Genomic DNA, 190,673 nt, shown 5'->3' with positions numbered 1-190,673 from the left:
GCCCTCCCTGGTCCTGAGGTAGGTGATGTCGCCCACGAGCTTGCAGGTGGGCAGCGGGCTCGTGAAGTCGCGCTTTATCAAATCGGGCCTGGCCGGAGCGTCCTCGTCGGGGATCATGGCCCTCTTCTTGGAGTTCGGGGCGATTCCCCCGTATGCCCAGCTCCTTCATGCATTTCCTCACGCGGTACAGCGTCGTGCCGGCGAACTCCTCGGGCAGGAACGCCAGCACGAACCTGGCGCCGAAGGTGCGGTCCGATTCCAGCCACACGCGCTTCACCTCGGCCCTCAGCCCGGCCCACGGGTCGTCCGGCTCGCCCTTGGCCAGCCAGCTGTAGAAGCCCGACCTCGACACCTCCAGCACTCTCGCCATCATCTTCACGGGGTAGCTGTCCTTCTCCGCCCTCATCAGGCGGTACCTGTCTACCTTGCTTGGTTCGCGGCGAAGAAGGCGCTCGCTTTTTTTAGGAACTCGTTCTCCTGCTCGAGCTCGCGGACGCGCTTGCGCAGCCGCCTCAACGTGCGCTGGGGCGACCGCCGCACCTACCGCGTCTGCTGCGACGGGGCACCCAAGGGCAGCGTCATCGCGGTTGGCACGGTGGGCGCTGTGCAGTCCGCCGAGGACAGGCGCTTCTTCGAGGAAGGTCTCGCCGTGGTCGTCAGGCGCCTTTGCCCCAAGGCCATCGTCGTCTACGGCAGCGCGCCCGAGGAGGTCTTCGGCAGGTACCGCGACATGGGTATCGAGATCGTCCAGTTCGACAGCGAGATCTCCCGCGCGCACGGGGAGGTGGCGTGATGGGTACCGGCGAGCACGGCGGGTTTGGCTACACCTCCGGGTCGGGCAAGACGAAGATCTTCACGCGGGTTTGGTACGAGGGAACCGTCACCGTCGGAGGTGAGGTGCGCGACGTGAGCCGCAGGGTTTACCAGCGCAACGACATCGACTTCGGTTACTATGATTCCAAGACGAAAAGGACAAATCTGCAGCGTATGATGGACGGCGATGCTCCAATCGGAAACGATGGCAAGCCTGTCCAGTTGCATCACATCTTGCAGCAAGAGAGCGGTCCGATGGCTGAGGTTCGGGAGGTTACCCACCGAGAGTACAAGCGGACCTTGCACGGGCTCGTGGGTAGAGGCAACAGCTTCAGGAACAACCCTGACCTCGTGAAACAGTACAACAACTTCCGGAGCGCCTATTGGAAGTGGCGCGCCCAGCAACACCTAAAAAAAGGAAAGTAATGAACGGCAGAATCAACGACTTGATGACCCGACTTGGGGACAAGGGCTCTTTTACCAAAGTCGCACCGACCCAGGAGATGCTTGCCGAAGTAGAGGAAAAGCTTGGGTTCATCGTCCCCGAGCAGTTCCTCGAGTACCTCAACATTTATAGCCACGGCGGAATTGGCTTCGAGATTCTTGGGGTCGGGTTTGATGGGAGCATCTCCTTTTTGGAAGAGACCCTCGAGTATCGTGAGGACGGTCTTCCCGACAGCCTTCTCGTTATCGAGAGCTGCGACGAATGGTTGTATTGCATCGACGTGAACACGGGCGAAGTTGTGTCCTGGTCCATCGATGAGGATCCTCGAGTCGAATATGCCTGCTTCGACGATTATCTGGTAGACCGTCTTAACGACGCAATCGAGAACCTGTAGGCTAAACCAGCCTAGAAAGGCGTATGCGGGCTAAAAACCCCTCTGTCAAGCACAATTCGACAGAGGGGTTTAGCATGCTAAGCTGGGGAAATGCGCACTTCGGGCGGCTTTCCGTCACTCCCACTCGATCGTTGCAGGTGGCTTGGACGTGATGTCGTACGCCACGCGGTTCACGCCCGGCACCTCGGCCACGATGCGGCCGCTCACGCGCGCAAGCACGTCGTACGGCAGCTTCGCCCAGTCGGCCGTCATAGCGTCCGAGCTCTCCACCGCGCGCAGGATCACCGGCCGCGCGTACGTGCGCTCGTCTCCCATGACGCCTACGCTCTTGATGTCGGGCAGCACGGCGAAGTATTGCCAGCAGCTGTGCTCGCTGTTCCTCTCGCCGGTCTCCTCGAACAGTCGCGCGTTGTACGCATCCAGCTCTTCGCGCACGATCGCATCGGCGTTCTTCAGGATCTCGAGCTTCTCGGGACTCACAGCGCCGATGATGCGAATCGCCAAGCCCGGTCCCGGGAACGGCTGGCGATGCACGATGCGGTCGGGCAGCCCGAGCGCCGTGCCCAGCGCGCGTATCTCGTCTTTGAAGAAGTGGTCGAGCGGCTCGATCAGATCGAAATGCACGCCCTCGGGGAAGGGGATCAGGTTGTGGTGGCTCTTGATCGTGGATGCCTTGCCGCCGGTCTTGCGAGCGCCGCTCTCAATGATGTCCGGATAGATTGTGCCCTGGGCCAGGTACTTCACGCCGCCCGTCTTCTGCGCGACGGTGAAGAACTCCTTCCAGAACTGCGTGCCGATGATGCGCCGTTTCTGTTCCGGCTCCACCACGCCGTCGAGCAGCTCGGCATAGCGCTCTTCGGCATGCACGTGCACGAAATCCACGTCGAACTGCTCGGTGAAGACGCGCTCCACCTCTTCGGGCTCGTTCTTGCGCAGCAGTCCATGGTTGATGAACACGCAGGTCAGCTGCTTGCCGATCGCACGCGACAGGAGCGCGCCCACGACGCTGGAGTCCACGCCGCCCGAAAGCGCCAGGATGACGCGGTCGTCGCCCACGGTCTTGCAGATCGACGCGACCATCGAATCCACCAGATTCTCCATCGACCATGTGGCCGAGAGCCCGCAGATGTCGAACAGGAAGTTCTTCAACATGTCGCTGCCGTGTTCGGTATGGCGCACCTCGGGATGGAACTGCGTCGCGAACAGCATCTTCTCTGCGCATTCCATCGAAGCCACCGGGCAGGTGTCGGTGACCGACGTGACGACGAATCCTTCCGGCACGCGGCTCACGGCGTCGCGATGGCTCATCCAGACGGTCTGCTCCTCGGGCGTTCCCGTCAGAAGCCTGCTCTCGCCGCGACGCGACAGCGGCGCCGCGCCGTATTCGCCCTTCTCGGTATGGCCGACCTCGCCGCCGAGCGTCGTCGCCATGATCTGCTGCCCGTAGCAGAAGCCGAGCACGGGCACGCCCAGCTCGAAGACCTTCGGATCGACCGAAGGCGCATCCTCCGCATACACGCTCGCCGGGCCGCCCGACAGGATGAGGGCCGACGGCTTCATGGCGGCGATCTCCTCGGCGGGCGCATCGCATGCCACGATGGAGGAGAACACCCCCAGATCGCGCACGCGCCGTGCGATCAGCTGCCCGTATTGGGCGCCGAAATCGAGCACGATGACGTTCTCTTCGGGCAGGGCGGTCTCACTCATGCGGGCTCCTTAGCTGATATGCGCCTATATATGCACTCAAGACGTGCTTGCCTGAATATCCAGGCAAGTGTTTTCGGGTTGCAAGCATAGCGCATGGCGTGCGCAAATGGGCGAAGAAGGGATGAAACCGCATCAGGAGCCGCAGCGTGAATCGGAAGCCTCAGCATGGATCGGGAGCGCTGCCTCGCATACGCCGGCGACAGCGGAGACGGATGCGCACCGGCGCGAAACTCGTGTGACCAGCGCCATGTCCACGAAGCTCAAAACAGGGGAGGTCTCGCCGCCTTGTCCATCCTTGCAGCGTTCATCAGGCCTTGAATAGCGAAGGCACCGGCGACCCCATCCGCCCCTGCGTTGATTCTCCGAAGACCTGTCCGGCCCCTCGTCCCGGCGCGCCTATGCGCGTATCATATCCACGCTGAATTCCCGCCCGAACCATGCGCGCTTCCTGTGCGCTTCCAACCGAAAGCTGACGGTATCCATGATCGCACTCGAAGCGCTCAAGGCGCTGCTCATCGGCGTCGTCGAAGGCCTGACCGAATGGCTTCCCGTGTCATCCACCGGACACATGATCCTGGTGGACGAATTCGTGAAGCTCGACGTCACTCCCGAATTCCTCGCGCTCTTCCTCGTGGTCATCCAGATCGGCGCCATTATGGCCGTCATCATCCTGTACTTCTCGAAGCTTAACCCCTTCGCCCGCACGAAGACCCCGGACGAGCGCCGCAGCACCTGGCGTTTGTGGGGCATGGTCGTCATCGGATGCGTGCCCGCCGCCGTCGTGGGCATCCTGCTCGACGACTGGGTGAACGCGCACTTCTACCATGCCTACGTGGTGGCCGCCATGCTCATCGCCTACGGCGTCGTCTTCATCGCGCTCGAGCGCCGCAACGCCCGCCGCTTCGCCGCCTATGCGCGCGGCGTGGAATCCGGCGTCGTCAAAGGCGACGTCCCGCGTCTAGCCGACGGCTCGCTCGATCCCGACGGCCTGTTCGCCGTGCGCACGGTCGACGACATCGATTGGCGGACCGCCCTCAAGATCGGCTGCTTCCAGGTGCTCGCCATCATTCCCGGCACGTCCCGCTCCGGCGCCACCATCATCGGCGGCATGCTTACCGGCTGCTCGCGCACGGCTGCCGCGGAATTCACGTTCTTCCTGGCCATCCCCATCATGTTCGGCTGGGGCCTGGTGAAGATTGTGAAATACATCGCGCATGCAGGTCTTGCCATGGACTCGACCGAGATCGCCGTCCTCGTCGTCGGCATCGTGACCGCGTTTCTCGTGTCCGTCGTCTCCATCAAATTCCTGATGGGCTACATCAAACGCAACGACTTCGCGCCCTTCGGCGTCTACCGCATCGTCGTCGGCGTTATCGTGCTCGGCTACTTCCTCGCGAAAGGCTTGGCCGCGTAGCGCCGCCGAACGCACCGCCACGGGAAGCGATGTAGGCGCACTCCGAAACCGACACAGCGAAAGGCACGCACGGATGATAGATCTCGATACCCTCAACGGCCCCCAGCGCGAAGCGGTGCTCTGCACCGAAGGACCCTTGCTCGTCCTCGCGGGCGCCGGCAGCGGCAAGACGCGCGTGCTCACGTATCGCATCGCCCATATGCTCGAAGACCTGGGCATCCAGCCGTGGCAGATCCTGGCCATCACGTTCACCAACAAGGCCGCCGCCGAGATGCGCGAGCGCCTCGGCCGCCTCGTGGGCCCCGCCGCCCGCGGCATGTGGGTGAGCACCTTCCACAGCATGTGCGTGCGTATCCTGCGCACCGACTGCGAGCGCCTGGGCTTTTCCCAAGGCTTCACCATCTACGACGACGATGATTCGAAGCGCCTGGTGAAAGACATCATGGCCGAGCTGAACATCGACCCGAAGCGCTGGCCCGTCAACGCCATCCGCAGCCGCATCTCCGCGGCGAAAAACGAGCTCATCGTGCCCGGCGTCTTCGCCGATGAGGCCCACGACCCGACCGCCAAGGTATGCGCCCGCGTCTACGAGCGCCTGCAGGAACGCCTGCGCGCGGCGAACTCCTTCGACTTCGACGACCTGCTTCTCTACACGTACCTGCTGTTCAAGCATCATCCCGACGTGCTGGCCGCCTACCAGGACCGTTTCAAGTATCTGCTCGTGGACGAATACCAGGACACCAACCACGCCCAGTACGAAATCACCAAGCAGCTCGCGGCGAAGAACCGCAACATCATGGTCGTGGGCGACGACGACCAGTCGATTTACTCGTGGCGCGGTGCCGACATCCGCAACATCCTCGAATTCGAGTCGGATTACCCGCAGGCGCGCTCGGTCAAGCTGGAGCAGAACTATCGCTCCACCGGCACGATCCTTGCCGCCGCGAACGCCGTGGTTTCCCATAACCGCAACCGCAAGGCCAAGAAGCTCTTCACCGAAGCGGGCGAGGGCGACAAGATATCGGTCTATATGGCGCCCGACGAACGCGATGAAGGCCGCTGGATCGCAGGCGAGATCGAACGTCTGCATGGCCAAGGGATCTCGTACGACGAGACGGCGGTCTTCTACCGCACCAACGCGCAGAGCCGGTCGCTCGAAGACATGCTGCTGCGCGCGGGCGTGCCCTACCGCATCGTCGGCGGCACCAAGTTCTTCGACCGCGCCGAGATCCGCGACGTCATGGCCTACCTGACTCTCATCGTGAATCCGGCCGACGACATCGCCGCCAAGCGCGTTATCAACGTTCCGCGCCGCGGCATCGGCCGCACGACCATCGAGCACATCGATGCGGTGGCTCAGACCCTGCACCTGACGTTCATGCAAGCCGCCCAGGCATGCATCGCCGACGAAACCCTGCGCGCGAGCACCCGCAGCGCGCTTGCGTCCTTCACCGGGCTCATCGCGGAGGCCGGCACCTATGCGGGCGACCTGCGCAAGGTCATCGAGGCCGTCATCGACAAGAGCGGGCTGATCGCGGCTCTTGAAGCCGAGCATACGGACGACGCTCAGAGCCGCGTCGAGAACATCCGCGAATTCCTGTCGGTCGTGGACGAATACATCGAAACGCACGAGGTCGATGAAAGCGCGCTGCCGCCCGAAGGCGTGCGCCTGCTCGCCGACGTGCGCCAGCTCTCGCCCGAGAGCATGGCCGACTTCATCGAATGGGTCCGTCTGCGCACCGATCTGGATGCTGCGGCCGACGCCGACGGCCACGCGGTCACGATGATGACGATCCATTCGAGCAAGGGCCTGGAGTTCGATGCGGTTTTCTCCGCTGGCATGGAGGAATCGCTCTTCCCTCATACGAATTCGAGCCACGACGAGGCGGGCCTCGAGGAAGAGCGCCGCCTGGCCTACGTCGCCATCACGCGCGCACGCAAGAAGCTGTATCTGACCTGCGCCGCCACGCGCAAGATGTACGGCGAGACCAACGCGAACCCCGTATCGCGCTTCGTGGGGGAGATCCCTTCCGACCTGCGGCATAACATCGGTCTTGGCAGCGAGGGCCTATCGGGCACCGGCTGGGAGAAGCGCGGCAGCCGCCGCGGCATCTCGGGCAGCGGCACCGAGGCGGGAGAGGGGCGCGTCTTCGGCCTCTCGTCGACGAGTTACAGCCGCAGCCGCGGCCGCGTGAGCCCGAACATCGGGAAGAAATCGGCGGCATCCGTCACGTTCGCCGCCGGCGACGTCGTCGACCACAAAACCTTCGGTCGCGGCCGCGTGACCAAGGTCGATGGCGACATGCTGCACATCAAGTTCGTCAAGGGCAATGTGATGAAGAAGCTCTTGAAGGACTACGCGCCCATCGTCAAGATCGAGACGTAGGGCGGCTCGCGGCTGCATGCCTGTGCATTCCGGTTTCGTCGCGGTACGTGCAGATAGACGAAAGGCCCGCATCGGCGGGCCTTTCTCGTGCTAGAAGAATGGGGCGGTCGGCGGCGCCGCCGAGCGAGCGATGGCGCATCGAAGCGGGGGATAGATGTCGTGCATCGATGCGGGACGGTCGGCACCGCCGCCGTGCATGCTTCGTCTACTTGCACCCTGCGCAGAACGAGCAGGCCGTCGGGGTGGCGGCGATGCCGCCCAAGGCGCTTTCGCGCAGCTCGAAGGGAAGCGAGGCGCCTACGCGGCGCTGGGCGTCGATCGTCTCGTCGAAATTGACGAAGTTGCCGATGCCGGCGAGCGCGATCTGCGCCGAAACGAGCGCGTTGGCGGCTCCCGTGGCATTGCGCTTCTGGCAGGGCACCTCGACGAGGCCGGCGATCGGGTCGCATACGAGCCCCATGAGCCCCATCGACGCGTTTCCCGCCGCGTCGAGGCATTGGCGCGGCGTGCCGCCGAAGAGCTCCGCCACCGCGCTCGCGGCCATGGCCGAGGCGGATCCGACTTCGGCCTGGCAGCCGCCCTCCGCGCCCGACACGCTGGCGTTGCGCGTGATCAGGTATCCGATCGCGGCGGCGTTCGCGAGCGCGTCCCGCAGCTGCTCGTCGGTGAATCCGTAGACGTCCTGGCAGGCGAGCAGCACGCCGGGGATCACGCCGCAGGCGCCCGCCGTCGGCGCGGCCACGATGCGTCCCATCGACGCGTTGGTTTCGAGCGCGGCCATCGCGTACGTGGTCGCCTTGGCCATGAGCGGGTCGAGCGGCCCCGTCGTCAGCGCATCGAGCTTCTGCGCTTCGCCGCCCAGCAGCCCGCCGATGGATTCCCTCGGCGCTGCGATCGGCGTCGTGGCCGAGGCGTGCATGATCTCGAGCGCGCCCATCAGGTAGTTGCGCGTGTCGTCCACGGCGATGCCGTCGGCGGCGAGCAGGCAGCGCTCGCGCCGGCAGATGGCCTCCGAAATTCTGATTCCTTCGCGTTCGCAGTAGGCGAGCAGCTCGCGGCCGTTCGCGAAATCGATCTCATCGAATGCCGCGGCGGCTTCCTCGGCCGTCATGTCCGCGCCGAAGCCCGTGCCGGGCCCGTTCGCGTGTTCGGGCGGGATGGCGTCGGAGGCGCGGTCGCTCTTCACGATGCGCACGTCGTGGATGTCGGGGTGCACCAGCAGCGCGTCGGCGATCCCTGCGGGGATCTCGTCGTCGGTCTGCATGATCGTGTAGGCGGTATCGCCCTTCTTCTCGCGGAACAGGCGCGTGGTGGCGATGTTGATGTCGCAGGCGCTGATGATGCTCGCGATGTGCGCGAGCACGCCCTTCGCATCGGTCTGTCGGATGACGACGCTGTGGAATTCCCCGGTCAAGCGTACGTCGACGCCGTTGATGCGCGTGATGACGGCCGCGCCGCCGCCGATGCTCTCGCCGCGCACCGATACGTGCGCGCCGGTGTCGTCGATCACATCGATGTCCACGGTGTTGGGGTGGTCGACGTGGTCGGCGGCACGCGGCGTGAGCGTGAAGGCGAGCCCGGCCGCCTGCGCGCAGTCGAACGAGTCGCGGATGCGTTCGTCGTCGGGCGCCATGCCGAGCATGCCGGCGACGAGCGCCTTGTCGGTGCCGTGACCGTCGTGGGTCTGGGCGAAGCTTCCGTAGAGTTTGAAATCGGCGGCGACGGGCGTGCCCGACAGCAGGCGCCGGCACATGAGCGCGATGCGCAGCGCGCCGGCCGTATGGCTGCTCGACGGGCCGATCATGATGGGGCCGATGACGTCGCGGATGCTGATGATCTTCACGTAAGGCTCCTTTCCGCGCCCGAGGCGCGGCTCAATGCCTGATTGTGCGTTTCGAGCGCATCCCGCGGGCATGGCCGAGGGGCATGCGCGTGCCCATGATACACTTGCCCGCTGTGGATCACGACTGACCCGAAAGGAATGCAAAATGGCTTCACCGATTCTGGTGATGGGGCACAAAAACCCAGATAACGATGCGATTTCGTCTGCCGTCGGATACGCGTGGCTGAAAAACGAGATCGCCCGTCGCGACGGCTCCGACGACGTCTTCGAGCCGGTGCGTCTGGGCCCTCTCCCAGCGGAGACCGCCTATATATTCGAGAAGTACGGCGTCGAGGCGCCGCGCGCCATCTCCAACGTCTGCGCCCGCGTGCGCGACGTCATGACCGCCGATCCCATCAGCATCGCGCACGACGCGCCGCTCATCGAGGCGGGCCGTTCGCTGCGCAGGCACAACGTGCGGTCTCTCGTCGTCACCAACGACGACGGCTCCTATGCGGGCCTGATCACGACCCGCATGATCGCCGAGCGCTACATCTCCGCCACCGACCGCGTCGACGACGAGGCGCTCGACGCGAAGGACGCCTGCGCCGCGGTGACCGACGATCTGGTCGAGTCCCTGTTCGAAAAGGTCGACGACGTGCTTGAGACCGACGTGCTCTCGCTTGAGGCGGAGGGCCTGCTCGGCGAAGCCGTCGAGGATCTGATGGCGAGCGCTCTGCGCGAGGCCGTCGTCCTCGACGACGCGGGAATGTGCATCGGCATCGTGACCCGCTCCGATGTCGCCGCCAAGCCGCGCCAGAAGGTCATCCTCGTCGACCACAACGAGACCCGCCAGGCCGCCACGGGCATCGAAGAGGCGGAGATCGTCGAGATCGTCGACCATCACCGCATCGGCGACGTTTCCACGGCGCTGCCCATCCGCTTCACCAACATGCCGGTCGGCTCGTCGGCCGCCATCGTGACGAGCCTCGCGCGCAACGAAGGGATCGACATCCCCGTGCCGATCGCGGCCGTGCTCCTGTCCGCCTGCCTGACCGACACGGTCATCCTGAAGTCGCCCACCGCCACCGCGTTCGACCGCGACCAGGTCGCCTATCTCTCGAGCATCCTCGGCGTCGACCACGTCGAATTCGGCATCGAGATCTTCCGCTGCCGCGGCGGCGAGGCGGATCTGCCCGTCGGCAAGCTCGTCGGCGCGGATTCCAAGGAATTCCAGCTGGGCGATTCGGTCGTGCTCATCGCCCAGCACGAGACCGTCGCCCTGCAGGCGGTGCTCGAGCGCGAGGACGAGATCCGCGCATACCTGCGCACGCTGGTCGAAGACCACGGCTACGAGTTCGCCCTGCTCATGGTGACCGACATCATCGCCGAAGGCAGCCAGTTCATCTCCGAGGGCAACCGTCGCATCGTCGAGCGCGCCTTCGATATCAGCTGCAAGGACGGAAGCACCTGGATGCCCGGCGTGCTGTCGCGCAAGAAGCAGGTCGCCGCGCGCATTCTCGGGGCGTAGAGGACGCGAGGAAGGAAGGCTTCCATGACGACGATCGGGTTCATAGGCTGCGGGAAGATGGCGCGCGCGATGATCGCGGGCCTGACGGCATCGGAGGCCTTTGCCGCCGCCGACATCACGGCGTGCGCGCCCTCGTCCGTGACGCGTGCGGATGCGTCCGCGCGCTTCGGCATCAATGTTTCCGCCGACAATGCGGCGGCCGCCGCGTGCGACGTCGTCGTGCTTGCGGTGAAGCCTCAGGTCTGCGATCTGGTCTTATCCGAAGTGAACGGCATCATCCGCGAAGATGCGCTGCTCGTGAGCATCGCTGCCGGCAAGCCGATCGCCTGGATTGCGTCGCGCGCCCGCACCGAGAACGTCGCGCGCTTCATGCCCAACATGCCCGCCGCGGTAGGAGAGGGGATGACTTCGGTCTCCTTCGCCGATGCGGTGAGCGCCGCCGATCGCCGCACGGCCGAATCCATCGCCGCCGCCTTCGGCCGCTTCGAGGTCATCCCCGAATCGCTCATGGATGCGGCTACCGCGCTTGCCGGCTCGTCGCCCGCCTTCGTCTTCATGATGATCGAGGCCATGGCCGATGCCGCCGTGCTCGAAGGCATGCCGCGCGCCCAGGCCTACCGCTTCGCCGCCCAGGCCGTCGCCGGATCGGCGCGCATGGCGCTCGAAGACGGCGCGCATCCCGCCGCGCTCAAGGATGCCGTCTGCTCGCCGGCAGGCACCACGATCGAAGGCGTCCGCGTCCTCGAGGAGCTCGGCTTCCGCTCGTCCGTCATGGAAGCCCTGCATGCGACCTGCGAGAAGTCGCGCGATTTCGGCTAAGGCCCCGCGGCTGCGGTACAATGATGCCGTGGCAGATGCCTCGCATTCGGAAAAAGGAGGTCATAATGGAGTACAAGAGCATCCTCGTTCCGTTTGACGGGTCCGATTCGTCGCGCAACGCGCTGGCGACCGCCCATGGCTGGGCGGCTTCCACGCCCGATGCGAAGGTGACGGTTCTCTATGTCGCCGCTGTGCCCGATTTCGATTCGACCCCGTTCATCCTGGCGGAGGAGATGTCGGGAATGGGCCGTGCGAGCGAGGCCCGGTTCGATGCCATGCGCGCGAGCTACCTCGCGTTCCAGCGCGCGAAGCTCGAATCCATGGTGTCCAAGCAGTTCGGATCGGCCGACGGCTTCGACCTCGTCGTCGAGCAGGGCAAGCCGAGCAAGGTCATCGCCGGCTATGCGCGCGCTCACGACGTGGACGTGATCGTCATGGGCAGCCGCGGCCTCGATGCGGTGCGCGGCACGCTCGGATCGGTCAGCTACGCCGTCCTGCGCAACGTCGAATGCCCCGTGCTGATCGAACGTTAGCTCCCTGCATTTCCGCGAATTGTCGTGCTTTGATGGTCGTCGGGTGCTCCCGTATCCTTCGTTAACCCCTCCACCAGGCGTTTCTTTGGCTTCATGATATGGATACGCCCGGATGCGTGGCGTTTGACACCCCATGTCAGCGGTGATAAAGTTCCCACTCGTGTCTCCGCGAGGGGCACTGTTTTCGTGCGCTTCAGCTGCGTGCAAAGACACGTAAGGACCGAAGGGCCCGTCCGTCGATGTCAGGACGAACCTCAAGGTCAAGGCAAGATAGGCGAAAAAGGAGCAAAGCTTTGCCTACTATCAACCAGCTGGTCCGCAAGGGCCGCGCCAAGCAGGTCGACAAGAAGAAGACCCCGGCGCTCAAGGGCAACCCCCAGAAGCGTGGCGTGTGCACCCGCGTGTACACCACCACCCCGAAGAAGCCGAACTCGGCGCTGCGCAAGGTCGCGCGCGTCCGTCTGGTCAACGGCATGGAAGTCACCGCGTACATTCCCGGCGAAGGCCATAACCTGCAGGAGCACTCCATGGTGCTCATCCGCGGCGGCCGCGTCAAGGACCTTCCTGGCGTCCGCTACAAGATCATCCGCGCCGCTCTCGACTGCTCCGCGGTCGACAAGCGCAGGCAGGCTCGCAGCCGTTACGGCGCCAAGCGCCCTAAATAAGTAGGAGTAAGCCGTGCGGGCCAGGCAAGAGGCCCGGCCTAATGGGCGGAAGGCCGCCCGGAAGCACGCACAGAACATGAAGGAGCAACACTATGCCGCGTCGTGCAGCAGCAACCCGTCGTGAAGTCCAGCCGGACGCAAGGTTCAACAACCGTCTGGTCACGCAGCTGATCAATAAGGTTCTCCTCGACGGCAAGAAGTCCGTCGCCGAGAACATCGTCTATGGTGCGTTCGACATCGTCGCCGAGAAGACCGGCCAGGATGCCCTGTCCGTCTTCAAGAAGGCCATGGACAACGTCCGCCCCACCCTTGAGGTCAAACCCAAGCGCGTCGGTGGCGCAACCTATCAGGTCCCGATGGAGGTCAACCCCCGTCGCGCGACCACGCTCGCCATTCGTTGGATCGTCGACTTCTCCCGCAAGCGCAAGGAGCACACCATGGCCCAGCGCCTCGCGCAGGAGATCATCGATGCCTCCGAGAACACCGGCGCTTCCGTGAAGCGTCGCGAGGATCTCTACAAGATGGCCGAGTCCAACCGTGCGTTCTCTCACTATCGTTTCTAAGGGGCGCAACTCATGGCAGACAAGAAAAACCTTCTGAAGAATACGCGCAATATCGGCATCATGGCCCACATCGATGCCGGTAAGACCACCACGACCGAGCGTATTCTCTATTACACGGGCAAGACCCATAAGATCGGCGAGGTCCACGAGGGTGCGGCCACGATGGACTGGATGGTCCAGGAGCAGGAGCGCGGCGTGACCATCACGTCTGCGGCCACGACCACCTTCTGGGAGAAGGACGGCGTCGAGCACCGCATCCAGATCATCGACACCCCGGGCCACGTCGACTTCACCGCCGAAGTCGAGCGCTCCCTGCGCGTGCTCGACGGCGCCGTCGCCGTCTTCGACGCGGTCGCCGGCGTCCAGCCCCAGTCCGAGACCGTCTGGCGCCAGGCCCACCGCTACGGCGTGCCCCGCATCGCGTACATCAACAAGTACGACCGCGTCGGCGCCGACTTCTTCCACGCCATCGACACGATGCACGAGCGTCTGGGCGCGCCTGCCGTCGCCGTGCAGATGCCGATGGGCGCCGAAGACAACTTCTGGGGCGTCATCGACCTCGTGACGATGACCGCCTGGGACTTCAAGGCCGACGACAAGGGCATGACCTATCCCGAGCCGATGGACGCCATCCCGGCCGAATTCGCCGAAGAGGCCGAGATTCGCCATCAGGAGCTCCTCGAAGCCGCCGCCGACTGCGACGACGCGATGATGGAGAAGGTCCTCATGGACGAAGCCGTCACGGTCGACGAGCTCAAGGCCGCCATCCGCAAGGGCACCATCGACTGCGCCCTGCACCCGGTCTTCGTGGGTTCCTCCTACAAGAACAAGGGCGTCCAGGAGCTGCTCGACGGCGTCGTGGACTATCTGCCCGCCCCGACCGACGTCGCGGCCATCACGGGCACGAACCCCGACACCAACGAAGAGGAGGCCCGTCCGAGCGACCTCAAGGAGCCGTTCGCCGCGCTCGCCTTCAAGATCATGACCGACCCGTTCGTCGGCAAGCTCACGTACTTCCGCGTGTATTCCGGCTCCCTCGAGTCCGGTTCCTACGCGCTGAACGCCACCAAGGGCAAGCGCGAGCGCATCGGCCGCATCCTCGAGATGAACGCGAACGACCGCATCGATCGCACGAACTGCGCCGCGGGCGACATCGTCGCCGCCGTCGGCCTCAAGGACACCACGACGGGCGACACCCTCTGCGATGCCGACCATCCGATCATCCTCGAGTCCATGGAATTCCCCGACCCGGTCATCGACATCGCCGTCGAGCCCAAGACCAAGGCCGAGCAGGACAAGATGAGCCTCGCGCTGCAGAAGCTCGCCGAAGAGGATCCGACGTTCCGCGTCTCCACCAACCAGGAGACCGGCCAGACGATCATCGCCGGCATGGGCGAGCTGCACCTGGAGATCATCGTCGACCGTCTGCTCCGCGAATTCAAGGTCGAGGCCAACGTCGGCAAGCCGCAGGTCGCGTACCGCGAAACCGCCACGCAGCCTGCATTGAACGTCGAAGGCAAGTTCGTCCGCCAGTCCGGCGGCCGCGGCCAGTACGGCCATGCGGTCATCAACCTGTATCCGCAGGAACAGGGCGCGGGCTACGAATTCGAGAACAAGATCGTCGGCGGCGTCGTGCCGAAGGAATACATCCCTTCCATCGACAAGGGCATCCAGGAAGCCCTCGACTCCGGCGTCCTGGCCGGCTATCCGGTCGTGGACATCAAGGTCGAGCTGGTCGACGGCTCCTACCACGAGGTCGACTCCTCCGAAGCCGCCTTCAAGGTCGCAGGCTCGATGGCCATCAAGGCCGCCCTGCGCAAGGCCGCTCCGGTCATCCTCGAGCCTATGATGGCCGTCGAGGTCGAGACCCCCGAGGATTACATGGGCGACGTCATGGGCAACCTGTCCAGCCGCCGCGGCCAGATCCAGGGCATGGGCGATCGCGGCAACGCGAAGACCATCTCCGCCAAGGTGCCTCTGTCCGAGATGTTCGGATACGCGACCGACCTTCGTTCCACGACGCAGGGCCGCGCATCCTACACCATGCAGTTCGACTCGTACGAGGCCGTTCCCAAGAACGTTGCCGAGGAAATCATCAGCAAAGCTGGCGGCAGCGCTTCCTAAGGGCGCATGCTGGATTCTTACGGAGGAAATCAAAGTGGCTAATCAGAAGATTCGCATCCGCCTGAAGGGCTATGACCATGAGATCGTGGACCAGTCCACCAAGCTCATCGTCGACACCGCCCAGAAGACCGGTGCCAAGGTCTCCGGACCTATTCCCCTGCCGACCGAGCGCAACCTCTTCACGGTCGTGCGCGGCCCGCACGTCGACAAGGATTCTCGCGAGCAGTTCGAGATGCGCACGCACAAGCGCCTGATCGACATCCTCGAGCCGACCCCCAACACGGTCGATTCGCTCATGCGCCTCGACCTGCCGGCTGGCGTCGACATCGAGATCAAGCTGTAAGGAGTGTGTGAGAGATGATCAACGCCATCTACGGCAAGAAACTCGGCATGACCCAGCTCTTCAACGAGAACGACCAGGTCGTCCCTGTGACCGTCATCGTTGCCGAGCCGAACACGGTCTGCCAGGTCAAGACCAAGGAAACCGACGGCTACGAGGCCGTTCAGCTGGGCTTCGGCGCCATCAAGGCCAAGAAGGTCAACAAGCCCATGGGCGGCCATTTCGCGAAGTCCGGCGTGGAGCCCACCCGCCATCTGCGCGAGGTCCGCGTCGAATCCGCCGCCGATTACAAGGTCGGCGACACCCAGACCGTCGAAGCCTTCGCCGACGTGAAGAAGGTCCATGTGACCGGCACGTCCATCGGCAAGGGCTTCCAGGGCGTCATCAAGCGCCACGGCTTCGCCGGCGGCCCGGGCGGCCACGGCGCGCACTTCCACCGTGCTCCCGGCTCGGTCGGCCAGTGCGCCACGCCTTCCCGCGTCTTCAAGGGCGTCCGCATGCCGGGCCACATGGGCACCGACACCGTGACCACGAAGAACCTCGAGGTCGTCCGCATCGACGCCGAGCAGAACCTGATTCTCGTGAAGGGTGCTGTTCCGGGCGCTAAGGGCGGCATCGTGCGCGTCCGCATGGCTTAATCCGCCGCACCGGTATTAGAGGAGTTCATCAGAATGGCAAAGATTGAAATCAAAGACGCAAGCGGCAAGACGGTCAAAGAGGCCGATCTGAACGCCGCTGTGTTCGGCATCGAGCCGAACGTGCCGGTGATGCATCAGGTCGTCCGCTCTCAGCAGGCGGCGCTGCGTCAGGGCACCCACAGCACCAAGACCCGCGGCCAGGTTTCCGGCGGCGGCCGCAAGCCGTGGCGCCAGAAGGGCACCGGCCGTGCGCGTCAGGGCACGATCCGTGCGCCCCATTGGGTCGGCGGCGGCACGGTCTTCGGACCCCATCCCCGCAGCTACGCTTTCCGCGTCAATCGCAAGGAAGTCAAGCTCGCCGAGCGCTCCGCGCTTTCCGCGAAGCTTGCCGACGGCCAGCTCACCGTCGTCGAAGGCTTCGATTTCGAAGAGCCTTCCACGAAGAAGGCCGTCGCGGCCCTCAAGGCCCTCGGCTTGGACCGCCGCACCACGATCGTCATCGGCAACGACGACGTCGTGACGTACCTGTCTTTCCGCAACATCCCGAACGTGACCGTCATCCCCGTGGCCGACGCCCACACGCTCGAGATCATCGATAACAAGGCCCTGGTCTTGACCGTTGCGGCCCTGAACCGCCTCGAGGAGGTGCTTGCATAATGAAGGATCCTCGCGAGGTCATCATCCGCCCCATCATCACCGAGCATAGCTACGACATGATGAGCCGTAACGTCTACACGTTCGAGGTTGCCAAGGATGCCAACAAGATCGAGATCGGCAAAGCGGTCGAAGAGATCTTCAAGGTCAAGGTCGTCAAGGTCAACACGCTCAACGTGAAGCCGAAGCCCAAGCGCGTCCGTCAGCAGCCCGGCCTTACCCGTTCGTGGAAGAAGGCCATGGTCACCGTCGCCGAAGGCGACACCATCGAGCTGTTCGCCGGCAACTAAGCCGCGACGAAACCGCATGAAGCGTGAAAGCCGCCCTCCGGGGCGGCTTTTTCGTTATACTGCTAGGTTACGGTTCATATTCATCGGAAGCGCTCCATCCCGTGCGCGCTTCCTTTTCCCGAAGGTCCGCCCTATGCCGATTCACACTGCCCAGAGCGCTTCATCCGGCGTCTTCATCACCTTCGAAGGTGGCGAAGGGGCGGGGAAGAGCACGCATATCGCCATTCTGGCCCATGTGCTCGAGCGTCTGGGCCATGAGGTGCTGCGCCTGCGCGAACCGGGCGGCACGTCCGTGGGCGAGGCTTTGCGCGCGGTGGTGCTCGATCCGGATCGGGAGGAGATGTGCGGCCTGTCCGAGCTTTTCGTCTTCGAAGCTTCGCGCGCCCAGCTTGTTTCCCAGGTGATCGCCCCTGCGCTCGAGCGCGGTGCGGTCGTCCTCTGCGATCGGTTCATCGATTCCACGACGGCCTACCAGGCCTATGGACGCGGCATCGATCTCGATGCCGTCCGCTTTCTCAACCTGCTCGCATGCCAGGGAACGCTTCCTGCCCGCACGCTCCTCATGCAGGCCGCGGATGCGCATGCGGGCCTTGCTCGGGCGACGACGCTCGGCGCCGATCGGATGGAGCAGGCGAGCGATCGGTTCCATGCGCGCGTCGCGCAAGGATTCGACGCCCTCGCGGCCTGCGAACCCGAGCGCTTCCGCGCCGTCTCGTCGGCCGGCAGCGTCGAAGATACGGCGGTGCAGGTCGTCGCTTCTGTATCCGACCTCTTCGACGTCGATCAGCAGGCTCTTCTTTCCATGCTTGCCGAGGTGCTGGCGGAAGCCGCCGCATCCGCGCCATCGGCATGCCCGTGCGAGGCGTCCCATGCCTGACGCCTTCGATGCCATCTACGGGCAGCCGCGCGTGCGGGCCTACCTGCGCTCGTGCGTCGCGCAGCGCTGCGTGAGCCATGCCTATCTCTTCACGGGCGTCGCCGGGTCCAACAAAGAGACCGCGGCCTTCGCCTTCGCCGAGGAGATCCTCAAGGCGCACGAAGACGATCCGTCCGCGCGCGAGGACATCCGCCGCCGCGTTTCCCGACGCACGCATCCCGACATCCATCACCTGTCGCCCGAAGGCGCGCAGGGCTATCTGGTCGACCAGGTACGGTCCGTCGTCGCGGACGTGACGCTCGCGCCGATGCAGGGCGCGCGCAAGATCTACATCGTCGACGAGGTCGACCGCATGGGCACCTCGGCGGCGAACGCCTTCCTGAAGACGCTCGAAGAGCCGCCCGACGACGTCGTCATCATCCTGCTCGGACGCACCGCCTCGAGTATCCTTCCCACCATCGTCTCGCGATGCCAGGTCGTGCCGTTCCGCACCATCCCCGCGAACGAGGCCGCGTCGATCCTCGTGCAGAACGTGGGCTGTTCGGATGCCGAGGCGAAGATCGCCATCCAGACCTGCGGCGGGTCGGTCACCAAGGCTGCGGCTTTCCTGCGCTCCTCCGAGCGCGGGCTGTTCCGCCAGAAGGTTCTCACGGTCTTGGCATCGCTCGCGCGCGCCGACGATCTCGACGTGCTCGACTACGCGGCCGACCTGGTCACGTCTTCGAAGGCACCGCTCGACGAAGTCCAGCGCGATCACGCGCGCATCCTCGAGGAAAGCGCCGAATACCTGCAGAAATCGGCGCTCAAGGAACTCGCTGCCACGCAGAAGCGCGCCCTCGGACGCGCGACGACCGAGCTTCTGGCTCAAATGACGTCGATCATCCGTTCATGGCTGCGCGACGTCATGGTCACGTGCGCAGGCACGCCCGAGCTCGTCGTCAACGCGGATGCGCGGGATGCCGTCGCCGATGCCGCGTCGCGCACGTCGGTGCAGAAAGCATGTAGGGCGCTCGCCCGGGCTTCGTCGGCCGACGAAGCCATTTCGTATAATGTTTCTCCGCAGCTAAGCATCGAAGCTCTGCTCTTCGAGATAAGAGAGGTTCTCTATGCCTAAGGTCGCAGCCGTGCGGCTGACCTATAATCCGCGCACCCTGTGGTTCGATCCTGCCGGGGTCGAATTCTCGCGCGGGGATGCGCTCATCGTGCGTACGGAGCGCGGGCTCGAATACGGCATCGCCGATAACAACCTGATGGACGTCGACCAGGAGTCGATCAAGGCGCTGCGCTCGCCGTTGAAGCCGGTCGAGCGCGTGGCCACCGAGGAAGACACGGCGTCATGGAAAGATCTCTGCCGGCAGTCCGAAGACGCGCTGCCTGTCTTCAAGCGCATCGTGGCCGAGCAGAAGGTCGACATGCGCCCGGTGACCGTGGAATTCCTCTTCGGCGGCGACAAGGCGATCTTCTACTTCGAGTCGGACGATCGCGTCGACTTCCGCAACCTGGTGCGCGTGCTCGCGTCCGAATTCCACGTCCATGTCGCCATGCATCAGATCGGCGTGCGCGACGAGGCCCGCATCGTCGGCGGCCTGGGGCATTGCGGGCTCGAGCTGTGCTGCCGCCGTTTCGGCGGCAAGTTCAACCCCGTGTCCATCCGCATGGCCAAGGACCAGGACCTTTCGCTCAACCCTCAGAAGATCTCGGGCGTCTGCGGACGCCTCATGTGCTGCCTGCGCTATGAAAACGACGTGTACAAGGAATTCAAGTGCCGCTGCCCGAAGATGGGCGCGAAGGTCGCCGTGCCCGACGGCGAGGCGAAGGTGATAGAAATCAACGTCCCGCGCGAGACCGTGACGCTGCTCACGCCGGACAGCACGCGCATCAAGGTGCCCGTCGACGAGATGACGGTCGAGCGCAACGCCTCCGGCAGCGGCCGCCCCGACACCGTGCCCGAAGACGCCTACTTCGACCATGCCGATCCGGATGCCGCGGCGAAGACGAGCAGCCTGGTGGACGATTCCATCTTCACCGGCAAGGACACGCTCGCCGAGCGCGGCGTCGTCCGCCGCGGATCATCCCGCACGGGACGCAAGGATGCGTCCGATCCTTCGCTCGGCCGTTCACGCCGCCGCAGGCCGAACTCGTCTTCGGATACGCAGGGTTCCTCGTCCTCGCGCACGCCCCGGCGCCGCCGCTCTTCCGGTTCCGCCCCCGATGCGTCGTCCGAGGGCAAGCCGTCCGCGCCTCGTCGTCAGCCGCGCCGCCGCACGGCCGAACGCGCGCAGGACGCGGCGTCCAGGCGCCCGCGGGACGAGGCGCGTCCTCGTCGTCGCCATGAGACGAACGGCCAGGCGGCCCATGACGCGTCTTCCAAGCAGCCGCGCCACGACCAGGGGCTCCGCCGTTCATCGGGTGCGCGTCCGGGCCAGCGCTCAAGCGGGCTGTCCGACGCGAAGCCGATGCCCGCAGACGAGCATCGCCGCGCGCGCAGGCGCTCGCACAAGACCCAGGGCAAGGACGCCCCCGGTTCCGAAAGCTGATCGACCGACCTTTTTCGGCAGGCCCGCGCGGCCTGCCTCTTCATATGCGTTCGCATGAAAGGACAGACGCCATGGACAAGGAAACGCTTCGGTATGCGCTTCTGACCGACCTTTACCAGATCACGATGGCCCAAGGCTATTGGGAGACGGGCAAAGGCGACGAAGAGGCATGCTTCTTCATGTTCTTCCGCGACAACCCGTTCGAGGGCGGTTTCGCCGTCGCCTGCGGATGCGCCCAGCTCGCCGAGATGGTCGACGGATTCGGCTTCGATGCGGATGACATCTCCTATCTTGCCTCGCTTACGGCTCCTGCGGGCGGTCCGCTCTTCGATGCCCGCTTTCTCGCATATTTGAGCACGATGAGGCTTTCCGTCGATATCGATGCGGTGCGGGAGGGGACGATCGTCTTTCCCATGGAACCCATCGTGCGCGTCACCGGACCGATCATGCAGTGCCAACTGCTCGAGACGGCACTGCTCAACTGCATGAACTTCCAGACGCTCATCGCGACGAAGGCGGCGCGCGTGTGCTTGGCGGCGCAGACGCCGGTCGCCGAGTTCGGCCTGAGGCGCGCCCAGGGCGCGGGCGGGTCGCTCTGGGCGAGCCGCGCGGCCGTCGTGGGCGGCTGCGCTTCGACCTCGAACGTCCTCGCGGGCAAGAAATACGGCATTCCCGTGTCGGGCACGCATGCGCATTCCTGGGTCATGGCCTTCGACGACGAGCTCGAGGCCTTCCGCGCCTACGCGCGCAGCTTCCCGAAGAACTGCGTGCTGCTCGTGGACACCTATGACGTGAAGCGCGGCATCGACAACGCGATCACGGTCGGCCTCGAGATGCGCGAACGCGGTGAGCGTCTGCTCGGCATCCGCATAGACTCGGGCGATCTGGCCTGGCTCGCGAAGCACGCGCGCGAGAAGCTCGACGCTGCAGGACTGTCCGACTGCGGCATCGTCCTGTCCAACGATCTGGACGAGCATGCTATCGCTTCCATCCGCGCCCAGGGCGCCCAGGTCTCTTCCTGGGGCGTCGGCACGAAGTTGGCGACGGCCTACGACCAGCCGTCCCTCGGCGGCGTCTACAAGCTTTCCGCCACGCGCGGATCCGGGGACGTTGCATGGACGGGCCGCCTGAAGGTATCCGAGCAGTCCTCCAAGCTGACGATTCCAGGCGTGCTCGACGTCCGTCGCTATGTGGATGCCGAAGGGCGTCTTGCGGGCGACATGGTCTTTGACGTGGATGCGGGCGTGGGTGCCGAGGAAACCATCGTCGATCCGGCCGACGTGCTGCGCCGGAAGGCGCTTGCGGGCATGTCGTGCACCACGCTTCTTGCCCCGCTCGCGCGCGCAGGCGCGTCCGTCCTTGCCGACGAGGACCGCAGCGCCATGGCGGCGCGCGATCGTGTCGCGGCCGGCTTGGCGCAGCTCGACGAATCGCAGAAGCGGCTCTACCGTCCCCATTCCTATCCGGTCGGACTCGAGATGGGACTGTGGAACCGTCGCGCCGACCTGGTCGCGCGCCTGCGTGGGCAGAAGAGCGTGCATGCCTAGGGGCATCCGCCGCCGCATCGTCGGCGCGCCTCGCGCGCGGCATGCAGACGCGGCTCTCGACGATATCATCATGGACGTGTGAGAGAATACGCCTCCTTAAGCTCTGGTTCCTCGCCGCGACCTGCGGGCCGAGGGCTTGAAAGAAGAAAGGCGGCCCCATGGAGCCCCAATGCAACCTCATCGTCGATTCCTGCTGCGAGCTTCCCGTCGACATGATCGACAGGGAAGGCGTGACGCTACTCGAATTCCCGTTCTTCTTCGGTACCGAGGAGCATTTCGACGATCTATGGCGCAGCATGACGCCGCATGAATTCTACGAGCGCATGCGCAAGGGCGAGCAGCCCTCGACCGCGCAGCTGTCGATCGCGTCGCTGACCAACGCCTTCCTCGCCGCGGCCGAAAGCGGCGTCCCGACGGTGTATCTGAGCTTCACCTCCGGGCTTTCGGGCAGCTTCGATCTGGCCATCATGGTGCGCGACCAGGTGATGCAGAGCCATCCGTCGGCCGAGCTCTACGTGGTCGACACGCTCATGGCCTCCACGGCCGAGGCCTTCCTCGTCTCCGAGGCCATCCGCCAGCGAGACAAGGGCATGTCCGCGCAGGAGCTCGTCGCATGGGTGGAGGAGGCCCGCTACTTCGTGAACGCGATCTTCATGGTCGACGATCTCGAATCTCTGCGCCGCGGCGGCCGCATTCCCGACTCCATCGCCTATGCGGGTTCGAAGCTCGACGTGAAACCCCTGCTCAACTTCGCGCTCGACGGCACCCTTGCAATGAAGGGCGTTGCGCGCGGACGCAAGAAGGCCATTCGCCAGATGGCGGATTTCTACACGGCGAACGCCGATGCCGACGCTCCCTCGCATCTGCTCGCGGTCGGCAACGCGGACAATGCCCGCGATATGGAGAAGCTCAAGGAAGCCATCCTCAAGGATCACGACGACGTCGTCTTCATGGACAGCGTGGTCGGTCCCGTCATCGGCTGCCATGTGGGACCAGGTATGTTCTCGCTCGTGTTCTGGGGTTCCGATCGCCGCGAGTCCGTATCGGTCGCCGACCGCATCGCCCGCAGGATCCGTCGCGCGGAATAAGGCCGACCCGATGGCTTCCGCATCGCCGGGCGGCGCCGTGCGTCCCGCCCCGACGCTTCCCGAACTCTCGCGCTGCGCGCTCTGCCCGCGCGCCTGCGGCGCCGACAGGAACGCCGGGCATCGGGGCGTGTGCGGCGCAGGGGCATCGGTGCGCGTCGCGCGCGCGGCCCTCCATCATTGGGAAGAGCCTCCCATTTCAGGGGAGGCGGGCAGCGGCACCGTGTTCTTCAGCCATTGCCCCCTTCACTGCATCTATTGCCAGAATCGCGCCATCGCGAACGGCGATGCGGGTCTTGATATCGGCATCGACCGGCTTGCGCATATCTTTCTCGAGCTGCAGGACCAAGGCGCGCTCAATATCAATCTGGTCACGCCGACGCACTACGTGCCGCATATCCGCATCGCGCTCGACGAGGCCCGCGCGCACGGCTTGAACCTTCCGATCGTGTACAACACGTCGGGATACGAGGCGCCGCGCGCGATCGCGTCCCTGAGAGGGTACGTCGACACGTTTCTGACCGACCTGCGTTACGCCCATCCTGAAACCGCGCGGGCGTTCTCGCATGCGCCCGAGTACCCGCGCGTCGCCCGCGAAGCCCTGGCCGCCATGGCGGCGACAGGCGCCCGGGTCATCGTCCGCATCCTGCTTCTGCCTGGCCATGTGGGCGAAGCGTGCGAAAACGTGCATCACGTGGCCGAGGCCTACGGAGATGCCGTGACGCTCAGCCTCATGAGCCAATACACGCCTGTGCGCACGTTTTCGCAGCACCCTGAGCTTTCGCGGCGCGTGACCGCCGACGAATACGAGGAACTGCTCGATTTCGCGGATTCGCTGGGAATCGAGGATTATTTCTGGCAGGACGGCGCGGCGGCCGAGGAGAGCTTCATCCCCGATTTCCTTTCATACGAAGGGGTGCTCGTCCCGGCGTCGCTCGATCGGACGGCCGTAGGCTCCGTCGGCTAGTCCATCTCGATGCGCACGCCGTGCGGGTCGCAGTCGAGCACGGAGACGTCGAAGTCGGGGTGCATCGCCTTGATGCGGGCGCGCAGGCTTTCCGCGACGAGCCCGTCGTCGATGGCGGCCATCATCGTCGACCCCGACCCGGAAATCCACATCGCAAGCGCGCCGCCGTCCATGCAGGTGTCGCGTATATCCTGGTAGTCAGGGATGAGCGCCTTGCGGAACGGCTCTTGGAGCCTGTCGTGGCAGGCGGACGAGATGAGCGCGGCGTCGCCCGATTCGAGCCCGCGCGTGAGCCCCGAGATGCGGCCCATCTGCCAGACGGCGGTCGAGAGGTCGACCTTCGTCGGCACGACCTTGCGCGCGTCGGCGGTGTGCACCTCGTAGGGCGGCACCACGGTGACGAAGTGCAGCTTGCGGTTGACTTCGTAACGGATGCATTCCGGAACGCCGGACTCGGGCATGAACGAGCAGACGAGCGATCCCATGATGGCGGGCGCCACGTTGTCGGGATGCCCCTCCATCTCGGTCGCGATGGCCACGGCCTCGTCGCGGCGGATGATGCGTCCGGTCAGCGATGCGGCGCCCATGATGCCTGCGACGGTGCATGCGGACGACGATCCCAGGCCGCGCGCGATGGGGATAGGGCAGTCCATATCGATCGCGATGGGGAAGGGCTCTTCCCCCCAATGCGCGAGGGCGAGGGTGAACGAGCGGTAGACCAGGTTGCGTTCGTTCTGGAATTCTTCGGGGCAGCCCGTGATGCGCAGGGCATCGGCGCGCGCGAAGTCGAACGTCGCATGCAGCGTCATGGCCATGCCCAGGCAGTCGTAGCCGATGCCGATGTTCGCCGAGGTGGCCGGAACGGTGATCCTTACTCCCATGTCGCCTCCTTGCATGCGCGGACGACATAGGCGCGCATCTGCTCGGGCGCGATGCCGTCGTCGAACCTCTCCGTCGCGCCTTCGAGCGCCGAGAGGGGGCGGGGCGCCGCGGTGCCGGTCGCGTCTTCGAGCGCACGCATGCAGTCGAACGGCGCGGCGGCGTCGGCGCGGATGTCGAGCGCCTCGCAGACGTCTGCGGCGAACTTGTAGGGACTTGCGGTCGCGAGGATGATGCGCGCCTTGGCGCCGGTCGTGCGCGGCAGGTCGCGCGCGACGCGGACGGCGACGGCGGTATGCGGGTCGAGCACGTAGCCGTGCTCGTCGCGGCATGCCGCGATCTCGGCGCGCGTCGCGTCGTCGTCGGCGCTGCCGGCCGCGAAGAGCGTGCGGATCGCATCCATGATGTCGGGGCGCACCTCGTAGCGCCCGTCGCGCGCGAGGTCTTCCATGAGGCCGTTCACGTACGCGGCATCCCCTCCGCCCATGTAGTAGATGAGACGCTCGAGATTGCTCGAGATCAGGATGTCCATGCTGGGGGATATGGTGCGGAAGAAGGGGCGGTTGCGGTCGTAGGCGCCCGTGGCGAAGAAGTCGGTCAGGACATCGTTGGCGTTGCTCGCCACGATGAAGCGCGCGACGGGAAGTCCGAGCTCGCGTGCGTACCAGCCGGCGAGCACGTCGCCGAAGTTGCCCGTGGGCACGCAGAACTCGACCTCGTCGCCGAGCTCTATCGCGCCGGCGCGCAGAAGCTGCGCATACGCATCGAAATAGTAGGTGATCTGCGGTGCGAGGCGTCCGATATTGATGGAGTTGGCGCTCGAGAGGCGCACGCCCGCGTCCGCGAGCTCGTCATGCAGGGCCGTATCCACGAAAAGCTTCTTCACACCGCTTTGCGCATCGTCGAAATTGCCCTCGATCGCGCAGACGGAGACGTTGCCGCCTTCCTGCGTGGTCATTTGGAGGCGTTGGATATCGCTCGTGCCGCCCTGGGGATAGAAGACCGCGATGCCGAGCCCCGGCGTGTCGGCGAAGCCCGCGAGCGCCGCCTTGCCGGTATCGCCGCTCGTGGCCGTCAGTATCATGATGCGTTCGCCATCGCGGCGCGCATGGCTCATGAGCTGGGGAAGCATCTGAAGCGCAACGTCTTTGAACGCGCTCGTCGGTCCATGGAAGAGCTCGAGGACGTAGTCGTCGCCCACGGGCACAAGGGGCGTGACGGCGGGGGAGTCGAAGGTCGATCCGTAGGCCGCATCGACGCATTCGGCGATCTCTTCGTCGGCATAGTCGTCGAAGAGGCGCCCGAGCACCTGCCGCGCGATGCCGCGGAAATCCTTCGACGTGATGTCGGACAGGTCGAAACGCAACTCGGAGAGGTCGTCGGTCACATAGAGGCCTCCGTCCGGTGCGATTCCTGCGAGTACTGCGCTTTTGGCCGTCAGCTGCTCGGTTACGCTGCGGGTGCTGTGATACATTGGCATGCGACTTCTCCTGGTCTCTCCGCCTTCGCGCGGGAACGGGGCCTCGCGCGGCATGCATCAAGTCTAGCAAAGCATTCCCGCGCGGAGCCTTCGCGCCACCCGAAAGGACGTTAACGCATGATTAAGATTACGAAGTTCGGCGGTTCGAGCGTCAGCTCCGCAGGCCAGTTCAAGAAAATCAAGGGCATCATCGAATCCGACCCCGCGCGCCAGTTCGTCGTGGTCTCGGCCATAGGCAAGCGCGACTCGCGCGATTCCAAGGTCACCGACCTTCTGTATCTGGCGAACGCGCACCTGCAGTACCGCGTCTCCTGCGACGACCTTCTGGGCACGGTGGGCCAGCGTTTCTGCGAAATCGCCCGCGACCTCGGGCTTACGTATCCGATCAGCCAGGAATTCGGCCGCTTCCATCATAGAGCGGTCGCCGGCGACTACACGCCCGAGTTCATCGTGAGCCGCGGCGAGTATTTCACTGCGCGCCTGATGGCCGAGAACCTGGGCTTCCCGTTCGTGGACGCGACCGAGGTCATCGCCTTCGCGCCCGACGGCCAGATCGACATGGAGAAGACGGCCGCCCAGGTGCAGAAGGCGATCGAGGTGCACGGCCGCTTCGTGCTGCCGGGCTTCTACGGCGCCGCTCCCGACGGCGAGGTGCGTCTGCTCGATCGCGGCGGCGGAGACATCACGGGCGCCATCTTGGCGCAATGCGTCGGCGCCGATCTGTACGAGAACTGGACCGACGTCTCGGGCTTCCTGTCCGCAGACCCGCGCATCGTCGATAATCCCAAGTCCATCGCGCGCATCACCTACGCCGAGCTTCGCGAGCTTTCGTACATGGGCGCGAGCGTCCTGCACGAGGAAGCCATCTTCCCGGTCAAGGAAGCCGGCATTCCCCTCGCCATCAAGAACACGAACCGCCCGCAGGACCGGGGCACGATCATCAGCGAATTCACCGATCCCACGACCGACGAGCCCATCATCACGGGCATCGCCGGCAAGCGCGACTTCGTGGCGGTGCATATCAAGCAGAACCACATGTCCAACAAGGTGGGCATCGTGCGCCGCGCGCTCACGATCTTCGAACGCTACCGCGTGAGCATCGAGCATATTCCGACGGGCATCGATTCCTTCGCCGTGGTCGTCCAGGGCGACGATGTGAAGGACTGCCTGTACTCCATCGTGGCCGACATCAACACCGAGATAGAACCCGACGAGATCGAGATCGTCGACCATATCGCGCTCATCTCGACGGTGGGGCGCAACATGCCGCATCGTCCGGGCGTTTCCGGCCGCCTGTTCGGCGAGCTCGGCCGTGCAGGCATCAATATCCGCATGATCGCCCAGGGCTCCGAAGAGCTCGACATCATCGTCGGTGTCGACGATGCCGATTTCGAGAAGGCCATCAGCGTCATCTACCATGGCTTCATCGATTCCGACGAGAACGTGATCACGGTTGCCGAACTCGAACAGAGCGAGCAGTGCAGGCAGAAGAAGAACAGGGGATTCTAATGCGTTCGTACAACGTCGCCATCCTCGGCGCCACGGGCGTCGTCGGTCAGCAGATGCTGCAGTGCCTGGACGAGCAGGACTTCCCGCTTGCGTCGGTGAAGCTCCTCGCCTCGGCGCGCAGCGCAGGCAAGACGGTCGATTTCAAAGGAGAGACGCTCGTCGTCGAGGAAGCGTCCGACGCCGCGCTCGATGGCGTCGATATCCTGCTCGGCGCCGCAGAGAACGATATCGCCCGTCGTTTCGTGCCTATCGCGCGCGAGAAGGGCTGCGTCACGGTGGACAATTCGAGCGCGTACCGTCTGGATTCCGACGTACCCCTCGTCATTCCCGAGGTCAACCCCGAAGACGTTGCCGCGCATACGGGCATCATCGCCAATCCGAACTGCGCCACGATCATAGGCCTGGTCGCCGTGAACCCCCTTCATAAGGCTGCAGGCATTCGCCGCATCATCGCTTCGACCTATCAGGCCGCTTCGGGCGCCGGCATCGGGGGCCTGCGCGAGCTTGAGGACCAGTCGCGCCGCATCGCGGCAGGAAAGACAGTCGCCGAACCGACGGCTTTCTCCTATCAGCTCGCGTTCAATGCCATCCCGCAGATCGGCGGGTTCGGCGACAATGCGTACACGTCCGAGGAAATGAAGATGCAGAACGAGGGCCGTAAGATCATGCATCTGCCCGACCTGCGCGTGAACTGCACCTGCGTGCGCGTGCCGGTGATGCGTTCGCATTCCGAGAGCATCACGGTCGAACTCGACCGCGCGCTTTCTCCCGACGAGGCGCGCGAGGCCCTCTCCTGCGCGCCGGGCGTGAAGCTCGTGGACGATCCGGCATCCGCGCGCTATCCGATGCCGCTCGAGACGACCGATCAGGACCTCGTTTACGTCGGCCGCGTGCGTGAGGATATTTCGGCCGCCGATGGCGTGCACGCGCTCTCGCTCTGGTGCGTCGGCGACCAGATCCGCAAAGGCGCCGCGAGCAACGCCGTCCAGATCGCCAAGCTCCTTACGCTCGAATAGCCGAGAATCGGCATCGGGCTTCCGTGTTCCGAGCCCTGCCTTTCGCAAGGCACCGCGCGTTAAGACGCATCGTTCGCCGGGAACAGGCCGAGGCGGACGCAGGCGTTCCATATCCCGTCGTCGTCCGCATCGGTCGTGACGAGGTCGGCGCGCTCTTTGAGCTTGTCGATGGCGTTTCCCATGGCGACGCAGGTCCATTCGGGGCAGAACATGCTGAGGTCGTTGCTGCCGTCTCCGAACACGATGACGTCTTCTACGGGAGCGTTCAGATGCTTCATGATGCGTCGTATGCCCGCACCCTTGTCGACAGGCTCGATGAACAGGCAATCCGGGCTGAAGCGCGCCTGCGGCACGTCGGAGAGGCGCGAAAGCCGATGCTCCTCGGCGGCCGTGCAGGCGATATAGAGCTTGTAGAACGCGGGCACGTCGTGGAAATCCAGTTCAGGCGTGATGATCGTGTCCATGTACCCTTCGGATACCGCATCGTCGAAGCGGCGGTCGATCGTCGTGCGGAATCTGCTGTCGTCGGAAGAAATCGCCCAAGGCACGCGCTTTTCCTCGCATTCCTCCAACAGGCGCAGGCAGGGTTCGCGGTCGAGCGGCTCGAGCGCGACGAGGCGCCCGTCGACCGTGATGCCGGCGCCGCCGTCGCTCACCATGAGGGAGAACCCGAGTTCCTGACGGTACGGCTCCGCCATCGCATGGCTGCGGCCGGTCGCGACGGCGCAGACATGCCCGGCGGCGCGTGCCAGATCTATGGCGCGTTTCGCGCTTTCCGGGATGTATCGGCGGCCGATGGGCCCGGCGGCGAGCGTGCCGTCGATATCGAAGAAGAGGTAGCGCGCGCGCATGCGGTCCGCCTTTCGGACATAACGCAAAAGCAGGTCAGAAGCAATCTTCTGACCTGCGTTCATACATGGAGCCAGTGACAGGAATCGAACCTGCAACCCACTGATTACAAATCAGTTGCGCTACCGTTGCGCCACACTGGCACGTGGATGAGCCATCGGGCATTCTAGCATAGAAGGCGCGCCGCTTCCCGATGGCCGTGCGCATCAGCGCTTCTTCAGAAGCTCTCGTAGACGTTCGTGCGCAGAGGAGTCGGTCCGCTTCCATGCGTAGTGCGGATGGTTCTTCAGGAAGCGCCGGCGGCAGCCGAGCGTGGCAACGAGCAGGACGAGCATCATGAGGGCGCACGTCAGGAAGAAATCGGTCACGAACGCGTTGCCTTCGAGCAGGGCATAGAGCGTGGCGAGCGCGAAGAAGGCCGCAAGTCCCGCATTCAGCACGACGAACAGCTTGATGACGACTTCCTTCGCACGGTTCGGCGTATAGCGCCATGACACGAAGGCGTAGATGCCGAGAGCGAGAATTGCAAGGATGACCAGCAGGGGCAGTATGCGGTAGAGGCGTGCGAGAATCATTGCGGGCATGATGCCACCTTTCGATGCCGTAGGAATCTTCGTTCGTTCGCGGCGTCGCGGCATGCGTTTCGCTTCATGATAGCAGTCTCTTCAGGCCCGGGCGATCGTGATGGCGCGAACGAGCCGTGTGCCGCCGCGACGTAGCACGCGCGCGACTTCGTCGGTGGTCGCGCCGGTCGTGAACACGTCGTCGACGATGATCGCGCTGCGCGGAAACGGCATTCCCTCGCGCGGCGCGAAGGCCTCGGACATATTGCGTATGCGATCGGCCCTTCCGAGCTTTCTCTGATCGGCGCGCCGTCCTGCGGACACAACGGGGGCGACCTCGAGTCCGAGCATGCCGGCGTATTCCCGGGCTATAGGCATGATATGGTCGAAGCCTCGACGGCGCAGCGCGTCCTTCGTCGGCGGCACGGGCACGACCGCCGTCTCGCCCCTTGTCCATGATTCAGGCGTCGCGTCTGCGATGAGCAGCGCGAAGGGAATCGCAAGCCTCTGTTCGCCCTGATCCTTGTAGGCGCGCATCGCGCGCGCCATGCCACCTTCGAACCGTGCGGCGCTGCGGCATTCGTCCACGGGTGCGTCCGAGCCTGCCATGGATCGCATCGCGCAGCGGGCGCACTGGATGCGCCCGTGCGGGTCGCCGCAGGTCGGGCATGCATTCAACGCATCGATGCAGGGAAGGGACGATCGGCATGCGGGGCAGAGCACGCATCCCGGGGCGTCGCAGGCCGCGCATCGCGTCGGCCAGAGCATCTCGATCGCCGCCTGCGCCACGGATGCCAGCATGCGCCTTCGTTCCTTTCGCTTCGTCCCGTCCATCCTTCGCTCGGACGATGCTAGCGTTCGGACCCTGTCGGCTTCGTGCGCATATGTGACGTCCATCTGTAAGGATTCTTCCAGATCCCGAACAGGACGGGGGCTTTCGGGCGCATAGAAGAAAATCTGCTAAACTGTCCCGGTAATTCTTTCGGGTCTGTAGTTGCGGAGGGCAACCTCCAAGCCCATGGCAGATGCGGTCAAAAGGGTCCACGTAAGCTGCGTTTCGGCGCATGCGAGCATGGCGTATCCTAGAAGTAAGTCGTACCTTCCGGTCGTTTCCGCGGCCATCCAGGCCGCCTGGAAGAGAGGGTGGAGCGGCGACGCGAATCCCCGGTGCGCGAGTGTGGGGGCAAAGACTAGGTCAGCCGAAAGAAGCCGTCATTCATGCAGGTAGATGAAGCAGGAATAGAGGAACGATGATGAAACGTCGTTTCGTGGGCGCATTCGTGCTCGCGTTGACACTCTGCGCCGCGATGGCGCTTTCAGGCTGCGCCCAGGTGCAGTCCATCCTTCAACCGGAAGCCTATGAACCCGAGGCTCCGACCCCGACCGTCGACACCCCGACCATCGGACAGTCCGGCACGCTGCGCGTCGCCATCGACGCCGACGACGTGCCTTTCGCAGGCGCCTCCGATGGCAAGCCGGTCGGCTACAACGTGGACGTGGCTGCTGCGCTTGCGTCCAAGCTGGGGCTTAAGCTCGAACTCGTAGACGTCGGAGATTCCGGTGCGGCCGAGGCCCTCTCGTCGGGCAAGGCCGATATCGCCATGGGCATGGCGACGTCCAATCCTGCCGACGGCGTCTGGCTGTCCGCTCCCTACGCCAAAAGCGGCGTGACGCTCTTCGCGAAGCCGGGTTCCACCACGGTGCCCACTGCCGATTCCTCGCCGTCGATCGCCGCGCAGGTTTCCTCGCGCAGCGCGTGGGCGGTCGAGAACCTCTTCGGCGAGGCGTCGGTCGTCGCGGCGACGAACCTCCAGTCGGCGTTCTCGTCCCTATCCAACGGCGATGCGGACTACGTCGCGGCCGATGCCGTCATCGGCACCTACGCGGCGCATACTTCCAAGGTCGATGTGGCTCCCATCGCCATGCTCGAAGAGCCCAGCGGATACTGCATCGGCGTGCCGTCGAGCAACGCGAACCTCCAGTCCGCCGTCACCGATGCGCTGTCCTCGCTGGATTCAGGCGGTGTGCTCGGCTTGATCTCCAATAAATGGCTGGGTTCGACGACCGATCTCTCGTCCCTTCCCGTCGTTGCCTCCACGGGCGCGAAGTCCACCAAGAGCAATGAGGCGCTTCTGAACGACAGCGCCAGCACGGCCGGATCGAATGCGGTCATCCAGGGGCAGACGAAGGGTCGCTAGCGAACCCGAGGAGAAACATGGGCGCATCGAAGAAACATGACGAAAAGAAGCGCGACCCGCTCGGCGCAGGGCCTATGGACAAGACGCAGAAATATGTGCTCGCAGGAGCGGTGCTGTTCATCGTCGCATTCGTCCTCTACTATCTATTCGGCTGACCGTATCGACGCCGTCCGCGCCATGCTCGTCCGGGAAGGCGGGGACGCGGGCGGCGTTTCGTTTCAATCCTACGAGAGGGGCGATGTATGGCGCGTGGAAAGCATGAGGCGCCGGCAGGAGCCGTCGAATCGAAGAACCAGGCCGCCGGAGCAGCTTCTTCGGGGCTTCATGAGGCGGGCACCGTCACGCCCGTCCTCCCGGCCGGGGAATCCCTTGCCGATCGCATGGGCAATGAGATGCCGTCGGGTGTGCGCGGCTTCGATCATAGGAACCATTCGCGCAAGGTGCGCATCACGCTGAGCATCTGCGCGGTGCTGCTCGTCGCGCTCTTGGCCGCGCTCGTCTACTTCTTCCTGGGCTTCGTGAACGAGGCCCAGGATCTCGCATCCGATTCCACCGACGATTCCGCCACGGTGATCGTCACGGGCGACATGGGCGATGCGGGCACGTCGAGCGTGGGAATGGTTGACGAGATCATCGCGCTTCCGTCGCTGCTCGGTCTTTCGCTCGACGATGCCGTCAAGGCGCTCGGTCCCGGTGCGAGCGTCTCGTCTTCGACGGACGTGACCGAAGCTCCGGGCGACGATGCCGCCGAAGGCGCCGAGCCTGCGGTCGTGGGGCAGAACGTCACCATCGCCCTTCCGAAGGATTCGACGGCATCGTCGGCCTATGTGACGACCGATGCGAGCGGCGTGGTCATAAGCGCCGGATGCTCGGCGTCGGTCTCTCGTCTCGGGTATGGCGACGCGAGCTTCACCGATCTGATCGGCGCTCAGCAGATCGTACAGAACACGCTCGCATCCGTCGGCGTGATGTCGTCCGATGCGATCGAGCTTCCGTCCGACAAGGCCGAATACACGACGTATGCCGAAGACGGCCAGACCGTGCTGCAGGAAAGCTACACGTTCAAGGGATCGGGACAGTTCAATTCGGGAGCATCGGGCGTATGGACGCTTCGTCTGTCGTACGACTATTCTTCGGCGAACGTGTCCGGCAACCTGAGCGACACGATCAAGCTCGTCTACGTGTCCATCGCATCCTCGTAGATTCGGCAAGCCTCGCTCGATCGAGGCGCAGCGCCGCGACGTTTCTGCGGAAACGAGGCATATGCGGTCGTACCGGTGCATCGCACATCGGATTCGCATGGTGTTTCCCTGCACGCGATCGCTGCCGTGCATGTCCGCTTGAACGGGTATGCCGGCGAGTCTTGCTGGTTCGGCATACGAAAGAAGGCCCGTTTCGGGCCTTCTTTCGTTCCAGGTGCGTTCAATTCTCCTAAACGCGTTTCTGCGAGCCTCCATGCAGGCGGCCGGCGGTTCTAGAAGTTGCCGAACATGTAGTTCATCTCGGTTTCGAGGGACTGCTGATTCAGCGTGTAGGATCCGTCAGGCTGCTTGTCCACGCCTATTGCCGCGTAGTAGTTCGAAACATACGCTTTCGGGTTGGCGTTCGCGTCGTTGAAGGCATGGTCGAACGCGGCGCTGCAATCTTCCTTGGTGGGGTTGTCGAGCGCCGCTATCTCGCTGAACGTCTGGTTGAGCAGCTGATAGGCGTCATTCGTGTACACGTCGAGGTAGATGACGCCCGTGCCGTCCGTATAGGCATACCAGCTTTCGCCATCGGGCCTGGCGGTCATGCCGCCCAGCACCCAGTCGATGACGGCGTTGGGATCCTTGCCCATTTCGGTCAAGCTGTAGCCGCAGGCGAGCTCGTAGTCGCTGTCGATGTTCCGTGCCCAAGCGGCGCGATAGGCCGCCGGAGGGTTCTCGATGGCGTCGATGGTCGGATCGACGAGCGCACCGACGGCGCTGGTCTCCGCTTCGTCGAATGATAGGTCGGGGACGGCCGTGTTCGAGCCGATTCCGGTGCCGTTGTTGATTTCAGGCGTCGTGGTGGAGGGGACGTCGTACGGGGAGCCGTGTTCGATTTCATCGGCGAGCGTGGCGAGGGTTCCGATGCCGATGATGAAGCCGATGAGGAACCAGATGATCGCGAAGACGATGCCTACGATGCCGCAGACCTTGCCCGCCTTGGCCTTTCCGTCCTCGAATCCCGTTTTGGCGACCTGGCCGGCCAGGACGATGGCGACGATGCCGAGGACGATGGCGACGAGGGGGAAGCCGGACAGGACGATGGCGAGAATGCCGCAGACGAGCGCGCCTACGGCCTTGCCGTTGGATGGATTGGCAGACGGCATGCCTGCTGTTCCGCCGTATGGCGGATACTGGGCCGCATGCGGCGCGCCCTGAGGAGGCACATGGGAGCCGGCGGGCGCTCCTGCGAAAGGCTGCTGAGGCGCCGCGTTGCCGTAGGAAGGCGCGGTGCCCGGAGCCGACGTGGGCGCATAGGGTGCGGTCGGCGTGCCGGGTGCCGATGCGGGTGCTGCAGGCGGGGTCGCAGGCGCGCCTGCCGGAGCGGCCGGCGCGGCGCCCGGGGCGGAAGATCCTCCGGGATTCTGGGGCGTGGCGCCTTCCGTGGTGGTGAACGCCGGTCCGGAGGTGTAATTGATCTGCGGAACCCCGGGAGGGGTAGGAGGAGTTGCGGGGGTCTGAGGAACCTGGCCGTCGTTCGTGGTGTTCGCGTCAGTCATGATCGTTCCTTCCTTTCATCATCGCCTCCCTTGATTATAAGGCTCTCGGAATCAAGTCGAAAGCGTGCAGGGAAGGCCGTGCGTCGTGCGCGGCGGTCATCGGCATGCGCGGGAAGGCGCGGAGAAGAAGCGAGGAATGGTGCCCCTGGCGGGATTCGAACCCACAACCATCGGATTAGAAGTCCGGTGCTCTATCCATTGAGCCACAGGGGCACGCGGCGCACGATGTGCAGAACGCATTATATAGCAAGCAGCCGCAGGGCCGCCGCGCGTCGCGCCCGAAGGGTGCGTGCGGCCGAAGCCGTTTTTCGCACGTATGCGTGGTTCCGTGCGGCACGTACGCGAAACGCCTATGCGTTTCGGCATCGCCCGATGTGCAGAAAACGTTCGATTCGATGCAAACGAGAAAAGGGCTTGCGTAAAGCCTGGAACGCCCCTATAGTATCCACTTGCGTTAAACGGTGGGTGTGGCCTAGTCGGCTAAGGCGCCAGATTGTGGCTCTGGAGATCGAGGGTTCGAGTCCCTTCACCCACCCCAGCTTTTTGCACGAAAAGCCCTTGCAAAGCGTGTCTCCTACGCTATAATAGCCAAGCGCTTTTCAAGGCGCATCACATATCTTCACGGATCGTTAGCTTAGTTGGTAGAGCAGGGGACTCTTAATCCCAAGGTCCGGGGTTCGAGTCCCCGACGATCCACCATGAATCCGCAGGCTCCTTCGGGAGCCTTTCTCATGTTTGAGGGACATTCATGCTTTTCGCCTTTAAAAGTTAGTTTACGGAAACTATCGGCGTCATCTCAGGTACCATGCGTTACGACACATGACGAGAGACCAAGGGATGAGCATGGAATTCAACGAAACGGACAGTCCGGCGCATCGCGCATTCGCGACGCGCGACGCGATGCCGAGCCTGAGCGGTCGCGAGGATGCGCAGGACGATCGGATGGCGAGCACGTTTCTCGACGGAGACCCTCTGCAGGCGGGCATCGCCTGCGATGCGGGGTGCGGGGCGTGCGATGTGTGCGAGAAGGTCGCCGAAGGCATGGCGGACGGGATAGCGCTCGAGCTTTCCGGCGCGTATTCCGATTCCGAGCTCCTCGCGCTCGAACACGGAATGCTCGTCGACGACTTCGTCGACGCGGTCTTCGAATTCGAAGACGTCACGTTGCGGGTGAATCCTCTGACCGAAGCGCGCTATTCGGTGAACATCGGCATCTGGGAACGTGCGTTGAGCAAGGCGAAGCTCGATGCGCGCAAGGCGAAGCTGCGTCTCGAGCTGGCGACGGACGATTATTTCGAGGGACGCCCGATCATCGACGAGCGCATCGACGCCCAGGTCTTCGCGAAATACGGCGCTGCAGACGAGAGGCTGTCCGGCATGCGGTCCCGCACCGTGGACGATATGAGCATGTGCTTCGCGTCGCACGATGTGACGGGCACGAAGTGGCAGGAGATGGGCGAGGACTATCGGCTCATCATCCGCCGCTGCCATTCGACGGTCGCGCACGGAACGAGCCTCCTCGACGCCCATCGGCTTGCCGAGGCGCACGAGCTCTATGCGCGCGGGGATGCCGACGGCTTGCGGCAGCTGGCGTTGGAGATCGATGTCGAAGGCCTTGTCAACGCAGGCGAACCGTCCGAGGGGGCATCGCTGTCCGCCGATGAGATGGCGGTCGAATGCGAGCTCATCCGGGCCCAGCTCGAAAGCGTGCGCGCCCAGTTGTCGCACGTGAAGCGGTCGTTTCCCTACAAATTCGCCGCTCTTGTGAACGATGCGTCGTGGACCTGCACCAAAGCGATGAATCTGCGCGGAGCCGTCGAGTCGTTCCACGCCGCCATCCGCACGTATCGCGAGCAGTATCAAGCGCTCAAGATGCGCGCGCGGCTGTTCCAGGGGTAAAGACGGGCCCAAATGCCCCGTACAGGAATGCGGCATCGCGCTCGGCGAAGATCGCTCGTTCTCGACGGGAGTTCTCGACAGGATTCCCGTTTCGAGGCTCCCGGTTCCATTCGGCGATCCAGGGCCTGTCCCGATCGCAGGACGCGCGAGGCGCGCCCGTTTCCCTATAATGCTCCCCGAAGCTCGAATGCATGTCGGCGTGCCGCTTCGGCCGCAAGCGGCACGCCGTTCGATCTGCGGGCCGCCGACAAGAGGATGGGAGCGACATGAGTGAAATCAAATGCCCTGAATGCGGAACGGTGTTCACGGTGGACGAAAGCGACTACCTGAGCATCGTGCGTCAGGTCCGAGACGCGGAGTTCGCTCAGGAAATCGATGCGCGTCTGGCCCTCGAGCGCGATGCGCACGAGCAGCAGCGCCTTGCCCGCGAAGCCGCATCCGCTCTTGAGCTGCAAAAGGCCGTTCAGGAAAAGGACGCGCAGATCGCCGCGCTTACCGCACGTATCGAGGGGCTTGCGCAGGCGGGGGAGGCCCAGACGCGCATTCGCCTGCTTGAAGAGGAGGAGCGCCATCGCGAGGCTTTGGCGAAGGTCGAACGCGACCGCGATGCCCTGCGCTCGCGCGTCGAGCAGCAGCAGGCCGATGCGCGGCGCGTCGCTGCCGAGCATGAAAGCGAACTGCGTGACAAGCTGAACGCGAAAGACCTGGTCATCCATGAGCGCGATGCGGAGATCGAACGTATTCGCGACATGCGGTCGCGTCTGAACACGAAGCTTCTGGGCGAATCGCTCGAGCAGCACTGCGAAATCGAGTTCAATCGCCTGCGCGCGACGGCGTTTCGCAATGCCTATTTCGAGAAGGACAACGACGCATCGGGCGGCAGCAAAGGCGACTACATCTACCGCGAGACCGACGAGAACGGCGTCGAGATCATCTCGATCATGTTCGAGATGAAAAACGAGCAGGACGGCGCCACGCACCACAAGAGGAACGAAGATCACTTCAAGAAGCTCGACCGCGACCGCACCGAGAAGAAATGCGAATACGCCGTGCTCGTGTCGTTGCTCGAACCTGAAAGCGAGCTGTACAACGGCGGCATCGTGGACGTGTCGTATCGCTTCGACAAGATGTACGTCATCCGTCCGCAGTTTTTCATCCCGATGATCACGATCCTGCGCAATGCCGCGCTCGAATCCCTCAAATACCGCTCCGAGCTCGCGCTCGTGCGTCAGCAGGACATCGACGTGACGAACTTCGAAGAGAGCCTGAACGATTTCAAGGAGCGGTTCGCGCGCAACTACGATCTTGCAAGCAGGAAGTTCTCGAACGCCATCGACGAGATCGACAAGACGATCGACCATCTGCAGAAGGTGAAGGAATCCTTGATCGGCTCGGAACGCAATCTGCGTCTGGCCAACGACAAGGCCGATGCGCTCACGGTGCGCAAGCTCACCCGCGGCAACGCGACGATGAAGGCGAAATTCGACGAACTGTCGGAAAAGGAGCGGGGGCTTCCGGCTCAGTAGACGTCGAACATGCGCTGGATCAGCGTCGTATCGCTCGTCTTCGTAAGCGCGAGGCGCAAAAGCACCGCTGCCTTCTGGGGCGGCAGATCGCATCCGCGCACAAGGTCGCCGCGGTAGAAATCATCGTGCGTGATAAGACCCGCGCCGACACGCGAGCAGCGGACGATGGGGATTCCGCGGCCGGCGAACGCGGAGATGCGGTCGTTCCAGGGCGTGCTGTAGCCGCCCGATCCCGCACCGACGACGATGATGCCTCGTGCGCCGCTTTCGACGCAGTAGTCGATGACGCCGGGGTCGGCATCCACGGTGAAATAGACCGCGTCGACGCGTGGAAGCCCGTCGATTTCCGATGCGTTGAATTCCGTGCCGAGAGTGTGCAGCTTGGTCGAGCCATTGAAGAAGTAAGGCTGGCCGTCGATGAGATACCCCATGCATCCGAAGTCGTTCTCAGAGAACGCGTCGGTCTGGAAGGTGGATACCTTGCGCACGTCCCGTCCGCCGAAGATGGCGTCGGAAAACGCCACCATCACGCCGCGCCCGCGCGCATCGGGGCTTGCGGCCAACGAGAGCGCCTGGAAGAGGTTCATAGGACCGTCGGCCGAGGTTGCGGTCGCAGGACGCATCGAGCCGGTAAGGACGACGGGCTTGTCGGTCTTCACGGTCAGGTTGAGGAAATAGGCCGTTTCGTCCATCGTGTCGGTGCCGTGCGTCACGACGAAGCCGTCGATGTCGGTACGGGCGGCAAGCTCGTCGATGGTGCGCGCGAGCGCTATCCAGTGCGCGCCCGTGATATCGTCGGAATTCACGTTGCAGATCTGCATGCCCTTCACGTGCGCGACCGCATCGATGCCGGGGACGCATCCGACGAGGTCTTCGATGCCGATCTGCCCGGGCCGATAGTTCGTCGCACGTCCTTGGGATCCCGATCCGGCGATCGTGCCTCCGGTTGCGAGGACGGCGATGGTAGGGAGGGCGGCGTGTGAATCGACGTCGGCGTTCGGCATGAGGGTTCCCGTTCTCTGATTCTGATTACGTGAGGGAAGTATGCCTCATGGGCACGGGAGATGCACGAAGAGCGTGAAGACAACAAAAATGGCGAGCCGGCGACGTGCACCAAGGGGGAAGGGTGCTTCGTATCGCCGCTCGCCTTCGGGTAGGAGAAGTAAGCGGTGCGGTTTCGTTAACCACGGGATACTTTATATCGTTTCGATAAAGTTAGGTCAAGGTAATTTCTAAAACGCGAAATCATGAGAGGTTTCTCCATACGCCGTCCATAAGAGGATGCGGATGCGCCGGGCAGGACGCGAGGCGCTATCATGGGCGCATGACAAGAGAGGAGGGCGAACATGTCCGCCCATGATACCGATCCCGTTTCAGATCAGCGCCGCATCCTCGAATCCATCGAGATGCCCGAGCCTGCCCAGTCCGTCATAGCTTGTCCATCCTGCGGCTTCGAAGGCCAGATGACCGTCTGGACCGCTCTAAGCGACGCCCTCACGCCGGGTGCCGTCGAGCGCCTCATCGAGGGCACGCTGTTCGACTATACGTGCCCGACCTGCGGCGAACAGGTCTTTTCCGCATATCCCTGTCTCTACAACGACAGGGAGCACAAGGCCATGGTCCGTCTGACCTACGCCGATCAGATCGCTGAAGCGGCCGATGCCATCGATGGCGTGGACGACGGAGAGTTCAAGCGGCTGGGCGATGCTCTGGGCTATCGCATTCGTCTGACGCATCAGCCCGATACGCTGCGCGAGAAGGCGGTTATCTTCCGCGACGGCCTGGACGATCGCGTGATGGAATACCTGAAGGCGGGCCTTGTGGCGGCCTATGCCGAAGACGGGTCGCTCTCAGGCGACGAGGTCGCCTATTACTGGGGCCTGGACGATCGCGACGACATGATCGTCGCGTTCTTCGATGAGGGGCGCAGCACTGACCAGGCGCACATCTCGCGTGAGGCCTACGACGAAGCCGAAGAGGCGCTTGAGGCGGGCGGGTACCTCGAAGAGGAACCCTACGTGGTCGATGCCGATTGGGCGGCGGACATCCTCGACGAGCTCACGGTCTTCTAGACCGCCTCGGCTCGTCGGCGCTACCGAACGCGCCTGATCTTCACCATGAAGAAGCCCTCGTATGCGTCGGTCGGACGCACGCAGAGGGCTTCTTCCATCGTGCAGGGAAGAAGCGGCAGCTCCGCCCTCAGGCGGTCCGCATCGAACGTCGGCAGCGCGGGGGAGAGCAGCTCGAAGCGATCGGCATGCTCCTTGCGGCCCAGAACCTCGCGCACGGTGCGCTCGTTTTCTTCAGGGAGGATGGAACAGGTGGAATAGACCATCGTGCCGCCCGGCTTGAGCACCGTGAGCGCGCGGTCGAGCAGCGCCCGCTGCGCCGCGGCGCATTTCTTCAGAAGGTGGGGCGTGAAGCGCGCGGCCGCCTTCGGGTCGTGCGCGCGCATCGTGCCCGAACCCGTGCACGGCGCATCGAGCAGGATGTGATCGAACCGGAAGAACGCATCGATTCTGCGTGCATCGGTGCGCATGACGGTTACGGCGTGCGCTCCTTGACGTTTCAGGTTGTAGGCAAGCTTTTCGGAGCGAGGGGCATGCATCTCGCAGGCGGTGATGCGCACCTCCGGCGCGCCCGCGCGCGCCTTTGCGGCGGCAAAGGCTGCGATCTGGGTCGTCTTGCCGCCGGGCGCGGCGCACATGTCCAGGATGTCGGTATCCGGTCGCGCATCGAGCAGCAGTGCGGGAAGCATGGACGACAAGTTCTGCAGATACACCTCGCCGCGCTCGAAGGCATCCGTTTCACGCATGGCTTCATCGGCTCCCGCGTCCAGCAGGAAGGCGTCTTCGTACCATGGCACGCCTTTCCAGGAGATGTCTGCCGCATCGAGCGCGCATGCCACGTCGTTCCGCGATGCCTTGAGCGCATTCGCACGCAGCGACGAACGCCGCGGCGTCGAGCAGCCTTCCAAGATGAGTCGAGCTATATCGGCCCCGTAGGCCTCTTCAACGCGCTCTCTGAAATATGCGGGGAATGAGGGCGTCTCCATGCGCGCATGCTCCTTGCTGAATATCCTGCGGTCGGCATCATTATGGAGCAAGGCGGATCCGGAGGACAAACGCATCTCTCTCTATGATCATTCGCTTGTTCTGATGGCGCTGGGAAGCACGCCGGTCGTTCTGCTGAACGCCGCCGCAAAGGCTCCCGGCTTGGCGTATCCCACTTCCTTGGCGATCTGCTGTATCGGGAGGTCGGTGCCGGAGAGCAGCTCCGCTGCGCGCTCCATGCGGACGCGCCGCACGAATGATGCGGGCGAGCATCCGTACCGGCTCCTGAACGACTCCTTGAACTTGGTCTGCCCCATGCAGGCTATCCGTGCGAGCGTTCGACAGTCGAGGCGCGCGTCAGGGCTGCGCCGTATATACGCTTCCGCTTCCTCAAGGGAGCGGGCATCATCTGCGGAGATGCGTCGTGCAGGTGGTATTTTGACATGCCTCGCCTCGATCGCCGCGCGGTTTTCCCCGCCTTGCCGCTCCAGATCGATCTCGTTTGCCCGGTCGATCACGAGGCCGACCGCCTCTGCGACGGCCCCTTCGTAGAATAGTTCGGCGGCGATGCCCGTGCCTCGATATTCGCTCATCCGTTTGAACAGCGCCACCAGTGCCGGGAAGTTCCTGCTGCCGTCGACGAGGGCGACCATGCGTCGGATGTCGGGAATGGAACCGAAACGCCCCAGCAGATAGCGTCGGTAGTAATCGGGCGAAATCGTGATGCTCGTCGCGCGGGCGACCGCGCCGGCATCGAAGCGGGCCAGGTATTCTCCTCCTTCGTCGGCGACATACGTGCCGATGACATGGGATCCCTGCGAGAACGGAAGCCCGCGCACGACAAGGTCGTTTCGCTCGTAATAGGCGATGCAGAGATGCTCCGTGTGCCGATAGCGCATCGTGCCGCTCGCATGGAAGCGCAAGTCGAATATATTGACGGCGAAGAGGTTGTCGCGGAAGTAGGCCCAGTACTCGCCGGAGCTCCGCTCGTCCTGGAACCGATAAAGGGATCCTTCGGGATTGTATCGGTCGGCATCTCGTGCCGGCTCCATGTCGCACAGCTCGAAAGCGGCATCGTAGAGGTCGTGTTTGATGCTCTGCATCGCAGATTCCTGCCTGAAACGGTCGGTCCGCTGCCTTGAAACGACGGCATTCGATCGACAAGGCATAATCCAGCGTTCTTTCCTGTGAGTATAGCAAATGTTAAGTAAAGCTAACTAAGGGAAGGGGCGGCAGGATGCCGGACGGAAGACAGGCGGCTCGGGCGACCGATAGAGCATCGGGGGTCGACGGGCGGCGCATCCATGAGCGAGGAAAAGAGCGCTGGACGGTGAGAGATGTGGTGACGCTCGTCGCCTTCAACCTCATTATCATAGCGATCACGTTCGTGCTGAAGATGGGCGAGGACCTGCTGTTCTCTCCCCAGACCGAATTCTTTATCGGATCGTGGCTGTTTCCTCTGGCAAGCACGCCGTTCTATCTCGTCATGGCCGATCGCATCGGAAAGCATGGCGTTCTCGCAGCCACTACGCTGGTGTTCGGGACGCTCTATGCCCTCATGGGAAGCCTTTATTGTTTCCCGATCGCCCTCGTCGGAGCCGTGATTGGAGAGCTTTCCATGTGGGGCGGAGATTCTTATCGCAAGCCCTTGCGCGTCGCGATGGGGTTCTTCGTGTATTGGGTCATCTTCGGTCTCTACGGGGTGATTCCGTATCTTCTGTTCCAAGATGCCTACGTAGCTCAGCTGAGCGCCCTCTACAGCACCGAGGATGTAATGGCGATGGTCGCGCAGTACACTGAGCTGCCGTGGATACTCCTGATGATGGTGCAATTTGCCGTCGGTACCGCCGTAGGCGGCCTTATCGGCGCGCGCCTGTTGAAGAAACATGTCCGCAAAGCGAAGATCGTCTAGGCGACGAATGAGGGCGTCCGATTCTATGCAAGGCGTGCTCGGCTTGGATCCGCGTACGCATCTGGCGGCCATCGCCTTGGTCGGCATCTCCACGATCATGATCGCGGAGATGCCCTTCGAGGTTCTCCTGCAGGTCGCTGCCGCCGTATATCTCTGTTTGAACGACCGCGTCCGCCTGGCTGTGAGGTGCTGCGCGTTCTTCGCTTTGGTTCTGGCGTTGAGCTTCGCTCCTCTTCCGGGCCTTTACGGCGTGCTCTTCGTGAGCCTCATGCATATGACCCCGCCGTTCACGGTGGGCTGTGCTCTGTTCTCGCTTTCGCCCTCGGCCATCATGGGAGCCCTTTCCCGTTGGCATGTTCCGCCTATCGTGCGAATCGGGGTGTGCATGATGTTTCGTTTCGTGAGCCTTCTCGGTTTCGAGACCTGTCAGGTCATACGCGGCATCCGTATGCGGGGTATCTTCGCGAGGCGCCGGGACGTTCTGCTCCACCCGGCCTTGGCTTGCGAATGCCTGTACGTCCCCTTGGTGATGCGTAGCCTGCGACTGTCTTCGGAGCTTGCCGCGTCGGCGGAGCTGCGCGGCGCGCTCGCAACGGGTACGAGGTCTTCCGTATACCATATCGGATTCTGCTGGCGGGATGCGGCGGCGATTCTACTTCTGGCGATTCTGTGCGCCGCCCTCGTCATCGCGTCGGCGGTGTCGCTATGAAGCAGCATGCGCGCGACTCCCGTCCTATCGTGCGGATGTTCGACGCTTCTTTCGCGTATGGCTCATCCGATGAGAACGGCGGCCCCGAAGCCGATGGGGCATGCGGGTCGTCGGAGGATAAAAGCATCGGCGCGCGCGGCATATCCCTGTGTGTGGAAGCAGGCGAGTGCCTGGTGCTCTGCGGGAGCTCAGGCAGCGGCAAATCCACCGTTCTGCGTATGATTGACGGGTTGGCCGGCGCGTTCTTTCCCGGAGTCCTTGCCGGTCGCATAGAGGTATGCGGATGCGACGTGCGGGATTGGAGTGCTCGTAGTCGCGCTGCGAGCCTCGGCGTAGTGATGCAGGATCCTCGCAGCCAGTTCTTCATGGACACGGTGTTCGATGAGATCGCATTCGCTTCCGAGAATCTCGGCATCGCTCCCGACGAAACGATCGCGCGCGTCAAGCATGCTGCACGACTCACCGGTGTGACGAATCTGCTTGAGGAGAATCTCACCCAGCTGTCGAGCGGTCAGAAGCAGCGGGTGGCGCTCGCGGCGGCGATTGCCGGGAGGCCCAACCTGCTGCTGCTTGACGAGCCGACGTCCAACCTGGATGACGAGGGCGCTCGAATCCTCGTGGACATTATCGCGAATTTGAAGCGACAGGGTATCGCCCTGGTCATTTCCGAGCATCGCTTGCATCGTTTCGCTCCTGTGGCGGATGCTTATCTATGTCTTTCCGACGGTCGTATCGCGAAGCGCTGGAGCGCCGAGGAATTCATGGGTCTTTCCGCAGATGAGGTCGCTGTCTATGGATTGCGCCATCCCGATGCCGAGCGTGAAGGCACGCATCCAGCGTGTATTCTCGCGAAGCCGAAGCCGCCGATTCTGCATGCGGCGAAGCCATCGGATCCGCTCGTCTTGCATGCAGGAGACCATTCTGCGCATATGCGCTTTCGTCCGGCGGGCGCGTTCGGTCGGTCGAATACTTCGAGTCCATGGAACGCAACCCTGACGAAAGGGTCGGATTGGTCGGTTCGTGATCTGGTCTATGAATATCCTTCAACAAAGCGCGGGGTGCGAGGGGTCAGCGCGCATTTCGCATCAGGGGCCGTGACGGTCGTTTCCGGAGTAAACGGCGTCGGCAAGACGACGCTTGCCCGCGTGCTTTGCGGGGTCCTGCGCGAACAGGGAGGCAGGGTCTTACGCAGTGACGAGCCCATCTCGCGCAGCGATCGCAGGCGCTCCAGCTACTTCGTCATGCAGGATGCCGACTATCAGCTGTATGCGGGAAGCGTGGCCGACGAGGTTGTGTTAGGCCGCGGGATGGATGAAGCGCTGAAGAATCGCGCCTGGACGGCGCTCGATGCTTTCGGCCTGCGTGATTTGGCAGACCGACATCCCTTGTCACTTTCGGGAGGTCAGAAGCAGCGCGTGACGCTGGCTGCCGCATACTGCTCCGATGCAGATCTCGTGGTTCTCGATGAGCCGACGAGCGGGCTTGACGGCAGAGGTGCGAAGCAGATCTCCGACTGGTGTCGGACGCTGGCGGAATTCGGAAAGACCATCGTCATCATCACCCATGACCAGTTGCTTGTGAACCTTGCGGCCGATGCGGTGATAGAGCTGGAAAGGACGTGATCATGAAAAGGGAATCGAAGGGTGCCCGTCGGTTGACGCCGATGAATCGTGCTGCGAGGCCGAGTGCTTTCGCGAAGCTGTACTACTTCATGCGGCCCGACCGCGCCCGCATGGGGGTTTCGCTCATCCTCGCCTGCATCGGAGAGGTGTGCGGTATGGTTCCGTATCTGGTCGTGGCGCTGCTTGCTGCCGGTCTCATCGATGGCAGCCTCACGCTCGAACGTGCTGGACTCCTTGCGTTGGCGGCTGCGTTCGCCCATGTCGCGCGATTCGTTCTCACCTGGCGCAGCTCGATGATGTCGCATAGGATCGCATTCAAGGCGCTGCGCACCATGCGCGAGCAGATGGCCGCCAAGATGGCGCGCGTCCCCCTGGGTACGATCGTGGATACGCCGACGGGCGTGTTCCGCAACCGTTTCGTCGACAACGTCAACATGCTCGAGGACGCGATCGCCCATTTCATGCCCGAGCTTCCCTCCAATGTATTCGGTCCGCTGTTGGCGATGACGGTCGTTTTCGTCATTGACTGGCGCATGGGCCTTGCCGGACTGGCGACCATACCCTTGGGTGTGCTGTTCTATTCAGGCATGATGCGTGGCTATCAGGAAAAGATGGCGCACTATATCGGTACGGAGAACCACATGAACTCGACGTTGGTCGAATACGTGAACGGCATCAAGGTCATCAAGGCGTTCGGTCGAACGGCCTCGTCGTACAGGGCGTTCTCGGAGGCGGTGGCAGCCTATCACGACTCTACGCTCGACTGGTTCAAGCAAAGCTGGGTGTGGATGGCGGCGATAAAGTCGGTGGTGCCCTGCACGCTTCTGGTCTCGCTTCCTGTCGGCGTGATGCTCATGTCGGCAGGCGAGCTGACGCTGCCGGCGTTCCTTTGCTGCATCGTCATTCCTCTTGGCTTCATCGGTCCTCTTATGAGATTCGCCCAGGCGGCAGGCATGGTGTCGCGCATGGACGCGTGTCTGAACGCGATCTGGGACTTTCTCGGAGAACCGGAGCTGGTCCGTCCTCAGGAGCGAGTGACGTTGGGCGATCGTTCGTTCGAGTTCGATCGGGTCTCCTTCTCCTATCACGAAGGCGCGGAAGTGCTGCACGAGGTGAGCTTCGCTACCGTGCCGGGCGAGATCACGGCGATCGTCGGGCCTTCAGGTTCAGGCAAGAGCACCATCGCCAAGCTGATGGTCGGCTTTTGGGATGCAAGCGCCGGCGCGATCCGCTTAGGTGGCATCGATGTAAAGGACATCCCGTTTACGCAGCTCATGGAAAACGTCTCCTATGTCGCGCAGGACACGTTCCTTTTCGACTGCTCGCTTGCCGACAACATCCGCATGGGAAAGCGGGATGCGACGATGGAGGAGGTGATTGCTGCCGCGAAGGCGGCGGGATGCCATGACTTCATCGAAGCGCTTCCGCATGGTTATGACACGTCGGCAGGCGAGGCGGGAGGGCGGCTCTCGGGCGGGGAGCGGCAGCGGGTGACCATCGCCCGCGCGATTCTGAAGGATGCTCCCATCGTGGTCCTGGATGAGGCCACCGCCTATGCCGATCCCGAGAACGAGGCTCTCGTCGAGCGGGCGGTCGGCCGTCTGATCGAGGGCAAGACGCTCGTGGTGATCGCCCATCGCCTCTTCACCATTAGAAATGCGCAGCAGATCCTCGTGGTCGACGGCGGAAGGGTCGTTGGGCACGGAGCGCATGAAGAGTTGCTGGCTGGAAACGAGCTGTATGGGCGCATGTGGAGCCAGCATATGAGCACGATTGAGGTGGCATAGGCATGTTTGCATTGGTGAAACGGATACTCGATCTGGCCGGCAGCTTTTCCGTGGCGGCGCGACGCAGCCTCATCATCGGAATGGCCTGCAACGTGATCAAAAGCTTCTTCATGGCGGCGATGATGATCGCCGTATTCTGGGCCCTGGAGCATCGTGACGGCTTTGGATCGGACGTCATCTGGCAATGCCTTTTCCTGTTGCTGGTAAGCGTGGCAGGGCAGTATGCGATGCAGTACGCCGTCGATGTTTCCATGGATGCTCGAGGTTTCGATATATTCAGGGATCTGCGTATACGCGTAGGCGATCGCCTGAAAGGCGCCGCGATGGGTTATTTCAGCGAGCAGCGTCTCAGCGCGATCTCCACCACGCTTGCTACCACGCTTCATCAGCTCGAGGAGTTCATGACCATCTGTCTTACGGGGCTTTCGGGCGGTGTTGCGATGGCCGTCATCATTGGCGTCGGTTTCGCCTTCGTGGCCCCGCCTGTCGCGGCGATCACGTTCGCCGGCATAGCAGCGGGCCTCCTTGTTCTGCGCGTGCTCTTGAGGCGTTCGGGCAAGGCGACGAAACGGGTGCTTGAGGCGCAGGAGTCGATGAGCGATGCAGTGATGGAATACGCGCGCGGCATGGCGGTTTTGCGTGCTTTCAGCACACCTGCGGATGCCTTGTCGTCGGTCGAGCGGAGCTTCGAGGAGAAGCGCGCGGCGGACTACGTGCAGGAAGCCGCTGGGCAGGGATTGCTGAAGCTTTACGCGCTCGTATTCAACCTGGCCAGCTGCGGCGTGCTGTTCGCTGCGTGCGCCCTGTTCCTCTCCGGTGCACTGCCTTTATCATGGGCCCTCACGCTTCTTGTAGCAGCTTTCATGATCTACGGAGAGTTGATCAGCGCGAACAACGGGGCGTTTCTCTCCAAGAAGATCGGCAATGAGCTCGATCGCGTGGACGAAGTTTGCGATATTCCTAAACAAGATGCCTCGGACAGACCGCTTGCCATGGAAGGCAACGACATTGCGCTCAATCACGTGAGCTTCGGATACGGCGATGGCCGCGAGGTTATCCATGATGTGAGCCTGTTCATCCCCGAGGGTACTACGTGCGCGATCGTGGGACCGAGCGGTTCGGGCAAGACGACGCTGGTGAATCTCATCGCCCGATTCTGGGATGTGGATTCCGGATCGGTGAAGGTGGGCGGAGCCGACGTGCGCAGCGGCACGGCCGAGAGTCTGCTTGCACGGATATCCATGGTTTTCCAAGACGTCTATCTGTTCAATGACACGGTTGAGAACAATATACGTTTCGGCGTGCCTGAGGCTACGCGCGAACAGGTCGCGGCGGCGGCCGAGGCGGCGCGCTGCCATGACTTCATCGAAGCGCTGCCTCAGGGATATGCCACGGTGCTCGAAGAGGGCGGGGCGAGCCTTTCGGGCGGCGAACGCCAGCGCATCTCCATCGCCCGGGCGATTCTCAAAGACGCGCCCATTGTCATCCTCGATGAGGCGACGAGCTCGGTCGATCCCGATAACGAGCATGATCTCATTGCTGCCTTGTCGCGGCTGACCGCAGGCAAGACCGTCATATCCATCGCCCATCGCCTGAACACTGTGAAGACGGCCGACCAGATAATCGTGCTTGACGGCGGTCGTATCGTACAGAAGGGACGCCATGGGCAGTTGATGGAGGGAGAGGGCTTGTACCGCAGCTTCATAGAGTTGAGGAAGGCTGCGGTCGGTTGGACGATCGCTTAGCGATGCGCAACGGCGGGTTATAGACGGGTTCGTCATCCCTGCATACAAAAAAAAGGCGGATCGGCACGCTGCACCAAGGGGGAGAGGTGCTTGACGTGCCGTCCGCTTACGGGTAGGCGACGTTGCATCCATGGGCGTCCGCATAAAATCGACGGGTTCTAGGATCTCGGAAAAAGGGGGCAACCGATTGCCTTGAGAACCCGTCCGCTTCCCAGTGGATGTTAACCACGGGAAACTTTATACCCCAGCAGTCCGATGCGGTCAAGCGACTCTTGGAAAAAACTTTCGACATTCTTTATGCCGAGAGCCGCTTTCCGTGTGCCGGCCGCATGAATCCGTCTAGAGCTCGTAGGTTATGGCTCCCATGGTGGAGACGTCGAAAGGGAGAGCCTTCGAGAAAAGCGCACGGAACGTCTTGGATGCGACGATGCGTTTCGCATCCTGCAAAAACGCGCGCGTGCGGCCGTTCTTGATGATGACGAGATCGGCGGTGACCGCTTGAAGAGGAACGAATAGAACGCCTGTGACGAGACTCGCCGTCTGCGCGGAGCCGATGCAGACGTCGACGAGCCCATGCGCTACCAGCATCGCCGCATCGTGGGCGGTGGCCGTTTCGCTTTCGTAGCCTTCGACGTCTTGGGCGACGAGCTCGAACGCGGCGATCTTCTCATCGAGGATCACGCGCTCCGCCGTGCCGCGCGGCCTGTTCGCAAGAGTGCCGCCGCAGCGGAAGAGGGAGCTCCAGCTCGTGACGCCTTTCGGGTTGCCTTCTCGCACGATAAGCCCGATGGGATAGGAAGCGATGCGCATGACGACCAATGAGGTTCCAGGAATCAGGCGCTGGACATAGGGGATGGTGCAGCTATCGGTCTTTCGATCGTGCAGGCACGTGACGGCCGCATCCGCATCTCCCGCATAGAGGCTTGCCAGGGCTGCATAGTCGCACATGGCCCGATGCGCGACGTTCAATCCATGCGCGCGCAACAGGCCGGTCACCTCATCGCAGACCGATCCCTCGCCTGCGATGACGAACGGATCGGCATCCGGCTTGAAAGGAGCGATGGCATCGGCGATGTCGTGCGTCGATGATCTTGTGCCCGCATCCGCATTCGCATCGGCGAGGCTCTCTCCTCTGACGCGTGCGAGGTATTCGGTCACGTCGTCGAGGGTGAAGAGGAGCTTGCGTCCCATTCGATAGGACTTCAGCTCGCCGGATTTCGCCAACGCATAGACCGCGTTCCGCCCGATTCGCAGAATCCTTGCCACGTCGCTTGCGTTCAGTGCTATGTCGCTCGGTGTCATATATATCCAATCAGAATATAGTGATATAAGAATAATAAACGAGGACGGAAAATGAGCAAGAGGGACGAATCGGGATCGAGATTGTGATGGATGGTCGTCGCGCTGCATGGAGCTCCGAATGGATGCCATAGTGGATTTCGTCAGAAAGGCGGGGCGGCGAGGGGCCGCATCTGCATGAGAGAAGGCCGGCGCGACGCGACGGCCGGGAAAGGAACGAGCATGAAGATTTCCGCACGCAACCAGATCAAGGGCACCGTCAAGACCGTCAAGGAAGGCGCCGTCAACGCGGTCGTCGTCATCTGCCGCGGCAACCATAACCCCATCACCGCCGACATCACCATGGCGGCCGTCGAGGAGCTTGGCCTGGCCGAAGGCAAGGAATGCTACGCCGTGATCAAGGCCACTAACGTCATGTTCGCCACCGAGCGCATCGCCGGTCTGTCCGCGCGCAACCAGATCGAGGGTACCGTCGTCTCCGTCAAGGAAGGCGCCGTCAACGGGCATGTGACCATCGAGGATGAAGACGGCGTGCGCATTTCCGGTTCCATCACCAATGCCTCCATCCAAGAACTCGGTCTGGCCGAGGGCAAGAAGGCCGTCGCCGTCATCAAGTCCACCGACGTCATGGTCGCCGTCGACTAAGCTGTGAATTTCATAGGCACTTCTGCGAATGCTCGAGAGACTTTTTTCAGCTTGTCTCTCGAGCATTTGTTGTCGTTTTCAAGTCAAGGTATTTGACGGTGAATACGTGGTTTTTGGTTTGAGCATTGACGAATGTATGGGAATTAGCACCTGCGCTTGATGGAAAAACTTAAAATGTCGGAGGATTATGCTGTAGAAATCGCAGATATTCTCTATCTGTGGAGTGGTATTACGCGCAAAAGAATATGAGTCCTCCCTCTCGGTTTCGTACGAAAGCGACAATATGCTCGACGTTGGTTTTCGCAAGAGGCGGATCGTCTTCTCTCAGAAGAATGAATTATCGTTCTTGAGGATATTCTCGTGGTGCTATGAGGCTCTACCGTGATGCAAGATAAGGATTTACGAAAGTGTCGATGGAAATCCCGCCAGTCTTCCCTAAAGAATGGGACATACGAAAGGAAGTATTTGAAGACGGGTGCATCGTGCATTACTCCCATGATAGATGCGGGAGCGGATTGATGCATCTCTGCGAGCCGCTACCCGGTATTGCTGTGGCGTATAACGTGGTCGATGCCTGCGGCATCACGTTGCCATCTTGGTTTCGAACCGACTCCCTTTTCATTAATTTTTGCAGTGAAGGATGTTGTGAAATAAATTACGGCGCTGCAGGATCCATTATGCTGGAGCCAAATTCGACAAGCATAAGCAAGCTTCCAATGCAATCGTACATATTTCCTTCGGGTCATTATATCGGCAGCGAATTGCTATTCAATCCCTCGTTGATGAGCGCGGACCTAAAAACGCTGCTTGATGAAACAATGCGCTCTTTCCCAAACACCTCTTCCCACGATCGGTCGGAAACGTTCGTTTATGCATTTTCTGGCGATAGCGGTCTTCAAGAGCATTTTAAACTTCTTGCACCTCGAAAAACGATAGGTAGGATCGATCAACACGTTGCGTGCGATGCAGTGAAGAATCTGCTTCTATATTGCGCATCGCCTTCGTTTAGAGATAAGCCACGACCTCGGTATCGACGTATCACTTCTGTTCAGCGTCAGATCGTTGAAGAGTGTCATGATATTATCGCAAGGGATTTATCCCAACGGATATCGGCGGAAGAGCTAGCGGCCATCTACGGAATCAGTGCGACTTCGTTGAAGAATTACTTTCGCTATGTATATGGGAAGACGCCTTCAAATCTTGTTTATGACATGAGGATGAAAAGAGCGAAAGAGCTTCTGGAAAGAACCGACATGCCTGTTTCAAGGGTATCCGAATCGGTAGGTTACGCGAATCATGGCAAGTTTGCACATAGCTTTAAGCGTTTTACGGGCTTTTTGCCTCTGGAATACCGCAAGATGCATCAGTTGAACGGCAGATAACGAGAATCTTACGAAATGGCATGGTCTTCATGCGATGCGCGCCAGGACAGATGCGTTCTGCGCATCCGTTCGTAAGAGCATGCCTTCTTATCCTCTCAAAAAAAATGTCATACGGGCGACTTGTGCTAATCGGACATTGTCTCTCAAGGCGATATGAAAATATAGTTAGTTATCTCTAACTCATTATTACATTGCGTATTGCAATCCAATATCAACACCTTGCCTTAAAGAGAGAGGTCTCGGAATGAAAACCAAAGATGTGGTCAGAATCGCTCTGCTGTCCATTGTCGGTTTTGCACTAAGCCTGGTCGGATCGCTCGCTACGCCGCTTTTGGGAAATTATTCCTTTGCTGGTGAAGTTGCATTCGGCGCGTTTCTTGGAGGCGCCGTCTACTATGTTCTCACGCAGAAGGTCCCTCGAAGGGGTACGTCGTTCGCTTACTTCACCATCATGGGTTTTCTCTATCTGATCATGGGATTTTGGACCATGACGATCATACTTGCGATTGCAGGGTTTCTTGGAGAGCTGTGCTTGATTCCCGTGGGCGCATATAAAAACAGATGGCGCATCACTGGTGCCTACGTTCTGAGTAATGTCGTATACGCCCTTCATCCGGTATTCATCTTTTACATAATTGGCGTTGACAGGCTGTTGCTGATGTTTCCGAATGCTTATACCGTCGATGGAGCGCATACCCTTCAACATATGCTTTATTCGCCGCTGGCGATCATTTCGATTATAGGAATATGCCTTATCTGCGCTTTCTTTGGAATGGCTATCGGGCATTCGGTCTATGAGAAGTTCTTCCATGGCGGCGAGTCTGTGAAACGTGAGCCTATTCTCAAATAATCAGCATTCATGTAATGCGCCTAGCCTTTTTCCTTTATAGGGCTGCAGATTGGACGATGGAGTCGTCGAGGGCGTATCGATAAAGAATTTGAAAAGTGCGGGAGGAATGCATGGAGGACCTGCTCGAAGAAAAGAGTATGAAGAATTCCCAGCAGGCGATCATTGCCGAAGAAGAAGCCGCATTCGTCCGCTTGGTCGATGCTGCGATGAAATACAAAGCAGGTTATATCGCCTCCATATCGCTTGCTGTGGTGGGTGTGGCAGGAAAGGTGATTCCTTATCTGCTTCTCGTGCAGATCATAGGTGCTCTCATTGAGGGCGAACGGCATGTCGCCGTATACGGAGGCTGGTTTGCCGCAATGGCTCTCTCTTATGCCATCGGACATGCGGCAGCTGCGATTTCAATGGCCGTTTCGCATTATTTCTGCTTCAAGACGCTTGCCGATATTCGCGAAAAACTATTAGAAAAAATGTACACCATGCCACTCGGATATGTGCAAAACCGTCCAACAGGGGAGATCAAAAGCATTGTCGTGGATGGTATCGAGTCGCTCGAGCCGACCCTCGCGCACGTCATTCCCGAGATGACCGCGAATATCATTGTGCCGACGTTCGTCATCGCCTACATGATCGTTCTCGACTGGCGTATAGGGCTCATCGGGCTCGCCGTGGTTCCTTTGGGTCTTGTTCTCATGATGCTCGCTTTCAAGAATTACGATGTGAATTTCCAAAAGCAAGCGGCTCTTTCAAGTAAGGTGAACGCCGCGCTCGTCGAATTCGTGAATGGGCTCGAAGTCATTAAGGTTTTCAATCAAGACGCCCAGTCGTATCGTAGGTTCAAAGATGCTGCGGAAGAGAATGCGGGATTCTCGATAGCATGGATGAACGAGATCGCACCTGCCGCCGCGTCAGCGCAGGTGATAATGGGTGCATCCCTTTTGTTCGTGTTGCCTGCGGGCCTTTTTTTCATGGCGCAAGGAACGCTTGAAACGACGGTGTTCCTGCAGCTTATAGTGCTCACGCTCTCATGGGTCGGACCCATTGTGGCCGCATTCAAGTATCCAGACCAGATATCGGCGGTTCGATCTACGGCGCGGCGCGTGTTCGCCGTTGTGAACGAGAACGATCTTGTGCGGCCGGATAGCTCTTCCGCGGCACGCGATGCATCCATATCACTTGAGGATGTCTGCTTCTCTTATGATGCAGAAAATGCCGAAGTGCTGCACGGCATTAACTTGACATTGGATGAGGGCTGCAAGCTTGCGCTCGTCGGACCTTCGGGTGGCGGAAAATCTACCATAGGCAAGCTCATCGCAGGGTTTTGGGATCCGACTAAAGGAGCGGTACGCATCGGGGGCGCTGATGTGCGCGATATCTCGCTTGAGGAGGCAGGGAAGCTCATATCCTATGTGTCGCAGGATGTTTTCCTCTTCGATGCGACCATCGAGGAGAACCTTCGTATCGGCAGGCCCTCTGCTACATCGGAGGAGATTGTGGAGGCTGCGCGTGCAGCCGGATGCCACGATTTCATTGCGTCATTGCCGCAGGGCTATCAGACTTTGACGGGTTTGGGGGGACGATATCTTTCGGGCGGTGAGCGTCAGCGCGTCACCATCGCACGCGCCATGCTCAAAGATGCGCCGATCGTCGTCATGGACGAGGCCACGGCCTTTACCGATCCCGATTCGGAAGCTCAGATAGAGACGGCTCTCAGTGCGCTTGTGCGAGATAAGACGCTGGTGGTTATCGCGCATCGTCTATCCACCGTGCGAGATGCCGATTGCATTGCCGTCGTCGACGCCGGCCGAATCGTCGCGACGGGTACCCATGAGGAGCTGATCGCGACCTGTCCTCTATATCGCGATATGTGGGATTTGCACGTCGGTGCGCGAGAGCTGTAGGGAGAATGCGATGCTGGGTACGATTAGAAATATATGGCAGTTTGCCGAGCCGCAGCACGGCTTGCTCGTCAGGGCCATAGCCGCCAACTTCATTAAGGCTTTGTTCGGTCTGCTGGATTATTTTGCGATATACGTGGTGATCGATGCGTTGCTTGCGGGCGCTTTCTCCTTCGAGGTGATCTTCGAGGCCGTGGCCCTCGTCTTCATCGGCGTTATGGGCAGGTGCTTTGCCGATGCGGTGTCGATGGCGTCTATGAATGGGATCGGCTATTCGCTGTCGCGGGACAAGCGTTTGCTCGTGGCCAATCGATTGCGGTATGTGCCCATGGGTTTTTTCGCTGACGTTAACCTAGCTGAGTTGGCTACCGTTCTCACCACGACGCTCGATGAGTTGGAGACGCTTGGCCCGCTTGTGCTCGTGCAGTTCGTATCGGGCGTCATCGGTACGACGGTCATGGCGGTATTCGTCCTTATGTTCGATTGGCACATCGGCTTGATAGCGCTTGCGACGGTGGTGATCTACTTCAGCGTTGCTCGGCTGCAGCAGCATGCGTTAACTGCCTTAGCTCCTAAAAAGCAGGCAGCTCAAGAAGATCTTGTCGGCGCGGTATTGGAGTATGTAGAGGGCATGCAGGTGGTGAAGGCGTTCGGACTCGCGGGAACTCAGAACAATGTTGTAAGAAAAGCGGTTGACGATGCTCGTCAGTGCACCACCGAGCTCAATCTCAAATCCATTCCCTGGGTGGCGGTTCAGCAAATCGTGCTATCTTCCGCCTCTGTCGTTGTTGCGGCAGTCTCGACCTTGCTTTTCCTTGCGGGAACGACGGAGCTTTCGACCTGCCTCTTCCTCCTGATTCTGTCGTTCGTATTATTCACCTCCCTCGACTTCGCAGGCAATTCGGTATCGCTTATGAACGTTATTGATTCAGCCGTCAGCAAATTGGGTAAACTGCAAACCATGCCCCTGCTGAAGAGCGGTGATGTGAAGGAGGCGCCTGCCAGTCATGGGATTGCATTCGAGAACGTGGAATTCGATTACGGGCAGACGGCCGAGGAGGCAGATGGACTCATCAAGGGCATCACGGCTTCCATCGAGAACGGGACAACCGTAGCTCTTGTTGGCCGCTCCGGATCAGGCAAGTCGACGTTTGCTCGTCTCATCCCCCGTTTTTGGGATGTGGATGAGGGCCGCATCACGCTTGGCGGCATCGACATCCGCGATTATACGTACGATACGCTGCTTTCACAGGTATCCATGGTGTTCCAAGACGTCTATCTCTTCAACGACACGGTGGAGGCCAACATTCGTTTCGGCCGCGTCGATGCGACGCGCGAGGATGTGATCGAAGCGGCCAAGCGGGCATGCTGCCATGATTTCATCATCAAGCTTCCTCAAGGCTACGACACGATAGTAGGCAAGGGAGGCTCATCGCTTTCCGGTGGCGAGCGCCAACGCATATCGATTGCGCGAGCGCTTTTGAAGGATGCTCCCATCGTCATTCTCGATGAGGCGACGGCTAGCGTTGATCCGGAGAACGAGTTTGCCATCATGCAGGCGATCGGAGAGCTTACCCGAAGCAAAACGTGCATCATGATAGCCCATAGATTGAATACCGTGCGTCATGCCGATCAGATATTCGTCATCGATGACGGCCGTATCGTCCAGCGAGGCACCCACGATCAATTGATCTGCCAGTCGGGCATTTATGCACGGTTCATCAAGTTGAGGCAGGACGTGGCAAAATGGCGCCTATAGAAGGAGCCAAGCGCGTCTGCCCGTCGACCGAATCCGAGGGAGAGTCAGGCCGTATCGCGGCGTTTGAACGGATCGGGTATCCGCTTGACCCGAGAACGCTCATGGTTCTTTTGATTGTCGGAAGCATAGTTCCTTTCGTTGCCGGCAGGCTTGCCGTCTGGGTTCTCCTGATCGTCTCTTCGCTCGTCTACTATCTGTTCAAGAAAAGCCTGCCGCTTACGTGGTTGGTGATGGCCGTTTCGCTCCAGGGGATCGTTGCGGCCATCAACGCTTCCGGGCTTTTTGGAGCCGTGCTTGCATTCGGCATATTGATTTGGGCGATCGCATCGCTCATACCGACCTTCATCATTGGTGCGGTGCTTGTCTCTATTCCTTCGGGGGCAATCATGCAGGCTCTTAGGACCCTTCGCATTCCAGAGACGGGTCTTATCGGAATCGCGGTAGCTTTGCGCTATCTGCCTGATGTGCGCATGCAGCTCATCCAGATATCGAAGGCGGCGAAAGTGCGTGGATTTCGACTCTCTCCGCTTCATCCGGTTCGCTCCTTCGAACTACTGATAGTCCCATTGATTCATCGGTCTCTGAGGGCGTCGGATGACCTTACTGCTGCCATCATAAGCAAGGGCATAGAATTCGAGGCTGCCAAAACATCTCTGTATCTTTTCAGGCCCGGTGCGTTGGATGTTGTCGTTCTTACGGTTTACTTGCTGCTTTTTCTGTCTCGATTTGCATTCGGATCGTAAGCGACTGTTATGGAGGGTGAAGTGAACGGGAGGAATGATCAAGGTGCAGCTGTCGCATTGGAGAACGTGAGCTTTAAATATGAACTATCGAGCGAATGGTCTATCAAGGATGTCAGCCTAGAAGTGGCGAAGGGCGAATGCGTCCTGCTTGCGGGACGGTCAGGTTGCGGCAAGACGACGGTTCTACGGACCATCAACAGGCTCGCCCCTGATTTCTTCGAGGGAAGACGCACGGGCGACATAAGCGTGCTGGGTTTTCCTATTGATTCCTTTGCTCCTGGTGAGCTTGCGAGGCATATCGGAAATGTCTTCCAGGATCCCCGCAGCCAGTTCTTCTCGTCGATCGTCGAGGACGAGATAGCCTTGGTCGGCGAGAATCTCGGAATGTCTTATGAGGATCTTATCGAGAATGTCCCGAAGGCAGCTGCGCAGGCAAACGTTGCGGGGCTATTGAAAAAAAGCTTGCATGAACTTTCCGGAGGGCAGAAGCAACGGGTGGCTATAGCCTCTGCGCTGTTGTACGACTGCGATATTATCTTGCTGGATGAACCTTCTGCTAACCTCGACCACGCCTCGACGCTTCTTCTCAGAGATGCGATCATGGATTTGAAGAAAATGGGAAAGACCGTCTTGATATCCGAACACCGTCTTTTCTATCTGAAGGGCGTCTTCGATAGACTTGTGCTTATGGACGACGGTCGCATAGATCGCATGTACACCTCGGATGAATGTGAAAACCTCGACGTTCGGTCGCTCCATCTGAGATGCCTTGATGAAAACGAGTTGGAATCCTGCCGTCCTGCTCCCTGCGGCAGGGAGCAGATCTCCGCTTTGGGAATCGAAGTGGCTGTGGGTCAAAGGGTTCTTATGCCTTCAGTCGATTTTCGTCTTTTAAAAGGGGAGGTCATGGGAGTCGTCGGAGCCAACGGCATAGGGAAAACGACTCTTGCAGAGCAGCTTTGCGGTTTGGCTTCCATCCGCAAGGGGAGCGTGAACTACGCGAAGGGCAAGAAAGGAAGGCTCAGGAAGGTTTATTACACGATGCAGAATCCTGACACTCAGCTGTTCTTCGAAACCGTGGAGAAGGAGCTGCTAGCAGATGGATTGGACGAAGAATCGATGGACAAAGCAGCTCGGTATCTCAAGCAGATGGACCTTTGGGATCGAAGGCAAAGCAACCCGCATGAACTTTCCGTCGGCGAGATGCAGCGGCTTTCTGTTGCGGTTGCTTGCATGCATGAACGTGAGCTGCTGATCTTGGATGAGCCGTCGGCTGGTCTCGATTATCAAAGAATGAACGATCTTGCATCGATGATATGCGAGAAATCCGTGGATTGCCCGGTCATCGTCATCACTCACGACATCGAGCTACTTGCTCTCTGCGCTTCGTCGGTCTTGCTGTGTTCGCCCTATGCTGCGGAGAAGATTCCGCTTGCAGGTAATGAACGTAGAGTGGTTGACTTCATGCATGGTAGCTTTCAAAGCGTGAGAGAAGCATTCCTGTGAGTAGGATGTCGTCGGGGAGGTTCCGATGTTGCGGGTTTCGTGCCTGGCTTCACGAACGAGTTGGTTGATCCGCTATTGTCACGTAAGCATTCCCGACGTTCGGTTGAGACCATATGCGCACCGATGCCTTCGCGTCGCCCATCACTTTAATCTCAAGCAGCATCCCGCCGTGTGCCTTTGAAGCCCGATGGCGGATTCGCTGCGGAATTAACCTGTTCACAATAAAAGGGGGAGTACAATCTCGCGCAATGCGAGATGCGCGCCTGAAACGCCGCGCCCGAAGCGAGGAAAAGCGATGGTATCTATGGACAAGAAGGATCTGGATTGGGGCAACCTGGGGTTCGGCTATATGAAGACCGACTTCAGCTACGTTTGCGATTACAAGGACGGCGCTTGGGGCGAGGGAAGGCTCACGCGCGACCATACGGTGACGCTCAGCGAATGCTCCGGCATCCTGCATTACTGCCAGGAGGTCTTCGAAGGCCTCAAGGCCTACACCACCAAGAACGGCGACATCGTCTGCTTCCGTCCCGACCTGAATGCCGCCCGCATGCGCTCTTCCGCTGAACGCCTGGTCATGCCTTCGTTCCCCGAGAATCGCTTCATCGACGCCGTCAAGCAGGTCGTTTCGGCCAATGCCGCCTGGGTTCCGCCGTACGGCTCGGGCGCCACGCTCTACGTCCGTCCGTTCATGTTCGCCACGGGCGAGGTCATCGGCGTGAAGCCGGCGGACGAATATCAGTTCCGCATCCTCGTCACGCCGGTCGGCCCCTATTTCAAGGGGGGTGACGAGGCCATCACGATCACGGTCGCCCGATACGACCGTGCGGCACCGCATGGCACCGGCGGCATCAAGGCGGGCCTGAATTACGCGATGAGCCTCTATCCGTATGAAGAGGCGCATAGAAACGGCTATTCCGAAAACCTCTACCTCGATTCAGCGACGCGCACCTACGTCGAAGAGACCGGCGGCGCCAACGTGCTGTTCGTGAGCAAGGACGGCACGCTCGTCGTGCCGCAGTCGGCGACGAATTCCATCTTGCCTTCGATCACGCGCCGCTCGCTCGTGACCGTGGCCGCCGACATGCTCGGCATGACGGTCGAGGAGCGACCGGTTGCGTTCGCCGAAGTGCTCAATGGTGATTTCGTCGAATGCGGGCTGTGCGGAACCGCTGCCGTCATCTCGCCCGTGGGGCGTATCGAAGCCGAGGGTATCGACGTGGTCTTCCCCGACGGCGCGGAAACGTCCGGTCCCGTCATGAAGAAGCTGCGCGCCACCTTGACCGCCATCCAGAGCGGCGAGCTTGCAGGTCCCGAGGGCTGGGTCGTCAAGATCGCGTAGATCGCGGGCATAGTTTTACGATGCAATAGGCGGGTGCGGGCTTCGGCGCGCGCCCGCTTCATGTATAGTCCGATGGTTCAAGCATTCATGTCAAAGCGTCGTTCGAAGAGAATCATGGAGCACATGGGAGACACGCTGGAAACGCAAGAGACCGCCTTCGACGTCAGGCGTCTGCTCATGTTGGGGCTCGGGTTCGGCTGCCTGTTCGGCGCGACGGGCGCCGCCATGTTCGGCGCGGGAGGCTACTTCGGTCCGGTCTCGTCTTTCGGCGACGTGTCGACCCCTGCCGCCATGTGCCTGCGCCTCGGCGCCATCGCGCTGATCGCCGTGCTGGGCCTTGCGGGCCGCCATGCGGTTCGCATGCCTCTTGTCATCGGCGCTGCCGTCGCTGCCGCTGCCGGCGGCATCGTCGTGTCCTTTGTGCCTTCGGTCCCGCTTTCCATCGCGGCCGGCGCGCTCGAAGGGGCGGGCGAAGGCGTGCTGCTCTATGCCTGGTTCATGCTCCTTTCTTCGCGGCATCGCGAGGAGATCGTCTTCGCGACCCTCATCGGCTTTCTCGTGGCCTGGGCTTCCTTCGTCGCCGCCCCGCATCTCGATCGCACGATGCAGGCCGCGCTCTATGCCGTTCTCACGTTCGTCTCGGCATTCGCGTTTCTGCACGAAGACGCCTCCTGTGCTTCCTGCGCGCCCGACGGCGGATTCGACCGCTCCCAGATCGCACGCGTCCCGTGGTTTTCCGTGTGCGTCACGATTCTGTGCACGATGCTCGCATCGGCGCTCTTCGGCACCGTGAGCATCGTGTTTCCCGCCACGAACGGCTCGCTTACCTATGCGCTGTTCGCGACCACGACGCTCGCCGATATCATGATCACCTACATGCTCATGACGCTCGCGAAGGACTGGACGCAGTCCGTCTGGATTCCCACGCTCGTGATGCTCTTCATCGCCTTGCTCTTCTCGTGCTTCATGACGACCGACGCCATTCGGCTCGCCGTTGCGCTCATGATGGCCACGATGTTCGGCTACTTCTTCCTGCGCTGGCCCGTCTTCGCCGGCATGCTGTCCGACCTGCGGCTTCCGCGCTCTTTTGCGGCCGGCATCGTGCTTGTGCTGACCAACGGCTTCTTCATGTACCGTCTCGGCGAAAGCGTGGGACGTTCTCTTCCCGAAAGCGTTTTCAACGTCAACGGCGTAGCGGGCGTCATGACGCTTCTCGTCGTGGTCTCCTTCGGCATCGCGGCTGGCCTTGCGCGGATTCTTTCTACGAAGGGCGGCATTGCGGCCGCCTTCTCCGGCAGCGCGGACATGGATGCCGAGGAAGCCTCTGCGGGCGAACCGGCCGATCCCGTCGCGGCCTTCGCCGAGACGCTCGAATCGCACTTCGACGATTTGTCCGCCCAATTTGGGCTCACGCCGCGCGAACGCGAGATCGCCATGCTCACCGCGCAGGGGTTCACCTCCACCTATATCGCCGATAAGCTCGTCATCTCCGCGAGCACGGTGCGCTTCCATCAGCAGAACGTTTATCGCAAGCTCGACATCCATTCGCGCCACGAGCTCATCGAACTTGCCAACGCCGATCTCATTGCCGCATCCCGCAACGCGTAACGCGCCCCGCAGCCATGCGCATCGTGTGGAGCGCATGCAGCCTCGGGTAACTTTTAATTCGAAAACACCCAGCTCACATGACACCTGATAAGTCTGTTGGGCGTTCTATCTCCGCATATGGATGAAAACCGTGCATCCCGTCAGGTGAAGAGAACGCACGTCTTGCCTAATATCGTTTCGTCGATGCCTGCGTGCGCGAAGCGCGCGGCGGGCAAGGGGCCGTTCGATCGGAAGGGGGAAGCGAGGCGCGCGCGTGCGCTGTCTCGCTGAAAAGACGTTGAATTCGACGACTGCTGAAGTTGCCGCGGGGCATGCGTCCTCGGCGCAGGGCGCGCCGCACGATCGCCGCATTGCGCCCTATCCTCTCTACCTATACCTTGACGGCCAGCCGGTCGTCGTCGTCGGCGCGGGCGCCGTTGCCGAACGCAAGATCGCAACGCTTCTCGAGCGTGGCGCATCCGTCACCGTCGTGGCCCCCGATGCCACCGACGAGGTGAAGCGCTGGGTCGCAGACGGGCGCATCCGCTGGCATGAGCGCGGATACCGCACGGGCGACCTTGCGGGGGCGCTGCTCGTCATCGGGTCGACATCCGACGAAGCGGTCAACCGCCTCGTCTTCGACGATGCGTGCAAGGCGCACCAGCTCGTGAACATCGTGGACGTTCCCGAGCTCTGCACCTGCATCGTGCCGTCCATCATGCGTCGCGGCCGGCTGCAGATCGCAGTTTCGTCCGCAGGTGCCGCGCCGACGATCGCGCGCGATATCCGCCTCGGCCTCGAAGAGGCCTATCCCGCCTATTGGGCCGACTACATCGACCTTCTCGGCGATGTCCGCATGCTCGTGAAGCAGCGGGTCGAAGGCCCCGCGTCTGCGAGGCGCCCGCTTTACGAGGCTGTCGCCGCGAGCGACCTGCTCGAGCGCATTGCCGCAGGAGAGCGTCCCGAAGCCGAGGATATCTACGCCGCCGTCGTCATGCCCCTGCTCGAGGGAGGCACGCGATGAGCTTGGTCTGCATGGGGGCGAGCTATAAAACCGCTCCGATCGCCGTGCGCGAGCGCATCGCTCTCGCGCATGAGGACATCCCCGCCGCCCTTGCCGAGCTGGCGGACGGCAGCGGCATCAAGGAATGCCTGATCCTTTCGACCTGCAACCGTATCGAGGCATACGTCGACGCCAAGACCGACCGCATGGGCATCGACGCGCTGACGGCGTTTTACGAACGGCGTGCGGGTGTGCCCCTGCCCGAGGGCGCCTTCTTTCTCGAGCGCGGCATGGCCGCCGCGACGCACCTGTTCCGCGTCGTCTGTTCGCTTGATTCTCAGGTTTTGGGCGAAGCCCAGATCCTCGGGCAGACGCGCGGCGCCTTCGAGGATGCCGTCGCGGCCGGCACCTGCACCGATGTGCTCATGCATCTGTTCAAGGATGCGCTGCATCTCGGCAAGCGCGCCCGTGCGGAAACCGCCATCGGCCAGGATTCCGTATCGCTTTCGACAACGGCCTTCAATGTGGCGCGCCGGGCGTTTCCCGACCTGCCCGATCGCCGCGTCATGTTCGTCGGTGCGGGCGAGATGGCCCGTCTTGCCTCGACGTATCTGACGGAGGCAGGCGTGAACGACATCGTCGTGTCCTCCCGCTCCCGCGAACACGCACGGGCCCTCGTCGAGGCCTGCGGCGGGCGCGTCTGCGCGGACGGCTCTTTTTACGAAGAGTTGGCCTGTGCCGACGTCGTCTTCTCCATGACTTCGTCGCGCGAATGCGTCATCTGCGCCGATGAGCTTTCGGCCGCGCGCGATCGTGCGGGCATGCAGGGACGGGCGTGCGTGATCATCGATGAAGCCGTCCCGCGCGACGTCGAGGACGCCTGCGCCGACATCGACGGCGTGCGCCTGTACAACCTCGAGGCGCTCGCCTCCATCGTCGACGAAGGCATGGCCGAGCGCGTCGCTTCGGTCGGCGACGTGGAGCGGCTCATCGCCGAGGCCGAGGAATCGTTCTTCGCCTGGATGCAGCAGCGCAACGTCGTGCCGACGATCAAGGCGATCTACGCGAAGGGCGAAGCCGCGGTCGATGCCGAGCTTTCGCGCGCCATGCGCAGTCTCACTTCGGTGCGCGGCGAGGAGGTCTCGGACGACGAGCGTGCCGTGCTCGAGGCCTTCGGCAGCTCGATCATGAAGAAGATCCTGCACGGCCCGACGATTCGCCTTCGCAAGGAATCGTCCTCGGCCGATTCGTACTACTACACGGGGGCCGCACGCTACCTGTTCGGCATCGAGACGTTCCCTCTCGGCACGCACCATCACGCCTGCGGCACCGCATGCAGGTCGGGATTGCCGTGTCCGGTGGGCGTCGACGAGAGTCATCGGGAAGTCTGCAGCTCGAGGGGGATTGCACATGCATAACGATACGTGCGTCATCGGGACGCGGGGAAGCGCGCTCGCGCTCTGGCAGGCCCATGCCGTGAAGCGCGCGATCGAGGCGTCGCGCCCCGACGTCTCCTGCGAGATCCGCGTCATCAAAACGACAGGCGACCGCAACCTCGCCACGCCGCTTGCCGAAATCGGCGATAAAGGCCTGTTCACTAAAGATCTCGAGGCGGCCCTTGTCGCCGGGGAGGTGGATATCTGCGTCCATTCCATGAAAGACGTCCCGACCGAGCTCGCAAACGGCTGCGGCATCACGGCCATGCTCGAGCGTGCCGATGCGCGCGACGTGATCGTCTGCGGTCCCCGCATCCAGGCGGAATGCCTCGCGGACGTTCCCGCCGGATCGCGTCTCGGGACCGGCTCGCTACGCCGCGTCGCTCAGATTCGGGCGGGCTTTTCCGGTATCGTTCCGACGCCCATCCGCGGCAACGTGGACACGCGCATCGCGAAGGCGTGCGGCGAGGAATACGAAGGCGCCGTGCTTGCGGCGGCCGGCGTGACGCGCATGGGCCTGGCCGACCGTATCGCGGCCTATATCCCCGTAAGCGAGATCGTTCCGGCCGTCGGCCAGGGAGCCGTGGGGATCGAGGCGCGTCTCGGCGACGAGCGCGTCTGCGAACTCTGCGCTCGCATCGACGATGCGGCCACGCGCGTCTGCGTCGAAGCCGAGCGTATCGTGCTCTGCGCTCTCGAGGGCGGCTGCCAGGTTCCCATGGGCGCCTATATGCGTTTCGATAGCGGCGACATCGCGGCCGATGCCGTCGTCGCCTCCGTCGACGGATCGCGCGTCGCGCGCGTTGCGCTTCGCGTGCCCGCATCCGATGCGACTCCGGCCGACGTCGCCAGGCGCGTGCTCGCCGAGCTTTCGGCCCAAGGCGCCGATGTCATTCTCGAAGAGATCCGCGCGCAGGAGGCGGGCCGATGAGCGTTTCCACCCATGTCGCGCTCGTCGGTGCCGGTCCAGGTGATGAGGGGCTTTTGACCTGCGAAGGTGCGCGCCTCATCGAATCCGCGGATATTATCGTCTACGACTACCTCTCCAATCCGCGCCTGCTCGGGCGCGCACGCGCGGATGCGCGTCTCGTGTACGTGGGGAAGAAGGGCTTCTCGGGGCATATCACCCAGCCCGAGATCAACGATATCCTGATCGATCTTGCGCGCGAACTGGACGCGGCCTTCAAGGCGCGTCTCGCATCCCGTCCGGCCGACGCCGCGCGCGCCGAGTCGGGAATCCGGGCCCCTCTGCTCGTGCGTCTCAAGGGCGGCGATCCGTTCGTGTTCGGGCGCGGCGGGGAAGAGGCCCTTGCGCTGCGTGAGGCGGGCATCCCGTTTTCCGTCGTTCCCGGCATCACGAGCGGTATCGCCGCACCGGCTTACGCGGGCATTCCCGTCACGCATCGCGGCGTCGCGTCGTCGGTCACGTTCGTGACCGGCAACGAGGATCCGACCAAGGACGAGACGGCGCTCGATTGGGAGTCGCTCGCGGGCATGGTGAAGGCGGGTGGGACGCTCTGCTTCTATATGGGCATGCGCAACCTTTCTTCGATCGCCGGACACCTTGCGGTCCAGGGTGTCGAGGCGGACTGCCCCTGCGCGCTCGTGCGCTGGGGAACCACGCGCGAGCAGCGCACGCTCGTCGCGCCTTTGTCCGATGCCGCCCGTCGTGCCGAAGAGGCCGGCTTCACGGCCCCCGTCATGACGGTCGTGGGGCAGGTCGCGTGCCTGCGCGAAGATCTCTCCTGGTTCGAAGACGCGCCGCTTTTCGGCAGGCGCATCCTCGTCACGCGCTCGCGCACGCAGGCCTCTGCCTTCACGCGCAGGCTCGAGGCGCTCGGCGCGCAGGTCGTCGAGGTTCCGACGATCGACATCGCGCCGCCTGAGTCGTTCGATGCCCTCGATGCGTCCTTGAACGCCCTCGATGGGTTCTCGTGGGTCGTCTTCACGAGTGCGAACGGCGTCGAGGCGTTCTTCGAGCGCCTGCGCCGCCGCACCGCGCTGCCGCACGACGCCCGCGCGCTCGCGCATGCCCGCATAGCCGCCATCGGCCCGGCGACTGCCGATGCCCTGCGCGCGCACGGCATCGAGGCCGATGCGGTTCCGCACGAGTATCGCGCAGAGGCCGTCTTCGATGCGATGCGCGAGCGCGGGCTCGATGCGGACGATGCGGTGCTCATCCCGCGCGCCCAGGTCGCACGCGAGGCGCTGCCCGAGATGCTTGCCGGCATCGGGTGCGCGGTCACCGTCGCGCCCGCCTATCGAACCGTCGTTCCCGGCACGAGCGCCGACGCGGCGAGGGCGGCGCTTGCCGACGGCGTCGATGCGGTGACGTTCACCTCGTCGTCCACCGCGGAAAACCTCGTCGCCCTGCTCGGCGAAGATGCGCCCGCGCTGCTTGCGGACGCGCGCCTGTTCTCCATCGGGCCCATCACCACGGCCACCCTCGAGCGCCTGGGCTTCCCGCCCGCCTCGACCGCATCCTCCTACACCATCCCGGGCCTCGTCGACACGCTGCTCGAGGCCTTCGCTTCCCCGGATGAGACCGCTTCCCCACGAAAGGACCACCGATGATCGGAATCTCCAAGCTGTACTGCGGCGCCGTCGAGCCCGCCGACGTCTTGCGCTATCGACGCATGTCCAAGGAACTCCCGAGCGGCCTGCTTCAGTTCTCCAAGGACAAGAAGCCTGTCGTCGTCTGGAACTGCACGCGTACCTGCAACCTCAAGTGCGAGCATTGCTACGCGCTTTCCGACGCGAAACGCTACGACCAGCTTTCCACCGAAGAGGCCAAGGCCATGATCGACGATCTGGCGGATTTCGGCGCGCCGGTGCTTCTGTTCTCGGGCGGCGAGCCGTGCGTGCGCCCCGATCTGGTCGAGCTCATGCAGCATGCGAAGGACCGCGGCATGCGCGTCGTCATCTCCACCAACGGCACTCTGATCACGCCCGAGCTCGCACGCCGCTTCGCCGAGGTCGGCCTGTCCTACGTCGGCGTCTCCTTCGACGGAGATCCCGAAACCCACGACCGCTTCCGCGGCGTGGAGGGCTCCTTCGACGCGGCGCTCCAAGGCCTCAAGAACGCCCAGGATGCGGGCATCAAGGTCGGCCTGCGCTTCACGATCAACAAGCACAACTGGGAAGAGATCAACGACATCTTCGACCTCATGCAGGCAAACGGCATCAACCGCGCGTGCTTCTACCACCTGGTCTATGCCGGCCGCGGTTCCGAGATGATCGAAGAGGATCTGACCCACGAGCAGACGCGCAAGGCCGTCCGCCTGATCATGGACCGTACGAAGCAGTGGTTCGACGAGGGCGGTACGCCCGAGATCCTCACGGTCGACAACCATGCCGATGCCCCGTTCGTCTACATGGAGCTTCTGAAGGAAGACCCCGAGCGCGCCGAGAAGGTCATGCAGCTGCTCCAGTGGAACCAGGGCAACTCCTCGGGCAACGGCATCGCATCGATCAATTGGGACGGCGACGTCTACGCCGACCAGTTCTGGCGCCATTACAGCTTCGGCAACGTCAAGGACCGTCCGTTCTCCGAGATCTGGTCCGACGTATCGCGCTCGACCGAGGCTTCCGAGCTCATGTACCGCCTCAAGGACAAGCGTCCCTGGGTCAAGGGCCGCTGCCATGACTGCCGCTGGCTCGATGTGTGCGGCGGCAACTTCCGCGTCCGCGCCGAAGCGGCCACGGGCGATCTGTGGGCGAGCGACCCGGCGTGCTATCTGACCGACGCGGAGATCGCGCGCACGGGCGACGAGCCTGCGCCTATCGTCGAGGCGCCCGTCGAGGACGATGTCGCCGCCGCGGCCATCGCGTAGGGCCGCATCCTTCGAGCCATCCGTTGATTTCAAGGGGGTCCATCACCATGGAATACGGGAAGTTCCCGGCATATCGCCCGCGCCGCATGCGCGCGACCGAGACGATGCGCCGCTACATCCGCGAAACCGAGCTGTCTGCCAAAGATTTCATCTATCCGCTCTTCGTGAAGCCGGGCATCGGCCTGCGCGACGAGATTCCCTCGATGCCGGGCGTCTACCAGGTGTCTATCGACATGCTTGAAGCCGAGATGCGCGAGCTTGCAGGCCTGGGCGTGACGTCGGTCCTGCTCTTCGGCATCCCGTCGCGCAAGGACGAATGCGGAAGCGAAGCCTACGACGACCATGGCATCGTGCAGGAGGCCGTCCGCGCGATCCGCGCGAAAGCCCCGGCGATGACCGTCATCACCGACGTCTGCATGTGCGAGTACACGAGCCATGGGCACTGCGGCAAGCTCGACGGGAACGGTGACGTCGACAACGATGCGACGCTCGAGTGGCTGGCCGCCGAGGCCGTCAGCCATGCGAAGGCAGGCGCGCACATGGTCGCCCCCTCCGACATGATGGACGGGCGCGTGGGCTTCATCCGCGCCGCGCTCGATGCGGCGGACTTCGCGAACGTCGGCATCATGTCGTATTCGACCAAGTACGCAAGCGGCTTCTACGGTCCCTTCCGCGACGCCGCCGATTCGGCGCCGTCCTTCGGCGACCGCCGTTCCTACCAGATGGATCCCGCCAATGCAGAGGAAGGCGTGCGTGAATCCGCGCTCGACATCGCCGAAGGCGCCGACATGGTCATGGTCAAGCCCGCGCTGCCGTATCTCGATGTGCTTTCGCGCGTCAAAACCGAGCTGCGCTTCCCGACGGTCGCCTACAACGTGTCCGGCGAGTATTCGATGGTCAAGGCCGCGGCCGCGAACGGCTGGATCGACGAGCGTCGCGTCGTCCTCGAGCTTCTGACCTCCATCAAGCGCGCCGGCGCCGACATGATCATCACCTATCACGCCAAGGAGGCCGCTCGTTGGCTTGCCGAGGAGGCCTCATGCCTGGAATAGTCGAAACGTCCGAATCCTTCGCCGTCGCTCCGGGCTCGCATGCTCCGGCGCCCGGCGCAGCCGTGCATCCGGGAACGCATCCGTCCGCGCATGAGGGCGGCCTGCAGGTGTCGGGCGCCACGGGCGCGCGCGGGCGTTCCTCGTACCGTCCCGGCGCAGGTGCCGCTGCCCAGGCCTATCAGGCGCGCACCGGCATCCAGCCGCCCAAGATCGTCGCATGGGAGATAACCCGCAGCTGCAACCTGGCCTGCGCGCACTGCCGCGCGGCGGCGCATTGCGAGGCGTATCCGGGCGAGCTGTCGCTCGACGAGTGCAAGGCCGTCATGGACGACATCGCCTCGATCACCGACCCGATCCTCATCGTCACGGGCGGCGAGCCTCTCATGCGTCCTGACATCTGGGAGATCATCGACTATGCCTTCGAGGTGGGGTTGCATCCGGTCATCGGCACCAACGGCACGCTCATCACCGACGAGATCGCGAAGAAGATCGCCGAGCACGGCATCCCGCGCGTCTCGGTGTCGCTCGACTTCCCGACCGTCGAGGGCCAGGATGCGTTCCGCGGCGCCAGCGGCGCCTTCGAAGACACGGTGACGGGCATTCGCAACCTTGAGAAATACGGGGTCGGCGTGCAGGTGAACTCAACCGTCACCAAGATGAACAACGATATGGTGGACGATCTGCACGACCTGTCCGAGGATCTGGGCGCGGCGGCCTTCCATCCGTTCCTGCTCGTGCCGACCGGCCGCGGGGAGGACCTCGTGGACGTCGAGCTGACGCCTGACGAATACGAAGAGGTTCTGACCTGGGCTTTCAAGCGTCAGGAAACCTCCCCGATGAGCTTCAAGCCCACCGATGCGCCCCAGTACTACCGCATCATGCGCCAGGAGGCCGCCAAGCAGGGCATCAAGATCACGCCGCAGACCCACGGCATGCAGGCCATGACGCGCGGATGCCTGGGCGGCATCACCTTCGTCTTCATCAGCCATACGGGAGACGTGCAGCCCTGCGGCTACTTCGACATGCAGCTCGGCAACGTCAAGGAGACGCCGTTCTCCGAGATTTGGACGAATTCCCCGGTTTTCGACGATCTGCGTCATTACGACCGCCTGAAGGGCAAGTGCGGCGCCTGCGAATACAAGGGCGTCTGCGGCGGCTGCCGTGCGCGCGCCCTCTCGCTTACAGGCGACTATCTGCAGGAGGAGCCGTACTGCGCCTACGTGCCGCGCGGCTATGCGCAGGATGCGGTGCTCGATGTCGCCCAGGCCCGCTTCCCGCTCGCGGCCGACCCGTACGGCGTGCTCGCCGATGCGCTCGGATTCACGCGCGATGCGGTGAAAGACGCCGCCTGGTCGCTCTTCCGCACGAAGGCGGTGCGCCGCATCGGCGCCTCGTTCGATTCGCGCAAGCTCGGCTATTCCTCGGCGCTCTGCGCCATGGCGGTGCCGGGAGATGCCGCGGCGCTCGAGGCCGCCGCTGCGATCGTCGGATCGTATTCCCAGGTCACGCATAATTACGGGCGCGACAACCGCTACAATCTCTGGTTCACGCTCATCACGCGCTCGGAAGGGGAGCGCACCCGCATCCTCGATCAGATCCGCATGCGCACGGGCGTTTCGGACGTCCTGTGCATGCAGGCGACGAAGACCTACAAGATCCGCGTCGACTTCGCGACCGGCGCCGCATCCGCGGATGCGCGCTGCGAGGCGCGAGAAGCGCTCGACGCCGCGGTCGGGGCGCTTCCGGACCCTGCGTGCGTGCGCCCCTTCGATGCGGGCGATCCCTTCGATGTCGAGCTCGTGCGCTGGGCGCAGGACGACGTGACGTCCGCGGGCCTCGATTTCTCCGCTCCGTATGCGCGGCTCGGATTGTCCGAGGATGCGGGCATCGACGGCATCTCCGGCGCATCGGAGCGCATGCAGCCCGCCCAGGGGTGCGCCCATGGCTCGGCCATCTCCGAGGTCGCGGCGAGGCACGGTCATGCGGGCGCATCGTCGGGCGTCGCGGGGCACCCCTCGGGGCATCCCGGCATGCATCCCTCGGGCGCCCCGGCGGAGCATCCTCATGGCTCGCGCGGGCTTCAGGGCGCAGGGCATCCGGTCGGACATCCCGGCGGGCTTGCCGCAGGCTCTTTGCCCGGCGCCTTCGCCTCCGACGCCGCCATGGACGAGGCGGCGGCCGCCATCGGCGCCTGCCAGCTGTTCGACGACCCGTATGCGCAGGGTGCGCGCCGCATATCCGCGCGCATCGGACGCAAGGTCTCGGAAGCCGAGGTCATCGCCCGCATTCGTGATTTCAAGGCCGATGGGACCATCCGCCGCTTCGGCGCCATGGTGCGCCACCATAAGGTGGGCTACGCCTGCAATTCCATGACCGTCTGGGATATTCCGGACGAGAAGGCCGATGCGGCGGGCGAGGTCTTCGCGAAGGCCCCGTTCGTGTCGCACTGCTACGCGCGTCCCCGCGCGCGATCCTGGCCGGGAAACCTCTATGCCATGACGCACGCGCGAACCGCCGAAGAACTGTCCTCGCATATCGAAGAGCTGAAGGCTATGCTTGTCGAGGCGGGCGTCGAGGCGAAGGGCATGGAATCGCTTACGACGACGCGCGAGTTCAAGAAGGCATCCATGCGCTATTTCGAGGAGTGATCATGACCATCGGCAGAGAGCGCTCGTCGCGCGATTTCGCGCACGCGAAAACCGTCATCCCCGGAGGCGTGAACTCTCCGGTCCGCGCCTTCCACAAGGTCGCGTGCGATCCGGTCTTCTACGACCATGCGCAGGGGAGCCGCGTATGGGACGTCGACGGCAACGAATACCGCGATTTCATCTGCTCATGGGGGCCGATGATCTTCGGGCACGGCGACGCCGACGTGCTGTCCGCCGTGCGCGCCCAGCTCGAGCGCGGCGTGTCCTACGGCGCCCCGTGCGAGGCCGAGCTCAAGCTCGCCGATAAGATCTGCGAGGTCGTGCCGAACGTCGAGGAAGTCCGCATGGTGTCGTCGGGCACCGAGGCGACCATGACGGCCATCCGTCTTGCACGTGGATTCACCGGGCGCGACAAGTTCATCAAGTTCGCGGGCAACTACCACGGGCATAGCGACTCGCTGCTCGTGAGCGCCGGCTCGGGCGTCGCGACGCTCGGCATCCCCGATACCCCGGGCGTGACGGCGAAAACGGCGAGCGACACGCTCGTGGCCGGCTACAACGACCTCGCATCGGTGCGCGCGTCCTTCGAGGCGAACCCGGGCGACGTCGCGGCCGTCATCGTGGAGCCCGTGTCCGGCAACATGGGCGTCGTCGCGCCCGATCGGGGTTTTCTCGAAGGGTTGCGCGCGCTGTGCGACGAATTCGGGGCATTGCTCATCTTCGACGAGGTCATCACCGGCTTCCGCGTGGCGCTCGGCGGCGCGCAGGAACGCTTCGGCATCCGTGCGGACCTCGTGACCTTCGGCAAGATCATCGGCGGAGGCTTTCCCGTGGGATGCGTCGGCGGCGCGGCGCGCATCATGGACGCGCTCGCTCCGGCGGGGCCGGTCTATCAGGCGGGTACGCTTTCAGGCAATCCCGTCGCGATGGAAGCAGGCCTTGCCCAGATCACGAAGCTGCAGCAAACCGAGGGGCTCTACGAGCGGCTCGACGAGGCGGGGCGGCGCCTGGCGCGCGGCCTGCGCGGCGCCATCGCCGATGCGCGCGTCGCGGCGACGGTGAACCGGTTCGGCTCGCTCGCGACCGTCTTCTTCTCGTCTGAGCCGGTGCGCGATTGGGACACGGCGTCCGTCTGCGATCAGCCGGCGTTCGCGCGCTATTTCCAATCGATGCTCGATCAGGGCTTCCTCATAGCTCCGAGCCAGTTCGAGGCCATCTTCCTGTCGGCAGCCCATACAGACGAGGACATCGACGCCTTCATCCGCGCCGCCCGCGTCGCGCTCGGCGCATAGCATCTCCGGGTCGCTTCGATCTCGAGCATGCCTGAAGCCGCCCGCGCCGCGCTCGGCGCGCAGGTCGCTTCGCGTCGTCCTTGCGCCGCCCCGTGCTTCTCGTTGCGAAAATTTGGTGGGAGAGGAGCATGCGGGCGGCTCAGGGCGCGCATTGGATATAATGCTAAGTCGCCCTCATCGTCTAGCGGCCAAGGACGCCGGCTTCTCAGGTCGGAAACGGAGATTCGAATCCTTCTGAGGGCACCAGTCGTATTCTCAACGCGCCGGGTCGTCTCGGCGCGTTCGCATTGCGCGGCGCCAGGCATGCCTTCGCCGCGCACCGGCGTCTCAGGAAGGGGGCGATCCCTTTGGGCGAAACCAAGACCATGGTCTTCACCGGTCGGCGCATGCTCGTCAACAGCCTCGGGCTCGAACCCGGCAAGACGTATGACGTGACGCTTCTCGAGCGCCGTTTCGGCAAGACGGGGTTCTGGGTCGAAGTGACCGACGGGCTCGACGTCTGCCGCTGCCCGTACAAGAGCACGGACGATTTCAGGGCGAGCTGGGCGTCCGCAGCGCATTCGACGCGCTAGCCGCGTCCATGCCAGCCGCGATTCTGTGGGAGGTGCCGAGGCGTGGCTTTCGGAAGAACGGTCTTCATAGGCAACCCCGCCGCGAACAACGGGGCCGGCGCCGCAGACATCGCCGCCCTTGAATCGCTCGCGCAGGCGAGCGCGGCGTCGTTCTCGTCGCTCGAATTCATACGGACCGCGGGTCCGGGCGATGCCGCCGCGCGCGCGCGGGCCGTCGAGGCCGACCTCGTCGTCGCCGTCGGAGGCGACGGCACCATCCACGAGGTCGTTTCGGGCCTTATGGAGCGTCCGCCCGCCGATCGCGCGAGCCTCGGCGTCATCCCGTGCGGCAACGGCAACGATTTCGCGCGCACGCTCGGCATGCCCGTCGGTGTGGCGCAGGCGTTCCCCGCGCTGCTTGCCGCCGAGGAGCGGCCGCTGGACGTCGGCCTGTGCAACGGCGTCCCCTTCATGCAGACGCTGTCGTTCGGTTTGGATGCGGCCATCGCGCTGGGTACGCACGACCGTCGCGCGCGCACCGGGCAGACGGGCACGTCGCTGTTCGTGTCGGAAGGCATCGAGCAGCTGCTCCACCATCGCGACGAATACGCGTTCGAGGCGGCCTTCGACGGTATGGCCGAACGCGGGCGCATGATGATGTTCGCGGTGCAGAACGGCCGCACCTACGGCGGCGGCTTCGATATCTGTCCCGAGGCCGAGCCTTCGGACGGCATGCTCGATATCTGCTATGCCTCGGCCCCGCTCGGGCTCGTCCCGGCGTTGCTGCTCTTCTTGCGGGCGAAGGGCGGCAACCATGTCGGTTCGCGCAAGATGACGTTCCATCGCGTCCGCGCGCTCGACGTCGCCTTCGATCCGTCGCCTCCCGCCCAGATCGACGGGGAGCGCATCGAATCGCCGCGCTATCGCGTCCATATCGAGCCTGCGGCGCTTTCCGTCCTGTTCGCTCGGCGATGATGGCCGCATGACGACCTTCTCCTTCGTCCTCGTCCTTTGCTTCGCGGTGCTCGCATCCGCGGTCGTCCACCAGGTCGTGAGCCGCGTCTCCATGCCGCTCGTGCAGATCGGCCTCGGCGCCGCCATCGCCTTGCTCGGCGGCGTGTCCATGTACCATTTCCAGGCGGATTCCGAGCTCTTCCTCGTGCTGTTCATCGCCCCTCTGCTGTTTCAGGAAGCGCGCGGCGTCGACAAGGTCGCGCTTTGGTCGAACCGCCGCCCCGTGGCGTCTCTGGCCATCGGGCTCGTGGTCGCCGTTGCGCTCATCGTCGGCTTCTTCGCGCATGCGATCGAGCCGTCCATCCCGCTCGCCGCCGCCTTCGCCCTGGGCGCCGCGCTCGGACCCACCGACGCGGTGGCCGTCTCGTCGCTTTCCAAACGCGCATCCCTGACTCCCAAGCAGGAAGTCCTGCTTTCGGGCGAATCGCTCATCAACGACGCGTCGGGCGTCGTGTCGTTCCAGTTCGCCATCGCCGCGCTGACGACCGGATCGTTCTCGCTTCTCGGGGCCGGCGCGTCGTTCGCTCTGAGCTTCTTCGGCGGCATCCTGGTCGGCATCGCGCTCGAGATCGTGATTTCGTCCGTCATGCGCACCGTGCGCGCCCTGGGCGTCGACGACACGACGTTTCATGTGCTTTTCGATCTGGCCACGCCGTTCGTCGTCTTCCTCGCCGCCGAGTCCCTGCATGTCTCAGGCATTCTCGCGGTCGTCGCCGCAGGCCTTTCGTATTCGTTTCTCGATCGGCGCATCGGGCCTTCCGTCGCACGCATGAACATCGTCTCCTCGAGCGTCTGGCAGGTGCTGACGTTCGCGCTCAACGGCATCGTGTTCGTGCTTCTGGGCATGCAGCTTCCGAACGCCATGAGCGATTCGTGGCACGACGCCGGCATCGCCGATGCGAAGCTCATCGGGCTCGTGGTGCTCGTGAGCGCGGTGGTCGTGGCCGTGCGCATGCTCTGGTTCCTGGCCATGGACCTGTACCGGCGCATCGCGGACGCGCGCGCCGAGCGCGTTGCGGCGGGTGCATCCGCTTCCGCATGCGCCTATCCTTCGGGGCCGACCGTGCCGATGCGCTCCGGCGCCTCGCGCGCGGAAGGATTCGATCCGGCGAGCCCCATGCGGGGCGAGGCGCGCCTCTGGCTGCGCTCCGGCATCCTGCGCGATTCGCTCGTCATGGCGCTCGCCGGCCCCAAAGGCGCGATCTCGCTTTCCATCATGTTCACGCTGCCTTACGTCGTGGGAAGCATCGATTTCGCATCGCGCGATCTGCTGCTGTTCCTCGCGTCGGGCGTCATCCTGATCACGCTTCTGCTCGCGAACTTCCTGCTTCCCGTGCTTTCGCCCATACAGGATGCGGCCCCGCCCTCGAGCGACCAGGAGGCGCTCGTCGAGGTGCTGCGCGCGGTGATCGCCGATCTCGATGCGATGCAGACGCCCGGCAACCGCCGCGCCGTGCAATCGGTCATCCGCCAGTACAACGACCGCATCGCGCATATCAAGCAGCGCTCCGACGCCTTCGACCGCGTCGACAACGTCGCGCTGCGCATCGAGGTCATCGGATGGCAGGAGGCCTATGTGACGGAGCGCATGCACGAGGACGCGTCGCTCATGCTGGCCGGGCACAGGCTCCTGTCCCGCTATGCGCGGGCGAAGGCGGCCCTCGGAAAGAGGGGAGTGCCGCGCTTCGTGTTTCTCGCGCGAAAGCGCGTCATCTCGTTCAATCAGCTCATTGCAGGGATCATTGCCGATCGCCGTCTGTTCCGCCAGGCGTTCGAACAGGAGAAGGCTCCCCGCGAGCTGCATGCGGACGCGCTCACGCATGCCGTCGGGAAGCTGCGCGCGCGCCTGTCCGACGAGGGCACGCCGTCCGAGGATGCGGCCGAGATTCTGCTCGAGATGCAGAAATCCATCCGACGCCTGCGCCGCGCCGACCATGCGGCGCCGGGCATCGCCACGGCGACGCGGGTCGACGATGCGATCGACGAGGTCCGCCTCGAAGGGCTCGAACGGGAGCTCCACCATATCCAGGCGATGTACGACGACGGCCTCATCAGCCGCCAGACGGCTCAGCGCCTGCGCGACAACGTCCGCGTCATGCAGCTCGATCAGGACGGGTTCATCTAGCCGTGCCGCGGCGAAGCGTTTTCTGTGTCCTGCCATGGCTCCGCGCAAGTTTTGCTATCATGGTCAATCGCATGTTCAGGTCGTCGTGCGCATGAATGCGGGCGTGGCGGAATCGGCAGACGCGCCAGATTTAGGTTCTGGTGGGGCAACCCGTGAAGGTTCAAGTCCTTTCGCCCGCACCACATGTCCCGCGTCGGCGGCATGGATCGCGGCCGAGCATGGCCCCGGACGCCCCTTTCGGCGTCCACGAACGGAAGACCCAGATGGAGGAATCAGTGAACACTAAGGTTGAGGTGCTTGAGTCCGGCGAGACCAAGCTTACGGTCACCATCGACGCAGACGACATCAAGCGCCGCATCGCCAAGAAGTACAAGGATTTCGGGAACCAGTACCGGTTCCCCGGCTTTCGCAAGGGTCACGTGCCGCGTCCGGTCATCGATGCGAACCTCGGCCGCGAAGCCGTCCGCAACGAAGTGACCAACGACCTCCTGAACGAAACCTATCCGATCGCCATCGACGAGGCCGACCTCTGCTACTTCGGCGAGCCTTCGTTCGGCGAGGTCTCCGAATTCGTCGTCGAAGGCCAGGATTTCACCTATGACATGACGCTTTCCGTCAAGCCTGTCTTCGAGCTGTCCAGCTACGATCCGGTTTCCATCGAGATTCCCTTCAAGGAAGCCACCGAGAAGGAGATCGACGACCAGCTCGAGGCCCTTCGCCAGGGTTACTACGACTACGAGGACGCCGCCGACGACGCCGCCATCGAAGAGGGCGGCAGCCTGGACATGACCATGAAGGTCATGAACGAGGCTGGCGAAGAGCTCACGACGCTCGCCGCCGAGAAGCGTCTCTACGAGCTCGGCCGCGGCCTGTATCCCAAGGCGCTCGACGACGCCCTGATCGGCAAGAAGAAGGGCGACCATGTCTCCCTCACCCTCGAAGTGGCCGAGAACCCCTGCATGATGAGCCGCCTGATCGAGAAGAACGCCAAGCAGGCGACCTTCGAGGTCGACGTCGACTGCGTGAAGACCAAGGTCGTCCCCGAGGTCACCGACGAGTGGGTCAGCGGGCACTTCGGCATGTCCGACGTTCCCGAGCTGCGCGGGGCGCTCAAGACCGAAATCGATAAGCAGAAATCTCAGGTCATTCCCCGTATTCTCGAGACCAATGCGCTCTTCGAGCTCGGCGGCCGCCTTGAGGGCGAAGCTCCCGAGGGCATGATCGCCGAAGCCACCGACGATCTGTACCGCACCTTCTGGGACAGCCTGCAGCGCAACGGCGTCACCTTCGATCAGTACCTGGCCAACAACGGGCTGACCGTCGACGCCTTCCGCGAGGACGTCAAGAAGCAGGCCAAGGACACGGTCGTGCAGAACCTCGCGCTCGACGCCTATGCCCGCCACGCCGGCATCTCCGTCACCGACGACGAGGTGCGCGACGAATTCAAGAACAGCGGCCAGGAAGACTTCGAGGCCATGTACGCCGACTTCAAGAAGCACGGACGCCTGCACATCGTGCGCGAGGGCATCCTGCGCGGCAAGGCGCTCGAGGAAATCGTGAACGGCGCGAAGGTGACCGAGGTCGAGGAGCCTTCCGCTCCTGCGGCCGATCCTGCTGCTCCCAAGGAAGAGAAGAAGCCTGCCGCCAAGAAGAAGACGACGACCAGGAAGACCGCTTCCAAGAAGACCGGGGCGTCATCCGCCAAGAAGGACGAGGCGCCTGCCGATGCGGCCGAGGAGAAGAAGCCTGCCGCCAAGAAGGCCCCTGCCAAGAAAGCCTCTGCCGCCAAGAAGCCTGCGGCCGCCGCAAAGGCTCCTGCCAAGAAGCCTGCCGCCAAGAAGACCGCGGCCAAGAAGGACGAGGCCGAAGCGCCTGCCGCCGAATAAGAACCTATGGCCGTCTCCCTGTCCGCTCAAGGAGATGGCCTGTCGTTGCTGGCTCGTTTCCAACGGAAGCGGGCCAGAGCTGTATCATCGTCCCTTGCACGCAGGTGCACGATCGATATCACAGACATAGAAAGGACCGCGATTCGCATGAGCGCACACATCGGCGCGTACACCATTCCGTACGTCATCGAGCAGTCGCCTCGGGGGGAAAGGTCCTACGACATCTACTCCCGCCTGCTTAACGACCGTATCGTCTTCCTCGGCGACGCCATCGACGACGGCGTCGCGAACATCGTCGTCGCTCAGCTGCTCCACCTGGAGAGCTCCGATCCTGAGAAGGATATCTCGCTGTATATCAACTCTCCGGGAGGAAGCGTTTCGGCGGGCTTGGCCATCTACGATGCCATGCAGTTCATCCGCTGCGACGTCTCGACCGTCTGCCTCGGCATGGCGGCTTCCATGGCCTCCGTCCTCACGGCGGCCGGCGCTCCCGGCAAGCGCTTCGTCACGCCGAATTCCCAGATCATGATCCATCAGCCGATGGGCGGCTCGGGCGAGCGCACCCAGCAGACCGATTTCGACATCCTTGCCAACGAGATGCGCAAGACGCGCGATCGCCTCGAAGGCCTGCTCGCCACGCACACGGGCAAGACCGTCGAGCAGATCCATGCCGACTCCGAGCGCGATCACTGGCTGACCGCCGAGGAGGCGAAGGCCTACGGCCTGGTCGACGACATCATCACCTCCCGCGCCGCGGCGGGCGCGAACGCGTAAAGGGCATGTCGATGAAGGATAGGCGTACAGACACGACCGGCCCCGAAGACGTCCGCTGCACGTTCTGCGGCAAGACCGCAGACCAGGTAGGCGGTCTCGTGCAGGGTCCCGACGGGATTTTCATCTGCGACGAATGCGTCTCGCTCTGTTCGGACGTCCTTGCAAGCCACGGCTACATGGACGCGTCGGGCACGATGCCGCCGCAGAGGCTCGCGATGGACGCCCGGCCCGCCGCAGACGACGACGCGCCGAGCGCCGCCGAGGTCCTCGGCACGCTGCCCAAGCCGCGCGAGCTCTACGACCTGCTCTCCCAGCACGTGGTCGGGCAGGATGCCGCCAAACGGGCGCTGTCCGTCGCGGTGTACAACCACTACAAGCGCATCAGCCTCGGCCAGGACGTCGATGCCGACGATGTGGAACTCGCCAAGAGCAATGTGCTTCTGCTCGGTCCCACGGGTTCGGGCAAGACGCTTCTCGCCCAGACGCTGGCCCGCGCGCTGCGCGTCCCCTTCGCGATCGCCGACGCCACGACGCTCACCGAAGCCGGCTATGTCGGCGAGGATGTCGAGAACATCCTGCTCAAGCTCATCACGGCCGCCGACTTCGATATCGAGCGCGCCGAGATCGGCATCGTCTACATCGACGAGATCGACAAGATCGCCCGCAAGGCCGAGAACCTCTCCATCACGCGCGATGTGTCGGGCGAGGGAGTCCAGCAGGCGCTTCTCAAAATCGTCGAGGGGACCGAAGCCTCCGTGCCGCCCCAGGGCGGGCGCAAGCATCCGCAGCAGGAGCTCATCCATCTCGACACGACGAACATCCTCTTCATCCTCGGAGGCGCGTTCGTCGGGCTTGCCGACATCATCGGCCAGCGCGTCGGCAAGACGGGCATCGGGTTCACGAGCGATCTGCCCGAAAGCAAGAAGCATGAAGAGGCCGAGCTTCTGGCCCAGGTGCTGCCCGAGGATCTCAACAAGTTCGGCATGATCCCCGAATTCGTCGGGCGCATCCCCGTGGTGTGCTCCCTTGACGAGCTGACCGAAGACGATCTGGTGCGCATTCTGACCGAACCGAAGAACGCGCTGGTCAAACAGTACGCGCGCATGTTCGACTTCGAGGATTCGAAGCTGACGTTCACGCCCGATGCCCTGCGTGCGATCGCGCATGAGGCGAAGGAGCGCTCCACCGGCGCCCGCGGGCTGCGCTCGATCTGCGAGCGCGTCCTGCAGGACATCATGTTCGATCTTCCCGAACACGAGGGGGCGACTGCGGTCACGGTCGATGCGACCGACATCGAGGGCACGACGACGCCCGAGGTCGTATCCGTCGCCTCGGACGACGGCCTTTCTGCCGAAGAGGCGTAAAAGCGCCGATCCCGTTCGGGCGGACGTCTGCGTCGCCTGCGCGTATCAGGGGTTTTTCTCAAGCGGCGTCGCGCCTGCGGGCGGGGCGCCGCTTTTTGCGGTATCCTCTTGCAATCTGCGGGGGTTCCCGCCGCCGATGGTTTTGCGAGAGACACGATTCATCAAGGAGCCGGCTTACATGGAAGAGCTTCCAAAGGCATACGACGCCCGCGGCGTCGAGGAGCGCATGCTTGCGAAATGGCTGGACGGCGCATACTACGGCCGTTCCAAAGGCAACGAGGACCGCACCGTCGTCATTCCGCCTCCGAACGTCACGGGCATGCTCCATATGGGCCATGCGCTCGACGACACCATCCAGGACACCTTCGTCCGCTTCTGCCGCATGAAGGGCTATTCCACGCGCTGGATTCTCGGCACCGACCATGCCGGCATCGCCACCCAGACCAAGGTCGACAAAAAGCTCAAGGAAGAGGGCGTCTCGCGCCTTGAAATAGGTCGTGAGAAGTTCCTCGAGGCCTGTTGGGATTGGCGGCGTGAATACGGCGGCATCATCGTCGAGCAGATCAAGCGCATGGGTTGCTCGGTCGATTTCGACGATGAGAAGTTCACGATGTCGCCCGAGTACGCCAAGGCCGTGCGCAAGGTGTTCGTGGACTGGTATCATGACGGATTGGTCTATCGCGGCAAGCGCATCGTCAATTGGTGCCCGAGCTGCACGACCGCCATCTCCGACGACGAGGCGGAATACCGCGACGAGGATTCGCACCTGTGGCATCTGCGTTATCCGCTCAAAGAGCCTGTCGATGGGCGGGAATACATCGTCGTCGCCACGACGCGCCCCGAGACCATGCTCGGCGACACGGGCATTGCGGTGTCTCCTTCCGACGAGGACAAGGCTGCGCTCGTCGGCAAGACCGTCATGCTGCCTATCGTGGACCGCGAGATCCCCATTTTCTCCGACTGGCATGTCGATGCGGGCTTCGGCACAGGGTTCGTCAAGGTCACGCCTGCGCACGATCCGAACGACTACGCGATGGGCCAGGCGCACGGCCTCGAACAGATCAACATCTTCGACGAGCATGCCGTCGTCGTGGAAGGCTACGGAGCGTTCACGGGCTTGAACCGGGACGAGGCGCGCGCCGCCGTCGTCGCTTGGTTCGAGGAGCACGGCCTGCTCGATCGCATCGAGGATCTGAACCACTCCGTCATGCACTGCTACCGCTGCGATTCAGCGCTCGAGCCATGGCTGTCCGAGCAGTGGTTCGTCGCCGTGGACAAGCTCAAGGGGCCGGCCACGCAGGTCGTCGCCGACGGCCGGATCGCGTTTTATCCCGATCGCTGGAAGCAGTCCTACATGACCTGGATGGAAAACCTCAAGGACTGGTGCATCTCGCGCCAGCTGTGGTGGGGCCATCGCATCCCCGTGTTCTACTGCGACGCATGCGGTTGGGAAGACGCCTCGCTCGAAGACGTCGATGCGTGCCCGCATTGCGGCGCCGAGGTGCGCCAGGACGAAGACGTGCTCGACACCTGGTTCTCGAGCCAGCTCTGGACGTTCGCTACGCAGGGCTGGCCTGACGATCCGTCCTTGATGCAGGGGCATCATCCGACCAAGGTGCTCGTCACGGCGCGCGACATCATCGCGCTATGGGTCGCCCGCATGATCATGAGCTCGCTGTACTTCACGGACGAGATTCCCTTCGAAGACGTCTTCATCTATGCCACCATCCTTGCCAAGGACGGCAGCCGCATGTCCAAGTCGAAGGGCAACGGCGTCGATCCCATGCAGCTCATCGAGACCTACGGCGCCGACGCGATGCGCTTCAACTTGCTCACGCTCGTCACGGGCACCCAGGATGTGCGCTTCGACGCCGAAAAGCTCGAGGACGGCACCTTCGAAAGCCCGCGCACCGAGGCCGCCCGCGGCTTCGTGACCAAGATCTGGAACGCGAGCCGTTTCGTCCAGATGAACCTCGAAGGCTTCACGCCCGGCGCTCCCGAGATCCGCACCTCGGCCGATGCCTGGATGTTCTCACGTCTGGCCAAGCTCGTCCGCTCCGTGACCTCGGGCATCGAGGAATACCGCTTCGGCGATGTGGCGCATGACCTGTACGAGTTCTTCTGGAACGAATTCTGCGACTGGTACATCGAGCTTTCGCGCGTGAGCCTCAAAGGCGCTCCCGACGAGCGCCTGGCCGCCCAGCGCAACCTCGTGTTCGTGCTCGACAACGCGCTGCGCCTGCTGCATCCGGCCATGCCGTTCGTGACCGAGGCCATCTGGGAGAAGATGCCGCATGCGGGCGATGCGCCGGCGCTGATCGTGGCGCATTGGCCCGAAGCCTCCGACTTCGCGCAGTGGATCGACGAGGCCGCCGAACGCTCCGTGTCGCTTCTGTGCGCGGTCGTGGGCGCCGTTCGCTCCACGCGGGCGCGCTACAAGCTTTCTCCCAAGGCCGACGTGCCCGTCACCGTGAAGGCTTCCGAGCAGGACGTCCGGGCGCTCATCGCGCAATCCGAGCTCATCACGTCGCTCGCGCGCGCAACCGAGCTTTCCATCTCCGCCGACGCCTCGCGCCCGGCCGAGAGCTCGGCCGTCGTCGGCGGCGGGTGCGAAGTCTACTGCGGGCTTTCGGGCCTCATCGATTTCGATGCCGAGCGCGCCCGGCTTGAGAAGGATGCGGCCGTCTGCGCGAAGGATGTGGCCAAGTTCGAGAAGAAGCTCTCCAATCCCGGCTTTCTCGCGAAGGCTGCTCCGGAGATCATCGAGAAGGATCGCGCCCGCCTCGCCGAGCTCAAAGCCAAAGCCGAGCTCATCGAAGCCCAGATCGCCGATCTGCCGTAAGACGTCCGGAGGCGCCGCATCGGACGTGTCGCGGAATCGAGGCGGCGCTCCTCGCCCGCGCCCGTCGTGCATGCCCGCATCCGTCGCGTGCGAGGAGGACGGTTCGGCGCCGCCTCCCTTCGCGACGCGGCCCAAGCGCTCGATCCGTGCAGGCCGCGCGCGGGGACGGAAGATCCGGACGACTTTTGCTACAATGCATGGGTCGGGGGAGCGGCTGCGTGCATCCGCGCCTTCATCCCACTGTCGAAAAAGAACATGAAGGAAGGTCACATGAGCGAGATTCTCTCCGAGCTCTGGACGCCTGAGATGCAGATGGCCTTGACGGCTGCCATCGCCTTTCTGGTCGTGCTGTACGTCTTGTCCATCATCTGGGTGGTCCGCGATGCCTATCTGCGCGGTACCGTCTGGTACATCTGGGCGGTCGTGGCCCTCGTTCCCATTCTGGGCGTCGTGGCCTATTCGATGCTTCGCCCGCCTCTGCTGCAGCTCGATCGCGACGAGCAGGAGCTCGAAGTCGCGCTCAAGCAGCGGCAGCTGCTCCAGTACGGCGAATGCGCGAGCTGCGGCTATCCCGTGGAAGCCGACTACGTGATCTGCCCCAAGTGCCATCAGCGTCTGAAGAACCAGTGCGGCACCTGCGGACACGCGCTCGATCCCTCGTGGACGGTCTGCCCCTACTGCGCCACGCCGGTAGGCGATGGCCGCTCCCGCTCCGCGTCGAACTAGGCGCCGCCGCATATCCGAGAGCTTGCACGGGGCCGCATTCAAGCGGCCCCGTTTTCATGGGCCGTGCGCCGTTTCGACGAAGGAGGGGATCATGCCGCAGGCGACGTATTCCGCACGCGCGCTCGTCGTGCGCAAGGTCAAGCTCGGCGAGACCGACCGCATCGTGCATCTCATCGCCGATGACGGGCGTCTCGTGAAGGCCGTGGCGAAAGGCGCGCGCAAGCCGACGTCTCCATTCTCCTCGCGTCTCGAGGTCTTCTCGGTCGTCGACGTCCTGCTCGCTCAGGGGCGTTCCCTCGACATCGTCAAGGAGGCGCGGCTCGTGGATGCCCATGCGGGCGTGAGGCTCGACCTGCTGCGCGCCGCGGCCGCGGCCCCGCTTATCGAGTGCATCGCGAAGGCGGCCCAGCCCGACCTTCCGAATCCGAGATCGTACGCCTGCGCCGTCGCCGCGCTCGACGCGATGGATGACGCGGAGGCGGGCGACGCGCTTGCCATCGGCGCTGCGGCCCTGCTCAAGGTCTATTCCTTCACGGGGTTCCGTCCTTCGTTCGACGCCTGCGTCTCCTGCGGGCGTCGTCTGGACGTCGATGCGGCCCGGCAGGAGCGCTCCCTGCTCGCGTTTTCGGCCTTCGACGGGGGAGTGCTCTGCGATTCCTGCGGGCGCTTCTCCGATGCGGTGCGCCTTTCGGCTGAAACCCTCGGGTGGGCGCGCTTCCTGCTGATGTCGACCTTCGACGACATCGAGGCTCGGCACGTCGAACGCCGCATATCCTTCGACGTGCTTCACCTGTGCCAGACGTGGACGCGCGCCCATCTGGGAGGGCGATCGAAGGCGCTCGACTTCGTCTTCTCCTGCGGCCTGTTCTAAGCCCGATCGAAAGGGAAGGGAGGCGGCCGAACGCCCGCTTCCGATCCGGTCTCGTCGTGCGTCCCGATCCTGCGGCCCGCATGCCTTGCATGCGTCCACGCCCCGCCGCGCATCCTGTTCGGAGCGCCCTTCGTGTGGATTGGCGGCACTCGCCGCATGGGATGTGCCGCCCTTGCCTATAATCGTCGCCATGGAAACCATCGCCGTCATATTCGTCGGAAACCGTCTCATGCTCGATGACGGGGTTGCGCCCCTCATCTACGACGAGCTCGTGCGCGACTACCGCTTTCCCGCGCATGTCGCGCTCTTCGATGCAGCCTGCATGTCGCTCGACCTGCTGCACGTCGTGCGGGATTTCGACGTCGTCATCGCGGTCGATGCCATGGACGGCACGGAGGAGCCGGCAGGAACCGTGCTCAAGTTCGCGCCCGAAGACATCGCCGGCCGCGCGGGCGCCATGCAGTCGCTGCATGAGCTACGCCTCGTCGATTTGCTGCACTCCGCCGTCCTGCTCGGCTTCGAGGCCGAGGGCGTCTGTTTCGGCGTGCAGGTTGAAAACGCGAGTCCCTCGTCTTTGTGCGAAGGGTTGACCGAACCGGTCGCCGCGGCGCGGCCGATCTTGCGCGATGCCGTGCTCGCCGAGCTCGTTTCCCGCAATGTTGAGATTCGACGTGCGGACGGAACCCTCTTCGCGAGGGACGGACGCCGTATCCAGGAGTGACATGTCTATGACGCAGACGCAGAGAAGCACGCGTGCCGCCAGGCTGACCGACGAGCAGATCGCCGCCGAGGAAAAGCTTCTAGACGGCGTGCCGCGCTTCAACGTGGCTGCATTCCTCATGCCGCCCATCTGGGGTCCCGCGCATGGGATCTGGGCGACCATCGTCTTCTATCCGCTGTGGATCCTTGCCGACACGGCGTTCGTGAACGCGCTGCAGCATCGCACGCCGCTCGCGATCGTCGTCGGCGTGCTCGTCTTCGTGCTCATGACCGCGCTCACCGCCGCCTTCGCCGTCGTGTCGCAGCCGTTCGCGCTCCGACGCGCTCTCAGCCTCGGCGTCTCTAAGGAGGCCTATCTGCGCCGCCAGCGCATCTGGGCGGCCGTTTCGGTCATCGTCGGCGCCGTCGCGCTTATCGTTGCCACCTACTACAACCTCTTCTTGAATCCTGCGCTCGCGGGGCTCGTGCCGTAGGAGCGCCCATGACCCGATTCACCGAGCGCGCCATCATGGACGCCTTCTTCGAACTGCTTGTCGAAAAGCCTCTGGACAAGGTGACCGTCGCCGATATCGCCCAGCGCTGCGGCATCAACCGCAATACCTTCTACTACCATTATCACGATGTATACGACTTGCTCGAATCCCTCATCGATTCGGAGCTGCGCAAGGTCATGGAGGCGTCGGGCGGCGCCGATGACCTGACATGGGATTCGTTCATCGAAGCAGGCACGCATTTCCTGTCCGAGCACCGCGCGTTCGTCTTCCATATCTACGAGTCGTCGCACCACGAGATCCTCGAGCGCTATGTCGACGAGGTCGCGGCGCTCACCGTGTCGCGCTACATCGATCGCCAGGCGGAAGGTCTTGCGGTCGACCCGTCCGATCGCGCGGATATCGTCACCTTCGGAACGATCGTCCTCGAGGGCCTCCTGAACCGTTGGATCAGCGACGGCATGAAAGACGATGCCGCCCAGTACGTGACCACGCTGTCGCGTCTGTTCGAAGGATCGTTCCGACAGGCGCTCGAGCGTTCTGCGGCCCGCTTCGCCTCGGAATAGGGCGCTCTCGAGAATTGCCGAGCGAACTCCCTGATAAGAGGCGTATACTCATGTTAGTCTAAGGAAACACCGCATGGCTGCGCACGAATGTCCGCTTTTGCTGCAGTTAGGCAACATGGCGTGAATGCCCAGAAAATAGGCAATCAAGCTCCATTGCTTATTTCTTCGATCCGATGCCGAACGTAGCATAACCACGTCGGCTGGCGGCGATGGTCTTCCGTCTCCCTCGTGCGGAGGGATACGAAAGAGGCGCTCTGCCAAGGGAAGAACGCGATCTGCGAGGCGTATATGCATACCTTCGGACACGCAGTGGTCAAGCTGCGTATACCTATCCTCATCGTTTCGGTGCTCCTGCTCATCCCTTCGATCTTCGGATACATGAGCACGCGCATCAACTACGATATGCTCGACTATCTGCCCTCCGACATGGATACGGTCACCGGACAGAACATCCTGAAGGACGATTTCGGCAAAGGGGCCTTCTCGCTCATCGTCACCGAAGGCATGGACGATGCGGCCGTCGGCGATCTGACCGACGAGATCAAGGGCGTCGATCACGTGGCCGACGCGCTGTCGTACGGCGCCGTCTATAATCCGAACATCCCCGACGAGCTGGTTCCCGAAGACCTCATCAAGGATTTCAAGGATGGGGATGCCCAGATGATCGCCGTGTTCTTCGATTCGGGCACGTCGTCGGACGATACGATGAACGCGGTCGAGGAGATCCGGGGCCTTGCCGACGACCAGGTCTACGTTTCGGGCATGACGGCTTTCGTCAACGACCTCAAGAACATCGCCGAGCGCGAAGAGGCGAAGTACGTGATCCTCGCGGTCGCCGTCTCGCTCGTCGTCTTGCTGCTGCTCGTGGATTCCTTCTTCGCCCCGGTGCTCTTCCTCGTGAGCATCGGCATGGCCATCCTCTATAACCTGGGGTCGAACATCCTGTTCGGCGAGATCTCCTACATCACCAAGGCATTGGCGGCGATTCTGCAGCTCGCGGTCACGATGGATTACTCGATCTTCCTTTGGAACAGCTACATGGAGAAGCGCGAGACCTATCCCGACGATCGCGCCTATGCGATGGGGGAAGCCATCGGCGACACGCTGACGGCCATCTTCTCCAGCGCGATGACGGCCTGCGCGGGCTTCCTCGCGATGTGCTTCATGTCCTATACGCTGGGCACCGACCTCGGCATCGTCATGGCGAAGGGGTGCGTCCTCGGCCTCATCGCCTCGATCACCGTCCTGCCGTCGCTGCTGCTGGCGTTCGACAAGCCGCTCATGGCGACGCATCATCGTTCGCTCATCCCGAAGGCCGACCGCCTGGCCGCCTTCGTGACGAAACGATTCGGGGTCTTCGTCGCCGTGTTCCTGCTCATGCTCGCTCCTGCGCTCTACGGCTTCATCAATAAGCCCATGTACTACGACTTCACGAACATCCTTACCGGATCGGACAGCTCGCTTTCCGAAGAGGACACGCCGTTTCATACCGCCGACCAGAAGGTCAAGGAGCACTTCGACGTATCCACGACCGAGATGATCCTTGCGAAATCCGACCTGCCTCATGCCGAGGCCAAGGAGATGCTCGACCGGATCGGCGAGGTCGACGGCGTCGTCTACGCGCTCGGCTACGATTCCCTCGTCGGCGGGCAGCTTCCCGACCAGATGGTCCCCGGCGATCTCAAGGACGCCCTCAAGAACGGCGGGTACCAGCTGATGCTCGTCAACTCCGAGTACCAGCCCTCAACCGACGAGGTCAACGCCCAGATCGATGCCATCAACGACATCATCAAGGAATACGACCCCGATGCCATGCTCATCGGCGAGGCGCCGGCGACCAAGGACCTCATCGAGGTCACGAACCATGACTTCCTCGTCGTGGACGCGGTCGCGATCGTCGCCATCCTCGGCATCCTGTTCGTCGTGTTCCGCAGCGCGACGCTCCCGTTCCTGCTCGTGCTCGTCATCGAGTTCGCGGTCATGCTCAACCTCGGCATCCCGTTTTTCACGGGCACCGAGATGAACTTCATCGCGCCCGTCACCATCTCGACGATCCAGCTCGGCTCCACCGTGAACTACGCCATCCTGCTCACGACGCGCTACCGCAAGGAACGTGCGGGCGGCCGTGCGAAGGTCGACGCCATCGAGACGGCGCTCGCGCGCTCGTTCCCGGCGGTCGTCACGAGCGGGCTCACGTTCTTCGGCGCGACGATCGCGGTCGCCATCTATTCGAATATCGGCATGATCAGCCAGCTTACCGGCCTCATGGCGCGCGGCGCGTTCATCTCGACGCTCTCGGTTCTGGTTATCCTGCCCGCAGCGTTCATGATTTGTGATAAAGCTATAGTCAAGACCAGCAAGGGCTTCTCCGCGTCGCCCCGCAAGCTCAAGGAGGCTTAAGAACCTATGAAAACGAACAGACTCTTCGCTTCGGCCGGATACGTGCTGACCACGTTCGCGCTTGCGGGCATGTCCGTCTCGCCGGCCTTCGCTGCCGCGCCTGCGCAGGGCTCCTCGACGGGCGCGTCGGGCACGTCCGCCACGCAGACGCACGCAGGCGACCAGACCTCCATCACGAAGAACGAGACCGTCTACGTATTCACCGACGCGTCAGGTTCCGTGAAGAACACCGACGTCTCCGATTGGATGCGCAACCCCGAAGCCCTCGATCGGATCCACGACGCGTCGAACCTCGATAACATCGAGGTCACCGAGGGAGATGCCACGCAATCCGGCGGCGCATCGTCCATGGCATGGGATGCCGGCGGCAAGGACGTCTATTACAAAGGCACCACGCAGGCCGAGGCTCCGGTCAAGATGAAGGTCTCCTACAAGCTCGACGGCAAGGACGTGAAGCCTGCCGACCTGGTGGGTGCATCGGGCACGGTGACCATCCATATCGACTACGTGAACGACAGCTACGAGACCCGCATGATCGGCGGCAAGGAGACGAGGATCTACACGCCGTTCGTCGCGATGACGGGCGTCATCCTGCCGAACGACACCTTCACCAACGTCGAGGTCGATAACGGCAAGATCGTCAACGACGGCGAGCGCACCGTGGTGATCGGCTTCGCACTGCCGGGCATGCAGGACACGCTCGGCGTCGACGAGGACGACTACAAGATTCCCTCGTCGGTCGAGATCACGGCGGATGCCAAGGACTTCAGGCTTGGCAATATGCTCACGATGGTGAGTGCCGATATGTTCGACGACGTCGATGTGTCGGAATTCGGCGCGGACGATCTCGAGGATTCGCTCGATCAGCTCGACAGCGCCATGTCGCAGCTCATCGACGGATCGAAGACCCTGACCGACGGTCTGGACAAGCTCGATGCCGGCGCGGGCACGCTCTCGGGAGGCCTGTCCACGCTCTCGAGCGGAACGCAGACGCTTGCGAGCGGCCTGGGCGAGCTCGATGCGGGCGCCGGCACGCTCGATGCGGGCGCCGGCCAGCTCAAAGATCAGACGGCGACGCTTCCCGTATCCACCGCCGCCCTGGCCGACGGCACTTCTCAGATTCGCGAGGGGCTTTCCCGCATGAAGGACCAGTCCGCCGTGCTACCTGAGTCCACCAAGGCCTTGGCCGACGGCGCGGAGAAGCTCCATAGCGGGTTGACGCAGGTAAGCGACGGCGCATCCAGTCTGTCGAGCGGCGCCAAGCGCCTATATCAGGGTCTCGATCTGCTGCGCAACGGATCCGAGGACCAGACGGGCCTGGCCGATGCCGTTGCCGCCATCGGATCCGAATCCGACAGCGCCCCGACCACGCTTCTCGGCGGCACGAATGCCATCACGGCCGGTCTCGGCCAGGTCAAAGACGGCCTTGTCACGCTGAACGATCCCGCGGCCGGCCTTCCTGCCGCTCAGGCGGGCGCGGTCCAGGTGCGCGACGGCGCGTCGCAGCTCGCCGATTCGCTCGATTCCGCCGCCACCGCCGCGCAGGACGGCATCGGCCAGATGCAAGGTGTGAACGGCCAGGTCAAAGACGGCCTTTCATCGCTCTCTTCGAGCCTCGGGGATGCCGGCGGGGCGCTTACGAGTCTCTCGTCCGATGCGCAGGCCCAGGCGGCCGCTCTATCCGGCGCCGTGTCTTCCGACGCGTCCGAGGCATCGCTGAACGACGCGCAGGCGAACATCTCCGCCGTGCTGGGCGGGGACACCTCGAACCTCACGCCCGAGCAGCTCTCGGCGCTTCAGGCCGCTTCTTCGAACGTCGCCTCCGCCAAAGGCTCCCTGCCCAAGACGCCCGATACGACCAAGCTCAACGACGATCTTTCGCAGATCTCCTCGGTCGCCGGCCAGGTATCCGGTGCGACCGCATCCATCGGCTCCGAGTCGAGCACGCCTGATTCAGGCACGATCATGGGCGGCGTGAACGGCGTGTCCGGCGGGCTTTCCGCACTTGGATCGAGCCTGTCCAGCGTCGACTCCGGGCTCCCTGCCGCATCGGGCGCGGCCCGTCAGCTTTCCGCCGGCGCCGGTAAGGTGGCGGACGGCCTTGGCTCCGCATCCGCATCCATCGGATCCGCGGACGATTCGTCCTCGGTAACGCTCATCGGCGGCGTCAACCAGCTGTCCGCGGGCTCTTCCGCGCTGAAGGACGGTCTTGTCGCGCTGCGCGACGGCGGCACGACGCCTTCGGGCAAGACGAGCGCGGGACTTACCGGCGCACTGGCTGCGCTGGGCGACAAAGATACCGGCAACACGTTGATCAATGGAGCGTTCCAGCTGATGGGCGGCGGCGACAGGCTCGTTGCGAATCTGGGCGACGATGCAACCGAGGGAACGGTCATGAACGGCGCGGCGAAGCTGTCCGCCGGCACCGGCGCGCTCGCGCAGGCGACTCCGCAGCTGGTCGCAGGCGTTCAGGCGCTTTCGAGCGGCAGCGCCACGCTCGATGGCGGCATGCAGCGGCTCGCTGCGAGCTCTCCTGCGCTCGTCGCGGGCATCGCCCAGCTTTCCGACGGCGCGGGCCGGCTGTCCTCGGCTGCGACGTCCGCCTCTTCGGGCGCACGCCAGCTTGCATCCGGCGCCTCGGACGCGGCGGACGGCGCGAACGAGCTCGCGCGCGGCCTGGATTCCGCGCTCGAAGGTTCGCAGACGCTTTCCGACGGTCTGGTCCAATTCGATGAACAGGGCATCTCAAAGATCACCGATTTCTTCAAGGGCGACCTGAAGGATCTTAAAGACCGCGTGAACGCGATGGTCGAGGCGGGGCAGTCGTACAAGAACTTCTCCGGCATCGACGAAGAGCATGCGGGCTCGGTCAAGTTCATCTATGAATCCGACCCGATCGAAGCGAAGGACGAGAAGTAAAGAACGGATCGAGAGAAGAAGCGGGGAGCGGGTCTGCGGCCGCTCCCCGCTATGTGTTTTCAAGGCCTGCCGTTTCTTTTCCGTTGCGCCCGCGCCCGTCGCGGCGTACAATGGGCGCGTCCTTTAAGGCGGTACAGAGAGACCGGCAAGGCACCACGATGCGTCACGCTGCAGCGGGCAGGGTAAGACGCAACCTGACGAGCCTTGGCCGCGCGCCGGGCTATTTTTTTGCCCGCACGGGCCGGCGAATCGTGCGCATCGCGGACCGTTGCTTCGGTCGATCCCTGTGCATACTCGACATGAGAAGGAGTGTGTATGAGAGACGACGGGCACGTGAAATCCGTGGTTATGGACGCCGCGGAAATCGAGCGATCGCTGACGCGCATCGCCCACCAGATTCTCGAGACGAACCACGGCGCGACCGATGTGGCGCTGGTCGGCATCGTCACGCGAGGCGATCTGCTGGCGCAGCGTCTGGCGGCGAAAATCAAGGAGATAGAGGGGGTGGACGTCGCTCAGGGAAGCCTCGACATCAGCTTCTATCGCGACGACTATCTGACATCCCTCGCTCCCGAAGTCCATTCCACCCATATCCCCTTCGATGTGACCGGTCGCACGATCGTCCTCGTCGACGACGTGCTGTACACTGGCCGCACGATCCGTGCGGCGCTCGATGCGCTTATGGATCTCGGCCGCCCGAGCTCCATACAGCTGGCCGTCCTCGTCGACCGCGGTCATCGCGAGCTTCCTATCCGCGCCGATTTCGTCGGCAAGAACGTGCCCTCGTCGCATGACGAGAACGTGCGCCTCTTCCTCGAGGAATCCGACGGCATAAGCGCAGTCGAGATCATGGACATCCAACCTGGCGGACGTGCCGGCTCCGCCCCTCTGGGAGGCGAGTAGCATGGCATTCGACCACAGGCATCTGATCGATATCAGGGAATACTCCGAAGAGGACATCGCCCTCATCCTCGATACCGCGAAAGCGTTCTCCGCGGTCAACGACCGCAAGATCAAGAAAGTTCCCACGCTTAGGGGGCTCACGATCGTGAACATGTTCAACGAGCCGTCCACGCGCACCCGCAGCTCGTTCGAGCTCGCCGAAAAGCGCCTTTCGGCCGATACGCTGAACTTCGGCGGGTCGTCCACCTCGTCGGTCAAGGGCGAAAGCCTCATAGACACCGTCGAGACGCTGAACGCCTACAAGATCGATGCGATCGTCGTGCGCGACAAGCATGCGGGGGCTCCGCACATCATCTCGCAGCACACGCCTGCCGTCGTGATCGACGCGGGTGACGGCAAGCATCAGCATCCGACCCAGGCGCTGCTCGACCTGTATTCCATCCGCGAGCACAAGGGCCGCATCCGCGACCTGAAGGTCGGCATCGTGGGCGACGTGGGCCATTCGCGCGTCGTGGGATCCCTCGCACCCGCGCTCAAGACCATGGGCGCGCACGTCACGCTCGTCGGTCCCGCGACGCTCATGCCCGACGCGCCCGCCAATCTCGGCGTCGATCGCGTCACGCCGTACCTCGACGAGGTACTGCCCGAGCTCGACGTCGTCTACATGCTGCGCGTCCAGCGCGAGCGTCTCGAAGGTGCGCCGTTTCCCAGCACGCGCGAATACCATGCGCTTTACGGCCTGACGAAGGACCGCGAGCGCCTCATGAAGCCCGATGCGATCGTCTGCCACCCCGGCCCGATCAACCGCGGCGTCGAATTCGACAGCTACATGGCCGACCATCCCCGGCGTTCGGTCATTCTCGATCAAGTGTATGCCGGCATCTGCGTCCGCATGGCCGTGCTCTATCTGCTCCTGGGAGGTTCCGACAATGGTCTTGATTCTTAAGAACGCGCACGTCGTCGACCCTGCGGCCGGCATCGACGAGGTCATCGACGTGAAGGTCGAGGACGATCGTATCGCCGAAGTCGGGCACGGCTTGGCGCACGAGGGCGCCGAGGTCCGCGATCTTTCCGGCAAGTACCTGGTTCCCGGCCTCGTCGACATCCACGTCCACTTCCGCGATCCGGGCTTCGAATACAAAGAGGACATCGAGACCGGAACCCGCGCCGCGGCGCATGGCGGCTTCACCGCGGTCTGCACGATGGCCAATACCGATCCCGTCGCCGACACCGGTGCCGTTCTGGAATATGTCGCCTCGAAGGCGGCGAAAGTGGGCAAATGCCGCGTCTTCCCGGCCGGTTCCTGCAGCCATGGCCTCGAAGGCGAGATTCTCGCCGAGATGGGCGATATGGTCGCCCACGGCGCCGTCGCCTTCACCGACGATGGACGCGGCGTCCAGAATGCGGGCATGATGCGTCGCATCATGGATTACGGCAAGATGTTCGACAAGCCCATCATGGACCATTGCCAGGATGAAAGCCTGGTCGGAGCAGGTCAGGTCAACGAAGGCATCGCTTCCACGCGCCTCGGGCTTCTCGGTTGGCCTGCCGCGGGCGAGGAAATCCAGATTGCCCGCGACGTGGCGCTTTCCGAACTCACCGGCTGCCCGCTGCACATCCAGCACATCACGTCGGCGCGCGGCCTCGATATCGTGCGCGAGGCGAAGGCGCGCGGCGCGAACGTGACCTGCGAGGTCACGCCGCATCATCTGGTGCTTTCCGAAGACGACATCACCGGTGCCTACGAGACCTTCCTCAAGGTGAACCCGCCGTTGCGCACGCCCGCCGACAGGCAGGCCCTCATCGACGGCGTCGCCGACGGCACGATCGATGCGATCGTCACCGACCACGCGCCGCATGCGCCGTGGGAGAAGGCGCGCGAATTCGAGCTCGCGCCCTTCGGCATGATCGGGCTCGAGACCAGCCTCGCGCTCATCCTCACGAACCTCGTGCGTCCGGGCATCATCGACTACGGCCGCATGGTCGAGCTCATGGCCGTCAATCCGCGCACGATCCTGCGCCTCGACCAGGTGAGCATCGCTGCGGGCAGCGTGGCCGACCTCACGGTCTTCGATCCCGAAGCCACATGGACGGTCGATGAATCCTTCTTCGAGTCCAAGTCTGCGAATTCCGGCTTCATCGGCCGCGAGCTCATCGGCAAGCCGACCGACGTCTATGTCGGCGGCGTCGCGACGATGATCGACGGCGCGGTCGTCGACTAGGAGGATCCACGTGTGCACCCAGGTCGATTCCCGTAAGTTCGAGGAGGTGGCCGTCGTGGCGGGCAACCGCCGCGTCGGCCCCGGCCTGTTCGAGCTTGCGCTCAAAGCCGATCGCACGGCCGCGGCCATCCGTCCCGGCCAGTTCGTCCATCTGCTGCTCGACGCCCATAGGGAGCATATCCTCCGGCGCCCGTTCTCGGTGTACCGCATCGACGACGCCGGCAACGTGGTCGTGCTCTACCAGGTGGTGGGGAAGGGAAGCGCGCTCATGGGCGATCTTCGCCCGGGCGATCCGTGCTCGCTCATCGCGCCTCTGGGCAACGTCTGGCCCATGCCTGCGGGCGATGGGCGCGTCCTTATCGTATGCGGCGGTCTGGGCAGCGCGCCTCTGTTCATGTTCGCGCAGCGCCTCGCCTGCGAGGGCGTTGGGTTCGACGTGGTCTTAGGTGCCCGTAGCGCCGCCCATCACGTCGCCCGCGAACGCTATGCCGCCCTCATCGGGCGAGAGCCCGTCATCGCCACCGACGACGGCAGCCTGGGTTACGCGGGCTTCGCGACCGAGCCGGCGCGCGAGATGCTTGCCACGGGCGCATATTCCTCGGTCTACTGCTGCGGTCCCGATATCTTCATGAAGCTCGTCGCGGGCATCGCGTCCGATGCGGGCGTCTCCTGCTGGGTTTCCGAGGAGAAACGCATGGCCTGCGGCGTCGGGGCCTGCCTGTCCTGCGTCGTGGAAACGACCGCGGGAAAGAGGCGTTCCTGCGTCGACGGTCCCGTCTTCGATGCAAAGGACGTGGTGTGGGCATGACCGTCGATCTGCGCGTGAACCTGGGCGGCCTTGAAATGGCCAATCCCGTGACCGATGCCTCCGGCACGTTCGCCGCGGGCCGCGAATACGCCGATTTGGTCGACGTGTCGCGCATGGGCGCCGTGACCACCAAGGGCGTCTCCCTCGACGGCTGGGAAGGAAATCCCGCTCCCCGCATCGCCGAGACGCCGAGCGGGATGCTCAATTCCATCGGGCTGCAGAACCCCGGCGTCGCGCACCTGTGCGCGGTCGACCTGCCGTGGATCAAGGAGCAGGGCGTTCCTTCCATCGTGAACGTCTCGGGCCACAGCCTCGAGGAATACGTCGCCGTGCTCGAGGCCCTCGAGGCCGACGGACAGGCCGATGCCTACGAGATCAACATCAGCTGCCCGAACGTCGACGCGGGCGGCATGACCTTCGGCACGCATGTTCCGAGCGTCGAGGCGGTGGTCGCGGCATGCCGCGCCGTCGCCACGCGGCCGATGATCGTGAAGCTCTCGCCGAACGTCACCGACATCGCGGAGATCGCGCGGGCCGCCGAGGCGTCGGGCGCCGACGCCCTGTCGCTCATCAACACGCTGCTCGGCATGGCCGTGAACGCCCGCACGCGCCGCCCCGAGCTCGCGCGCGTCGTCGGGGGGCTGTCGGGACCTGCCGTCAAGCCGGTCGCCCTGCGCATGGTCTGGCAATGCTATAACGCCGTCAAGATTCCGATCCTCGGCATGGGCGGCATCGCGACGGGGGAGGATGCCGTCGAATTCATGCTCTGCGGCGCGACGGCCGTTGCCGTCGGGACCGCGAGCTTCACCAACCCGCATGCCGTGACCGATTGCATCGACGGCATCGCCGAATACTGCGAACACGCCGGCGTCACGGACGTGAACGAGCTGATCGGAGGACTTGTATGCTGACCATCTTCGATGCGATTCCCCGCAAGGACCGCGTGATCGTCGCGCTCGACTGCGATAGATGCCAAGCGCTTTCCCTTGCGAAGGAGCTTCAGGGCAAGGTTTCCTGGATGAAGGTCGGCATGACCCTGTATTACGCCGAAGGCCCCGCCATCGTCGAGATCCTGAAGCTGCTCGGCTACAAGGTCTTCCTCGATCTGAAGTTCCATGACATCCCGCATCAGGTCCAGGGCGCGGCGGCATCGGCGGTCGAGGCCGGCGCCGACATGCTGACGATGCATGCCATCGGCGGCATTCCCATGATGGAGGCGGCCCAAAGCGCCGTCGACGACACGGACGACGATGTCGCCACGCTCGCGATCACGGTTCTTACCAGCATGGACGAAGCGACGCTCGCACGTACGGGCGTGCGTCGCGGCATGGAGGAACAGGTGTCGGAGCTCGCGGCATGCGCGCAGGAGGCCGGGCTCTCGGGCGTGGTCGCATCCCCGCGCGAGGCGGCGACGTTGCGCCGGAAGCTGGGCCCCGACGCCTATATCGTGACTCCGGGCGTGCGTCCTGTCGGGGCGGATCGCGGCGACCAGAACCGCGTCGCCACGCCCAAGGAGGCCTTCGACGCCGGTGCCTCCCATATCGTGATCGGCCGCCCGATCACGAAGGCCGCCGACCCCGTCGCGGCCTTCGAAGCCATCGCACGCGATCTGTAGGGCGAGGTGCGACTAGGGGAATTGCCCAGAATCCATGGATTCTTGAGCGGATGGGGCGTGCTGCGGCCTTCGTTCGCTTGACGCGGGACCCCGATATATGCAAAGTAGGAGCGGGAACCGCATAATCGCATTTCAACGCGATGGACAGTTTTTTTTTTGTGCCAAATGGCAGCATTGATGGGCAAGTTCTCGCTCTTATGTGATAATTGGCTCCCGATGTGGTACTATCCTGCGTTGCTGCCAGAGGGGCAGCATATCCCGAAGGAGTGAAACATGGCTATTCCCCAGTTGACCGCCGCAGAGCGTCAGGCCGCCCTCGAAAAGGCCAAGGCCGCCCGCACCAAGCGTGCGGAGATCCGCGACAGCCTCAAGTCCGGCAAGCTCACGCTCAAGGACGTCCTCGGCATGAAGGACGACCCCATCGTCGGTCGCATGAAGGTTTCCACCCTCATCGAGACCCTTCCGGGCTACGGCAAGGCCAAGTCCGAGAAGATCATGGCCGAGCTCAAGATCGCCGAATCCCGCCGTCTCAAGGGTCTTGGCGAGCGTCAGGAAGCCGCCCTTCTCGAGCGCCTCGCCTAAAGGCGCCTTTCCGTGCGCACGGGAAACCTCTTCGTGCTTTCCGGTCCTTCCGGAGCGGGCAAGGGCACGTTGATCGGACTGCTTCTCAAGCGCCTCGAAGGGGCATGGCTTTCCGTTTCCGCCACGACGCGCGCGCCGCGCGAAGGCGAGGTCGACGGGGTGTCGTACCTCTTCGTAAGCGACGATCGGTTCGATGAGATGGTTGCCCAGGATCGCCTGCTCGAATGGGCGCAGGTCCATGACCATCGCTATGGCACGCCACGTGACCTGGTCGAACGGCATATTGCTGCCGGCGACCAGGTCTTTCTTGAGATCGACGTGCAGGGCGCGCTTCAGGTGCGCTCGAAGTTTCCCGCCGCCCATCTGGTCTTCATTGCTCCTCCTTCTATGGAGGAGCTCGAGCGGAGGCTGCGTGGCCGCGGCACCGATTCGGAGGAATCGATACGCCTTCGCCTGGCGAACGCCGAAGGCGAGATCAGGCTCAAGGAAGAGTACGACGAATGCTTCGTGAACGACGATGTCGATGCATGCCTTGCGTCGCTCATCGCCTATGTGGAGCGTTTCAGCGAGAAGAAGGAAGAAGACCGACTATGAGCATCATCGAGCCGAGTATCGACGGCCTGCTGGCAGAAACCGACAAGGATCGCTTCCTGCTGTGCTCGCTCGCGTCCAAGCGCGCCCATGACATCAACGACATGATGCGCGGCCAGCGCGATCGCGCCATCCAGCTGTCGAGCGCCGTCGAAATCGCCAAGGCGTCCGATAAGAAGCCGCTATCCATGGCGTTCGAGGAAATCGCCCGCGGCGAAGTGTCTTACGATCCCGCGACGATCGACGCCACCGTTCACTAGGCCGGCGCGCTTTCCAGGCGCCCGCGCATCGAATCGACTCTTGAAGGCCCGCCTGGTGCGGGCCTTTCATCGTATGAACGAAGGAGGACGCATGTCCCGCTTCCAACGCATCTGCCTCGTGCACTATCACGAGCTCGGGCTGAAGGGCCATAATCGCTCGACGTTCGAGCGGCGGCTCGTCCATAACATCGAGGGCCTGCTCGACGGCGAGCCTGTCGAGCGCGTCATACGCATCTCCGGCCGCATTCTGGTCATGCTCTCCGAGGGAGCGCCGCTCGAAGCGGGCGAGCGTATGGTGGATACGCTGTGCAAGGTGCCGGGTGTTGCTCGAGTGAGCTGCGGATATGTATGCGAACGCGATCTCGATGCCATCTTCGAGGCATCGCGGGACGCGCTTGCCGAGGTACCTTCGTTCACGACGTGGAAGGTCGTAGGGCGGCGCAACCATACCGATTTCCCTATCGATTCGATGGAGATCGCGCGCCGCGTCGGCGAATATCTATGCGGGGAATTTCCCGATAAGAAGGTACGCATGAAAGACCCGGACGTCGAGGTGCACGTCGAAGTCGTGCAAGGGCATGCCTACGCGTATGCGCTTTCCATTCCCGGCGTGGGCGGCCTGCCTATCGGGACGGCGGGAAAGGTCGTCTGCCTGCTGTCGTCGGGCATCGACTCCCCCGTGGCTCTCTGGCGGATGGCGCGCCGAGGAGCCACCTGCGTCGCCGTTCACTTCTCGGGCCGCCCCCAGACCCAGGCGACCTCCGAGTTCATCGTGGACGACATCGCGCATACGATCGAAGGCTTCGGAGGCATCGCGCGCATGTACGTGGTTCCGTTCGGCGATTATCAGCGGACCATCGCCGGCACGGTGCCGCAACGCCTGCGCATCATCGTCTATCGGCGCCTCATGATGCGCGTCGCAGCGGCCATTGCACGACGAGAGGGTGCAAAAGCGCTGGTCACGGGTGAAAGCCTCGGTCAGGTGGCGTCGCAGACGCTCGACAACCTCGCCGCGACGGGCTCTGCGGTCGACATGCAGGTCTTCCGTCCCCTTATCGGCAGCGACAAGCTCGAGATCATCGCAGACGCCCAGAAGCTCGGCACCTTCGACCTTTCGAGCACGCCCGCGCCCGACTGCTGCACGCTCTTCATGCCGCGCAGCCCCGAGACGCACGCGAAGATCGCCGACGTGCTGGCCGCCGAGGCCGAGCTGCCGATCGATTCCTGGGTCGACGAGATCCTGGGCAAGGCGGAGCTTCACGAGTATCGCAGTCCCTCGTCGTACGCCAAGCTCCGCAGGAACGCGTCGATTGCTTCCGATGCCGCGGGCGAGCAGGATGAGCCGCGCATGCAATAAGAATCGGATGCGCACGCGGCCGGGTTCGGTCCGGCATACGGGAGGAACCGATCGTCCGTCCGAGAAGGATCCGGTTGGATCCGCGCAAGGCTCGGCTGCAAGAATGCACGGCGAGGTGATCGCATGGCATTCAATGATTCCGCCGAGAAGCTGCTCGTCAAAGCCCATCTATCCCATGTTCCGCGCCCTGCGCTCATAGGTGCGGCGGTTCTGCTCGCGTTGACGCTTTCCTTTGCTTTGCGTTCGGCCTACGGCGCCGCCGTCCCGTCGTTCACGTTCGAAGACGCATCCGCGCAGGAGGCTGGATCGGGAGATGCGTCCGATAGCGAAGGGCGCGACGAGAATCGCGAAGGCGGCGCCTCGGTTCGGCAGGAAGACGGCGCATCTTCGGATGCCGCGAACGCCGCGCCGGCGCCATCCGCGGCGGATGCGGCCGAGACGTATTCGGACGCACGCGTTCACGTGCACGTGGCAGGCGCCGTCGTCGATCCCGGCATGTACGAGCTTCCCGCATCGGCGCGCGTGAACGATGCCATCGCCGCCGCCTCGGGCTTTTCCGACGATGCGATCCAGGATTCCGTGAACCTCGCGAGCGCTCTGACGGACGGCCAGCAGGTCCGGGTTCTCGCTCAGGGCGAGGCGCAGGCGAACCCGTCTGCGGCATCGGCATCCGGCGCCGATGCCGCACCGTCCGCTTCGGCGCAATCGGGTCCCGTGAATATCAACACCGCCGATGAGGCGGCGCTCGATCGGATCCCGGGCGTCGGCCCTGCGACGGCGCGGGCAATCGTGGAGGAACGCGAGAAGAGCGGCCCGTTCTCTTCGGTCGACGACATCACGCGCGTCGAAGGGATAGGGAAGAAGAAGCTCGAACGCATGCGTGATTCCCTATGCGTGTAGCCGGCGTCTCGGCGGATGCGATCGATTGTCTGCGCGACGGATGGACGGCCGGCGGATCCCGCATTGACGGGCGGACGGATGAAGAATCGGCGGCGGATTCGACTACGGCCGTGCGCCCCAGCATCCCGCCTGCGCTCTGGGTCGCGCTCTGCGCCTGGGTCGTCCTCGCGGCGTGGGCATGGTGGACGGCCGACCATGCATCTGCCGACGTGGACGCCCTCGCCGAAGCCTATGGCGGAACGTGTCGGCTCGTCGCGTTGCAGGACGGGGCATCGAACGATTTCGGCGCGCACTGCATCATGCGCCTTGAGGGCGAGGACGGCCGCGGCGTCAAGGTGCGCGTTCTGTATGGCGGGGATATCCGCGTCCTCGCGCACGATCGCATCGAAGCGCACCTCTCGTTTTCCGAAATTCCTGACCATCAGAGGTCGCGTTTCGGAATAGAAGGCGTATTCGTCCAGGCCAAGGCATCCGACGTGAGCGTCCTTGAACGAACGGGCGTGCCCGGGATCCTTCTTTCGCTGCGCGCCTGGGCGCAAAAGGAGCTGGAATGCGTGGGCGGGGAAGGATCGGCGCTGCTTTCTGCCGTCGTGCTCGGCGATCGGACCAGGCTCGATGCATGCGGCGCATACGAGGACATGAAGGCCGTGGGCCTTGCGCATCTGGTTGCGGTATCCGGCGCGCATCTTGCCGTGGTTTCGGCGCTTGTGTCCCGCATCGCCCTCCGATGCGGCGTTTCGCGCCGCGGCATGCCGATTCTCATAGCGCTCTTCATCGTCGCGTACGCGTTGTGCACGGGCATGCAGCCGAGCGTCGTGCGCGCCGGACTCATGGCGATCGTCGGATGCAGCTCCGTTTGGGTTCGCAGGCGTCCGTCATCCCTCTCGTCGCTCGCTGCGGCGATCTGCATCATGCTGGCGGCGGACGCCTACGGCGCGACGTCGCTGTCCCTCTATCTTTCCGCGGCAAGCACGCTCGGCATCATCGTTCTCATGCCGCTCGCGTCCTCGTGGATCGATACGGCGCTTCGGGGGCGGTTCAAAGGCGCATCCGATGCCATCGCCCTCACGGCATGCGCGAACGTCCTCGCGATGCCGGCGAACGCATCGCTGTTCCATCGCGTGCCGCTGATCTCCCCGCTCTCGAACGTCGTTGCGGCCCCCGTCTTCGCTTTCCTGGTCGTAGGCGGAATGGCATCGCTTGCGGTCGATGCCGTCTTTCCTCGTCTCGGGCATATGATGCTGCATGCCCTCTCGTATGCGGCGGAGCTGTTCGTTTCCGGCATGCGCGCGCTTTCGCACCTGCCGTACGCGAGCGTGTTCTGCTCGGTTCCTCTCGGCGTTTCGGCCGCGGCGAGCATCGGCGCGTTCTGCGCGCTCTGGGCGCTTTGGCCTCTCCCGACTCGGAGGAATGCATGCATATGCGGCGGCATCGCGCTTGCCTGCTGCCTTCTCGTCCTCGCGCCCGGTCGGTTCGCAGGGGATCGCATCGTCGCGCTCGACGTAGGGCAGGGCGATGCGATCCTCGTGCAGAGCGAAGGAAGCGCGTTGCTCGTCGATACGGGAAACCAGGATTCCCTCCTTGCGGCATCGTTGGGGCGTGCCGGGGTTTCCCATCTGGACGCGCTTGTCATCACGCATCATGACGACGATCATTGCGGGTCGCTTCCAATGCTCTCGTCGGTCTTGGCACGCGGCGAGGTGTATCTGGCCGAAGATACGTTTACGCAGCGCGACGATAAGAACAAGGCGCTTATAGAATCGGCGCGCGGCATCGTCGGCTCCCAGGGCGTCAAGGGGGTGGAGCCGGGCGATGTCCTGCGCGTCGGTCGGTTCCGATGCACGGTCGTCGGTCCGCAGGAATTCACGGATGGCGGAGGCAATGCCGACAGCGTCTGCATGCTCGTCGAATACGATGCCGAGGGGGACGGCACATGCGAAGCGAGCGCGCTTCTGACCGGCGATGCCGAGGCTCCTCAGATAGAAGGACTGATCGATCGGGGATTGGTTGGGGATATCGATGTGCTGAAAGTCGGCCATCATGGGAGCCGCGCCGGTACGACGGAAGAGCTCTGTCGCGAGCTGAAACCTGAATACGCGCTTATCAGCGTCGGGGCGCGCAATCGATACGGACATCCGACGCGCGAGGCGCTCGAGGCGCTCGCGTCGATCGGATGCGAAGTCTGGCGCACCGACGAGGACGGGGACGTCTCATGCAGGTTCACGCGCGATGGCATAGAAGCGTCGGGCATGCGATAGACTTGTCAGCATGGCTGAACTGCTTCCTGCATATCTCATCGTCGGCGAGGACGAACTCAAGCGCGAACGCGTTCTGGAACGTCTCCAAGCGAACGTCGCCGCACGCGGCGACATAGACTTCAACCTCGACGTCTTCGAATCTGCGGCCGAAGGCGCGGACGTCATCGCGGCGTGCAACACCCTTCCGTTCGCGAGCAGCGTCCGCCTCGTGCTCGTGCGCGGCGTGGATGCCATGAAGAAGCAGTCGGTCTCCGCTCTCGTCGAGTATCTGGGAAACCCGTCGCCGTCGACGGTCCTGGCCCTCGTAGGCGCGAAGGTCCCCAAGAGCGCTGCGCTCTACAAGGCCGCTTCCAAGCTGGGGAAGAGCGCGGTCATCGATTGCGCTCCCTTGAAGAGGCACGAGCTTCCTTCCCGCGTGCGGGATATGGCCGCGACGCACGGAATCGCCATCTCCCTCGCAGCGGCGACGCGTCTCGTCGAGCTTGTGGGGGAGAATACCGTCGCCCTCGATGCCGAGCTGCATAAAATCGCCCTTGCGCATCCTTCCAAGGCCCCGATCGGCGCATCCGCGATCGAGGCGCTCGTCGCCCATACGTCCAAGACCAAATATTGGGATTTCGTGGACGCTTTCGCCTCGCGCGATCTGCCCCGATGCCTCGCCCTCTATGCGCATCTCGACGATTCGCCTGTCATCATGCTCGCGCGGTGCGTCGCGCGCCTGCGCGAACTGATTATGTGGCGCGCGCTTGCGGCACGAGGCGGATCGTTGCCGAACGATCTTGTGCAGCGTCTCGGCGTGCCGGCGTGGAAGCTCAAGAACCATGCCTCGTGGACGCGCTTGTGGACCGCCGAAGAACTGAAAGAAGCGCTTATCGCCGCCCGTGATGCCGATAGGGCCATGAAGTCGGGCGCCGACCAGGACGATGCGTTCCTCGACTGGATGGAATCCTCGATCGTCGGATCGTAAGGCATTCGATACGGGCGAGGATGAACGCTCTTTGCGCGTGAAACGTGAAAAAAGCCCCGCGAACGCGGGGCTTTTCAGGTATCGAGCATATCTTCCATGCGGTTCGGCGTGCGTCGAACCGAGCTTTCGATGAAAGCGCGTGAGGAATTAGTCGTTGGCTGCGGCGCGATCGGCGTCGGTGACGATCGTGTTCGCCAGCTTCATGACGCCGCTCTTGCGGTTGGCGGCCTGGTTCTTGTGAATGATGCCCTTGCTGGCGGCCTTGTCGAGCAGGCGGCATGCATGCAGCGCGGTCTTGTATGCGGCAACGCCGTCCTTGGCCTCGACGGCTTCGCGCGCGGCGCGCACGGCGGTCTTGAGCTCGGACTTGACGGCCTTGTTGCGCATACGAGCCTTCTCGTTGGTCAGGATACGCTTTTTCTGACTTTTGATATTCGCCACAGTTCATTCCTCCGATATATGAATAGTACAATCTCTCAGCGAAAACCTAGCGATTCTACCATAGGGGAAGATGCTTTGCTATGGTAGGTGCGCCGATATTCGCGATTCACTACATCGACACCATCGGACACGCGCACGCCGATTCCGCTGCGGCCGAAGCCTGAGGGCGGGCGCCCGCCGCGCATAGACGGAGGATACCATGAATTTCAACACGGTCGAATTCAAGGCGTCGTACGCCACGCCTGATCAAATTCCCTTATCGCTTCGCCCCGAGATCGTCTTCGCCGGGCGTTCGAACGTGGGGAAATCGTCGCTTCTCAACCGTCTGTTCAATCGCAAGAGGCTTGCGAAGGTATCCCAGACGCCGGGCAAGACGGCTGCGGTCAACTTCTTCACCGCCGAAGACGCCGACTTCGTCGATCTGCCGGGCTACGGCTTCGCGAAGGTCTCGAAGGCCGAGATCGCACGTTGGCGCCGCCTCATGAGCGCCTATTTCGAATCCGACCGTCGTTTCGCGCTCGTGGTCTCGCTTGTCGACATACGTCACCCGGCCACCGCGCTCGATGTCCAGATGATCGAATTCCTCATCCGTTACGACCTGCCGTTCGTCATCGTGCTCACGAAGGCCGACAAGCTCAGCCGCAGCAAGGCCTTCTCCGCCGTGTCCGCCCTTCGCCGCCAGCTCGGTCTCGGCGCCGACATCCCCGTCATCGCATGCTCGTCGGAGAAGGGCACGGGCATCGATGCCCTCAAGGCGCTCATGCAGGACTCCGTGCATAACGAGAAGGCTTCGCGGCGGCTCTGACCGCGTATAATCCTCACGTCCGCTTCGATGCGTCCACGACCGCCCCTATCCCAGAAACGCGAGCATCAATGCCTACGAATCCCGATCGCATCCGTAACTTCAGCATCATCGCCCATATCGACCACGGCAAGTCGACGCTGTCCGATCGCATCCTCGAACTCACCGGCACCGTCGCCAAGCGCGACATGACCGCGCAGCTGCTCGACAGCATGGAGATCGAGCGCGAGCGCGGCATCACGATCAAGAGCCAGGCCGTGCGCGTGGATTACGAGGCCGACGACGGCAGCGTCTACCAGCTCAACCTCATCGACACGCCGGGGCATGTCGACTTCACCTACGAGGTGAGCCGCAGCCTGGCCGCATGCGAAGGCGCGGTGCTCGTCGTGGATGCCACCCAGGGCGTCGAGGCCCAGACGGTCGCGAACGCCATGATGGCCATGAACGCCGGCCTCGAGATCATCCCCCTCATCAACAAGATCGATCTTCCCTCGGCCGAGCCCGAGCGCGTGAAAGCCGAGATCGAAGACGGTCTGGCCATTCCGGCCGACGAGGCCGTCCTCGCGAGCGGAAAGACCGGAGAGGGCGTCCATGACCTGCTGGAGTCCGTGGTCGCATCCATCCCCGCGCCGACGGGCGATGCCGAGGCGCCTCTGCGCGCGCTCATCTTCGATTCGTATTTCGATGCCTACCGCGGCGTCGTCGCGCTCATCCGCGTCGTGGACGGCGCCATCGCGAAGGGCGATCGCGTGCGCCTGATGGCCAACGGGCTCGATTTCTTGGTCGAGGACATCGGCGTGCGCCGTCCGACCGAGGTTTCCATGTCGGGGCTTTCCTCAGGTGAGGTGGGTTTTCTGGTCACAGGCCTCAAGGATGTCTCGCAGGTGCGCGTCGGCGACACGGTGACGCTCGCATCCCGCCCGGCGGCAGATGCCCTGCCGGGATACCGCGAGGCCAAGCCCATGGTCTATACCGGTCTGTTCCCGATCGACAGCGACCAGTACGAGCCCCTCAAAGAGGCGCTCGAGAAGCTCGCCCTGAACGACCCCGCGCTCATCTGGGAGCCCGAGACCAGCCATGCGCTCGGCTTCGGCTTTCGCGTCGGGTTCCTCGGGCTGCTCCATATGGAAGTCATCAAGGAGCGCCTCGAGCGTGAGTTCGGGCTCGACCTCATCGCCACGGCTCCCTCCGTGGAATACCGCGTCTACAAGACGAACGGCACGATGGAAAGCCTGCACTCCCCGCAGGACATGCCCGATCCTTCCGAGATCGAGCATGTGGAAGAACCCTACCTGAACGCGACGATCATGGTGCCGCCCGATTACGTCGGCGCCGTCATGGACCTCACGGTCGACCATCGAGGCACCTTCAAGACCATGGAATACCTCTCTCAGACCACGGTCCAGATGACCTGGGAGATTCCTTCATCCGAGCTCATCATGGACTTCTTCGACACGCTCAAGAGCCGCACGAAAGGCTATGCGAGCCTGGATTACGAATACGCCGGATACAAGCCGGGAGCGCTGCAGAAGCTCGACATCCTCTTGTCCGGCAAACCGATCGACGCGCTGTCGTTCATCGTCCATAAGGACAAAGCCTACGACCGCGGGCGCGTGCTCTGCGAGAAGCTGAAGGACATCATCCCGCGCCAGCTCTTCGAGGTGCCGATCCAGGCCGCTGTCGGAGGCCGCATCCTCGCCCGCCAGACGGTCCGCGCGAAACGCAAAGACGTGCTGGCGAAGTGCTACGGCGGCGACATCTCGCGCAAGCGCAAGCTGCTCGAGAAGCAGAAGGCGGGCAAGAAGCGCATGAAGGCCATCGGCAACGTCGAGGTCCCGCAGGAAGCGTTCATGGCGATCCTGAAGGTCGACGAATGATCGAACACGATCCGTATCGGGCGCTCTACATCCATATACCGTTCTGCGCGCATCGCTGCGCGTACTGCGATTTCGCGACGTCAGCCGTGCCGGGCGACGCCGCCGAGGTGGGGGAATACATCGAGCGCCTCATCCTCGACATCCGGCGCGCATCGAAGGCGGGCGACCTCGCTTCCATCGAGACGGTCTACATCGGCGGCGGCACGCCGAGCCATGTCGGCTCGAAGCACCTGTCGAACCTGCTCTATACGCTGGGCGTGTCCATGAACCTGACGACCGAGGTCGAATGCTCGATGGAAGCGAATCCCGAGAGCCTGACGCCCGAGCTCGTGCGCGATATCTACGCGCTCGGCGTGAACCGCCTGTCCATCGGCGTGCAGAGCTTCGACGACGGCATCCTGCGCACCGTTGACCGCGTCCATGACGGCCAGGCGGCCCGCGCGGCCGTCGCCATGGCGCGCGAACGATTCGACAACGTGTCGATCGATCTCATGTGCGGCATCCCCGGCCAGACGCCCGATATGTTCCTGTCCGATGTTTCCGAGGCCGTGCGCCTGGGCGTGGCGCACGTAAGCGTCTATCCGCTTTCCATAGAGGAAGGCACGCCCTTCGACCGACTCGTCGAAGAGGGCCGCATGCGCGATGCGAACCAGGATGAAGAGGCCCTCATGATGGGCATGGCGCCCAACGTGCTCGAGCCTGAGGGCTTCCATCGCTACGAGGTCGCGAGCTACGCGCGCGACGGGTTCGAATGCCGGCACAACAAGGCCTACTGGACAGGCGTGCCGTATCTCGGACTGGGGGTGTCCGCCGTCACGATGGACCAGGATGCCTCGCATCGCGTGCGCGTGCAGGACGGCGCCGTCGTGGACGAGCTCGACCGTCGCCAGATGGTCGTGGAGGATCTGATGATGCGCATGCGCATGGCCCAGGGCGTGTCGGAAGAAGAGCTGCGCGCCGCCGCGCTCCTGGTGCCGCGTGCGCTCGAGGTGTTCCATTCCCTCGTGCGCGACAGGCTCGTACGCAAGGAAGAAGGACGATACAGGCCGACCCTCGGCGGGTGGCTGTTAGGAAACGAAGTCTATGGACGAATCTACGAGCTCGCGCCTTGATGCCTGCGCGGCGAGATCCGCGCGCTTGCATCCCGGCCTGCGGTTTCTCTTCGAAGGACGCACGCCTGCGCTTCTTGCGCCCATGGCGGGCGTCAATGATATCGTGTTTCGCCGGCTTTGCCTCGAGCAAGGCTGTGATCTCACATATACCGAGATGATCTCGTCCAAGGCGCTTTCCTTCGCCAACGAGAAGACGCGTCATCTGCTCGACCTCGCGGAAGGGGAGCGCCGCGTCGCCATACAGCTTTTCGGCCATGAGCCTAAGGTCATGGCGCGCGAGGCGGCCTGGGTGGAAGACGAGCTCGGAGACGCGCTCGCGCTCATCGACATCAATATGGGATGTCCGGCGCATAAGATCGTCAAGAAGGGCGACGGTTCCGCCCTCATGCGCGATCAGGACCTGGCCGCCTCGATCGTCCGCGATGTCGCCCGCGCCGTATCGTGCCCGGTCACCGTCAAATTCCGTCGCGGATTCGGCGCCGAGGAGGAAACGGCGGTCGATTTCGGCCTGCGCATGGAGGACGCCGGGGCGGCCGCCGTCACCGTGCACGGGCGCACGGCGGCCCAGATGTATCGCGGTCCTTCGGAGTGGGAATGCGTCGCGCGCGTTAAAGCGGCCCTGTCCGTTCCCGTCATCGGCAACGGCGACATCGTCTCCGGCGCCTCGGCGGCGGATATGGTCCGGGCGACCGGCTGCGACGGCGTGATGATCGCCCGCGGCGCCCAAGGCAATCCCTGGATCTTCGCGGACGTCCGACGGGTGCTCGACGGGATGCCGCCCGCGCCCGATCCGACGCGGCAGGATCGCGTCGAGATGGCGCGCAGGCACATTCACCTGCTCTCGTCCCGGCTCGGCAACACGGTCGTGTACATGCGCAAGCACGTGATGTGGTATCTCCATGGCGTGCCGGGCGCGTCGCGCGCGCGGGCCGCTTTGAACGCCTGCGTCACCGTGGACGACTTCGACCGCGTGCTCGACGAGCTGCTCGCCGATGCCGCGCGCATCGAGGAAGAAGACCGGGCGTATCGCGGCGTCTGAGGAGAGGCCGGCCCCCTCGGGGCCGAACGGCCGGTTCGCGCGGCTTTTCGAGCATGACGTGGCGCATCGGTGTCGGAACCGTAACTTTTGATGCTCTCTTTAGCACTTATGGCATTCGGCTGCTAGAATCACCCATGCACGCATGGGCCGGCATCGGCGCCATGCGCGGATGTATCATCGGGCGCCGTACGGAGCAAGGGGGGTGCAGGCATGCTGTCGAGCAGAAGGCAGAGGGTTCTCGAAGCCCTGATAGAGGAATACGTCGCGTATGCCCAGCCCGTCGGCTCGCGCACGCTTGTCGACCGATACGAGCTGGGGGTTTCTCCTGCAACGGTCAGAAACGAGCTTTCGGTCCTCGAAGGCGAGGGGTATCTCCGCTCCCCCCACACCTCTTCCGGGCGGATCCCGACCGACATCGGCTATCGCGCCCTCGTGGACGACCTTCTCAAGCGCGAATACGGCGAAGAGGCGCTTTTGCCTGTCTTCGACGAGCTTCGGCATGCGGCCGCCGAGGCCGACGGCCTTATGGACAAAGTGTCCGAGGCTTTGTCTCATCTGACCGATTCGCTGTCCGTCGTGCTCGCGCCGTCCGTGATCGGCGCCCGCGTCAAGCAGGTGTCGCTCGTGTCGATGTCGGCCCGCTGCGCGCTCGTCGTCGTGGTGACCGACGACGGGCAGGTCTTCAACCGTTCGGTCGATTTCGCTTCCGACGTGGACGCGGGCGACCTTGCCGCCGTGCAGAACGCCATCAACGCCGCCATCGCGGGGCGGTCGGTCGTCGATATGAAGGCATCGGCCCCGACGGGTTCGGGCGTGCTTTCGGGGGCGCTCGGCCGGACGATCCTCGACGAGATCGTCATCTGCCTCCATCAGGAGGATTCCGCGCGCCTGCATAGCCTGGGGCTGTCGTCCCTTTTGCGCAAGCCCGAGTTCAGCCGGACGAGCTTCGCCCTGCCGCTTCTCCAGGTGCTCGAGGACGACACCGTCCTCATGAGGCTGTTCGACCGTTCCGACGCGCTCGATGACGTGAGCGTTTCGATCGGGTCGGAAAACGGGGACGAAGCGTTCTCGGGCGTCTCGGTCGTCGCCGCGCCGTACGGGTCGGGTCCCTCGCAGGGCATCGTCGCCGTCATCGGGCCGACGCGCATGAATTATTCGAATGTGATCAAGGCCGTTCGCTCCGCGAAGCGCGCCCTGCAAGATCTGTAGAAAGGTATGCCTGACATGGCAAAAGACCTGTACGAGGTGCTCGGTGTCTCCAAGGGGGCCACCGACGACGAGATCAAGAAGGCGTTTCGTCGCAAGGCGCGCACGCTGCATCCCGACGTCAACAAGGCACCCAATGCGGAAGAGCAGTTCAAAGAGCTGAACGAGGCATACGACGTGCTATCCGACGCGCAGAAGCGCGCCCAGTACGACCGCTTCGGCACCATTCCGGGCGCTTCGGGCACGGGCGGTTACGGCACGGTCGATTTCGACGACATGTTCGGCGGCTTCGGCATGGGCGATATCTTCTCGACCTTTTTCGGAGGCGCTGCGGGAGGACGCACGACGACGCGCCGCGAGGGACGCGACATGGGCGTCGGCCTGCGCCTGACGCTCGAGGAGGTCGCGACGGGCGTCAAGAAGGAAATCGTCTACGACCGCCTTGCGCCCTGCGATGCCTGCGGCGGCACGGGCCGTCCCGAGGGTTCGCACGAGGTCGACTGCCCCGACTGCCACGGCCGCGGGCGCGTGACCACGGTCCAGCGCACCTTCCTCGGCGACATGCGCACGGAAACGACCTGCGGACGCTGCGGCGGCACGGGCCGCATCATCGACAATCCCTGCGAGGAATGCGGCGGCCAGGGACGCGTGCCCGACCGCCAGCACGTGAGCGTCGAGGTTCCTGCGGGGATCCGCGAAGGGCAGCAGCTGCGCGTGAGCGGGTTCGGCGAGGCCGGCATCCGCGGCGCTGCGGCGGGCGACCTTATCGTGACCTGCCGCATCCAGCCGCACGAGTTCTTCGAGCGCGACGGCGACAACCTGCATGCGCGCATCAACGCAAGCTTCATCCAGGCCATACTCGGGGCCGATGTCGAGATATCGGGCATCTTCGAAGGCGAGAAGGTCAAGATCCGCATTCCCGAAGGATGCCAGAACGATCAGGTCATCCGCGTGAAGAGCGCCGGCATGCCGCGCCTGAACAGCGATATGCGCGGCGATCTGTATGCGCACGTTTCGGTCACCATTCCCAAGAAGGTGACGCGCAAACAGCGCGAGATGCTCGAGTCGGTGGCCCAGGAGTTCGGCGAAGACGTCGCCGCCCCGCGTACGCCGCTGCAGAAGCTGCGCGATGCATTCAACTGACGCGTTCGAGGCTGGCCTGCGCTTTTCAATCGTCAACCTGGGGTGCAAGGTCAACCGTGTCGAAAGCGACGAGGTCGCGTCCATGCTCCTTGGCTCGGGCGGCATCGAAGCCGATCCGTCTTCGGCCGATCTCATCGTCGTGAACACCTGCACGGTGACGGGCGAGGCCGAGAAAAAGACCCGCAAGGCCGTGCGCCATGCCCTACGGGCATCCGACGACGCCCGCGTCGTCGTGACCGGGTGCGCATCCGCGATCGATCCGGCAACGTACGAAGCCATGGGCGAACGCGTCGATGTCGTGCCGAGGCTTTCCCTGCATGACTATCTCACAGGCATCGGCGCGCATGGCGCACAAGGCGATCGCGAGCCCGCTTCATGCGCCGCGAAAGCCGACCGGTCCTTCGCGCTTTCCGATGCCGCGGCGGCACGTGTCGGAGGATCGTTTCCGACGCGCGTTCCCGTCAAGATCCAGGATGGCTGCGACAACGCCTGCACGTTCTGCATCGTGCATGTCGCGCGCGGGAGATCCCGTTCCCGCGACGCCGCGGCCGTCGAGCGCGAGGTCTCGGCGCTCGGGGCGGCGGGCGTGCGCGAGATCGTGCTTTCAGGCATCAACCTCGGTCGGTACCGATGCGGCGATGCGGGGCTCGCAACGCTCGCCGAGCGCCTGCTCTCATGCGCGCCCGAAACGCGTCTGCGCATCTCGTCCATCGAACCTCAGAGCGTGGATGACGCGCTGATCGAGGTGATGGCGACGTCGGGCGGCCGCGTGTGCCGCCATCTCCACCTTCCGCTCCAGTCGGGGTCGACGCGGATCCTTCGCCAGATGGCGCGGCCGTATTCGGCGCAGCGCTTCGCGGGCCTCGTCGACCGCCTGCGCGCGCGGATTCCCGGTATCGCGCTTTCCACCGACGTCATCGTGGGGTTTCCCGGGGAAACCGATGCGGATTTCGCGTCGACCTGCGATGTTGTGCGCACGTGCGGATTCTCGAAGCTGCATGTGTTCAGATACTCCCCGCGACGCGGCACGCCGGCTGCCGCACGCGGAGACCAGGTGCCGTCGGCGGTCAAGATCGAGCGCGCGCACATGCTCGAGGCGCTGGGCGCCGAGCTGCGCGCTCAGGATCGGGCCTCGCGCGCAGGGACCGTGGAGCTCGCGCTGGTCGAGTCCCACGCGCGCGCGACGACGGAAAGCTATTACGGCGTGCCGGCGCCTGAAGGCGCGAATGCGGGGGATTTGGTCGAGGTCTTGATGTAGCATCGGCATAGGGCGCCGAACGCCCGCGCATGAGGGAAGGAGCGTACGCCATGATCGAGGACAAGGCCGCATCCGACGGGTCTTCGCATCCGATGCAGCGGCCGCGCAGCGACGCCGATGCTGCCGGGGCGACCGGCGCATCGCTTAAGGCGGGAAACTCCCTTGCGCGCTCGTTCTACCATGCGGCGCAGGGGGTCCGTGCGGCATCGCGCGAGCGCAACTTCCGCATCGACGTCGCCGTCGCGGTATGCGCGCTCGTTGCAGCCGCGCTTCTGCGCGTCGATGCGCAGGGGTGGGCCGCCATCGTCGTGTGCATCGGCGTCGTGCTCTCGTTCGAAACCATGAACACGGCGCTCGAAGCCGCCGTCGATCTTGCTTCGCCCGAAATCCATCCCCTCGCGAAGGCGGCCAAGGACTGCGCGGCGGGCGCCGCCCTCATCGCCGCGTGCATGTCGGTCGTCGTGGGGCTCATCGTGTTCGGAACGGCTTTGGCCAGGCTCGTCGGGTAGCATGCAGTCCGTCCGCGCCGGCGCCTTCGACGCGGCGCGGCTGCTTTCGGATAGAGAGAAGGTATCCATGAACATCATCGTCGACGTGCGGCACGGCGCCGACCTCGTTTCAACCGTGGACGTCGAGGGTCTTGCGGCCTACGTCCTCAGCCGGGAAGGCCTGCCCGAGCGCACCGAGGCGAGCATCGCCTTCGTCTCCGACGACGAGATCCGGCGTTTGAATGCGGAGTTCCGCGGCATCGATCGCCCGACCGACGTCCTGTCGTTCGAGTGCGACGGCATGGACGACGCGTTCGACGAGGGCGACGTCTTCGAGGGATCGGGCATGCCGGACGAAGAGACGTTCCTGCTCGGCGACGTCATCATCGCGACGGATGTCGCCCGCGCGCAGACCGAACGGTTCGGCACCACACCTCAAGAGGAGCTTTGTGTCCTGCTCGTGCATGGTTTGCTGCATCTGTGCGGCTGGGACCATGTGCACAGCGACGAGGAGGCGGAAGAGATGGAGGCGCGTGAACGGGAACTGCTTGCCGGTCTCGGCATGCCGGGGATTCGGTAGGCCGAACCGTAGGGCCGCGGGTTCGAATCGCGGTATGGACCGGCCGATCGGCGGACGGGGCGCCCCGCCCGCGGTCACGGGTGCCGATGCACCTGCCTGTCGCTTCGTCGATCGTCGAGGGCCGCGTATGCGACGGTGCATACATACCGGCTCCATACGGGAGGAAATTCCTTGCGCCTGCATCGTCTTGTGTTGTATACTGCCAAATCGCGCCTTCAGGCACACCGTATGCGTATCGCAGCGAAATATAGAAGGATTTGAACATGGATATCATCCGCGCACTTGAACAGCAGCAGATCAACCAAGACGTCACCCCGTTCAATGTGGGCGATACGGTCAAGGTCCATTATCGCATCACAGAGGGCAACCGCGAACGCATCCAGGTCTTCCAGGGCACCGTCATCCGCCGCGCCGGAGCGTCCAACCGCGAGACCTTCACGGTCCGCAAGATCAGCTTCAGCGTGGGCGTCGAGCGCACCTTCCCGGTGCATTCCCCCAAGATCGACAAGATCGAAGTCACGCGCCAGGGCGCCGTTCGCCGCGCTAAGCTGTACTACCTCCGCAATAAGGTCGGCAAGGCCGCCAAGGTCAAGGAGAAGGCGTTCCACTAGGATTCGCATAGAGCCGCTTTTCTTAAGACCGCTTCGGCGGTCTTTTTCATAGGGGACGAGACAGGAGGGCCTGCATGCAGACGGTCGCAGAGATACGCAGCGCATTGCAGGCCGCCGATGCGCGGCAGTTCGATGCGCTCGTCCGTGCGCTCGCCGCCGACGAGCGCAAAGGGGTTCGCCAGGCTCTAGAGGTCGCCCGTCGCAGGATAGCCGACGAGGCTGCCGAAGAGGCGCGCATCCGCTCCCTCTACGATTTCCAGCGCGAGCTTGCGCACGGAGGCGTCGCCGTCGGGCTCGACGAGGTCGGCAGAGGTCCTCTGGCAGGTCCGCTCGCCGTCGGCGCCGTCGTCCTTCCCGACGAGCCCCGCATCGAAGGCATCGATGACTCGAAGAAGCTCGCGCCTTCCGCGCGCGAGGAGCTTTCCGCCGTCATCCGCGCCACCGCCGTCGCATGGGACGTCGAATTCATCGGTCCGCACGATATCGACGAGCTCGGCATATCCGCCTGCCTCAAGGCAGCGTTTTCGCGTGCGGTCGCGGCCATCGAATGCGCAGGGGTGCGCATCGACGCGATCCTGCTCGACGGCAATCCGCTCCATATCGACGATCGCGAGGTGAACGTCGTGAAGGGCGATGCGCGGTGCGCGGCCATCTCATGCGCATCCATCATCGCGAAGGTCGAACGCGACGCCTATATGCGATCGCAGGCCGTCGCGTATCCGGCGTACGGCTTCGAGGAGAACAAGGGATACGGTTCGGCGCAGCATATCGAAGCCATCAAGAAGCATGGTCTGACGCCTTTGCATCGCGCGTCGTTCTGCCGTGCATGGACGCAGGACTCGTTGTTCGGATAGCGTTCGAGCGCAAGGTTCTCGGCAGGTTCTCGGGACAAGCGGGCATGGCGCCCGATGGATTCGACCACGCGCCGGTTAAACTCCTGCATGCGGGCCGCCTGCGTTTTCGCAGAGGCTTCGCAAGGCAGGCCTGATAGCCTGCCCTTCCATTCGCGAGGAGAGGAAGGGCACGGCATGTCTGAAGAACGCATCAAGGAAGGCTCGCTCAAGGCGGGCCCGAAGGAGCTCGGGCGCAGGGGAGAGCAGGCGGCGTGCGCGCTCCTCATCCATAAGGGATACGAAATCCTCGAGCGGAACTGGACGTGTCCCGCGGGCGAGGCCGACATCATCGCGCTCGACGGTCCTTGCTTGGTCTTCATCGAGGTGAAGACGCGTTCGGGAGTGAAGCGCGGCATGCCGTCGGAAGCCGTCACCCCTAAGAAGCGGGCGCGATACGAGAAGATCGCAGCCTATTATCTCGATGAATACGTGGGCGATACCTTCCATGTCCGCTTCGACGTGATGAGCCTTCTGGTCACGGGGAAAGGTCGAGCGCTCGTCAGACATTACGTCAATGCTTTCGGCGAGGGGTCCCTATGTTGAACCGCTGCGCCGTTTCCTCCGCCTTCATCGTCGGAGTCGAAGCGGTCGCGGTGTCGGTTGAGGTCTCCATTACGAACGGGCTTCCGGGCACATCGGTCGTCGGCATGCCCGATGCCGCCGTGCGCGAATCGATGGAGCGCGTCCGCTCCGCCGTCAAGGCATGCGGGTTTTCCATGCCTGCCGAGAAGATCGTCGTGAACCTCGCTCCGGCGTCGCTTCGGAAGAACGGGGCGGGATTCGACCTTCCGATAGCGTGCGCGCTGCTTGCGGCTTCGAAGCAGATCCCTCGCACGCTCATCGACGGCGCCCTCATGGTCGGGGAGCTTTCTTTAGACGGGAGAGTGCGTCCGGTGCGAGGCACGCTTCCCTTCGCGCTCGCCGCGCGCGACGCGGGTCTGCGCCTCGTCGTCTCCTCCGATGCTCCGGACGGCGTCGCGCTCGACGGCGTGATCCAGGAGGGGATCGCGTCTCTCGGCAGGCTTCGCTTATCCAACCTGGACGTTCTTTCGTGCAAAGGAGGAGGAAGCATCGAAGACGAGGTCGATTTCGCTTCCATCCGAGGGCAGGGAGCGGCGAAGCGGGCTCTTCAGATCGCCGCCGCCGGCGGGCACGGCGTTCTGCTCATGGGGCCTCCAGGGTCGGGAAAGACGATGCTCGCCCGCGCCTTCGCATCCATCCTTCCTCCGCTTTCGCAGGATGAGATGACGGGCGCCGCATGCGTGCATTCCGCGGCGGGCGAGCCGGTCGACGCGATCCTGTCCGGCAGGCGGCCCTTCCGCCGCCCTCACCATAGCGCGACGACGGCGGGCCTCATCGGCGGAGGAAGACCCATACGGCCTGGAGAGATATCCCTCGCTCACGAAGGGGTTCTGTTTTTGGACGAGATATCCGAATTCAAGCCCGCCGTGCTTCAAGCGCTCAGGCAGCCGCTCGAAAGCGGTGCGGTGACGCTCGTGCGCGCGTCGGGCGGCTGCAGGCTTCCCGCATCGTTCAGCCTCATCGCCGCGTCGAACCCTTGCCCATGCGGCTACTACGGGGATCCCGAGCATCCGTGCACGTGCTCGCAGGGCGCCATCCTCGCATACCAGTCGCGTATCGGGGGACCGTTGCTCGACCGCATAGACATGCATGTCGATGTCTGGCGCGTCGACCCGAAGAGAATCCTTTCTCGCGAAGGACCGGGAGTTTCATCTGCCGAGCTGAGGGAAGGCGTGCGTGCCGCCCGCGCGTTCGCCGCGCGCCGCGCACGGGTCTTCGGAGACGCGCCGCGCCCTCGAAGCATCCAAGAGGCGCTTTCCGCCTGCCGCCTTGACGAGGAATGCGAAAAGACGGTCGAGGCGGCTGCGCGGATGAACCTCATGTCGGGCAGATCGATCCTGCGGATGCTCTCGGTCGCACGGACGATCGCCGATCTGGGCGAATCGGACGACGTGTCCTCAGACCATGTGTTCGAGGCCATGGGATACCGAGTCAGGAAGGAGACCGGCCGATGAGCGCGCCGCACGATGGCGTGCGCGGCCCTCGGTTCGAGATCTCCCTGGATTCCGAAGACTATCCCGAGGCCTTGCGCAACGTGCGCAATCCGCCGGGCGTCCTGTACGTGATGGGGGATCCTGCGGCGCTCTCCGAAGGCCTCGCCGTGGTCGGCGCGCGCAGGGCGACGGCCTACGGGAGACGTGCGGCATCGCTTTTCGCAGGCATGGCGGCGAAGAGGGGAGTGCCGGTGGTGTCGGGCGGCGCGCGCGGATGCGATTCGTGCGGCCATGCGGCCTGCCTCGATGCGGGCGGAACGACCGTGGCATTTCTCGGCGGCGGAATCGCCCGACCGTATCCGGCCGATAACGTGCCGCTGTTCCAGAGGATAGTCGATGGGGGAGGGGCGCTCGCCTCCGAGCATCCTTGGGACTATCCTCCCGTGCCCCATGCCTTTCGGGCGCGCAATCGGCTGATCGCGGGGATGTCGCGTGCGACGCTCATCGTCGAGGCGGGGCTTCCGAGCGGAACGTTCTCGACTGCGGATGAAGCCCTTGCGGTCGGACGCGAGGTTCTGGTCGTTCCCGGTTCCATCTTCTCGCCATCGTCCAAGGGGTCGAACCGTCTTCTGTCGCAGGGCGCGATGCCCGTCGTCGACGAGGAATCCTTCGACGACGTCCTCTCGCGCGTGTTTCCCGAAGCATGCGGCGCTTCCTCGAGCCTTGAAGCTCAGGGCGAAACCGTAGGCGATCTCGGCGCCCGCGCGCAGCTTTCTTTCGCGGAAGGGCTCCTGCTCGACGAGATCGTCGCGAATCCGCTGCGTCTCGACGAGGTGACGGCGCTTCCTTCCCAGACGGGATCCTCGCTTGCGGAATCCATGGCGCGCATGGGCCGTCTTGAGACGATGGGGCTCATCGAGCGCTATCCCGATGGTCGTTTCGGCGCGAGGTGAGGGCACGGACGGACGGGCGGCGACCGTATGGTATCCTCGGCCGCATGAAGACGGTAGACATCATAGGCGCCGGCCTTGCGGGAACCGAAGCGGCGCTCCAGCTTGCCGACAGAGGCGTGCGCGTTCGGCTCTTCGAGATGCGCCCTGCGGTAGGCACCCCTGTGCACACGGGAGCCGGGTGCGCCGAGCTCGTATGCTCGAATTCGTTCAAGAGCATGAAGCCCGAAAGCGCGGCAGGCATGCTGAAACATGAGCTTTCGCTGCTGGGAAGCCGGCTCTATGCGTGCGCGCTCGCCTCGAAGGTCGATGCCGGAGGCGCCCTTGCGGTCGATCGGGAGGCGTTCTCCCGCCGCGCGACGCAGCACGTCGACGCCCATCCGAACATCGAGCGCATCGTCGGGGAGGTGCGCGAACCCGACTACGAACGCGCACCCGATGCCGTCATCATCGCATCCGGCCCGCTGACCTCCGATGCCCTCGCGCAATGGATCTCGGGCATCGCAGGCGCCGACAACCTTGCGTTCTTCGATGCCGCCGCGCCTATCGTGGCCGCCGACTCGCTCGACGAATCCATCCTCTTCCGTCAGTCGCGCTACGAGAAGGACGCGCCCGGCGACTACCTGAACGCGCCGTTCTCGCGCGATTCATACGAGGCGTTCATCGACGCGCTCGTGTCTGCGCAGCGCGTCATCATGAAGGAATTCGAGACGAAGGATCTGTTCCAGGCCTGCCAGCCTATCGAAGAGATCGCGCGCAAGGGCATTGACGCTCCCCGCTTCGGACCGTTGAAGCCGGTAGGCCTCGCCGATCCTGCGACGGGCAAGAGGCCGTGGGCCGCCGTGCAGCTGCGCGCGGAGAATGCGGAGAAGAGCGCCTACAATCTCGTCGGATTCCAGACCAACCTGACGTTTTCCGAGCAGCGGCGCGTCTTCCGCATGATCCCGGGCTTGGAGCATGCGGAGTTCTCGCGTTTCGGCGTCATGCATCGCAACACCTTCGTGTCGGCGCCCGGATTGCTCGACCGCAATCTGCGGCTCATGCGCAGCCTGCCTTCGCCTACGTTCATCGCAGGTCAGCTTGCTGGGACGGAGGGGTATTGCGAAGCCATCATGTCGGGCGTCCATGTCGCGCTTTCCGTCTTCGCCCTCATCGAGGGGCGCGCGATGCCCTCGATCCCTTCCGCGTCGTCGTTCGGCGCGCTCCTGCGCTACGCGACCGATCCGGCCACGATCGATTACCAGCCGATGCATGTGAATTTCGGTATCATGCCGCCGTTGCCGGAGAGGGTCGGGAACAAGCGTCTGCGCTATGCCGCCTATGCCGCCCGCGGGGCTGCGGCGTTCGAATCCTACGTCGCGGAGCTGAAGGCGGCCGGTCTGCTATGAGCCCCGATGCGGCCGTTCGGATCGACGAAGCCTATCTCGATGCGCTCGATTCATACTGCGTCGAACGTGCGTCCGTGCGCGGGGATTCCGTGCATACGGTTCGTGGATACCGCAATGATCTGCTTGACTTCGGACGCTGGGCGGCACGTCACGGCATCGTTCCCCTCGACGTGACGTATCGTCAGATCAGATCGTATCTCGGCGAACAGAACCAGGCGGGCTATGCGCGTCGGACCATCAATCGGAGGCTGTCTTCTCTGCGCGGCTTCTTTCGCTGGCTCAATGTGACCGGGCGCGTTTCGGGCGATCCCGTGGGCGTTGTGAGCGGACCCAAGCTGTCGAAGGGGCTTCCCCGTTTCATACCTGCGTCCGACATGGCACGGATTCTGAATGTGCATCATTCGTCGTCCGAACCTGAAGACATGCGGAACCAGGCGATCCTTGAATTCCTGTATGCATCGGGCGCCCGTATTTCGGAGGCGTCAGGCCTGCTGGCGAGCGACGTCGACTTTTCTTCCCGCCAGGTTCGCGTCATGGGGAAGGGGTCCAAAGAGCGCATCGTTCCCCTGCATGACCTTGCGGTATCGTCTATGAGGGCCTATGCGGAGCACGCGCGTCCGCAGCTTCAGGGCAGCGGATCGTGCCCGCGCTTCTTCGTGTCGTCGCGGGGGCGCGCGATGTCGACCGATGCGCTGCGCAAGATGTTCAAGCGCACGCTTGCCTCGGCCGGCGTCGACGGAACATACACGCCCCATGATATGAGGCACACGTTCGCGACCGACCTGCTCGACGGAGGAGCCGACCTCAGGAGCGTCCAGGAAATGCTCGGGCATGCGAGCCTGTCGACGACGCAGATCTACACGCATGTCTCCTCCGAACGCCTGCGAAGCGTCCATCATGCGGCGCATCCCCGGGGCTGACATTCTTCCTCTAGCCGCATGCCCGCTTCTTTGCTACAATACGAACAAACGTTCGTATTGGCTGGCATCGCCTAACCTTCTGGGGACAGCCGCATTCAGAAGGAGGCATCCCTATCATGTCGAATGCAACAGGTCGCCCGCCGTTTCACGCTTCGCCTCGCGTCATCGACCATCTTCGCGTCATTCGCCGCGAAGATCTCGTGTCCGCTTCCGTCGCGGCCGTCCGACGCTCGTCGGGCCGGCGGTTGGAAACGGGGATGCGTAGAGGCAGGGAGGAGGCTCGCCTCCGTTCTTTCATCGATCGAAGCGCCGATATGATTCCCGCGCCTTCGGATGCGATGCCGTTCGTCGCGGTTCCTCGTCTTGCGGCATCGGGAGATGAAGACGCGCTGTTCCTCGAGCGCTCGTTCGCGCTCGTCCCTGTGCGGCATGCGGTTCTTGCCCGTCGAATCCTCTGGCTCGGTTCAGGGGTCGAAACCTCGGAAACCCTTGCCGCCGCGCGGTCGAGGCTTTTCAGGCTCGGCCTTCCTCAGACGCTCGATGACGACGGAGGCATGCGCGAACGCTCCTCGTGGAACCAGGTTCTGTCGGCATCCGTCGCGTTCTCGCCCGAAGACGACTTCGATCTGCGCCTGCGTTTCTTCGCAAGCCTTATCGCCTGGTCCGTGCGAAAAGACGTGCACGATGAGGATATCCGGGACGCCGCAGCCGCACCGAAATCCGCGAGCGTGCGGTTTCCTGTCGGCGATCGCGAAGAGGGCCGCGCAATGCGGGCAGGGAAGGGTCGCCCGTCTTTCCAGACTCGCGATGCGAGGGTTCAGCTCGGGGTTCTGCAGCATATCCTCGATCGAAGGGCGTATCGCCGAATCGCATGGACGCTCGAGGAAGGCCTGTAGGCATCTTTAGCGGGGCATCCGAGGGATGTAATCTCTGCAGCGAGAGCACGCTCGCTCTGCGGTCGGCGGGCGTTCGGGGCTATCATGCAACGTTGCGCACGAAGTATTCGGAAGAGAGTAGGAACAGGTTCGGAATGGCACGTGATTCCATCATCATCCGCGGAGCCCGCGAGCATAATCTGAAGAACGTCGATGTCGCCATTCCACGCGATAAGCTGGTCGTCATCACGGGCCTTTCGGGCAGCGGCAAATCGAGCCTCGCGTTCGACACCATCTACGCAGAGGGGCAGCGCCGATACGTCGAAAGCCTCTCGGCATACGCGCGCCAATTCCTCGGCCAGATGGACAAGCCCGACCTCGACAGCATCGACGGCCTTTCGCCGGCGGTCGCCATCGACCAGAAGACCACGTCCAAGAATCCGCGCTCCACGGTCGGCACCACGACGGAAATCTACGATTATCTCAGGCTCCTGTACGCCCGCATCGGCACGCCCCACTGCCCCGAATGCGGGCGCGAGATCAAGAAGCGCACCACCGATCAGGTGACGGACGAGATCCTCGCCCTCGGGGAAGGGAAGCGCGCGCTCATCCTCGCTCCCGTCGTGGTCGGGCGGAAAGGAGAGCATGCCAAGATCATCGAGGACCTTCGGAAAGAGGGCTTCTCGCGCCTTCGCATCGATGGCGAGGTCGTGCGCCTCGAGGGTGAGCTTCCCAGGCTCGATAAAAAGCTGAAGCACACGATCGACGTCGTGGTCGACAGGGTCGTGCTCAAGAAGTCCGCGACGGGCCGCATCGCCGAGTCGGTCGAAGTGGCGACGAGGCTTTCTGAAGGGCGCGTGGTCGCGCACGTCATCGACGAAGGGAGCATGCCGGACGATGCGGCGAGCCAGACGCCGAGGAAGGGTTCGGGCTTTTCCGCAGCCATTCCCGGCGATCATTTCTTCTCGCTCGCCCTTGCCTGTCCTGAGCACGGTCATTCCATGGACGAGCTTCAGCCGAGGGATTTCAGCTTCAATGCGCCGTACGGCGCCTGTCCCGACTGCGCCGGCCTCGGTTCGCGCGAGGAGGTCGATCCTTCGCTCCTCATTCCCGATGCGTCGCTTTCCCTCGAGGAAGGATGCATCGCCCCCTTCGCTTCGGGCAACTACTATCCGCAAGTATTGCGTGCGGTGTGCATCCATCTCGGACAGCGTCCCGATACGCCGTGGGAGGATCTGCCTGCCAAGGTCCAGAAGGCGCTTCTGTTCGGCCTTCCGAACGACAAGGTGCGCGTCGACTATCGCACCGTCGACGGACGCGATACCTATTGGTTCATCGACTGGCATGGCGCCTGCGCGGCGGTCGAAGAGCGTTTCAAGGATGCGAAATCCGACGGGCAGCGCGACAAGTACGGAAGATACTTCGCCACCATTCCGTGCGCGACCTGCGGCGGCAAGAGACTTCGCCCGGAAATCCTCGCAGTGACCGTCGGAGGCGAAAGCATCGATGCGCTCTGCGCCATGAGCGCCAAGGATCTGCTCGGGTTCTTCGAGGGGCTTGCGCTGACCGATCGCCAGCTGGTCATCGCCGCCGCGATCGTCAAGGAAATCAAAGCGCGCCTCAAGTTCCTCGTCGATGTGGGGCTCGACTACCTGACGCTCGAGCGCGGCACAGCCACGCTTTCCGGCGGCGAAGCGCAGCGCATCAGGCTCGCCACCCAGATCGGAGCCGGCCTCATGGGCGTCCTGTATATCCTGGACGAACCCTCCATCGGACTTCATCAGCGCGATAACGACCGTCTTATCGCCACGCTCGAGCGCCTGCGCGATCTCGGCAACACCGTCATCGTAGTGGAGCACGACGAGGACACGATCCGCGCCGCCGACTACGTCATCGATATGGGTCCGGGTGCGGGCGAGCACGGAGGGTATCTCGTGGCCGAAGGCACGCCCGATCGGATCGCCGCCGTCGAGGGGAGCATGACGGGCGATTACCTGAGCGGCCGTCGTGTCATCGCGGTCCCCGCAGAGCGCAGGCGCCCGCGCCGGGGATCCATCAAGCTCACCGGCGCTTCCGAGAACAATCTTAAAGATGTCGATCTCAAGATAGACCTCGGCACGTTCACCGTTGTGACCGGCGTTTCGGGCAGTGGGAAAAGCTCGCTTATCACCGATACGCTTGCGCCGGCGCTCTCGAACCGCCTCAATCGTTCCCACCTGCGTACGGGCGCGTTCAAAAAGCTTACAGGCTATCAGGCGCTGGATAAGATCATCGATATCGATCAGAGCCCCATCGGCCGCACGCCGCGTTCGAATCCTGCCACCTACATCGGACTGTGGGACGATATCCGCGCGCTGTACGCATCGACGCCCGAATCGAAGGCGCGCGGCTATGCGCCGGGCCGCTTCAGCTTCAACGTGAGCGGCGGCCGCTGCGAAGCGTGCAAGGGCGATGGCCAGATCAAGATAGAGATGCACTTCCTGCCCGACATCTATGTGCCGTGCGAGGTGTGCGGCGGCGCACGGTATAACCGAGAGACGCTGCAGGTCACGTATCGCGGGAAGAACGTATACGACGTGTTGGAGATGACGGTCGACGAAGCGCTCGGCTTCTTCAAGAACATTCCCGCCTTGGCGCGCAAGCTTCAGACGATGCACGACGTCGGTCTCGGCTATATCCGTCTCGGACAGCCTGCGACGACGCTTTCCGGCGGCGAGGCGCAGCGTGTGAAGCTCGCAAGCGAGCTTCAGCGCCGTCAGACGGGCAAGACCATCTACATCCTCGACGAACCGACGACCGGCCTTCATATGGAAGACGTGCGTCAGCTTCTCGAAGTATTGCAGCGGCTCGTCGATTCAGGCAACACCGTGCTCGTCATCGAGCATAACCTCGACGTCATCAAGTCGGCGGACCGAATCGTCGATCTCGGCCCGGATGGGGGAGACCGCGGCGGCACCATCGTCGCCGCGGGCACGCCCGAGGAGGTCGCCCAGGTTGCAGGAAGCCATACAGGTGCGTTTCTGCAAAGGATATTCGCGACGCAGGGAGCGTAGTCGAAACGAAGGGACGCGTGCGCGTTCGTGCCCTGCGGTATCCGAGCATGACGCAAAGAAGGAAGGGATACGGGCTTCGCCCTCCCTTCCTTCTTCATTCATGGAGCATGGGATGCGTATCGTCTACACGATTCCTTGGGACATCATGGCATCGGCGACTTTCTTGAAGCCCGCGATATTCGCGCCCGCGACGTAGTCGCCCGGCTTGCCGATCTCGTTGGCCGCATCGTCGGCTGCGTGGAAGATATCGACCATGATGCTCTTGAGTTTCGCATCGACCTCGTCGAACGTCCAGGAGAGGCGCTCGGAGTTCTGGCTCATCTCGAGTCCGCTCGTGGCGACGCCGCCTGCATTGGAGGCCTTGCCGGGAACGAATGCGACGCCGGCCTCCTGAAGGTGCTCGGTGGCCTCGAGGGTCGTCGGCATATTGGCGCCTTCGGCCACGACGAGGGTGCCGTTTTTCGCAAGCATTTCGGCATCTTCGAGGAAGAGCTCGTTTTGGGTTGCGCAGGGCAGGGCGATGTCGCAGGGAACGTTCCACACGCCGCGGCCTTCATGGTACGTGACGCCCTCCACGCGCTTCGCGTATTCGGAAATGCGGGCGCGCTCGACTTCTTTGACCTGCTTGATAACGGAAACATCGATGCCGGCGGGCGCTTCGATCCAGCCCGTCGAATCGCTCATCGTGACGACCTTGGCGCCGAGCTGCTGGGCTTTCTCGGCAGCGTAGATGGCCACGTTGCCGGATCCGGAGATATCGACGGTCTTGCCGTCGAAGGTCTCGCCACGCTGGGCGAGCAGCTCTTCGACGAGATACACGAGGCCGTAGCCGGTGGCTTCGGTGCGCGCGAGGGATCCGCCGAAGGAGAGGCCTTTGCCGGTCAGAACGCCCGACCATTCATTGCGCAACCGCTTGTACTGGCCGAACATATAGCCGACCTCGCGGGCGCCGGTGCCGATATCGCCCGCAGGAACATCGGTGTCGGGGCCGATGTGGCGGAAGAGCTCGGACATGAAGCTCTGGCAGAACCGCATGACCTCCCCGTCGGACTTTCCCTTGGGATCGAAGTCGCACCCGCCCTTGCCGCCGCCCATGGGCAACGTGGTAAGGCTGTTCTTGAAGACCTGCTCGAAGCCGAGGAACTTCAGGATGGAAAGGTTGACGGAAGGATGGAGTCGCAGCCCGCCTTTGTAGGGGCCGAGCGCGCTGTTGAACTGAATGCGGTATCCACGATTGACCTGCACTTTACCCCGATCATCGACCCAAGGGACGCGGAACTGGATGACGCGTTCGGGTTCGACGATGCGCTCGAGCAATGCGGCGTCCTGGTATTCGGGATGCGCGGCGAGGACGGGTTCGAGCGAGGCGAGCACCTCGGTGACGGCCTGGATGAACTCCGGCTGGTTCAGATCCTTCGCCTTGACCTGTTCGATGACGCGCTGCGCGTAGGTCATGATGCCTCCTTCTGTAGGAACGTATGGGAATACCGCATGCGGGGATGGATCTGCGCGGCATGGCGGCGTCGTCCATTGCTGACGGCATCATGGTATGCGGGGTTTGTTTCCCGTGCGTTTCCCATGCGTTTCTCGTGCGTTGAATCACGCTTCGTGCATCATTTCACGGAGCCACGGAGCCACGGAGCCACGGAGCCACGGAGCCACGGAGCCACGGAGCCACGGAGCTACGGAGCCACGGAGCCACGGAGCCACGGAGCCACGGAGCCACGGAACTCGTGCGGCGCGCGGATCCGTGTCGACGCAGTCTGCGCCGAACCCTCTTGTCGGCGCGCGACGATATAATGCTCGTTCGACCGATGCCTATCCGGCGCGCATGCGCCTTGGCGCGAAACGGAGGATCCTTCATGCATGTCGACATCTACAGCGACGGCTCTTCGCGGGGCAATCCGGGACCGGGAGGCTACGGCGCCATCTTGCGATTCGTCGATCCGTCGGGCGGCGTGCACCAAAAGGAGCTCTCGGGCGGATTCGAGCGCACCACCAACAACCGCATGGAGCTGCTTGGGGTCATCGTGGCCCTCGAGGCGCTCAAAGCCCCGTGCGAGGTTGCGGTCTATACCGATTCCCAGTACGTCGTCAAGGCGTTCACCGATCGCTGGGTCGACGGTTGGAAACGTCGTGGTTGGAAGAATGCGAAGAAAGAGCCGGTCAAGAACCAGGATCTCTGGATGCGCCTCATCGCGGCGTTAGAGGGGCATCGCGTATCGTTTCACTGGGTGAAAGGCCATGCGGGCCATCCGGAGAACGAACGCTGCGACGAGCTTGCGACAACGGCCGCCGACGGGGCGGATCGTCTCATCGACGAAGGGTTCACCGACTGACCCTGCACGTGCGTGCGCTTCGACCGATTCGTTCGACCCGTCGCCGCAAATGCCGTTTTTGGGGCGTTCTTATCGTCGCGAGGTTCTACGATGAAGCCGTGATGGGTTGATATGCATCGGCCCCAGGGACGGAGGGAGCAGCGCATGGCGAAGGACGGCGGCGTTTCCAATTCCTCGAGCATTCCAGCTGCACGCATCCTTCTTCCCGACGAAGCCGCTTTTCTCAATCATGTTCTCGACGAGCTGACGGATGCCGCCCTGCCGCGCGAAGCTCGGTCCGGCGCCTCCGCGCCGTCGTTCGCGCTCGGCCGCCCGGCGGCGGAAAGGCCGCGCAAATCCTGACGCCGCAATGAAAATCATGATGCAGCAATAAAGAAAGCCTCGTCTGCGACGAGGCTTTCTCGAACGTTAGGGATGGATCCGCGCGTACGCGCCCGCTATTTCTCCCATGCGGCGAAGTCGACGGTGCGGCCTTCCTTCTTCCATTCGCGGTACTCGGCCGTGGCGGTAAGCACGACGTCGGAGGAAGAATTCAGCGCGGTCTCGCAGGAGTCCTGGACGACGCCGATGATGAAGCCGACGGCGACGACCTGCATGGCGATGTCGTTATCGATGCCGAACAGCGAGCATGCGAGCGGGATCAGGAGCAGAGAGCCGCCCGGCACGCCCGAGGCTCCCGCGGCGCCGATGGCGGCGAGGGCGGACAGCAGAACGGCGGTCGGGATATCGGGGAACGTGCCGGTCATCGTATAGTGCGCGGCCATGGCCATGACGGTGATGGTGACGGCGGCGCCTGCCATGTTGATCGTTGCGCCAAGCGGGATGGAGACGGAGTAGTTGTTCTCGTCGAGCTTGAGCTTGCGGCAGAGCTCCATGTTCACGGGGATGTTCGCGGCGGAGCTGCGGGTGAAGAATGCGGTGACGGCGGAGTCGCGCAGGGCGCGCAGGACGAGCGGATAGGGATTGATGCGCGCGGTGACCGCGACGATGATGGGATTCGTGACGAGCGCGATGAAGAACATCACGGCGACGAGGATGACGATCAGGCGGCCGTATTCGGTGAAGATCTCGAGGCCGCTCGTGGACACGGCGGCGTAGACGAGGCCCATGATGCCGAACGGGGCGAGGTTGATGACCCAGAGCACGACCTTGATGATGGCGTCGGCGATGCTCTTGATGGTCTCGCGTGTGCCGGCGGGCGCGACACGCAGCGCGACGCCGATAAGGACGGACCAGGTCAGAATACCTATATAGTTCGCGTTCGCGATTGCGGCGACAGGATTGGCGACCATGTTGGTAAGCAGCGTGGTCAGGACTTCGCCGATGCCGGACGCGGGCGTCTGCTCGATTCCCTCGGCGACGACGAGCGTGAGCGAGGTCGGGAAGGCGTAGCTGGCGAGCACGGCCACGAGCGCGGCAACGAAGGTGCTGATAAGGTAGAGGACGACGACGGTCTTCATGTTGCCTGCGGACTTGGCGTTCGCAAGCGCGCTCATGACGAGGAAGAAGACGAGGATCGGGGCGACGGCCTTCAATGCACCGACGAAGATCGTGCCGAGCAGCGCGACGACGGGTCCGACGGCGCCGTCGGGGGAGATGGTGAGGCCGAGCACCGCGCCAATGGCCAAGAAGATGAGGATGCGCAGGATAAGGCTGCTGTCCATCCATTTCTGCCAATACTTCTGCATATTGACATCCTTTCAGGTGAGGATGGTCAAAGCTCTCCGGACCCTTCCCTGCGCCTGGAGAGCTCGCCACCGGCCGATAATGTTTTTCGAATCCTACTCGGATGGGCTCCGGGGGTTTCAACGGCGTCGGACATACGGCGCGTTTCATGGGGCAAACGTACGTTTTCGCAGGCGCTGTGGATGCTTGGTGATGCCGGAGACGCGTGCGGGGAGCGCACGGGCGCCCCGTTGCTATACTCGACGCATGGCCGAATCCACGAACATCGCCGCGTCCGCGCACGGCATCGCACCCGAGACGCTCGCGCGCATCAAACGCGAGCTCGACAGCGTCCCGACGCGTCCGGGAGTCTATCTTTGGAAGAACGCCGCGGGCGAGGTCATCTACGTCGGCAAGGCCAAGCAGCTGCGCGCGCGCATGCGCCAGTACGTGAACTTCCAGGACGACCGCGCGAAGATCCCGCTTCTCGTCGCCCAGATCGACACGTTCGAATACATCGTCGTGGAAAACGAGCACGAATCGCTCGTCTTGGAGAAGAACCTCATCAAACAGTACGCCCCCTTCTTCAACGCCGACTTCAAGGATGACAAGAGCTACCCGTTCATCGCGCTTACCAAAGGCGATGTGTTTCCCGCGATCAAATACACGCGCGAGAAGCACGTGGCGACGACGCGCTATTTCGGTCCCTACACCGATGGCCGCGCAGCGCGAAGCCTGGTGGACATCGCCCGCAAGCTCGTGCCCGTCTGCGCCGCCCGCTGCGCTGAATGGCGTCGCATGAACCGCAGGCTCGCCGCCGGCGATCTGGACGCCTTCCTCTCTGCGGAGGGCCTGCGTCCCTGCTTCGACGCGCACGTCGGCTTAGGTCCGGGCCCATGCTGCGGCCGCATCACGCCCGAGGGCTACCGCAGAAACGTCGAACGCATCGAGAAGTTCCTTTCGGGAAGCCATGCCGAGTTCGTCCGCGAGCTGACCGACGAAATGCATGCGGCGGCGGCCGAGCTCGACTTCGAGCGCGCCGCGCGCATGAAGGCGCGCATCGACACCGTGAACTCGCTTACGGATCGGCAGCATGCCGTGTCCGCCCGCAACCTCGATGCCGACGTCGTCGGCATCGCGCGCGAAGAGACCATCGCCGGCGTCCATGTCTTCATGGTGCGCGAGGGGCGCATCATCAACGGAAACGAATTCGTGCTCGACAAAGGCCGCGACATACCCGACGAGAACCTCCTGCACGACTTCCTGCTGCGCTACTACGACGCCACGACATCCATCCCGCGCGAAGTCATCGTCGATTGCGAGCTCGAAGACGCGGAGGCCGTCGAAGGATGGCTCACCGGGAAGCTCGCGAGCGTCCACGGCGCGCGCGTGCGCATCACGGTGCCCCGGCGCGGCGAGAAGTCGGAGCTGCTCGCGCTGGCGCGGCAGAACGCGGGGCATACCCTCAACCGCTACAAGGTCCGCACCAATTACGAGGACAAGCGCGTCAACGCGGCGCTCCTTCAGCTCGAAAGCGCCCTGGCGCTCGACGGGCCCCCGATGCGCATAGAATGCTTCGACATCTCCACCATCCACGGCAGCTACACGGTCGCGTCCATGGTCGTCTTCACCGACGGCAGGCCCGACACGAACCAGTACCGTCGCTTCAAGATCAAGACGCCTCTCGACGAGGCGAACGACTTCTTGAGCATGAAGGAGGTCATCGGCCGCCGCTATGCCCCCGAGCGCATGGCCGACGAGCGTTTCGGGAAGAAACCCGATCTGCTCATCCTCGACGGCGGCCTGCCTCAGCTCAACGCCGTGCTCGACCAATTCGCCGACATGGGCATCGACGACATCCCGGTGTGCGGCCTCGCCAAACGGGACGAGGAGCTCTTCGTGCCTTGGCAATCGACGGGTCCCGTGGTGCTGCCGGGCGGATCGGCATCGCTGTACCTGGTCAAGCATGTGCGCGACGAGAGCCATCGCTTCGCCATCGCCTTCCATCGCGAACTGCGCGGCAAGGGCATGACGAAGTCCGTTCTCGACGACGTCGCAGGGCTCGGCCCCGTGCGCAAGAAGGCGTTGCTCAAGGCCATGGGCGGATTCACACGCCTGCGCGCGGCGTCGCTCGACGACATCCTTGCCGTCCGCGCCGTTCCCGAAGAGGTCGCACGCGAGGTCTTCGCGGTGCTTGCGCAGTATAATTCCGTCAGGAACAACGATATCTCGGAAGGCATCGGCGTGTCTTCCGACGAGCCGTCCGACGCCGCTTCGGCGACGGCGTAGGAAAGGAAGGGGTGCACGATGGGCGAATCCGCATCCGATCTCGTGATCATCTCGGGGATGAGCGGCGCCGGCCGCACCGAGGCCATGCATGCCTTCGAGGACCTCGGGTACTTCTGCATAGACAATCTGCCTGCCTGCCTGATAGGCGACCTGATCGCGTCCATGGAGCGCCGCGGAGACGGCGAGACGCGTCTCGCCGTGGTGTGCGACGCCCGCAACCAGGAGTTCTTCGTCGATCTGGTCGATGAGCTCGCGACGTTGCGCGAAGAGGGACGCGCCTATCGCGTGCTGTTCCTCGATGCGTCCGACGACAAGCTCGTCGCGCGTTACAAGGCGAGCCGCCGCCGGCATCCGCTCTGCTCGGAGGGCATGACGATCGCCCAGGGCATCGTACAGGAACGTGCGCTCCTTTATCGTTTGCGCGAGATGTCGCAGGATGTCATCGACACGACGGACCTTCTGCCCATGCAGCTGCGCAAGCGCATTCGCGACATCTTCTCCGTCGGCACCGACCGGGACGGGCTCGCGGTCACGGTGTACTCGTTCGGCTTCAAGCACGGAGCGCCCATCGACGCGGATATCGTCATCGACGTGCGCTTCCTTCCCAACCCGTACTATATCGACGCGCTGAGGCCCCTGACCGGGCTCGATGCCGCCGTGCGCGACTACGTCATGTATGACGAGGAGACGCTCGAGTTCGTCTCGCGGTGGAAGGATCTGCTGTCCTGCGTCATGCCCGGCTATGTGAAGGAAGGCAAGCAGCAGCTGGCCATCGCCGTCGGCTGCACGGGCGGGCAGCATCGCAGCGTCGCCCTGGCCGAGGCCACGGGCGATTTTCTGCGCGGCGCGGGGTACCGCGTGAGCGTGTCGCATCGCGATCTCTCCCTCGCGCATACGGATGCGCGAGGGACCTCGGCCGATAGCAACGGTGACGCACGATGAGCGCAGGCTCGCCTTTTTCCCAGGATCCTGCGCAGACCGCGGCGTTCGCGCGTTTATCGGCCAAGCTTTCGGCACGGCCCCATGGCGAGGCGTCGCCCCTGAAGGCGGTCGTGATCGGGGGAGGCACCGGCGCTCCCGTCTCCATCCGCACGCTCTTGAGCCTGGATGCCGAGGTGTCGGCCGTCGTCGCGATGGCCGATGACGGCGGCTCGACCGGCGTCATTCGCGAAGAGGCGGGTTCGCTTGCGCCGGGCGACATCCGCAAGTGCCTCGTCGCGATGGCGCGCGACCACGACGATCCGCTGACGCGCGCGTTCAAATACCGGTTCGCGTTCGCCGGCGACCATGCCCTCGGCAATCTCATGCTCGCAGCCCTCGAAGACGCCACGGGGTCGTTCCCGCGCGCGATCGAGATCTGCGAGGGGATCCTCGAGGCGCGCGGCCACGTGTTCCCCTCGACGCTCGACCCCGTCGTGCTCACGGCCGTGACGCGCGACGGCGACGCGCTCACGGGACAGGCGCAGGCCGGCGCCTCGACGTGCGCGCTGGGGCGCGTGTCGCTTAGCTCCGAAGGATCGATCGAGGCCTACCTTCCGGCGCTTCGCGCGATCGAAGAGGCCGATCTCGTCGTGCTGGGCCCCGGATCCCTGTACACCTCCATCATCCCGAACCTGCTCGTTCCCGGCATCGTCGACGCCATACGTGCGTCGTCGGCCACGACGGTCTTCGTCTGCGCGGTCGCCGACGTGCAAGGCGAGACGCGGGGCATGCGCGCCGTCGACCACTATCGCGCCTTGGCGTCGCACGGCATGGAGGGGCTTGTCGACTACATGCTCGTCCATAGCGCCACGCCGCTTTCCCCCGGTGCTTGCGCGACCGTCGAAAACGATGTGGAGGCCGTCGGCCTGACGTATGACGAGGCGGTCGAGCTGCAATCCGAGGGCGTCGTCGTCCTTGTGCGCGACCTTGCCGATCACATGCATCCGACCTGGCATTATCCGGAAGCGTTACGCGAAGCGTTCTGCACGGTCCTCGACATCGACGAGCGTCGCTCGGCGCGCGTCTTCCGACCCTGAGGCGTTCGGCCATGTCGTTCACGTCGGATGTCAAAGACGAGCTCGCGCGCGTCGAACCCTCCTGCAGCCATTGCGCCCGCGCGACGCTCGCCGCGCTCGTGCGCATCGAGGGCACCCTGCTCATCATGGGAAAGGGAAGGCGCGGCCTGGAGATATCGACGGAGGTCGGTCCCGTCGCCCGCTTCGTCATCCGGTCGCTTCACGGCATGTACGATTTCAAGACCGAGCTCACGGCGCGCCGCAGCGTCCTGCACGACACGCCCAATTTCCTCATCACGGTGCCGCCGCAGCCGGGGCTCGACGATGCGCTCGTCGATCTGGGCGTTCTAGGCGATGCGGGCCTTGAGAGCGGCATCGCGCCGCACCTCGTCGAGAAGACCTGCTGCAGCGCCGCATACGTGCGCGGCGCCTTCCTCGGCCGCGGGTTCATCGCCGATCCACGCGGCGATTTCCACTTCGAGATCACGGTCGAGAACGAAACGCTTGCCGGCGAGCTCGTCGCTCTCATGAACCGCCATTCGATGAACGCGCATGTCCTCAAACGCCGCAACTCGTTCATCGTTTACATGAAAAGCGGCCCGTCCATCTTGGCGTTCCTTGCGTTCACGGGCGCGCATCAAGGCGCGCTTTCCATGGAAAGCGAGCGCGTGCGCAAGAGCGTGCGCAACGATATCAACCGCAAGATCAATGCGGAGATCGCGAACCAGGCGAAAAGCGCCGCGTCGGCGGTCGATCAGATCGTGAGCATCCGCAAGATCGTGGAGAGCGGCAAGGTCTCGTCGCTCTCGCCGGGCCTTCAGGAATTCGTGTACCTGCGTCTTCATAATCCGAACGCCTCGCTCAAGGAGCTGGGGGAGAAGGCCAGCCCGCCGCTTTCGAAATCGGCGGTGTATCATCGCGTGCGCAGGCTCGAGGACATCGCCCGAAAACTGTAGCGCCCACGCCGCCTGTGCGTATCGTCTGGGCTTTCGTTCGGACCGTTTGTCCGCAGATGCGGTATCGACTAAAATTATGCAGTTAAACGCGATGCGCCGCCTCATCGGCGCCTCATGATCGAACGCTTCCGCAGGCCTGAAGACGGCCGCGGTTTGAAGGACGCGCATGCGACCGGGCATGCGCATCGAGCAAAGGAGAACTCGTTTGAGCAATGAACCGAAGGGCCGGGAGGCCCAATCCCAGGAACCGTCCTCGCAGAAGGGGTCCGGCGCATCGCGCGAGCGGCGCCGCCGCACGCAGGCCAGCAAGCACGTGACCATCGATGCGAAGCGTCCGCATATCACGCGCGGCGCCCAGGCCGCCGAGATGCCGTTCGAAAAGGCGCGCACGCGCAATGCCGGCCGCGCCGGCGGCGTCAAGAAGGATTCTTCCGCCAGGCTCGACATCATCCCGCTCGGCGGGCTCGACGGCATCGGCAAGAACATGACGGCCTTCGTGTGCGGCGACGACATGATCCTCGTCGATGCGGGCCTGATGTTTCCCGACGACAACCATCCGGGCATCGACCTCATCCTTCCCGATTACACCTACGTCCTCGAGCATGAGGACAAGCTGCGCGGCATCATCATCACGCATGGGCACGAAGACCATACGGGTTCGCTGCCGTATCTTATGAAGGACCTTTCCCGCAAAGTGCCGATCTATGCGACGAAGCTCACGCTCGGCCTGATCGAAGGGAAGTTCGCCGAGCATCGCGTGAAGGCGCGCCTGTGCGAGATCCATGCCGGCGACGAGATGAAGCTCGGCAGCTTCCTGATCGATTTCTTCGCCGTGAACCACTCCATTCCCGGCGCGGTCGGCGTCTTCATGCAGACGCCCGCCGGCAACGTCATGCATACGGGCGATTTCAAGCTCGACCAGACGCCGATCGACGGCGTCCACACCGATTTCGCCGCGCTCGCGCGCTTCAGCGAGATCGGCGTCGATCTGCTGCTATCCGACTCCACGAATTCGATGAAGTCATCCTTCACGCCTTCCGAGGCCGAGGTGGGCAAGGCGCTGCGTTCCATCATGGCGAACGCCACCGGGCGCGTGATCATCGCGAGCTTCGCGAGCCACATCCATCGCCTTCAGCAAATCGCCGACGCCGCCGTCGCCAACGGCCGCAAGGTCGTCGTGACCGGCCGCTCCATGATCCAGAACACCGATATCGCGCGCCGCCTCGGCTATCTTCATATCGCCGACGACAACCTGCTCGACGCCTACGACCTCAAGGATCTGCCGCCCGAGCGCGTGGTCATCATGTGCACCGGCAGCCAAGGCGAGCCGCTCTCGGCGCTCGCGCGCATCGCGAACGGCGAGCATCGCACGATCGACATCGACCGCGGCGATACCGTCATCATCTCCGCCACGCCCGTGCCCGGCAACGAGAAAGCCGTCACGCGCGTCACGAACTCGCTCGCCAAGATCGGCTGCGACGTGTACGACAAGTCGCGCGCCCTCGTGCACGTTTCGGGACATGCAGGCGCCGAGGAGCTCAAGATCGTGCTCTCCATCGTGAAGCCCAGGGCATTCATGCCCGTCCATGGCGAAGCCGCCCACCTGCGTGCGCACGCCCGTCTGGGCGAGGCGGTCGGCGTCGATCCTCGTAATATCTTCATCTGCGAAAACGGCGACACGTTGACGCTCACGACCAACGGCGTCCGTCGCGGCGAGCCCGTCGAGAGCGGCATCGTGTTCGTCGACGGGCTGTCGGTCGGCGACACGACGCGCGACGTCCTCGACGAGCGCACGACGCTTTCCGAGTCCGGCCTGGCATCCATCGCCTGCGCCGTCGATCCGAAGGGCCGCAAGGTCCTCGGCGACGTCCGCGTCGAGATGCGCGGCATCACCGGCGGCGACGTGTCTCGCCTGCGCGCCGAGGCCGTCTCGTGCGTCGAGGGATCGCTGCGTCGCGGCCTCGAGCGCGGCAAGCGCGGACGCGATCTGGAAAAGCTTCTGAAGGATGCGCTGCTTTCTTTGCTGTGGGAACGCACCAAGCAGCGTCCGATGGTCATCGCGTCCATCATCGAGCCGTAAGGCCCTTTGCGTTTACCCGCGTCCTGCCCGGCCATGCGGGCGGGACGCTTCGCCGATGCGCGTCGGGGCGATGCGCGCTTCGGCCGTCCGTCAACCGTCACCAAGGAGCGTTTCGTGGCACAGGCCCCCAAGACGACCGCCAAAGGAAAGGCTTCGGCTCAGAAGAAGCCCTCGTCGGGCGATGAGAAACGCGTGCCTCTGAAGAAGGCCCGGCAGTCCTCCGCCGACCGCAAGGCGCAGACCTCCGAGCGCGATGAGGCGCCGGTCATCCTCGACGCGCGCACGAAGCGCGATATCGCGGGCGTGGTGCTCGCGGTGTGCGCGATCGCGCTCCTCCTGACCATGATCCTGCCTCCTTCGGGCATCGTCACGTCGTTCCTCAACGATTCCATCCGCCTCGTTCTGGGCTTCGGATCGTTCCTGCTGCCGTTCCTGCTCGGCGCGATCTGCGCATGCCTGTTCATCCGCACGGACAAGCGCTATTTCGCGCTGCGCGTCGGCGCGGGGCTTTCGCTCATGATCGTCGCGCTGCTCTCCCTGCTCGCGCTTTTCACGCCTCAAGGCGATGCGAGCGCGGCGATGTTCTCCGCCGCCGAGCTGTCCGCACGCGGGGGCTATGTCGGCGCCGGCATCGCCTGGGCGCTGCTCAAGCTCTTCGGGCGCGCGGTGGGCGCCATCTTCCTCGCGGGCGTTCTCATAGCCGGCGCCGTCGTCATCGGGTTTTCCATATCCGACGTCGTCGATAAGGTCCGCGATGCCGCCGCCGACCGCGCACGGCGCCGCCGCGAAGACGAGGAGGCCGACCTTTCGCTCTTCGCGACGCCGCCGGTCGCGGGGGTTCCCATGGGAGCGGACGCTCCGATCGAGGATCGCTCGGTCGACGAGCTTCTCGCCCGCGCCGAGACCTCGGCCATATCCGACGGCGCCCGACATCGCGGGACGGAATCGTCGCGTGCTGCCGCCGCGTGCTCGCGCGGGCATGCCGCCGATGCCGAAACGTCGAAGGCAGGGACGGGAACGCCGGGTGAATTCCTTGCACCCACGCGCGTCGCGGCGGAAGGGCCCGGCATCGCGGCTTGCGCAACGTCTCGTCTCGAACCCGCAGGTCGCGTGCCGCGCGATCTGTCCCGGCCCCGCCGCGCCACGATGACGATTCGCGAGCGTGCGCGCGAAGGATTCGATGGACAGGCTCGATCGGTCGATGAGTACTGGCCGGGGGAATACTCCTTCGACGACGGCATGGGTTCGGCATCCGATGCCGATCGGCCCGCTCCCTCGGCGTCTCCGACGCATGCCTTCGACATCCCGTTCGACGAGGACGGCGCAGCCGATGCCGCCTCGTTCGGCGAATTCGTCGCCCCGACGCGCTCCGAGGCGCGCGCGCAGGCGTCCGGCATGACGCGCCGCCTGTCCCATGCGCCGGCCGAACCGTCCGAACAGGGGCCGGGCGACGTTCCGACGACGCGGCTGTCCGCAGAACCAGAGGCGAAGCGCGCCTCTTCGTCGAAGCGGCGCAAGCCGAAGGCCGCTGCGACGAGATCTTCCTCGGGGGAGAAGCGCGGCGATTTCGTCCTTCCCGGTTCGGGTCTCATCCGCCGCACGACGCGCGCGACGAAGGCCGACGAGGCCTCGCTTCGCCAGACGGCGGTCGATCTGCAGGGAACGCTCGAAGACTTCGGCGTCTTCGCCGAGGTCGTCGACTGGATCGCGGGTCCGACGGTGACGCTGTTCAAGGTGTCGTTGCCTAACGGCGTGCGCGTGAGCAAGGTCACGAACCTCGTGGACGATATCGCGCTGTCCCTTGCTTCGTCGGGCGTGCGCATCTTCGCGCCCATCCCTGGAACCACCTATGTCGGCATCGAGGTGCCGAATCGGGTTCGTCAGGACGTGCTGCTCGGCGACGTCCTTAAATTCGCGAAGGGCGGGCCGCTCACGGTCGTCATCGGAAAAGACGTCGAAGGCCATGCGATCCTGTCCGACCTCGCCGCCATGCCGCATATCCTCATCGCCGGCACGACGGGTTCGGGCAAGTCCGTCGCCATCAACGCCATGATCATGTCGATCCTGATGCGTGCGACGCCCGACGAAGTCCGCTTCATCATGGTCGATCCCAAGCGCGTCGAATTCACGCCGTACGACGGCATTCCGCATCTCTATGTGCCGGTCGTGAACGAATGCAAGGAAGCCTCCAGCGCCCTTGCCTGGGCCGTTGCCGAAATGGAGCGCCGTCTGAAGGTGCTCTCCAAGGCGGGGGTGCGCAACATCGGACAGTACAACGAGAAGATCAGGAACGGCACGCTCGACGAAGACGCGCGGGATACGTTCGGCGACGATCAGGACGACCCGTCCAAGATCATGCCATACATCGTGATCGTGATCGACGAGCTCGCCGACCTCATGATGAACGTCGGCAAGGAAGTCGAGATGTCGATCAGCCGTCTGGCCCAGCTCGCGCGCGCCGCCGGCATCCATATGATCATCGCGACCCAGCGTCCCTCCGCGAATGTCGTCACGGGTCTCATCAAGGCGAATATCACGAATCGCATGGCGCTCACGGTCGCGTCGGGCATCGACAGCCGCGTGATCCTGGACGAGACCGGCGCAGAGAATCTGATAGGGCATGGCGACATGCTGTACGGCAAGCCGGAATATCCCAAGCCGGTCAGGCTCCAGGGCTGCTATGTCTCGAACGAGGAGATAGAAACGGTCGTCGAATTCCTCAAGGCCCAGGGCGAGCCCGAATACCATAACGAGATCCTCAAGACGAACCTCATCGGCATCGGGCAGTCGGCACCGGATGGATCGGGCGGAACATCGACGTCCGTCGATCCTCTTATCTGGGAGGCCGCGGACATCGTGGTCTCGAGCGGCATGGGATCCACGTCCAATATCCAACGCCGCCTGAGCGTGGGCTATTCGCGCGCGGGCCGTATAATGGACATGCTCGAGGAAAAAGGCGTCGTCGGTCCTCCGAACGGCAGCAAGCCGCGCGAAGTGCTCGTCGACGAGCTCGAGCTTGAATCCTTGAAGGCATTCGAAGAACATGACGCTAACGATTCGTACGGGTTTTAAAGGAGTGGTCCCACGTGGCTGACAACCTTCGATTCGGCGCGATCCTGCGCGATGCGCGCGAGAGCGCGGGGGAGGATCTGGTCTCCGTCGCGCGTCGCATCCGCATCCGCCCCGATATCCTCGAGTGCATCGAGGACTCCGATCTGGCGAGCATGCCGCCGCGCGGCTATTCCCGCAACATGATTAACGCATACGCGCGCTACCTCGGATTGAACCCGACCGAGATCGTGAAGATGTATCTCGACGCCCAGCACGAATTCCAGCTCGAATCGGCTCGTTCGAGCATCCGTCCGTCCGGTATCAACATGGATTCGGGGCGCACGCGTCGCGAGCGGCGCGCCGAGGCCGATACCGTGGGCGTCGGTCCGTCGCGTGTCTCTCATCGCAACGGCGCCTTCGACGAGCTCTTCCCGAGCTACGACGAGGCGGGCGGCCGCGCATATGGCGGCGCAGGCTACGGATCGTCCGGAGCGGGCGCCTATGCCTCGCGCGCCCATGTCGGTTCGTCGCGTGACGCGCTTGCGGAGGATCCCCTGCGCGGCGCCTCGTTCGGATCCGCCGATTCCACGCGGCGCATCGGATCGGTGCACGTCGGTTCGTACAACGGCTACGGCGACGGGCTGTCTCGCTGGCAGGCCCGTTCCGTCCAGGATGCGGGAAGCACGCGCGCCATGGCTCCCGTGCGCGAGCGCCGTTCCGTGCGTGCATCGTCCGGCCGAATGGACGGCATCTACGCCGGCGCCTCGTCTTCGGCAGGGGGTTTTCTCGACGGGTGGCGCGATCGTCTGCCGTTCATCGTTGCGGGCGTCGCGATTCTCCTGCTCATCGTCCTCGTCGCCGTCGTCGTGCGTTCGCTCGGCGCGCCTGCTCAGCCCGAACAGCAGACCACGATGAACATCACCGGCCTGCCCGAGGCCGCTTCCTCGTCCGATTCCTCGGATTCGTCATCCGCGTCCACGGCGTCGAGCTCCGATGCCGCGACGAAGCCCTCGGCTCCGGCCGAGGCCGCTCCCACCAAGACCACGATCGAGTTCTCCGTCGCCGACGGGCAGACGGCCTACGTCGAAGTCTACGAGGGCACCACGCTTTCCGACGGAGGCGCGCCCACGTTGGCGCAAACCCTGACCGGACCGTATTCGTCGACCTACGATGTGGATTCCGTGCTTCAGTTCACCACGACGAACCCCGATGCGATCACGCTGACGCAGGACGGCAAGAAGGTGAGCTTCGAGGAAAACGCGAGCGGCGTGTATACGGTCACGTTCAAGTTCGCCGATGTGCTCGCGGCATGGAACGAAGCGCACGGCGGATCGAATGCGTCCGCGTCTTCCGCCGATGCCTCGACGTCCGGTGCCGGAAAGGGCGCAGCCTAAGAAGGGTTTTGCCGATTCGGCAGAAATGCCCGCGCGATGCGCGCGGCGAAGGCGGTCTCGGCGCATACTGTACGGTCAGATTCGCACGCACGACGGGCGGCTCTTCGGGAGCCGCCTTTTGCACGGAAAGGAAGCGATCCCATGGCCAAGGAATTCAATTTCGACGTCGTCTCGAGCGTTGACATGCAGGAAGTGGACAATGCCTTCCAGCAGGCCCGACGCGAGCTGTCCCAACGCTACGACCTCAAAGGGTCCGGCGCCGAGGTCGAGCTCGACAAGCAGGCCAAGCGCCTCACGGTCAGTGCTCCGAGCGATTTCGTTTCCAAGCAGGTCATCGATGTCATATCCAGCAAGCTGGTCAAGCGCGGCGTCGATCTGGGGGCCGTCGCGTGGGGTACGCCCCAGCCGGCCGCCGGCCAGAGCGTTCGCGTCTTCGGCGATATCGTCGACGGCATAGACAAGGAATTCGCGCGCACGATCAGCAAGGACATCCGCGACTCCAAGATCAAGGCCAAGGTCGCCATCGAGGGTGACAAGCTTCGCGTGACCTCTTCATCGAAGGATGCGCTGCAGGATGTCATCGCATATCTGAAAGGCAAGTCGTACGACCAGCCCATTCAGTTCACGAACTACCGATAAGGGGTCGCACGTGTCGAACATCGATGTCGCAACCAAGGTATCGGATGCGTCCGAACGCCTCGGCGTGTCGTTTCTGACGCTTGGCTGCGCGAAGAACGAGGTCGACACCGCCGACATGAAGCGCGCGGTGGTCTCGGCCGGATTCGGCGTCGTCGACGATCCCGGGCAGGCCTCCGCCGTCGTCGTGAACACCTGCTCGTTCATCCAGACGGCCATCGAGGAAAGCATCGATGCCATTCTCGAGGCCGCCGCGCTCGACAACGTCGCGCGCGGCGATGCCAAACTCATCGTGTCGGGGTGCCTGCCCTCCCGTTTCGGCGCCGACCTCGAGACCGAGCTCGAGGAGGCGAGCGCATTCGTTCCGTGCGCGGGCGAAAGCGACATCGCCGACGTGCTCGAATCCCTGTTCGGGCCTCAGCCCGAACCGGACGCGGCGCTCGGGGCGCACCTGTTCGACGGCAATGCGGCCGCATACGTCAAGATCGGCGATGGATGCGATCATTTCTGCTCGTTCTGCTCCATTCCCTACATTCGCGGGCGCTATCGCAGCTTCACGTACGAACGCATTCGCGAAGCCGTGGCGCGGCAGATCTCGTACGGCGTGCGCGAGATCACGCTCATCGCGCAGGATACCGGGAGATGGGGATGCGACCTTGAGGGCGATCGCACGTTGGCGTGGCTGATCGATGCTCTGGCATCCGAATTCGCCGACACTTGGTTCCGCGTCATGTATCTCGAACCCGAAGGGGTCACCGACGAGCTGCTCGACGTGATGGCCTCGCGGCCTAACGTCTGCCGGTACCTGGATATTCCCGTGCAGCATGCCTCCGAACGCGTGCTCGTGTCCATGCGACGTTCGGGCGACGCGCGCCGCTTCCTCGATCTGTTCGCCCATGCGCGAGAGCGCATCGAGGGCATCGCGATGCGCACGACGGTCATCGCAGGGTTTCCCGGCGAGACCGACGAGGATTTCTCCAAGCTTCTCGATTTTCTCGAACAGGCTGATCTCGACTACGTCGGAGTCTTTCCCTATTCACGCGAGGACGGAACCCGTGCGGCGCGCATGGAGGGCCAGATCGATGAGGAAACGAAGCTCGCGCGCGCCCAAGAGGTCCGCGATCTGTGCGATGCGCTCGCCTTCTCCCGTGTATCTTCGCGCATCGGCGACGTGATGGACGTCGTCGTGCTCGGAAGAGAGGAAGACGGCCGGGTCTATGGCCGCGCGATGTGCCAAGCCCCCGAAGTCGACGGCGTCGTCTATCTCGACGGCGGTACGGCGGGAGATGTCGTCAAGGCGCGTATCGTCGATACGCTCGCATACGAGATGGAAGGTGAGATCGTCCATGGTTGACGCGACGCATGCCAACGAGAACATCAAGACGCCCTCGAACGTCATCACCATCGTCCGCATCCTGCTCGTCCCCGTCTTCGTGGTCGCCATCCTCAGTCCTTGGACCGAATGGGTCGGTTTCGGTTCCGCGGATTGGCAGAGCTGGGTCGCCGCCGCGATCTTCATCCTCATATCCTCTACGGACTGGCTCGACGGATACCTGGCGCGCAAGCGTAACGAAGTCACCGATTTCGGCAAGTTCCTCGATCCTCTGGCCGATAAGATCCTCGTCATGGCGGCGCTGCTGGTCTTGATAGAGCTCGGTTCTCTTCCGAGCTGGATCGTGCTCGTCATCGTGGCGCGCGAGTTCATCGTATCCGGCGTGCGCATGGTCGCTGCGAGCAAGGGCGAGGTCATCGCCGCATCGTATCTCGGCAAGTTCAAGACCGTCTTCCAGATGGTCGCCATCGTTTTATTCGTCGTGAAGGGCAGCGCGCCCATCGCGGGCATGGGTTCTTCGTTCGCGCTTGCCGTCAATGTGCTCGCCTGGGCCGTCATGGCCGTCGCGCTCATGCTGACGGTCGTCTCGATGGTCGATTATCTTTCCAAGGCGCGCCATCTGATCGGGTTTCGTCCGAAGGATCGGGGCGCGGACGAAAACGTTGCGACCGACATGCGAGGAGACGGCGAAACGCTGCCTGAGCGGGTCATCGAAGCCGCGAAGGCGGCCGGCATGCGCATCGGCACGGCGGAAAGCTGCACGGGAGGGCTGATCTCGGCGGCGTTGACGTCCGTGGCCGGATCGTCCGAGGTCGTATGGGGTTCGGTCGTCAGCTACTCCAACGATGTGAAGACGGCCCGCCTGGGCGTTTCGCCCGAAACGCTTGAGACGAAGGGCGCGGTCAGCGAAGAGACGGCCTGCCAGATGGCAGACGGCGTGCGTGCGGCCCTGGGCGTCGACGTCGCAGTCTCGGTCACCGGCATCGCGGGGCCGGGCGGGGCGGTTCCCGGCAAGCCGGTCGGCACCGTTTGGATCGGCGTGGCAAGCGTTGCGGGAACGCATGCCGCGCTGCATCGCTTCGACGGCGACCGCGAAGACGTGCGTCGCGCTGCCGTGGATGCCGCGTTGGGCATGCTCCTGGCCTCCCTGACGCAGCGCTGAACGCTCGAAGGCCAGGACGCGCTTCGTTCGTATGCCGCAACGCAGCCGGCGATCGACCGCTCGATCGGAAGCGGGCAAGGTTTTCGATGGATCCTTCGGGGAAATCGAGAAGGAAAGGATCGCGTCTCGGGCAGGATCGGGCGCAGAGGCGATGGAGTTCGCAGCAATGCGTCGGCAGGTTCCATCTGCTTCAATAGGCGTGTCTCGGGTTGGCGGCCTCATGCATGCGGAAGCGCGTGCCGCAGCCCTTGACATAAGAACATATGTTCGTAATAATGCACTCGTTCTTCCAATGACAAGGCAAGGTAGGAGAATCCATGGCGCGAACGCAAGAGCCGAAGACGTACGACAAACCCGATTCCCTCAAGCTCACGACCGATCAGATCGAAAAGAAGTTCGGCAAGGGATCGATCATGAAGCTGGGCGAGGGGAGCAGCGATCTCGAGGTCGGCGTCATCCCGACCGGCGCGCTCGCGCTCGATGCCGCGCTCGGCATCGGCGGCGTCCCCCGCGGCCGCATCATCGAAATCTACGGCCCCGAATCAAGCGGCAAGACCACGCTGGCTCTTCAGATAATTGCAGAAGCCCAGGCAGCAGGCGGTATCGTTGCATTCATAGACGCCGAGCACGCCTTGGATCCGACCTATGCCGCGCGTCTCGGGGTGGATATCGACGAAGTCCTTATCTCCCAACCCGATTACGGCGAACAGGCCCTTGAGATCTGCGACATGCTCGTGCGCAGCAACGCCATCTCGGCCATCGTCATCGACAGCGTCGCGGCGTTGGTTCCCCGCGCGGAAATCGAAGGCGAAATCGGCGACGTGACCGTCGGAGCCCAGGCCCGCCTTATGTCGCAGGCGCTTCGCAAGCTCGCAGGCTCGCTCTCGAAATCCAATACGACGTGCATCTTCATCAATCAGCTGCGCGAGAAGATCGGCGTGTCGTTCGGCAATCCCGAGACGACGACGGGCGGTCGCGCGCTGAAGTTCTTCGCCAGCGTGCGCATCGACATACGTCGCATCGAGACGCTTAAGAACAGGAACAACGAACCCGTCGGAAACCGCGTGCGCGCCAAGGTCGTGAAAAACAAGGTCGCTCCACCTTTCCACCAAGCCGAGTTCGATCTTATGTACGGAACCGGCATCTCGCGCGAAGGCTGCATCGTCGACATGGGTGTCGATGCGGGCGTCGTGCGCAAGAGCGGCGCGTGGTACACCTATGGCGAAGAACGTCTCGGCCAGGGCAGGGAAGCGGCGAAGGAGCTCCTGCGCACCAATCCCGATCTTCGCGATGAAATCGAAGCGAAGGTTCGTGACTTCTTCGATATCCCGCTCGTCGGCGCAACCGCGGACGCGTCTGCGGAATAGAAGGGGGACGAAGCATTGTGCCGTATGTCGGAGGCGATGAATTCCTCGGCGTCGCGCGCGAGCCGGTGACGCGAGATCCTTCCGAGGAAGAGTCGAAAGCGTTTTCCGCCGTTCTGCGTTTCCTTGCCGCACGCGATCGCTGCGCGGCGGATATGGATCGCAAGCTTGCCGATAAAGGATTCGATGCCGATACGCGCGCGTCCGCCATCGAACGGGCGCAGGCATGCGGTCTTTTGGATGACGCGCGGTATGCGGGGTCGTTCATCCGGATGCGCGTCGCGCAGTCGAAGGGCCGCATGCGTATCGAGCGCGAACTCGAGGAATCCGGTATCGCCCTTTCGGATGTTCCCGGTTGGCCGGATGATTTCTTCGGAGGCGAATCGGAAGCCGATCGGGCCTATGCATCGCTTGTCGCGCGTCCTCCGCGTCGTTCCAGGGACGTGCGCGCGACGGCGTACCGCCGTCTTGTCCGGAAGGGGTTCGCTCCCTCCGCCGCGCGGTCGGCTGCATGCCGCTATGCTGAAAACGATGCATATTTTTCCAGGATGGACGAAGCATAGCGCACGCCGACGGTGTATCATGGAAAAGCTATGAGTGCTCGCATCGCTCGTTCGATGCTGTAACGATATTACATTTCGAATATCCTCTTTCGACAGGCGGTCTGACGCTCATGCTTCCCGTGCATCGCGCATGCATGGGAGACAGGTTGTGTTCATCCGCTTGAGAAAGGGGAAACCGATGTCGGCTTCACTGGCATTTTGGCTCGTGCTCGGGCTGGTCGTTGGCGTCGCTGCCGGTTTCATCATCACCCGTTTCGTGGCAAACTCCTCTACGAAGAAGGCGGCCGAGGAAGCCCGCCGCGTCGTCGACGACGCGCAGCGCCAGGCCGATACGCTTCGTCGCGAAGCAGTCGTGGAGGCCAAGGACGAGGTTTTGAAGATGAAGCAGGAGGCCGAGGCTGAAAGCAAGGAGCGTTTGCGCGAGGTGCGCGCGGCGGAAGGCCGCGTGAACCAACGCGAGGAATCGCTCGATCGCCGCGTCGAATCGCTCGATGCGCGCGAACATCAGCTCTCGTCTCTCCAGGGGCAGATCGAACGGCGCGAGCGCGACGTCGTCGCGGCGCGCGAGGAAATCAGCCAAAGGCTCGAACAGGTCGCAGGCATGTCGCCCGACGAGGCGAAAGCAGAGCTTCTGGATACGCTCAAAGACGAGGTGACGCACGAAAGCGCCGCCATCATCCGCGAATCCGAGCAGCGCACGCGCATGGAAGCGGACAAGAAGGCCCGCGAGATCCTGAGCCTTGCGATCCAGCGCGTCGCCGCCGACCACTCTTCCGAGACCACGGTCAAAACGATCCATATTCCTTCCGACGATCTGAAGGGCCGCATCATCGGCCGCGAAGGTCGCAATATCCGTTCGTTCGAACAGATCACCGGCGTCAATTTGATCATCGACGACACGCCCGAGTGCATCACCATATCCTGCTTCGATCCGGTCCGGAGGGAAATCGGACGCGTCACGATGGAGAACCTCATCGCTGACGGCCGCATACATCCGGCGCGCATCGAAGAGATGTACGCGAAGGCCGAGAAGCTCGTGAATCAAGAGGTCCAAGAGGCCGGCGAGCAGGCGACCTTCGACTGCGGCATTCATGATTTGCATCCCGAGCTCGTGCGGACGCTCGGCCGCCTGCGGTATCGCACCTCGTTCGGCCAGAACGTCCTCAACCATTCGCTCGAGGTCGCCTACCTTTGCGGCGTCATGGCTTCCGAGCTCGGCTTGGATTCCACGCCGGCGAAGCGCGCGGGCCTTCTGCACGATCTTGGCAAGGCCGTCGACCATGAGGTCGAAGGCCCGCATGCCGTCATCGGTGCAGATCTCGCACGTCGATTCGGCGAGCGTCCCGAAATCGTTCACGCGATCGAAGCGCATCATGCCGACATCGAGCCGAACACCGTGCTCGATGTGCTCGTTCAGGCTGCCGATGCGGTTTCGGCCGCGCGTCCTGGCGCGCGCAAGGAAAGCCTCGAGAGCTACGTGAAGCGTCTCGAGAAGTTCGAGGAGATCGCGAATTCCCACAAGGGCGTGGAACGCACCTACGCCATGCAGGCGGGTCGCGAAATCCGCGTCATGGTCGTTCCCGAAGAGGTCAACGAAGCCGCTTCCGTCGTGCTCGCGCATGACATCGCCAAGCAGATCGAAGACGAGATGCAGTATCCCGGCCAGGTCAAGGTCGTTGTCATCCGCGAAAGCCGCGCGGTCGATTACGCGAAATAGCCAGGCATCATGGGCTATTCCTTCGACATGAAGGACATGGGGGATTTCCTGGATGCCTCGTCCGAAAGCCGTCTCCGGGTCGAATCCGACCTCGGGGACGGCTTCGTGCGCCTCCGGATCACAGAGGCGCAGAAACGTCAGGCCAAGCAGGACATCCGTTCAGCCGAAGACGTTGCGATCGAACTGCTGCGCAATGCGCGCGATGCGGGCGCTCGTACGATCTTCTTCGCGACCTCCCTGTCCAAGAACCGCCGGACGATGGTCATCGTCGACGACGGGGCCGGCATTCCCGAACGCATGTGGGATGCCGTATTCGAGCCTCGCGTGACATCGAAGCTCGATGCCCTCCGTTTCGATGATTGGGGCGTGCACGGAAGAGGCATGGCCCTCTATTCGATTTCCCAAAACGTGTCATCCGCGCGCGTGATGCAGTCGGTGCCTTCCCAAGGAACGGCCGTTCGCGTGGATATCGATCCATCCACGCTTTCCGAACGATCCGACCAAAGCACGCTTCCCTGTCTTGTGAAGGCTGCGGACGGGCATTGGGCGCTTTCGAGTTCGCCGCACAGCATCGTGCGCATCGCCGCGGAATTCGCGTTGGGATGCCGGCGCGATACGACGGTGTATTTCGGCAGCATCGTTTCCATCGCCGCCACGATGCGCGCCTATGGGAAGGCCCTCATGCGCAGGGAGGACGAATGCGAACGGCCTTTTGCGTCCATGGATGCTCCGGTTCGTCTCCTGTCCGCGGCGCGCAATGCCGATGAATTGCGCGACAGGGCCGCGTCTCTCGGGTTCGATCTTTCCTTGCGAAGCGCCTACCGCATCATGAGCGATGGGGTTTCGCCTCTCGATCCGCTTCTCGGCATGCTCGAACGCGTTCGCGAGGGGGATTCGACGCATGCGGCGCCGGTGAAAAGGCGGCGCGTCGCGATCCGCATCGATTCCGCCGATCTGGATTCGTTCAGCGCTTCCGTCAAAGGGGCGTATGCCGATCTGGCCGAGCGCTATTATCTTGACCCCGATGCGGGGCTCGAAACGCGCGTGGCGCGGGACGGCATCCATGTGTTCATTCCTTTCGCCGAACGATAGCGCTTTCAGCGCATTGCGTTTCAAGCTTCTCATCGGGTAGAATCACCGAATGCATCGAAGCGGTCCTTTGACCGGCCAAACGAATCATAAACGAACTAGAGAGAATCGCATGCCCGTGGATCCCTTGCCCAAACCGGCCTCCGGTTGCTTGAAAGTGTCTTCGAAGTCTTCTCCGGCGTCTGTCGCCGGTGCCATTGCCGGCATGGTCAAAGACGGCGTTCCCGTCGAAATCCAGTCCGTCGGCGCAGGCGCCGTCAATCAGGCCGTGAAGGCCATCGCGATTTCACGCGGATTCCTTTCGCCGGTCGGCATCGAGCTTTCATGCGTTCCTTCGTTCGCCGATATAGTCATCGACGGCGAATATCGTACGGCCATCCGCTTCGACATCATGCCCCGTTATATTTCCCAAAGCAACGACGTGCACTGATGCATGCCGTCGTTGAGCTGCGTGGATCGAAAGACCTTTCCTCAGGATGACGATGAACGATATTCTCACCAACAAGACCTTCTATACCTTCACCTACGGATGCCAGATGAACGAACACGATTCGGAGCGCATCGCCGGTCTGCTCGAATCATGCGGCTGCGTGCCCGTATCGACACTCGAAGAGTCGGAGATCGTCATCTTCATGACGTGCTGCGTGCGTGAGCGCGCCGATATCCGCCTCATGGGACAGGTATCCACCATCAAGGGCGTCCCTCTTCCCGAGGGGAGCGCGCTTGACAAGAGGATCGTCTGCATCGGCGGCTGCATCGGCCAGCGCGACGGCATCGCTTTGACCGAGACGCTCGACAACGTGGACGTCGTTTTCGGCACTCAGAACATCGAGCGCCTTCCGTATCTGATCACGGGCGTTTTATCTCAAGGCGGGCATTTCGTCGAGATCGAGCAGGATTCCGATTCCTTTTCGACGGACCTTCCTTCCGACCGGGAGAAGCCGTGGTCGGCATGGCTTCCCATAACCGTGGGATGCGACAATTTCTGCACCTTCTGCATCGTTCCCTACGTGCGCGGCCGCGAACGCTCGCGCGCGATCGAGGATGTCGTTATGAATGCGGAGGCCTATGTCGCCGAAGGCGTCAAGGAGATCACGCTGCTGGGGCAGAACGTGAATTCGTACGGCCGCGACCTGTACGGTTCTCCGCGCTTCGCCGATGTGCTGAAGGCCGTTGCCGCGACGGGCGTCGAGCGGCTGCGGTTCGCGACCTCCCATCCGAAAGATCTGACCGACGAGGTCATCGCTGCATTCGGCGAGCTCGACAATCTGATGCCGGCGCTCCATCTGCCGGTGCAATCGGGATCAGACCGCATTCTCGAAGACATGAACCGCACCTATGATTCCGCCCATTACCTCGGTCTTGTACGTAAGCTGCGGGCATCGTGCCCGGACATCGCCCTGTCGACCGATGTCATCGTCGGGTTTCCGGGCGAGACCGAAGAGGACTTCCAAGCCACGTACGATCTCATCGAATCGGTCGGGTATTCGCAGGTGTTCACATTCATCTATTCGCGCCGCGAAGGCACGCCTGCAGCCGATATGTTCGACGATACGCCTCGCGACGTCATCCAAAGACGTTTCGATCGCCTGGTCGAGCTTGTGCAGCGCAAGGCCCTCGAGCAGAACCGGCGCTTTCTCGGCCGTGACCTCGATGTGCTCTTCGAAGGTCCTTCCAGGCGCGATCCGAGCATGCTGGTCGGGCACTCCCCGCACAACGTGACTGTGCATGCTCCGCTGCCTGCCGGCATGGATGCGTCCGCGTTCGTCGGCCGCACGTGCCTTGTCCATATCGACGAGGCGAAGACCTGGTATCTTTCCGGAACGCTCGTCGAAAGGTGATCGCATGCCGTCGCCGACGGATTCACGCATGGTCCTGACGGTCGTCGGACCTACGGCTTCGGGGAAGTCCGAGCTTGCCATGCGTATCGCCGAACATGTGGACGGCGAAATCGTCTCGGCGGATTCCATGCAGATCTATCGAGGTATGGATATCGGCACTGCGAAGATTCCCGCGGACGAGCGTCGCGTCCCGCATTTCGGGCTCGATATCCTCGATCCCGGCATGCCGTATTCGGCGGCGCTCTTCCAGGACTATGCGCGCGCGTGCTTCGCGAATATCTCTGCACGGGGAAAGACTCCCATCCTCGCGGGCGGCACCGGGTTTTACGTTCGCGCTGCGATCGACGGCTACGACTTCGCTCCGGGAGAGCAGTCGGGCAATCCCGTGCGCGAGCGCTACGCCGCGCTTGCCGACGCCCAAGGCGCCGAAACCGTATGGGAGGTTTTGCGTCAGCGCGATCCCGCGAGCGCGGACGTCATCCATCCCCATAACGTGAAGCGTGCGATCAGGGCGCTTGAGATGCTCGAAATCGACGGAGCGTCATATGCCGAACGAGCGCGCAGGCTTTCGAACATCCCTCAGGTCGTTGATGCGCGCATCGTCTATCTGCATGTCGATGCCGACGTGCTGCACGATCGCATCGACGCGCGCGTCGATGCGATGTTCGAGGCCGGTCTCGTCGAAGAGGTGCGCGGGCTCTGCGAGCGCGGCTTCCGCGAGGCTTGCACGGCGAGAGGCGCCATAGGGTATAAAGAGGTAGCGGCCGCCTTCGATGGAGACTGCACGCTCGCCGAAGCGAGAGAGGCCATCAAGACGGCGTCGCGACGCTACGCGAAACGACAGCGTTCTTGGTGGAGGCGCGACGCGCGCGCACACGTCGTCGATGCGACCGATGCCGATTTCGAGCGAATCCTGGAAGAGGCGCTGCACTTCTTTGCAGGCGAAGGAGAGGTGAGACCATGAGTTTCGGCATAAGCGACCAGGCTGCTTCTATGGAACAGGCGGAGCGCGCCGTTCTCGTAGGCATAGAGCGCAAAGGCGATCCCGATGCGGCGATGCGGCTCGCATCGACTCTGTCCGAGCTTGAGCGCCTGAGCGAAACGGCGGGTGCCTCCGTTGTCGCGACGACGTCCCAACGGCTCGTATCGCCGAACCCGCGCACCTTCGTCGGATCGGGGAAGGCGGAGGAAATCGCGTCGCTCTGCCTTGCGCATGCCGTCGATGTCGTCATCTTCGACGAAGAGCTCACGCCTGCCCAGCAGGGCAATCTTGAGAAGATCATGCCGCGAAACGTGAAGGTCATCGATCGAACCGCCCTTATCCTCGATATTTTCGCCCTGCATGCGACATCGAAGGAGGGTCGTTTGCAGGTGCGCCTTGCGCAGAACCAGTACCTGCTTCCTCGCCTGAGAGGCATGTGGACGCATCTGGCGAGCAATCGCATGGGCGGCGGCGTCGGATCACGCTTCGGCGAGGGCGAAAGCCAGCTCGAAGTCGATCGGCGTCTGGTTCGAAAGAGGATCACGACTATACGCCGGGAGCTCGATCATCTCGCATCGGTCCGTGCCGTGCAGCGTCGTTCGCGCCGCTTGTCGGGCGTGTTCCGCATCGCGGAAGCCGGCTACACCAATGCAGGGAAGTCAAGCCTGATACATGCATTGACCGGCGCGGACGTCCTGAGCTACGACAAGCTTTTCGCGACGCTCGACTCGACGACCAGGCGGCTCTCGCTTCCCGAAGGCCGTGACGCGACCATAACCGACACCGTTGGCTTCATACAGAAGCTTCCGACGAACCTGATCGAAGCGTTCCGAAGCACGTTGGACGAGATTTCAGAGGCCGATCTGATCCTCCACGTCGTCGACGCGTCGTCGCCCCGACGCGACGCTCAGGCGAAGGCGGTCGTGGAAACGCTCGGGCTTATCGAAGCGCAGGACATCCCCTGCATGGTCGTATGCAACAAGGTCGATCTGCTCGATGACGAGGAACGCGCCGAACTCATTCGTCAGCATCCGGACGCGTGCCTCGTTTCCGCTCGGACGGGAGAGGGGATGGACGCGCTTAAAACGGCGATCGTCGAGCGCATCGCTGCATATGAGGTTCCGGTCGTTTTGTCCGTGCCGTTCGATCGCGGGGATGCGGTATCGCGCGTCCATAGCGAATGCACCGTTTTGGAAGAGTCGTACGACGAACGCGGAACGACCGTCGTCGCGCGCATCCCCTCCGGGCTTCTTGAGGCATATGCGCCATTCATCGTGCGAGACGACGATTGAAACGGAGAAGGCTCGACTCGGCTGCATAAACCGGGTCGGGCATAATCGGACGCATCGAGGTAGATGGGAGCCGCATTCGTTTGGGGAGCTACATTCGCCTGAACAGCGCCACGACTTTGCCTGCGATGGATACGTCGTCGCGTACGATGATGGGTTCCATGGCCGAGTTCTCGGGCTGCAGGCGGATATGATCGCGTTCGCGGTAGTAGGTCTTGACCGTCGCCCCGTCGTCGATGATGGCGACCACGACATCTCCGTTGCGTGCCGTGGGCTGCTCCTGCACGACCACGAAGTCTCCGTCGTTGATGCCGATCTCTATCATGGATTCGCCGCGCACCTGCAAAAGGAACGAACTGCCGTCCCCGACGATCTCCGTAGGCAGGGGAATGGTTTCGGTGATGTTCTGTTCCGCTAGAATGGGTTGGCCTGCCGCCACGTTTCCCACGACGGGCAGCGTGACGATGTTCGAGAACCCGCCCGTCCCGACGGATCCGAAACCGGAATCCGTTTCATGGATGGAAGCCGGCTGACCAGGCTGCATCAGATCCTCCTCATGGAGAACGGTCATGCATCGCGACTTGAGGGGATCGCGATGGATATATCCCTTCGTTTCGAGGTTGGCGAGGTGCACGTGCACGGTTGAAGGGGAGGAGAGTTTGAGGCCGCGAGCGATATCCCTGATCGTAGGCGCAATGCCATGCTCTTTCATGGAGGATACGATGAAATCGTAGACCTCCTGCTGCTTTTTAGTCAGCTTTTCGTGGGGCGTCTGCGTCGAGGAATCCATGGTGTCCTTTCCGATACGAACATTTGTATCAAAAATCTGTTGACATGAACCTTTGTTCGATTAATATTATACACGAACAAAAGTTCGATGCAAGAACGCGATTCGTATCGGAGGCCAAGATGACACGCGAGAACATCTTCACCTATATCGAAGGAACCGCCGCCCTGAAGATGCAGGGGGGCGCATCCGATCGCACGGCCCGCATCGTCTCCTTCGACTCGATCGCCCAGAGCCGTCCCGTTGCGGAAAAACCTGCCGTCGCGCCTTCATTCCTTTCCGACCTGAAGGTCGCGGTCGAAGCGCTCGGCTTCGAAGACATCAAGCGCGATATGAGGCACGGGTCGCTTGCGGGGAAGGGTCTTCCGGAACCGCTTTCTCCCAAGGCGTATGCATTCTGCGCCGTCGCATTCGCGGTCACGGTCCTCGCCATCGTGCTCTGATGCGGCCGATTGCCCCTCGATAGGATATATTCTGCCGTTTACCTATTCCCTTTCCCGTCATTGCCTGTACCATATCGAAAGTTTCTGTTTTGAAGGAAAGGGGAACCATGTCTGAGAAAGGCACCTCGGATGTCCGCGAGCTTCTCGACGAAGCCGAGAGGGACATCAAGGATATTGCGAAGGAAAACGGCAAGAAGCCTTGGTATAAGCGTCTCTCGCTGACAACCTGGATCTTCATCGCTCTCGTGCTAGGCGTGATGTGCGGGCTCCTTCTGCAAGGCAATCCGGGATTTGCGGATACGTATATCAAGCCTATCGGCACCATCTTCCTGAACCTCATCAAGATGATCGTCGTTCCGCTCGTCATCGTCTCCATGATGGCAGGCGTCATCTCCCTGAAGGACATCAAGCGTATCGGCGCCATCGGTGGCAAGACCATCGTGTTCTATCTTTTCACCACGGGCTTCGCGGTGTGCATCGGCCTTCTTTTCGCCAATGTCATGCATGTCGGCGGAGGCTACACCCTTGCTTCGACGCAGCTTGAATACGAGGCGAAGGAAGCCCCTTCGTTCATCGATACGCTCGTGAACATCTTCCCGTCGAATTTCGTGCAGCCTATGGCGGACGCCACGATGCTCCAGATCATCGTCATCGCTTTGATCTTCGGTTTCGGCATCATCGCCGCCGGTAAGAAAGGGGCTATCGTCGCCGATTTCGTGAACGGCATGAATGCGGTCTGCATCAAGGTCATGCACGGCATCATCATGTTCGCGCCTTTCGGCGTCTTCGGTCTCATCACGCCGGTCATCGCCAATAACGGCCCCGATGTTCTCCTTCCGCTGCTGTGGCTCATCATCGTCGGGTACGTCGCCATGATCGTTCATCTGGTGGTCGTCTACTCCGGTCTGCTTCGTGCCATCGCCAAGATGGGTCCCCTGAAGTTCTTCAAGGGCATCGCCCCGGCGCTCCTGTTCGCGTTCTCTTCCGCAAGCTCCGTGGGCACCCTGCCGGTCAACATGGAGTGCACGAAGAAGATGGGTGCCTCTGACGAAATGGTCAGCTTCGTTTTGCCCCTCGGCGCGACGATCAACATGGACGGCACGGCGATCTACCAAGGTGTCTGCGCCATGTTCATCGCGCAGGTCTTCGGCATCGATTTGACCATCCAGCAGCAGATCGTCATCGTTCTCACGACCGTGCTCGCCTCCATCGGCACTGCGGGCGTTCCGGGTTCCGGCATGATCATGCTTGCCATGGTCTTGCAGTCCGTGGGGTTGCCTGTCGAAGGCATCGCGTTGGTCGCGGGCGTCGATCGCATCCTCGACATGATGCGTACCGCCCTGAACATCTCTGGCGACTCCGTCTGCTGCCTCTGCATGAATTACCTCGAGGAACGTAAACAGCAGCGCAAGGCCGGAGCCGGCGCGTAGCGAATCGCATATCGACGTTTCATTGCGTCGATTGAAAACGGACGCTCGAATTTCGAACCGCGCCCAGGGAGCCTGAGCTTCGAAGGAATGCTCGAACTCCGGAGGCGCGGTTCAACCGGAGGGTGTCCGTTTTCCGTATATGCGGACATGCGGGCGCATCGTGTCGTATCATGACGCAGAACGCGCGCCGTGTGCTGCGGCGGCATCTGATAGAAAGGCATCCTATGCGCTGTCCTGCCTGCGGGCATTCCGAATCCAAGGTCGTCGACTCCCGTCCTTCCGACGAGTTCAATTCCATTCGCCGTCGTCGCGAATGCTTGAAGTGCGGCAATCGTTTCACGACATACGAACGGCTGGGTGACAATCCCCTTATCGTCGTGAAGGCCGACGGCTCGAGCCAGGTGTTCAACCGCGAGAAGCTCTATCGCGGCATCTCCATCGCCTGCGCGAAGCGTCCGAACATCCCGAATGATAAGAAGACCGAGATCATCGATGCGATTGAAACGGCGCTACGCAATTCCGGCCGTGCCGAGATCAACTCGAAGGACCTCGGCGACATGGTGCTCGAACACCTCAAGCCTCTCGACGACGTTGCCTACATCCGTTTCGCAAGCGTATACAAAGATTTCCAAAGCATCGAGGAGTTTCAAGACGCCCTGAAGGGATTGAAGTGATGCAGACGCCAGAAACCCTTGAAGTGCCTATCACGAGGCTTTCCGACGATGCGGTTCTGCCTGCGTACGCGTATGAGGCGGACGCAGGGGTCGATCTGCGCGCCACGGCCTTTGCGACCCTTGCCCCGTTCGAGCGGGCGCTCATTCCGACCAGCCTTGCCGTCGCGATCCCCGAAGGATATGCGGGTCTCGTCATTCCGCGCAGCGGCCTTGCCATCAAGCACGGCATCTCGATCGTGAATGCGCCGGGACTCGTAGACAGCCATTATCGCGGCGAGCTCAAGGTCGTTCTCGTCAACCTCGACCCTCGCGAACCCTTCGTCATCGAACCAGGGGATCGAATCGCGCAGCTCGTCATCTCGAAGGTCGAGCACGTGCAGTGGGTCGCCGTCGACGCCCTTGACGAAACCGACCGTGGAATGGGCGGTTTCGGGTCAAGCGGCAAAGCCTAGGATTCCGCATCCATCCGACACGCGCTTCGCGTGCAAGAAAAACAAACGGCTTTTCCTGAAGGCGCCGGAATCGGCGGGCATATGCCCAGGTTCCGGCGCCTACGCGTTGTCAGCGTTCGTCGGCGAGGAAGAAGAGCGCGAGCGTCCCCGGACCGGAATGCGCGCCGATGACCGGGTCGATGTAGTTGATGCGTATGTCGGCCGTGCCGAATTCCTTGCGGATGAGATCAGCGAGATAGTTCGCGTCATCGATGCAGTCGCCATGCGTGATGAACACGGTCTGGTCGGCAACAGGCTCGCGTGCCGAGCGTTTCATGCGGTCGAGAAGCGCATGGATGGACTTCTTGCGCCCGCGCACCTTTTCGAGGGGAATGAGGTGTCCCTCGTCGTCGACATGCATCACCGGCTTGATGTTGAGCAGAGTGCCCGCCCAGGCATTGGTGCGGCTGACGCGCCCGCCGCGAAACAGGAACATGAGGTCGTCGACCGTGAACCAGTGGGCGAGCCGGAGGCGGTTGTCGTGCAGCCATTGCAAAACCTCGTCGATGCCGGCTCCCTGCGCGCGCATCGTGGCGGCGTAATAGACGAGAAGCCCTTCGCCGCCCGATGCCGCGTACGTATCGATATGGCGGACGGTGCGCTCGGGGTAATCGGGCGCCAGGGAATCGAGCAGGGCGGCGACGGCTGCATACGTGCCGGAAAGCCCGCTTGAAAAACCGATGTAGATCAGGTCTTGCCCGGCTTCGAGGATGGCACGCAGCTGCGCCTCGGCCTCTCCGAGATTCGGAAGCGATGTGGTGAAGACGGTTCCTTCGCGCATCATCGCATAGAATTCCTGCAGGTCGACATGCGCGCCCTTCAGATAGCTCCGGTATTCCTCGTCGCCTGCGATGAAGCGCAGCGGAAGGATCTCAAGCGAGAACTCATCGATGGTCTGCTCGGTCAGGTTGCAGGATGAGTCGGTCACGATCGTGTAGTCCATTGGGTTCTCCTCCTCGTATGGTTTGGAAGAGTATACGACTTTTGGCGAGGGCTATAATGTCTGGCCGAACACGCATGCAGGCACGCGCAAGGAGTCGTCCGCCCATGAAATTGAATCCCGCTTTCGTCGACCGCGTGGTCGCATACCTCTCCCAGGTCCCCCTGGTGGTCCGCCACCGCATCTCCGATATCGAACTGCACGAGGATGGGTGCCGCTTCACGGCTGAGATCACCGAAGAGGACTTGAATCCGTTCCATTCGGTCGACGGGGGCATCTACGCGTTTCTGCTCGACAACGTCACCGGCTTCGCGACGTTCTGCCGATACCCGGCCGATTACGGGACATCCACCCTCGATCTTCAGGCGACCTATGCACGTCCGTTCAAAACCGGGAAGGTGGTCTGCGAGGCGCATATCATCAAGGCCGGACGTTCCGTATGCATGGTGCGCGGGGATGTCGAAGACGAAGACGGCACGGTCCTGGCCTACGCGACATCCAACCTCTTCGTCGGGCGCGGCCTGCAGCTCATGGACGACGCCGTCAAAGCAGCCGGGTTCCCTGCGCTACCTGATAAATTCATCGATGACGAATGCTAGGGCTGTCGCGATGATGTAGCCTTAGCTAACTTTACCCATCGCGTCGCATGGCCGCGCCCAAGAGTCGTATGGTGTGATGAAAGCGACGAGGAAGGATCTCAAATATGTTCGACGAACTCCCCGTTCCGGGGCGCAACGACGCATGCTGGTGCGGAAGCGGCAGGAAATACAAGAAATGCCATATGTCCAACGATGAGAAGCTCGAGGAACTGTACTACCAAGGTCTCGAGGTACCGAGCCGCGCCATGTTGAAGACGGCGCGGGATATCGAAGGGATCAAGCGCAGCGCCGAGGTGAACATCGGCGTGCTGGATTACGTGGCCGAGCATATCGGGCCGGGCGTCACGACCGAACAGATCGACCGCTGGGTGCATGACTACACGGTCGAACACGGGGCCGTTCCCGCGCCTCTCGATTACGAAGGCTATCCCAAGAGCGTCTGCACCTCGGTCAACGATGTCGTCTGCCACGGCATCCCGTCCGAAGACGAAGTGCTCGAAGAAGGCGATATCGTTAACGTCGACTGCTCCACGATCCTCGACGGCTATTTTTCCGACTCGTCTCGCATGTTCTGCATCGGGAAGGTATCGGATGAGGCGCAACGTCTGGTCGATGTCACCAAGGCCGCCGTCGAAGCGGGCATCGCCGCGGTGAAGCCCTGGTGCCGCCTCGGCGACGTGAGCGCCGCGGTCAACCGCGTGGCGACCGATGCGGGCTATACGGTCGTGCGCGAATTCGGCGGGCACGGCATCGGGCTCGAGTTCCACGAGGACCCGTTCGTGAGCTTCGTCGAGCCGGCGGATACGGGCATCGTTCTCGCGCCCGGCATGTGTTTCACGATCGAACCCATGGTCAATCTCGGCGCTCAGGAGATCGACATGACCGATCCGAACGGCTGGACGGTCCGTACGGCCGATGGCAGCTTGACGGCGCAATGGGAGGTCCAGCTCGTCGTCACCGAATCAGGCATCGAGCTTTTGTCCTGGTAGCGTTCTCATACGCAGACGCCCCTTCGCATGGATCGTGCGGCGAAGGGGCGCTTTCACGATTCACCCGTCGCACGCATCGCGCGGGCAGCACGGGTGGATGTTCACGTCCTCTTCCCGTCCTTCGAGGCTCGCCGTGCGTCCGGCATGTCGCGTGTATGCGTTTTCCACGATGCGGACGGGCGCGCGATGCCTCAGGCCCTCGGTTCCCTATAATTGTGAAACTTGCGTATCAATAGGCACTGAAAGGTCGGAGTACACGATGGGAAACGATTACCGCTCTACGATGAACCTGCCCAAGACCGATTTCGCCATGCGCGCGAATCTGGCCGAGAACGAGCCGAAAAGGCTCAAGAAGTGGGCGGACGAGGATCTGTACCACCGGATCCTCGAGCTTAACCGCGACGGCGAGCCGTTCGTCTTGCATGACGGCCCTCCGTACGCCAACGGCCCCATCCACATCGGCCACGCCTTCAACAAGATCCTCAAGGACTTCGTCGTGAAGTCCCATGCCCAGCGCGGCTATTTCACACCGTACGTGCCCGGTTGGGACTGTCACGGCCAGCCGATCGAGCATGAGGTGGAAAAGAAGCTCGGCACCGAGAAGATGTCCCAGCTCCCGCAGGCGACCGTGCGCCGTCTGTGCCGCGAATGGGCGGAGAAGTTCGTCGACGTGCAGCGCGAGGGCTTCAAACGCCTCGGCGTGAACGGCGAGTGGGATCGTCCGTACCTGACGTTCCAGCCCACATTCGAGTCGGCGAACGTCGAGGTCTTCAAGAAGATGTACCTGTCCGGCGCCGTCTATCGCGGACGCAAGCCCATCCATTGGTGCAAACGCTGCCACACCGCGCTCGCCGAGGCCGAGATCGAGTACGGCATGGAGACGTCGCCTTCGATCTACGTCGCCTTCAAGCTCGACAATATACCGCAGGTCTTCGCCGATGCCGGAGTCGACCTTGCGCGTGCCTACGTCCTGATCTGGACCACCACGCCGTGGACGCTCCCTGCGAACACCGCGGTGTCCTTCGGTCCCGATATCGATTACTGCTTCGTCGAGGCGAACGGCGCCTTCATGCTCTTCGCGCGCGAAATGGTCGACCAGGTCGCCGAAGCGGTCGGCTGGGATTCCTATCGCATCGTCGAAGCCGACGGCGAGCCCGTCACGATGAAGGGCGACGCCTTCGGGGGCATCACGTACAAGACGCCGATCCTCGACGAGGTCGAAGGCCGCATCATCTGGGGCACGCATGTCACGCTCGAGTCGGGCACCGGAGCGGTCCACACCGCGCCCGGCCACGGCGTCGACGACTACAAGGTCTGCGAACGCTTCGGCGTTCCTATGATCATGCCCGTCGACGACGACGGCCGTTTCATGGACGTCGTGCCGGAATTCGCCGGCATGGACACCGACGAGGCGAATCCCCGCATCATCGAAAGGCTCCGCGCGCGCGGCACGCTCGTCGGGTTCAAGGAGATCGAGCACAGCTATCCGCATTGCTGGCGCTGCCATGAACCGGTCATCTTCCGCGCGACCGACCAGTGGTTCGTCTCCATGGACGAGACGGGTCTGCGTGAGCGTGCGCTCGAAGAAATCCATGAGAACGTCCGGTGGGTGCCCGAATGGGGCCAGAACCGCATCGGCGCCATGGTCGCCGACCGTCCCGACTGGTGCATCTCGCGCCAGCGTAGCTGGGGCGTGCCGATTCCCGTGTTCAAGTGCGCGTCCTGCGGCGAGATCGTCGCGGACGCCTCGACGTTCGATGCGGTGATCGACCTGTTCAACACCGAGGGCGCCGATGCCTGGTTCACGCGCGATCCCTCCGAATACCTTCCCGCAGGGACCTGCTGCCCGAAGTGCGGCGGCACCGACCTGCGCCCCGAGAAGGACATTCTCGACGTGTGGTGGGAATCCGGCGTCAGCCACGTGGGCGTGCTCAAGCACCGTGCCGACGAGGATCGTCTGCATTGGCCGGCGGATCTGTATCTCGAAGGTTCGGACCAGCATCGCGGATGGTTCCAAAGCTCGCTGCTCTGCGGCGTGGGCGCCTACGGCTCGGCACCGTACAAGGCGGTCATGTGCTGCGGCTTCACGGTCGACGAGCATGGCGAGAAGATGTCGAAGTCCAAGGGCAACGGCATCGATCCCAAAGAGGTCACCGACACATACGGCGCCGATGTCCTGCGCCTGTGGGTCTCCTCGACCGACTACTCGGTGGATGTCTCCATCGGAGACACCATCCTCAAGCGCACCTCCGACGCATATCGTCGTTTCCGCAACACCTTCCGCTTCCTGCTCGCGAACCTCGACGGCTTCGACGATGCGACCGATGCCGTCGAGCTTGCCGATATGGATCCGATCGATGTCTGGGCGATGCTGCGCTTGTCCGATGTGCTCGCCGAGGTCGGCCGCGCCTACGACGAATATCATTTCCACCAGGTTTTCCGCACGCTTTACGACTATGTCGTCACCGACCTTTCGGCCGTGTACATGGATGTCGTGAAGGACCGCCTCTATTCTGAGGCTCCGGATTCCCGCGCACGGCGCAGCGTGCAGACGGTGCTCATGAACATCCTCGAGGTGCTTGTCCGCATCATGAGCCCCATCCTGTCCTTCACCTGCGACGAGGTTTGGGAGCATTATCCCGAGGCCGCCCGCAATCGTGCCGGGCGTCCCGTGAGCGTTCAGCTTGCAGGCTGGCCTGCGCTCGAAGATTTCAAGCCGGCGCTTCCCGCCGAAGCCGACGCAGCCGCGCTGCGCGCGCGCTTCGACGTGCTCCTGTCCGTGCGCGACGCCGTGACCAAGGCGCTTGAAGATGCCCGCAACGGCAAGGTCGTGAACAAGAGCCAGGAAGCCGAGCTCGGCATCGAAGCTCCCGCCGCCATCGCCGACGTCCTCGATTCGTTCGATGCCGCCACGCTCGAAGAGTTCTTCATCGTGGCGCGCGTGACCGTGTCTGCGGCGGATGTCGAAGATCTTGCGGTTTCCGTGAGCGCGACGTCCAAGGAGAAATGCCCGCGGTGCTGGAACCATCGCGTGCTCGGCGGCAACGCCGCGCATCCCGACGTCTGCGAACGCTGCGGCGATGTGCTCGATGCGCTCGCATCGGCCGAGGTCGAATAGCTCCATGGCGCGCATCACCGAAACGGCGGCAGGGAAGGGCGGCGTCTTTGCCGGCGCGGCCCTTCTGTGGCTTGTCCTCGACCGCGCTACGAAGGCGTATTTCGAAGGGGCCTATGCCCTCGGCCAGACCTCGGCGCACGACTGGCTTATCGTCCGCTTTCGCCTCATCCACAACACCGGCGCGGCCTGGGGCGCGTTCGGCGACTCGACGGTTCTGCTCGGCGCGTTCTCGCTTGCGGTCTGCATCGCCATCGCGTGCGCGTTCGCCTTCTACGGACGCGTGTCGGGCCACGAGGCGAACCTCGCCGAAACCGTCGCGCTCGCGCTCGTGTTCGCGGGCGGCATCGGCAATGCCATCGATCGGTTCGCCCAGGGCTTCGTAACCGACTTCCTCGATTTCACGTTCATGGATTTCCCGGTCTTCAATGTGGCTGACATAGGCGTGACGTGCGGATTCGTTCTCCTGATCATCGGATATCTCGCTGCAGTCCGCGCGCAGGGCACGTCCGCGGCCGACCGAGGCGGGGACGCGTAGTGGAGGAATCCCCGGCTCGCATGGAAGCCGTTTACGTGGAGGGCTCCTTCGACGGCATGCGCATCGATGCCTTCCTGGCCGCCGTCGCCGCGTTTCCCACGCGTTCCGCCGCCGCCAGGCGCGTCGATGCGGGCGAGGTGCGCGTCAACGGCGTCGTCGTGCGCAAGAGCTTCACCGTTCGGATATCCGACGTGGTCGAATACGTCGTCGCGATGGATGCGCGCGTGCTCGAGCTCATGCCGGCCGACATCCCTTTGGACATACGCTACGAAGACGACGACGTGCTCGTCCTGTCCAAGCAGGCGGGGCTCGTCACTCATCCCGCAGACGGCCATCCCGAACAGGATACGCTGGTGAACGCCCTCATCGCGCACTGCGGGCGCGAAAAGCTCTGCAATGTCCAAGGAGAACAGGACCGTCTCGGCATCGTGCATCGGCTCGACCGGGACACGAGCGGGCTTATGCTCGCCGCCAAGACCGATGCGGCCGGGCTGCGCCTCATGGAGGACATCGCGGCGCGCGACGTCGACCGTCATTACCTCGCGCTCGTGCACGGCTGGATTCCGCTCGACACCGGGCTCATCGATGCGCCCATCGGCCGCAGCGCGAAGGACCGCCTGCGCATGTGCGTCTCCGATCGCGAAAGCGCCCGGCCTGCCTCGACGTCGTTTCGCGTCGTGCGCCGATTCGAACCGTCGCGTCGCGACGACGGGTACACGCTCATCGACTGCAAGCTCTTCACCGGGCGCACGCACCAGATCCGCGTGCATGCGGAATACATCAAGCACCCGTGCGTGGGCGATCCGACCTACGGGTGGCCCAAGCACGACAATCTCGGTCTCGAGCGCCAGTTCCTCCATTCGTATCGCCTTGCCTTCACGCATCCTTCGACGGGAGCGCGCCTTTCGTTCGAAGATGGGCTGCCTGCCGATCTCCAGGCGGTCGTAGACGAGCTCGACGCGCGCGCATAGGAAACGAACTCGCACATCGTTGCGTGCAAACGATGAATTGTCCCCGCGTCATCGCCCGTTGGCGACCATCTGATACAATCATTCGGTTGCATTACCCGGCCTTCGAGCGCACGCGCCACCGCATGCCTCGCAGACCGCGGCGTATTCTCAAGCGGCGCGCAACGGCCGCGCAGAAGCATCGGGCATCCGATGCGGGAAAGGTGGAGCACATGGCTTCTATCACCAAGGAAAAGACCCAGGAGCTCATCAACGAGTTCGGCAAGGACGCGAACGATTCCGGATCCGCCGCCGTCCAGGTCGCCATCCTCACGGAGCGCATCCGCAACCTCACCGAGCACCTCAAGGTCCACAAGAAGGACCACCACACCCGTCGCGGCCTGCTGATGCTCGTCGGCAAGCGTCGCCGTCTCCTTTCCTACATCAGGAATTGCGATATCGACGCGTATCGCGAGCTCATCAAGAAGCTCGGCATTCGCGACAACCTTTAATCCGCACCAGGAAGCCCGCCGTATGCGACGGGCTTCCTTATGAAGGAGCGGTCGGCGCGGATCGGGATCCGCGCTGCTCGCGAGGGTCGCCAGAAGGGCGGCTCCGAAGAAGAGAGAAAGAAGAGCATCTTGGAGAAAGTGTCTTTGGAATTCGAACTGTACGGCAAGAGCTACGCCTTCGAAACCGGCGAACTTGCCAAGCAGGCCACCGGCGCCGTGCTGGTGCGTCAAGGCGAGACCACGGTCCTCGTCACGAGCGTCATCTCCAAAGAAGAGAAGGACTACGATTTCTTCCCCCTGACGGTCGATTTCATGGAGAAGATGTACGCGGTCGGCCGCATCCCTGGTGGCTATCTCAAGCGTGAAGGACGCGCGTCCGACAAGGGAACGCTGACCGCGCGCATGGTCGACCGTCCCATCCGCCCCGGCTTCGCCGAAGGTTTCAAGCAGGAAGTGCATGTCGTGGCGACGACGTTCGCCATCGACGGCGAGAACGCCCCCGACTGCATGTGCGTCGGCGGCGCGTCGGCCGCCCTGCTCATCGCCAGCGCCCCGTTCGACGGCCCGGTCGCCTGCGTGCGCATCGCGCGCAACGCCGAGACCCGCGAATTCATCGTCAACCCGACGTACGCCGAGCAGGAGACGTCCGACCTCGAGCTCACGATCGCCGGCACCAAGGATTACATCTCCATGGTCGAGGCGGGCGCCGATCAGGTCGGTGAAGAGGATATGCTCGCCGCCATGAATTTCGGCCAGGAGGCTATCGCGGCGTTCTGCGAGAAGCAGGCCGAATTCCTGTCCATGGTCGACATCCAGAAGCGCGAATGGCCCATCCACGTGCCCGACGCCTCCATCGCCGAGCGCGTGAACGCCCATTACGACGCCATGAGCGCCGCCCTCAAGGACGCCGACAAGCAGTCGCGCATCGCCAAGGTCGAGGAGCTCAAGGCCTCCATCAAGGAGAACGACTTCTCCGACGAGGAACGCGCCGCCTGGGCCTCCGACATCGCCGCCGCCTGCAAGGCGCTTGAGAAGCACGCGATGCGCCGCATGATCATCGAAACCGGGGAACGCGCCGACGGGCGCGCGCCCGAAGAGATCCGCCCGCTCTACATCCGTCCGGGCTATCTGCCCCGCGTCCACGGCTCCGGCCTGTTCCAGCGCGGCCAGACCCAGGTCATGTCCGTCGCAACCCTCGGCCTGCTCAACGAGGCGCAGCGTCTCGACACCATCGATCCTCAGACCACGCGCCGTTACATGCACCAGTACAACTTCCCGCCGTACTGCACCGGCGAGGTCGGCCGCATGGGCGCCCCCAAGCGCCGCGAGGTCGGTCACGGCGCCCTCGCCGAGCGCGCCATCCTTCCCGTCCTTCCGAACGAGGACGAATTCCCGTATTCCATCCGCGTCGTCTCCGAGGTGCTCGAATCCAACGGATCGTCCTCGATGGCGTCCACCTGCGGCTCCTGCCTCGCGCTCATGGATGCGGGCGTGCCCATCAAGGCGCCCGTCTCCGGCGTGGCCATGGGCCTTATCAAGGAAGACGACGGCGTCGTCATCCTCTCCGATATCCAGGGCCTCGAGGACTTCCTCGGCGACATGGACTTCAAGGTGACCGGCACGCCCGAGGGCATCACCGCGCTCCAGATGGACAACAAGGCCCGCGGCCTGTCCACCGAGATCCTCGGCCGCGCGCTCGCGCAGGCGAAGGAAGGCCGCGCGCACATCCTGTCCGCCATGCTCGATGAAATCGCCGCTCCGCGCGCCGAGCTTCGCGACACCGCGCCGCGTATCGAGACCATCAAGATCCCGGTCGAGAAGATTCGCGAGGTCATCGGCAAGGGCGGCGAGACCATTCGCGGCATCCAGGACGCCACCGGCGCCTCCATCGAGATCCAGGAAGACGGCACCGTGCATATCGCGGCCGTCGACCAGGCCGCCGGCGCCGCCGCCATGCAGGCCGTCAAGGACATCGTCAAGGAACCCGAGGTCGGAGAGGTCTATGAAGGCACGGTCGTGGGCATCCAGTCGTTCGGCGCATTCGTGAAGCTGACGCCGAACAAGGACGGCCTGCTTCATATCAGCCGCATGGCCAACGGACGCGTCGGCCAGGTCGAAGACGTCCTCAATCTCGGCGATACCGTCAAAGTCGAGGTCATCGAGATCGACTCCAAGACCGGCAAGGTCTCCCTCGACCGTCTCGAGAAGCCCGATGCTCCGGCGTCTTCCGGCCCCGGCCGACCCGAGCGTTCCGACCGCGAGCCTCGCGATCGCGATCGTCGTCCCGGGCGTTCCCATCGGGAGGAAGCCTCCTCGGGCGACTCCCGCAAGCCGCGCCGTCGCCACTAGTTCCGACCGCTTCGCGGGACCGGTGAAGCCTCCGGTCCCGCGCTTGAAAAAGCCGTTTCCGTGTAATACCATTAATAGTTACGTGACATGACACGTGTACGCATGACATAAAGGAGTTCATTCAGATGGCAGTCAAGATTCGCCTCGCCCGCCATGGCGCTAAGAAGCACCCCGTCTACCGCGTCGTCGTCGCCGATGCGCGCGCACGCCGCGATGGCCAGATCATCGAGCAGGTCGGTCGCTACAACCCCAACATGGATCCTTCCGTCATCGAGCTCGACCTCCCGCGCGTCGAAGACTGGATCAGCAAGGGAGCCCAGCCTACCGATACCGTCAAGCGTCTCATCGAGACGGCCAAGAAGGCCCAGTAAATGGCCTCGACGTCTCACGACATCGCCGATTTGGTCCGCGCTATCGTCGAGCCGCTCGTCGACGATAAAGAGGCCGTCGACGTGGCATCGAACATCGACGAGAGCGGCTCCGAGCTCGTCGAGATCCGCGTCGCCGCGGACGACTGCGGCAAGGTGATCGGTCGGCAGGGTCGTGTCATCAAATCCATTCGCGTCCTGGCCCGCGCCGCCCTCTGCGGCGAAGGCCGCGATGTCTCGGTCGAGCTCGTCGAGGATTGACCTCGTGCACGACTGGGCCGACATAGCCGTGCTCGGCTCTGTTTCGGGTCTTAAGGGAAGGTTCGTCGCACGTCCCGTGCGCGGCCTTCCTTTTTTGCTCGAAGAGGGCATGACGGTCCATTTCATTCCTCCGACCTTGCGCGGCCCGCGTACCGCGCGCGTGGCGCGTGCGGTCGAGGCGGCCGCAGGGGAGTGGAGCGTCGAATTCGAGGGAATCTCCGACCGCGACGCTGCGGAGGCCTTGCGCGGAAGCCATTGCCTTGTGGCCGAGGCCGATCTTCCCGAAGGCTTCGACGCGGCGCGCTCGCGCGAATACGACCTGATCGGTTTCTCCGTCGTCGACGGACGCCTAGGCCGCATCGGGCGCCTTGCCGAAATATCCGAGATGCCGGCAAGCGACATGCTCGTCGTCGAGGGGGCTTCGGGCGACATTCTCATTCCGGCCGTCGAGGAGATGATATCGTCGATAGACGACATCTCGCGGACCATCCATGTCACGCTTCCCGACGGGCTCGTCGAACTCGCATCCGAAGCATAGGGGGAACCGCGCATGCGCATCGACGCCATCACGACGTTTCCCCGCATGTACGATTCCGTCATGCAGGATTCCATCATGAAGCGGGCGCAGGAATTCGGCCTGCTCGAATTCCATGCTCACGACCTGCGCGACTGGACGCACGACCGCCATCGCACGACCGACGACGATCCGTATGGGGGCGGCCAGGGCCTTCTTATGACGTGCCCGCCCATCTTCGAAGCCTACGATGCCGTCGCCTCCGAGGGCGCGAAGCCCCATGTCGTATTCCTTGCGCCTACGGGTGTGCCGTTCGCGCAAGAGGTCGCGCAACGCCTCTCGACGAAGGATCGGCTGATGTTCATCTGCGGGCATTACGAGGGCATAGACGAACGCGCCTACGCATTGGCGGACGAATGCATTTCCCTCGGCGATTACGTGCTCACCTCGGGGGAGCTCGCCTCCATGGTCGTCATCGACGCCGTCGTGCGTCTCATTCCCGGCGTTCTCGGCGACGACATGAGCGCCGTCGACGAGAGCTTCGGCGACGACGGGCTGCTCGAATATCCTCAGTACACGCGTCCGGCGAGCTATCGCGGCATGGACGTGCCGCCCGTGCTTTTGAGCGGCGATCATGGGAAGGTCGCCGCCTGGCGTCGCGAACAGGCGCTGCTCCGTACCGCGCGCCTTCGTCCCGATTTGCTGGAAAGCGCCGCCTTGACCGAGCGCGAACGGGCTTTTTTGCTATCATTGCACGACGTTGACGTTCCGGACGCTCGTTGAGCGTCCTTTCTTTGTTGCGGGAGGCGCTGCTCTTTCATGGATTACGGCACTCATGCAGGCTCGCGTGCCTCGGGAATCATCCGCTCGATCCTTTCCTGGGCTTTCTTCTTCGTCTCCGTCCTCGCGCTTATCTGGCTCATACAGAACTTCGTTGCGCGCGCCTACGCCATTCCCTCGGGTTCCATGGAGGACACGATAGAGATAGGCGACCAGGTCTGGTCCGAGAAGATATCCTATTACCTGCGTGAACCCGCCTATGGCGACATCATCACCTTCGACGACCCCGAGATTCCCGGCCGCACGCTCATCAAGCGCGTCATAGCCACGCCCGGTCAGACCGTCGATCTCATCGACGGTGCCGTGTACGTGGACGGCACGCCTCTCGACGAGCCGTATACGGACGGCAAGCCGAGCGTTCCTCTGGATGCCGCGAACGACGTTTCCATCACGTATCCCTACACCGTTCCCGCGGGAAGCCTCTGGGTCATGGGCGACAATCGCACCAGTTCCTCAGACTCCCGGTATTTCGGCCCGATCAAGAAGAGCTCCGTCTCGGGTCGCGCCTTCGTAGTCTATTGGCCCCTTACCCATCTAGGAGTGCTGTGAACATGAGCAAGCCAGCGCACAACGCGCCAACGTTCCAGGAGGTCGTCCTGAGGCTGCAGACCTACTGGGCTGCGCAGGGATGCGTGATCCTGCAGCCGTACGACAACGAGGTCGGCGCCGGCACCAATCATCCTGCCACCACGCTGCGATCCCTCGGGCCCGATACGTGGCGCACCGCCTACGTGCAGGGCTGCCGTCGTCCTGCGGACGGCCGCTACGGCGAGAATCCGAACCGCATGCAGCACTACTACCAGTTCCAAGTGCTGATCAAGCCTTCTCCCGACAATGTGCAGGACCTGTATCTGGACAGCCTGCGCGCCATCGGCATCGATGTCGAAGAGCATGACGTGCGCTTCGTCGAAGACGACTGGGAAAGCCCGACGCTCGGGGCCTGGGGCCTCGGCTGGGAGGTCTGGATCGACGGCATGGAGGTGACGCAGTTCACGTATTTCCAGCAGGTCGGCGGATTCGAATGCGCGCCGGTGCCTTCCGAGATCGCCTATGGTCTCGAACGTCTGGTCATGTACATCCAGGGCGTCGATTCCGTCTACGATATCGTCTGGAGCCGCGGCGACGACGGCATCGAGTTCACGTACGGCGACGTCTTCCTGGAAAACGAGCGCGAATACTCGGCATACAACTTCGAGGTGGCCGATACCGACCTGCTCTTTGGCGATTTCGATCGCTACGAGGCCGAATGCAACCGCATCTTGGAGGCCGGGTTGCCGCTTCCCGCCTACGACTACGTGCTGAAGTGCTCGCATACCTTCAATCTGCTCGATGCGCGCGGAGTCATCTCCGCCACTGAGCGCATGGGCTACATCCTGCGTGTGCGCTCGATCGCCAAAGCGTGCTGCGCGAGCTATATCGAACACGTCGTCGGCCATGCCGGCGCCCAGGACAAGGAGGCCGCAGATGGCGAATAAGACGCTCGCCTTCGAGATCGGAACGGAAGAGCTGCCTGCGTTCGCGCTCCATGCCGCCACGGAGAAGCTTCCCGAGCTCGTCGCTTCGCTCATGGATGCCGCCAAGATTCCCCATGCCGGGATCGAGGCCTATTCCACGCCGCGACGCCTGATCGCCATCGTGCATGACGTGCCTGAGAAGACCGAGGCCTCCGAAGAGACGTTTCGCGGCCCTGCGGCTGAGATCGCCTTCGATGCCGAGGGGAAACCGACCAAGGCCGCGCTCGGCTTCGCGCGCGGCAAGGGCGTCGACGCGTCGGCTCTCGAACGGCGCGACGAGAACGGCGTCGAGTACGTCTACGCCGTGAAAACGACGCCGTCGCTCGACGTCGCCGGCCTGCTTTCCGATGTGCTCCACGAGGTGATCACCGGGATCGCATGGCCCAAGTCGCAGCGTTGGGCGGCGTATCGCGAGCAGTTCAGCCGTCCCGTTCGTTGGATCGTGGCGCTTCTGGGCGACGCCGTCGTGCCGCTGTCTTTCGCCGGCGCCGAATCCGGCCGCACCACCTACGGGCATCGCTTCCTCGCCCCTGCGGGCATCGAGTTCGCATGCGCTGACGACCTGGTCGAAACGCTGTGCGGAGCCTTCGTGGTTCCGAGCGAGGCGGAGCGGGAAGCGAGCATCCGCTCCCAGGTCCAGGCCGTCGAAGAGGCGACGGGGCTTACGGCCGACCTGCCTGCGCGCACGATGGCGGAGGTCGTCAACCTCACCGAGTATCCCACCGTCATGGTAGGAGGCTTCGACGAGCTTTTCCTGAAGGTCCCCAAAGAGATCATCGTCGACGCGATGCTCGTCCATCAGCGCTACTTCCCGCTGTTCAATGCAGACGGCACATTGGCCAATAAATTCCTCATCACCTCGAACGGCAATCCGAAGTTCGAGGCGAACATCGTCGACGGCAACGAACGCGTCGTCGCCGCTCGTCTGTACGACGCCAAGTTCTTCTATGACGAAGATCTCAAGCGTCCGCTCGAAGCGTATGTGCCCGATCTGAAACACGTCGTCTTCCAAGAGAAGCTCGGCTCTACTTTCGCGAAAACCGTGCGTATCGAACGTCTCGCATCCTTTGTGTGCGACTCTTCGTCCACGGCGACCGACCAGGAGAAGGCCGACGCCCGCCGTGCCGCCTTCCTCTGCAAGGCCGACCTCGTGACCGGTGCCGTCGTCGAATTCACGAGCGTTCAGGGCATCATGGGCTCCTATTACGCCAAGGCGGCGGGGGAGACCGACGAGGTGGCCCGTGCGATCGCCGACCACTACCGTCCGCGCTTCTCGGGCGATGGGCTTCCGCAGGGCTTCGCGGGCCGGGCCGTCGCATTCGCCGACAAGCTCGATACCATCTGCGGCCTGTTCGCCATCGACCAGGCCCCGACGGGCTCATCCGATCCCTTCGCCCTGCGCCGCAGCGCCATCGGCATCGTCGGCCTTCTCAACGATGGCCTCGAGGTCTCCCTCGGCGCCGCCGTGGATGCGGCCCTCGCTTCGTACGAAACCGACGGGCTCGTCTTCGATCGCATTGAAGTCGCCGAGGCCGTCGTCGATTTCTTCGTCACGCGCACGAAGGTCATCCTGCGCGACGAAGGGGTTTCCGCCGATGCGATCGATGCGGTGCTCGCCGCGCGCGTCGTCGAGCCTGCGACCATCGCGAAGCGCGCCCGCGCGCTCGACATGCAGCGCGCCGCCGAACCCGAGGCGTTCGAGGATCTGGCGATCGCCTTCGCCCGAGCCAACAACCTGCGCGACGCCGCGGCGGGCGATGTCTGCGACGAAGAGGCGTTCAACGATGCCGAACGCACCCTCTTCGCCGCCACGGCGCGCGCGCGCGCCGATGTCGCCGCCGCGCTTGACGACGACGATTTCGCCCAGGCGCTCACGAGCCTTGCAGCCCTGCGTCGGCCGATCGACGCCTTCTTCACCGACGTCATGGTCATGGATGAGGATCCCGACGTGCGCAGGAACCGCATTCGCCTGCTCAATCGGTTCGTCGGCGTCTTTTCCGACGTTGCGGACTTCGGTCTGCTCGCCAAGACGAAATAGCCTCGATCCCGCAGGGCGGCGCACCGATCGCGCCGCCCTGCGGCGTCGTACGAAGGGAAGCCATGAATCTTACGAGCGAAGCCGCGAACGTCTTCAACGACTCTCCGCTACCCACCATCCATGTGATCAGCGATTCGGTGGGTGCGACGGCCCAAGCCATCGCCAAGGCCGCCGCCGGCCAGTTCGGCGTGCCGGAGCCCTACATAGAGACGCTGCCGAAGGCGCGCGATTACGACCAGATCACGAACTTCCTGCTCAATCACCAGAAGCGTCATGTCGAAGCGGGAGTTGACGCGCGTTTGGTCGTCTTCTACACGCTCGTCGACAAGGAGGCCCGCCGTCGCCTCGCGGAGTTTCTCGACGCGCACGATATGCGCGGGGTCGATCTCATGGGAAGCCCTCTCGATACGCTGTCGGAGGCATCGGGCCTGCTGCCTTCGACGCACCCAGGCCTGCATCGCCAGACCGACGAGAGCTACTTCCGCCGCATCGACGCGATGGAATTCACCGTCGAGCACGATGACGGGCGCAACCCGCAGGATCTCCTGAAGGCCGATATCGTCATTCTGGGCGTCTCTCGGTCTTCGAAGACCCCCATCTCCATCTATCTGGGGCTTCAGGGCTACAAGGTGGCGAACGTGCCGCTTGCGTTGGACTCCCCTTGTCCGCCGGAGGTTTTCGAATGCGACCCGACGCGCGTGTACGGGCTCGTGACCACGCCTGACGTGCTCGTCGGCATACGGCAGAGGCGTCTGGGCGGATCGGGCAGGCTTGCGCAGCAGGTGGCTGCGAGCTACGCCGAGCCCGAGATGGTCTATCGGGATCTCGAAGAGGCGCGTTCCCTCATGCGCAAGATTGGATGCCTGGTGGTTCATACCGACAACCGCGCGATCGAGGAAACGGCCCAGGAGATATTGCGTTACTATGAACTCGCTCACCCCTCGCAGAAGTCTATCGTCGAGTGATGGGGCGACAGGTAAGGTAGCCAGTCGATTGAAGGAGTTGCACCAGTGGCTGAAGACGTAAAGCGCGTCTATGCATTCGGCAAGGACGCCCAAGGGAACAACGTGACCGAGGGCAACAAAGACATGAAGGGGGTCTTGGGCGGCAAGGGCGCGAATCTCGCCGAGATGGCGGTCCTCGGGCTCCCGGTGCCTCCTGGCTTCACGATCACCTGCCAGACCTGCATGGAATATGCGAACGCCGGCAACACGTGGCCCGAAGGGGCTCTCGACACGATCCAGGAATATCGCCTCGACCTCGAGCGCCGCATCGGCAAGAAGATCGGCGATCCGACCGATCCGCTGCTCGTCTCCGTCCGTTCCGGCGCGCCTCTTTCCATGCCCGGCATGATGGATACGGTCCTGAACCTGGGTTTGAACGACCGGTCCGTCCACGGCTTGATCGAAAAGACCCGCAATCCGCGTTTCTCCTGGGATAGCTACCGCCGTTTCATCCAGATGTTCTCCAATGTGGTCATGGGCCTCGAAGGCGATCTGTTCGAGAATGCCATCACCGCGAAGAAGCTCGAGCGCGGCATTCGCAACGATACCGACCTGACCGCCGACGACCTTCAGGCGCTCGTGGAAACCTTCAAGGGCATCTTCTCAGCGAACGTTTCCGCTGAAGCGCATCCCGAGCTCGTTGTCGACGGCGCCGTCGCGTTCCCGCAGGATCCCGACACTCAGCTGCGCCTGGCCATGGAAGCCGTCTTCGGCTCGTGGAACAACCCGCGCGCGACGCTCTATCGCAAGCAGAACAAGATCGCCGACGATCTGGGCACGGCCGTGAACGTCCAGGCCATGGTCTTCGGCAACAAGGGCGAAACCTCCGCCACGGGCGTCGCCTTCACGCGCGACGCCGCGACCGGCAAGAAGGAATTCTACGGCGATTACCTGGTCAACGCCCAGGGTGAAGACGTCGTGGCCGGCATCCGCAACACATCTCCGATCGCCGAGCTCAAGCACACGCCGGGCCTCGAGGAGGCGGGCGAAGAGCTCGAGCGCATCTTCGATCTGCTTGAAGACCACTACCGCGATATGATGGACATCGAGTTCACCATCGAGGAAGGCCGCCTCTGGATGCTCCAGACGCGTGTCGGCAAGCGCACCGCCGCGGCCGCCCTGCGCATCGCCATCGAAATGGTGCACGAAGGCATGATCGATAAGAAGACCGCGGTCATGCGCGTCGCTCCTGAGCAGCTCGACCAGCTGCTCCATCCGCAGATCTCCAAGACGGCCGTGAAGAACGTCATCGCGCGCGGTCTGAACGCCTCGCCGGGCGCTGCGGTCGGCGAAGTCGTGTTTTCCGCTGACGCGGCGGTCGCCGCTGCGGAAGAGGGTCGCAAGACCGTTCTCGTCCGCTGGGAGACCACACCCGACGACCTTGCCGGCATGATAGCGGCCGAAGGCATCCTCACGAGCCATGGCGGCAAGACCTCGCATGCAGCCGTCATCGCGCGCGGCATGGGCGCCCCTTGCGTCTGCGGCGTCGAGGCGCTCAAGATCGATGCGGCGAAGAAGGAAGTCGCCGTCGCGGGTACCGATATCGTCCTGCACGAAGGCGACGTCATTTCCATCGACGGCCTGACCGGCGAGGTCATGCTCGGCGCCGTCGAGCTGGTCGAGCCTGAGATGTCGGGCGATCTGGGCACGCTGCTCGAATGGGCCGACGAGTATCGTCGCCTGGGCATCCGCGCCAACGCCGACAATCCGGCCGATGCGCAGCTCTCCCGCGAATTCGGTGCCGAGGGCATCGGGCTCGACCGCACCGAGCACATGTTCCTGGGTGATCGCAAGCAGATCATCCAGTCCTTCATCCTGAACGAGGACGAAGACGTCCGCACCAAGGCTGTCGAAGCGCTGTTCGAAGCGCAGTCCGGCGACTTCTACGGCATGTTCAAGGCCATGGACGGGCTGCCGGTCATCGTGCGTCTGCTCGATCCGCCCCTGCATGAGTTCCTCGACAACGCCCGCGCCCTCGACGTTCAGATCGCCAAGCTCGAAGCCGCCGGCGCCGATGAGGCGACCCTTGCCGAGAAGCGCGCCCTGATGGACAAGATCGACGGTTTCGCGGAGCAGAACCCGATGCTCGGCCTGCGCGGCTGCCGTCTGGCCATCGTCTATCCCGTGCTTCCGCGCATGCAGGTGCGTGCTATCGCCACGGCCATGGCCAAGCTCGTCAAGGAGGGCTTCGACCCGAAGCCCGAGATCATGATCCCGCTCGTGGCCACCGTCAACGAGCTTGCGAAGCTCCGCGCGGTCGCCGAGGAGGTCATCGCCGAGGTCGAGGCCGCCGAAGGCGTCTCGCTCAAGATCCCCATCGGCACGATGATCGAGCTTCCCCGCGCCGCCGTCACCGCCGATGAAATTGCCACCCAGGCCGACTTCTTCAGCTTCGGCACGAACGACCTCACGCAGACGACGTTCGGCTTCAGCCGTGACGACGTCGAAGCCGAGTTCGTCCCGCAGTACCTGTCCGAGAAGCTGCTCCCGTACAATCCGTTCGCCACCGTCGATCCCGGCGTGGCGAAGCTCGTCGAGATGGGCGTCACGTTCGGCCACGAGGGCAATCCCGATCTCGTCTGCGGCGTCTGCGGCGAGCACGGCGGGGACCCCGATTCCGTCAAGACCTTCCACGCGCTCGGCCTTGACTATGTGTCCTGCTCGCCGTACCGCGTGCCCCTCGCGCGCCTTGCGGCAGCGCAGGCGGCCATCGCCGATATGGAGTAGATCGCCGTCTTCTCAAGCGGCGCAAGAGAAAGGAGCCCTCGGGCTCCTTTCTTCGTATGGGGATGCTCTATAGTTCCATTCGAAAACCTCAATCAACAGCCGCGAGGTCGACACGTAGGAAGCTCCACGACGCCGATTTCGATTTGTGCCGACCGCCGGTGCGGCCTGAAGGGCGATGATCGCGCAGCGGTTTTCACCGGCATGATGGAATCCTCAGGCGTCGGCTGCCTTTGAGAATGGAAAGGCTTCAGGTGCCGCACGAATCACGCGACGAGCATGATATGCGTCGCCGAGCGTTCCGGACGGTGCATGTCATGATGCGGGCGCGTCGCAGAAGAGATAGCGGTAGATGACCTTGGACGTCTCGTCTATCACGCGCTGCGTATCGAGGTCGTTGGGGAAGAACATGTGCTCATGGATAATGGCCTCGAGCGTGGTTCGCACAATGAACGACGTGGTTTCGAGGTCATCTACCTGCAGGTATTCCCCGTAGTTCATGATGAGTTCCTCCACCTTCTCGGAGGCGAACGAGCGTCCCGCCTCCTCGAGCTTGCGGAATTCCTCGTCCTGATAGGAGAGGGCGGTTATCTGCTTCTGGAAGTCCGTCATGCAGGCGTGGCTTTCGAGCACTATGGTCACGTACTTGCAAATAACATCGAACGGCGAGTTATCGGGCGTGACCTCTTCGGGCACCATGCGGTCGAGCACATTGCGGTAGAGCTTATCGACAAGATCCCTGTAGATGTCCCTCTTATCTTCGTAATAGCTGTACAGCGTTCCGATCGATACCCCGGCATGTCTGGCTATCTCGTTGGTGGTGACGTCGTAATACCCCGATTCGGAGAACAATTCGAGCGCGGCTTGCGCCACCCGCTCTTTCATCTGCGTGCTCCGTTTTTGCCTGGGAACGCGGGGTTGGGTCATTGCCTCTCTGTCCTCTCCGGCTTCGCAATCCAAGCGTCGTGCCTTCTTTTCATCATGATACCCCAGCAAAAAACATGAGTAAAAGCTCATAAACTCGTTGACTGCCGATATGCACGATGATACCTTGATTTAAACACGAGTAAATACTCATGTTGTAGGAACTCACGTATGCGAGACGAGTTGCGCAGGGAGCTTCGTCTCCTGGGAAATGGACGGGAGGGAGCAACTATGGGATACATCAGCTTTAGAAATGTCACGCGCGAATATCGCTCCGGGAACATTCGCATCAAGGCGCTTGACGATGTCGACCTGGATATTGAGAAGGGTGCGTTCACGGTGGTGCTCGGACCTTCGGGCTCAGGCAAGTCGACGCTGCTCAATCTGCTCGGTGGCATGGATCGACCGACTGCAGGGACGATTCGGGTCGGTGGGAGGGCGGTATCCGATCTGCCGGAGCGCGAGCTCACTCTGTATCGCCGTCACGACATAGGTTTCGTCTTCCAGTTCTACAACCTCATCCCCACGTTGACTGCATATGAGAACGTCGATATGGCGTCCGTGCTCACGGAGTCTCCGTTGACGGCGGACGAGGCGCTGGAAGCGGTAGGTCTTTCGACGCGCGCGAACAATCTTCCTTCGCAGCTTTCGGGCGGCGAGTTGCAGCGCGTGTCCATCGCCCGTGCGCTTGTCAAGAATCCGCAGCTGCTGCTCTGCGACGAACCCACTGCCGCGCTCGATAGCGTGACGAGCAAGAAGGTGCTCGCGCTGCTTCCGTCCATGGCATCGCGCTTCGGGAGCGCGGTGGTCCTCGTCACCCACAACGCGGCCGTTGCTCCGGCCGCGCATCGCCTCATCCGTCTCAAGGACGGTCGTATAGATTCGGTCTTTGACAACGATGCTCCCGTTCCCATGGAAGAGGTCGCTTTATGATGAGGTATCTGAACAAGAAGTTCCGTAGGGACTTCACAGCATCGCTCCCGCAGTTCTTTTCGGTATTCATGATGGTAGCGGTGTCGGTGACCATCTACTCGGGCATGAGCGCGGTGTGGACCGGCATGGCCGGATCCTATGCGGCATACGCGGAGCAGACCAATCTGGCCGATGCCTACGCTGCAGGCGAGGCTTTTCCCGAGGATTCCATCGAAGAGGTCCGACGGCTTCCCTTTGTGAGCAAGGCCGCCGGATCGTTGCTCGTTCGTGCCGAGGGCGGGGCAGCCGATGAGAAAAACGCCTTTTACGTGAACACCTTCGATGACGCCACGCTTGAGGTCATGAGCCCGCTCGTGCGCTCGGGCGAGCCCCTTGGACAAGATGCGTCCGAGCGCGGGGACGGAGGTATCTGGATAGACGAGGACTATGCGAACGCGCATGGCATCTCCACTGGCGACCTCGTGACTCTCGATTTCGGCGTGGCGGTAAGAACCCTTGAGGTCAAGGGTACGGTGCTCGATCCCGAATACCTGTACTTCATCACCTCCCACGTCGATACGGTGCCGGATCACGTCGGCAATTGCTATGCGTACATGACCGAGGGGTGCGCCGAAGACATCTACGGGACGGTTCCCTATAACCAGCTGCGGCTTCGCTTCGTCGACGGGACAGCTCGGACGAACCTCGTTCGCGATGAGCTCAGGGAAGACCTCGAGGGTATATTCGGGGATACCCTGCGTTCCGTGCAGCTGCGCGAGGACAAGGCGACTATCGACCAGGTGAACTCGGAAATGGAACAGATTCAGAAGATGGCGGCCCTGTTCTCCCTGGTCTTCCTGCTGCTCTCTCTGCTCTCCATGCACACGACCATGAGCAGGCTTGTCGGGAATCAGGTCGTGCAGATAGGAACCCTGCGATCGCTGGGGTATGGGCGGGGTTGCATCTACCTTCATTACGGAATGTTCGGAACGCTGGTCGCACTCCTGGGAAGCGCGTTCGGTCTCGTGCTCGGGTTGATCGTGGTCGCACCTTTGGTGATGGCCATAAAGCAATCCACCTTGACGCTCCCGTCATGGGATAGGATCATCGGTCCCGACACCGCGGTCCTCATCGTCGTCATCCTTGCCGTCTGCACCGTTTCCGCCATCATGACGGCACGCAGAATCGTCCGTCATGCTCCCGCGCAGACGATCAGGGGGCACGTGGAGGAGGAGCGTGCAAGCTTGCGGAAGCACACGCGTTCCAAGATGTCGTATGGGACCCTCTGGATGCGTCGGAGCGTCGCGGCCCATCCGGTACGCTTCGCGATGGCTGTCATCTCGGTTGCGGGCAGTCTGATGCTCATGGTTGCCGGCATAGGCGTATGGGATTCTTTGAACTCATCGTACGATGAGGTTTTCGACCATGAGTACAGCTACCGTTACGCCGGCAACCTCGCAGGAATCTCTTCCAAAGCGGTTGCGGAAGATCTCGGGGACGAGCCGTATCAGCTCTCGCAGGTGGCCTCGGCGACTCTCGCATGCGGAGAAGCGGAGATGGATGGCGTTCTCACCGTCTTGGACGAAGGAGAGCAGCTGCACCTCTTCTCGGCGCATGACGGCAGCGAAGTGGACCTCTCGTCGGTTTCGGCGGCAATGTCGCGGAAGGCAGCCGAAGATCTCGGCGTCACCGTCGGAGATACGGTATCGTACCGCCTGGATGACGCTTCCGAAAACACGGACGTGACCATCGGGGCGATCGTCGATGCGAGAGTTCCCCAGGGCGTGTTCATCAGCGCCGACCGTGTGGATGACTTCATCCCGAATACGATCTATCTCGGAAGCGAAGAGGCACGTAAGAAGGCGGGGAGCCTCGGCTATGTACGAGACGTGGTGTCCGTCGAGCACCAGCGCTCCAACGTCGACGAGATGATGGGCAGCGTTCGCTCGATCATGTACATCCTCATGCTCGCATCGTTCGTCCTCAGCGCCGTGGTGCTCTACAACCTGGGAATCCTGTCATACATTGAAAGGGTTCGCGAGTACGCTGCCATGAGGGTGCTGGGGTTCCTCGACCGCGAGATCGACGGCATCGTGCTGAGAGAGACGCTGCTCAACGTGGTTTCGGGGCTCGCCCTGGGCGTACCCCTGAGCCTGGCTTTCCTCCGCGTCTACGTGCGGACCGTCTCCATGGAGGGCGTCGAATGGGTGCCGTATATCGAGCCTGGCCACTACGTCCTCGCCCTTGCGTGCGTCATGGCGTTCTCGTTCTTCATCAGCTGGCTTGTATGCCGCAGGATCAGAAGGATCGATATGGTGGAGGCGTTCAAAACCATGGAGTGAGGGATGGATCGTATTCCGGTATCGAGGGGCGTGTGCGCTACGATCGCCAAAAGCACGGTCACGACCCATCGCAAGAGCATTTACCGGAAGCTGGGCGTGCATACGCAGCAACAGCTCTTATCGGTCGTCGATGGAGAGGACCTGTCTCTGCACGAGCGATGATTGCAAGAAGGATCGCTTGTCGATCAAATTTTGAACAGGCCTTTCGTTTCGTGGTCTCTATTTCCTCAAAGGAAGCGTGACGGTGAAGACCGTGCCGTTCACCGCGGTGCTTTCCGCTTTGATGTCTCCGTGGTGCGCGCGGGCGATCGAACGCGCGATGGCGAGTCCCAGTCCGAAGCTCATGTCATCGTCGGTGTGCGTGCGAGCCTCGTTCGACCGATAGAATCGGTCGAAGATATGCGGGAGATCGGCCGCAGGGATGGCGTCGCCCGAGTTGCGGATCGCAAGCGTCGCCAGTCCGCTTCGTGCGGAGCGGGCGAGCACGACATGCACCCGCCCGTCGGCGCCTGCGTACTTGCAGGCATTCTCCAAAAGCGTCGCGACCATCTTCTCGAGCTTTCCGGCATCGCCGGAAACGACGATATCCTCTTCGATATCGCACGTCAGATCGATGGAACGTTCGAATGCGATCGATTCGAACTGCAATATCAGGCCGTCGGTCATCTCGCTTATATCGACGGGTCCGCATAAGGGGACGGTACCGGAAGACTCGACCTTTGCGAGCGTGAGCATATCGCCGACCAGATTTTGCATGCGCTCGCCTTCGATTCGCGTGCTTTCGAGCCACTGGCTTTCCTCGGCGATCGTATGATCGGGATGCTTCAGCAGAATCGAGGTGTTGGCGAGCATGACGGTCAACGGGGTCTTCAGCTCATGCGATGCATCGGCGACGAACTGCTTCTGCGCGCGCCAGGCCTTCTCGACCGGGCGCAGGGCCCATCGGGCAAGGAAGATCGTGATGACGAGCAAGGCTCCCAAGGCTGCGACGCCTATGATGGACATGGTGGCTGCGGTGCGCCGCCACCCGGAGGCGCTCGCCATGTCCGCGAACGCGACGAGGGCGCCGTCTTCCGTCGTCATCTTCTTGTAGTACAGCCCTTCGACGGGAAGCGAGCCGTATCCGTCCGAAGAGGACAGCACCGTCTTGCACACCTCCGATTCGATGCTTTCGTCTATGCTCGCATTCGTGCGAGACGACACCATGGTCGCGGTTCCGTCGTTCGAGATGGCGTATACGGCGACGGGAATGAAGCCTCCTTGGCGCGCCGGCCCGCCGATGCGGGGCGGCAGGTAGCCTTCTTCGTCCCGATCACCGTGCTCGTCATCGCGGTCCTCGGCATCGTCGCGATCGTCGTCGGGGGGCTTTCTCTCGCCGTCTTTGTCCTGTGCCTGGGCATCATGCCCGATTCCCGCATCGAGGGCCTCGTGCACGGCTTTGATGCCATGCTGGTATTCGATCGCGACGATTCCTGCGAACGAGGCTATGACGACGGTCGTGACGAGCGCCATCGTGATGACGATGAACTGAGCCCTAAGCCGATCGAGCATCGTCGTCTCCCAGGTTCACGCGGTATCCCGCTTTGCGGATCGTGTCGATCGAGACGCCCGAGCCCAGAAAGCGGATCTTCTTGCGGAGGAACGATACGTACGCCTCGACGTTGTTGTCGACCGCAGTGGATTCGACGCCCCAGACCTTCGATATCAGCGTGTCCTTGGACACGATCTGGCCGGGATTCGAAAACAGAATGCGCGCGAGCTCGAATTCCTTGAAGCTCAACGCGATGGACTTGCCGTTGCAGCTCAGATCTCGGCTATCGATATTGAGCGAGAGGTCGCCGGCCTCGATGCGCTCGAAAACGACCTGGCCTTGACGCCGCGTGAGCGCACGCAGATGGGCGAGCAGCTCGGCGGGGGAGAAGGGCTTGGTCATGTAGTCGTCGGCACCTGAATCGAGGCCCTCGATCTTGTCGGGTATCTCGCTGCGGGCGGTGAGCATGAGCACGGGCGTGTCGATGCGCGCGCGTCGAAGCTCCTCGACCACCCGGCATCCGTTCTTGCGCGGCAGCATCACGTCGAGGATGACGATGTCGTAGATGCCGGAGCTCGCGTAATCGTAGCCGTCCTGCCCGTCGTGCACGACATCGGTGACATACCCGTTCTCATTCAGTATGCGGGCGAGGGCGGAGGCGAGCCTGACATCGTCCTCGACGATCAATGCCTGCATGTGTCGCTCCTTGTCACGAGGTTCGAAATCGTATGGCTCCCATTGTATGCGCAACGCTGAAGCGAATCTGAAAAGCCTCGAAAGACTTTCAGATGCCTTTCAGGCTGCGTTCGTACGATGCGTCCATCACGAGAACCAGGAGGATGCCATGAACACGTTTGCCGATGTCTTCGAACGCAAGGAAGTCAAGTATCGCATCTCGCGCCGTCAGTACCGCATGCTGCGTGCAGCTTTCGGCGAACGCATGCAGGAGGATTCCTTCGGACGCTCCTTGGTGACGAGCAGGTATTTCGATACCGAGGAAAGAAGCCTCATCGCACGTTCCCTTGAAAAGCCCTTGTACAAGGAGAAGCTGCGGGTCCGGACGTACGGAACCGATGCCGATCGCGCGTTCGTCGAGCTCAAGAAGAAGTTCAAGGGCATCGTCTACAAGCGGCGCATCGCGATGACGCCCCGTTCGGCCGAACGCTTTCTCGGCGGCTTGCCGTACGATGAGGCATTAGCGTGCGCCCGTGGCGACGAAAGCGCGCGGGATATCGAACCTACGATCCGATCGACGCAGATCGCGCACGAGATAGAGGCGTTCATGGATCGATGGGACGCCCTGACGCCCTCGATGGACATCGCCGTCGACCGCATCGCCCTGGCTTCGGCGGAGACAGACGAGGAGCCGCCGGTCCGCATCACGTTCGACCGCTCCGTCTTCTACCGCGATCCAAGGATGCTCGATGCAGGCTGGACCGAGCTTCTGAACCCCGGCGAAGCGATCATGGAGATCAAGGTCACAGGATCGTACCCGCTTTGGCTCGTGCGCGCGCTCGACGCCGTCGAGGCCTATCCGACCTCGTTTTCGAAGTACGGGGAAGCCTATCGGCGCATCAAGGGCATGAAAGCGGAAGGATGCCTTCCGTCGAATGCGCCTGCCGCATGACCCGCCGGCCGCGCGACGCGGAATCCGCATCGTGTTCGGTGAACCGTTCTCTCGAAAGGACCTCTCGTGCAAGATCTCGTATTCTCCTCGATCCTCGGCACCGCCGAATCGACCGCCGCGAGCGTGACGGCGGCCTCGTTTCTCGCGTGCTGCGCGACATCCATAATCCTCGGGCTCGCCTGCGCCCTCATCTACCGGTACAAGACGAGCTACTCGAAAAGCTTCGTGGTCACGCTTGCTTTGCTGCCCTTGATCGTGCAGATGGTCATCATGCTCGTCAACGGCAATCTGGGCGTCGGCGTCGCGGTCATGGGCGTGTTCAACCTCGTGAGGTTCCGCTCCATTCCCGGCACGGCCAAGGAGATCGGAAGCGTGTTCCTTGCGATGGCGATCGGCCTGGCGACGGGCATGGGCTTCATCGGGCTCGCCGTGCTGTTCGCCGTGATCGTCGGCATCGTGAACATCGTATACGTACGTTCCGGATTCGGCGCGATGCCGGCTTCCCGCAAGACGCTCACGATCAGCGTTCCCGAGGACCTCGAATTCGACGGCGTCTTCGACGAGCCCATCGAAAGGTATGCGTCGAGCTTCGAGCTTTCATCCATCCAGACCACGAACATGGGCAGCCTGTTCCAGCTGCGCTACGACATCACGTTGCGCGAACGCGGCCTTGAGAAGAAGCTCATAGACGAGCTGCGGTGCCTGAACGGCAACCTCAAGATCACGCTCGGAGCCGCGGCGACCCAGAGGGAGGCGCTCTAGCCATGACGAATAGATTTCCGCTCGTTGAGACGTTCGCGCGCAGGATGAGCGGTGCGCATGCCGCCTACGTGCTCTCTTTGCGCTTCGCATTGGCCGTCGCGACCGTCGCATGCGCGGGCATGCTTGCAGGATGCACGACCTCGGGAAGCCCGCAGGAGGTTTCAGGAGCCGCCTCGACCTCGACGGATGACGTCGCGTCCCAGGCGACGCCGGTCGCTTCGGTCGAATACGTGGACCAGAGCCCGTACGATCTCGAGTATTCCGATCGCGACCTGGATGCTTCATACGACGAAGCGTCGGCGACGAAGATCGCGTTCTCCGAGGAATCGGCGGCGGTCGACGGGACGGGAGCGACGGCGGACGGATCGGTCGTGACCATATCCGACGAGGGAACCTATATCGTGTCGGGCTCCGCGTCCGATGCCCAGGTCGTCGTGGCCGCCGACGCCGATGCGGCGAAGGTCCGGATCGTGCTTGCGGGCGCGCGCATTGAGAACGAAACGGCGCCGGCGATCTCCGTCGAATCAGCCGAACAATGCGTCATCACGCTTGCCGAAGGAACCTCGAACGTCTTGGCCTCCGGAGCGAGCGTGGAAGACGAGGCCGATGCCGCCCTGTACGGCACGGCCGACCTCGCCTTGAACGGAACGGGCGCGCTCGACGTGAGCGCGCCTTACGGTAAGGGCATCCATTCGACCGACGGCCTTGTCGTAACGGGCGGCACGTATGCCGTAACCGCGGCGGACGACGGCCTTTCAGGCAAGGATTGCGTCAAGATAGCCGATGGCGATCTGACAATCGAAGCCGGCGCCGACGGCATCAAATCCAGCAACGACGAGGACGAAGGGCGCGGGTTCGTAAGCATCGACGGCGGAACGCTGTCGATAGACGCTGCAGACGACGGAATCCAGGCCGCGCGCTACGTTCGCCTCGGCGGGGGATCCGTGTCCGTCACGGCCGAAGACGACGGCATCCATAGCGACGGGGACGTCGCCCTTGCGGGAAGCACGCTCACGATTTCCGCAGGCGACGACGGCGTGCATGGCGAATACGTGCTCGAAGTCGCCGCGGGCCGAAACGATGTGGATCGAAGCGAAGAAGGGCTTGAAGCCCAGACCATCTACGTGCATGGCGGGGAGACGGCCGTCACATCGAGCGACGACGGCCTGAACGCTTCGACGCCCGAGGCTGAAAAGGATGGATCCTCGCGCACGGCCGCCTATGATCCGGCCTCGCCCTCCGATGCCGAAGAGATCCATCCTGGCGGGGAAGGTATGCCGTCGGCAGGAGGTTTTCCGGGCGGCATGGAGGATTCCGATGCATCCTGCCTGATCGACATTTCGGGCGGCTTCCTCTACGTGAACGCCGCAGGCGACGGCCTCGACAGCAACGGCAATCTCTCCATCGGCGGCGGGACGACGGTCGTGTCCGGTCCCGAGGACGGCGGCAACGGAGCGCTCGATTACTCGCTCGAAGGCACGTACGAAGGCGGAACCGTGCTCGCCGTCGGCAGCTCGGGCATGGCGCAGGGGTTCTCCGGCGCTTCGGGCGTCTGGGCCGCAGCCGATGTCGACGGCGACGCGGGCGACGCGGTCTCTCTCGTCGACGCGGAGGGGAACATTCTCGCATCGCTTGTCTCCGATAAGGCGTTCCAGTCCGTCATCGTCGCATCCGACAGGCTGCATGAAGGCTCCGAGGCCCGCATCGTCGTCGGAGGCGAGGCGAGCGGTGCATCATCCTTGTCGAACCTTGCGGCCGCCGTCACGTCGGGCGGGGTTCTTTCGGGCGGCACGGCGACAAACGTCACGGCCTCGACATCGACGACGGTGTCGTTCGGCATGGGCGGCGGCGGTCCCGCCGGCGATCGACCTGAAGGCGGAAGCGGGCCGACGCCGTAGCGACGACGTTTCCTGGCAGCCGGCCATCGAAGGAGTTGCAAAAGGAGGACGGATGCGTTTCGCCCTCCTTATCTTTTACGCGCTTTTGCTACACTCCAAGGGAAACGGCATCGCATGGCGAAGGAGGCCGGAATGCGCATCGTGAGACGCGAGGACCTGGAAGATCGGGAGGACGGCGCCCTGTCCGCGGATGCTGCGCGGGCCGCGCAAAGCGAAGGACGCGATGCGCCCGCCGCCTCCGATCGCCTGCGCACCGAATTCCAGCGCGACCGCGACAAGATCCTCCATACCAAGAGCTTTCGGCGCCTATCGCATAAGACGCAGGTCTTCATCGCCGTCGAGGGCGACCATTTTCGTACGCGCCTCACGCATACGCTCGAAGTGGCCCAGGTCGCGCGCACGATCGCGCGGGCGCTCGGACTGAACGAGGATCTGACCGAAGCCATCTCGCTTGGCCACGATCTGGGGCATACGCCGTTCGGCCACGCGGGGGAGCGCGCTTTGCGCGCGTGCATCGCACGTCATAGGGGCATGGCGTCGGATGACGCGCGTGTGCCCGATCTCTTCCGCCACAACGAGCAGAGCCTGCGCGTCCTCGAGGTCATCGAGGGCGGCGGTCGCGGCCTGAACCTCACGGCGGAGGTGCGCGACGGCATCGTGCGCCATACGGGGAAGCAGCGCGCGAAGACGCTTGAAGGCCGCGTCGTCGCCATCGCCGATCGCATCGCCTACGTGAACCATGATATCGACGACGCGATCAGGGCAGGCATTCTCAAGGAATCGGAGCTTCCGGAGCGTACGCATGCCTTGCTCGGGTGCGATCACTCGAGCCGTATCGAGACGCTCGTCGTCAATATGGTCGAGACCTCGGCGCACGAGGGCGACATCCGCCTGAGCGACGACGTCGGGGCTGCCATGAACGAGCTGCGCACGTTCCTGTTCCAGGCCGTCTACACCGCCCCTTCGGTTATGGCGCAGGTCGACAAGGCCGTCCATGTCCTCTCCGAGCTCTTCGAATATTTCGTCGCGCATATCGAGGACGTGCCGTCGGAATACCGTGCGATATCGCCGAACGACGATGTGCGCGCCGCGACCGACTATGTGGCGAGCATGACCGACCGGTATGCCCGCGGCGTCTTCGAAGAGCTCTTCATTCCGCGCAGCCGCATCCCGTTCGCGCGACGTCCGTAGCAATGCTCTGCACGCACAGGCGTGCGTGCGACCTTCATTCTTGCGAGCGGATGCGGGCGTTTCTTCATGGAGACGGCCCGGTGTTTCGAACGGCCTGCAAGAAGGCTATAATCTCGCCTCATGACGCTTGATTCCTGGAAAGATCCGTTCAAAGCAGCCTGGCCCATCATGGCCGGGTACGTCGTGCTGGGCCTGCCCTGCGGCATTCTGGGCGTCGCGGCCGGCATGGATGTATGGATGGTCGCCGCCATGAGCATCCTGTTCTACTCGGGAGCAGGGCAGTATATGATTCCGAACATGTGGCTCGCCGGCAACCCCATCGGCGCCATCGTGCTCAGCGTATCGCTCGTCAACTCGAGACAGACCTTGTACGGCGCGTCGCTCTCGCAGTTCTGCGATGCGGCGTCGAAACGCCTTGCCTGCCTGTTCGGCGCAACCGTCACCGACGAAAGCTTCGGCGTGAACCTCGCGCGTTTCATGAACGGAGGCTGGAGCGTCTCCGATGCGCTGCGTGTGAACGTGCTTTCCCAGAGCTCTTGGATCCTCTCCAATGTCGCCGGCGCCGTTGTGGGCGCCGCGATCTCGGTTCCGACCGCACTTGCCTCGTTCGCCATGACCTCGCTGTTCATCTGCTTGCTTTCCATGCAGAAGGCTTCGCCCGAGAACTTCGTGGCCATCGGCGGGGCCGTTGCGGGCGTCGTGCTGTGCAAATCGGTCGGCCTTACGGGTCCGGCCATCCTCGTCGGCGCCCTCGTCGGCGTCGCCGCCGCGGTCGTCTTCTCCCGTCGCACGACGCCCGGGCCTTCGGGCGCTTCCGGCGCGACCGACATCAGGATGGGGGGATAGGCGTGCCCGCATCCGACTTCCTCGTCATACTCGTGCTGTGCGCCACGACGATGGTCCTTTGCCGCGTCGCGCCGGTATTCGCGCTCAAAGGCAAGGAGCTGCCGCCGGGCTTCGTGACGGCCCTCGGGTTCATCCCACCCGCCGCCTTTGCTGCACTTGTTGCGAACGACCTGTTCAAACCCGATTTATTCGTTGGCGACGCATGGACGTGGATAGCCCCGCTCATCGCTGCGGCCATCGTCGCGGTCGTCGGCATCAAGACGAAATCCATGGCCTGGTGCATCGTCGTCGGCGTGGGCGCGCTTGCCGCCCTCTCTTCCGCTCCGGCGGCCCTGCTTTAAGCGCTCTTCCACCTCGCCTTGCACCCCTTCGCGCGTTTTACCTTGCATATTCTTCCCTACTATATGCGTAATTTTGCATATTCGCCCTTGAAAATCTGTTCTTATCGTTTTTCTATTCATAGGTAACACGACGGAAAGAATACGTTCCTATACTTTCGCCATGCGGCTTCCCAGAAGATGTGCGCCGCATCTGGCGCATGCATCCTTTAAGCCGGTACCGAGAGACCGAAAAGGAGAAACACGTGGATACCCCGTCCTACCGCCATACCGTCGCATCCGAATCGTCTGCAGATCTTGCGCGCGCCCTCGAGGAGGCGACATCCAAGGGCAGGATGCGTCCTGCGGCTCTTGCGCTTGCCGACGGCACCGTCTTTTTCGGCCGCGCATGCGGCGCGTCGGGCGAGGCGCTCGGAGAGATCTGCTTCAATACCTCGCTCGAAGGCTATCTCGAGATCATCACCGACCCATCCTATGCCGGGCAGATCGTTGCGCTCACCTATCCTCAGATCGGGAACTACGGCGTCGCGCTCGCCGATGCGCAGGCCGCGCATCCTGCCTTGCGCGGACTCGTCGTCGCCGACCTGTGCGTCGAACCCTCGAATTGGCGAAGCGATCTGTCCTTGGGCGAATATCTGCGTATCGAAGGGGTCATCGGCGTCGAAGGCATCGATACGCGCGCGCTCGTGCGCCGCATCCGCTCGACAGGCGCCCAGGCGGCCGTCATCTCGACGACGGATCTCGATCCCGAATCGTTGCGCGCCAAGGCGCAGGCCGCACCCTCGATCGCAGGCGAAAACCTCGTGCGCTCGGCGAGCTGCGAGACGCCCCGCCGCTTCGTTCCCGACGTTCGCGCGCATGCGTTCGCCCAGGCTCCGGCTTCTCCTGCGCGCCATCGTGTCGTCGCCTACCACTGCGGCGTCAAACGTTCCATCCTCGAAGGGCTTGCGCGCGCCGGATGCGAGGTGACGGTCGTGCCGTGGGATATGCCGGCCGATGACGTTGCAGCCATGAAGCCTGACGGCGTATTCCTCAGCAACGGGCCCGGCGACCCGGATGCGGTCAAGGAAACCTACATCCAGGTCGAACGCCTTATCGGCAGGGTTCCCGTCTTCGGCATCTGCCTCGGGCACCAGATGGTGTCGCTCGCAGCGGGCGCTGCGATGGAAAAGCTCAAGTTCGGACATCGCGGCGGC

Annotated in this window: 167 protein-coding genes and 6 tRNA genes (1 of these 173 running past the window's edge); 150 read left to right on the top strand and 23 right to left on the bottom strand. The window is 63.2% G+C overall.

What is annotated here, in order from left to right:
• Positions 1-373: IS3 family transposase (locus HMPREF0762_RS09300; protein ID WP_409371728.1), on the bottom strand; the 373-nt coding region annotated here is incomplete at its 3' end.
• Positions 374-499: 126 nt separating this feature from the next.
• Here HMPREF0762_RS09300 and HMPREF0762_RS01695 point away from each other — a divergent pair.
• The 3 genes from HMPREF0762_RS01695 to HMPREF0762_RS01685 are packed head-to-tail and all read left to right on the top strand — an operon-like array spanning position 500 to position 1,652.
• On the top strand, positions 500-793 hold the full coding sequence (locus HMPREF0762_RS01695; protein WP_006361626.1) for a DUF4417 domain-containing protein: 294 nt from the start codon (positions 500-502) through the stop codon (positions 791-793).
• On the top strand, positions 793-1,239 hold the full coding sequence (locus HMPREF0762_RS01690; RefSeq protein WP_006361625.1) for an HNH/ENDO VII family nuclease: 447 nt from the start codon (positions 793-795) through the stop codon (positions 1,237-1,239). Before HMPREF0762_RS01695 ends, HMPREF0762_RS01690 begins: the two co-directional genes overlap by 1 nt.
• Complete coding sequence (locus HMPREF0762_RS01685) at positions 1,239-1,652, top strand: SMI1/KNR4 family protein (protein ID WP_006361624.1); 414 nt, start codon at positions 1,239-1,241, stop codon at positions 1,650-1,652. The genes HMPREF0762_RS01690 and HMPREF0762_RS01685 overlap by 1 nt, the downstream gene beginning before the upstream one ends.
• Positions 1,653-1,766: 114 nt before the next feature.
• Here the strand turns inward: HMPREF0762_RS01685 and guaA are convergent, their stop codons facing one another.
• Positions 1,767-3,359, bottom strand: coding sequence for a glutamine-hydrolyzing GMP synthase (gene guaA, locus HMPREF0762_RS01680; protein WP_006361623.1), 1,593 nt, complete (start codon positions 3,357-3,359; stop codon positions 1,767-1,769).
• Between the two features lie 481 nt (positions 3,360-3,840).
• On the opposite strand from guaA, the gene HMPREF0762_RS01675 reads away from it, so the two are divergent.
• Positions 3,841-4,773 (top strand): undecaprenyl-diphosphate phosphatase, encoded by a 933-nt coding sequence (locus tag HMPREF0762_RS01675; RefSeq protein WP_006361620.1) that lies wholly within the window; start codon positions 3,841-3,843, stop codon positions 4,771-4,773.
• A gap of 73 nt (positions 4,774-4,846) precedes the next feature.
• Positions 4,847-7,159, top strand: coding sequence for an ATP-dependent helicase (locus tag HMPREF0762_RS01670; RefSeq protein ID WP_006361619.1), 2,313 nt, complete (start codon positions 4,847-4,849; stop codon positions 7,157-7,159).
• A gap of 205 nt (positions 7,160-7,364) precedes the next feature.
• Here the strand turns inward: HMPREF0762_RS01670 and sdaAA are convergent, their stop codons facing one another.
• On the bottom strand, positions 7,365-9,002 hold the full coding sequence (gene sdaAA, locus HMPREF0762_RS01665; protein ID WP_040618785.1) for an L-serine ammonia-lyase, iron-sulfur-dependent, subunit alpha: 1,638 nt from the start codon (positions 9,000-9,002) through the stop codon (positions 7,365-7,367).
• Between the two features lie 145 nt (positions 9,003-9,147).
• Here sdaAA and HMPREF0762_RS01660 point away from each other — a divergent pair, with 145 nt between their 5' ends.
• The 16 genes from HMPREF0762_RS01660 (at position 9,148) to HMPREF0762_RS01585 (ending at position 24,151) form a co-directional block, all read left to right on the top strand.
• A complete protein-coding gene (locus HMPREF0762_RS01660; protein ID WP_006361616.1) occupies positions 9,148-10,512 on the top strand; it encodes a putative manganese-dependent inorganic diphosphatase in 1,365 nt (454 codons plus the stop codon).
• A 24-nt stretch (positions 10,513-10,536) separates the two neighbouring features.
• Entirely contained in the window at positions 10,537-11,331 is a 795-nt protein-coding gene (gene proC, locus HMPREF0762_RS01655; protein ID WP_006361615.1) for a pyrroline-5-carboxylate reductase, read from the top strand.
• Between the two features lie 65 nt (positions 11,332-11,396).
• Complete coding sequence (locus HMPREF0762_RS01650; RefSeq protein WP_009078590.1) at positions 11,397-11,864, top strand: universal stress protein; 468 nt, start codon at positions 11,397-11,399, stop codon at positions 11,862-11,864.
• A 293-nt stretch (positions 11,865-12,157) separates the two neighbouring features.
• Positions 12,158-12,529, top strand: a complete 372-nt coding sequence (gene rpsL, locus HMPREF0762_RS01645; RefSeq protein ID WP_006361613.1) for a 30S ribosomal protein S12 — start codon at positions 12,158-12,160, stop codon at positions 12,527-12,529.
• Positions 12,530-12,621: 92 nt separating this feature from the next.
• The gene (gene rpsG, locus HMPREF0762_RS01640; RefSeq protein ID WP_006361612.1) at positions 12,622-13,092 is read left to right on the top strand and encodes a 30S ribosomal protein S7; all 471 of its coding nucleotides are present in this window, start codon (positions 12,622-12,624) and stop codon (positions 13,090-13,092) included.
• A gap of 12 nt (positions 13,093-13,104) precedes the next feature.
• Positions 13,105-15,216, top strand: a complete 2,112-nt coding sequence (fusA, locus tag HMPREF0762_RS01635) for an elongation factor G (protein ID WP_006361611.1) — start codon at positions 13,105-13,107, stop codon at positions 15,214-15,216.
• Positions 15,217-15,250: 34 nt separating this feature from the next.
• Positions 15,251-15,559, top strand: coding sequence for a 30S ribosomal protein S10 (gene rpsJ, locus HMPREF0762_RS01630; protein WP_006361610.1), 309 nt, complete (start codon positions 15,251-15,253; stop codon positions 15,557-15,559).
• A 14-nt stretch (positions 15,560-15,573) separates the two neighbouring features.
• On the top strand, positions 15,574-16,194 hold the full coding sequence (gene rplC / locus HMPREF0762_RS01625) for a 50S ribosomal protein L3 (protein WP_006361609.1): 621 nt from the start codon (positions 15,574-15,576) through the stop codon (positions 16,192-16,194).
• A gap of 33 nt (positions 16,195-16,227) precedes the next feature.
• Positions 16,228-16,851, top strand: a complete 624-nt coding sequence (rplD, locus tag HMPREF0762_RS01620) for a 50S ribosomal protein L4 (protein ID WP_006361608.1) — start codon at positions 16,228-16,230, stop codon at positions 16,849-16,851.
• On the top strand, positions 16,851-17,138 hold the full coding sequence (gene rplW, locus HMPREF0762_RS01615; RefSeq protein ID WP_006361607.1) for a 50S ribosomal protein L23: 288 nt from the start codon (positions 16,851-16,853) through the stop codon (positions 17,136-17,138). Before rplD ends, rplW begins: the two co-directional genes overlap by 1 nt.
• Before the next feature lie 133 nt (positions 17,139-17,271).
• Positions 17,272-18,015, top strand: a complete 744-nt coding sequence (gene tmk, locus HMPREF0762_RS01610) for a dTMP kinase (protein ID WP_006361606.1) — start codon at positions 17,272-17,274, stop codon at positions 18,013-18,015.
• On the top strand, positions 18,008-19,129 hold the full coding sequence (locus HMPREF0762_RS01605; protein ID WP_006361605.1) for a DNA polymerase III subunit: 1,122 nt from the start codon (positions 18,008-18,010) through the stop codon (positions 19,127-19,129). The genes tmk and HMPREF0762_RS01605 overlap by 8 nt, the downstream gene beginning before the upstream one ends.
• Positions 19,122-20,552 carry a PSP1 domain-containing protein gene (ricT, locus tag HMPREF0762_RS01600; RefSeq protein ID WP_006361604.1) on the top strand — a complete coding sequence of 477 codons (1,431 nt, stop codon included), beginning with the start codon at positions 19,122-19,124 and terminating at the stop codon, positions 20,550-20,552. The genes HMPREF0762_RS01605 and ricT overlap by 8 nt, the downstream gene beginning before the upstream one ends.
• Positions 20,553-20,623: 71 nt before the next feature.
• Positions 20,624-22,099, top strand: a complete 1,476-nt coding sequence (locus tag HMPREF0762_RS01595; RefSeq protein WP_006361603.1) for a nicotinate phosphoribosyltransferase — start codon at positions 20,624-20,626, stop codon at positions 22,097-22,099.
• Positions 22,100-22,257: 158 nt separating this feature from the next.
• Positions 22,258-23,187, top strand: coding sequence for a DegV family protein (locus tag HMPREF0762_RS01590; protein WP_006361602.1), 930 nt, complete (start codon positions 22,258-22,260; stop codon positions 23,185-23,187).
• Positions 23,188-23,197: 10 nt separating this feature from the next.
• Positions 23,198-24,151, top strand: a complete 954-nt coding sequence (locus HMPREF0762_RS01585) for a radical SAM protein (protein ID WP_050759668.1) — start codon at positions 23,198-23,200, stop codon at positions 24,149-24,151.
• Here HMPREF0762_RS01585 and thrB read toward each other — a convergent pair.
• Both thrB and thrC read right to left on the bottom strand, forming a co-directional pair.
• Positions 24,148-25,032, bottom strand: a complete 885-nt coding sequence (gene thrB, locus HMPREF0762_RS01580) for a homoserine kinase (protein ID WP_040618782.1) — start codon at positions 25,030-25,032, stop codon at positions 24,148-24,150. The two genes, HMPREF0762_RS01585 and thrB, sit on opposite strands and share 4 nt — an antisense overlap.
• A complete protein-coding gene (thrC, locus tag HMPREF0762_RS01575; protein WP_040618780.1) occupies positions 25,023-26,510 on the bottom strand; it encodes a threonine synthase in 1,488 nt (495 codons plus the stop codon). Before thrC ends, thrB begins: the two co-directional genes overlap by 10 nt.
• Positions 26,511-26,627: 117 nt before the next feature.
• Here thrC and HMPREF0762_RS01570 point away from each other — a divergent pair, with 117 nt between their 5' ends.
• A complete protein-coding gene (locus HMPREF0762_RS01570) occupies positions 26,628-28,019 on the top strand; it encodes an aspartate kinase (RefSeq protein WP_006361597.1) in 1,392 nt (463 codons plus the stop codon).
• Positions 28,019-29,035: an aspartate-semialdehyde dehydrogenase gene (locus HMPREF0762_RS01565; RefSeq protein WP_006361596.1), complete on the top strand. Its 1,017-nt coding sequence runs from the start codon at positions 28,019-28,021 to the stop codon at positions 29,033-29,035. The genes HMPREF0762_RS01570 and HMPREF0762_RS01565 overlap by 1 nt, the downstream gene beginning before the upstream one ends.
• A gap of 59 nt (positions 29,036-29,094) precedes the next feature.
• Here the strand turns inward: HMPREF0762_RS01565 and HMPREF0762_RS01560 are convergent, their stop codons facing one another.
• The 4 genes from HMPREF0762_RS01560 to HMPREF0762_RS01545 all read right to left on the bottom strand — a co-directional run bounded on the left by HMPREF0762_RS01560 (position 29,095) and on the right by HMPREF0762_RS01545 (position 31,248).
• Entirely contained in the window at positions 29,095-29,886 is a 792-nt protein-coding gene (locus HMPREF0762_RS01560) for an HAD family hydrolase (RefSeq protein ID WP_040619157.1), read from the bottom strand.
• A gap of 66 nt (positions 29,887-29,952) precedes the next feature.
• Positions 29,953-30,027, bottom strand: a tRNA-Thr gene (locus HMPREF0762_RS01555).
• A gap of 63 nt (positions 30,028-30,090) precedes the next feature.
• Positions 30,091-30,468 carry a hypothetical protein gene (locus HMPREF0762_RS01550; RefSeq protein ID WP_050759687.1) on the bottom strand — a complete coding sequence of 126 codons (378 nt, stop codon included), beginning with the start codon at positions 30,466-30,468 and terminating at the stop codon, positions 30,091-30,093.
• Positions 30,469-30,549: 81 nt separating this feature from the next.
• Positions 30,550-31,248, bottom strand: coding sequence for a ComF family protein (locus HMPREF0762_RS01545; protein WP_245935470.1), 699 nt, complete (start codon positions 31,246-31,248; stop codon positions 30,550-30,552).
• Between the two features lie 452 nt (positions 31,249-31,700).
• On the opposite strand from HMPREF0762_RS01545, the gene HMPREF0762_RS01540 reads away from it, so the two are divergent.
• The 3 genes from HMPREF0762_RS01540 (at position 31,701) to HMPREF0762_RS01535 (ending at position 33,847) form a co-directional block, all read left to right on the top strand.
• Positions 31,701-32,645 (top strand): substrate-binding periplasmic protein, encoded by a 945-nt coding sequence (locus tag HMPREF0762_RS01540; protein WP_115314185.1) that lies wholly within the window; start codon positions 31,701-31,703, stop codon positions 32,643-32,645.
• A 17-nt stretch (positions 32,646-32,662) separates the two neighbouring features.
• Positions 32,663-32,800 carry a hypothetical protein gene (locus tag HMPREF0762_RS09295; protein WP_006361588.1) on the top strand — a complete coding sequence of 46 codons (138 nt, stop codon included), beginning with the start codon at positions 32,663-32,665 and terminating at the stop codon, positions 32,798-32,800.
• A gap of 87 nt (positions 32,801-32,887) precedes the next feature.
• The gene (locus tag HMPREF0762_RS01535; protein WP_006361587.1) at positions 32,888-33,847 is read left to right on the top strand and encodes a hypothetical protein; all 960 of its coding nucleotides are present in this window, start codon (positions 32,888-32,890) and stop codon (positions 33,845-33,847) included.
• 272 nt (positions 33,848-34,119) lie between these two features.
• Here the strand turns inward: HMPREF0762_RS01535 and HMPREF0762_RS01530 are convergent, their stop codons facing one another.
• Together HMPREF0762_RS01530 and HMPREF0762_RS01525 are read right to left on the bottom strand one after the other, a co-directional pair.
• On the bottom strand, positions 34,120-35,391 hold the full coding sequence (locus HMPREF0762_RS01530) for a DUF4190 domain-containing protein (protein ID WP_040618774.1): 1,272 nt from the start codon (positions 35,389-35,391) through the stop codon (positions 34,120-34,122).
• A 137-nt stretch (positions 35,392-35,528) separates the two neighbouring features.
• Positions 35,529-35,604 (bottom strand) — tRNA-Arg (locus HMPREF0762_RS01525).
• Positions 35,605-35,852: 248 nt separating this feature from the next.
• On the opposite strand from HMPREF0762_RS01525, the gene HMPREF0762_RS01515 reads away from it, so the two are divergent.
• The 4 genes from HMPREF0762_RS01515 to HMPREF0762_RS01500 all read left to right on the top strand — a co-directional run bounded on the left by HMPREF0762_RS01515 (position 35,853) and on the right by HMPREF0762_RS01500 (position 38,816).
• Positions 35,853-35,929: transfer RNA gene (locus HMPREF0762_RS01515), tRNA-His, on the top strand.
• Between the two features lie 85 nt (positions 35,930-36,014).
• Positions 36,015-36,090: transfer RNA gene (locus tag HMPREF0762_RS01510), tRNA-Lys, on the top strand.
• Positions 36,091-36,234: 144 nt separating this feature from the next.
• Positions 36,235-37,290: an integrase gene (locus HMPREF0762_RS01505; protein WP_115314184.1), complete on the top strand. Its 1,056-nt coding sequence runs from the start codon at positions 36,235-36,237 to the stop codon at positions 37,288-37,290.
• Between the two features lie 266 nt (positions 37,291-37,556).
• On the top strand, positions 37,557-38,816 hold the full coding sequence (locus HMPREF0762_RS01500; RefSeq protein WP_006361582.1) for a DUF2130 domain-containing protein: 1,260 nt from the start codon (positions 37,557-37,559) through the stop codon (positions 38,814-38,816).
• On the opposite strand, the gene HMPREF0762_RS01495 is transcribed toward HMPREF0762_RS01500, so the two are convergent.
• Positions 38,810-39,820 (bottom strand): asparaginase, encoded by a 1,011-nt coding sequence (locus HMPREF0762_RS01495; protein WP_006361581.1) that lies wholly within the window; start codon positions 39,818-39,820, stop codon positions 38,810-38,812. The genes HMPREF0762_RS01500 and HMPREF0762_RS01495 overlap by 7 nt on opposite strands.
• Positions 39,821-40,162: 342 nt before the next feature.
• Between HMPREF0762_RS01495 and HMPREF0762_RS01490 the strand changes: the two genes are divergently transcribed.
• Positions 40,163-40,888 (top strand): CpXC domain-containing protein, encoded by a 726-nt coding sequence (locus HMPREF0762_RS01490; protein WP_006361579.1) that lies wholly within the window; start codon positions 40,163-40,165, stop codon positions 40,886-40,888.
• A 20-nt stretch (positions 40,889-40,908) separates the two neighbouring features.
• Here HMPREF0762_RS01490 and HMPREF0762_RS01485 read toward each other — a convergent pair whose 3' ends face one another.
• Both HMPREF0762_RS01485 and HMPREF0762_RS01480 read right to left on the bottom strand, forming a co-directional pair.
• Positions 40,909-41,871 (bottom strand): RsmB/NOP family class I SAM-dependent RNA methyltransferase, encoded by a 963-nt coding sequence (locus HMPREF0762_RS01485; RefSeq protein WP_040619151.1) that lies wholly within the window; start codon positions 41,869-41,871, stop codon positions 40,909-40,911.
• 87 nt (positions 41,872-41,958) lie between these two features.
• Positions 41,959-42,972 (bottom strand): helix-turn-helix domain-containing protein, encoded by a 1,014-nt coding sequence (locus HMPREF0762_RS01480; RefSeq protein ID WP_006361577.1) that lies wholly within the window; start codon positions 42,970-42,972, stop codon positions 41,959-41,961.
• Positions 42,973-43,106: 134 nt separating this feature from the next.
• Between HMPREF0762_RS01480 and HMPREF0762_RS01475 the strand changes: the two genes are divergently transcribed.
• Genes HMPREF0762_RS01475 through HMPREF0762_RS01455 form a run of 5 tightly spaced genes read left to right on the top strand, consistent with a single transcriptional unit; the run spans position 43,107 to position 49,644 of the window.
• Positions 43,107-43,781, top strand: a complete 675-nt coding sequence (locus HMPREF0762_RS01475) for an MptD family putative ECF transporter S component (protein ID WP_006361576.1) — start codon at positions 43,107-43,109, stop codon at positions 43,779-43,781.
• A gap of 34 nt (positions 43,782-43,815) precedes the next feature.
• Entirely contained in the window at positions 43,816-44,490 is a 675-nt protein-coding gene (locus HMPREF0762_RS01470; protein ID WP_245935547.1) for an energy-coupling factor transporter transmembrane component T family protein, read from the top strand.
• Positions 44,487-46,112 carry an ABC transporter ATP-binding protein gene (locus HMPREF0762_RS01465; RefSeq protein WP_006361574.1) on the top strand — a complete coding sequence of 542 codons (1,626 nt, stop codon included), beginning with the start codon at positions 44,487-44,489 and terminating at the stop codon, positions 46,110-46,112. Before HMPREF0762_RS01470 ends, HMPREF0762_RS01465 begins: the two co-directional genes overlap by 4 nt.
• Positions 46,113-46,114: 2 nt before the next feature.
• Complete coding sequence (locus HMPREF0762_RS01460; protein WP_084779334.1) at positions 46,115-47,899, top strand: ABC transporter ATP-binding protein; 1,785 nt, start codon at positions 46,115-46,117, stop codon at positions 47,897-47,899.
• A gap of 2 nt (positions 47,900-47,901) precedes the next feature.
• On the top strand, positions 47,902-49,644 hold the full coding sequence (locus HMPREF0762_RS01455; protein WP_006361572.1) for an ABC transporter ATP-binding protein: 1,743 nt from the start codon (positions 47,902-47,904) through the stop codon (positions 49,642-49,644).
• Between the two features lie 339 nt (positions 49,645-49,983).
• Here HMPREF0762_RS01455 and HMPREF0762_RS01450 read toward each other — a convergent pair whose 3' ends face one another.
• Positions 49,984-50,946: a helix-turn-helix transcriptional regulator gene (locus HMPREF0762_RS01450; RefSeq protein WP_006361571.1), complete on the bottom strand. Its 963-nt coding sequence runs from the start codon at positions 50,944-50,946 to the stop codon at positions 49,984-49,986.
• A 219-nt stretch (positions 50,947-51,165) separates the two neighbouring features.
• On the opposite strand from HMPREF0762_RS01450, the gene HMPREF0762_RS01445 reads away from it, so the two are divergent.
• The 46 genes from HMPREF0762_RS01445 to holA all read left to right on the top strand — a co-directional run bounded on the left by HMPREF0762_RS01445 (position 51,166) and on the right by holA (position 105,631).
• Positions 51,166-51,588, top strand: coding sequence for a TOBE domain-containing protein (locus tag HMPREF0762_RS01445; protein ID WP_009078309.1), 423 nt, complete (start codon positions 51,166-51,168; stop codon positions 51,586-51,588).
• Positions 51,589-52,001: 413 nt separating this feature from the next.
• Positions 52,002-52,970 (top strand): helix-turn-helix domain-containing protein, encoded by a 969-nt coding sequence (locus HMPREF0762_RS09045; RefSeq protein WP_006361569.1) that lies wholly within the window; start codon positions 52,002-52,004, stop codon positions 52,968-52,970.
• 244 nt (positions 52,971-53,214) lie between these two features.
• Positions 53,215-53,820: an MptD family putative ECF transporter S component gene (locus tag HMPREF0762_RS01440; protein WP_006361568.1), complete on the top strand. Its 606-nt coding sequence runs from the start codon at positions 53,215-53,217 to the stop codon at positions 53,818-53,820.
• Between the two features lie 110 nt (positions 53,821-53,930).
• Entirely contained in the window at positions 53,931-55,721 is a 1,791-nt protein-coding gene (locus HMPREF0762_RS01435) for an ABC transporter ATP-binding protein (protein ID WP_006361567.1), read from the top strand.
• A 10-nt stretch (positions 55,722-55,731) separates the two neighbouring features.
• Positions 55,732-57,477, top strand: coding sequence for an ABC transporter ATP-binding protein (locus HMPREF0762_RS01430; RefSeq protein ID WP_006361566.1), 1,746 nt, complete (start codon positions 55,732-55,734; stop codon positions 57,475-57,477).
• Positions 57,465-58,220, top strand: a complete 756-nt coding sequence (locus HMPREF0762_RS01425) for an energy-coupling factor transporter transmembrane component T family protein (protein WP_006361565.1) — start codon at positions 57,465-57,467, stop codon at positions 58,218-58,220. The genes HMPREF0762_RS01430 and HMPREF0762_RS01425 overlap by 13 nt, the downstream gene beginning before the upstream one ends.
• Before the next feature lie 9 nt (positions 58,221-58,229).
• A complete protein-coding gene (locus HMPREF0762_RS01420) occupies positions 58,230-59,726 on the top strand; it encodes an ABC transporter ATP-binding protein (RefSeq protein WP_006361564.1) in 1,497 nt (498 codons plus the stop codon).
• A gap of 295 nt (positions 59,727-60,021) precedes the next feature.
• Positions 60,022-61,068 carry a branched-chain amino acid aminotransferase gene (locus HMPREF0762_RS01415; RefSeq protein WP_040618768.1) on the top strand — a complete coding sequence of 349 codons (1,047 nt, stop codon included), beginning with the start codon at positions 60,022-60,024 and terminating at the stop codon, positions 61,066-61,068.
• Between the two features lie 114 nt (positions 61,069-61,182).
• Positions 61,183-62,676, top strand: a complete 1,494-nt coding sequence (locus HMPREF0762_RS01410) for a response regulator transcription factor (protein WP_040618767.1) — start codon at positions 61,183-61,185, stop codon at positions 62,674-62,676.
• A gap of 253 nt (positions 62,677-62,929) precedes the next feature.
• On the top strand, positions 62,930-63,679 hold the full coding sequence (locus tag HMPREF0762_RS01405) for a precorrin-2 dehydrogenase/sirohydrochlorin ferrochelatase family protein (RefSeq protein ID WP_006361560.1): 750 nt from the start codon (positions 62,930-62,932) through the stop codon (positions 63,677-63,679).
• Positions 63,676-65,076, top strand: coding sequence for a glutamyl-tRNA reductase (gene hemA, locus HMPREF0762_RS01400; RefSeq protein ID WP_006361559.1), 1,401 nt, complete (start codon positions 63,676-63,678; stop codon positions 65,074-65,076). The genes HMPREF0762_RS01405 and hemA overlap by 4 nt, the downstream gene beginning before the upstream one ends.
• The gene (gene hemC / locus HMPREF0762_RS01395) at positions 65,069-66,025 is read left to right on the top strand and encodes a hydroxymethylbilane synthase (protein WP_006361558.1); all 957 of its coding nucleotides are present in this window, start codon (positions 65,069-65,071) and stop codon (positions 66,023-66,025) included. The genes hemA and hemC overlap by 8 nt, the downstream gene beginning before the upstream one ends.
• Complete coding sequence (locus HMPREF0762_RS01390; protein WP_006361557.1) at positions 66,022-67,668, top strand: bifunctional uroporphyrinogen-III C-methyltransferase/uroporphyrinogen-III synthase; 1,647 nt, start codon at positions 66,022-66,024, stop codon at positions 67,666-67,668. Before hemC ends, HMPREF0762_RS01390 begins: the two co-directional genes overlap by 4 nt.
• Complete coding sequence (ahbC, locus tag HMPREF0762_RS01385) at positions 67,665-68,927, top strand: 12,18-didecarboxysiroheme deacetylase (RefSeq protein WP_006361556.1); 1,263 nt, start codon at positions 67,665-67,667, stop codon at positions 68,925-68,927. The genes HMPREF0762_RS01390 and ahbC overlap by 4 nt, the downstream gene beginning before the upstream one ends.
• A 47-nt stretch (positions 68,928-68,974) precedes the next feature.
• Positions 68,975-69,979, top strand: a complete 1,005-nt coding sequence (gene hemB, locus HMPREF0762_RS01380) for a porphobilinogen synthase (RefSeq protein WP_006361555.1) — start codon at positions 68,975-68,977, stop codon at positions 69,977-69,979.
• On the top strand, positions 69,967-72,627 hold the full coding sequence (gene ahbB / locus HMPREF0762_RS01375; RefSeq protein WP_006361554.1) for a siroheme decarboxylase subunit beta: 2,661 nt from the start codon (positions 69,967-69,969) through the stop codon (positions 72,625-72,627). The genes hemB and ahbB overlap by 13 nt, the downstream gene beginning before the upstream one ends.
• Positions 72,628-72,629: 2 nt before the next feature.
• Positions 72,630-73,919 (top strand): glutamate-1-semialdehyde 2,1-aminomutase, encoded by a 1,290-nt coding sequence (gene hemL / locus HMPREF0762_RS01370; RefSeq protein WP_040618765.1) that lies wholly within the window; start codon positions 72,630-72,632, stop codon positions 73,917-73,919.
• Positions 73,920-74,089: 170 nt separating this feature from the next.
• Positions 74,090-74,165 (top strand) — tRNA-Glu (locus HMPREF0762_RS01365).
• A 101-nt stretch (positions 74,166-74,266) separates the two neighbouring features.
• Positions 74,267-74,491, top strand: a complete 225-nt coding sequence (locus HMPREF0762_RS01360; RefSeq protein ID WP_050759685.1) for a hypothetical protein — start codon at positions 74,267-74,269, stop codon at positions 74,489-74,491.
• A 42-nt stretch (positions 74,492-74,533) separates the two neighbouring features.
• Complete coding sequence (locus HMPREF0762_RS01355) at positions 74,534-75,445, top strand: diacylglycerol/lipid kinase family protein (RefSeq protein WP_006361551.1); 912 nt, start codon at positions 74,534-74,536, stop codon at positions 75,443-75,445.
• A gap of 7 nt (positions 75,446-75,452) precedes the next feature.
• Positions 75,453-77,609: a cation:proton antiporter gene (locus HMPREF0762_RS01350; RefSeq protein WP_006361550.1), complete on the top strand. Its 2,157-nt coding sequence runs from the start codon at positions 75,453-75,455 to the stop codon at positions 77,607-77,609.
• 97 nt (positions 77,610-77,706) lie between these two features.
• A tRNA-Leu gene (locus HMPREF0762_RS01345) sits at positions 77,707-77,791 on the top strand.
• A gap of 93 nt (positions 77,792-77,884) precedes the next feature.
• Entirely contained in the window at positions 77,885-79,495 is a 1,611-nt protein-coding gene (tig, locus tag HMPREF0762_RS01340; protein ID WP_245935467.1) for a trigger factor, read from the top strand.
• Positions 79,496-79,642: 147 nt separating this feature from the next.
• Positions 79,643-80,269 (top strand): ATP-dependent Clp protease proteolytic subunit, encoded by a 627-nt coding sequence (locus HMPREF0762_RS01335; protein WP_009078239.1) that lies wholly within the window; start codon positions 79,643-79,645, stop codon positions 80,267-80,269.
• A 5-nt stretch (positions 80,270-80,274) separates the two neighbouring features.
• The gene (clpX, locus tag HMPREF0762_RS01330) at positions 80,275-81,633 is read left to right on the top strand and encodes an ATP-dependent Clp protease ATP-binding subunit ClpX (protein WP_006361547.1); all 1,359 of its coding nucleotides are present in this window, start codon (positions 80,275-80,277) and stop codon (positions 81,631-81,633) included.
• A 178-nt stretch (positions 81,634-81,811) separates the two neighbouring features.
• Complete coding sequence (locus tag HMPREF0762_RS01325) at positions 81,812-84,475, top strand: valine--tRNA ligase (RefSeq protein ID WP_040618762.1); 2,664 nt, start codon at positions 81,812-81,814, stop codon at positions 84,473-84,475.
• A gap of 270 nt (positions 84,476-84,745) precedes the next feature.
• Positions 84,746-85,201: a zinc ribbon domain-containing protein gene (locus tag HMPREF0762_RS01320; protein ID WP_009078596.1), complete on the top strand. Its 456-nt coding sequence runs from the start codon at positions 84,746-84,748 to the stop codon at positions 85,199-85,201.
• 91 nt (positions 85,202-85,292) lie between these two features.
• Complete coding sequence (gene recO, locus HMPREF0762_RS01315) at positions 85,293-86,072, top strand: DNA repair protein RecO (RefSeq protein WP_006361544.1); 780 nt, start codon at positions 85,293-85,295, stop codon at positions 86,070-86,072.
• A 163-nt stretch (positions 86,073-86,235) separates the two neighbouring features.
• Positions 86,236-86,793, top strand: a complete 558-nt coding sequence (locus tag HMPREF0762_RS01310; RefSeq protein ID WP_369791717.1) for a hydrogenase maturation protease — start codon at positions 86,236-86,238, stop codon at positions 86,791-86,793.
• Between the two features lies 1 nt (position 86,794).
• Positions 86,795-87,265, top strand: a complete 471-nt coding sequence (locus HMPREF0762_RS01305) for a DUF2628 domain-containing protein (RefSeq protein ID WP_006361542.1) — start codon at positions 86,795-86,797, stop codon at positions 87,263-87,265.
• 8 nt (positions 87,266-87,273) lie between these two features.
• Positions 87,274-87,849, top strand: coding sequence for a TetR/AcrR family transcriptional regulator (locus tag HMPREF0762_RS01300; protein WP_006361541.1), 576 nt, complete (start codon positions 87,274-87,276; stop codon positions 87,847-87,849).
• A gap of 288 nt (positions 87,850-88,137) precedes the next feature.
• Entirely contained in the window at positions 88,138-90,249 is a 2,112-nt protein-coding gene (locus HMPREF0762_RS01295; RefSeq protein ID WP_245935466.1) for an efflux RND transporter permease subunit, read from the top strand.
• Between the two features lie 6 nt (positions 90,250-90,255).
• Positions 90,256-93,168, top strand: a complete 2,913-nt coding sequence (locus HMPREF0762_RS01290; protein WP_006361539.1) for a YhgE/Pip domain-containing protein — start codon at positions 90,256-90,258, stop codon at positions 93,166-93,168.
• 315 nt (positions 93,169-93,483) lie between these two features.
• The gene (pyrR, locus tag HMPREF0762_RS01285; protein WP_006361538.1) at positions 93,484-94,071 is read left to right on the top strand and encodes a bifunctional pyr operon transcriptional regulator/uracil phosphoribosyltransferase PyrR; all 588 of its coding nucleotides are present in this window, start codon (positions 93,484-93,486) and stop codon (positions 94,069-94,071) included.
• A 1-nt stretch (position 94,072) separates the two neighbouring features.
• Positions 94,073-95,017: an aspartate carbamoyltransferase catalytic subunit gene (locus HMPREF0762_RS01280; RefSeq protein WP_006361537.1), complete on the top strand. Its 945-nt coding sequence runs from the start codon at positions 94,073-94,075 to the stop codon at positions 95,015-95,017.
• Positions 95,001-96,293, top strand: a complete 1,293-nt coding sequence (locus tag HMPREF0762_RS01275; RefSeq protein WP_006361536.1) for a dihydroorotase — start codon at positions 95,001-95,003, stop codon at positions 96,291-96,293. The genes HMPREF0762_RS01280 and HMPREF0762_RS01275 overlap by 17 nt, the downstream gene beginning before the upstream one ends.
• A gap of 10 nt (positions 96,294-96,303) precedes the next feature.
• Positions 96,304-97,101 (top strand): dihydroorotate dehydrogenase electron transfer subunit, encoded by a 798-nt coding sequence (locus tag HMPREF0762_RS01270; protein WP_006361535.1) that lies wholly within the window; start codon positions 96,304-96,306, stop codon positions 97,099-97,101.
• Entirely contained in the window at positions 97,098-98,012 is a 915-nt protein-coding gene (locus HMPREF0762_RS01265) for a dihydroorotate dehydrogenase (protein WP_006361534.1), read from the top strand. Before HMPREF0762_RS01270 ends, HMPREF0762_RS01265 begins: the two co-directional genes overlap by 4 nt.
• Entirely contained in the window at positions 98,006-98,716 is a 711-nt protein-coding gene (gene pyrF / locus HMPREF0762_RS01260) for an orotidine-5'-phosphate decarboxylase (RefSeq protein ID WP_006361533.1), read from the top strand. The genes HMPREF0762_RS01265 and pyrF overlap by 7 nt, the downstream gene beginning before the upstream one ends.
• 273 nt (positions 98,717-98,989) lie before the next feature.
• A complete protein-coding gene (gene mihF / locus HMPREF0762_RS01255) occupies positions 98,990-99,298 on the top strand; it encodes an integration host factor, actinobacterial type (protein WP_006361532.1) in 309 nt (102 codons plus the stop codon).
• Between the two features lie 12 nt (positions 99,299-99,310).
• A complete protein-coding gene (gene gmk, locus HMPREF0762_RS01250) occupies positions 99,311-99,892 on the top strand; it encodes a guanylate kinase (protein WP_006361531.1) in 582 nt (193 codons plus the stop codon).
• The gene (locus tag HMPREF0762_RS01245; protein WP_006361530.1) at positions 99,889-100,149 is read left to right on the top strand and encodes a DNA-directed RNA polymerase subunit omega; all 261 of its coding nucleotides are present in this window, start codon (positions 99,889-99,891) and stop codon (positions 100,147-100,149) included. The genes gmk and HMPREF0762_RS01245 overlap by 4 nt, the downstream gene beginning before the upstream one ends.
• Before the next feature lie 91 nt (positions 100,150-100,240).
• On the top strand, positions 100,241-101,506 hold the full coding sequence (gene thiI, locus HMPREF0762_RS01240; protein WP_006361529.1) for a tRNA uracil 4-sulfurtransferase ThiI: 1,266 nt from the start codon (positions 100,241-100,243) through the stop codon (positions 101,504-101,506).
• A gap of 123 nt (positions 101,507-101,629) precedes the next feature.
• The gene (locus HMPREF0762_RS01235) at positions 101,630-102,406 is read left to right on the top strand and encodes a ComEA family DNA-binding protein (protein ID WP_006361528.1); all 777 of its coding nucleotides are present in this window, start codon (positions 101,630-101,632) and stop codon (positions 102,404-102,406) included.
• Positions 102,397-104,664: a DNA internalization-related competence protein ComEC/Rec2 gene (locus HMPREF0762_RS01230; RefSeq protein ID WP_006361527.1), complete on the top strand. Its 2,268-nt coding sequence runs from the start codon at positions 102,397-102,399 to the stop codon at positions 104,662-104,664. The genes HMPREF0762_RS01235 and HMPREF0762_RS01230 overlap by 10 nt, the downstream gene beginning before the upstream one ends.
• 10 nt (positions 104,665-104,674) lie before the next feature.
• Entirely contained in the window at positions 104,675-105,631 is a 957-nt protein-coding gene (gene holA, locus HMPREF0762_RS01225) for a DNA polymerase III subunit delta (protein ID WP_006361526.1), read from the top strand.
• Positions 105,632-105,778: 147 nt separating this feature from the next.
• On the opposite strand, the gene rpsT is transcribed toward holA, so the two are convergent.
• Complete coding sequence (rpsT, locus tag HMPREF0762_RS01220; RefSeq protein ID WP_006361525.1) at positions 105,779-106,072, bottom strand: 30S ribosomal protein S20; 294 nt, start codon at positions 106,070-106,072, stop codon at positions 105,779-105,781.
• Between the two features lie 199 nt (positions 106,073-106,271).
• On the opposite strand from rpsT, the gene yihA reads away from it, so the two are divergent.
• The 18 genes from yihA to uvrA all read left to right on the top strand — a co-directional run bounded on the left by yihA (position 106,272) and on the right by uvrA (position 126,282).
• Positions 106,272-106,877: a ribosome biogenesis GTP-binding protein YihA/YsxC gene (gene yihA / locus HMPREF0762_RS01215; protein WP_006361523.1), complete on the top strand. Its 606-nt coding sequence runs from the start codon at positions 106,272-106,274 to the stop codon at positions 106,875-106,877.
• A gap of 68 nt (positions 106,878-106,945) precedes the next feature.
• Positions 106,946-108,751, top strand: a complete 1,806-nt coding sequence (gene lepA / locus HMPREF0762_RS01210; protein ID WP_006361522.1) for a translation elongation factor 4 — start codon at positions 106,946-106,948, stop codon at positions 108,749-108,751.
• Positions 108,748-109,863 (top strand): radical SAM family heme chaperone HemW, encoded by a 1,116-nt coding sequence (gene hemW, locus HMPREF0762_RS01205; protein ID WP_006361521.1) that lies wholly within the window; start codon positions 108,748-108,750, stop codon positions 109,861-109,863. The genes lepA and hemW overlap by 4 nt, the downstream gene beginning before the upstream one ends.
• Positions 109,835-110,902, top strand: coding sequence for a tRNA dihydrouridine synthase DusB (gene dusB / locus HMPREF0762_RS01200; RefSeq protein WP_084779333.1), 1,068 nt, complete (start codon positions 109,835-109,837; stop codon positions 110,900-110,902). Before hemW ends, dusB begins: the two co-directional genes overlap by 29 nt.
• A gap of 210 nt (positions 110,903-111,112) precedes the next feature.
• A complete protein-coding gene (gene hrcA / locus HMPREF0762_RS01195) occupies positions 111,113-112,111 on the top strand; it encodes a heat-inducible transcriptional repressor HrcA (RefSeq protein ID WP_006361519.1) in 999 nt (332 codons plus the stop codon).
• Positions 112,112-112,126: 15 nt separating this feature from the next.
• Positions 112,127-113,251 (top strand): molecular chaperone DnaJ, encoded by a 1,125-nt coding sequence (gene dnaJ, locus HMPREF0762_RS01190; RefSeq protein ID WP_040618761.1) that lies wholly within the window; start codon positions 112,127-112,129, stop codon positions 113,249-113,251.
• Entirely contained in the window at positions 113,238-114,509 is a 1,272-nt protein-coding gene (mtaB, locus tag HMPREF0762_RS01185; protein ID WP_006361517.1) for a tRNA (N(6)-L-threonylcarbamoyladenosine(37)-C(2))-methylthiotransferase MtaB, read from the top strand. The genes dnaJ and mtaB overlap by 14 nt, the downstream gene beginning before the upstream one ends.
• A 50-nt stretch (positions 114,510-114,559) precedes the next feature.
• The gene (locus HMPREF0762_RS01180; RefSeq protein WP_009078608.1) at positions 114,560-115,018 is read left to right on the top strand and encodes a diacylglycerol kinase family protein; all 459 of its coding nucleotides are present in this window, start codon (positions 114,560-114,562) and stop codon (positions 115,016-115,018) included.
• 67 nt (positions 115,019-115,085) lie between these two features.
• Positions 115,086-115,577: an rRNA maturation RNase YbeY gene (gene ybeY / locus HMPREF0762_RS01175; RefSeq protein ID WP_040619141.1), complete on the top strand. Its 492-nt coding sequence runs from the start codon at positions 115,086-115,088 to the stop codon at positions 115,575-115,577.
• A gap of 263 nt (positions 115,578-115,840) precedes the next feature.
• Positions 115,841-116,188 carry a 50S ribosomal protein L19 gene (gene rplS / locus HMPREF0762_RS01170; protein ID WP_006361514.1) on the top strand — a complete coding sequence of 116 codons (348 nt, stop codon included), beginning with the start codon at positions 115,841-115,843 and terminating at the stop codon, positions 116,186-116,188.
• Positions 116,189-116,262: 74 nt separating this feature from the next.
• Complete coding sequence (locus HMPREF0762_RS01165) at positions 116,263-117,042, top strand: ribonuclease HII (protein WP_006361513.1); 780 nt, start codon at positions 116,263-116,265, stop codon at positions 117,040-117,042.
• A gap of 174 nt (positions 117,043-117,216) precedes the next feature.
• Positions 117,217-117,624, top strand: a complete 408-nt coding sequence (locus HMPREF0762_RS01160; RefSeq protein WP_009078339.1) for a YraN family protein — start codon at positions 117,217-117,219, stop codon at positions 117,622-117,624.
• Entirely contained in the window at positions 117,618-119,117 is a 1,500-nt protein-coding gene (locus HMPREF0762_RS01155; protein ID WP_006361510.1) for a YifB family Mg chelatase-like AAA ATPase, read from the top strand. The genes HMPREF0762_RS01160 and HMPREF0762_RS01155 overlap by 7 nt, the downstream gene beginning before the upstream one ends.
• Positions 119,114-120,049 carry a DNA-processing protein DprA gene (gene dprA, locus HMPREF0762_RS01150; RefSeq protein WP_006361509.1) on the top strand — a complete coding sequence of 312 codons (936 nt, stop codon included), beginning with the start codon at positions 119,114-119,116 and terminating at the stop codon, positions 120,047-120,049. Before HMPREF0762_RS01155 ends, dprA begins: the two co-directional genes overlap by 4 nt.
• Before the next feature lie 44 nt (positions 120,050-120,093).
• Positions 120,094-121,434, top strand: coding sequence for a methylenetetrahydrofolate--tRNA-(uracil(54)-C(5))-methyltransferase (FADH(2)-oxidizing) TrmFO (gene trmFO / locus HMPREF0762_RS01145; protein WP_006361508.1), 1,341 nt, complete (start codon positions 120,094-120,096; stop codon positions 121,432-121,434).
• Positions 121,431-122,354: a tyrosine recombinase gene (locus tag HMPREF0762_RS01140; protein WP_006361507.1), complete on the top strand. Its 924-nt coding sequence runs from the start codon at positions 121,431-121,433 to the stop codon at positions 122,352-122,354. The genes trmFO and HMPREF0762_RS01140 overlap by 4 nt, the downstream gene beginning before the upstream one ends.
• A gap of 314 nt (positions 122,355-122,668) precedes the next feature.
• Positions 122,669-123,250, top strand: a complete 582-nt coding sequence (locus HMPREF0762_RS01135; RefSeq protein WP_245935465.1) for a hypothetical protein — start codon at positions 122,669-122,671, stop codon at positions 123,248-123,250.
• 134 nt (positions 123,251-123,384) lie between these two features.
• Positions 123,385-126,282, top strand: a complete 2,898-nt coding sequence (uvrA, locus tag HMPREF0762_RS01130) for an excinuclease ABC subunit UvrA (RefSeq protein ID WP_006361505.1) — start codon at positions 123,385-123,387, stop codon at positions 126,280-126,282.
• A 123-nt stretch (positions 126,283-126,405) separates the two neighbouring features.
• Here the strand turns inward: uvrA and gdhA are convergent, their stop codons facing one another.
• Positions 126,406-127,737, bottom strand: coding sequence for an NADP-specific glutamate dehydrogenase (gene gdhA, locus HMPREF0762_RS01125; RefSeq protein ID WP_006361504.1), 1,332 nt, complete (start codon positions 127,735-127,737; stop codon positions 126,406-126,408).
• A 407-nt stretch (positions 127,738-128,144) separates the two neighbouring features.
• On the opposite strand from gdhA, the gene rnhA reads away from it, so the two are divergent.
• Both rnhA and HMPREF0762_RS01115 read left to right on the top strand, forming a co-directional pair.
• Entirely contained in the window at positions 128,145-128,621 is a 477-nt protein-coding gene (gene rnhA / locus HMPREF0762_RS01120; RefSeq protein WP_006361501.1) for a ribonuclease HI, read from the top strand.
• A gap of 144 nt (positions 128,622-128,765) precedes the next feature.
• A complete protein-coding gene (locus tag HMPREF0762_RS01115; RefSeq protein ID WP_115314181.1) occupies positions 128,766-128,963 on the top strand; it encodes a hypothetical protein in 198 nt (65 codons plus the stop codon).
• A 95-nt stretch (positions 128,964-129,058) separates the two neighbouring features.
• On the opposite strand, the gene sstT is transcribed toward HMPREF0762_RS01115, so the two are convergent.
• Positions 129,059-130,309 carry a serine/threonine transporter SstT gene (sstT, locus tag HMPREF0762_RS01110; protein ID WP_006361499.1) on the bottom strand — a complete coding sequence of 417 codons (1,251 nt, stop codon included), beginning with the start codon at positions 130,307-130,309 and terminating at the stop codon, positions 129,059-129,061.
• 244 nt (positions 130,310-130,553) lie between these two features.
• On the opposite strand from sstT, the gene uvrC reads away from it, so the two are divergent.
• The 18 genes from uvrC (at position 130,554) to hflX (ending at position 154,032) form a co-directional block, all read left to right on the top strand.
• Positions 130,554-132,575, top strand: coding sequence for an excinuclease ABC subunit UvrC (gene uvrC, locus HMPREF0762_RS01105; protein WP_006361498.1), 2,022 nt, complete (start codon positions 130,554-130,556; stop codon positions 132,573-132,575).
• An 18-nt stretch (positions 132,576-132,593) separates the two neighbouring features.
• Positions 132,594-133,517: an RNase adapter RapZ gene (gene rapZ / locus HMPREF0762_RS01100; RefSeq protein ID WP_006361497.1), complete on the top strand. Its 924-nt coding sequence runs from the start codon at positions 132,594-132,596 to the stop codon at positions 133,515-133,517.
• Complete coding sequence (locus HMPREF0762_RS01095; protein ID WP_006361496.1) at positions 133,514-134,593, top strand: gluconeogenesis factor YvcK family protein; 1,080 nt, start codon at positions 133,514-133,516, stop codon at positions 134,591-134,593. The genes rapZ and HMPREF0762_RS01095 overlap by 4 nt, the downstream gene beginning before the upstream one ends.
• A gap of 11 nt (positions 134,594-134,604) precedes the next feature.
• Complete coding sequence (whiA, locus tag HMPREF0762_RS01090; RefSeq protein ID WP_006361495.1) at positions 134,605-135,528, top strand: DNA-binding protein WhiA; 924 nt, start codon at positions 134,605-134,607, stop codon at positions 135,526-135,528.
• A 178-nt stretch (positions 135,529-135,706) separates the two neighbouring features.
• Positions 135,707-137,608 carry an RNase J family beta-CASP ribonuclease gene (locus HMPREF0762_RS01085; RefSeq protein ID WP_006361494.1) on the top strand — a complete coding sequence of 634 codons (1,902 nt, stop codon included), beginning with the start codon at positions 135,707-135,709 and terminating at the stop codon, positions 137,606-137,608.
• A gap of 33 nt (positions 137,609-137,641) precedes the next feature.
• Positions 137,642-140,680, top strand: a complete 3,039-nt coding sequence (locus HMPREF0762_RS01080) for an FtsK/SpoIIIE family DNA translocase (RefSeq protein ID WP_006361493.1) — start codon at positions 137,642-137,644, stop codon at positions 140,678-140,680.
• Between the two features lie 14 nt (positions 140,681-140,694).
• On the top strand, positions 140,695-142,053 hold the full coding sequence (locus HMPREF0762_RS01075; protein ID WP_006361492.1) for a helix-turn-helix domain-containing protein: 1,359 nt from the start codon (positions 140,695-140,697) through the stop codon (positions 142,051-142,053).
• 141 nt (positions 142,054-142,194) lie between these two features.
• Complete coding sequence (locus HMPREF0762_RS01070) at positions 142,195-142,692, top strand: YajQ family cyclic di-GMP-binding protein (RefSeq protein ID WP_006361490.1); 498 nt, start codon at positions 142,195-142,197, stop codon at positions 142,690-142,692.
• A 10-nt stretch (positions 142,693-142,702) separates the two neighbouring features.
• A complete protein-coding gene (rimO, locus tag HMPREF0762_RS01065) occupies positions 142,703-144,043 on the top strand; it encodes a 30S ribosomal protein S12 methylthiotransferase RimO (protein WP_006361489.1) in 1,341 nt (446 codons plus the stop codon).
• Positions 144,036-145,184: a CDP-diacylglycerol--glycerol-3-phosphate 3-phosphatidyltransferase gene (gene pgsA / locus HMPREF0762_RS01060; protein WP_006361488.1), complete on the top strand. Its 1,149-nt coding sequence runs from the start codon at positions 144,036-144,038 to the stop codon at positions 145,182-145,184. Before rimO ends, pgsA begins: the two co-directional genes overlap by 8 nt.
• A 317-nt stretch (positions 145,185-145,501) precedes the next feature.
• Positions 145,502-146,551: a recombinase RecA gene (gene recA / locus HMPREF0762_RS01055; protein WP_006361487.1), complete on the top strand. Its 1,050-nt coding sequence runs from the start codon at positions 145,502-145,504 to the stop codon at positions 146,549-146,551.
• 17 nt (positions 146,552-146,568) lie between these two features.
• Complete coding sequence (locus HMPREF0762_RS01050) at positions 146,569-147,111, top strand: regulatory protein RecX (protein ID WP_006361486.1); 543 nt, start codon at positions 146,569-146,571, stop codon at positions 147,109-147,111.
• Positions 147,112-147,289: 178 nt separating this feature from the next.
• Positions 147,290-148,828, top strand: a complete 1,539-nt coding sequence (gene rny / locus HMPREF0762_RS01045; RefSeq protein ID WP_009078296.1) for a ribonuclease Y — start codon at positions 147,290-147,292, stop codon at positions 148,826-148,828.
• 9 nt (positions 148,829-148,837) lie between these two features.
• Positions 148,838-149,920 (top strand): ATP-binding protein, encoded by a 1,083-nt coding sequence (locus HMPREF0762_RS01040; protein ID WP_006361484.1) that lies wholly within the window; start codon positions 148,838-148,840, stop codon positions 149,918-149,920.
• Between the two features lie 109 nt (positions 149,921-150,029).
• Positions 150,030-150,347 carry a stage V sporulation protein S gene (locus HMPREF0762_RS01035; protein WP_009078583.1) on the top strand — a complete coding sequence of 106 codons (318 nt, stop codon included), beginning with the start codon at positions 150,030-150,032 and terminating at the stop codon, positions 150,345-150,347.
• A 46-nt stretch (positions 150,348-150,393) separates the two neighbouring features.
• Positions 150,394-151,758 carry a tRNA (N6-isopentenyl adenosine(37)-C2)-methylthiotransferase MiaB gene (miaB, locus tag HMPREF0762_RS01030; RefSeq protein WP_006361482.1) on the top strand — a complete coding sequence of 455 codons (1,365 nt, stop codon included), beginning with the start codon at positions 150,394-150,396 and terminating at the stop codon, positions 151,756-151,758.
• Between the two features lie 4 nt (positions 151,759-151,762).
• Positions 151,763-152,722 carry a tRNA (adenosine(37)-N6)-dimethylallyltransferase MiaA gene (gene miaA, locus HMPREF0762_RS01025; RefSeq protein ID WP_040618753.1) on the top strand — a complete coding sequence of 320 codons (960 nt, stop codon included), beginning with the start codon at positions 151,763-151,765 and terminating at the stop codon, positions 152,720-152,722.
• The gene (hflX, locus tag HMPREF0762_RS01020) at positions 152,719-154,032 is read left to right on the top strand and encodes a GTPase HflX (protein ID WP_006361480.1); all 1,314 of its coding nucleotides are present in this window, start codon (positions 152,719-152,721) and stop codon (positions 154,030-154,032) included. Before miaA ends, hflX begins: the two co-directional genes overlap by 4 nt.
• Before the next feature lie 88 nt (positions 154,033-154,120).
• On the opposite strand, the gene lexA is transcribed toward hflX, so the two are convergent.
• Complete coding sequence (lexA, locus tag HMPREF0762_RS01015; protein WP_006361479.1) at positions 154,121-154,819, bottom strand: transcriptional repressor LexA; 699 nt, start codon at positions 154,817-154,819, stop codon at positions 154,121-154,123.
• A 119-nt stretch (positions 154,820-154,938) separates the two neighbouring features.
• Here lexA and HMPREF0762_RS01010 point away from each other — a divergent pair, with 119 nt between their 5' ends.
• The 4 genes from HMPREF0762_RS01010 to dut all read left to right on the top strand — a co-directional run bounded on the left by HMPREF0762_RS01010 (position 154,939) and on the right by dut (position 157,815).
• The gene (locus HMPREF0762_RS01010) at positions 154,939-155,259 is read left to right on the top strand and encodes a hypothetical protein (RefSeq protein ID WP_040618751.1); all 321 of its coding nucleotides are present in this window, start codon (positions 154,939-154,941) and stop codon (positions 155,257-155,259) included.
• A gap of 107 nt (positions 155,260-155,366) precedes the next feature.
• Positions 155,367-156,689, top strand: coding sequence for a dicarboxylate/amino acid:cation symporter (locus HMPREF0762_RS01005; protein WP_006361476.1), 1,323 nt, complete (start codon positions 155,367-155,369; stop codon positions 156,687-156,689).
• A gap of 224 nt (positions 156,690-156,913) precedes the next feature.
• A complete protein-coding gene (gene nrdR, locus HMPREF0762_RS01000; RefSeq protein WP_040619137.1) occupies positions 156,914-157,363 on the top strand; it encodes a transcriptional regulator NrdR in 450 nt (149 codons plus the stop codon).
• Positions 157,363-157,815: a dUTP diphosphatase gene (gene dut, locus HMPREF0762_RS00995; protein ID WP_006361471.1), complete on the top strand. Its 453-nt coding sequence runs from the start codon at positions 157,363-157,365 to the stop codon at positions 157,813-157,815. Before nrdR ends, dut begins: the two co-directional genes overlap by 1 nt.
• 109 nt (positions 157,816-157,924) lie before the next feature.
• Here dut and HMPREF0762_RS00990 read toward each other — a convergent pair whose 3' ends face one another.
• Entirely contained in the window at positions 157,925-158,797 is an 873-nt protein-coding gene (locus HMPREF0762_RS00990; protein WP_006361470.1) for a DegV family protein, read from the bottom strand.
• 104 nt (positions 158,798-158,901) lie between these two features.
• On the opposite strand from HMPREF0762_RS00990, the gene HMPREF0762_RS00985 reads away from it, so the two are divergent.
• The 16 genes from HMPREF0762_RS00985 (at position 158,902) to ppdK (ending at position 177,109) form a co-directional block, all read left to right on the top strand.
• Complete coding sequence (locus tag HMPREF0762_RS00985; RefSeq protein WP_006361469.1) at positions 158,902-159,393, top strand: PaaI family thioesterase; 492 nt, start codon at positions 158,902-158,904, stop codon at positions 159,391-159,393.
• A 104-nt stretch (positions 159,394-159,497) separates the two neighbouring features.
• On the top strand, positions 159,498-160,382 hold the full coding sequence (locus HMPREF0762_RS00980; protein ID WP_006361468.1) for a methionyl aminopeptidase: 885 nt from the start codon (positions 159,498-159,500) through the stop codon (positions 160,380-160,382).
• 259 nt (positions 160,383-160,641) lie between these two features.
• Positions 160,642-163,500: an isoleucine--tRNA ligase gene (ileS, locus tag HMPREF0762_RS00975; protein WP_006361467.1), complete on the top strand. Its 2,859-nt coding sequence runs from the start codon at positions 160,642-160,644 to the stop codon at positions 163,498-163,500.
• 4 nt (positions 163,501-163,504) lie between these two features.
• A complete protein-coding gene (gene lspA / locus HMPREF0762_RS00970; RefSeq protein WP_006361465.1) occupies positions 163,505-164,035 on the top strand; it encodes a signal peptidase II in 531 nt (176 codons plus the stop codon).
• Positions 164,036-164,055: 20 nt separating this feature from the next.
• On the top strand, positions 164,056-165,006 hold the full coding sequence (locus tag HMPREF0762_RS00965) for an RluA family pseudouridine synthase (RefSeq protein ID WP_006361463.1): 951 nt from the start codon (positions 164,056-164,058) through the stop codon (positions 165,004-165,006).
• 209 nt (positions 165,007-165,215) lie between these two features.
• Entirely contained in the window at positions 165,216-165,494 is a 279-nt protein-coding gene (gene rpsO, locus HMPREF0762_RS00960) for a 30S ribosomal protein S15 (protein WP_009078657.1), read from the top strand.
• A 129-nt stretch (positions 165,495-165,623) separates the two neighbouring features.
• A complete protein-coding gene (gene pnp / locus HMPREF0762_RS00955; protein ID WP_174222051.1) occupies positions 165,624-167,843 on the top strand; it encodes a polyribonucleotide nucleotidyltransferase in 2,220 nt (739 codons plus the stop codon).
• Between the two features lie 125 nt (positions 167,844-167,968).
• Positions 167,969-168,214 (top strand): 30S ribosomal protein S16, encoded by a 246-nt coding sequence (gene rpsP, locus HMPREF0762_RS00950; RefSeq protein ID WP_006361460.1) that lies wholly within the window; start codon positions 167,969-167,971, stop codon positions 168,212-168,214.
• Positions 168,215-168,472 carry a KH domain-containing protein gene (locus HMPREF0762_RS00945; RefSeq protein WP_006361459.1) on the top strand — a complete coding sequence of 86 codons (258 nt, stop codon included), beginning with the start codon at positions 168,215-168,217 and terminating at the stop codon, positions 168,470-168,472.
• A gap of 4 nt (positions 168,473-168,476) precedes the next feature.
• Positions 168,477-169,010: a ribosome maturation factor RimM gene (rimM, locus tag HMPREF0762_RS00940; RefSeq protein WP_040618750.1), complete on the top strand. Its 534-nt coding sequence runs from the start codon at positions 168,477-168,479 to the stop codon at positions 169,008-169,010.
• A gap of 12 nt (positions 169,011-169,022) precedes the next feature.
• Positions 169,023-169,769, top strand: a complete 747-nt coding sequence (gene trmD, locus HMPREF0762_RS00935) for a tRNA (guanosine(37)-N1)-methyltransferase TrmD (RefSeq protein ID WP_006361457.1) — start codon at positions 169,023-169,025, stop codon at positions 169,767-169,769.
• 36 nt (positions 169,770-169,805) lie between these two features.
• Entirely contained in the window at positions 169,806-170,375 is a 570-nt protein-coding gene (gene lepB / locus HMPREF0762_RS00930; RefSeq protein ID WP_006361456.1) for a signal peptidase I, read from the top strand.
• A gap of 2 nt (positions 170,376-170,377) precedes the next feature.
• A complete protein-coding gene (locus HMPREF0762_RS00925; protein WP_006361455.1) occupies positions 170,378-171,301 on the top strand; it encodes a glycine--tRNA ligase subunit alpha in 924 nt (307 codons plus the stop codon).
• Entirely contained in the window at positions 171,291-173,378 is a 2,088-nt protein-coding gene (gene glyS, locus HMPREF0762_RS00920) for a glycine--tRNA ligase subunit beta (protein WP_006361454.1), read from the top strand. The genes HMPREF0762_RS00925 and glyS overlap by 11 nt, the downstream gene beginning before the upstream one ends.
• Positions 173,379-173,440: 62 nt before the next feature.
• Positions 173,441-174,343, top strand: coding sequence for a pyruvate, water dikinase regulatory protein (locus HMPREF0762_RS00915; protein WP_006361453.1), 903 nt, complete (start codon positions 173,441-173,443; stop codon positions 174,341-174,343).
• Between the two features lie 45 nt (positions 174,344-174,388).
• Complete coding sequence (ppdK, locus tag HMPREF0762_RS00910) at positions 174,389-177,109, top strand: pyruvate, phosphate dikinase (protein WP_006361452.1); 2,721 nt, start codon at positions 174,389-174,391, stop codon at positions 177,107-177,109.
• Positions 177,110-177,421: 312 nt separating this feature from the next.
• Here the strand turns inward: ppdK and HMPREF0762_RS00905 are convergent, their stop codons facing one another.
• The gene (locus tag HMPREF0762_RS00905; RefSeq protein WP_115314180.1) at positions 177,422-177,991 is read right to left on the bottom strand and encodes a TetR/AcrR family transcriptional regulator; all 570 of its coding nucleotides are present in this window, start codon (positions 177,989-177,991) and stop codon (positions 177,422-177,424) included.
• A 270-nt stretch (positions 177,992-178,261) separates the two neighbouring features.
• Here HMPREF0762_RS00905 and HMPREF0762_RS00900 point away from each other — a divergent pair, with 270 nt between their 5' ends.
• Genes HMPREF0762_RS00900 through HMPREF0762_RS09465 form a run of 3 tightly spaced genes read left to right on the top strand, consistent with a single transcriptional unit; the run spans position 178,262 to position 181,446 of the window.
• Entirely contained in the window at positions 178,262-178,963 is a 702-nt protein-coding gene (locus HMPREF0762_RS00900) for an ABC transporter ATP-binding protein (RefSeq protein ID WP_211204452.1), read from the top strand.
• Positions 178,960-181,284 (top strand): ABC transporter permease, encoded by a 2,325-nt coding sequence (locus HMPREF0762_RS00895; RefSeq protein WP_006361448.1) that lies wholly within the window; start codon positions 178,960-178,962, stop codon positions 181,282-181,284. The genes HMPREF0762_RS00900 and HMPREF0762_RS00895 overlap by 4 nt, the downstream gene beginning before the upstream one ends.
• Positions 181,285-181,287: 3 nt before the next feature.
• Positions 181,288-181,446 carry a helix-turn-helix transcriptional regulator gene (locus tag HMPREF0762_RS09465; protein ID WP_006361447.1) on the top strand — a complete coding sequence of 53 codons (159 nt, stop codon included), beginning with the start codon at positions 181,288-181,290 and terminating at the stop codon, positions 181,444-181,446.
• 57 nt (positions 181,447-181,503) lie between these two features.
• Here the strand turns inward: HMPREF0762_RS09465 and HMPREF0762_RS00890 are convergent, their stop codons facing one another.
• Positions 181,504-182,835, bottom strand: a complete 1,332-nt coding sequence (locus HMPREF0762_RS00890; protein WP_006361446.1) for a sensor histidine kinase — start codon at positions 182,833-182,835, stop codon at positions 181,504-181,506.
• Positions 182,819-183,511, bottom strand: coding sequence for a response regulator transcription factor (locus HMPREF0762_RS00885; RefSeq protein ID WP_006361445.1), 693 nt, complete (start codon positions 183,509-183,511; stop codon positions 182,819-182,821). The genes HMPREF0762_RS00890 and HMPREF0762_RS00885 overlap by 17 nt, the downstream gene beginning before the upstream one ends.
• A gap of 148 nt (positions 183,512-183,659) precedes the next feature.
• On the opposite strand from HMPREF0762_RS00885, the gene HMPREF0762_RS00880 reads away from it, so the two are divergent.
• From HMPREF0762_RS00880 to carA, 7 genes are all read left to right on the top strand, one after another.
• Positions 183,660-184,442 (top strand): polyphosphate polymerase domain-containing protein, encoded by a 783-nt coding sequence (locus HMPREF0762_RS00880; protein WP_245935464.1) that lies wholly within the window; start codon positions 183,660-183,662, stop codon positions 184,440-184,442.
• A 66-nt stretch (positions 184,443-184,508) separates the two neighbouring features.
• Positions 184,509-185,204 carry a DUF4956 domain-containing protein gene (locus HMPREF0762_RS00875; RefSeq protein ID WP_006361443.1) on the top strand — a complete coding sequence of 232 codons (696 nt, stop codon included), beginning with the start codon at positions 184,509-184,511 and terminating at the stop codon, positions 185,202-185,204.
• Positions 185,205-185,206: 2 nt separating this feature from the next.
• Complete coding sequence (locus tag HMPREF0762_RS00870) at positions 185,207-187,102, top strand: carbohydrate-binding domain-containing protein (protein WP_006361442.1); 1,896 nt, start codon at positions 185,207-185,209, stop codon at positions 187,100-187,102.
• Between the two features lie 132 nt (positions 187,103-187,234).
• Complete coding sequence (locus HMPREF0762_RS00865; RefSeq protein WP_040619136.1) at positions 187,235-188,293, top strand: deoxyguanosinetriphosphate triphosphohydrolase; 1,059 nt, start codon at positions 187,235-187,237, stop codon at positions 188,291-188,293.
• Between the two features lie 120 nt (positions 188,294-188,413).
• On the top strand, positions 188,414-189,139 hold the full coding sequence (locus HMPREF0762_RS00860) for an AzlC family ABC transporter permease (RefSeq protein ID WP_006361439.1): 726 nt from the start codon (positions 188,414-188,416) through the stop codon (positions 189,137-189,139).
• Positions 189,140-189,141: 2 nt separating this feature from the next.
• On the top strand, positions 189,142-189,480 hold the full coding sequence (locus tag HMPREF0762_RS00855; protein ID WP_006361438.1) for an AzlD domain-containing protein: 339 nt from the start codon (positions 189,142-189,144) through the stop codon (positions 189,478-189,480).
• A gap of 242 nt (positions 189,481-189,722) precedes the next feature.
• On the top strand, positions 189,723-190,673 hold the 5' portion of the coding sequence (gene carA, locus HMPREF0762_RS00850) for a glutamine-hydrolyzing carbamoyl-phosphate synthase small subunit (RefSeq protein WP_040618746.1). Its footprint extends 438 nt past the window's final position; 951 of the gene's 1,389 nt are visible here — the first part of the coding sequence; its start codon is at positions 189,723-189,725; the stop codon falls past the right edge of the window.

The organism is Slackia exigua ATCC 700122 (assembly GCF_000162875.1).
GTDB lineage: Bacteria > Actinomycetota > Coriobacteriia > Coriobacteriales > Eggerthellaceae > Slackia > Slackia exigua.
The sequence above is the reverse complement of the archived record's forward strand: the minus strand, read 5'-3'. Positions and strand labels throughout refer to the sequence as shown.

Bases quoted from the DNA above. Each gene is read 5' to 3' on its own strand.
- HMPREF0762_RS01690 (WP_006361625.1), top strand. From the start codon at position 793: ATGGGTACCGGCGAGCACGGCGGGTTTGGCTACACCTCCGGGTCGGGC.
- HMPREF0762_RS01685 (WP_006361624.1), top strand. From the start codon at position 1,239: ATGAACGGCAGAATCAACGACTTGATGACCCGACTTGGGGACAAGGGC.
- guaA (WP_006361623.1), bottom strand. From the start codon at position 3,359: ATGAGTGAGACCGCCCTGCCCGAAGAGAACGTCATCGTGCTCGATTTC.
- HMPREF0762_RS01675 (WP_006361620.1), top strand. From the start codon at position 3,841: ATGATCGCACTCGAAGCGCTCAAGGCGCTGCTCATCGGCGTCGTCGAA.
- HMPREF0762_RS01670 (WP_006361619.1), top strand. From the start codon at position 4,847: ATGATAGATCTCGATACCCTCAACGGCCCCCAGCGCGAAGCGGTGCTC.
- HMPREF0762_RS01660 (WP_006361616.1), top strand. From the start codon at position 9,148: ATGGCTTCACCGATTCTGGTGATGGGGCACAAAAACCCAGATAACGAT.
- proC (WP_006361615.1), top strand. From the start codon at position 10,537: ATGACGACGATCGGGTTCATAGGCTGCGGGAAGATGGCGCGCGCGATG.
- HMPREF0762_RS01650 (WP_009078590.1), top strand. From the start codon at position 11,397: ATGGAGTACAAGAGCATCCTCGTTCCGTTTGACGGGTCCGATTCGTCG.
- rpsG (WP_006361612.1), top strand. From the start codon at position 12,622: ATGCCGCGTCGTGCAGCAGCAACCCGTCGTGAAGTCCAGCCGGACGCA.
- fusA (WP_006361611.1), top strand. From the start codon at position 13,105: ATGGCAGACAAGAAAAACCTTCTGAAGAATACGCGCAATATCGGCATC.
- rplC (WP_006361609.1), top strand. From the start codon at position 15,574: ATGATCAACGCCATCTACGGCAAGAAACTCGGCATGACCCAGCTCTTC.
- rplD (WP_006361608.1), top strand. From the start codon at position 16,228: ATGGCAAAGATTGAAATCAAAGACGCAAGCGGCAAGACGGTCAAAGAG.
- rplW (WP_006361607.1), top strand. From the start codon at position 16,851: ATGAAGGATCCTCGCGAGGTCATCATCCGCCCCATCATCACCGAGCAT.
- tmk (WP_006361606.1), top strand. From the start codon at position 17,272: ATGCCGATTCACACTGCCCAGAGCGCTTCATCCGGCGTCTTCATCACC.
- HMPREF0762_RS01605 (WP_006361605.1), top strand. From the start codon at position 18,008: ATGCCTGACGCCTTCGATGCCATCTACGGGCAGCCGCGCGTGCGGGCC.
- ricT (WP_006361604.1), top strand. From the start codon at position 19,122: ATGCCTAAGGTCGCAGCCGTGCGGCTGACCTATAATCCGCGCACCCTG.
- HMPREF0762_RS01595 (WP_006361603.1), top strand. From the start codon at position 20,624: ATGGACAAGGAAACGCTTCGGTATGCGCTTCTGACCGACCTTTACCAG.
- HMPREF0762_RS01590 (WP_006361602.1), top strand. From the start codon at position 22,258: ATGGAGCCCCAATGCAACCTCATCGTCGATTCCTGCTGCGAGCTTCCC.
- HMPREF0762_RS01585 (WP_050759668.1), top strand. From the start codon at position 23,198: ATGGCTTCCGCATCGCCGGGCGGCGCCGTGCGTCCCGCCCCGACGCTT.
- thrB (WP_040618782.1), bottom strand. From the start codon at position 25,032: ATGGGAGTAAGGATCACCGTTCCGGCCACCTCGGCGAACATCGGCATC.
- thrC (WP_040618780.1), bottom strand. From the start codon at position 26,510: ATGCCAATGTATCACAGCACCCGCAGCGTAACCGAGCAGCTGACGGCC.
- HMPREF0762_RS01570 (WP_006361597.1), top strand. From the start codon at position 26,628: ATGATTAAGATTACGAAGTTCGGCGGTTCGAGCGTCAGCTCCGCAGGC.
- HMPREF0762_RS01565 (WP_006361596.1), top strand. From the start codon at position 28,019: ATGCGTTCGTACAACGTCGCCATCCTCGGCGCCACGGGCGTCGTCGGT.
- HMPREF0762_RS01560 (WP_040619157.1), bottom strand. From the start codon at position 29,886: ATGCGCGCGCGCTACCTCTTCTTCGATATCGACGGCACGCTCGCCGCC.
- HMPREF0762_RS01550 (WP_050759687.1), bottom strand. From the start codon at position 30,468: ATGCCCGCAATGATTCTCGCACGCCTCTACCGCATACTGCCCCTGCTG.
- HMPREF0762_RS01545 (WP_245935470.1), bottom strand. From the start codon at position 31,248: ATGCTGGCATCCGTGGCGCAGGCGGCGATCGAGATGCTCTGGCCGACG.
- HMPREF0762_RS01540 (WP_115314185.1), top strand. From the start codon at position 31,701: ATGAAACGTCGTTTCGTGGGCGCATTCGTGCTCGCGTTGACACTCTGC.
- HMPREF0762_RS09295 (WP_006361588.1), top strand. From the start codon at position 32,663: ATGGGCGCATCGAAGAAACATGACGAAAAGAAGCGCGACCCGCTCGGC.
- HMPREF0762_RS01535 (WP_006361587.1), top strand. From the start codon at position 32,888: ATGGCGCGTGGAAAGCATGAGGCGCCGGCAGGAGCCGTCGAATCGAAG.
- HMPREF0762_RS01530 (WP_040618774.1), bottom strand. From the start codon at position 35,391: ATGACTGACGCGAACACCACGAACGACGGCCAGGTTCCTCAGACCCCC.
- HMPREF0762_RS01505 (WP_115314184.1), top strand. From the start codon at position 36,235: ATGGAATTCAACGAAACGGACAGTCCGGCGCATCGCGCATTCGCGACG.
- HMPREF0762_RS01500 (WP_006361582.1), top strand. From the start codon at position 37,557: ATGAGTGAAATCAAATGCCCTGAATGCGGAACGGTGTTCACGGTGGAC.
- HMPREF0762_RS01495 (WP_006361581.1), bottom strand. From the start codon at position 39,820: ATGCCGAACGCCGACGTCGATTCACACGCCGCCCTCCCTACCATCGCC.
- HMPREF0762_RS01490 (WP_006361579.1), top strand. From the start codon at position 40,163: ATGTCCGCCCATGATACCGATCCCGTTTCAGATCAGCGCCGCATCCTC.
- HMPREF0762_RS01485 (WP_040619151.1), bottom strand. From the start codon at position 41,871: ATGGAGACGCCCTCATTCCCCGCATATTTCAGAGAGCGCGTTGAAGAG.
- HMPREF0762_RS01480 (WP_006361577.1), bottom strand. From the start codon at position 42,972: ATGCAGAGCATCAAACACGACCTCTACGATGCCGCTTTCGAGCTGTGC.
- HMPREF0762_RS01475 (WP_006361576.1), top strand. From the start codon at position 43,107: ATGCCGGACGGAAGACAGGCGGCTCGGGCGACCGATAGAGCATCGGGG.
- HMPREF0762_RS01465 (WP_006361574.1), top strand. From the start codon at position 44,487: ATGAAGCAGCATGCGCGCGACTCCCGTCCTATCGTGCGGATGTTCGAC.
- HMPREF0762_RS01460 (WP_084779334.1), top strand. From the start codon at position 46,115: ATGAAAAGGGAATCGAAGGGTGCCCGTCGGTTGACGCCGATGAATCGT.
- HMPREF0762_RS01455 (WP_006361572.1), top strand. From the start codon at position 47,902: ATGTTTGCATTGGTGAAACGGATACTCGATCTGGCCGGCAGCTTTTCC.
- HMPREF0762_RS01450 (WP_006361571.1), bottom strand. From the start codon at position 50,946: ATGACACCGAGCGACATAGCACTGAACGCAAGCGACGTGGCAAGGATT.
- HMPREF0762_RS01445 (WP_009078309.1), top strand. From the start codon at position 51,166: ATGAAGATTTCCGCACGCAACCAGATCAAGGGCACCGTCAAGACCGTC.
- HMPREF0762_RS09045 (WP_006361569.1), top strand. From the start codon at position 52,002: ATGGAAATCCCGCCAGTCTTCCCTAAAGAATGGGACATACGAAAGGAA.
- HMPREF0762_RS01440 (WP_006361568.1), top strand. From the start codon at position 53,215: ATGAAAACCAAAGATGTGGTCAGAATCGCTCTGCTGTCCATTGTCGGT.
- HMPREF0762_RS01435 (WP_006361567.1), top strand. From the start codon at position 53,931: ATGGAGGACCTGCTCGAAGAAAAGAGTATGAAGAATTCCCAGCAGGCG.
- HMPREF0762_RS01430 (WP_006361566.1), top strand. From the start codon at position 55,732: ATGCTGGGTACGATTAGAAATATATGGCAGTTTGCCGAGCCGCAGCAC.
- HMPREF0762_RS01425 (WP_006361565.1), top strand. From the start codon at position 57,465: ATGGCGCCTATAGAAGGAGCCAAGCGCGTCTGCCCGTCGACCGAATCC.
- HMPREF0762_RS01420 (WP_006361564.1), top strand. From the start codon at position 58,230: ATGGAGGGTGAAGTGAACGGGAGGAATGATCAAGGTGCAGCTGTCGCA.
- HMPREF0762_RS01415 (WP_040618768.1), top strand. From the start codon at position 60,022: ATGGTATCTATGGACAAGAAGGATCTGGATTGGGGCAACCTGGGGTTC.
- HMPREF0762_RS01410 (WP_040618767.1), top strand. From the start codon at position 61,183: ATGGAGCACATGGGAGACACGCTGGAAACGCAAGAGACCGCCTTCGAC.
- hemA (WP_006361559.1), top strand. From the start codon at position 63,676: ATGAGCTTGGTCTGCATGGGGGCGAGCTATAAAACCGCTCCGATCGCC.
- hemC (WP_006361558.1), top strand. From the start codon at position 65,069: ATGCATAACGATACGTGCGTCATCGGGACGCGGGGAAGCGCGCTCGCG.
- HMPREF0762_RS01390 (WP_006361557.1), top strand. From the start codon at position 66,022: ATGAGCGTTTCCACCCATGTCGCGCTCGTCGGTGCCGGTCCAGGTGAT.
- ahbC (WP_006361556.1), top strand. From the start codon at position 67,665: ATGATCGGAATCTCCAAGCTGTACTGCGGCGCCGTCGAGCCCGCCGAC.
- hemB (WP_006361555.1), top strand. From the start codon at position 68,975: ATGGAATACGGGAAGTTCCCGGCATATCGCCCGCGCCGCATGCGCGCG.
- ahbB (WP_006361554.1), top strand. From the start codon at position 69,967: ATGCCTGGAATAGTCGAAACGTCCGAATCCTTCGCCGTCGCTCCGGGC.
- hemL (WP_040618765.1), top strand. From the start codon at position 72,630: ATGACCATCGGCAGAGAGCGCTCGTCGCGCGATTTCGCGCACGCGAAA.
- HMPREF0762_RS01350 (WP_006361550.1), top strand. From the start codon at position 75,453: ATGACGACCTTCTCCTTCGTCCTCGTCCTTTGCTTCGCGGTGCTCGCA.
- HMPREF0762_RS01335 (WP_009078239.1), top strand. From the start codon at position 79,643: ATGAGCGCACACATCGGCGCGTACACCATTCCGTACGTCATCGAGCAG.
- clpX (WP_006361547.1), top strand. From the start codon at position 80,275: ATGTCGATGAAGGATAGGCGTACAGACACGACCGGCCCCGAAGACGTC.
- HMPREF0762_RS01325 (WP_040618762.1), top strand. From the start codon at position 81,812: ATGGAAGAGCTTCCAAAGGCATACGACGCCCGCGGCGTCGAGGAGCGC.
- HMPREF0762_RS01320 (WP_009078596.1), top strand. From the start codon at position 84,746: ATGAGCGAGATTCTCTCCGAGCTCTGGACGCCTGAGATGCAGATGGCC.
- recO (WP_006361544.1), top strand. From the start codon at position 85,293: ATGCCGCAGGCGACGTATTCCGCACGCGCGCTCGTCGTGCGCAAGGTC.
- HMPREF0762_RS01305 (WP_006361542.1), top strand. From the start codon at position 86,795: ATGTCTATGACGCAGACGCAGAGAAGCACGCGTGCCGCCAGGCTGACC.
- HMPREF0762_RS01300 (WP_006361541.1), top strand. From the start codon at position 87,274: ATGACCCGATTCACCGAGCGCGCCATCATGGACGCCTTCTTCGAACTG.
- HMPREF0762_RS01295 (WP_245935466.1), top strand. From the start codon at position 88,138: ATGCATACCTTCGGACACGCAGTGGTCAAGCTGCGTATACCTATCCTC.
- HMPREF0762_RS01290 (WP_006361539.1), top strand. From the start codon at position 90,256: ATGAAAACGAACAGACTCTTCGCTTCGGCCGGATACGTGCTGACCACG.
- pyrR (WP_006361538.1), top strand. From the start codon at position 93,484: ATGAGAGACGACGGGCACGTGAAATCCGTGGTTATGGACGCCGCGGAA.
- HMPREF0762_RS01280 (WP_006361537.1), top strand. From the start codon at position 94,073: ATGGCATTCGACCACAGGCATCTGATCGATATCAGGGAATACTCCGAA.
- HMPREF0762_RS01275 (WP_006361536.1), top strand. From the start codon at position 95,001: ATGGTCTTGATTCTTAAGAACGCGCACGTCGTCGACCCTGCGGCCGGC.
- HMPREF0762_RS01265 (WP_006361534.1), top strand. From the start codon at position 97,098: ATGACCGTCGATCTGCGCGTGAACCTGGGCGGCCTTGAAATGGCCAAT.
- pyrF (WP_006361533.1), top strand. From the start codon at position 98,006: ATGCTGACCATCTTCGATGCGATTCCCCGCAAGGACCGCGTGATCGTC.
- mihF (WP_006361532.1), top strand. From the start codon at position 98,990: ATGGCTATTCCCCAGTTGACCGCCGCAGAGCGTCAGGCCGCCCTCGAA.
- HMPREF0762_RS01245 (WP_006361530.1), top strand. From the start codon at position 99,889: ATGAGCATCATCGAGCCGAGTATCGACGGCCTGCTGGCAGAAACCGAC.
- thiI (WP_006361529.1), top strand. From the start codon at position 100,241: ATGTCCCGCTTCCAACGCATCTGCCTCGTGCACTATCACGAGCTCGGG.
- HMPREF0762_RS01235 (WP_006361528.1), top strand. From the start codon at position 101,630: ATGGCATTCAATGATTCCGCCGAGAAGCTGCTCGTCAAAGCCCATCTA.
- HMPREF0762_RS01230 (WP_006361527.1), top strand. From the start codon at position 102,397: ATGCGTGTAGCCGGCGTCTCGGCGGATGCGATCGATTGTCTGCGCGAC.
- holA (WP_006361526.1), top strand. From the start codon at position 104,675: ATGGCTGAACTGCTTCCTGCATATCTCATCGTCGGCGAGGACGAACTC.
- yihA (WP_006361523.1), top strand. From the start codon at position 106,272: ATGAATTTCAACACGGTCGAATTCAAGGCGTCGTACGCCACGCCTGAT.
- lepA (WP_006361522.1), top strand. From the start codon at position 106,946: ATGCCTACGAATCCCGATCGCATCCGTAACTTCAGCATCATCGCCCAT.
- hemW (WP_006361521.1), top strand. From the start codon at position 108,748: ATGATCGAACACGATCCGTATCGGGCGCTCTACATCCATATACCGTTC.
- dusB (WP_084779333.1), top strand. From the start codon at position 109,835: ATGGACGAATCTACGAGCTCGCGCCTTGATGCCTGCGCGGCGAGATCC.
- hrcA (WP_006361519.1), top strand. From the start codon at position 111,113: ATGCTGTCGAGCAGAAGGCAGAGGGTTCTCGAAGCCCTGATAGAGGAA.
- dnaJ (WP_040618761.1), top strand. From the start codon at position 112,127: ATGGCAAAAGACCTGTACGAGGTGCTCGGTGTCTCCAAGGGGGCCACC.
- mtaB (WP_006361517.1), top strand. From the start codon at position 113,238: ATGCATTCAACTGACGCGTTCGAGGCTGGCCTGCGCTTTTCAATCGTC.
- HMPREF0762_RS01180 (WP_009078608.1), top strand. From the start codon at position 114,560: ATGATCGAGGACAAGGCCGCATCCGACGGGTCTTCGCATCCGATGCAG.
- ybeY (WP_040619141.1), top strand. From the start codon at position 115,086: ATGAACATCATCGTCGACGTGCGGCACGGCGCCGACCTCGTTTCAACC.
- rplS (WP_006361514.1), top strand. From the start codon at position 115,841: ATGGATATCATCCGCGCACTTGAACAGCAGCAGATCAACCAAGACGTC.
- HMPREF0762_RS01165 (WP_006361513.1), top strand. From the start codon at position 116,263: ATGCAGACGGTCGCAGAGATACGCAGCGCATTGCAGGCCGCCGATGCG.
- HMPREF0762_RS01160 (WP_009078339.1), top strand. From the start codon at position 117,217: ATGTCTGAAGAACGCATCAAGGAAGGCTCGCTCAAGGCGGGCCCGAAG.
- HMPREF0762_RS01155 (WP_006361510.1), top strand. From the start codon at position 117,618: ATGTTGAACCGCTGCGCCGTTTCCTCCGCCTTCATCGTCGGAGTCGAA.
- dprA (WP_006361509.1), top strand. From the start codon at position 119,114: ATGAGCGCGCCGCACGATGGCGTGCGCGGCCCTCGGTTCGAGATCTCC.
- trmFO (WP_006361508.1), top strand. From the start codon at position 120,094: ATGAAGACGGTAGACATCATAGGCGCCGGCCTTGCGGGAACCGAAGCG.
- HMPREF0762_RS01140 (WP_006361507.1), top strand. From the start codon at position 121,431: ATGAGCCCCGATGCGGCCGTTCGGATCGACGAAGCCTATCTCGATGCG.
- HMPREF0762_RS01135 (WP_245935465.1), top strand. From the start codon at position 122,669: ATGATTCCCGCGCCTTCGGATGCGATGCCGTTCGTCGCGGTTCCTCGT.
- uvrA (WP_006361505.1), top strand. From the start codon at position 123,385: ATGGCACGTGATTCCATCATCATCCGCGGAGCCCGCGAGCATAATCTG.
- gdhA (WP_006361504.1), bottom strand. From the start codon at position 127,737: ATGACCTACGCGCAGCGCGTCATCGAACAGGTCAAGGCGAAGGATCTG.
- rnhA (WP_006361501.1), top strand. From the start codon at position 128,145: ATGCATGTCGACATCTACAGCGACGGCTCTTCGCGGGGCAATCCGGGA.
- HMPREF0762_RS01115 (WP_115314181.1), top strand. From the start codon at position 128,766: ATGGCGAAGGACGGCGGCGTTTCCAATTCCTCGAGCATTCCAGCTGCA.
- sstT (WP_006361499.1), bottom strand. From the start codon at position 130,309: ATGCAGAAGTATTGGCAGAAATGGATGGACAGCAGCCTTATCCTGCGC.
- uvrC (WP_006361498.1), top strand. From the start codon at position 130,554: ATGGCCGAATCCACGAACATCGCCGCGTCCGCGCACGGCATCGCACCC.
- rapZ (WP_006361497.1), top strand. From the start codon at position 132,594: ATGGGCGAATCCGCATCCGATCTCGTGATCATCTCGGGGATGAGCGGC.
- HMPREF0762_RS01095 (WP_006361496.1), top strand. From the start codon at position 133,514: ATGAGCGCAGGCTCGCCTTTTTCCCAGGATCCTGCGCAGACCGCGGCG.
- whiA (WP_006361495.1), top strand. From the start codon at position 134,605: ATGTCGTTCACGTCGGATGTCAAAGACGAGCTCGCGCGCGTCGAACCC.
- HMPREF0762_RS01085 (WP_006361494.1), top strand. From the start codon at position 135,707: ATGCGCATCGAGCAAAGGAGAACTCGTTTGAGCAATGAACCGAAGGGC.
- HMPREF0762_RS01080 (WP_006361493.1), top strand. From the start codon at position 137,642: ATGCGGGCGGGACGCTTCGCCGATGCGCGTCGGGGCGATGCGCGCTTC.
- HMPREF0762_RS01070 (WP_006361490.1), top strand. From the start codon at position 142,195: ATGGCCAAGGAATTCAATTTCGACGTCGTCTCGAGCGTTGACATGCAG.
- pgsA (WP_006361488.1), top strand. From the start codon at position 144,036: ATGGTTGACGCGACGCATGCCAACGAGAACATCAAGACGCCCTCGAAC.
- recA (WP_006361487.1), top strand. From the start codon at position 145,502: ATGGCGCGAACGCAAGAGCCGAAGACGTACGACAAACCCGATTCCCTC.
- rny (WP_009078296.1), top strand. From the start codon at position 147,290: ATGTCGGCTTCACTGGCATTTTGGCTCGTGCTCGGGCTGGTCGTTGGC.
- HMPREF0762_RS01040 (WP_006361484.1), top strand. From the start codon at position 148,838: ATGGGCTATTCCTTCGACATGAAGGACATGGGGGATTTCCTGGATGCC.
- HMPREF0762_RS01035 (WP_009078583.1), top strand. From the start codon at position 150,030: ATGCCCGTGGATCCCTTGCCCAAACCGGCCTCCGGTTGCTTGAAAGTG.
- miaB (WP_006361482.1), top strand. From the start codon at position 150,394: ATGACGATGAACGATATTCTCACCAACAAGACCTTCTATACCTTCACC.
- miaA (WP_040618753.1), top strand. From the start codon at position 151,763: ATGCCGTCGCCGACGGATTCACGCATGGTCCTGACGGTCGTCGGACCT.
- hflX (WP_006361480.1), top strand. From the start codon at position 152,719: ATGAGTTTCGGCATAAGCGACCAGGCTGCTTCTATGGAACAGGCGGAG.
- lexA (WP_006361479.1), bottom strand. From the start codon at position 154,819: ATGGATTCCTCGACGCAGACGCCCCACGAAAAGCTGACTAAAAAGCAG.
- HMPREF0762_RS01010 (WP_040618751.1), top strand. From the start codon at position 154,939: ATGACACGCGAGAACATCTTCACCTATATCGAAGGAACCGCCGCCCTG.
- HMPREF0762_RS01005 (WP_006361476.1), top strand. From the start codon at position 155,367: ATGTCTGAGAAAGGCACCTCGGATGTCCGCGAGCTTCTCGACGAAGCC.
- nrdR (WP_040619137.1), top strand. From the start codon at position 156,914: ATGCGCTGTCCTGCCTGCGGGCATTCCGAATCCAAGGTCGTCGACTCC.
- dut (WP_006361471.1), top strand. From the start codon at position 157,363: ATGCAGACGCCAGAAACCCTTGAAGTGCCTATCACGAGGCTTTCCGAC.
- HMPREF0762_RS00990 (WP_006361470.1), bottom strand. From the start codon at position 158,797: ATGGACTACACGATCGTGACCGACTCATCCTGCAACCTGACCGAGCAG.
- HMPREF0762_RS00985 (WP_006361469.1), top strand. From the start codon at position 158,902: ATGAAATTGAATCCCGCTTTCGTCGACCGCGTGGTCGCATACCTCTCC.
- HMPREF0762_RS00980 (WP_006361468.1), top strand. From the start codon at position 159,498: ATGTTCGACGAACTCCCCGTTCCGGGGCGCAACGACGCATGCTGGTGC.
- ileS (WP_006361467.1), top strand. From the start codon at position 160,642: ATGGGAAACGATTACCGCTCTACGATGAACCTGCCCAAGACCGATTTC.
- lspA (WP_006361465.1), top strand. From the start codon at position 163,505: ATGGCGCGCATCACCGAAACGGCGGCAGGGAAGGGCGGCGTCTTTGCC.
- HMPREF0762_RS00965 (WP_006361463.1), top strand. From the start codon at position 164,056: ATGGAAGCCGTTTACGTGGAGGGCTCCTTCGACGGCATGCGCATCGAT.
- rpsO (WP_009078657.1), top strand. From the start codon at position 165,216: ATGGCTTCTATCACCAAGGAAAAGACCCAGGAGCTCATCAACGAGTTC.
- rpsP (WP_006361460.1), top strand. From the start codon at position 167,969: ATGGCAGTCAAGATTCGCCTCGCCCGCCATGGCGCTAAGAAGCACCCC.
- HMPREF0762_RS00945 (WP_006361459.1), top strand. From the start codon at position 168,215: ATGGCCTCGACGTCTCACGACATCGCCGATTTGGTCCGCGCTATCGTC.
- trmD (WP_006361457.1), top strand. From the start codon at position 169,023: ATGCGCATCGACGCCATCACGACGTTTCCCCGCATGTACGATTCCGTC.
- lepB (WP_006361456.1), top strand. From the start codon at position 169,806: ATGGATTACGGCACTCATGCAGGCTCGCGTGCCTCGGGAATCATCCGC.
- HMPREF0762_RS00925 (WP_006361455.1), top strand. From the start codon at position 170,378: ATGAGCAAGCCAGCGCACAACGCGCCAACGTTCCAGGAGGTCGTCCTG.
- glyS (WP_006361454.1), top strand. From the start codon at position 171,291: ATGGCGAATAAGACGCTCGCCTTCGAGATCGGAACGGAAGAGCTGCCT.
- HMPREF0762_RS00915 (WP_006361453.1), top strand. From the start codon at position 173,441: ATGAATCTTACGAGCGAAGCCGCGAACGTCTTCAACGACTCTCCGCTA.
- HMPREF0762_RS00905 (WP_115314180.1), bottom strand. From the start codon at position 177,991: ATGAAAGAGCGGGTGGCGCAAGCCGCGCTCGAATTGTTCTCCGAATCG.
- HMPREF0762_RS00900 (WP_211204452.1), top strand. From the start codon at position 178,262: ATGGGATACATCAGCTTTAGAAATGTCACGCGCGAATATCGCTCCGGG.
- HMPREF0762_RS00895 (WP_006361448.1), top strand. From the start codon at position 178,960: ATGATGAGGTATCTGAACAAGAAGTTCCGTAGGGACTTCACAGCATCG.
- HMPREF0762_RS09465 (WP_006361447.1), top strand. From the start codon at position 181,288: ATGGATCGTATTCCGGTATCGAGGGGCGTGTGCGCTACGATCGCCAAA.
- HMPREF0762_RS00890 (WP_006361446.1), bottom strand. From the start codon at position 182,835: ATGCTCGATCGGCTTAGGGCTCAGTTCATCGTCATCACGATGGCGCTC.
- HMPREF0762_RS00885 (WP_006361445.1), bottom strand. From the start codon at position 183,511: ATGCAGGCATTGATCGTCGAGGACGATGTCAGGCTCGCCTCCGCCCTC.
- HMPREF0762_RS00880 (WP_245935464.1), top strand. From the start codon at position 183,660: ATGAACACGTTTGCCGATGTCTTCGAACGCAAGGAAGTCAAGTATCGC.
- HMPREF0762_RS00870 (WP_006361442.1), top strand. From the start codon at position 185,207: ATGACGAATAGATTTCCGCTCGTTGAGACGTTCGCGCGCAGGATGAGC.
- HMPREF0762_RS00865 (WP_040619136.1), top strand. From the start codon at position 187,235: ATGCGCATCGTGAGACGCGAGGACCTGGAAGATCGGGAGGACGGCGCC.
- HMPREF0762_RS00860 (WP_006361439.1), top strand. From the start codon at position 188,414: ATGACGCTTGATTCCTGGAAAGATCCGTTCAAAGCAGCCTGGCCCATC.